This window comes from Stenotrophomonas sp. YJH_SMC_43, from assembly GCF_059372535.1.
The window spans coordinates 451342-678903 of sequence record NZ_JCAFVQ010000002.1 but is presented as its reverse complement, the minus strand read 5'-3'; the positions used below and the strand labels follow the sequence as shown (position 1 = coordinate 678903).

The 227562-nt window shown below is 66.8% G+C and carries 200 protein-coding genes, 3 tRNA genes and 2 pseudogenes (2 of these 205 cut by a window edge); 119 read left to right on the top strand and 86 right to left on the bottom strand.

The features are described 5' to 3' along the window. On the top strand, positions 1 to 453 hold the 3' portion of the coding sequence (locus tag AC5QAH_RS09410; protein WP_043400424.1) for a flavin-containing monooxygenase. Its footprint begins 972 nt before the window's first position; the window shows 453 of its 1425 coding nt (coding positions 973-1425); its start codon lies beyond the left edge, outside the window; it ends in the stop codon at positions 451 to 453. 20 nt (positions 454 to 473) lie between these two features. On the opposite strand, the gene AC5QAH_RS09405 is transcribed toward AC5QAH_RS09410, so the two are convergent. The 3 genes from AC5QAH_RS09405 to AC5QAH_RS09395 form a co-directional block, all read right to left on the bottom strand. After that, entirely contained in the window at positions 474 to 1583 is a 1110-nt protein-coding gene (locus tag AC5QAH_RS09405; protein WP_049455533.1) for a polyamine ABC transporter substrate-binding protein, read from the bottom strand. A 91-nt stretch (positions 1584 to 1674) separates the two neighbouring features. Then, complete coding sequence (locus AC5QAH_RS09400; protein WP_019337139.1) at positions 1675 to 3072, bottom strand: glutamine synthetase family protein; 1398 nt, start codon at positions 3070 to 3072, stop codon at positions 1675 to 1677. Beyond that, entirely contained in the window at positions 3069 to 3830 is a 762-nt protein-coding gene (locus AC5QAH_RS09395; RefSeq protein WP_049455534.1) for a gamma-glutamyl-gamma-aminobutyrate hydrolase family protein, read from the bottom strand. The genes AC5QAH_RS09400 and AC5QAH_RS09395 overlap by 4 nt, the downstream gene beginning before the upstream one ends. Positions 3831 to 3991: 161 nt before the next feature. Between AC5QAH_RS09395 and AC5QAH_RS09390 the strand changes: the two genes are divergently transcribed. After that, entirely contained in the window at positions 3992 to 5269 is a 1278-nt protein-coding gene (locus tag AC5QAH_RS09390) for an NAD(P)/FAD-dependent oxidoreductase (protein ID WP_049455535.1), read from the top strand. A gap of 196 nt (positions 5270 to 5465) precedes the next feature. Continuing rightward, entirely contained in the window at positions 5466 to 7064 is a 1599-nt protein-coding gene (locus tag AC5QAH_RS09385; RefSeq protein ID WP_043400413.1) for an MASE1 domain-containing protein, read from the top strand. A 126-nt stretch (positions 7065 to 7190) separates the two neighbouring features. On the opposite strand, the gene AC5QAH_RS09380 is transcribed toward AC5QAH_RS09385, so the two are convergent. Continuing rightward, on the bottom strand, positions 7191 to 7616 hold the full coding sequence (locus AC5QAH_RS09380; RefSeq protein WP_043400410.1) for a hypothetical protein: 426 nt from the start codon (positions 7614 to 7616) through the stop codon (positions 7191 to 7193). 324 nt (positions 7617 to 7940) lie between these two features. Here AC5QAH_RS09380 and AC5QAH_RS09375 point away from each other — a divergent pair, with 324 nt between their 5' ends. The 3 genes from AC5QAH_RS09375 (at position 7941) to AC5QAH_RS09365 (ending at position 11480) form a co-directional block, all read left to right on the top strand. Next, a complete protein-coding gene (locus tag AC5QAH_RS09375) occupies positions 7941 to 9494 on the top strand; it encodes an MASE1 domain-containing protein (RefSeq protein WP_043400407.1) in 1554 nt (517 codons plus the stop codon). A 95-nt stretch (positions 9495 to 9589) separates the two neighbouring features. Next, positions 9590 to 10933 (top strand): diguanylate cyclase, encoded by a 1344-nt coding sequence (locus AC5QAH_RS09370; RefSeq protein ID WP_049455536.1) that lies wholly within the window; start codon positions 9590 to 9592, stop codon positions 10931 to 10933. Between the two features lie 85 nt (positions 10934 to 11018). Continuing rightward, complete coding sequence (locus tag AC5QAH_RS09365) at positions 11019 to 11480, top strand: bacteriohemerythrin (protein ID WP_495232272.1); 462 nt, start codon at positions 11019 to 11021, stop codon at positions 11478 to 11480. Here the strand turns inward: AC5QAH_RS09365 and AC5QAH_RS09360 are convergent. Beyond that, positions 11461 to 12762 carry an MFS transporter gene (locus tag AC5QAH_RS09360; protein WP_010486179.1) on the bottom strand — a complete coding sequence of 434 codons (1302 nt, stop codon included), beginning with the start codon at positions 12760 to 12762 and terminating at the stop codon, positions 11461 to 11463. The genes AC5QAH_RS09365 and AC5QAH_RS09360 overlap by 20 nt on opposite strands. 147 nt (positions 12763 to 12909) lie before the next feature. Between AC5QAH_RS09360 and AC5QAH_RS09355 the strand changes: the two genes are divergently transcribed. Continuing rightward, a complete protein-coding gene (locus tag AC5QAH_RS09355; RefSeq protein WP_043400395.1) occupies positions 12910 to 13551 on the top strand; it encodes a membrane protein in 642 nt (213 codons plus the stop codon). A 145-nt stretch (positions 13552 to 13696) separates the two neighbouring features. On the opposite strand, the gene AC5QAH_RS09350 is transcribed toward AC5QAH_RS09355, so the two are convergent. Next, on the bottom strand, positions 13697 to 15193 hold the full coding sequence (locus tag AC5QAH_RS09350) for an aldehyde dehydrogenase (protein ID WP_010486181.1): 1497 nt from the start codon (positions 15191 to 15193) through the stop codon (positions 13697 to 13699). A 104-nt stretch (positions 15194 to 15297) separates the two neighbouring features. Between AC5QAH_RS09350 and aptA the strand changes: the two genes are divergently transcribed. From aptA to AC5QAH_RS09320, 6 genes are all read left to right on the top strand, one after another. Further along, the gene (aptA, locus tag AC5QAH_RS09345; RefSeq protein ID WP_019337129.1) at positions 15298 to 16650 is read left to right on the top strand and encodes an omega-aminotransferase AptA; all 1353 of its coding nucleotides are present in this window, start codon (positions 15298 to 15300) and stop codon (positions 16648 to 16650) included. Positions 16651 to 16713: 63 nt separating this feature from the next. Then, positions 16714 to 17592, top strand: a complete 879-nt coding sequence (locus AC5QAH_RS09340; protein WP_010486183.1) for a ParB N-terminal domain-containing protein — start codon at positions 16714 to 16716, stop codon at positions 17590 to 17592. Between the two features lie 124 nt (positions 17593 to 17716). Then, positions 17717 to 19003, top strand: a complete 1287-nt coding sequence (locus tag AC5QAH_RS09335) for a DUF445 domain-containing protein (protein ID WP_043400391.1) — start codon at positions 17717 to 17719, stop codon at positions 19001 to 19003. 244 nt (positions 19004 to 19247) lie between these two features. After that, on the top strand, positions 19248 to 19562 hold the full coding sequence (locus AC5QAH_RS09330) for a DUF3649 domain-containing protein (protein ID WP_010486186.1): 315 nt from the start codon (positions 19248 to 19250) through the stop codon (positions 19560 to 19562). Then, positions 19559 to 21187: a PepSY-associated TM helix domain-containing protein gene (locus AC5QAH_RS09325; protein WP_019659065.1), complete on the top strand. Its 1629-nt coding sequence runs from the start codon at positions 19559 to 19561 to the stop codon at positions 21185 to 21187. The genes AC5QAH_RS09330 and AC5QAH_RS09325 overlap by 4 nt, the downstream gene beginning before the upstream one ends. Next, a complete protein-coding gene (locus AC5QAH_RS09320; RefSeq protein ID WP_019659066.1) occupies positions 21184 to 21513 on the top strand; it encodes a DUF3325 domain-containing protein in 330 nt (109 codons plus the stop codon). The genes AC5QAH_RS09325 and AC5QAH_RS09320 overlap by 4 nt, the downstream gene beginning before the upstream one ends. A 155-nt stretch (positions 21514 to 21668) precedes the next feature. Here AC5QAH_RS09320 and rlmKL read toward each other — a convergent pair whose 3' ends face one another. Continuing rightward, on the bottom strand, positions 21669 to 23807 hold the full coding sequence (rlmKL, locus tag AC5QAH_RS09315) for a bifunctional 23S rRNA (guanine(2069)-N(7))-methyltransferase RlmK/23S rRNA (guanine(2445)-N(2))-methyltransferase RlmL (protein WP_019659067.1): 2139 nt from the start codon (positions 23805 to 23807) through the stop codon (positions 21669 to 21671). A gap of 145 nt (positions 23808 to 23952) precedes the next feature. Next, the gene (locus AC5QAH_RS09310; protein ID WP_019659068.1) at positions 23953 to 24480 is read right to left on the bottom strand and encodes an alpha/beta hydrolase; all 528 of its coding nucleotides are present in this window, start codon (positions 24478 to 24480) and stop codon (positions 23953 to 23955) included. Between the two features lie 72 nt (positions 24481 to 24552). Between AC5QAH_RS09310 and AC5QAH_RS09305 the strand changes: the two genes are divergently transcribed. Next, positions 24553 to 25119, top strand: a complete 567-nt coding sequence (locus AC5QAH_RS09305) for an N-acetylmuramoyl-L-alanine amidase (RefSeq protein ID WP_019659069.1) — start codon at positions 24553 to 24555, stop codon at positions 25117 to 25119. A 445-nt stretch (positions 25120 to 25564) separates the two neighbouring features. Here AC5QAH_RS09305 and AC5QAH_RS09300 read toward each other — a convergent pair whose 3' ends face one another. The 3 genes from AC5QAH_RS09300 to AC5QAH_RS09290 all read right to left on the bottom strand — a co-directional run bounded on the left by AC5QAH_RS09300 (position 25565) and on the right by AC5QAH_RS09290 (position 28146). Beyond that, a complete protein-coding gene (locus tag AC5QAH_RS09300) occupies positions 25565 to 26467 on the bottom strand; it encodes a sulfurtransferase (protein ID WP_019659070.1) in 903 nt (300 codons plus the stop codon). Next, positions 26464 to 27267, bottom strand: coding sequence for a CoA pyrophosphatase (locus AC5QAH_RS09295; protein WP_026346919.1), 804 nt, complete (start codon positions 27265 to 27267; stop codon positions 26464 to 26466). The genes AC5QAH_RS09300 and AC5QAH_RS09295 overlap by 4 nt, the downstream gene beginning before the upstream one ends. Before the next feature lie 177 nt (positions 27268 to 27444). Then, positions 27445 to 28146: an FKBP-type peptidyl-prolyl cis-trans isomerase gene (locus AC5QAH_RS09290; RefSeq protein WP_010486198.1), complete on the bottom strand. Its 702-nt coding sequence runs from the start codon at positions 28144 to 28146 to the stop codon at positions 27445 to 27447. Positions 28147 to 28313: 167 nt separating this feature from the next. Between AC5QAH_RS09290 and AC5QAH_RS09285 the strand changes: the two genes are divergently transcribed. The 15 genes from AC5QAH_RS09285 to rnt all read left to right on the top strand — a co-directional run bounded on the left by AC5QAH_RS09285 (position 28314) and on the right by rnt (position 41374). Further along, on the top strand, positions 28314 to 29096 hold the full coding sequence (locus AC5QAH_RS09285) for an enoyl-CoA hydratase/isomerase family protein (RefSeq protein WP_043402633.1): 783 nt from the start codon (positions 28314 to 28316) through the stop codon (positions 29094 to 29096). 4 nt (positions 29097 to 29100) lie between these two features. Then, positions 29101 to 29454: a hypothetical protein gene (locus AC5QAH_RS09280; RefSeq protein WP_049411489.1), complete on the top strand. Its 354-nt coding sequence runs from the start codon at positions 29101 to 29103 to the stop codon at positions 29452 to 29454. Beyond that, a complete protein-coding gene (gene nth / locus AC5QAH_RS09275; RefSeq protein WP_029380075.1) occupies positions 29454 to 30143 on the top strand; it encodes an endonuclease III in 690 nt (229 codons plus the stop codon). Before AC5QAH_RS09280 ends, nth begins: the two co-directional genes overlap by 1 nt. Positions 30144 to 30339: 196 nt before the next feature. Continuing rightward, on the top strand, positions 30340 to 31551 hold the full coding sequence (locus tag AC5QAH_RS09270; protein WP_010486208.1) for an OprO/OprP family phosphate-selective porin: 1212 nt from the start codon (positions 30340 to 30342) through the stop codon (positions 31549 to 31551). Between the two features lie 222 nt (positions 31552 to 31773). Next, positions 31774 to 32790: a phosphate ABC transporter substrate-binding protein PstS gene (gene pstS, locus AC5QAH_RS09265; RefSeq protein WP_010486211.1), complete on the top strand. Its 1017-nt coding sequence runs from the start codon at positions 31774 to 31776 to the stop codon at positions 32788 to 32790. A gap of 409 nt (positions 32791 to 33199) precedes the next feature. After that, entirely contained in the window at positions 33200 to 34288 is a 1089-nt protein-coding gene (pstS, locus tag AC5QAH_RS09260; RefSeq protein ID WP_049411494.1) for a phosphate ABC transporter substrate-binding protein PstS, read from the top strand. Positions 34289 to 34370: 82 nt separating this feature from the next. Beyond that, positions 34371 to 35339, top strand: coding sequence for a phosphate ABC transporter permease subunit PstC (gene pstC, locus AC5QAH_RS09255; RefSeq protein ID WP_005412771.1), 969 nt, complete (start codon positions 34371 to 34373; stop codon positions 35337 to 35339). Then, a complete protein-coding gene (gene pstA, locus AC5QAH_RS09250) occupies positions 35339 to 36202 on the top strand; it encodes a phosphate ABC transporter permease PstA (RefSeq protein ID WP_010486218.1) in 864 nt (287 codons plus the stop codon). The genes pstC and pstA overlap by 1 nt, the downstream gene beginning before the upstream one ends. A gap of 19 nt (positions 36203 to 36221) precedes the next feature. Then, positions 36222 to 37052 carry a phosphate ABC transporter ATP-binding protein PstB gene (gene pstB, locus AC5QAH_RS09245; protein WP_005408788.1) on the top strand — a complete coding sequence of 277 codons (831 nt, stop codon included), beginning with the start codon at positions 36222 to 36224 and terminating at the stop codon, positions 37050 to 37052. 65 nt (positions 37053 to 37117) lie between these two features. Continuing rightward, positions 37118 to 37825, top strand: a complete 708-nt coding sequence (phoU, locus tag AC5QAH_RS09240; protein WP_014036547.1) for a phosphate signaling complex protein PhoU — start codon at positions 37118 to 37120, stop codon at positions 37823 to 37825. Positions 37826 to 38084: 259 nt separating this feature from the next. Next, the gene (locus AC5QAH_RS09235; RefSeq protein WP_019659080.1) at positions 38085 to 38441 is read left to right on the top strand and encodes an HvfA family oxazolone/thioamide-modified RiPP metallophore; all 357 of its coding nucleotides are present in this window, start codon (positions 38085 to 38087) and stop codon (positions 38439 to 38441) included. Next, the gene (locus AC5QAH_RS09230) at positions 38428 to 39303 is read left to right on the top strand and encodes an HvfB family MNIO-type RiPP peptide maturase (RefSeq protein ID WP_019659081.1); all 876 of its coding nucleotides are present in this window, start codon (positions 38428 to 38430) and stop codon (positions 39301 to 39303) included. Before AC5QAH_RS09235 ends, AC5QAH_RS09230 begins: the two co-directional genes overlap by 14 nt. Further along, positions 39296 to 40051 (top strand): HvfC family RiPP maturation protein, encoded by a 756-nt coding sequence (locus AC5QAH_RS09225; protein WP_495232271.1) that lies wholly within the window; start codon positions 39296 to 39298, stop codon positions 40049 to 40051. Before AC5QAH_RS09230 ends, AC5QAH_RS09225 begins: the two co-directional genes overlap by 8 nt. Before the next feature lie 31 nt (positions 40052 to 40082). After that, entirely contained in the window at positions 40083 to 40604 is a 522-nt protein-coding gene (locus AC5QAH_RS09220) for an HvfX family Cu-binding RiPP maturation protein (RefSeq protein ID WP_019659083.1), read from the top strand. 185 nt (positions 40605 to 40789) lie between these two features. Next, on the top strand, positions 40790 to 41374 hold the full coding sequence (rnt, locus tag AC5QAH_RS09215) for a ribonuclease T (RefSeq protein ID WP_005408782.1): 585 nt from the start codon (positions 40790 to 40792) through the stop codon (positions 41372 to 41374). 125 nt (positions 41375 to 41499) lie between these two features. On the opposite strand, the gene AC5QAH_RS09210 is transcribed toward rnt, so the two are convergent. From AC5QAH_RS09210 to AC5QAH_RS09200, 3 genes are all read right to left on the bottom strand, one after another. Further along, positions 41500 to 44526: a ligand-binding sensor domain-containing diguanylate cyclase gene (locus tag AC5QAH_RS09210; protein WP_049411504.1), complete on the bottom strand. Its 3027-nt coding sequence runs from the start codon at positions 44524 to 44526 to the stop codon at positions 41500 to 41502. Positions 44527 to 44703: 177 nt separating this feature from the next. Continuing rightward, on the bottom strand, positions 44704 to 46113 hold the full coding sequence (locus AC5QAH_RS09205) for an ATP-binding protein (RefSeq protein WP_010486233.1): 1410 nt from the start codon (positions 46111 to 46113) through the stop codon (positions 44704 to 44706). Between the two features lie 6 nt (positions 46114 to 46119). After that, positions 46120 to 46848: a response regulator gene (locus tag AC5QAH_RS09200; protein ID WP_005408779.1), complete on the bottom strand. Its 729-nt coding sequence runs from the start codon at positions 46846 to 46848 to the stop codon at positions 46120 to 46122. A 204-nt stretch (positions 46849 to 47052) separates the two neighbouring features. On the opposite strand from AC5QAH_RS09200, the gene AC5QAH_RS09195 reads away from it, so the two are divergent. From AC5QAH_RS09195 to AC5QAH_RS09185, 3 genes are read left to right on the top strand one after another with little or no spacing between them, the layout of a single operon-like run. Further along, a complete protein-coding gene (locus AC5QAH_RS09195) occupies positions 47053 to 48294 on the top strand; it encodes an efflux RND transporter periplasmic adaptor subunit (protein ID WP_049411507.1) in 1242 nt (413 codons plus the stop codon). After that, positions 48291 to 50249: a MacB family efflux pump subunit gene (locus tag AC5QAH_RS09190; protein WP_010486241.1), complete on the top strand. Its 1959-nt coding sequence runs from the start codon at positions 48291 to 48293 to the stop codon at positions 50247 to 50249. Before AC5QAH_RS09195 ends, AC5QAH_RS09190 begins: the two co-directional genes overlap by 4 nt. Then, the gene (locus AC5QAH_RS09185) at positions 50246 to 51685 is read left to right on the top strand and encodes an efflux transporter outer membrane subunit (protein ID WP_049411511.1); all 1440 of its coding nucleotides are present in this window, start codon (positions 50246 to 50248) and stop codon (positions 51683 to 51685) included. Before AC5QAH_RS09190 ends, AC5QAH_RS09185 begins: the two co-directional genes overlap by 4 nt. A gap of 73 nt (positions 51686 to 51758) precedes the next feature. Here the strand turns inward: AC5QAH_RS09185 and rlmB are convergent, their stop codons facing one another. The 3 genes from rlmB to rnr all read right to left on the bottom strand — a co-directional run bounded on the left by rlmB (position 51759) and on the right by rnr (position 55719). Next, on the bottom strand, positions 51759 to 52502 hold the full coding sequence (gene rlmB, locus AC5QAH_RS09180) for a 23S rRNA (guanosine(2251)-2'-O)-methyltransferase RlmB (protein WP_005408775.1): 744 nt from the start codon (positions 52500 to 52502) through the stop codon (positions 51759 to 51761). Positions 52503 to 52657: 155 nt separating this feature from the next. Continuing rightward, complete coding sequence (locus tag AC5QAH_RS09175) at positions 52658 to 53140, bottom strand: GFA family protein (protein WP_010486247.1); 483 nt, start codon at positions 53138 to 53140, stop codon at positions 52658 to 52660. 119 nt (positions 53141 to 53259) lie between these two features. Beyond that, positions 53260 to 55719 (bottom strand): ribonuclease R, encoded by a 2460-nt coding sequence (gene rnr, locus AC5QAH_RS09170; RefSeq protein ID WP_043402593.1) that lies wholly within the window; start codon positions 55717 to 55719, stop codon positions 53260 to 53262. A gap of 128 nt (positions 55720 to 55847) precedes the next feature. Here rnr and AC5QAH_RS09165 point away from each other — a divergent pair. Together AC5QAH_RS09165 and AC5QAH_RS09160 are read left to right on the top strand one after the other, a co-directional pair. Next, positions 55848 to 55932, top strand: a tRNA-Leu gene (locus AC5QAH_RS09165). 162 nt (positions 55933 to 56094) lie between these two features. Further along, positions 56095 to 56179, top strand: a tRNA-Leu gene (locus AC5QAH_RS09160). Between the two features lie 78 nt (positions 56180 to 56257). Here the strand turns inward: AC5QAH_RS09160 and AC5QAH_RS09155 are convergent. Then, positions 56258 to 57004 carry a sulfite exporter TauE/SafE family protein gene (locus AC5QAH_RS09155; protein WP_010486252.1) on the bottom strand — a complete coding sequence of 249 codons (747 nt, stop codon included), beginning with the start codon at positions 57002 to 57004 and terminating at the stop codon, positions 56258 to 56260. Between the two features lie 99 nt (positions 57005 to 57103). Between AC5QAH_RS09155 and AC5QAH_RS09150 the strand changes: the two genes are divergently transcribed. The 3 genes from AC5QAH_RS09150 (at position 57104) to AC5QAH_RS09140 (ending at position 58742) form a co-directional block, all read left to right on the top strand. Then, positions 57104 to 58003: a LysR family transcriptional regulator gene (locus AC5QAH_RS09150; protein ID WP_329831794.1), complete on the top strand. Its 900-nt coding sequence runs from the start codon at positions 57104 to 57106 to the stop codon at positions 58001 to 58003. Between the two features lie 50 nt (positions 58004 to 58053). Then, positions 58054 to 58138 (top strand) — tRNA-Leu (locus AC5QAH_RS09145). A 325-nt stretch (positions 58139 to 58463) separates the two neighbouring features. Next, on the top strand, positions 58464 to 58742 hold the full coding sequence (locus AC5QAH_RS09140) for a hypothetical protein (RefSeq protein ID WP_029550706.1): 279 nt from the start codon (positions 58464 to 58466) through the stop codon (positions 58740 to 58742). A gap of 111 nt (positions 58743 to 58853) precedes the next feature. Here AC5QAH_RS09140 and emrB read toward each other — a convergent pair whose 3' ends face one another. From emrB to emrR, 4 genes are read right to left on the bottom strand one after another with little or no spacing between them, the layout of a single operon-like run. Further along, positions 58854 to 60440: a multidrug efflux MFS transporter permease subunit EmrB gene (gene emrB / locus AC5QAH_RS09135; RefSeq protein WP_019336959.1), complete on the bottom strand. Its 1587-nt coding sequence runs from the start codon at positions 60438 to 60440 to the stop codon at positions 58854 to 58856. Between the two features lie 7 nt (positions 60441 to 60447). After that, positions 60448 to 61629 (bottom strand): multidrug efflux MFS transporter periplasmic adaptor subunit EmrA, encoded by a 1182-nt coding sequence (gene emrA / locus AC5QAH_RS09130; RefSeq protein ID WP_010486273.1) that lies wholly within the window; start codon positions 61627 to 61629, stop codon positions 60448 to 60450. 11 nt (positions 61630 to 61640) lie between these two features. Continuing rightward, the gene (gene emrC, locus AC5QAH_RS09125; protein ID WP_053442751.1) at positions 61641 to 63134 is read right to left on the bottom strand and encodes a multidrug efflux transporter outer membrane subunit EmrC; all 1494 of its coding nucleotides are present in this window, start codon (positions 63132 to 63134) and stop codon (positions 61641 to 61643) included. Continuing rightward, positions 63131 to 63574, bottom strand: a complete 444-nt coding sequence (emrR, locus tag AC5QAH_RS09120) for a multidrug efflux system transcriptional regulator EmrR (protein ID WP_005415875.1) — start codon at positions 63572 to 63574, stop codon at positions 63131 to 63133. Before emrR ends, emrC begins: the two co-directional genes overlap by 4 nt. Before the next feature lie 172 nt (positions 63575 to 63746). Between emrR and AC5QAH_RS09115 the strand changes: the two genes are divergently transcribed. Further along, a complete protein-coding gene (locus tag AC5QAH_RS09115; protein ID WP_010486276.1) occupies positions 63747 to 64628 on the top strand; it encodes a helix-turn-helix domain-containing protein in 882 nt (293 codons plus the stop codon). 59 nt (positions 64629 to 64687) lie between these two features. Further along, positions 64688 to 66931 carry a DNA topoisomerase IV subunit A gene (gene parC / locus AC5QAH_RS09110; protein WP_010486278.1) on the top strand — a complete coding sequence of 748 codons (2244 nt, stop codon included), beginning with the start codon at positions 64688 to 64690 and terminating at the stop codon, positions 66929 to 66931. A 324-nt stretch (positions 66932 to 67255) separates the two neighbouring features. On the opposite strand, the gene bfr is transcribed toward parC, so the two are convergent. Continuing rightward, positions 67256 to 67744, bottom strand: coding sequence for a bacterioferritin (gene bfr, locus AC5QAH_RS09105; RefSeq protein WP_005408763.1), 489 nt, complete (start codon positions 67742 to 67744; stop codon positions 67256 to 67258). 123 nt (positions 67745 to 67867) lie between these two features. Here bfr and AC5QAH_RS09100 point away from each other — a divergent pair, with 123 nt between their 5' ends. Further along, positions 67868 to 70195 (top strand): penicillin acylase family protein, encoded by a 2328-nt coding sequence (locus tag AC5QAH_RS09100; protein ID WP_100448150.1) that lies wholly within the window; start codon positions 67868 to 67870, stop codon positions 70193 to 70195. A gap of 123 nt (positions 70196 to 70318) precedes the next feature. On the opposite strand, the gene AC5QAH_RS09095 is transcribed toward AC5QAH_RS09100, so the two are convergent. Together AC5QAH_RS09095 and asnB are read right to left on the bottom strand one after the other, a co-directional pair. Beyond that, positions 70319 to 71707, bottom strand: coding sequence for a cation:proton antiporter domain-containing protein (locus AC5QAH_RS09095; protein WP_049482856.1), 1389 nt, complete (start codon positions 71705 to 71707; stop codon positions 70319 to 70321). Positions 71708 to 71806: 99 nt separating this feature from the next. After that, positions 71807 to 73498 carry an asparagine synthase B gene (asnB, locus tag AC5QAH_RS09090; protein ID WP_010486284.1) on the bottom strand — a complete coding sequence of 564 codons (1692 nt, stop codon included), beginning with the start codon at positions 73496 to 73498 and terminating at the stop codon, positions 71807 to 71809. A 338-nt stretch (positions 73499 to 73836) separates the two neighbouring features. Between asnB and AC5QAH_RS09085 the strand changes: the two genes are divergently transcribed. Next, positions 73837 to 74715, top strand: a complete 879-nt coding sequence (locus AC5QAH_RS09085) for a tetratricopeptide repeat protein (RefSeq protein WP_049411535.1) — start codon at positions 73837 to 73839, stop codon at positions 74713 to 74715. Between the two features lie 123 nt (positions 74716 to 74838). Here AC5QAH_RS09085 and dapE read toward each other — a convergent pair whose 3' ends face one another. From dapE to map (AC5QAH_RS09055), 6 genes are read right to left on the bottom strand one after another with little or no spacing between them, the layout of a single operon-like run. Further along, the gene (dapE, locus tag AC5QAH_RS09080) at positions 74839 to 75966 is read right to left on the bottom strand and encodes a succinyl-diaminopimelate desuccinylase (protein ID WP_049411538.1); all 1128 of its coding nucleotides are present in this window, start codon (positions 75964 to 75966) and stop codon (positions 74839 to 74841) included. After that, positions 75963 to 76334, bottom strand: coding sequence for an arsenate reductase (locus AC5QAH_RS09075; protein WP_012510522.1), 372 nt, complete (start codon positions 76332 to 76334; stop codon positions 75963 to 75965). Before AC5QAH_RS09075 ends, dapE begins: the two co-directional genes overlap by 4 nt. 31 nt (positions 76335 to 76365) lie before the next feature. Continuing rightward, a complete protein-coding gene (locus AC5QAH_RS09070) occupies positions 76366 to 77232 on the bottom strand; it encodes a hypothetical protein (RefSeq protein WP_019336949.1) in 867 nt (288 codons plus the stop codon). Positions 77233 to 77234: 2 nt separating this feature from the next. Then, positions 77235 to 78299: a 2,3,4,5-tetrahydropyridine-2,6-dicarboxylate N-succinyltransferase gene (gene dapD, locus AC5QAH_RS09065; RefSeq protein ID WP_495232270.1), complete on the bottom strand. Its 1065-nt coding sequence runs from the start codon at positions 78297 to 78299 to the stop codon at positions 77235 to 77237. Then, a complete protein-coding gene (locus tag AC5QAH_RS09060; protein WP_461288682.1) occupies positions 78299 to 80908 on the bottom strand; it encodes a [protein-PII] uridylyltransferase in 2610 nt (869 codons plus the stop codon). Before AC5QAH_RS09060 ends, dapD begins: the two co-directional genes overlap by 1 nt. Positions 80909 to 80928: 20 nt before the next feature. Further along, complete coding sequence (gene map / locus AC5QAH_RS09055) at positions 80929 to 81771, bottom strand: type I methionyl aminopeptidase (protein ID WP_019336946.1); 843 nt, start codon at positions 81769 to 81771, stop codon at positions 80929 to 80931. A gap of 173 nt (positions 81772 to 81944) precedes the next feature. Here map (AC5QAH_RS09055) and AC5QAH_RS09050 point away from each other — a divergent pair, with 173 nt between their 5' ends. The 24 genes from AC5QAH_RS09050 to AC5QAH_RS08935 all read left to right on the top strand — a co-directional run bounded on the left by AC5QAH_RS09050 (position 81945) and on the right by AC5QAH_RS08935 (position 110135). Beyond that, complete coding sequence (locus tag AC5QAH_RS09050) at positions 81945 to 82475, top strand: Csu type fimbrial protein (RefSeq protein ID WP_010486309.1); 531 nt, start codon at positions 81945 to 81947, stop codon at positions 82473 to 82475. Then, positions 82475 to 83224 (top strand): fimbrial biogenesis chaperone, encoded by a 750-nt coding sequence (locus AC5QAH_RS09045; protein WP_019336945.1) that lies wholly within the window; start codon positions 82475 to 82477, stop codon positions 83222 to 83224. Before AC5QAH_RS09050 ends, AC5QAH_RS09045 begins: the two co-directional genes overlap by 1 nt. 7 nt (positions 83225 to 83231) lie before the next feature. Next, a complete protein-coding gene (locus tag AC5QAH_RS09040; protein WP_049455676.1) occupies positions 83232 to 85610 on the top strand; it encodes a fimbria/pilus outer membrane usher protein in 2379 nt (792 codons plus the stop codon). After that, positions 85607 to 86644, top strand: coding sequence for a Csu type fimbrial protein (locus tag AC5QAH_RS09035; protein WP_049482840.1), 1038 nt, complete (start codon positions 85607 to 85609; stop codon positions 86642 to 86644). Before AC5QAH_RS09040 ends, AC5QAH_RS09035 begins: the two co-directional genes overlap by 4 nt. Before the next feature lie 133 nt (positions 86645 to 86777). Further along, positions 86778 to 87023, top strand: a complete 246-nt coding sequence (locus tag AC5QAH_RS09030; RefSeq protein WP_392421799.1) for a hypothetical protein — start codon at positions 86778 to 86780, stop codon at positions 87021 to 87023. Further along, positions 87023 to 87721: a fimbrial biogenesis chaperone gene (locus tag AC5QAH_RS09025; RefSeq protein ID WP_313311796.1), complete on the top strand. Its 699-nt coding sequence runs from the start codon at positions 87023 to 87025 to the stop codon at positions 87719 to 87721. Before AC5QAH_RS09030 ends, AC5QAH_RS09025 begins: the two co-directional genes overlap by 1 nt. Before the next feature lie 220 nt (positions 87722 to 87941). Continuing rightward, on the top strand, positions 87942 to 88748 hold the full coding sequence (gene rpsB / locus AC5QAH_RS09020) for a 30S ribosomal protein S2 (protein ID WP_005408748.1): 807 nt from the start codon (positions 87942 to 87944) through the stop codon (positions 88746 to 88748). A gap of 126 nt (positions 88749 to 88874) precedes the next feature. Beyond that, entirely contained in the window at positions 88875 to 89750 is an 876-nt protein-coding gene (gene tsf / locus AC5QAH_RS09015; RefSeq protein WP_010486320.1) for a translation elongation factor Ts, read from the top strand. A gap of 258 nt (positions 89751 to 90008) precedes the next feature. Beyond that, positions 90009 to 91547, top strand: coding sequence for a GGDEF domain-containing protein (locus tag AC5QAH_RS09010; protein WP_010486323.1), 1539 nt, complete (start codon positions 90009 to 90011; stop codon positions 91545 to 91547). A 121-nt stretch (positions 91548 to 91668) separates the two neighbouring features. Next, complete coding sequence (gene pyrH, locus AC5QAH_RS09005) at positions 91669 to 92397, top strand: UMP kinase (RefSeq protein ID WP_010486325.1); 729 nt, start codon at positions 91669 to 91671, stop codon at positions 92395 to 92397. A 96-nt stretch (positions 92398 to 92493) separates the two neighbouring features. Then, complete coding sequence (frr, locus tag AC5QAH_RS09000; RefSeq protein WP_010486327.1) at positions 92494 to 93048, top strand: ribosome recycling factor; 555 nt, start codon at positions 92494 to 92496, stop codon at positions 93046 to 93048. Between the two features lie 5 nt (positions 93049 to 93053). Further along, the gene (uppS, locus tag AC5QAH_RS08995; protein ID WP_495232269.1) at positions 93054 to 93821 is read left to right on the top strand and encodes a polyprenyl diphosphate synthase; all 768 of its coding nucleotides are present in this window, start codon (positions 93054 to 93056) and stop codon (positions 93819 to 93821) included. Further along, a complete protein-coding gene (locus AC5QAH_RS08990; protein ID WP_010486331.1) occupies positions 93818 to 94654 on the top strand; it encodes a phosphatidate cytidylyltransferase in 837 nt (278 codons plus the stop codon). The genes uppS and AC5QAH_RS08990 overlap by 4 nt, the downstream gene beginning before the upstream one ends. Before the next feature lie 2 nt (positions 94655 to 94656). Next, positions 94657 to 95847, top strand: a complete 1191-nt coding sequence (locus AC5QAH_RS08985; RefSeq protein ID WP_241874666.1) for a 1-deoxy-D-xylulose-5-phosphate reductoisomerase — start codon at positions 94657 to 94659, stop codon at positions 95845 to 95847. A gap of 56 nt (positions 95848 to 95903) precedes the next feature. Then, positions 95904 to 97262 carry an RIP metalloprotease RseP gene (rseP, locus tag AC5QAH_RS08980; protein ID WP_224329146.1) on the top strand — a complete coding sequence of 453 codons (1359 nt, stop codon included), beginning with the start codon at positions 95904 to 95906 and terminating at the stop codon, positions 97260 to 97262. A gap of 74 nt (positions 97263 to 97336) precedes the next feature. Beyond that, the gene (bamA, locus tag AC5QAH_RS08975; protein WP_010486337.1) at positions 97337 to 99700 is read left to right on the top strand and encodes an outer membrane protein assembly factor BamA; all 2364 of its coding nucleotides are present in this window, start codon (positions 97337 to 97339) and stop codon (positions 99698 to 99700) included. A gap of 434 nt (positions 99701 to 100134) precedes the next feature. After that, positions 100135 to 101157 (top strand): UDP-3-O-(3-hydroxymyristoyl)glucosamine N-acyltransferase, encoded by a 1023-nt coding sequence (gene lpxD / locus AC5QAH_RS08970; RefSeq protein ID WP_049455670.1) that lies wholly within the window; start codon positions 100135 to 100137, stop codon positions 101155 to 101157. Continuing rightward, positions 101154 to 101612 carry a 3-hydroxyacyl-ACP dehydratase FabZ gene (gene fabZ / locus AC5QAH_RS08965; protein WP_008265823.1) on the top strand — a complete coding sequence of 153 codons (459 nt, stop codon included), beginning with the start codon at positions 101154 to 101156 and terminating at the stop codon, positions 101610 to 101612. The genes lpxD and fabZ overlap by 4 nt, the downstream gene beginning before the upstream one ends. Before the next feature lie 16 nt (positions 101613 to 101628). After that, positions 101629 to 102420: an acyl-ACP--UDP-N-acetylglucosamine O-acyltransferase gene (gene lpxA / locus AC5QAH_RS08960; protein ID WP_010486342.1), complete on the top strand. Its 792-nt coding sequence runs from the start codon at positions 101629 to 101631 to the stop codon at positions 102418 to 102420. Continuing rightward, complete coding sequence (gene lpxB / locus AC5QAH_RS08955; protein ID WP_241888501.1) at positions 102417 to 103676, top strand: lipid-A-disaccharide synthase; 1260 nt, start codon at positions 102417 to 102419, stop codon at positions 103674 to 103676. Before lpxA ends, lpxB begins: the two co-directional genes overlap by 4 nt. Then, complete coding sequence (gene rnhB, locus AC5QAH_RS08950) at positions 103673 to 104308, top strand: ribonuclease HII (RefSeq protein WP_043396472.1); 636 nt, start codon at positions 103673 to 103675, stop codon at positions 104306 to 104308. The genes lpxB and rnhB overlap by 4 nt, the downstream gene beginning before the upstream one ends. Before the next feature lie 229 nt (positions 104309 to 104537). After that, positions 104538 to 108128, top strand: coding sequence for a DNA polymerase III subunit alpha (dnaE, locus tag AC5QAH_RS08945; RefSeq protein WP_191850973.1), 3591 nt, complete (start codon positions 104538 to 104540; stop codon positions 108126 to 108128). 64 nt (positions 108129 to 108192) lie between these two features. After that, entirely contained in the window at positions 108193 to 109062 is an 870-nt protein-coding gene (locus AC5QAH_RS08940; RefSeq protein ID WP_049482820.1) for a hypothetical protein, read from the top strand. A 113-nt stretch (positions 109063 to 109175) separates the two neighbouring features. After that, positions 109176 to 110135, top strand: coding sequence for an acetyl-CoA carboxylase carboxyltransferase subunit alpha (locus AC5QAH_RS08935; protein ID WP_257472112.1), 960 nt, complete (start codon positions 109176 to 109178; stop codon positions 110133 to 110135). 313 nt (positions 110136 to 110448) lie between these two features. On the opposite strand, the gene AC5QAH_RS08930 is transcribed toward AC5QAH_RS08935, so the two are convergent. Then, on the bottom strand, positions 110449 to 110904 hold the full coding sequence (locus AC5QAH_RS08930; RefSeq protein ID WP_100448133.1) for a CopD family protein: 456 nt from the start codon (positions 110902 to 110904) through the stop codon (positions 110449 to 110451). 149 nt (positions 110905 to 111053) lie between these two features. Here AC5QAH_RS08930 and AC5QAH_RS08925 point away from each other — a divergent pair, with 149 nt between their 5' ends. Both AC5QAH_RS08925 and AC5QAH_RS08920 read left to right on the top strand, forming a co-directional pair. Continuing rightward, the gene (locus AC5QAH_RS08925; protein ID WP_010486355.1) at positions 111054 to 111644 is read left to right on the top strand and encodes a class I SAM-dependent DNA methyltransferase; all 591 of its coding nucleotides are present in this window, start codon (positions 111054 to 111056) and stop codon (positions 111642 to 111644) included. Between the two features lie 93 nt (positions 111645 to 111737). Beyond that, positions 111738 to 112968 (top strand): annotated as a pseudogene (locus AC5QAH_RS08920) (polyhydroxyalkanoate depolymerase); the annotation flags it as partial. A gap of 206 nt (positions 112969 to 113174) precedes the next feature. Here AC5QAH_RS08920 and AC5QAH_RS08915 read toward each other — a convergent pair. Both AC5QAH_RS08915 and AC5QAH_RS08910 read right to left on the bottom strand, forming a co-directional pair. Then, on the bottom strand, positions 113175 to 114164 hold the full coding sequence (locus AC5QAH_RS08915; protein WP_241874664.1) for a sensor domain-containing protein: 990 nt from the start codon (positions 114162 to 114164) through the stop codon (positions 113175 to 113177). Continuing rightward, complete coding sequence (locus AC5QAH_RS08910; RefSeq protein ID WP_071305498.1) at positions 114161 to 114526, bottom strand: PadR family transcriptional regulator; 366 nt, start codon at positions 114524 to 114526, stop codon at positions 114161 to 114163. Before AC5QAH_RS08910 ends, AC5QAH_RS08915 begins: the two co-directional genes overlap by 4 nt. A 136-nt stretch (positions 114527 to 114662) precedes the next feature. Between AC5QAH_RS08910 and AC5QAH_RS08905 the strand changes: the two genes are divergently transcribed. Continuing rightward, positions 114663 to 115565: a peptidylprolyl isomerase gene (locus tag AC5QAH_RS08905; RefSeq protein WP_125437111.1), complete on the top strand. Its 903-nt coding sequence runs from the start codon at positions 114663 to 114665 to the stop codon at positions 115563 to 115565. A 576-nt stretch (positions 115566 to 116141) separates the two neighbouring features. Here AC5QAH_RS08905 and AC5QAH_RS08900 read toward each other — a convergent pair. Further along, positions 116142 to 117014, bottom strand: a complete 873-nt coding sequence (locus AC5QAH_RS08900) for a DMT family transporter (protein ID WP_043396501.1) — start codon at positions 117012 to 117014, stop codon at positions 116142 to 116144. 115 nt (positions 117015 to 117129) lie between these two features. On the opposite strand from AC5QAH_RS08900, the gene AC5QAH_RS08895 reads away from it, so the two are divergent. Further along, a complete protein-coding gene (locus AC5QAH_RS08895) occupies positions 117130 to 118074 on the top strand; it encodes a LysR substrate-binding domain-containing protein (RefSeq protein ID WP_010486365.1) in 945 nt (314 codons plus the stop codon). A 68-nt stretch (positions 118075 to 118142) separates the two neighbouring features. After that, positions 118143 to 118436, top strand: a complete 294-nt coding sequence (locus tag AC5QAH_RS08890; RefSeq protein ID WP_005415831.1) for a hypothetical protein — start codon at positions 118143 to 118145, stop codon at positions 118434 to 118436. A gap of 31 nt (positions 118437 to 118467) precedes the next feature. On the opposite strand, the gene AC5QAH_RS08885 is transcribed toward AC5QAH_RS08890, so the two are convergent. Together AC5QAH_RS08885 and AC5QAH_RS08880 are read right to left on the bottom strand one after the other, a co-directional pair. Further along, the gene (locus tag AC5QAH_RS08885; RefSeq protein ID WP_248854770.1) at positions 118468 to 119274 is read right to left on the bottom strand and encodes a DUF4349 domain-containing protein; all 807 of its coding nucleotides are present in this window, start codon (positions 119272 to 119274) and stop codon (positions 118468 to 118470) included. Positions 119275 to 119279: 5 nt separating this feature from the next. After that, complete coding sequence (locus AC5QAH_RS08880; protein WP_049455663.1) at positions 119280 to 119636, bottom strand: GFA family protein; 357 nt, start codon at positions 119634 to 119636, stop codon at positions 119280 to 119282. 112 nt (positions 119637 to 119748) lie between these two features. Between AC5QAH_RS08880 and AC5QAH_RS08875 the strand changes: the two genes are divergently transcribed. Continuing rightward, positions 119749 to 121557, top strand: coding sequence for a DUF885 domain-containing protein (locus AC5QAH_RS08875; protein ID WP_495232268.1), 1809 nt, complete (start codon positions 119749 to 119751; stop codon positions 121555 to 121557). 516 nt (positions 121558 to 122073) lie between these two features. Here the strand turns inward: AC5QAH_RS08875 and agp are convergent. Continuing rightward, positions 122074 to 123243, bottom strand: coding sequence for a bifunctional glucose-1-phosphatase/inositol phosphatase (gene agp / locus AC5QAH_RS08870; RefSeq protein ID WP_191851422.1), 1170 nt, complete (start codon positions 123241 to 123243; stop codon positions 122074 to 122076). A gap of 602 nt (positions 123244 to 123845) precedes the next feature. On the opposite strand from agp, the gene AC5QAH_RS08865 reads away from it, so the two are divergent. The 4 genes from AC5QAH_RS08865 (at position 123846) to AC5QAH_RS08850 (ending at position 126841) form a co-directional block, all read left to right on the top strand. Next, positions 123846 to 124016, top strand: coding sequence for a hypothetical protein (locus AC5QAH_RS08865; protein ID WP_160314098.1), 171 nt, complete (start codon positions 123846 to 123848; stop codon positions 124014 to 124016). A 68-nt stretch (positions 124017 to 124084) separates the two neighbouring features. Continuing rightward, positions 124085 to 124807 (top strand): hypothetical protein, encoded by a 723-nt coding sequence (locus AC5QAH_RS08860; protein ID WP_143994084.1) that lies wholly within the window; start codon positions 124085 to 124087, stop codon positions 124805 to 124807. Then, the gene (locus tag AC5QAH_RS08855; RefSeq protein ID WP_197601183.1) at positions 124785 to 125762 is read left to right on the top strand and encodes an LpxL/LpxP family acyltransferase; all 978 of its coding nucleotides are present in this window, start codon (positions 124785 to 124787) and stop codon (positions 125760 to 125762) included. Before AC5QAH_RS08860 ends, AC5QAH_RS08855 begins: the two co-directional genes overlap by 23 nt. A gap of 2 nt (positions 125763 to 125764) precedes the next feature. Further along, the gene (locus AC5QAH_RS08850) at positions 125765 to 126841 is read left to right on the top strand and encodes a TraB/GumN family protein (protein ID WP_495232267.1); all 1077 of its coding nucleotides are present in this window, start codon (positions 125765 to 125767) and stop codon (positions 126839 to 126841) included. A gap of 39 nt (positions 126842 to 126880) precedes the next feature. On the opposite strand, the gene smrA is transcribed toward AC5QAH_RS08850, so the two are convergent. Together smrA and AC5QAH_RS08840 are read right to left on the bottom strand one after the other, a co-directional pair. Next, positions 126881 to 128713, bottom strand: a complete 1833-nt coding sequence (smrA, locus tag AC5QAH_RS08845) for a multidrug efflux ABC transporter SmrA (RefSeq protein ID WP_109814390.1) — start codon at positions 128711 to 128713, stop codon at positions 126881 to 126883. A 172-nt stretch (positions 128714 to 128885) separates the two neighbouring features. Beyond that, complete coding sequence (locus AC5QAH_RS08840; RefSeq protein WP_191863004.1) at positions 128886 to 130445, bottom strand: serine hydrolase; 1560 nt, start codon at positions 130443 to 130445, stop codon at positions 128886 to 128888. Between the two features lie 110 nt (positions 130446 to 130555). On the opposite strand from AC5QAH_RS08840, the gene AC5QAH_RS08835 reads away from it, so the two are divergent. From AC5QAH_RS08835 to AC5QAH_RS08825, 3 genes are read left to right on the top strand one after another with little or no spacing between them, the layout of a single operon-like run. Beyond that, positions 130556 to 130999, top strand: a complete 444-nt coding sequence (locus tag AC5QAH_RS08835; RefSeq protein ID WP_019337612.1) for a VOC family protein — start codon at positions 130556 to 130558, stop codon at positions 130997 to 130999. Continuing rightward, a complete protein-coding gene (locus AC5QAH_RS08830) occupies positions 130996 to 131814 on the top strand; it encodes a DUF72 domain-containing protein (protein WP_010486383.1) in 819 nt (272 codons plus the stop codon). The genes AC5QAH_RS08835 and AC5QAH_RS08830 overlap by 4 nt, the downstream gene beginning before the upstream one ends. 34 nt (positions 131815 to 131848) lie before the next feature. Next, the gene (locus tag AC5QAH_RS08825) at positions 131849 to 132796 is read left to right on the top strand and encodes a DMT family transporter (protein WP_049455659.1); all 948 of its coding nucleotides are present in this window, start codon (positions 131849 to 131851) and stop codon (positions 132794 to 132796) included. A 30-nt stretch (positions 132797 to 132826) separates the two neighbouring features. On the opposite strand, the gene AC5QAH_RS08820 is transcribed toward AC5QAH_RS08825, so the two are convergent. The 6 genes from AC5QAH_RS08820 to AC5QAH_RS08795 form a co-directional block, all read right to left on the bottom strand. Next, positions 132827 to 133987, bottom strand: coding sequence for an AAA family ATPase (locus tag AC5QAH_RS08820; protein ID WP_495232266.1), 1161 nt, complete (start codon positions 133985 to 133987; stop codon positions 132827 to 132829). A gap of 121 nt (positions 133988 to 134108) precedes the next feature. Next, positions 134109 to 135179 (bottom strand): GGDEF domain-containing protein, encoded by a 1071-nt coding sequence (locus tag AC5QAH_RS08815; RefSeq protein WP_010486387.1) that lies wholly within the window; start codon positions 135177 to 135179, stop codon positions 134109 to 134111. Between the two features lie 116 nt (positions 135180 to 135295). Next, positions 135296 to 136018 (bottom strand): pseudouridine synthase, encoded by a 723-nt coding sequence (locus AC5QAH_RS08810; RefSeq protein WP_010486389.1) that lies wholly within the window; start codon positions 136016 to 136018, stop codon positions 135296 to 135298. Between the two features lie 34 nt (positions 136019 to 136052). After that, on the bottom strand, positions 136053 to 137717 hold the full coding sequence (locus AC5QAH_RS08805; RefSeq protein WP_049455658.1) for a sensor domain-containing diguanylate cyclase: 1665 nt from the start codon (positions 137715 to 137717) through the stop codon (positions 136053 to 136055). 110 nt (positions 137718 to 137827) lie between these two features. After that, on the bottom strand, positions 137828 to 140251 hold the full coding sequence (locus tag AC5QAH_RS08800) for a putative bifunctional diguanylate cyclase/phosphodiesterase (protein ID WP_248854480.1): 2424 nt from the start codon (positions 140249 to 140251) through the stop codon (positions 137828 to 137830). Positions 140252 to 140469: 218 nt separating this feature from the next. Further along, positions 140470 to 142416 carry a DEAD/DEAH box helicase gene (locus AC5QAH_RS08795; RefSeq protein WP_279914420.1) on the bottom strand — a complete coding sequence of 649 codons (1947 nt, stop codon included), beginning with the start codon at positions 142414 to 142416 and terminating at the stop codon, positions 140470 to 140472. Between the two features lie 267 nt (positions 142417 to 142683). Here AC5QAH_RS08795 and AC5QAH_RS08790 point away from each other — a divergent pair, with 267 nt between their 5' ends. Then, a complete protein-coding gene (locus AC5QAH_RS08790; protein ID WP_010486399.1) occupies positions 142684 to 142905 on the top strand; it encodes an RNA-binding S4 domain-containing protein in 222 nt (73 codons plus the stop codon). A gap of 11 nt (positions 142906 to 142916) precedes the next feature. Here the strand turns inward: AC5QAH_RS08790 and ubiM are convergent, their stop codons facing one another. From ubiM to AC5QAH_RS08770, 4 genes are all read right to left on the bottom strand, one after another. Continuing rightward, positions 142917 to 144095: a 5-demethoxyubiquinol-8 5-hydroxylase UbiM gene (gene ubiM / locus AC5QAH_RS08785; protein ID WP_043396543.1), complete on the bottom strand. Its 1179-nt coding sequence runs from the start codon at positions 144093 to 144095 to the stop codon at positions 142917 to 142919. 80 nt (positions 144096 to 144175) lie between these two features. Next, entirely contained in the window at positions 144176 to 144565 is a 390-nt protein-coding gene (locus tag AC5QAH_RS08780) for an MAPEG family protein (RefSeq protein ID WP_010486403.1), read from the bottom strand. An 11-nt stretch (positions 144566 to 144576) separates the two neighbouring features. Continuing rightward, a complete protein-coding gene (locus tag AC5QAH_RS08775; protein ID WP_019337602.1) occupies positions 144577 to 145122 on the bottom strand; it encodes a DUF4019 domain-containing protein in 546 nt (181 codons plus the stop codon). A gap of 58 nt (positions 145123 to 145180) precedes the next feature. Further along, on the bottom strand, positions 145181 to 146344 hold the full coding sequence (locus AC5QAH_RS08770; protein WP_010486407.1) for a COG3904 family protein: 1164 nt from the start codon (positions 146342 to 146344) through the stop codon (positions 145181 to 145183). Between the two features lie 421 nt (positions 146345 to 146765). Between AC5QAH_RS08770 and AC5QAH_RS08765 the strand changes: the two genes are divergently transcribed. The 3 genes from AC5QAH_RS08765 (at position 146766) to AC5QAH_RS08755 (ending at position 150490) form a co-directional block, all read left to right on the top strand. Then, entirely contained in the window at positions 146766 to 148244 is a 1479-nt protein-coding gene (locus AC5QAH_RS08765; protein WP_191863959.1) for a DNA-3-methyladenine glycosylase 2 family protein, read from the top strand. Next, positions 148241 to 148732 carry a methylated-DNA--[protein]-cysteine S-methyltransferase gene (locus tag AC5QAH_RS08760; RefSeq protein WP_049455655.1) on the top strand — a complete coding sequence of 164 codons (492 nt, stop codon included), beginning with the start codon at positions 148241 to 148243 and terminating at the stop codon, positions 148730 to 148732. The genes AC5QAH_RS08765 and AC5QAH_RS08760 overlap by 4 nt, the downstream gene beginning before the upstream one ends. A gap of 507 nt (positions 148733 to 149239) precedes the next feature. Further along, on the top strand, positions 149240 to 150490 hold the full coding sequence (locus AC5QAH_RS08755; RefSeq protein ID WP_495232265.1) for an alkaline phosphatase family protein: 1251 nt from the start codon (positions 149240 to 149242) through the stop codon (positions 150488 to 150490). Between the two features lie 129 nt (positions 150491 to 150619). Here the strand turns inward: AC5QAH_RS08755 and AC5QAH_RS08750 are convergent, their stop codons facing one another. Together AC5QAH_RS08750 and AC5QAH_RS08745 are read right to left on the bottom strand one after the other, a co-directional pair. Then, positions 150620 to 150799 carry a 30S ribosomal protein THX gene (locus AC5QAH_RS08750; RefSeq protein WP_004150462.1) on the bottom strand — a complete coding sequence of 60 codons (180 nt, stop codon included), beginning with the start codon at positions 150797 to 150799 and terminating at the stop codon, positions 150620 to 150622. 110 nt (positions 150800 to 150909) lie between these two features. After that, positions 150910 to 151323 carry a MerC domain-containing protein gene (locus AC5QAH_RS08745; RefSeq protein WP_019338435.1) on the bottom strand — a complete coding sequence of 138 codons (414 nt, stop codon included), beginning with the start codon at positions 151321 to 151323 and terminating at the stop codon, positions 150910 to 150912. A gap of 135 nt (positions 151324 to 151458) precedes the next feature. Here AC5QAH_RS08745 and AC5QAH_RS08740 point away from each other — a divergent pair, with 135 nt between their 5' ends. The 4 genes from AC5QAH_RS08740 (at position 151459) to AC5QAH_RS08725 (ending at position 157225) form a co-directional block, all read left to right on the top strand. After that, positions 151459 to 153663 (top strand): TonB-dependent receptor, encoded by a 2205-nt coding sequence (locus tag AC5QAH_RS08740; RefSeq protein WP_054171309.1) that lies wholly within the window; start codon positions 151459 to 151461, stop codon positions 153661 to 153663. Between the two features lie 163 nt (positions 153664 to 153826). Beyond that, the gene (locus tag AC5QAH_RS08735) at positions 153827 to 154393 is read left to right on the top strand and encodes a TetR/AcrR family transcriptional regulator (RefSeq protein ID WP_135272812.1); all 567 of its coding nucleotides are present in this window, start codon (positions 153827 to 153829) and stop codon (positions 154391 to 154393) included. After that, positions 154393 to 156066 carry an MFS transporter gene (locus tag AC5QAH_RS08730; protein WP_495232264.1) on the top strand — a complete coding sequence of 558 codons (1674 nt, stop codon included), beginning with the start codon at positions 154393 to 154395 and terminating at the stop codon, positions 156064 to 156066. Before AC5QAH_RS08735 ends, AC5QAH_RS08730 begins: the two co-directional genes overlap by 1 nt. Positions 156067 to 156076: 10 nt before the next feature. Then, a complete protein-coding gene (locus tag AC5QAH_RS08725; RefSeq protein ID WP_019659169.1) occupies positions 156077 to 157225 on the top strand; it encodes an HlyD family secretion protein in 1149 nt (382 codons plus the stop codon). 70 nt (positions 157226 to 157295) lie between these two features. On the opposite strand, the gene AC5QAH_RS08720 is transcribed toward AC5QAH_RS08725, so the two are convergent. The 7 genes from AC5QAH_RS08720 to creB all read right to left on the bottom strand — a co-directional run bounded on the left by AC5QAH_RS08720 (position 157296) and on the right by creB (position 165119). Further along, positions 157296 to 157787: a Fur family transcriptional regulator gene (locus AC5QAH_RS08720; protein WP_004150412.1), complete on the bottom strand. Its 492-nt coding sequence runs from the start codon at positions 157785 to 157787 to the stop codon at positions 157296 to 157298. 34 nt (positions 157788 to 157821) lie between these two features. Then, positions 157822 to 159225 (bottom strand): glutamate--tRNA ligase, encoded by a 1404-nt coding sequence (gltX, locus tag AC5QAH_RS08715; RefSeq protein WP_010483126.1) that lies wholly within the window; start codon positions 159223 to 159225, stop codon positions 157822 to 157824. 93 nt (positions 159226 to 159318) lie between these two features. Next, positions 159319 to 160911, bottom strand: a complete 1593-nt coding sequence (locus tag AC5QAH_RS08710; RefSeq protein ID WP_111189515.1) for a M28 family metallopeptidase — start codon at positions 160909 to 160911, stop codon at positions 159319 to 159321. Positions 160912 to 161107: 196 nt separating this feature from the next. Continuing rightward, the gene (locus AC5QAH_RS08705) at positions 161108 to 161518 is read right to left on the bottom strand and encodes a hypothetical protein (RefSeq protein ID WP_053442733.1); all 411 of its coding nucleotides are present in this window, start codon (positions 161516 to 161518) and stop codon (positions 161108 to 161110) included. Between the two features lie 10 nt (positions 161519 to 161528). Further along, a complete protein-coding gene (gene creD / locus AC5QAH_RS08700) occupies positions 161529 to 162848 on the bottom strand; it encodes a cell envelope integrity protein CreD (RefSeq protein ID WP_495232263.1) in 1320 nt (439 codons plus the stop codon). An 81-nt stretch (positions 162849 to 162929) separates the two neighbouring features. Continuing rightward, on the bottom strand, positions 162930 to 164390 hold the full coding sequence (gene creC, locus AC5QAH_RS08695) for a two-component system sensor histidine kinase CreC (protein ID WP_019338443.1): 1461 nt from the start codon (positions 164388 to 164390) through the stop codon (positions 162930 to 162932). Between the two features lie 3 nt (positions 164391 to 164393). Continuing rightward, positions 164394 to 165119, bottom strand: coding sequence for a two-component system response regulator CreB (creB, locus tag AC5QAH_RS08690; protein WP_191863873.1), 726 nt, complete (start codon positions 165117 to 165119; stop codon positions 164394 to 164396). A 35-nt stretch (positions 165120 to 165154) separates the two neighbouring features. On the opposite strand from creB, the gene AC5QAH_RS08685 reads away from it, so the two are divergent. The 4 genes from AC5QAH_RS08685 (at position 165155) to AC5QAH_RS08670 (ending at position 170931) form a co-directional block, all read left to right on the top strand. Beyond that, complete coding sequence (locus AC5QAH_RS08685) at positions 165155 to 166012, top strand: 23S rRNA (adenine(2030)-N(6))-methyltransferase RlmJ (RefSeq protein ID WP_019338445.1); 858 nt, start codon at positions 165155 to 165157, stop codon at positions 166010 to 166012. Positions 166013 to 166107: 95 nt separating this feature from the next. Beyond that, positions 166108 to 166653 carry a GNAT family N-acetyltransferase gene (locus AC5QAH_RS08680; RefSeq protein ID WP_004150340.1) on the top strand — a complete coding sequence of 182 codons (546 nt, stop codon included), beginning with the start codon at positions 166108 to 166110 and terminating at the stop codon, positions 166651 to 166653. Positions 166654 to 166802: 149 nt separating this feature from the next. Then, positions 166803 to 170267: a transcription-repair coupling factor gene (gene mfd, locus AC5QAH_RS08675; protein ID WP_313269620.1), complete on the top strand. Its 3465-nt coding sequence runs from the start codon at positions 166803 to 166805 to the stop codon at positions 170265 to 170267. Between the two features lie 46 nt (positions 170268 to 170313). Continuing rightward, complete coding sequence (locus AC5QAH_RS08670) at positions 170314 to 170931, top strand: HD-GYP domain-containing protein (RefSeq protein ID WP_241885533.1); 618 nt, start codon at positions 170314 to 170316, stop codon at positions 170929 to 170931. A 94-nt stretch (positions 170932 to 171025) separates the two neighbouring features. Here AC5QAH_RS08670 and AC5QAH_RS08665 read toward each other — a convergent pair whose 3' ends face one another. Next, positions 171026 to 173125 (bottom strand): M13 family metallopeptidase, encoded by a 2100-nt coding sequence (locus tag AC5QAH_RS08665; RefSeq protein ID WP_495232262.1) that lies wholly within the window; start codon positions 173123 to 173125, stop codon positions 171026 to 171028. Between the two features lie 137 nt (positions 173126 to 173262). Here AC5QAH_RS08665 and AC5QAH_RS08660 point away from each other — a divergent pair, with 137 nt between their 5' ends. Continuing rightward, a complete protein-coding gene (locus AC5QAH_RS08660; protein WP_191863955.1) occupies positions 173263 to 173724 on the top strand; it encodes a hypothetical protein in 462 nt (153 codons plus the stop codon). A gap of 110 nt (positions 173725 to 173834) precedes the next feature. Here AC5QAH_RS08660 and gpmA read toward each other — a convergent pair whose 3' ends face one another. Next, on the bottom strand, positions 173835 to 174584 hold the full coding sequence (gene gpmA / locus AC5QAH_RS08655) for a 2,3-diphosphoglycerate-dependent phosphoglycerate mutase (RefSeq protein WP_004150217.1): 750 nt from the start codon (positions 174582 to 174584) through the stop codon (positions 173835 to 173837). 94 nt (positions 174585 to 174678) lie between these two features. Here gpmA and nfi point away from each other — a divergent pair, with 94 nt between their 5' ends. Further along, a complete protein-coding gene (nfi, locus tag AC5QAH_RS08650; protein WP_109814377.1) occupies positions 174679 to 175353 on the top strand; it encodes a deoxyribonuclease V in 675 nt (224 codons plus the stop codon). Positions 175354 to 175391: 38 nt separating this feature from the next. On the opposite strand, the gene AC5QAH_RS08645 is transcribed toward nfi, so the two are convergent. Together AC5QAH_RS08645 and AC5QAH_RS08640 are read right to left on the bottom strand one after the other, a co-directional pair. After that, the gene (locus AC5QAH_RS08645) at positions 175392 to 176372 is read right to left on the bottom strand and encodes a cation diffusion facilitator family transporter (protein ID WP_010483164.1); all 981 of its coding nucleotides are present in this window, start codon (positions 176370 to 176372) and stop codon (positions 175392 to 175394) included. 141 nt (positions 176373 to 176513) lie between these two features. Continuing rightward, positions 176514 to 178763: a TonB-dependent siderophore receptor gene (locus AC5QAH_RS08640; RefSeq protein ID WP_495232261.1), complete on the bottom strand. Its 2250-nt coding sequence runs from the start codon at positions 178761 to 178763 to the stop codon at positions 176514 to 176516. Positions 178764 to 179049: 286 nt separating this feature from the next. Here AC5QAH_RS08640 and AC5QAH_RS08635 point away from each other — a divergent pair, with 286 nt between their 5' ends. Continuing rightward, positions 179050 to 180465 carry a GGDEF domain-containing protein gene (locus tag AC5QAH_RS08635; RefSeq protein ID WP_010483168.1) on the top strand — a complete coding sequence of 472 codons (1416 nt, stop codon included), beginning with the start codon at positions 179050 to 179052 and terminating at the stop codon, positions 180463 to 180465. 107 nt (positions 180466 to 180572) lie between these two features. On the opposite strand, the gene AC5QAH_RS08630 is transcribed toward AC5QAH_RS08635, so the two are convergent. Beyond that, positions 180573 to 181787 carry an MFS transporter gene (locus AC5QAH_RS08630; RefSeq protein ID WP_049455642.1) on the bottom strand — a complete coding sequence of 405 codons (1215 nt, stop codon included), beginning with the start codon at positions 181785 to 181787 and terminating at the stop codon, positions 180573 to 180575. 78 nt (positions 181788 to 181865) lie between these two features. Here AC5QAH_RS08630 and AC5QAH_RS08625 point away from each other — a divergent pair, with 78 nt between their 5' ends. From AC5QAH_RS08625 to map (AC5QAH_RS08555), 15 genes are all read left to right on the top strand, one after another. Next, entirely contained in the window at positions 181866 to 182315 is a 450-nt protein-coding gene (locus AC5QAH_RS08625; protein ID WP_010483172.1) for a winged helix-turn-helix transcriptional regulator, read from the top strand. 73 nt (positions 182316 to 182388) lie between these two features. Continuing rightward, the gene (locus AC5QAH_RS08620) at positions 182389 to 183516 is read left to right on the top strand and encodes a metallophosphoesterase (protein WP_049455641.1); all 1128 of its coding nucleotides are present in this window, start codon (positions 182389 to 182391) and stop codon (positions 183514 to 183516) included. A gap of 132 nt (positions 183517 to 183648) precedes the next feature. After that, a complete protein-coding gene (locus AC5QAH_RS08615; RefSeq protein ID WP_019337583.1) occupies positions 183649 to 184332 on the top strand; it encodes a response regulator in 684 nt (227 codons plus the stop codon). Continuing rightward, entirely contained in the window at positions 184329 to 185708 is a 1380-nt protein-coding gene (locus AC5QAH_RS08610; RefSeq protein ID WP_010483178.1) for a sensor histidine kinase, read from the top strand. The genes AC5QAH_RS08615 and AC5QAH_RS08610 overlap by 4 nt, the downstream gene beginning before the upstream one ends. 79 nt (positions 185709 to 185787) lie before the next feature. After that, the gene (locus AC5QAH_RS08605; protein WP_049455640.1) at positions 185788 to 186624 is read left to right on the top strand and encodes an alpha/beta hydrolase; all 837 of its coding nucleotides are present in this window, start codon (positions 185788 to 185790) and stop codon (positions 186622 to 186624) included. 1 nt (position 186625) lies between these two features. Then, positions 186626 to 186985 carry an EamA family transporter gene (locus AC5QAH_RS08600; protein ID WP_191850950.1) on the top strand — a complete coding sequence of 120 codons (360 nt, stop codon included), beginning with the start codon at positions 186626 to 186628 and terminating at the stop codon, positions 186983 to 186985. Next, entirely contained in the window at positions 186982 to 187380 is a 399-nt protein-coding gene (locus tag AC5QAH_RS08595; protein ID WP_010483185.1) for a DMT family transporter, read from the top strand. Before AC5QAH_RS08600 ends, AC5QAH_RS08595 begins: the two co-directional genes overlap by 4 nt. Positions 187381 to 187390: 10 nt before the next feature. After that, entirely contained in the window at positions 187391 to 188593 is a 1203-nt protein-coding gene (locus AC5QAH_RS08590; protein ID WP_049482763.1) for a DegT/DnrJ/EryC1/StrS family aminotransferase, read from the top strand. Between the two features lie 174 nt (positions 188594 to 188767). Further along, positions 188768 to 189484: an MtnX-like HAD-IB family phosphatase gene (locus tag AC5QAH_RS08585; RefSeq protein ID WP_049455638.1), complete on the top strand. Its 717-nt coding sequence runs from the start codon at positions 188768 to 188770 to the stop codon at positions 189482 to 189484. Positions 189485 to 189532: 48 nt separating this feature from the next. After that, positions 189533 to 190933 (top strand): aspartate aminotransferase family protein, encoded by a 1401-nt coding sequence (locus tag AC5QAH_RS08580; protein WP_005408663.1) that lies wholly within the window; start codon positions 189533 to 189535, stop codon positions 190931 to 190933. A 28-nt stretch (positions 190934 to 190961) separates the two neighbouring features. Then, positions 190962 to 192026 carry a GNAT family N-acetyltransferase gene (locus AC5QAH_RS08575; RefSeq protein WP_241873791.1) on the top strand — a complete coding sequence of 355 codons (1065 nt, stop codon included), beginning with the start codon at positions 190962 to 190964 and terminating at the stop codon, positions 192024 to 192026. Positions 192027 to 192029: 3 nt separating this feature from the next. Next, positions 192030 to 192914 carry an arginase family protein gene (locus AC5QAH_RS08570; RefSeq protein WP_010483195.1) on the top strand — a complete coding sequence of 295 codons (885 nt, stop codon included), beginning with the start codon at positions 192030 to 192032 and terminating at the stop codon, positions 192912 to 192914. 172 nt (positions 192915 to 193086) lie between these two features. Continuing rightward, positions 193087 to 193446: a bleomycin resistance protein gene (locus AC5QAH_RS08565; RefSeq protein ID WP_010483197.1), complete on the top strand. Its 360-nt coding sequence runs from the start codon at positions 193087 to 193089 to the stop codon at positions 193444 to 193446. 68 nt (positions 193447 to 193514) lie between these two features. Continuing rightward, entirely contained in the window at positions 193515 to 193727 is a 213-nt protein-coding gene (locus AC5QAH_RS08560; RefSeq protein ID WP_005412680.1) for a ParD-like family protein, read from the top strand. Between the two features lie 10 nt (positions 193728 to 193737). Further along, on the top strand, positions 193738 to 194520 hold the full coding sequence (gene map, locus AC5QAH_RS08555; RefSeq protein WP_029550766.1) for a type I methionyl aminopeptidase: 783 nt from the start codon (positions 193738 to 193740) through the stop codon (positions 194518 to 194520). Here map (AC5QAH_RS08555) and AC5QAH_RS08550 read toward each other — a convergent pair. Next, positions 194517 to 195185, bottom strand: a complete 669-nt coding sequence (locus tag AC5QAH_RS08550; protein WP_010483204.1) for a hypothetical protein — start codon at positions 195183 to 195185, stop codon at positions 194517 to 194519. The two genes, map (AC5QAH_RS08555) and AC5QAH_RS08550, sit on opposite strands and share 4 nt — an antisense overlap. 175 nt (positions 195186 to 195360) lie before the next feature. After that, positions 195361 to 195981: a LysE/ArgO family amino acid transporter gene (locus tag AC5QAH_RS08545; RefSeq protein ID WP_019337575.1), complete on the bottom strand. Its 621-nt coding sequence runs from the start codon at positions 195979 to 195981 to the stop codon at positions 195361 to 195363. Positions 195982 to 196085: 104 nt separating this feature from the next. On the opposite strand from AC5QAH_RS08545, the gene AC5QAH_RS08540 reads away from it, so the two are divergent. The 5 genes from AC5QAH_RS08540 to AC5QAH_RS08520 all read left to right on the top strand — a co-directional run bounded on the left by AC5QAH_RS08540 (position 196086) and on the right by AC5QAH_RS08520 (position 201766). Further along, a complete protein-coding gene (locus AC5QAH_RS08540; RefSeq protein ID WP_010483208.1) occupies positions 196086 to 196979 on the top strand; it encodes a LysR family transcriptional regulator ArgP in 894 nt (297 codons plus the stop codon). A gap of 78 nt (positions 196980 to 197057) precedes the next feature. Beyond that, a complete protein-coding gene (locus AC5QAH_RS08535) occupies positions 197058 to 198464 on the top strand; it encodes a TolC family protein (protein WP_191850942.1) in 1407 nt (468 codons plus the stop codon). Beyond that, on the top strand, positions 198457 to 199470 hold the full coding sequence (locus AC5QAH_RS08530) for an HlyD family secretion protein (protein ID WP_224329125.1): 1014 nt from the start codon (positions 198457 to 198459) through the stop codon (positions 199468 to 199470). The genes AC5QAH_RS08535 and AC5QAH_RS08530 overlap by 8 nt, the downstream gene beginning before the upstream one ends. After that, a complete protein-coding gene (locus tag AC5QAH_RS08525; protein ID WP_224329124.1) occupies positions 199455 to 200642 on the top strand; it encodes an ABC transporter permease in 1188 nt (395 codons plus the stop codon). The genes AC5QAH_RS08530 and AC5QAH_RS08525 overlap by 16 nt, the downstream gene beginning before the upstream one ends. Further along, positions 200639 to 201766: an ABC transporter permease gene (locus AC5QAH_RS08520; protein WP_049455632.1), complete on the top strand. Its 1128-nt coding sequence runs from the start codon at positions 200639 to 200641 to the stop codon at positions 201764 to 201766. Before AC5QAH_RS08525 ends, AC5QAH_RS08520 begins: the two co-directional genes overlap by 4 nt. A gap of 44 nt (positions 201767 to 201810) precedes the next feature. Here the strand turns inward: AC5QAH_RS08520 and AC5QAH_RS08515 are convergent, their stop codons facing one another. The 3 genes from AC5QAH_RS08515 to AC5QAH_RS08505 form a co-directional block, all read right to left on the bottom strand. Further along, the gene (locus tag AC5QAH_RS08515; protein ID WP_010483218.1) at positions 201811 to 203187 is read right to left on the bottom strand and encodes a hypothetical protein; all 1377 of its coding nucleotides are present in this window, start codon (positions 203185 to 203187) and stop codon (positions 201811 to 201813) included. A gap of 145 nt (positions 203188 to 203332) precedes the next feature. Next, a complete protein-coding gene (locus AC5QAH_RS08510; protein ID WP_005415760.1) occupies positions 203333 to 203701 on the bottom strand; it encodes a glycine zipper 2TM domain-containing protein in 369 nt (122 codons plus the stop codon). A 166-nt stretch (positions 203702 to 203867) separates the two neighbouring features. Next, positions 203868 to 206090, bottom strand: a complete 2223-nt coding sequence (locus AC5QAH_RS08505) for a methyl-accepting chemotaxis protein (RefSeq protein WP_495232260.1) — start codon at positions 206088 to 206090, stop codon at positions 203868 to 203870. A 282-nt stretch (positions 206091 to 206372) separates the two neighbouring features. Here AC5QAH_RS08505 and AC5QAH_RS08500 point away from each other — a divergent pair, with 282 nt between their 5' ends. After that, positions 206373 to 206765: a barstar family protein gene (locus AC5QAH_RS08500; RefSeq protein WP_241888520.1), complete on the top strand. Its 393-nt coding sequence runs from the start codon at positions 206373 to 206375 to the stop codon at positions 206763 to 206765. A gap of 30 nt (positions 206766 to 206795) precedes the next feature. Here AC5QAH_RS08500 and AC5QAH_RS08495 read toward each other — a convergent pair whose 3' ends face one another. Next, on the bottom strand, positions 206796 to 207788 hold the full coding sequence (locus AC5QAH_RS08495) for a glycosyltransferase (protein ID WP_053442715.1): 993 nt from the start codon (positions 207786 to 207788) through the stop codon (positions 206796 to 206798). Then, positions 207788 to 209065, bottom strand: coding sequence for an O-antigen ligase family protein (locus AC5QAH_RS08490; RefSeq protein ID WP_043396651.1), 1278 nt, complete (start codon positions 209063 to 209065; stop codon positions 207788 to 207790). Before AC5QAH_RS08490 ends, AC5QAH_RS08495 begins: the two co-directional genes overlap by 1 nt. Before the next feature lie 350 nt (positions 209066 to 209415). On the opposite strand from AC5QAH_RS08490, the gene mutS reads away from it, so the two are divergent. From mutS to AC5QAH_RS08475, 3 genes are all read left to right on the top strand, one after another. Further along, positions 209416 to 211971, top strand: coding sequence for a DNA mismatch repair protein MutS (gene mutS, locus AC5QAH_RS08485; protein WP_032952456.1), 2556 nt, complete (start codon positions 209416 to 209418; stop codon positions 211969 to 211971). 186 nt (positions 211972 to 212157) lie between these two features. Beyond that, positions 212158 to 213801, top strand: coding sequence for a catalase (locus tag AC5QAH_RS08480; protein ID WP_019337564.1), 1644 nt, complete (start codon positions 212158 to 212160; stop codon positions 213799 to 213801). Between the two features lie 108 nt (positions 213802 to 213909). After that, on the top strand, positions 213910 to 214512 hold the full coding sequence (locus AC5QAH_RS08475; RefSeq protein WP_010483234.1) for a DUF937 domain-containing protein: 603 nt from the start codon (positions 213910 to 213912) through the stop codon (positions 214510 to 214512). 72 nt (positions 214513 to 214584) lie between these two features. Here the strand turns inward: AC5QAH_RS08475 and AC5QAH_RS08470 are convergent, their stop codons facing one another. The 3 genes from AC5QAH_RS08470 to AC5QAH_RS08460 all read right to left on the bottom strand — a co-directional run bounded on the left by AC5QAH_RS08470 (position 214585) and on the right by AC5QAH_RS08460 (position 216542). Next, positions 214585 to 215772 (bottom strand): cellulase family glycosylhydrolase, encoded by a 1188-nt coding sequence (locus AC5QAH_RS08470; protein WP_197576678.1) that lies wholly within the window; start codon positions 215770 to 215772, stop codon positions 214585 to 214587. A gap of 113 nt (positions 215773 to 215885) precedes the next feature. Further along, positions 215886 to 216293, bottom strand: a complete 408-nt coding sequence (locus AC5QAH_RS08465) for an RNA-binding S4 domain-containing protein (protein WP_241874642.1) — start codon at positions 216291 to 216293, stop codon at positions 215886 to 215888. A gap of 9 nt (positions 216294 to 216302) precedes the next feature. Continuing rightward, positions 216303 to 216542: a hypothetical protein gene (locus tag AC5QAH_RS08460; RefSeq protein WP_019337562.1), complete on the bottom strand. Its 240-nt coding sequence runs from the start codon at positions 216540 to 216542 to the stop codon at positions 216303 to 216305. 62 nt (positions 216543 to 216604) lie between these two features. On the opposite strand from AC5QAH_RS08460, the gene AC5QAH_RS08455 reads away from it, so the two are divergent. Next, entirely contained in the window at positions 216605 to 218077 is a 1473-nt protein-coding gene (locus tag AC5QAH_RS08455; RefSeq protein WP_495232259.1) for an MATE family efflux transporter, read from the top strand. Between the two features lie 74 nt (positions 218078 to 218151). Here AC5QAH_RS08455 and AC5QAH_RS08450 read toward each other — a convergent pair. The 10 genes and pseudogenes from AC5QAH_RS08450 to ffh form a co-directional block, all read right to left on the bottom strand. Further along, positions 218152 to 218555: pseudogene (locus AC5QAH_RS08450) on the bottom strand (DUF1801 domain-containing protein). Between the two features lie 38 nt (positions 218556 to 218593). After that, complete coding sequence (locus AC5QAH_RS08445; protein ID WP_329763038.1) at positions 218594 to 219028, bottom strand: DUF1801 domain-containing protein; 435 nt, start codon at positions 219026 to 219028, stop codon at positions 218594 to 218596. Between the two features lie 79 nt (positions 219029 to 219107). Next, entirely contained in the window at positions 219108 to 219488 is a 381-nt protein-coding gene (locus AC5QAH_RS08440; RefSeq protein WP_010483248.1) for a DUF6404 family protein, read from the bottom strand. Between the two features lie 82 nt (positions 219489 to 219570). Next, the gene (rplS, locus tag AC5QAH_RS08435) at positions 219571 to 219972 is read right to left on the bottom strand and encodes a 50S ribosomal protein L19 (RefSeq protein WP_005415736.1); all 402 of its coding nucleotides are present in this window, start codon (positions 219970 to 219972) and stop codon (positions 219571 to 219573) included. 154 nt (positions 219973 to 220126) lie between these two features. Beyond that, entirely contained in the window at positions 220127 to 220885 is a 759-nt protein-coding gene (gene trmD / locus AC5QAH_RS08430; RefSeq protein ID WP_010483254.1) for a tRNA (guanosine(37)-N1)-methyltransferase TrmD, read from the bottom strand. A gap of 8 nt (positions 220886 to 220893) precedes the next feature. After that, a complete protein-coding gene (gene rimM, locus AC5QAH_RS08425) occupies positions 220894 to 221406 on the bottom strand; it encodes a ribosome maturation factor RimM (protein ID WP_010483256.1) in 513 nt (170 codons plus the stop codon). A 44-nt stretch (positions 221407 to 221450) separates the two neighbouring features. Beyond that, a complete protein-coding gene (rpsP, locus tag AC5QAH_RS08420) occupies positions 221451 to 221711 on the bottom strand; it encodes a 30S ribosomal protein S16 (RefSeq protein WP_005415733.1) in 261 nt (86 codons plus the stop codon). A gap of 130 nt (positions 221712 to 221841) precedes the next feature. Continuing rightward, positions 221842 to 222624 carry an aminotransferase class IV family protein gene (locus AC5QAH_RS08415; protein ID WP_099560450.1) on the bottom strand — a complete coding sequence of 261 codons (783 nt, stop codon included), beginning with the start codon at positions 222622 to 222624 and terminating at the stop codon, positions 221842 to 221844. Continuing rightward, on the bottom strand, positions 222621 to 223697 hold the full coding sequence (locus AC5QAH_RS08410; RefSeq protein WP_313310821.1) for an NAD(P)H-dependent flavin oxidoreductase: 1077 nt from the start codon (positions 223695 to 223697) through the stop codon (positions 222621 to 222623). The genes AC5QAH_RS08415 and AC5QAH_RS08410 overlap by 4 nt, the downstream gene beginning before the upstream one ends. Before the next feature lie 91 nt (positions 223698 to 223788). Next, positions 223789 to 225165, bottom strand: coding sequence for a signal recognition particle protein (gene ffh / locus AC5QAH_RS08405; RefSeq protein WP_010483267.1), 1377 nt, complete (start codon positions 225163 to 225165; stop codon positions 223789 to 223791). Between the two features lie 122 nt (positions 225166 to 225287). Between ffh and AC5QAH_RS08400 the strand changes: the two genes are divergently transcribed. After that, positions 225288 to 226082 (top strand): cytochrome C assembly family protein, encoded by a 795-nt coding sequence (locus AC5QAH_RS08400; protein ID WP_071305681.1) that lies wholly within the window; start codon positions 225288 to 225290, stop codon positions 226080 to 226082. A gap of 41 nt (positions 226083 to 226123) precedes the next feature. On the opposite strand, the gene AC5QAH_RS08395 is transcribed toward AC5QAH_RS08400, so the two are convergent. Continuing rightward, positions 226124 to 226582 (bottom strand): YqhG/Tai3 family protein, encoded by a 459-nt coding sequence (locus AC5QAH_RS08395; protein WP_495232258.1) that lies wholly within the window; start codon positions 226580 to 226582, stop codon positions 226124 to 226126. A gap of 61 nt (positions 226583 to 226643) precedes the next feature. Beyond that, positions 226644 to 227562: the 3' end of a hypothetical protein gene (locus tag AC5QAH_RS08390; RefSeq protein WP_495232257.1), read on the bottom strand. 1388 nt of this gene lie beyond the right edge of the window; only the last 919 of its 2307 coding nucleotides appear in the window; the start codon falls outside the window, past its right edge — the gene reads right to left on this strand; its stop codon occupies positions 226644 to 226646.

Sequence of the window (227562 nt, the reverse complement as noted above, 5' to 3'; positions counted from 1 at the left end):
ACCGCGATCGAGGCCACTCGGGCCGAGTATGCCTATCTCGATTCGCTGGCCAGCGCGTACTACGCCACGCGGCCCGAACCGCGCACCGACGATGCCCGTTACATTCCCGAAGAGGTCTATCTGCACTGGGAGCCGGAACCGTCGCCATGCGCGCTGGATCTGCAGGCCGCAGGCATTCGTTCGGTGGTGCTGGCCACCGGCTTCGTCGCCGAATGGCCCTGGCTCGACGTGCAGGGCGCGCTGGATGCACAGGGCTATCCGCTTGGCGACTTCGGCGTTTCCCCGCAGCCGGGGCTGTTCTTCATCGGCATGCACAACCTGCAGCGGATGAGTTCATCGTTCCTGTGCAACGGCGGCCGTGATGCACGCGACCTGCTGCCGGCCATCCTGCGGCACCTGGGCCGAAGCGGGAGTACCGGTTCCGGCGCAGGGCAAGGGAGCCGCCGGGCATGACCCGGCGGCGCCAGACCGGCTTAACGGCCGGTCTTCACCTCGGTCCACAACCGGGTGTAGAGCTTGTCGGTCTCCGGCGTGTTGATCGAGTACGTGAACATCTTCTCGGCCACATCGGCCGGCGGGTAGATGGTCGGGTCGGTACGGATCGCCTCATCCACCAGCGGGGTCGCAGTCGGCACCGGGTTGGCGTAGTGGATGAAGTTGGTGTTGGCCGCGGCAACCTTCGGCTGCAGCAGATAGTTGATGAACGCGTACGCGGCGTCCGGGTGCTTGGCATCCTTCGGGATCGCCAGCATGTCGAACCACTGCGGGGCGCCTTCCTTCGGGATCGAATAGGCCACGTGCACGCCATTGCTGGCTTCCTCGGCGCGGTCGCGGGCCTGGATGATGTCACCCGACCAGCCGACCACCAGGCAGGTGCCGCCATTGGCCAGCGACCCCACGTACTGCGAGGAGTGGAAGTTCTGCACGTACGGGCGGATCGACTTCAGCAGGTCGGCCGCCTTCTGCAGCTCGGCCGGGTCACCGCTGTGCGGGTCCAGACCCAGGTAATGCAGCGCGATCGGAATCATGTCCGCCGGCGTGTCCAGGATGGTCACGCCGCAGTCCTTCATCTTGCTGATGTTCTCCGGCTTGAACACCAGGTCCCAGCTGTTGGCGATATCGGTGCTGCCGCCAAAGCGCTGCTTCAGCATCTCCACGTTGTAGCCGATGCCGGTGGTACCGATCATGTACGGCACGCCGTACTGGTTGCCCGGGTCCTGGGTGGCGATGCGCTTCATCACCGCCGGGTCGAGGTTGGCCAGGTTCGGGATCTTGCTCTTGTCCAGCGGCAGGAACACGCCGGCCTGGATCTGACGACCGAAGAAGTTCAGGGTCGGCACCACCACGTCGTAGCCGCTGTTGCCGGCCAGCAGCTTGGTCTCGACCATCTCATCACTGTCGAACACATCGTAGGTCACCTTGATGCCGCTCTCCTTCTCGAAGGTCGGGATGGTGTCCTCGGCGATGTAATCGCTGTAGTTGTAGACGTTCAGGACCTGGCTGTCCTGCGCGCCGCCGTTGCCACCGCTGCAGGCGGCGAGCATGGCGGAGGCCAGGCCGAGCGTGAGGATACGCAGCTTCATCGGGTGCTCCAGAATGCGGAAAGGGGGGCCGGCGGGGCCGGCAACGGGTGCCAGCCTACCCCCCGGCGGCGGATTATTCTATTCCAGATGCTCAGACGTTCAGCAGCAGGAACTCGCGCTCCCACGAGCTGATGACGCGGAAGAAGGTCTCGTATTCCTTGCGCTTGACCGAGATGTAGGCGCGGCAGAAGCGCTCGCCCAGCAGCGCCTGCAGCTCGCTGCACTGCTCCAGCCCGTCCAGCGCTTCGCCCAGCGAGCGCGGCAGGTTGTAGCCCAGTTCCTTGGCACTGCCGGTCACCGGTGCATCCGGTGCCAGCCGCTCACGGATGCCCAGCAGGCCGCAGGCCAGGGTCGCGGCCATCGCCAGGTAGGGGTTGGCGTCGGAGCCGGCGAAGCGGCTTTCCACGCGCATGTTCTCAGGCGTGTCCAGCGGCACGCGCAGCCCGCAGGTGCGGTTGTCATAGCCCCAGTGCACGTTGCTCGGCGAGACCTCGCCGAACACCAGTCGCCGATAGGAATTCACATTCGGCGCGAAGAACGCCATTGCCTGCGGCACGTACTTCTGCAGGCCGCCCAGGTAGTGGCCGAACACCGGGCTGAACTCGCCTTCGGCATGGGTCTCGCCGGCGAACACATTGCTGCCATCGCTCACCCGCACCAGGCTCTGGTGGATGTGCATGGCGCTGCCCGGCTCGTTCTCCATCGGCTTGGCCAGGAAGGTGGCATACACCCCGTGGCGCATCGCTGCCTCGCGCATGGTGCGCTTGAACAGGAACACCTGGTCGGCCAGGTCCATCGCATCGGCGTGGGTGAAGTTCACCTCCAGCTGCGCTGCGCCGGATTCGTGGATCAGCGTGTCCACGTCCAGCTTCATCGCGTCGGCGTAGTCGTACATCAGGTCGAGGATCGGGTCGAATTCGTTGACCGCGTCGATCGAGTACGACTGCCGCGCGGTTTCCGGGCGCCCGGAGCGGCCGGCCGGTGGCAGCAGTGGGAAGTCCGGGTCGGTGTTCTTCTGCACCAGGAAGAACTCCAGCTCCGGCGCCACCACCGGGCGCAGGCCCAGCTCGGCGTAGGCTGCCAGCACCCGGCGCAGCACATTGCGCGGTGCCAGTTCGTGGGGCTCACCGTTCTTCGTGTAGCAATCGTGGATGACCTGCGCGGTGGCATCGGCCGCCCACGGCACCATGCGCACCGTGTCCGGATCGGGGCGCAGCATCATGTCCGAGTCCGACGGCGAGGTCAGCTCGTAGTAGTCATCAGGGAACTCGCCGGTGACGGTGGTGGCGAAGATGCCTTCGGGCAGCCGCGTACCGTAGTCGTGCGAGAACTTGTCGGCGGGAATGATCTTGCCGCGCGCGTTGCCGGTGATGTCCGGCACCAGGCATTCGACCTCGGTGATGCGCCGCTCCTTCAGCCAGCGCAGCAGGCTGCTTTCCTGCGGTGCGGGGGGCGTGGCCGTCTTGCGCGGGCGCGTTCGGGAACTCATCGGGAATCCAGTCGGTTCTGTTGGTGCTGCCGGCAAGCTTGGCCGAACGCACGGAAAATAGCGTGATAGAACGGCGCCTGCATGACACGCCACTCCGGGTGCCACTGTACGCCGAGCACGAAACGATGGTGCAGGCTGCGCGCCGCCTCGACCAGTCCATCATCAGCCACGGCCTCGACCTGCAGACCCTGCGCGAGGCGGGCAATGCCCTGCCCGTGCACCGAATTGACCTGCGCCCGGTCACTGCCGTGCCACTGCGCCAACCAGCCATCGGTAGCCAGGGTGATCGCATGGGCCGGCCCATACTGCACCTCCACCGGCGCCTGCGGGTCTTCGCGATGATCGGACAGGCCCGGCACCGCATGCACCTGCGGATGCAGGCTGCCACCCAGCGCGACGTTCAGTTCCTGGAAGCCGCGGCAGATCGCCAGTACCGGAAGATCCTGCGCCAAAGCCTCACGCAGCAACGCGAACGCATTGGCATCACGGGCCGGGTCATGCGGATTGCCCGGCCAGCTGCGACCGCCCTCGTAGTGCTGCGGTTCGATGTTGCTGACCGCGCCGGTCAACAGCAGGCCATCAAGCCCCTGCAGCCAGTCGCCAGCCGGCAAAGGAGGCTGCAGGCTCGGCAGTACCACCGGGGTCACTTCGGCGGACTCGGCCAGCGCGCGCACGTACTTCTCGCCGGCCACCGCGAAGCGGTGATGGCCGAGCACGGTACTGTCGGTGGGCAGGCCCACCCAGGGCAGGCGGCGCATGGAAAAACTCCTTGACGTGCCGACACGTTACCCGTCGCCCGCCGAGGGCGGCAAGTCGTCGCCGTCACACCATGGCTGTCACGCATCGGCGAAACTACGCGGGTGAATGCTGATCGTCCTCTCCCGCTCCCCCCTCCCGCACTGCGCCCGCGAGGCCCGCGGTGAGCGCCGCCTTCCCGCCCAGCTGGTACGCCGCCAGCCTGCCCGAACCGCCCGCACTGCCCTCGTTGCGGGGGGATGTGCAGGCCGATGTCGCAGTGCTCGGCGCGGGTTATACCGGCCTGACCGCCGCACTTGAACTGGCTACGCGCGGCCAGCGCGTGGTGGTGCTGGACGCGCAGCGGATCGGCTGGGGCGCGTCCGGTCGCAACGGTGGCCAGGCGCTGGTCGGCTATGGCTGCGAGGTGGACGAGCTGGAGCGTCAGCTCGGTCGTGATGATGCGCGCCACCTGTTCGACTGGTCACGCGACGCGGTGCAGGCAATGCGCACACGCATCGATCGCCACGGCATCGACTGCCATTGGGTGGAAGGCCACGCCAGCGTCGCGATCCGCGAACGCCATGAGCGCGACCTGCGGGCCAACTGCGAGCATCTGCAACGCCACTACGACTACCCCATGCAGTGGTGGGACCGTGATGCCCTGCGCGCACAGCTGGACAGCCCGCGCTACCGCGCCGCGATGTTCGATCCGCTCAGCGCGCATCTGCAGCCCCTGGCCTATGCCCGCGGACTGGCCGATGCGGCGCGTGCGGCCGGCGCGGTGATCCACGAGAACTCCGCAGTGACCCGCGTGCAGCTCGGACCGCAGCCCACCCTGCATACCGCGCAGGGAAGCGTGCGCGCCGCGCATCTGGTGGTGGCCGGCAACGCCTGGCTGCAGGGCCTGCTGCCCGAGCTGGAACGGCGGATCATGCCGGTCGGCACCTATATCGGCGCCAGCGCGCCGCTGGGTGCCGAGCGCGCCCATGCCCTGATCGGCAACAACATGGCCGTGGCCGACACCGCCTGGGCACTGGACTACTTCCGTCTCAGCCACGACCACCGCCTGCTGTTTGGTGGCCGTGCCAGCTATTCAGCACTGCCCCCGCCCGGCCTGCGCGGGGTGATGCAGCGGCGCATGCACCAGGTGTTCCCGCAGCTGGCCGACGTGGCGCTGGAGCAGGTCTGGGGCGGTTATGTGGACATTACCCGCAACCGCGCCCCGCATTGGGGCCGGCTGGACGGCAACCTGTACTTCGCGCAGGGGTTCTCCGGCCATGGGGTGGCCGCCGCCGGGCTGGCCGGTGAGGTGATCGCCGCTGCCATTGCAGGCCAGAGCGAGCGCCTGGATGTGTTCCAGCGCCTGCGGCATGCCCCCTTCCCTGGCGGCCGGCTGCTGCGCACGCCGCTGCTGGTGGCGGCGATGTCGTGGTACAAGCTGCGGGATGCGTTGTGGTGAGTTGATCAGGGATCACCCTGAATTGGCTCCCTCGGAAACTGTGAAACCCGTCGCCACGGGAATTCATGTGATGATTTTCTCACTTGCCCGGCGCTGCGCTGCGGAGATTGCATAATCGAACGCGTGTCGATACCGTCGGCACGAACCGGGTCCCGCGGCGAATGGATGCTGACAGGGAACGTACTGTGAAGGGGTAGTGCGATTGAATTGGTGGAATGAAGGCCTGCAGCTGAAGTTGCGCATCCATCCGGCAGGACTTGCCTTGGCTGTGCTGTATGCCATTGCCTGTTGGGCCACCCGCCAGTTGTCCCTTGATCAGTTCTACCTACCTGCCGGCGTTCGCGTGGCTGCAGTGCTGCTATGCCCAACGCGGTTCTGGCCTTATCTGCTGCTGGGTGAGTACGCCTACTTTGCGCAGATGCGATTGCCGATGGTTGAAAAGTACGGCGCAGCCTGGGCCATCCTCGCGTCAGGCGTGCTGATGCCTGCAGTAATGCTCATCACCCGCTGGGCCCGCAGCTTTTTTGCGAACTCGGTCACATCCCGTCTTCTGGCCATCGCGTTCCTTTCCTCCGTCGTGGTCACTCTCTTGAATGTGAGCCTTTCCCAACTGCTTTGGCCAACGCCACCCGCAGATTCGGCGCTTGCGTTCCTTTCCCGTGCAGCACGTTTCAGCGTAGGTGATTTCATTGCCATCCTTACGGTGACTCCCCTCGCATTGCTTTGGGCAATGAGAAACACCGAACCACACTGGAAGACCATTTTCACAGGCCCCACCGCCGTGGCCCTGTTGTTGATGACATTGCTCGGCGTTACCGCATCGTTGATTCCCAACGAAGCCAGTACACTCCGGACGTCCCTGCAGTTACTGATGGGGCTGCCCGTGATCGCACTCACGTGCCTGCATGGCTGGCGCGGTGCGGCCGTCGGCGTACCGATGCTGAATCTGATTATTGGCCTGACAACGCCAAAGCCCTATGCAGCAGCCTTTGATGCCGCAACGTTCACCACACAGCAAATCATGGCCATCACGGGAGTAGCACTACTGCTGCTTGGCTCCCGTATAAGCCACTTTCGTCGGCGCTATCAGTTGCGTGAGGTGGGCGAAAAGAACGCCATCAACCTTGCGCGCAGCTCGCACCTGGCGAGCGAGTCAGATCTTCGCGAACGCGCGATTCACCTGCGCAAGCTGGGTGACGGCATCGACCTGTCGCTTTCGGAAGTCATCAACTGGCTCAACAGCCACGGTCATTCCGCAATTGCCAACAGCCTGACTCACACAGCCAATGTGCACTCCCGGCTGTTCCGCGAACAGGCAAGCCTGGTGTATCCCACTGCGCTTGAGCAGTTGGGTCTGTATGTTGCACTGCAGGCCGGAGGCGTGCGCTCGGCGTGGGTCAATACGCACCGCGTAGCCGAACCGCGCCTTGCCGGTGATCCCTGCCGTCTCAGCCTGGACTTGCAGCTGACGGCATACCGGACTCTCATCGATGCTGTTTCTTTGTTGTTGAAGTGCGAATCCGGGCAGGTCATCGTCCGGGCACGCTGCGTCAACGCGGGACAACAGCGAGGAATCGTCATGACAGCCTCGCTGCTGGATCGGCATCGCGCATTGTCCCCAACAACCGTCAGTCTCGTCAGGGAGCGGTTGGCCGGGCGTGCGCTGGCCTTTGGTGGGTCCGTTCACTGTCGCCAAAGCCGCATCGTCATGGTGCTGGTGGAGCCTGGCACCACGACACTGCGTGAGTCGCAAGAAGGGAGTTCATTTGGCGCCCGAGTTGCATCTTCCGCCTAGGCTCAAAATCGGGTGAACGCCTGACCACAGTCGCACCGGCGTGCCGGTGAACGGACACATGGCTGACCGAGATTTGGCTGAGAACGGTTGACCAACAGGTGATGTTTGCCACCTGCTGACCAGTGATTACTGCGTTTCGATGGCCCAGACCGCACTTGTACCGGCGCTGTAGCGCACCAACACGAAACCATTTCCGCGATAGACCAGCGAGCGGATTGCATTGCCTGGTACTGGCAACGGCTGGCCTGGCAACGACACAGGTATCTGCGCCTTGCCGGCCGGGAGCGCCCAGAAAACTCCACCAGCGTTGCCTATGATGACCTGGATGCGACCAGCGAGGTCATTTACCTGGAAATAGGAAATACCATCACGCTGGAAACCGTAGACCTGCCAAGCAGGATCCTGGCTCAGATTGACCGTCGCAGGGAATGCCTCCCCCAGCCCCTGCCGGCTCAAACGGATACCGTGATCGTCAGACTGTGCCCAAACCGCCATCGGCAGCCCAGCGGCGATGATCACTCCCAACACCGCCCCAGCATTAGTTACTCGCATTTTTTTTCCTCGATAAAGAAAACGAAGAGCACGATGAAACTCCCACCCTGTTGAGCCGGGCACCGCCGTCAATGCTCCGCCGCACGGCACCCTCGCCTCACCTGGGCATTCAAGGACCACTATATGTCTATGGGCCCTCTTGATACATAGCAGCGCGCATCTGGATGCAATGTGGAAAACTGCGTCCGCCGCGGAAGATCAGGAACCAACTACCAGCACCCTGTGGGCGCCCTATGCCCCCCGTAGAGATTGCACGTCCTTTCGTCTACAGATAGTGTCCACATCGGGCTTGGCGTGATGCCCCGGAGCATGGGAGGCTCAGGCTTGGACCGATTCAAGAAGGCAATTGAGCTGAGCTTCCGGATCCGTCCGGTCGGTCTTGTGCTGGCCGCCACCTATGCTGCCAGCTGCCTCATATCGCGTCAGTTCTCGCTGGATCAGTTCTTCCTGCCCGCAGGTATCCGGGCAGCGGCGCTGCTGATCGTCCCGACCCGTCTGTGGCCCTACCTGCTGCTGGGCGAGTATGCGTACTTCGCAACGCTGCGCATTCCTATGATCGACTCCTATGGCCTGGATTGGGTCATTCTGGCTTCGACACTGCTGATGCCGATGGCGATGCTGGTGGTCTACCTGCATCGAAGGAGAATGCCGTCCGAGGCAGCCACCGGCCTCTGGCTGCTGTCGTTGTCGATCTGCACGGCACTGTTCGTCCCGGCTCTCAACCTGAGCATTTCATATGTCCTCTGGTCGAATCCTCCGCCGAGCAACCTGCTGGACGCGGTCGACCGAACGATCTTTGGCCACTTCGCGGCCATCATTACCCTGCTCCCACTGGCCTTTCTTTGGGCGCAGCGGCACGTGGATCCCAGTTGGAGCACCCGCTTTGTCGCGCCTACAGCTGCGGCGATCCTGGCGATGCTGATACTGGGGTTGGGCATGCAACTGACAGACAGCAGCGCCCATACCACCCGCACACACCTTGTCCTGCTGGCGGCTCTGCCTGCCATCGCCCTGACCTTCATGCATGGCTGGCGTGGCGCTGCCATCGCGATTCCGCTGTTGAATCTCCCACTTCACGGCGCTACGCCCAGTACCGGCCTGCCCTCCTCTTTCGACCTCGGTACGTTCGCCACCCAACAGAACATGGCTGTGATCAGCGTCGCATTGCTCGCACTCGGATCCAGCATCAGCTATCACCATCAACGCGCACAAGCCCGTTGGCAGGCTGAACGGAACGCCCTGCGTCTGGCACGCAGTTCCCACCAGACCAGCGAGCGTGAGCTGCGTGAACGCGCGGCCCATCTGAAGCATCTGGGCGAGGGCATGGACAGTTCGCTCAGCGAGATGGTCAGCTGGCTGAAGGATCAGGGTCATCATGCCGTGGCGAACAGCCTGCAACACGCGTCATCCGTGCACTCACGTCTGTTCCGCGAGCAGGCCAGCATGGTCTACCCCACCGGGCTGGAGCAGGTCGGGTTGTACATCGCGCTGCAAGCAGGCGGCGCATGCGAGATCTGGAACAACACGCATCGCGTCATTCCGCCCAGGCTGGCGGGTAACCCTTGTCTGCTGACTGTAGATCTGCAACTGGCCATCTATCGCTCCTTGATCGAGGCGGTGTCACTGCTGCTGGAGCTGGAGACCGGGCAGGTCTGCGTGCGTGCCCGAAGTGGCCGGGCGGGCGGACGTCGCGGCATCGTTGCTGTCGTGAGCCTGCTCGACCGTGGTTGCACGCTGTCGGCACGCACCACCGACCAGGCCGTCGAGCGCCTGGCCGGTCGAATGCTTGCTTACGGCGGCAAGGTCAACTGCCGGGGCAATCGGCTGCGACTGGTCCTGCATGAATCGATCAGCCACGCGGCGCCAGCGGCGGCCTGACACGGAATCTGGCCCAGCGCGCAACGTTCGCCGCTAAAGTTACACCCGAAACCGCCGCTATCCGTGCCGAGCCCTCCTTCGTGAGCCACCGAATCATGCCCGTCCTGCCGCAGGCCGCCGTCGATGGCGACCTGGCCGATCCCCTGCCACAGCGGATCCTGCTGGTCGAAAACTCCCGTGCGTTCACCGGCATGCTGCGCGAAGCCATCGAACAGCGCCTGGAACTGCCAGTGGTGATCGCCTCCACTCTGGCCGAGGCCGACCGCCTGCTCAACGAAGGCGGCGGCTGGTTCCTGGTGCTGACCGGGTTGGTGCTGGCCGACGGCGACCGTGATGCGGTGGTCGAGTTCTTCCTCAAGCGCGACCTGCCCACCGTGGTGGTCAGCGGCGTGTACGACGAGGACCTGCGCAAGCGCGTGCTGCAGCAGCAGATCATCGACTACGTGCTGAAGAACACCCCCGGCAGCATCGACTACCTGGTGTGGCTGGTGCAGCGGCTGGAACGCAACCGCCGCATCGCCGCGCTGGTGGTGGACGATTCGCCGTCCGCGCGTGGCTATGCTGCGGCCCTGCTGCGCATGTACGGCCATGAGGTGCATGAAGCCGCCGACGGCAACGAGGGCCTGGCTGCGATCGAGGCGCACCCGGCGATCCGCCTGGCGGTGGTCGACCAGGAAATGCCCGGCATGCAGGGCGTGGAGTTCACCCGTCGCCTGCGCACCCTGCGCTCGCGCGACAAGGTGGCGGTGATTGGCATCTCCGGCAATACCGATGCCTCGCTGATCCCGCGCTTCCTGAAGAACGGCGCCAACGATTTCCTGCGAAAACCCTTTTCGCGCGAGGAATTCTTCTGCCGTGTCTCGCAGAACGTGGACCAGCTGGAACTGATCGGCACCCTGCAGGATCTGGCCACCCGCGACTTCCTGACCGGCCTGCCCAACCGCCGCTGCTTCCTGGAGCAGAGCCAGCGCCAGCTGCCGCAGCTGCAGCTGCATGGCCAGTGCGTGGCGGTGGCGATGATCGACATCGACCACTTCAAGCACATCAATGACACCCACGGCCATGAAGCCGGCGACGATGCACTGCGTGCGGTGGCCGGCGCAGTGGCCGCACATGCGCGCAGCCAGGACCTGATCGCACGTTTCGGTGGTGAGGAGTTCTGCCTGCTGGTGCCGGACATGGAACAGGACGAGGCGCTGCTGTACTTCGAGGAACTGCGCCAGCGCATCGCCGCACTGGAAGTGGACATCGGCACCGCCACCCTGCGCATGACGGTCAGCATCGGCCTGTGCTGCCTGCGCCCGCAGCGTGATGCACTGCACCGGTTGATCTCCGAGGCCGACCGCCAGCTGTACCTGGCCAAGGCCGGTGGCCGCAACCGGGTCAGCTGCACCACGGTGGCCAGCCCGCTGCGCCCGCGCGAGCCTGCCCTGCCCTGACCGGCCCGCTTTGATCCAGATCAACGCCGCACCCGCGCGGCAGTTCTACAGTCGGCCCCGACATACGCATGAAGGGGAGCCGGGGATGGCACTACTGGTCTGGCAGGACGATCTGAACATCGGCATCGATGTGATCGACCAACAACACCGCCGCATCATCGAGATGCTCAACCACCTGCACGTGGCCCAGGCCAGCATGCAGCGTGCGGCGGTGGGTGAAGTGATCGATGAGGTGGTGGACTACACCATGTCGCACTTCGCGTTCGAGGAAGAGCTGATGGAGGAAGCGGGCTATCCGTTCTGTGCCGCGCACAAGCGCGTGCATGAGGTCTTCATCAAGCGGGTATCGGAGTACCGCATGCGCTTCCAGGCCGGTGAGGACATCAGCGATGAACTGCGCACCATGCTCTCGCGCTGGCTGTTCAACCACATCCGCGGTGATGACCAGGCCTATGCCGAACAGGTCAAGGCGCACCTGAACCAGTTCGCCCGCGAACACCAGGGCGGCGGTTGGCTGGGGTGCACGCTCAAGCGCTTCTTTGGTTGAGCCGCAGCGCGCGCCGGTGCAGTGCCACCAGCGCGCACAGGGTCGCCACCGCGGTCAGGCACAGGTAGTAGCCCACCGCGACCAGGCCGAAGCGTTCGGCCAGCCAGGTGGCCAGGTACGGCGCTGGCGCCGCGCCGAGGATGCCGGCCAGGTTGAATGACAGCGACGCGCCGGTATAGCGCACCTCCACCGGGTAGATCTCGGCCAGGAAAGTGCCGCAGGGGCCGTAGGTCAGGCCCATCAGGAACAGGCCCAGGCACAGGAAGCCAGTGACCAGCCACGGGCTGTGCGGCTGGAACAGCGGTGCGAACAGCACACCGAAGCCGACGATCAGTACGCTGGCAACGATCATCGTGCGCCGCGTGCCCCAACGGTCGCCATAGCGCGCCGACAGCGGGATGCCCAGCGCGAAGAACAGCATGCCGGCCATCTGCATCAGCAGGAACTGCTCGCGGCTGTAGCCCAACACTGCAGTGCCATGGCCGAGACTGAACACCGTCATCAGGTAGAACAGCACGAAGGTGGCGAACGCGCCCAGGGTGCCCAGCAGCATCGGCACCGGATGATCACGCAGCACGGTCCACATCGGCAGCCGCACCGGCGCCTTGCGCTCCAGTGCCTTCTTGAAATCGGGTGTCTCGTGGATGTTCAGGCGCACCCACAGGCCGAGGCCGACCAGCAGCGCGCTGGCCACGAACGGAATACGCCAGCCCCATTGCAGGAAGTCGTCCTGGCTCAGGCAGCGGCCAAGCACGAGGAAGATGCCGGCCGACAGCAGAAAGCCGAGCGGTGCGCCCAGCTGCGGGAACATGCCGTACCAGGCGCGCTTGCCCGGCGGTGCGTTCTCGGTGGCCAGCAGCACCGCCCCGCCCCATTCCCCGCCCAGGCCCAGACCCTGGCCGAAGCGGCACAGCGCCAGCAGCGCCGGGGCCCACAGGCCGATCTGGGCATGGGTGGGCAGCAGGCCGATCAGCACCGTGGACAGGCCCATGGTCAGCAGCGCGGCCACCAGTGTGGCCTTGCGGCCGATGCGGTCACCGAAGTGGCCGAACACCGCCGAGCCCACCGGGCGCGCGATGAACGCGACCGCAAACGTTGCCAGTGACTGCAGCAGCGCGGCCTGTTCGCTGCTGTCCGGGAAGAACAGGTGCGGAAACACCAGCACTGCAGCCGTGGCGTAGATGTAGAAATCGAAGAACTCGATGGTGGTGCCGATCAGGCTGGCCAGCAGGACTCGACTGGGGGAATTCACGGGTGGCGCGGCAGCGGTGATCGTCGACATCGGCAACACGGGTAACGGCGGATCGCCCGATTCTGCCACGCGCCGATGGCCACACGGGGCGATGGTTTCAGCCGACACCGATGCCAACGGAATTTTTCGGGCCGCCCGCTAGTCTGCGCCACCGGTCCCTGCATGGATGCTTTGCCGATGACTGCAGTCGCGCTGTCGTGGTCCGATTCGCCGAAGCTGCCGCGCATGGCGGCATGGCTGGCGGTGCTGCTGGTGCATGGGTTGATGGCAGTGTGGCTGCTGGGCAGTGGCAGGATGACGCTGCGCAGCGACGAAGGTGCCAGGATTTCATTGCGCTGGATACCGCCGGAGCACCCCCCGGCGGTTCAACCACATCCGGCGCCCCCCACCACATCGGCGGCGCGTCCGGCCCCCTCGACAGCGCCACGCCCGACCCCGTCGGCACCCACGGATGTCAGCACGCCCGCGTCCGAGGAACCGCCTGCACCGGCGCCACTGATGCTGGACCTGCCTGCGGGCAGCATCGATGGCGGTGACGGTATCAGCGCGGCGGGCGTGGCGCCACGCCTGATCGGTCGGCGCGAGGTCCATCCCGCGTTCGGGCCGCGCCGCAATTACTTCCGGATCCGTCGGCAGATGACCCCCGAGCAGATCGTGCATGGCGTGGCGCAGCTGCTGGGGTTGTGGCCACCGGGGTACATCGTCGACCCGTGCGAGCTGGGCAAGCAGGACATGGACTATTTCCAGAACGCCGTCGAAGAAGCCGACCGCGACATGCTGCGTGCGGCCGTGCTGCAGGTGAGCACCCGCTGCCGGTAGAGGGCACGCCTTTGTAGAGTCGAGCCATGCTCGACTGCTCTTGCCGAGATGCAGCCGAGCATGGCTCGGCGCTACAGAGGGGCGAACGGCAGTCGAGCATGGCTCGACTCTACAAAGAGCGAACAGCCGTCCAGCAATCGCGTCGTTACAACTGGATCCAGGTAGCCTTGATCTCGCTGTACTTGTCGAACGCATGCAGTGACTTGTCCCGCCCATTGCCGGACTGCTTGTAACCACCAAACGGGGCGGTCATGTCGCCACCATCCCAGCCGTTCACCCAGACACTACCCGCGCGCAACTGCCGCGCGACCCGATGGGCGCGGCTGAGATCACGCGTCCACAGGCCCGCGGCCAGGCCGTAGCGACTGTCATTGGCCAGGCGCACCGCTTCGGCCTCGTCGTCGAAGCCGAGTACGGCCAGCACCGGCCCGAATACTTCCTCACGCGCCAAGGCCTGCTCCGGGCGCACCTGGTCGAACACTGTCGGCTGCACATAGCTGCCGCCGGCCTCGACCTCGGCCCGTCGCCCACCCAGCAGCAGCCGCGCGCCCTCGCCTTCTGCGCGTGCAATATCGTCCATCACCTTGTGCAGATGCGCGGCATCCACCAGCGCGCCCATCGGTGCATCGGCCTCCAGCGGATGCTGCGGCTGCATGTGCTGGCCATGGGCGACCACCTGGTGCACGAAATCCTCGCGGATCGAGCGCTGGACCAGCAGCCGGGAGCCGGCAGTACAGACTTCGCCCTGGTTGAAGAAGATGCCCTGTGCCACCGCCTTGGCGGCGACGTCCAGATCGGGGGCGTCGGCAAACACCACATGCGGGCTCTTGCCACCACACTCCAGCCAGACCCGCTTGAGGTTGGATCGCCCTGAATACTGCAGCAGCTTCGCGCCGGTGGCAGTGGAACCGGTGAAGGCCAGCACGTCCACGTCCATGTGCAGGGCCAACGGTTCACCGACGCGCGCACCGTGGCCCGGCAACACGTTCAGTACGCCCTCCGGCAGGCCCGCCTCGGCGGCCAGTGCGGCCAGCCGCAGCGCACTCAGCGGTGACCGCTCGGAAGGCTTGAGCACCACCGAGTTGCCCATGGCCAAGGCCGGTGCGATCTTCCAGCACGCCATCAACAGCGGGAAGTTCCATGGCACGATGGCCGCCACTACGCCAGCGGCCTCACGCGTGACCAGCCCCAGCTCGTGCGGGCCGGTGGGCGCGACCTCGCCGTACAGCTTGTCCACCGCTTCAGCGGTCCAGCGCAGGCAGCGCACCACGCCGGGCAGGTCGATACGGCGCGCGTCACGCACCGGCTTGCCCATGTCCAGGGTTTCCAGCAGGGCCAGTTCATCGGCGTGCGCTTCCACCAATGCCGCCATCGCCAGCAGCACGCGCTTGCGATGGGCCGGAGTGGCCTGCGACCAGTGGCCCGCCTCGAAGCTGCGTCGCGCGGCCAGGACCGCGCGCTCGACATCCTGCGCGTCGCAGTCGGCAACCGCGCCCAGCACGCGACCGTCGATCGGGCTGATGCAGTCGAAGCGGGCGCCACTGGCGGCATCGACATAGCGGCCGTCGATGAAGGCCTGGCCCGGCATCGACAACTGGAGGGCCAGCGCCTGCCAATGGCTACGGTCGGGGAAATCAGCCATGGGAAGCTCCAACATTCAACGAGCCTTCGTTATACCGGGACCGCCGCGACTCCGCCGTGACGCGGCTGCGCTACATTCGTCGCATCGGACCCGACGGAGCTGGCATGAAGCGTCCCGAAAGCGACCTGCACGACCTGGCCACCCAGCGCCCCGAGTCACTGGACGCGTACTGGATGCCGTTCACCGCCAACCGCCAGTACAAGGCGGCACCACGCATGCTGGTGCGCGCCGAAGGCATGCACTATGAGGATGTCGACGGCCGCCAGATCCTCGATGGCACTGCCGGCCTGTGGTGCTGCAACGCCGGCCATGCCCGCCCACGCATTGTCGATGCCATCGCCGAGCAGGCACGCACGCTCGACTACTCGCCGGCCTTCCAGATGGGCTCGCCGCCGGCCTTCGCGCTGGCGCAGCGACTGGCCGCGCTGGCTCCGGGCCCGCTCAACCATGTGTTCTTCACCAGCTCCGGCTCCGAGGCGGTGGATACGGCGATGAAGATCGTGCTGGCCTACCACCGCCAGCGTGGCGAGGGCCAGCGCACCCGCTTCATCAGCCGCGAGAAGGCCTATCACGGCGTCGGTTTCGGCGGCATGGCACTTGGCGGGCTGCCCAACAACCGCAGGGCGTTCGGCCTGCAACTGGGTGGCGTGGACTACCTGCGCCACACCCTGGACCTGCCGCGCAATGCGTTCAGCAAGGGCCTGCCGCGCCAGGGCGCGGAACTGGCCGACGACCTGGAAAGACTGATCACGCTGCACGACGCCTCGACGATTGCCGCCGTCTTCGTCGAGCCCATCGCCGGCTCCGCCGGGGTCATCCTGCCTGCGCCCGGCTACCTGCAGCGCCTGCGCGAGCTGTGCGACCACCACGGCATCCTGCTGGTGTTCGATGAGGTCATCACCGGTTTCGGCCGGGTCGGCATGCCGTTCGCCGCGCAGCGCTTCGGGGTCACCCCGGACCTGCTGACCTTTGCCAAGGCGGTCAGCAACGGCGCGGTGCCACTGGGCGGCGTGCTGGCCAGCGACGCCGTGCATACCACGCTGATGCAGGCCCCGCCGCAGGCCATCGAGCTGTTCCATGGCTATACCCATTCCGGCCACCCGCTGGCCTGCGCCGCAGCGCTGGCGACGCTGGACGTCTATGCCGAGGAGCGCCTGTTCGAGCGTGCCATCGAGCTGGGCGAGTACTGGCAGGAACGGCTGCATGCACTGCAGGGCCTGCCCAACGTGATCGACATCCGCAACTTCGGGCTGGTCGGCGCGGTCGAGCTGGCACCGCGCCGCGATGCTCCCGGCAGCCGTGGCTACGAGGTGTTCCGGCGCTGCTTCCACGACGGCCGGTTGCTGGTGCGCTGCACCGGCGACATCATCGCGCTGTCGCCGCCACTGATCGTGGACAAGGCACAGATCGACCAGATCACCGGCACCCTGGGCGAGATGATCCGGGCCACCGCCTGAGCCCGGGCCAGCGGTGGCGAGCGGGTACAATGGGCGGCTCCGCTCCTGCTCGCTGCCGTGCCCATGGATATCGTCGTCAAAGAAGAACTCAAGGCCTACATCGACCCGCTGACCGCGGACGAACATGACGCGCTGGAGCGCAGCATCCTGGCCGAAGGCTGCCGCGATGCGCTGGTGCTGTGGGGTGATGTGCTGGTCGATGGCCACAACCGTTTCGGCATCTGCCAGAAGCACGGCCTGCCCTTCAACACCGTGCAGAACACCCGTTTCCAGAGCATGGAAGACGTGCACCTGTGGATGATCGAGCAGCACCTGGGCCGCCGCAGCGTGTCCGATTTCCAGCGCGGTGTGCTGGCGCTGCGCAAGCGCGACATCCTGGCCGCCCGCAAGCAGGTCGAGCAGGCCCAGCTGCAGCGCGAGAGCGACGGCACCGCCGACGTCGTCGTAGACGCGGGCGAGGACAGCCCGCCGTGGGAACCGGCGCCGAAGATCAGCCGCGCCGAGCTGGCCCGCGAGGCCAAGCTGAGCACAAGCCAGGTCGGCATGATCGAGCGCATCCACGCCCAGGCCGCGGCCGAGGTGGTGGAAGCGGTGAAGGCCGGCGTGATCTCGATCAGCGCCGCTGCGGCCGTGGCCGACCTGCCGGAAGACGAGCAGCGCGCTGCCGCCGCCGGTGGCAAGGACGAGCTGAAGCAGGCCGCCAAGCGCGTGCGCGAGTCCAAGCGCAAGCCGCGCGCACCGAAGCCTGAACCAGCCGAGATGGATTTCGAAGAACCCAGCGAGGACGAGGTGGCCAGCCGCGATGCCGAAGTTCTGTCGGCACTGGAACAGCTGGGCGAGGATGCACCGGCCCTGCGCCGTCGCGTGGTCGCGCTGACCCGCGAGAACGACACCCTGCGCGCGCAGCTGGCCGCTCTGCGCAAGCAGCTGGAAGCGCTCTAAGCGCTCTCGACGCGCTTCTGTAGAGCCGAGCCCATGCTCGGCTGCTCTTTTCCACGCGCAAGGCAGCCGAGCATGGGCTCGGCTCTACAGACAGGCGTCACCAAGCTACGGTTAGACTTTCCGCATGACGCCTGCCCACGATCCGCGCCGCGCTCAGCTGCGGCGCCTGAAAGCCCTCGCGCTGGGCCTGTTGCTGTTGATGCTGGCCGGTTTCGCAATCAGCCACTGGCAGGGCGAGCGCGGCATCTGGGCCTGGGTCTCGGCCTTCTGCGAAGCAGCGGCCGTGGGCGCGCTGGCCGACTGGTTCGCTGTGGTCGCGCTGTTCCGGCGGCCGATGGGCCTGCCGATCCCGCATACCGCAATCATCCCGCGCAGCAAGGAACGCATCGGCGACAGTCTCGCCCTGTTCGTGCGCGACCAGTTCCTGGAGCCGGGTGTGCTGCTGGCCAAGCTGCAGGTGTTCGATCCAGCCAGCCGCCTCGGCAGCTGGCTGGCCGACCCGGCGCGCTCGCGGATGCTGGCCGACATGGCCCGCGGCTGGGCCCTGCAGGCGCTGGATTTCTTCGACGAAACCGCCGTACGCCGCCAGCTGCACGCCTTTGTGGTGCAGCAGCTGCGGCAGTGGAATGCCGCCGCCACCGCCGGTGAGCTGCTGGCCCTGCTGACCGCCGATGGGCGCCACCAGCGCGTGCTGGACGAGGGCCTGCAGCGCCTGGGGCGCTGGCTGGAGCAACCGGAAGTGAAGGAGCGTGCTTCGCAGCTGATCGTGCGTTACATCCAGCGCGAGTGGCCCACCCTGTCGAGCACGGTGAACTGGGTCAAGCCGATCGACGAGATCGGCGACAGCCTGGCCGAGCGCCTGGCGCGGGCGGTGCTGGAAGAACTGCAGCAGGTGCTGGCCGAGCCGCAGCATCCGCTGCGCCAGGACTACGAGAGCTGGCTGCAGAACTACGTGCAGCGCCTGCGCGAGGACCCGGCCCTGGCCGAGCGCATCGAGCAGCTCAAGCAGGACATGATCGACCACCCCGCCCTGCAGGACTACGTGCAAGGGCTGTGGGCGCGCATCCATGCCAGCCTGCGCGCCGACCTGCAACGCGAGGACTCGGCACTGGTCGGCCACCTGCAGCGCAGCCTGGCGTCGCTGGGCAGCAGCCTGCAGGCCGACCCGGCCCTGCGCGAGGCCCTCAACCAGCACCTGCTGGAAGGTGCGCAGCGCCTGACCGGGCGCCTGCGCGAGGGCGTGACCACGCATATCGCGCAGACCGTGAAGGGCTGGGACGAGCGGCACCTGGTCGAGCAGCTGGAACTGAGTGTGGGCCGCGACCTGCAGTTCATCCGCTTCAACGGCACCCTGGTAGGTGGCCTGATTGGCCTGCTGCTGCATGCGGCCACGGTGGTGTTCAGGTTCTAGCCCCGGCCAACGCCCACGATCAGCACGCTTGATTCATAAAATGCGAATACATATCATTTACTGATCGGTTGTACGCTTAGCCAAACGGGCACGAAGACGTGCCCATCGCCCGTGTACTGCCCCGACTTCTGGGCTGCCCGTCTGCGCGGGCAGTGCTTCGTCGATGGGACACGCTGGGCGACATGCGCAGGGCGCAAGGGGGCCGCGGACGCGTTCCATCCCCTCCCCTACCTGCAGGAACGCCGTGGACCGCTCGCCCGCAACCGCCAGCCCCCGCACCTTCTTCTCCAACCCGCGCTGGGGCGTGCTGTCACGCTCGTTGGCTGCAATCTTCGGCGGCTATGCGCTGGCCTCGGTGACCAGCGTGTTCTGCGCGGTGGCGCTGCCCGGCGCGCGCGGCCAGACCGTGCTGACCGGCATGCTGCTGGCGATCCTGGTCGCCGCCTGCGCGGCGTTGTGGGCGTTCGCCACCCGCAGCGCGCTGCGTGCGTGGGTCGGCATTCTCGCTCCCGCCCTGCTGATGGCTGCCATCGCGCGCATGCTGGGGGCCTGGGCATGAAGAACGGATTCCGCCAGTCGATGGCCTGGCTGCACACCTGGACCGGCCTGCTGGTCGGCTGGTTGCTGCTGCTGATTTTCATGGCCGGCACCGCCAGCTACTACCGTGAAGAAATCAGCCGCTGGATGCGCCCGGAGCTGCCGTCCAGCAACGTCAGCATCGACGTCGCCGCGCAGCGCGCGGTGGACTACCTGCAGGCCAATGCGAGCCACGCCGAGAACTGGTTCGTCACCCTGCCGCAGCCGCGCAACCCGGCCATGCAGATGTTCTGGCGGCTGCCACCGGAACTGGCCGACCCCAGCCGTGGCCGCCGCGGTGGCTTCGGCGACGCCACGCTGGACCCGAACAGCGGCCAGGCACTGAAGGCGCGCGAGACCCGTGGAGGCGACTTCTTCTACCGCCTGCACTTCGACCTGCACTACATCCCGGTGTACTGGGCGCGCTACCTGGTCGGGTTCTGCGCGATGTTCATGCTGGTGGCGATCATCACCGGCGTGATCACCCACAAGAAGATCTTCAAGGACTTCTTCACCTTCCGCAAGGACAAGGGCCTGCGCTCCTGGCTCGACTTCCACAACGTCAGCGCGGTGATGGCGCTGCCGTACCACGCGATGATCACCTACACCGGCATCGTCACCCTGATGATCATGTACCTGCCGTGGGGAGTGAAGGTCGCCTACCCCCAGGACGAGGACAAATTCATCAGCGAGGCTTTCGGCGGCCTTCCGGAAGTGACCTCGCCCGCCGAGGGCCGCGCCACGCCGCTGCCGATCGCACAGTTGCTGGACAGCGCACGCGCGCATTGGCACGGCGTGGAGGTGGCCGGTTTCACCGTGTCCAATCCGGGGGCGGCCAATGCGGTGATCGACATCCGCCAGCGCGATGGCAAGCGCCTGTCCATCGACACCCCGGCCGTGCGTTACGACATGGTCAGCGGTGCTCTGCTTGAGGAAACGCCGCCATCGGGCGGTGCCACCGCCACCCGTGGTGTGCTGTACGGCCTGCACCTGGCGCGTTTTGCGGACTGGGGCCTGCGTGCACTGTTCTTCCTGTCCGGTCTGGTGGGCTGCCTGATGGTCGCCAGCGGCGTGGTGCTGTGGGCGGTGAAGGAACGACCGAAGCATGCCAAGAGTGGACGCACCGGCTTCGGCCTTCGCCTGGTCGATGCGCTCAACATCGGCACCGTGGCTGGCCTGCCGATCGCCTTCGCGGCGTACTTCTGGGGCAACCGCCTGCTGCCGCTGGACATCGCCGAGCGCGCGAGTGCGGAGGCCAACGTATTCTTCTACGCTTGGGCCGGCGCGCTGCTGGCCGCCTTCATCTGGCCGAAGCGAATGATGTGGGCGTGGCAGCTCTACCTGGGCGCGGCCGCGTTCGCACTGGTGCCGGTGGTCAATGCGTTGACCACGCATGCGCACCTGGGCAACACCCTGCGCAACGGCGACTGGGTACTGGCCGGCGTCGATCTTTCGATGATCGTCTTCGGCGCAATGCTGGCGATGTGCGGCTGGCGCATGCAGCGCTGGACGCCACCGCTGAGCGCGGCCGAGAAGAAGAAGCGTGCGGCGGCGGCTGCGGCGCCAGTGGCTGTGGTCGAAACCGCCGAAGCGGAGGCCAGTGCATGATGCTGCTGGCGTTGACCCTGTCGTTTTCCGCGTTCACCGCGCTGTCGCTGGCGATGGAAAGACACCAGTACGACCTGCACGGCAAGGCTGCGGCCAGCCCGGCACGGCGCACGCAGTGGCGGGTGCTGGGCTGGGCCCTGCTGACGGTGGCGTTCGCGTTGTGCGTGGCCGATCACGGCTGGGCGATGGGCCCGGTGCTGTGGCTGGGCGCAATGACCATGTGTGGCGTGGCACTCTCGTTCGGGCTGTATCCGTACCGGCCGAAGTGGATCGCACCGCTGGCGATCACGCTGCCGGCGCTGGGGCTGGTGGTGGCGTTGCTGTAACCGCCATCCACGCATGGCGTGGATCTACTGAACAACCATCCAGGCATGGCGTGGATCCACCGGCCAGACAGGGGTAGTGCCGGCCGCTGGCCGGCACCTCATGAACCCTTTGCGGATCTGACACCGTTGCCGGCCAGCGGCCGGCACTACCGGGCTTACCCCAGCCGCTTCAGTTCCCATGCGCGGTGGATGCGCGCGTTGCGCTCGAAATCCGGACCGATGGTGCGTGCGGTGATCTCGCGGCACTGGGCGAATTCGGCGATGGCGTTCTCTTCCAGCTTGAAGCGGCGGAAGTTGTTGGAGAAGTACAGCACGCCACCCGGTGCCAGCCGGGCCACCGCCGCCCGCAGCAGCTTCACCTGTTCGCGCTGCACGTCGAAATCATCGGCGCGGGCGGAGTTGGAGAAAGTCGGTGGATCACAGAAGATCACGTCGTACTGGCCGCGGTCGCCTTCCAGCCAGGCCATCGCGTCGGCCTGGACCAGCAGGTGCTGGTTGCCCCCCTGCCCGTTCAGCGCAAGGTTGTCGTAGCACCACTGAAGGTAGGTGGCCGACAGGTCGACGCTGGTGGTGCTGGCGGCACCGGCCACGGCGGCCTGCACGCTGGCCACGCCGGTGTAGCAGAACAGGTTGAGGAAACGCTTGCCACGCACCTGCTCGGCCATCATCCGGCGCAGCGGGCGATGGTCGAGGAACAGGCCGGTATCCAGGTAATCGAACAGGTTCACCTGCAGCAGCGCGTTGTTCTCTCGCACCACGATGAACTCGTCGCGCTGCTCGAAGCGGCCGTACTTGCTGCCGCCCTTGCCGCGCTCGCGCGATTTCATCGACACCTGTTCCGGTGGCACGCCGAACACTTCGCGCGCGGCGGCCAGCAGCTCATTGCGGCGGCGGCGCACGTCGTTCTCGGGAATCGCCGCCGGTGCCGCATATTCCTGCACATGCAGGAAGGTACGCCGCCTGCCCCCCTCTTCCTCGTAGACGTCGATGGCCGCCGCGTACTCCGGCAGGTCGGCGTCGTAGGCGCGGAAGCAGGTGATGTCCTCGCGGGCACGCCAGCTCTTGAACTTCTTCAGGTTCTTGCGCAGGCGGTTGGCCACCATCTGCGCGCCTTCGCTCAGCTCGCGGGGCTGTGCCGGATCACGGCCCGGCACAGCGATCGGATCGCAGACGATCAGCGCGCATTCCAGCGCACCGTTGAACATCTGGTACTTCTTGCTGGCGCGCAGGCCAGTGGCGAAGGCCAGCTCGTCATTGCCGCACAGCAGGCTGGCACGCCACTGCGGCACGGCCTTCTGCAGGGCATTGCCCAACGCGCGGTACAGCGCCGGATCGGCAGCCAGGCGTTCGTCGTACGGCGGGTTACAGACCACCGCTCCGATCTCCTGTTCGGGCGCGGCCAGGTCGGCGACATCGGCGCGGGTGAAGCGGATCGCGTGGGCGACGCCGGCAACCTCTGCATTCTCGCGGGCGGCCTGGATCGCGGCCGGGTCGATATCGCTGCCATGGATGACCGGCTTCAGCGCGGCCAGGCCGGCCGCTTCGCGCTCGCGTGCTTCGCTCTGGATGGACTTCCAGGCCGCCTTGTCGAAGCCCAGCCAACGGCTCGGCGGCAGGCTGCCATGCCGCATCAGGCCAGGGGCGACGTCGGCGGCCATCAGTGCACCTTCGATCAGCAGCGTGCCGCTGCCACACATCGGGTCCAGCAGGCCGCCTCCGGCGGTGTGCAGGCGCGGCCACTGCGCGCGCAGCAGCAGCGCGGCGGCCAGGTTTTCCTTCAGCGGCGCCTCGTGGGCGGCACCGCGCCAGCCACGGCGATGCAGCGGGCCACCGCCGAGGTCGATCGACAGCGAAGCACGGCCCTTGCGCAGCGACAGGTTGACGCGCACATCGGGCAGGTCGGTGTTGACCGAGGGGCGCTCCAGGCCTTCATCACGCATCCGGTCGACGATGGCGTCCTTGATCCGCTGCGCGGCAAAGCGCGCATGGGTGATCTTGTCACCGGACACGTGTGCGTCCACCGCCAGGGTCATCTCCGGCGTGATGTGCTCGTGCCACGGCAGCGCACGCACGCCGTCATACAGGGCCTGCTCGTCCGGGCAGTCGAACTCGGCGATCGGCCACAGCACGCGGCTGGCCAAGCGCGACCACATCACGATCCGCAGCGCCTGCGCCAGTTCGCCCTCGGCGTTGACGCCGGCAATGGTGGCGGTGGCCTTGGCAAGGCCCAGGGCCGACAGTTCATCGGCAAGCAGGTATTCCAGGCCCTTGGCGCAGGAGACGAAGAATTTCACGGGGTCGGTTCGCAGGTGGTCGGGCGCGGCACAGGGGCCGGGCCGGTCGGAAAGGAGGGCCGTAGGCACGGCCGGCAGGCCCGCGCCGGGGGCGGCGGGGCTGCCATTGTAGTCAATGCGGGCAGGCGCGCCGTGCGCCCCGGCTTCACAGTTGCCGCAGCAGGCGCTCGAAGGCCTGCGCAGAGGCCTCCACGTGGCGCTCCAGGCGGTGGCCATCGTCAACCAGCAGCAACTGCGCCGAACGCGCCTGCGCCCAGGCAATCACGCCGGCAGCCGGTACCACGTCGTCATGCCAGGCCTGCACCACCGTGGTCGGCACCACAGCGGCGTCCAGCGCCGGCATCGGGCCCATGGTGGTCGGCGGCACCATCAGGAACAGGCCGGCTACCGGCACCTGCAGCGAGGCGATGGCGGAAATGTAGGCGCCCAGGCTGGAGCCGGCCAGTACCACCGGCCCCTGACGGGCAGCGATGGCGGCGCGTTCAACCAGACGGCGCAGGCGGGTCGGCACGTCGCCCACCCGGCTGACCTCGCTCATCGCGTCCAGATCGGTGTAGTCGGGGCGCTCGTGGGTCCAGCCCAGGCGTTGGGCCACCTCGGCCAGCGCGGTGACCTTGGTCGCCTCCGGGCCGCTTTCGAAGCCATGGGAGAGGATGCAGTGGCCGCGACTCATGCGCGTGCTCCGTGGGCGCGGGCCAACCAGGAAAGAGAAGGCAGGTTCATGCCGCAATGCTAGCATCGCCGGATGCCCAACCCGCTCCTGCCCGGCCTGCAGCTGCAGCCCCTGCCCTACCACGACCGACTGCCGCTGCGCGATCCGGCCACGCTGGAGATGGTGGTGATCCACTGCACCGAGCTGCCCGATCTGGCGACGGCCCGCGAGTACGGCGAGCGCGTGCTGTATGACAGCGGTGCCGGCAACAGCGGGCACTTCTACATCGACCGCGATGGCAGCGTGGTGCAGTACGTTGCGCCCGAACGCGTGGCCCACCACGTGCGCGGCATGAACGCGCATACGCTGGGCATCGAGCTGGTCAATACCGGGCGCTACCCGCACTGGTTCGACAGCCGTCACCAGGCGATGGACGAGGCCTACACCGAGGCGCAACTGAAAGCGCTGGAGCGGCTGCTGCAGGTGCTGGTGGTGCGCTATCCGTCGCTGCAGCGGATTGCCGGGCATGACCAGCTGGACCTGGAGCAGGTGCCGGCCAGCGATGATCCGACGCTGAGGGTGGCACGCAAACGCGACCCGGGCCCGTTGTTCCCTTGGGCGCGGGTGCTGGCGAAGGTGCCGCTGCAGCCGGTTGGGTAAGCGGCAGGGCTGCGCCCTGCACCTGCGGTAGTGCCGGCCGCTGGCCGGCAACAGCAGGCTATCCGTGGGATGGCAGGGTGGGCCCGGTTGCGGGGGACGCCGTAAATCCCCAGGCCGGCCCAGCCGCTGGCGGCTGTGCGTTCGGGCGCTCGCGAAGCAGTGCTTCGCAAGCAAAGCGCCCTCACCCCTGGGGGCTTGGCCGCGGCATCCATGCCGCGGACACCCGCAACCGGACCCACCCCGCCTTCGACAGATTTCTGCCGCTGTTGGTGGGTGCCGACCGTTGGTCGGCACGGAGTCGGATCGATCGGAGGGTGCCTTTGTAGAGTCGAGCCGCGCTCCATGACCTGCGGGCGCCGATGATTTGAAGGCATCGCCATGCGCGTGGAGCCGGCCGCTCGGCTCTGGAGAGGCTCCGCGCTCGACTGCTTTCTGCTCGGATCGCTCAGGCGCCGGTCGCCACCGGGCGGCTGCTGTCGCTCACCCAGCCGCTCCAGGAATCGGCATAGATGCGCGCACCGCTCAGTCCTGCGCTTTCCATCGCCAGCAGCAGGTGGCAGGCGGTCACTCCGGAGCCGCACATCAGCACCACCTGCTGCGGATCGCGGTTGCCGATCACGCCCTGCAGTTCGGCGCGCAGTTCCTGTGCATCGCGCAGGCGGCCGTCGAACACGTTCAGGGCGAACGGGCGGTTGACCGCGCCGGGTACGTGGCCAGCGACCGGGTCCAGCGGCTCCACTTCGCCGCGGAAGCGTTCACCTGCGCGTGCGTCGACCAACCAGCCCGGTGCATGTTTCAGGCGCGCGGTGATTTCATCGGCGCTGGCGACCTGGGTGGTGTCGAAGCGGCCCGGGTAGGCAGGCAGCGCTGTCACTTCACCCTGCCCCGTCGCCAAAGGATGCCCTGCGGCCTGCCACGCGGCGATACCACCATCGAGCACAGCTACCTTGGTGTGCCCGATCAGGCGCAGCAGCCACCACAGGCGCGAGGCGGCCATGCTGCCGTCGCTGCCATCGTAGACCACCACCTGGGTGTCGAGGCCGATGCCCCACTGCCCCAGTTTCGCGGCAAAAGCATCGCTGTCGGGCAATGGATGGCGACCATGGCCGACGCGGCTGAGATCGGACAGATCACGGTTGAGATCGGCATGCACCGCAGTCGGTATGTGTCCTGCCAGGTACTGGCCGCCCGCAGCCTGCGGGTCGGCCAGCGAAGCACGCGCATCGACCACGCGCACGGCGGTACTGGCGGTGGCACGCGCGTCGACCACGCGTACGCCTTCGCCCAGTGCAGCGGCCAGGGTGTCGACATCGACCAGGGTGGTCCACGGCTGCTTGATCGGGTTCATTGCACTTGCTCCAGGCGGCGACGCAGGTTGTAGAGGATGGCCGCGGTCGCCCCCCAGATGCGCTGACCGGGCCAGCCATACTCAAGAACGTGGCGGATGCGGCCGCGATGATTGATTTCGACCTGGCGCAGGCTGTCAGGGGCCATCAGGTAGTCCAGCGGCACCTCGAACACTTCGGCCACTTCGCTGGGCTGCGGCACCGGCACGAACTCCGGATCGACCACCGCCACCACCGGCGTGACCCGGTAGCCGGTGATGGTGACGAAGGGATCGAGATACCCCAGCGCCTGCACCTGGCCGGGCGCCAATGCGATTTCTTCCTGGCTCTCGCGCAGCGCGGCCGCCAGCGCGTCGCGGTCATCGGGTTCGGTGCGGCCACCGGGGAATCCGACCTGGCCGCCATGTGTACGCAGGGTTTCGGTGCGACGGGTGAGGATCACCTGTGCGCCATTGGCGCGCGGCACGATGCCGGCCAGCACCGCCGCCTCCACAGGCGGCCCCGGTGGCAGCAGGTCGATCAGCTCGCTGCGGTTCCAGCCGTCGCCGGCCGGCGGTTCGGCCAAAGGATGCAACGCGCGCACCAAGCGCTCGAGGTCGGCCAGCGATCCGCGTAGCGATTGCTGCAATTGTGCACGCAACGGTTGCACGCGGTGCAGGATGCGGCTGCGTTCCTCGTTGTTCATTGACGACCACCGCGCGATTTCTTCGAGATGCCGCGCGCAGCCGGTGCATTGCCGGTGCGGATCCAGCGTGCACACTCCGATGCAGGGACTTGCGACAACACGCGCCGTTTCTTCCATTGTTTGCACCCGGCAACAGTAGCGCGATCGGGCTGAATTTGCGCGGGTGGCCCGGCCCAACGGAAGAGTCGACTGTCAGTCGACGCTCGCGCGCAGCGCAGGCGTTTCACCGCCAGGGGTTGCACAAACAAAAACGCGCCGGTGGAATCACCGGCGCGTTTCGTTTACGGCTTCGATTTACTTGACGCTGACCAGCTTGATCTCGAACTGCACAGCCACGTTCGGCGGGAACGGGGTGCGCGGGTCGGCACCGTAGGCCTGGTCCGGCGGCAGGGTGACTTCCCACTTCGAGCCTGCCGGCATCTGCAGCAGGGTCTCGCGCATGGCCTTCATTTCGACGTCGCTGACCTTGATCGACGGAATCTGCTGGGCCGGACGGGCTTCGGTCGGGCGCTGGCCGTACGGGAACGGACCGGCCACTTCCAGCTGCACGGTGCTGGCCTGGGTCGGCTTGGCGCCCTTGCCGGCTTCGATCACGCGGTACTGGACGCCGCTCGGCAGGGACTGCACGCCGGCCTTGGCCTTGTTCGCCGCGATGAACTGATCGCTCTTGGTCTTGTTTTCGGCAGCAGCCTTTTCGTACTCGGCCTTGGCAGCCTGGGCACGGCCCTGCTCGCGCTTCTGGAACGCTTCAACGGCCGGCTTCAGCTGGTCGGCGGTGATCGCCGGCTGCTTCTTGGCGTAGGCGTCCTGCAGACCCTTCACCACCGAGTTGATGTCCAGCTGCTCACCACGACCGGTCAGCTCCGCCAGGTTGTTGCCGTAGTCGTAACCGAAGTAGTAGCTCAGCTTGCCCTTTTCGGACGAGACGTCCTGGGCGAAGGCATTGCCCGTCAGGGCCAGGGCCGCGACGGCGACCGCGATAGAACGCAACTTCATCAAACAGTTCTCCAGGGGTGGTAACTCAGGGACGTTCTGCGCCGCCCTGAGGCGACGGGTTAGGATAACGGGCACAACGTGTAACCGCTACTCACGATGCAGGCTAAGACCCGTCTGCGTTGGCGGAGTTCAATCTCACTTTTTTTTAACGTTTCAGGAGTTTTCCCGTGGCCGATGCCCTGATCGCTGTCGCCGACGACGGCGCCATCCGCACCGTGACCGTCCAGCGCCCGGACAAGCTCAACGCCTTGAATGCCGCGACCCTGCAGGCGCTGGCCGAAGCGTTCAGCGCCGCCGCTGCCGACCCGGACGTGCGCGTGGTGGTGCTGACCGGTGCCGGTCCGAAGGCGTTCGTGGCCGGGGCCGACATCGCCGAGATGAACACACTCAGTGCGGTTCAGGGACGTGATTTCTCCCTGCTCGGCCAGGCCCTGATGCGCCAGATCGAGCGCATGCCCAAGCCGGTGATCGCGCGCGTGAACGGCTTCGCCCTGGGCGGCGGGCTGGAGCTGGCCATGGCCTGCCACCTGCGCATCGCTGCCGATACGGCCAAGGTCGGGCAGCCGGAGATCAATCTGGGCCTGATTCCCGGCTTCGGCGGCAGCCAGCGCCTGCTGCGCCTGTGCGGCCGCGCCGCCACCCTGGAGCTGTGCCTGCTGGGTGCACCGATCAACGCCGCGCGTGCGCTGGAACTGGGCATCGTCAACGAGGTGGTGCCTGCCGACGCGCTGGACAACCGTGTGCAGGATGTCGCCCGCCAGTTGGCGCGCTCGGCGCCGCTGGCCCTGCGTGGCCTGCTGGATGCCGTGCACGTGGGTGGCGAATGCAGCCTGGAGGCAGGGCTGGAGTACGAAAGCGCGCAGTTCGGCCTGCTGTTCGCCACCGAGGACATGCGCGAAGGCACCAGCGCGTTCCTGCAGCGCCGTCCGCCGGCCTTCCAGAACCGCTGACGCCATGGCATCCCGACCCAACCCCGCGCAGCTGTTCGCCCGGGTCCAGGCAGACGATCTCGATGGCGCCCTGCAGGCGGGCCTGATGGACTACATCGCCCGCGCCGGCGACGCGCAGCTGCTGCCCGGCCACCCGGATCTTCCGCAACGCCTGCACCAGGCCCAGCAGCAGCTGCACGCGGCATGGGCCGCACGCGAACGCTACCGCGCGCGCGCGGTGCGCCTGGCGCGCCGTGAGGCCGAGCGCGATGCACGCCGTACGCCGGCCCCGGCGCCGGACATGAAACCCGCCCTGCCCGCCGCAGCCGCCGCCATCCTCGCCCGGGCCAAGGCCCGCGCCAGCGGCAAGGAGCAGTAATGGCCACCCTGAAGAAGACCGCACGCGCCCCGGCGCGGCGTGGCGGCACGATGCCGCGCGCCGACGTGGTGGAAATGTTCACCCGCCTGCGCGAACTCAATCCACACCCGAAGACCGAACTGGAGTACAGCTCGCCGTTCGAGCTGCTGGTGGCGGTCGCGCTGTCCGCGCAGGCCACCGACGTCGGCGTCAACAAGGCCACGCGCCGTCTGTTCCCGGTCGCCAACACGCCGGCGAAGATCCTCGCACTCGGCGAGGACGGGCTGAAGCAGTACATCGCCACCATCGGCCTGTTCAACGCCAAGGCGAAGAACGTGATCGCCACCTGTGCGATCCTGCTGGAGAAGCACGGCGGTGAAGTGCCGCGCGATCGCGATGAACTGGAAGCGCTGCCAGGCGTTGGACGCAAGACCGCCAACGTCGTGCTCAACACTGCATTCGGCGAGCCGGTGATGGCGGTGGACACGCATATCTTCCGCGTATCCAACCGCACCGGCCTGGCGCCAGGCAGGAACGTGCGTGAAGTGGAAGACAAACTGGTGAAGGTGATTCCGGCCGAGTTCCTGCTCGACGCGCATCACTGGCTGATCCTGCACGGGCGTTATGTGTGCAAGGCGCGCAAGCCGGATTGCCCGGGCTGCGTGATCGCCGACCTCTGCCGGTTCAAGGACAAGACCCTCGCAGAGTGACGACAGCATCCACGCATGGCGTGGATCTACTGCAACCGGGGCGCAATCCGGGCGTCATACGCAAGCGGTTTCAATGGCAGGCCATGCCGTGACGGGGCCTGCGGTGGATGTCTGCCGCGCGCGAACTGTCACATTTACGCAATCTTTACCTTCTAGCCTGCGCGCATCTTCCAACCTGCCTGCAAGGCTCCTCTCCATGAAACTGCATCACCAACTCCTGACGGTGGCCGTGGCTGCTGCGCTGTATGTGCCGGCTGCACACGCCGAAGTCGCCATCGACGTGATCGGCGGTTCGGAAATCACCTTCGAAGGCCTGGTCCAGGCCGACGGCAACTGGTTCGACAACGACCTGACCGACCTCAACGGTGGCGACGCCGGCAACGGCAAGAACAGCGAATTCGAACTGCGTCGCGCCGAGCTGGTGCTGAAGGGCAAGGGCCCGGGCAACGTGGAATGGGTGGTCGGCTATGATGCCAAGGCCGATAAGTTCCTCGACACCAACGTGAAGTACAAGCTGCTGGGCAACGCCAACCACTTCCTGCAGCTGGGCCAGTTCAAGCAGCCCAACAGCCTGGAAGAACTGTCCAGCACCAAGAACAACGATTTCATTTCCAAGGCAGCAGTCACCAATACCTATGCCATCGCCCGCCGCCTGGGTGGCGCGTACAGCTACGGCCAGGACAACTGGTCGGTGACCGCCAGCGCCTTCGGACGCGAGCTGACCCGCAACCTGGCCCACGGCAGCGGCTACGGCGCGCGTGGCACCTGGGCCCCGATCAATGAAAAGGGCCAGGTCCTGCACTTCGGTCTGAGCTACGTCAACTACGACGCCGACGCCGACACCCTGCGCGTGCGTGCGCGTCCGAATGCCGACCTCGCCACTGCCCGCCTGATCGACAGCGGCAACCTGACCGACACCGACCGGGTCAGCACCATCGGTGCCGAAGCGATGTACTTCCAGGGCCCGTTCAAGGCCCAGGCCGAGTACTACACCAGCAAGGCCAAGCGCTACGACCACGACAACTACACCAGCGACGGCTACTACATCAGCGGCGTGTGGAACGTCACCGGCGAGACCTGGAGCTACAAGGGCGGCACTCCGGGCACCGGCCTGCCGAACAACCCGGCCGGCGGCCAGTGGCAGCTGGGCGTGCGCTACGACCACATGGACCTCAATGACGGCAACCTCGCCGCCAACCCGGTCGCTGGTCGCCCGCCGATCGTCGATGGCGTGCTGGGCGGCAAGATGGACATCTGGACCGTGGGCGCCAACTGGTACCTGCGTTCCAACTTCAAGCTGATGCTCAACTACGTGATGGTCGACAGCAAGAAGTACAGCTCCACGGCGCGCGGTTTCGTCAACGACGATCCCAACATCCTGGAAGCCCGCGCGCAGTTCTTCTGGTAAGTCCAGCCGCCTGCGTTGAACCGCGAAGGCACGGCCCCGTCCGTGCCTTCGTCGTTGCAGCGGTGCCCGTGCCGCCCTGCCGGCGCAGCGGACGTGACACCCCTCATGACGCGTGTCACGTCCGCGTCATATGACAGACGCGGACATGTCACGCAACCGTTATGGAATGTGCACCGAAACGTCGGGCAACCGCCCTTCGACCACCACCCCAGGAGTCTCCCCGTGATCCACGCCTTCAAATCGCGCGCCGCTGTCGCCATCCTGGCTGCATCGTCCGTGTTCGCCGCCAACGCCGCCGACATCACCGGCGCGGGCGCATCGTTCATCTACCCGGTCATGTCCAAGTGGTCGGCCGACTACAGCGCTGCGACCCGCAACAAGGTCAACTACCAGTCGATCGGCTCCGGTGGTGGCATCGCCCAGATCAAGGCCAAGACGGTTGATTTCGGCTCCTCCGATGCTCCGCTGAAGCCGGAAGAACTGGCCGCCTCGGGCCTGGCGCAGTTCCCGTCGGTGATCGGTGGCGTGGTGCCGGTGGTGAACGTGGCCGGCATCGCCCCGGGCGCGCTGAAGCTGGACGGCGCCGTGCTGGCCAACATCTTCCTGGGCAAGATCAAGACCTGGAATGACCCGGCCATCGCCGCGCTGAATCCGGGCGTGACCCTGCCGAGCGCCAAGATCACCGTCGTGCATCGTTCGGACGGTTCGGGCACCACCTTCAACTTCGTCAACTACCTGTCCAAGGTCAGCCCGGAGTGGAAGAGCTCGGTCGGTGAAGGCACCTCGGTGCAGTGGCCGGCCGGCATCGGTGGCAAGGGCAACGAAGGCGTTGCAGCGTACGTGAAGCAGATCAAGGGCGGCATCGGCTATGTCGAACTGTCCTACGCGCTACAGAACAAGCTGTCGTACACCGCGATGAAGAATGCCGCCGGCAAGTTCGTGCAGCCGAGCGATGCGTCGTTCGCCGCTGCCGCCGCCAGCGCCGACTGGGCCAACGCCAAGGATTTCTACCTGGTCATGACCAATGCGCCGGGCGCTGAATCCTGGCCGATCACCGCCACCAACTTCATCCTGGTGCAGAAGACGCCGAAGAATGCTGCCAATGGCAAGGCCACCCAGGAGTTCTTCCGCTGGGTCTACAAGAACGGCGATGCCCAGGCCCGCCAACTGGACTACGTGCCGCTGCCGGACAGCCTGGTCCGCCAGATCGAAACCTACTGGACCCAGAACCTGAAGTAAGCGCGTTCCCCCGCAGGAACGGGATCGGCGGGTCCTCTCTCCCCCGCCGATCCCAACCCGGGCGCGAGATCCTCGAGATCTCGCGCTCTTCTTGTTTTTGGGGTGCACCAGGCTCTGTAGCAGAGCCCATGCTCGGTTGGGTGCTGGAGCGTGCAGACCAACGGTCCGCAGCTACCGAGGACAGGGAGCAGTCGAGTATGGCTCGACTCTACCCAGCGCCCAGGCCGTCATATCGATGCGCAGATCCGGGGTCTCAGGGCTCCTGCCAAGGGCCGGCCAACCCCGTGAAACCCTTGTCAGAACGTGATCCAGGACACCTCTGTCATGGTCGTAATACGGCTGTAACAAAAACATCATTTCATAGCCGCATCCGCCGACGTCGTCGGCTCTACCCCGCTATGGAGTGACCATGAAACTGCACTCGGCCGGCCTTGCCGCCCTTTCCCTGGCCATCGCCCTGGGCCTGTCGGCCTGCGGTGGCGACAAGCAGGCCGCGCAGCAGCCGGCTGCCGACGGTGCCGCGGCCCCGGCCGCTGCCGGTGCCAAGGTGACCGCCGAAGTGTCCGGTGCCGGCGCTTCCTTCATCTTCCCGCTGGTCTCCAAGTGGTCGGCTGACTACAACGCCAGCACCGGTGCCAAGATCAACTACCAGTCGATCGGCTCGGGCGGCGGTATCGCCCAGATCAAGGCCGGCACCGTCGACTTCGGTTCCTCCGACAAGCCGCTGAGCAGCGAAGAGCTGGCCCAGGCCGGCCTTGCGCAGTTCCCGTCCGCCATCGGCGGCGTGGTGCCGGTGGTCAACATCGAAGGCCTGGAAGCCGGCAAGCTGCGCCTGAGCGGCGCCCTGCTTGCCGACATCTTCCTGGGCAAGGTCAAGACCTGGAACGACCCGGCCATCGTCGCCGCCAACCCGGGCGTGAAGCTGCCGGACGGCAAGATCACCCTGGTCCATCGTTCGGACGGTTCGGGTACCACCTTCAACTTCTCCAACTACCTGTCCAAGGTCAGCCCGGAGTGGAAGAGCAAGGTTGGCGAGGGCACCTCGGTGCAGTGGCCGGACGGCGTCGGTGGCAAGGGCAACGAAGGCGTTGCTTCCTACGTGAAGCAGATCAAGGGCTCGATCGGCTACGTCGAACTGGCCTACGCGCTGCAGAACGGCATGCCGTACACCGCCATGCAGAACGCGGCCGGAAACTGGGTCGAGCCGAGCGCGGAAACCTTTGCCGCAGCGGCCGCGAGCGCCGACTGGGCCAGCGCCAAGGACTTCAACCTGGTCATCACCAACGCACCGGGCGAGCAGGCGTGGCCGATCACCGCCACCAACTTCATGCTGATGCAGAAGAAGCCGAAGGACGCCAAGCGCAACCAGGACACCCTGGCCTTCTTCAAGTGGGCCTTCGAGAACGGCCAGGCCCAGGCCAACGAGCTGCACTACGTGCCGCTGCCGGCCGAACTGGTCAAGCAGATCGAGGCCTACTGGGCGACCGACCTGAAGTGATGGACCCGACGGTGCCCGCCCCGCGCGGGCACCGCTTCTTCCACGCCATGCCGCCCCGCCCCTTCCTGGCCCTGCCGTCCCCATGAATGCCATCGCCCAGCCTGTAGCCGCCCCGTCCACGCGCGATGCGCGTGATGCCCGCAACGACAAACTGTTCCGATGGGTGCTGGTCGGCACCGTCATCTTCGTCCTGATCGCCCTGGCCTGCGCCGCGCTGTCGATGCTGTGGGGCGGCCGCCATGCCCTGCAAATGCAGGGCCTGAGCTTCTTCTTCTCCGCCGACTGGAATCCGGTCGAAAACAAGTTCGGCGCCCTCGCCCCGATCTACGGCACCCTGGTCACCGCCGTCATCGCGATGGTCATCGCCGTGCCGGTCAGCTTCGGCATCGCCTTCTTCCTCACCGAAGTCGCGCCGCGCTGGCTGCGTGGCCCGGTCGGTACCGCCATCGAACTGCTGGCCGGCATCCCCTCGATCATCTACGGCATGTGGGGCCTGTTCGTGCTGGTGCCAGTGATGACCGAGTACGTCACCCCGTTCCTCAACGAAACCCTGGGCGAATGGCCGATCATCGGCCCGATGTTCCAGGGCCCGCCGCTGGGCATCGGCATGCTTACCGCCGGTTTCGTGCTGGCCATCATGGTCATTCCGTTCATCTCCTCGGTGATGCGCGAAGTGTTCCTGACCGTGCCGACCCGCCTGAAGGAATCGGCCTACGCGCTGGGTTCCACCAAGTGGGAAGTGAGCTGGGACATCGTCCTGCCCTACACCCGCTCGGCGGTGATCGGCGGCATCTTCCTCGGCCTCGGCCGCGCTCTGGGCGAGACGATGGCGGTGGCATTCGTTATCGGCAACAGCGTGCGCCTGTCGCCGTCGCTGCTGGAACCGGGCACCACCATCGCCGCGCTGATCGCCAACGATTTCGGCGAAGCCACTGAAACCTACCGCTCGGCCCTGCTGCTGCTCGGCTTCGTCCTCTTCATCGTCACCTTCGTGGTGCTGGCCATTGCCCGACTGATGCTGATGCGCCTGTCCCGCAAGGAGGGCAACTGATGTCCACCACCGCTGATTCGCTGTACCTGCGCCGTCGCATCGGCAACGTCGTTGCGATCACTGCCTCCTGCGCCACCGCCCTGTTCGGCCTGTTCTTCCTGGGCTGGATCCTGTTCACTCTGGCCTCCAAGGGCATGGCTGGCATCAACTGGGATCTGTTCACCAAGATGACGCCGCCGCCGATGCAGGAAGGCGGCCTCGCCAACGCCTTCTTCGGCAGCGCGGTGATGTGCGCGATGGCGATCGGCATCGGCACCCCGCTGGGCGTGTTGGCCGGCACCTGGCTGGCCGAGTACGGCAACGCCCGCAAAGCCGGCACCGTGGTCCGCTTCGTCAACGACATCCTGCTGTCGGCGCCATCGATCGTGCTCGGCCTGTTCGTCTACACCCTGTACGTGATGCAGACCGGCGGCAACTTCTCGGCGTTCGCCGGTGCCCTGTCACTGGCCTTCATCGTGCTGCCGGTGGTGGTGCGTACCACCGACGAGATGCTGCGCCTGGTGCCCTCGCAGATGCGTGAGGCGGCCCTGTCGCTGGGTATCCCGCAGTGGAAGGTGATCGTGCAGGTGCTGTACCGCAGTGCATCGGCCGGCATCATCACCGGCATCCTGCTGGCGCTGGCCCGCATTTCCGGCGAGACCGCGCCGCTGCTGTTCACTGCCTTCGGCAACCAGTACTGGAACAACAACATCTTCCAGCCGATGGCCTCGGTGCCGGTGGTGATGAACCAGTTCGCCGGCAGCCCGTATGAATCCTGGCAGGTGCTGGCCTGGGCCGGTGCCCTGGTGCTGACTGTCTTCGTGTTGCTGGTCAGCCTTGCCGCCCGCGGCATCCTGCTGCGCAACCGTATCTCCCATGACTGACCTTTCCGTGGATAACGCCATGAACGACCTTTCCAACGCCGTGCCGATGCAGCGCATCGCCGTGCCGTCCTCGCACGAGAGCCTGCACACGCCGTCGCCGGTGAAGCTGGCTGCGCGTGGACTGGACTTCTACTACGACAAGTTCCACGCCCTGAAGGGCATCAACCTGGAGATTCCGGAAAAGCGCGTAACCGCGCTGATCGGTCCCTCCGGTTGCGGCAAGTCGACCCTGCTGCGCATCTTCAACCGCATCTACGCGCTGTACCCGAAGCTGGAAGCGCGCGGTGAAGTGCTGCTGGACGGCGAGAACATCCTGTCGCCGAAGTACCCGATGAACCGCCTGCGCAGCAAGGTCGGCATGGTGTTCCAGAAGCCGGTGCCGTTCCCGATGACCATCTTCGAGAACGTGGCCTACGGCATCCGCCACCACGAGAAGCTGAGCAAGGCCGACATGGCCGACCGTGTCGAGCAGGCGCTGCGCCAGGGCGCGCTGTGGGACGAAGTGAAGGACAAGCTGGGGCAGAGCGCGCTGGGCCTGTCCGGTGGCCAGCAGCAGCGTCTGTGCATCGCCCGTGCCGTGGCCCTGCGCCCGTCGGTGCTGCTGCTGGACGAGCCGACCTCGGCGCTGGATCCGATCTCGACCAGCCGCATCGAGCAGCTGGTGGAAGAGCTCAAGCACGAGTACACGATCGTGATCGTCACCCACAACATGCAGCAGGCCGCGCGCGTATCCGACTACACCGCCTTCATGTACCTGGGCGACCTGATCGAGCACGACCGCACCGAAGTGATCTTCTCGCAGCCGTCGCAGCGGCAGACCGAGGACTACATCACCGGTCGCTTCGGCTGATCGACGCTGTTCCTTCGCCACATGTTCCAGCCAGGCATGGCCTGGCTCTACCCGGATTGCAGACCATGAATCTTCCCAACGACCACATCGTCAAGAGCTACGACGAAGAGCAGCAGCGCCTGGTGGCCGAAATCGTGCGCATGGGCGAGATGGCCGTCGCCCAGCTCGAAGCGGCGATGGACGTGATCGAGAAGCGCGACGAGAACGCCGCCCATCGCATCATCGCCAACGACGAAGCGATCGATGCGCTTGAGCAGCAGATCAGCCACGACGTGATGCGCCTAGCGCTGCGTGGCCCGATGGCGCGCGACCTGCGCGAGATCCTCGCCGGCCTGCGCATTCCGGCCGACATCGAGCGCATTGGCGATTACGCCGCCAACGTCGCAAAGCGTTCCATCGCCCTGGGCAAGGTGCCGCCGCTGCCGCAGATCCAGGGCCTGCGCGCACTGGGCCGCCTGGCCGCGCAGCAGGTGCGCCGCGCCATTGCCGCCTACCGCGACAACGACGCCGACGCCGCACTGGAACTGCGCGAGGACGACGCCCGCCTGGACGCGCAGTACACCGCGCTGTTCCGCGAGCTGCTGACCTACATGATGGAAGACCCGCGCAACATCACCCCGTGCACGCACCTGCTGTTCATGGCCAAGAACCTGGAGCGCGTGGGCGACCACGCCACCAACATCGCCGAGAACGTATGGTTCCTGGTGCACGGGGAGCAGCCGCTGCCGCCGCGCGAGAAGCGCGACGAGACCTCCAGCACCGGCCAGCCCTGACGCTGCACTGCAACACCGGAGTCGACTCCAAGGTGGCCGCTGTCCTGGTGACAGCGGCCTTCTTGTTTCTGGGCGTTCCGGCGATTCATCCACGCATGGCGTGGATCCACCGGGAACCGTGTTCCCCTTCTGTAACAAACCTCACGAAAATTTGAGGTCTTGGCGAGGATTCGTTGAGTAGGATCGCTGCACCATCGTTTCCACCGGCATCCCTGCCGGCCACCCGGGCACCCGCCCACACCACCCAGGAGCACGACCGATGAGCAGTTCCAACAAGACCCTGTCCCTGCTGACTGCTACCGCCCTGGCCGCCGGCCTTGGCATCACCGCCAATGCCTCGGCGCTGAGCATGAGCGACCTGGCCCAGGGCTATCTGGTGGCTGGCCAGGCTGCCAAGGCCAGCACCGATGCCAAGGGCGCCGACGCCAAGACCTCCGCAGAGGCCGCCAAGCATGCCGAAGGCAAGTGTGGCGCAGATGGCAAGTCCGCCGAAGGCAAGTGCGGCGCCGACAAGGGCAAGGCTGCCGGTGCGGCAGCAGGCGCCAAGGCTCAGGCCGGCGACAAGAAGGCCGCCGAAGGCAAGTGTGGCGAAGGCAAGTGCGGTGGCAAGCACTGAGGTCCGCGCCAGCATCGCCAACCTGCGGTCGCCGCTTCGTGCGGCGGCCGTCGGGTTGGGGCTGCGCCGGGCGCTGTTGCAGGAGCTGCGCGATGCACCGGCTGGCGATTTCGATTTCCTCGAATGCGCGCCGGAGAACTGGATCCATGTCGGCGGCCCCGCCGGTGACGCACTGGCCGAGCTGGCACAGCGCCATCCGCTGAGCTGCCACGGCCTGTCCCTGTCGCTGGGCGGCACTGCGCCACTGGATACGCAGCTGTTGGAGCAGGTTGGCCAGTTCCTGGAAAAACACCGCGTGCCGCTGTACAGCGAACACCTGAGCTACTGCAGCGACGACGGCCACCTGTACGACCTGCTGCCGATCCCCTTCACCGATGAAGCGGTGCGCCATACCGCCGCACGCATCGCCCGCGTGCAGAACGTGCTGGGTCGCCGCATCGCGGTGGAAAACGTGTCCTACTACCTGGCACCGGAACCGGCGATGGACGAACTGGCCTTCACCAACGCCGTGCTTGCCGAAGCCGACTGCGACCTGCTGCTGGACGTCAACAACGTCTACGTCAACGCCTGCAACCATGGTTACGACGCCGACGCGTTCATCGCTGGCCTGCCCGCAGACCGCATCGTCTGCCTGCACGTGGCCGGGCATCTGGACGAGGCACCGGACCTGAAGATCGATACCCATGGCAGCGCGGTGATCGACCCGGTCTGGGAGCTGCTGGCACGCACCTATGCGCGCATCGGCGCTCGCCCCACCCTGCTCGAACGCGATTTCAATTTCCCGCCCTATGCCGAACTGCGCGGCGAACTGCAGACCATCCGCCGTCTGCAGGCCGTGCACGCGGAGGCGGCATATGGCTGATACCCCCGCCACGCTGCGTGCGCAGCAGCACGCATTCACCGCCTATCTGCGAGATCCCCAGGGCGTGCCGCCACCGGGCGGGCTGGAGCCACTGCGCGTCGCGGTCTACCAGCGGCTGCTGTTCAACAACCTGCTCGGCCTGTTGAGCAACGGCTTTCCGGTCTGCGTGCGCCTGCTCGGCGTATCAGCCTGGAGCGGACTGGTGCGCCACTACTTCGCAACCCATCGCTGCCAGACGCCGCTGTTCACCGAACTGGCCGCCGAATTCGTGCAGTGGCTGCAGGCACAGCCGCAGCTGCCACACCCTGCGCTGGCCGAACTGGCCCACTACGAGTGGGTGGAAACCGCGCTGTACCAACTGGACGCCGAACCGCTGCCGGTCGTAGCGGACATCGACCCGCTGCGGGTGCCGCTGCAGCGCTCACCGCTGGCGTGGCCGCTGCTGTACCAATGGCCGGTGCACCGCCTCGGCGCCGAGGACGCACCTACCCAGTTGCCGGCCGAGCCGACCGGCCTGCTGGTGCGTCGCGAGGCCGATGGCGAGGTGCGCTTCGCCGTACTCAGCCCGCTGGCGGTGTACCTGCTGTCCAGCATCGGGGAGCAGCCCGGCCTCGATGGACATGCCTATCTGAAGCAACTGGCCGACGCGCATGGCCTGGCCGAACAAGCGCTGGCCGAACCCGGTGCCGCGCTGCTGCAGCAGTTCCTGCGGGCCGGCGTGATCGGCCCTTTGACCGCACCTGCCTGACACCTCCCTTCCCCGACCCGGAGATGCACCGATGAAGCTTCCGCCCCTGGCCACCGCGCGTGGCCAGCTGGACCGTCTCGCCCCCTGGTTGGCCCCGCTCGGCCTGCGGCTGCTGCTGGCCTGGGAATACTTCGAATCCGGCCGCGAGAAACTGCAAGGCCAGAACTGGTTCGCCGATCTGCAGGACGCCTTCCCGTTTCCGTTCAACCAGCTGCCCGCTGCCCTGAACTGGCAACTGGCCACCTGGTTTGAACTGCTCGGCGCAGCCTGCCTGCTGTTCGGTTTTGGTACCCGTTTTGCCGCTGCCAGCCTGCTGGTGCTGACCGTGGTGGCCACCTACGCCGTGCACTGGCCGATGCAATGGAACTCGCTGGGCGACCTCGCGATGGGGTATGCGATCAGCGACCAGGGCTACGGCAACTTCAAGCTGCCGGTGCTGTTCATGGCGATGCTGCTGCCGCTGGTCTTCACCGGCGCAGGCAGGCTGAGCGTGGATGCGTTGCTGTGGCGGTGGCATCCGTCGGGTACGACGGCACGTCCCGCAGTCCGGTAGATCCGACCTTGGTCGGCGCATCGCGTGCCAACCAAGGCTGGCACCTACCGGGTTCTGCCACGGTGGCGGGCATGGGCTGCGTGGCCGGGCGCTCAGGGTCGCTCTGCTAGAATTCACGCATGACCGACCCCATTCCCGCACCTGCCGCCGCTCCCGATTCCGCAGTATCCCAGGCGCAGCGCGCGATGTCACAACGCTTCCGCGGTTTCCTGCCGGTGGTGGTGGATGTGGAAACCGGCGGCTTCGACAGCCAGCGCAACGCGCTGCTGGAAATAGCCGCAGTGCCGATCGAGATGGACGAGAACGGCCTGCTGTACCCGGGCCAGACCGCCAGCGCCCATGTAGTGCCGGCCGAAGGCCTGGAGATCGACCCGAAGTCGCTGGAAGTGACCGGCATCATCCTCGACCATCCGTTCCGGCTGGCCAAGGAAGAAAAGGCCGCACTGGACCACATCTTCACCCCGGTGCGCGCAGCAATGAAGAAATACGGCTGCCAGCGCGCGATCCTGGTCGGCCACAACGCCCATTTCGACCTTGGCTTCGTCAACGCCGCCGTGGCCCGCACCGGTCACAAGCGCAACCCGTTCCATCCGTTCAGCGTGTTCGACACGGTCACCCTGGCCGGCATCGCCTACGGGCAGACCGTGCTGGCGCGCGCCGCCACGGCCGCCGGGCTGGGCTGGGACGCCAACGAGGCGCACAGCGCGGTGTATGACACCGAGCAGACCGCGCGGTTGTTCTGCACCATCGCCAACGCCTGGCCGCGCTAAGGCAGCGCTTTCTGTAGAGCCGAGCCATGCTCGGCTGCGCCTTTTTCCGCGCTGTCGCGCTGTAGTCGAGCATGGCTCGACTCTACCGATCGATAGAGGCATATCCACGCCATGCGTGGATGCGATCAACCAATGCTCGTGCGATCGCGGCCGTCGCTCTTGGCGCGGTACAGCGCGCGGTCTGCGCGCTGGTACAGCAGCGCCGGGGTGCGGTCGTCGGCGTCCAGCTCCACCAGCCCCGCGCTGAAGGTCACGCGCAGGCCGTCCACACCGGCCCAGTCGGGGTGGTCATGGAACAGGCCGCGCAGGCGTGCGCACAGCTGTGCGGCTTCCTCCAGGCGGGTGTCGTTGAGCAGCAGCGCGAACTCTTCGCCACCAGTCCGCGCGGGCAGGTCCGAGTCGCGGCTGGCGGCGGCGATCAGCCGCGCCACCTGCACCAGCACGGCATCGCCGATGCTGTGGCTGTGGCGGTCGTTGACGTCCTTGAAGTGGTCGATATCCAGCACCACCAGGCACAGCGGATGACCACTGCGCTGCGAACGCGCAAAGTCGCGGGCCAGCGTTTCATCGAAGGCACGGCGGTTGGCCAGGCCGGTCAGCGCATCTTCGCGGGCCTGCCGTTCGAAGGCCTCGGCCTGGCGTGCCAGGCGCTCGGCCAGTTCGGTCTTTTCCTGGTTCAGCGCCTGCAGGTGCACGGTCTTCGCCTGCAGGTCGAAGGTGGCCTCGTCCACCCGCCGCGCCAGGCGCAGGTTGCTGGCCTTCAGCTGCTGCAGCAGCAGGCGGTACAGCGCCACCAGCCCGGCCAGCAGCAACAGTCCACCCAACCCCTGCACGCTGCGTCGCTGCCACCAGAACGGCTCCACGGTGAAGCTCCATACCGCTTCCTGCTGGCCCCAGCTGCCACTCGGATGGGCAGCGGCCACGTGCAGGGTGTAATCGCCCGGCGGCAGGCCGACGAACTCCACGCTGCGCTGCGGGCCGCGTTCGACCCACCCCGCATCCAGGCCATCCAGCCGCGTGCGGTAGCGGATCCGGTCAGACATCAGGTAGCTCAGGCCGACATAGCTCACCGTCAAGCGACGGCCGCCGGGAATGTAGTTGCGGTCCGGGCCCTCCCAATGCACCGGTGCGCCATCCACCTGCACGCTTTCAATCGCTGCCGGCGGTGAAAGGCGCTCACGGAAACGCTGCAGGCGCTGCGGGTCGACGGTGCTCAGGCCACCGGCGGTGACCACCCAGAACGTGCCGTCCTGGCGCAGGATCGCCGATGGCCCGGAGCTGCCGTTGGCCTGCGCATTGGCCATGCCGTCGATCTCGTTGTAGCGCTCCACCATCACCCGGGGTGCGCGGCCATCGGCCACGGCGTTGAGGGTGGCCATGTCGGTGCGCAGTACACCGCGGTTGCTGCTGATCCACACATTGCCAAGGCGATCCGGCACCAGCTGGAACACCGCATCCACCGGCATGCCCTGCTCCAGCCCCACCCGCGCCAGCGTGCCGTTCCGCCAGCGGTACAGGCCGCGGTCGCTGCTGATCCACATCGCGTCGCCCAACTGATGGAAGCCGAACACGCTGCGGCCACCGCCCAGCGGCGCCAGGTCGATCGACTGCACGTGGTCGCCGCGCAGCACGCGGATTCCCTCGATGGTGCCGATCCACAGGTTGCCCTGATGATCGTGCTCAAGTGCGGTGATCAGGCCGCCGGGCATGGCCGGGACGTTCGATACCTGCACACGGTCACCGTCGATGCGGACCACGCCCTTCTGCGTGCCGGCCCAGACCACACCCTGCGGGTCCACGCTGATCGCGCGGATGTTGCCACCCGGCATGCCATCGGCGGCGGCATAGTTGTGCCGCAGCCGGCCGTCACGACCAAGACGGTAGACGCCATCGCCGAACGTTCCGACCCACAGGTCACCGTCCGGGCCCTGCGCCAGGCTGAGCACCGAAGGTGCCTTGCCGCCGCGGTTGTGCAGCGGCATCGCACGGAAGCGGCCATCGGCGGTCTGCAGATCGAGGCCGCTGGCACTGCCGACCCACAGCTGGCGGTCGCGGTCCTCGAACACGGTGCGCACATAATCACCACTGAGGCCATCGCGCTCGGTGTAGCTGCTGAACAGCGTTTCGCGCAGGCGGTACAGGCCGCCGTTGGCACCGACCCAGATGCTGCCCTCGGCATCCTCGCGCAGGCTGACCACGCGTCCACCCGGCAGGTTCAGGCCCGCCGGCAGCCGCTCCAGTCCATGCGAGGAGATCCGTAGCAGGCCCTGGTTCTCGGTGCCCAGCCACAGGTCTCCATGGCGGTCCTGCAGCATCGAGGTCAGGTGCAGCTGGCCCGGCAGGCGGTGCATCAGCACCAGCTGATCATCTTCCACGCGGTACAGGCGCTCGCCGGCGACGATCCACAGCGCGCCGTCCGGAGCGCGGTACGGCCACGACAGGCCACTGCCGGCGCCCAGCCCCCACGCCGCGGGCGCCCGCTTGAGCACGCCGTCGTTGTCGCGCAGCACCAGCCCGTCCAACGTACCGGCCCAGACCCGGTCCTGCGCATCGACCACCAGCTTGGTGAAGCTCATCGCCATCGGCAGGTCGGCGGCCGGCGCTTGGTAGACGATGCCGGTGTCCGGCGTCAGATAGCCGATGCCCTTGCCTTCATAGAGCAGCCACAGGCGGCCCTGGCTGTCCATCTGCATGGACTGGATCAGTACCTGCGGGGTATCGGCCTGGTGCTCCCAGACCCGCCACTGGCCATCGTTACCGCGGTGGCTGACGTTGCCGCGCGAATCACTGATCCACAGCCCGCCCTGACGGTCGACGAACAGCGCACCGATGCCGTTGTCGCGCAGGCCCGGGCGGGTGCTGCGGTCGAACACGGTGAAATCGAGGCCGTTGTATCGCACCAGGCCTTCCCAGGTGGCGAACCACAGGTGGCCTTCGGGGGTCTGCGCGATGTCGCGCAGCGAGTTGTGTGGCAGGCCGTTGCGCGACGTCCATACATCGATGGCGTAATCGCGCAGCGGCGGTGCCCCCTCCTGCGCAGCCACCGGCAGTGACAGGGCCAGCAGCAGCCACAGCAGGCCCTGTCGCAGCCATCGACCGATACCTGATCCGCAGCGCTCCGCCCAGCGCCCGATGTCCCCCTGTCCGGCCATCAGTGCAGCGGCGGCGGCCAGGCAGGGCTGCCGGGCCTGGCAGCATGCGGGAGCTGCCAGGCAGCGCTGAACGGCATGCCGGCGGGAACGGGCTGGCTCATCGGGGGGAAACTGGGAAGATGCGCAGATGATAGGCCAAACCCGGCCCACGGCGTCACCATCGCCAGCCGCGAAGACTCAGCCCGCGCGCCCCGGCGGCGTTACCTGTGCACTGGCCGGCCACTGCACTACCGCCTCCAGCCCGCCTTCGGCGCGGTTGCGCAGCCACAGCCTCGCGCCATCCTTCTCGGCCAGAGCGCGGGCGATGGTCAAGCCCAGACCGGCGCCGCCGGTTTCGCGCGAACGCGAGGTCTCCACCCGCACGAACGGGTCGAACACGGCTTCCAGTTGATCTTCGGCCAGGCCGGGGCCGTCGTCGGCCACCACCACGGTGATCGCGCCGCCACTGCGCTCGACCCGTACCCTCACCCGGTAGGCGTACATCACCGCGTTGTCCACCAGGTTGGAAAACAGCCGGTGCATGGCCAGCGGACGCAACATCAACACCGCACCGCTGCCCCCTTCGAAGACGACATCACCGCCACCCTCGGCGGTGTCTTCAACGATGCTCTCCAGCAGCGAATCCAGGTCCAGTGCGGCACGCTGCTCGGCGCTCTCAGCGCTGCGCGCCAGCTCCAGGCCTTCGCGCACCAACGCCTGCATCGCGGCCAGATCGCCGATCAGGCGCTCGCGCAGTACCTCGTCGCTGACGTTCTCCAGGCGCAGGCGCAGGCGGGTCAGCGGGGTCTGCAGGTCATGGGTGATCGCCGCCAGCATCTGCGTGCGCTCAGCCAGGTGCCGCTGCAGGCGATGCTGCATGGCATTGAAGGCTTCGGCAGCACGCTGCACCTCGCGCGGCCCGCGCAGCGGCAGGGGATCGCGCTGCAGGTCGTCGCCCAGGTCTTCGGCGGCGGCCGCCAGCTCCTGCAACGGCGCGCTGGCGATGCGCGCGACGATGTAGGCCAGCACCGCGATCGCCAGCACCAGCAGCGTCAGGAACCACGGATCAACGGCGAGGATGCCGTTGTGCGCCACCGCCGGCGAATCCAGCGCCAGCTTCAGCAACGTGCCGTCGTTGAGGGTCACGTCGACCGCACGGCACTTGGGCGGGATGAATGCCGGATCACGCTCGCGCGGGTGCTTGCGATGCCCGGGCGGCGGCGGCGGCAACAGGTCCTGCAGCTTGGGAATGCAGGAGCGGAACGAAGCGAAGTGCACATGCGCGCGAGCGACCGGCCCCGGCCGGTCATCCAGGACTTCCATCAACGCCGTGTCGGCCCGGCCCAGGCGCGCGCCGGGTTGCAGCGCGCGGACGCTCGGCCCACCGATTTCGAGCAGGCGCTCACGCAGCTCGGGATTGCCGTCGAGCAGGTTGACGTAGCCCTGCAGGCGGTCGGCGATGCGGTTCAGGTTCTGCCGCTCGAACTCCTGCTGGCGCTTGGAGGTGGCCAGCATGGTCGCGCCGATCGCGGCCACGCTCATGCCCAGCAGCAGGATCACGAACAACCGCCCGACCATCGAGGACAGGAAATGGCGCAGGCGCTTCATCGCGGCTTATTCCAGGTTCACCGAGGAGGCCAGTACATAGCCTTCGTTGCGTACGGTCTTGATCAGCCCGTCCGGGCCACCATCGTCGCCCAGCTTGTTGCGCAGGCGGCTGACCTGCAGGTCGATCGCGCGATCCTGTGCCTCGTAGTTGCGGCCACTGCTGAGCGCGACCAGCTGCTCGCGCGACAGCACCTTGTTGGCATGGGCGATGAACACCCGCAGCAGGCGGAACTCGGCGCCGGACAGCACCACCACGCGATCGTCCGGGTCCACCAGGTGGCGATGCTCCAGATCGAACACCCACCGCGAGAAGCGCGCACGGCGCACCGCCAGCGGCTCCAGGTTGGCTGGCAGCGCCTCGGTCCGGCGCAGCACGTTGCGGATGCGCGCCAGCAGCTCGCGCGGTTCGAACGGCTTGGCAAGATAGTCGTCGGCGCCCATTTCCAGGCCCAGCACGCGATCGATCGGCTCGGCGCGTGCGGTCAGCATGATCACCGGCGTGTTCGAGCGTGCGCGCAGGTCGCGGCACAGGGTCAGGCCATCCTCACGCGGCAGGTTGAGGTCGAGCACGATCAGGTCCACGTGCTCGCGGTCCAGCAACTGGCGCATGGCGGTGCCGTCGGCAGCCGTGCTCACCTGGTAGCCGGCACGGCCGAGCTGTTCGGCCAGCAGGGTGCGGATGTCGTTGTCGTCGTCGACGATCAGCAGTCGGTGCATCGTGTTTTCAGTCTCCATGTCGCGATCATCCCGTGTCGGCAGCTGAACCGCATCCGGGGCAATGCGTACCAGTGTATCCACCCGTGGGCGGGATACCTGTGGTTACGCGTATTCACCGACAGTGTTACATAGAGACATACCCCGAGGATTGAGCCGCCCATCGCCCGGTCTTCACAATGCCCACCAACGCCGCCGCCGCGGCCCCGAGAGTGAAGCCACGACGTGACGTTCCGCCTGCTGCCCGCGACCCGCCGGGGTCGCCTGATACTGATCGCCCTGCTTGCCCTTGCCGTCGCCGCAGCCGCCTGGTGGCTGCTGCGCAAGCCCGCCGCCCCGGCGGTGGCGACCACGCCCGTCAGCCGTGGTGACATCGAGCAGACGGTGGAGGCCACCGGTGTGATCGACGCCTACAAGCTGGTCAGCGTGGGTGCCCAGGCCTCGGGCCAGATCAAGTCGCTGAAGGTGCAGCTGGGCGACACCGTGAAGGAAGGCGATCTGATCGCCGAGATCGACGCCACCACCCAGCAGAACCAGGTGCTCAACGCGCAGGCCTCGCTGGACCAGGTCACCGCCCAGCGTGCCGTGCAGCAGGCCACCCTGCGCCAGGCCGAACTGGAGTTCGCGCGCCAGCAGCAGATGCTCGCCGCCGAAGCCACCTCGCGCCAGGAATACGATGCCGCCGAGGCACAGCTGAAGACCGCCCGCGCCCAGCTGCAGTCCTACGAGGCGCAGATCAAGGGCCGCGAAACCGAACTGGGCACCGCCCGTGCCAACCTGGCCTACACCCGCATCACCGCGCCGATGGACGGCACCGTGGTGGCGGTGGTGGCCGAGGAAGGCCGCACCGTGAACGCCAACCAGACCGCGCCGACCATCGTCATGCTGGCGCGGCTGGACGTGGTCACCGTCAACGCCGAGATCTCCGAGGCCGACGTGGTCAAGATCAAGGCCGGCATGCCGGTCTACTTCACCACGCTGGGCGACCCGGACCGCAAGTACCACGCCACCCTGCGCCAGATCAATCCGGCGCCGGCCTCGATCGCCAACGAGAATTCATCCAGCTCCAGCAGTTCGTCCAGCTCCAGTTCCAGCAGCGCGGTCTACTACAACGCGCTGTTCGATGTGGAGAACCCGGACGGCACGCTGCGCATCGACATGACCGCCCAGGTCTCCGTGCTGCTCAAGCAGGCCAAGAATGTGCTGATGGTGCCGGCGGTGGCACTGGGGCCGAAGCGCCGTGGCGACGAGCGCATGGTGCGGGTACTGGACGACAAGGGCCAGCCGCAGCCGCGCAAGGTCAGCGTGGGCATCAACAACGGCGCCTCGGCCGAGATCCTGTCCGGGCTAAAGGAAGGCGAGCGCGTGGTGGTCGGCGAAGCCGGTGCGGCCGGTGCCAGCGCTGGCGGCGGCAACCGCAGCGGCATGCAGATGCGGGTCGGCGGCCCGGGCATGGGGCGCCGATGAGCACGACGGCGCCGCTGCTGCGCCTGCGCGACCTGCGACGCGAATTCCCGGCCGGCGACGATGTGATCGCCGTGCTGCGTGACGTCAACCTGGACATCCACGCCGGTGAGATGGTGGCCATCGTCGGCCAGTCCGGCTCGGGCAAGTCGACGCTGATGAACATCCTCGGCTGCCTCGACCGCCCTACCCGTGGCAGCTACCAGGTGGCCGGCCGCGAAACCGGGAAGATGGAACCGGACGAGCTGGCCGAACTGCGCCGCGAACATTTCGGTTTCATCTTCCAGCGCTATCACCTGCTGGGCGACCTGGACGCGCGCGGCAACGTGGAAGTGCCGGCGGTGTATGCCGGCAGCCCCGGCGCAGTGCGCAACGCACGGGCCGAGCAGCTGCTGCAGCGGCTGGGCCTGAGCGACCGCATGCACCACAAGCCGGGGCAGCTGTCCGGTGGCCAACAGCAGCGCGTGTCGATCGCACGTGCCCTGATGAACGGCGGCGAGGTGATCCTGGCCGACGAACCCACCGGCGCGCTCGACACGAAATCCGGCGAGGAAGTGATGGCGATCCTCGGCGAGCTGCACGCCGAAGGCCACACCATCATCATCGTCACCCACGACATGAGCGTGGCCGAACACGCACAGCGCATCATCGAGATCCGCGACGGCGAGATCATCGCCGACCGCGCCAACCCGAACGCACCGACCTACCGTGCGCAGCGCGAGGCCAGCACCGGCGTCGCCCGCGGCAACAGCTGGCGGGCGGCCCGCGACCGCTTCACCGAAGCGTTCCGCATGGCACTGCTGGCGATGAACGCGCATCGGCTGCGCACCTTCCTGACCATGCTCGGCATCATCATCGGCATCGCCTCGGTGGTCTCGGTGGTGGCGCTGGGCAATGGCTCGCAGCAGCAGATCCTGCAGAACATCAGCGCGCTCGGCACCAACACCATCGACGTCTATCCAGGCCGTGGTTTCGGCGACATGCGCTCGGCGCGGGTACAGACGCTCAAGGCCAGCGATGCCGATGCACTGGCAAAGCAGAGCTACGTGGACAGCGCCACGCCCAGCGTGTCGACCTCGGTCACCGCGCGTTACCGCAACCAGTCGTCCACCGCCCAGGTCAGCGGCGTCGGCGAACAGTTCTTCCGGGTCAAGGGCGTGACCCTGCTCAGTGGCAGCTTCTTCGACAGTGATGCAGTGAAGGGCCTCGGCCAGGTGGCGGTGATCGACGAGAACACCCAGACCCAGTTCTTCCCCGATGTCGACCCGGTCGGCCAGGTGATCCTGCTCGGCAACGTGCCAGCACGCGTGGTCGGCGTGGCCAAGCGCCAGAGTTTCGGTTTCGGCGGCAGCACCAGCCTCAGCGTGTGGGTGCCGTACACCACGGTGATGTCGCGCATGCTCGGCCAGAGCCACGTCTCCAGCATCACCGTGCGCGTGGACGACGACACGCCGATGGATGCGGCGCAGGAAGCGATCACCCGCTTGCTGACGATGCGCCATGGCACCGAGGATTTCTTCCTCAGCAACAGCGCCGAGATCCGCCAGACCATCGAACAGACCACGCGCACGATGACGCTGCTGATCGGCGCGATCGCCGCCATCGCGCTGCTGGTCGGTGGCATCGGCGTGATGAACATCATGCTGGTGTCGGTCACCGAGCGTACGCGTGAGATCGGCGTGCGCATGGCCGTGGGTGCGCGGCAGAGTGATATCCGCCAACAGTTCCTGATCGAAGCGGTGCTGGTGTGCCTGCTCGGCGGCGTGCTCGGCATCGGCCTGGCCCTGCTGCTGGGCTCGATGATCGGCCGCTTCGCCAGCGACTTCCAGGTGCTGTTCTCCACCGCCTCGATTGTCGCCGCCTTCGCCTGTTCGACCCTGATCGGCGTGGCGTTCGGCTTCCTGCCCGCGCGCAATGCCGCGCAGCTCGACCCGGTGGAGGCCCTGGCCCGCGAATGAAGATGATGACCCGACTGCCCTTCCCTGCTCCCTCGCGCCTGCTGCTGGTGGGCGCTGTTCTGCTCGCCCTCTCAGGCTGTGCATCGGTGGGCCGCTACCCGGTGCAGGCCCCCGACGTGGCGGCCAGCTACGGGCGTGGCGATGCCACCCTCAACGCACCGGCCGACGACCCGCGCAGCAGCCTGGATACACCCGGCCGCGACATCCGCCAGGACACCTGGTGGACCGGCTTCGGCGATGAACGACTGGACCGTCTGGTGGCGCAGGCGCTGGCCGCCAACAGCGATCTGGCCGCCGCCGGTCTGGCCGTGCAGCGTTCGCGCCTGCAGGCTGGCCTGGCCAGCAACGCGCTGTGGCCGCAGCCTTCGTCTTCCGGGGTCAGTGGCAGCGCCAGCCGCGCCACCGACCAGGCTGATGACTGGCGTCGCAGCTATTCCACCGGCGTTTCGCTGGGCTGGGAGGTCGATCTGTGGGGCCGCCTGCGCACCCAGCGCGACATCGCCCGCTGGGAAGCCGAGGCCAGCGAGGAAGACCGGCAGAACACCGCGCTGCTGGTGATCGGCGACACCATCACCCAGTACTGGAACCTGGCCTATCTCAACCAGTCGATCGCCACCGGCCAGGCCAACCTGGAGCGGCTGGAACGTACCCGCGAACTGGTCCAGGCCCGCTTCGACGCCGGTGCGGTATCGCGCCTGGAAGTACGCCAGGCACTGCAGAACCTGCAGTCGCAACGTTCCGCACAGAGCGCGCTGGAACAGCAGCGGGTGGAAGTGCGCAATGCGCTGACCGTGCTGCTGGACGGCACGCCGTGGCCACAGCAGGACGAACCGCAGGACCTGCTGGCCGCACGCAGCCCCGGGATCAACGAAGGCCTGCCGACCGACCTGCTCGGCCGCCGTCCCGACCTGCGCGCAGCCGAACTGCGCCTGCGCAACAGCCTGAAGACCATCAAGGTGACCGCCACCCACTACTACCCGGCGCTGAGCCTGACCGGCAGCCTCGGCTCCAGTGCGACCTCGCTGGGTGATGTGCTGCGCAACCCGGTAGCCACCCTGGGTGCGGGCCTGTCATTGCCGTTCCTCAATCTGCAGCGCGCGCAGCTGGATACCGACATCGCCGGCACCGGCTACCAGATCGCCGCGACCAATTTCCGCAAGACGCTGTACACCGCGCTCTCGGAAGTGGACAACGCACTGTCGGCACGCGAGCAGCTGGCGCGCCAGGTGGCGGCCTCGCAGGCTTCGTATGACGAAGCGGTGGAAGTGGAGCGCGCGCAGGAAGTGCGCTACCGCGTGGGTGCCACCGACCTGCGCACCTGGCTGGAAGCGCAGCAGACCCGGCGTGATGCCGAGCTGTCGTTGGCGCGCGTGCGCCAGGGCCAGCTGAACAACGACGTGACCCTGTTCAAGGCGCTGGGCGGCAGCGCGGGCTGAGGCCCGTCCTGTAGAGCCGAGCCCACGCTCGGCTGCAACGAAGAGCAGCCGAGCGTGGGCTCGGCTCTACAGATCAACCGCGCTGGCGCACGGCCTCGAACAGGCTGACGCCGGCGGCGACGGAGACGTTCAGGCTCTCGATCTCGCCCGGCATCGGGATCTTGACCAGGCCATCGCAGTTCTCGCGGGTCAGTCGGCGCAGGCCGTCGGCTTCGCCACCCAGCACCAGGGCGATGTTGCCCTTCAGGTCCAGCTGGTACAGCGAAGCGGTGGCTTCGCCGGCCAGACCATAGATCCACACGCCCTGCTTCTGCAGGTCCTTCAGGCAGCGCGACAGGTTGGTCACCGCCACTACCGGGATCAGATCGGCGGCACCGGCCGAGGTCTTGCGCACGGTCGCGTTCACCGTGGCCGACTTGTCCTTGGGGATGATTACTGCAGTCGCGCCGGCCGCAGCGGCCGAGCGCAGGCAGGCGCCGAGGTTGTGCGGGTCCTGCACCTCGTCCAGCACCAGCAGCAGGGCCTTGCCTTCGGCTGCAGTGACCAGGCCTTCCAGCTCGTTCTCGCTGTAGGTACGAGCGGCGGCATAGCGCGCGGCCACGCCCTGGTGGCGCACCGAACCACCCACGCCATCCAGCGCCTGGCTGTTCACCTTGCGCACGTCGATGCCCTTACGGCGGGCGTTTTCCTCGATCTCGGTCAGGCGCGGGTTCTTCGCACCGGCCTCGACCAGCACTTCGCGGACGTTCTCGGCGTCGTTCTCGATGGAGGAGGCGACGGCGTTGACGCCGACAATCCACTGGCTGTTCTTGCTCATGCGGGCGGGGACCGGAAAGGGGGTGGCTATGGTAGAGCATCGGCGGGCCGGGCGCTGCGGCGGGCCCGCCTGTAGAGCCGAGCCTGCACCCGGCGGCCTTGGGTTCAGGCTGCGGCGACCCGCCAGCCGAGCGTGGGCTCGGCTCTACAGGTGCGTTACCGGCTGCGCGGCGGCCAGTGTGGGGTGTCGTGGTCGGGATGCTGGTGGGACACGATCGTGGCCAGGAAATCCAGCGCGGCGATGTCTTCCTCGGTACGACGGGCCGGCAGGCTGGCCAACGTATCGACGAACGGCAGCTTGCGCTCGACCCCGTACTGGATCGTCGGCGGAAGGCGCTCGGGTTCGTCAAAGGCACCGGCCGCCACCGCCACGCCGTCCGGCGCCTCGTAGGTCAGCGGCGTACCGCAGTCGGCGCAGAAGCCCCGCCGCACCACGTTGGACGACTGGAAATAGCGCGGCTGGCCGCGGGTCCAGCTGAACTGCACGCCGCGCACCGACACCAGCGGCGCGTAGTAGGCACCGAAGGCCTTCTGGCACATCCGGCAATGGCAGATCGAGCTGTCGGTGAGCGCGCCACGCGCCTGGAAGCGGATCGCGCCGCACTGGCAGCCGCCGCTGTACTCGGGTTGGCCCTGCATCTGCGGTCCTCCGTAACGTCGTGCCAACCAAGGTTGGCACCTACCGGGTGAGGGATGTGCCAACCAACGGCTGGCACCTACCGGGTGAGGCAGGTGCCGACCGTTGGCCGGCACACCTTTCAATACTGCTTCTTCGTCCGCTTGGCCGGCTTTCCACGCTCCGGCAGCGGCGGTAGGCCATCGCCTTCGTCCTCGCCCTTGTGTTCGACCAGGCGGAAGTCGATCTTGCGCTCTTCCATGCTGGCCTTCAGCACCAGGATCCGCACGCGGTCACCCAGCCGGTAGCTGGCGCCACGGCGCTCGCCGGTCAGCGTCTTGCGGGTGGCGTCGAACTTGTAATAGTCCTGCGGCAGCTGGGTCACGTGGACCAGGCCCTGCACTTTCGACTCATCCAGCTCGACGAACAGGCCGAAGCTGGTCACGCCGCTGATCACGCCATCGAACTGGCCACCCACGTGCTTTTCCATCCACGCCGCGCGGTAACGCTCGTCGACCTCACGCTCGGCTTCATCGGCACGGCGCTCACGCTCGGAGCACTGCAGCGCCAGCGCAGCCATTTCGCGCGCGTTGTAGGTGAACTTGTCCAACGGCTTGCCGGACAGCGCGTGCTTGATCGCGCGGTGCACCAGCAGGTCGGGATAGCGACGGATCGGCGAGGTGAAGTGCGCGTACGCCTCCAGCGCCAGGCCGAAGTGGCCGTGGTTCTCCGGGCTGTAGATCGCCAGGCTCTGGCTGCGCAGCAGCACCGATTCCAGCAGCGTGGCATCGGGGCGGTCGCGGATCTTCTTCAGCAGCTTGGTGTAGTCACCCGGGCGCACCTTGGACCACGGCGGCAGGCTCAGCTTGAACTCCTTGAGGAATTCCAGCAGGTCGGCGTACTTGGTTTCCGGCGGCTTCTCGTGGATGCGGTACGGGGCCGGCACGTGGCGCGACAGCAGGTACTTCGCTGCCTCGACGTTGGCCGCGATCATGCATTCCTCGATCAGCTTGTGCGCGTCGTTGCGCACCAGCATGCCGGCCTGGGTCACTTCACCGCGGTTGTCCAGCACGAAGCGTACTTCACTGCTTTCGAACTCGATGGCACCGCGCTTGGCGCGCGCCTTGGACAGCACCTTGTACAGCTGGTGCAGGCGCTGCACCTGCGGCAGCAGGTCACCCATCCAGGCCTTGGTATCGGCATCGTCCTCGCCCACCGCCTTCCACACCTGGGTATAGGTCAGGCGCGCGTGCGAGTTCATCACCGCCTCGTAGAAGCGCGAATGCGTCACCAGGCCGTCGCGGTCGATCTGCATGTCGCAGACGAAGCACATGCGGTCGACCTTCGGCATCAACGAACAGATGCCGTTGGAGAGCGTCTCCGGCAGCATCGGCACCACGAAGCCGGGGAAGTAGACCGAAGTCGCACGCTTCTGCGCTTCCTCGTCCAGCGGCGTGCCGGGACGGACGTAGTTCGAAACATCGGCAATCGCCACCACCAGGCGGAAACCGTCGGCATTCGGCTCGCAGTACACCGCGTCGTCGAAGTCCTTGGCATCTTCACCGTCGATGGTGACCAGCGGCGTGCTGCGCAGATCGACACGGTCGCCGATCATCGCCGGTTCAACCACCATCGGCACCGAGGCGGCTTCGTCCAGCACCTCCTGCGGGAACTCGAACGGCAGCTCGTGGCCGTGGATGGCGGTCTCCACCACCAGCGATGCGGTCAGCTTGTCGCCGAGCACGGCGATGATGCGGCCGATCGGCGGACGGCGGCTGTCCGGCGCCTGGGTCAGCTCGCAGACCACCAGCTGGCCGTCGCGCGCGCCACCGGTCTGGTCCGGCGGCACCTGTACGTTGCGCTGCACGCGCTTGTCGTCGGGCACCACGTAGTTGATGCCCATCTCGATGCTGAAGCGACCGATCAGGCGGGTCATGCCGCGCTCAAGCACGCGGGCGATGCTGCCTTCGCGGCGGCCACGATGGTCGATGCCGGTCACACGGGCCAGCACCTTGTCACCGTGCATCACCTTGCGCATTTCATACGGTGGCAGGAACAGGTCGTCGCCACCCTCGACCGGGCGCAGGAAGCCAAATCCTTCCGGGTTGGCGATCACCACGCCGGTGACCAGGTTCAGGGTCTGGATCGGGGCGAAACCACCACGACGGTTCTGCACCAACTGGCCATCACGGACCATGGCACCAAGCCGGCGCGACAGCGCCTCGGCCCGGTCAGGTGCGGTCAGGCCCAGGCGCGCGCCCAGTTCTTCGGCGGTCTGCGGCCCGTCGCAACGCTCCAGCAGGGCCAGGATGGCCTCGCGGCTGGCGATGGGCTGTTCGTATTTCTCCGCTTCACGCGCGGCATAGGGATCGTCGATCACCTTGCCGGTCGGCGGCAGCTTGCGGCCCGGGGCCGGGCCTGGCGCGTCGGTATTGCGGACCTTGCGGCCACGCGGTGGTGCGCCGCCTTCATTCAATTCGGGGAACCAGCCCGGCAACGGCTTGCCCGGCTTGGTGGTGTGGGCCGTGCCCGCCTTGGCGCCCTTCTTCGGGCCCTGGCTGCGGGAGGTGCTCCCGCCCTTGCTTGGTTTTTTGGTAGTCATCGCCCTACATGGTAGCCGTTGACGGCGTGCAGAACGGGTCAGTGGCCGTCTTGAACGCCTTGCGTGAAAAATATTCAGGAAGTCGTTGACAGCCTGCGGATTCATCTTCACAATTGCGCCTCTGGAACGCCCAGGTGGCGGAATTGGTAGACGCACTAGTTTCAGGTACTAGCGGGTAAAACCGTGGAGGTTCGAGTCCTCTCCTGGGCACCAACGAAAAAACTCCTCGCTTCGGCGGGGATTTTTTTTGCCTGTAATCCGGCCCTGAGGCTCGCCCCTGATTCCTCCAGGAAGGAACTCCGACCGGTAATCGCAATGATCTTCACAAGGGTGTTGACACCCCCGTCACAACACCCCATAATTTCGCTCCTCGACGCCCAGGTGGCGGAATTGGTAGACGCACTAGTTTCAGGTACTAGCGGGTAAAACCGTGGAGGTTCGAGTCCTCTCCTGGGCACCACGTCGAGAATGAGAAAAACCCGCGAAAGCGGGTTTTTTCATGCCCGTGATTCGGCATCGCCGCGATCGACGGCCGGCATCACAACAACGGCCGCAGCACCAGCTCCAGCCCGAGCAGCAGCAGGAAACCCAGGAAGCAGGCCCGGAACACCCGTGCACTGATGCGCTGCCGGATCACCTGCCCCAGCCACATGCCCAGCAATGCCGGCAGCACCGCCAACGCACTCAGCCCCAGCTGCTGGATGCCGAATGCGCCATGCAGCACCAGGCCGGTGGTCAGCGAAATCGTCGACACAGTGAAGGCCAGCCCCAACGCCTGCACCAGCTCCTCGCGCTGCAATCCCAGCGACTGCAGATACGGTACCGCCGGCATCACGAACACGCCGGTGGCGCCGGTCACCACGCCCGACAATGCCCCCACCAGCGGCCCCAGCCAACGCTCGCGCCGCTGCGGCACGCGAAACACCGGTGCAAGCAGGGCATAGACGGCATAGACCACCAGCGCCACTCCCAGCGCAACGCGCGACCAGGTGCGATCGACCCGCACCAGCAGCGCCGCCGAACCCAGTGTCACCGCCACCACCGCCAGCATCATCGGCCACAAGCGCCGCACGATGGGGCCCAGCGACGGCCCGGACAACAGCTGCCACGCGTTGGTGACAAAGGTGGGGATGAACAGCATCGATGCCGCCGCCACCGGCGACAACGCGCCACCGAGCAGCCCCATCGCCACCGTCGGCAACCCCATGCCGGTCACGCCCTTGACCACGCCAGCCAGCACGAACACCACCACCAGCAGCGCGTAGAAGTACATCGATTCATTCATGCCTTCATTGGATCGGGCCGTCGCCCGGCGCACAATGCGGTCTTCCCGGCCCACCCTTCGGCTGATCCGAAGGCTCGGGCGTTGCGATGAGGGCATGACATGCGGATGGATATCGCCGACCTGCGCCTGTTCCTGGCGATTGCCGAGGCGGGCAGCATCACGGCCGGCGCGGCGCAGGCGAACCTGGCCCTGGCCTCGGCCAGCGAACGCCTGCGCACGATCGAAGCCGATGCCGGCACCGTGCTGCTGAACCGCCATCCGCGTGGCGTCAGCCTGACTGAAGCCGGCGCCGCCCTCGCCCACCATGCACGCCTGATCCTGCAGCAGCAGGCGCAGCTGCGCGGCGAACTGCAGGCATTCGCGCATGGCGCGCGCGGTACCCTGCATCTGTATGCCAATACCGCTGCGCTGACCAACTACCTGCCCTCGCGGCTGGCACCGTGGCTGGCCGAACGCCCACGCCTGCACGTGGAACTGCTGGAGCGCACCAGCCCCGAAGTCGTGCGTGCGATCAGCGCTGGCCAGGCCGAGGCCGGCATCATCAGTGATGCGGTCGACGCTGCCGGCCTGCAGCAGCATGTGGTGGCCGAAGATCCACTGGTGATGCTGCTGCCTGCCGATCACCGCTTCGCATCGCGGCGCAGCCTGGCCTTCGCCGATGTTGCCGGCGAGACTTTCGTCGCCCTGGCCGATGGCAATGCACTGCAGACCTACATCGAGGACCAGGCACGCGACATCGGGCGGCGCCTGGATGTGCGCATCCGCATGAAGACCTTCGAAGGGGTGTGCATCATGGTCGGCCACGACATTGGTATCGGCATCGTGCCGCGGACCATCGCCCGCCAGCATCGGCGCAGCACGCATACCGTCGCCGTACCGCTCGCCGATGCGTGGGCACAGCGCCGCCTGTGCGCCTGTTTTGCCGAGTGGGCGCAGTTGTCATCGGCAATGCGCAGCCTGCTGCTTCACCTGGGCGTGCAGCCGCAGAAAAAGCTGTGAAATGTTGTTGACACATCCTCTGCCGTACCGCACAATTCGTCTCCTGAGTCGCCCAGGTGGCGGAATTGGTAGACGCACTAGTTTCAGGTACTAGCGGGTAAAACCGTGGAGGTTCGAGTCCTCTCCTGGGCACCACGACTCAAGATGATCAAACCCGCGAAAGCGGGTTTTTTCGTTTCCGGGGTTTGGCGAGCGTGGCATCGCATCTACCGCTCGAACTGTCGTATCTCGCACCACCCAGGCGTCACCCGCTGGTGCATACCTCCTCCCGGCGCGTCGTCACCAAACCCTGAACGGCTTTCTTCTGGGTCGCATTTCACATTGCGCGTTCAATTCGTAATTTTCCTAGTCGGAGATCTACCCGATTCCTTTTCGGTGGAAGGCAGATTTACGGGAGCCGGTTGCAGGTCTATCGCCACGACCTGACCAGCGCCCCCCCCTTTCCCCAAAGGACGCCCCAATGCAGCGCAGCATCATCTGCCCTCACTGCCACACCGGCTCGAACCACGGCGTACGCGTATGCGTGGGATGCCAGGCCGAGGTCCACTACGGCGCATCGAAGGAGGCCGTAATGTTCGTCTTTGTCGCCGCCATCATCTGCGGCGCACTGGTCGGCAGCCAATTGCAGGCCACTGCCGGCTGGATCACGTGCGGCGCCGTACTTGTGGCGGGAATGTGGGCCATTTCCCGATTGTTCCGTGATCGGGTGGTGTTCAAGCGCGTCTATCGCACGCGCTGAACCTGCGCCGCTGCACTCCCCCAACGGCAGGGCCCGTGCGACCCGCGTTGCACAAACAAAAACCCCGCCTTGCGGCGGGGTCAAAATACAGCACGTGTTTCCAGGGAGTTTTCAGTGCCCGCCGCCGGCGGCCGCACCTGCGCCTGCGCCGAACGGCGGTTTGGCCAGCCACAGGAACGCGATGATCGCCAGGAAGATCCAGCCCAGCAGGAAGAAGATGTCGTTGAAGCCCATCTGCGATGCCTGGTGGTTGATCATGTTGTTCAGTACCGCGGCACCATGTTGCAGGTCGCCCTGCCCCATCGCCGTCACCTGGTCCTGCATGCCCGGCTGATAGACCGAGATGTGCTCGGTCAGGTCAGCATGGTGCACCTGGGTGCGCCGCGCCCACAGCCACGTCGTCAGCGACGCCGCGAAACTGCCGCCCAGCGTACGCAGGAAGGTGGCCAGGCCGGAGCCCGCCGCGATCTCGCGCCCATCCAGGTCCGACAGCAGGATCTGCAGCACCGGCATGAAGAACAGCGCGACGCCGATGCCCATGATCAACTGCACGCCGGCCACGTGGGTGTAGTCCACCTGCAGGTTGAAGTTCGAACGCAGGAAACTGGTCATCGACAACACGATGAACGCGACCGTGGCCAGCATGCGCATGTCGAAGCGCGATGCGTACTTGCCCACGAACGGGGTCATGATCACCGGCAGGATGCCGATCGGCGCCGTCGCCAGGCCCGCCCAGATCGCGGTGTAACCCATGTCACGCTGCAGCCACTGCGGAATCAGCAGGGCCACGCTGAAGAACGCCGCGTACGCCACCACCATCGCCAGCGTACCGGCGCGGAAGTTGCGATGCCGGAACAGCTTCAGGTCGACGATCGGATCCTTGTCGGTCAGTTCCCAGATCAGGAACACCGTCAGCGTGACCACAGCCACACACGCCAGCACCACGATCTTCATCGACGAGAACCAGTCCTCGTCATTGCCCAGGTCGAGCACCAGCTGCAGCGCACCGACACCGATCACCAGGGTGACCAGGCCGACATAGTCCATCTTCGGCTTCTCGATGTGCTCCGGGCGCCCCTTCAACTGGTTGCCCACCACCAGCGCGGCAAAGATGCCCAGCGGCACATTGATCAGGAAGATCCATTCCCAGCTGTAGTTGTCGGTGATCCAGCCACCGAGGATGGGGCCGCAGATCGGCGCAACCACCGTGATCATCGCCAGCAGCGCCAATGCCTGCCCACGTTTCTCACGCGGGTAGATCGAGACCAGCAGCGACTGCGTGATCGGGTACATCGGGCCGGCCACGAAGCCCTGCAGCGCACGCGACACCACCAGCATGCCCATGCTCTGCGCCAGGCCGCACAGCAGCGAGGTGATGACAAAGGCCAGCGTGGCCCAGACGAACAGCTTGCGTTCGCCGAAACGGCGGCTGAGCCAGCCGGTCAGCGGCAGCGCGATGGCCGTGCTGACTGCAAACGAGGTGATGACCCAGGTCGCCTGCTGCGAACTGGCACCGAGATTGCCGGCGATGGTCGGCAGCGAGACGTTGGCGATGGTGGTATCGAGCACCTGCATGAACGAGGCCATCGCCAGGCCGACGGTACACAGGGCGACGCTGGGCGGCAGGAACCCGGAGGCCGCACCCGGCGCCGCCGGTGCACCCGGAGCGCCGGGCGCGGCTGGAGCTTGTGCGGACATGGCGACCTCAGCCCACCTTCGCCTGCTGCTGCGGCAGGTTGCCCTGGATGATCGTATGGATCACCTCGTCGGCATCATGCAGCTGCTTCGCATACACGTCGGTGTCGAACACCGTGCCCTTGGCCGCAGTGCTCGGCAGCACTTCACCCTTCTGGTCGCGCAGGCTCACTTCGGCCTTCATCGACAGGCCGATGCGCAGCGGATGTTCGGCCAGCTGCTTGGCGTCGATGGCGATGCGCACCGGCACGCGCTGCACGATCTTGATCCAGTTGCCGCTGGCGTTCTGCGCCGGCAGCAGCGAGAACGCCGAGCCGGTGCCCAGGCCCAGGCTCTGGACGCGACCCTTGTACTTCACGTCACCGGCGTACAGGTCCGACTTCAGCTCCACTTCCTGGCCCAGGCGCATGTGGCGCAGCTGGGTTTCCTTGAAGTTGGCCTCGACCCACATCTGCTCGGTCGGCACTACCGCCATCAGCGCGTTGCCCGGCTGCACGCGCTGGCCGACCTGCACCGAACGACGGGCAACGTAGCCGGTGACCGGCGCGACGATGCCGGCGCGGGCGTTGTTGAGGAAGGCCTGGCGCAGCTGCGCGGCGGCCGCCTGCACGTCTGGCTGGGTGGCGATCACGGTGTCGTCGACCAGCGCGCGGTTGCGCTCGACGGTCTCGCGCGAACCGGCCACGGCGGCTTCGGCAGCGGCCAGCTCGTCACGCGCATGGGCCAGTTCTTCATTGGAAATGGCGCCGGTGGCGGCCAGATCCTTGCGGCGAGCGAAATCTTCGCGCACGCGCTTCAGGGTCACCTGGCGCGCGTTCAGGTCCGCCTGCGCACCTTCCACGCTGCGGTACAGGCCACGGGTCTGGCGCACGGTCTTGGCCAGGTTGGCTTCGGCCTGCTGCAGCGCCACCGACGTGTCGGACGGGTCCAGCTGCACCAGCAGCTGGCCGCGCTCCACGCGCATGCCGTCATCGGCGTTGATGGCGACCACGGTACCGGCCACCAGCGGGGTGATCTGTACCTGGTTGCCCTGCACGTAGGCGTCGTCGGTCTCTTCGAACCAACGGCCGAACATGAAGTACCACAGCGCCAGTGCGGCAAGCAGCAGCACGACGATCACGAACAGGCCGCGCAGCAGGTTGCCGCGGCGGTTGGAGGCGGCCGGGGCCGCGGTGTCTTGGGTCTGGCTCATGGCGGAAGTCTTCAGGAATGCGAGGAATCGGAATGGGAGGCGATCGGTGCGCGGTCGGCGTCAGCGGGCTGGAAACCACCGCCCAACGCCTTGCTCAGGCGCACCGAGGTCTGCACCTGCTGCGACTGCAGGCCGGCCAGCTGCTGCTGCGACTGCAACAGCGTGGACTGCGCGGTCAGCACGTCCAGGTAGCTGCCGATGCCGGCGCGGTAGCGCTGCTGGGCCAGGTCGAAGGCCGAGCGTGCGGTGTCCACGGCCTGCTGCTGCGAATGCGCCTGCTGCGCCAGCGAGCGCACCGCGTTGACCTGGTCGGCCACGTCGCGCAGCGCATCGAGCACGGTCTGGTTGTAGTTGGCCACCGCCAGGTCGTACTGCGCATCGGTGTTGGCCAGGTTGGCGCGCAGCTTGCCGCCTTCGAAGATCGGCAGGCTCAGCGCCGGGCCGATGTAGGCGAAGGTGGAACTGCTCTTCAGCAGATCACCCACGTTCGGGGCGACCACGCCGGCCAGCGCGGTCAGGTTGAAGCTCGGGTAGAACTTGGTCTTTGCCACCTTGATCTGCTTGTCGGCCGCTTCCACGCGCCAGCGCGCGGCGACGATGTCGGGGCGACGGCCGAGCAGTTCGCTGGGCAGCACGCCCGGCAGCTGCAGCGCCACCGGGTTCAGCGGCTGCGGGCGCTGGATCGACAGGCCACGGTCCGGGCCCTTGCCAACCAGCGCGGCCAGTGCGGTGCGGGCCGCGTCGATGCGCTGCTGTGCGGCCTGCACCTGCTGCTGCGCGGCCGGTACCCGGGCCTCGGCCTGGCGCACCTGCAGGTCGCTGTCGATGCCGGCGCTGCGGCGCTGGCGGGTCAGCTCCAGCGATTTCTGCGAGCGGGCCAGTTCTTCTTCGGCCACATCATTGAGCTGCCACGCATAGGCGAGGTCGGCATAAGCCTGGGTGATGCCAGTGGACAGGCTCAGGCGTGCGGCCTGCGCCTCGACGGTGGCGGCATGCGCACCGTCCACGGCGGCTTCCCAGGCAGCGCGCTTGCCGCCCCACAGGTCCACGCCGTAGCTGAAGTCGAAGGCGACCTGGCTGCTGCCGCCGTAGCGACCGCCCATCTCGCTGCCGACCATCGACTCGGGCAGGCGCAGGCCGGTGTAGCCACCGGACACCGACAGGCTGGGCAGTTCATCGGCACGTGCGGTGCCGACCTGGGCCTGGGCCTGGCGCAGACGCGCGTCGGCGGCGTCCAGGCTCGGGTGGCCGGCCAGGCCCTCGGCGACCAGGGCGTCCAGCTGCGCATCGCCCAGCGCCTTCCACCAGTCCTGCGCCGGGAAGCCGGTGGCGCTCAGGTCGGTGTCGGCCAAGGTGCGTTCGCTGTGCAGACTGTCCACGTCAAGCACGTGGCCCTGCGGGTTGAGGCCACGACTGCTGGCGCAGGCGGCCAGGGCCAGGGCCAGCGCTGACACCAGCAGCGCGCGCCCGGACCGGCGGAGAGTGGAATGCGGGATCGGGTTCATGGGGTCGTCAGGGAATCGCGGATTCGGGTAAGGAGGGACAGCAGCAGCGTGCGCTCGTCGGCGGAAAGATCACGCAGGGCGTAATCCATCACCGCGTCGCCACGCAGCTTCAGCCGCGCCCACAGCGCGCGGCCCTCATCGGTCAGTACGATCTGCAGCGCCCGCCGATCCTGCGCATGCGGCTCGCGGCGGACGCAGCCCAGCGCCTCCAGCTTGTCCAACAGGCGGGTCACCGCACTGGGCACCTGGTCGATGGCCTGGGCCAGCTCGTTGGCCGTGCACGGGGCCATGTTGGAAAGCACCTTCAACCCGATGTAGTGGGTGAAACCGATACCCAGGTCTTCTTCAGCCATGGATGCGTCGAGTTGACGGACCAGGCCGTCGCGCACCTGGCGCAGCAGCAGGCCGAAGCTGGGGGGAGTGGTTGCAGGACAGATCATGGGGGAGCATTCTCTTCCAAAAAAAATATTTCTCAATGGAAATATTCGATCTGGCATCGAATGCTGTGTTGCAGCAGTGGGCTGGATCAATGAAGGCGCCTACCTTAATGATCTGGTCAGGTGGCCCGGTAGTACAATTCAGCCAATGGATGACACATTTCAGCCAGCGGATATGATGAACAAGGCAGAAATTCCCCCTTCCAAGCGCCTGCTCAGGGATGACGCACTGGACTGGTTCGAGCGCAATGACGGGCCACCGGCTGTCGCCTTCCGCTTCGACAGCCCGCAGGGATTGGTCCGAGAAGTGGATTGGCATCATCACCAGCGCGCGCAGCTGATCTGCGTGGAGCGCGGCCTGTTGACCACCCGGACCTCGCACGGGACATGGTCACTGGCGCCGGGCTCGGCCGGCTGGATGCCGCCGCTGGAGCCGCATACGGTCACCCTCGACGGCCCGCTGCGCGGCTGGGGCATGGCACTGGCCGCGCCGGCCTGCGCCACCCTGCCTGCCGATCCCTGCGTGCTGGGCCTGTCCAAGCTGGCGCAGGCGCTGGCCGACCGCATCTGCGAATGGCCGCTGGGCTATGACACCACACCCGAGCGCCAGCACATCATCGAGGTACTGCTGGACGAGATCCGCACCGCGCCGCGCCAGCGCATGCATCTACCGATGCCGCACGACCGGCGCCTGCTGAAGATCGCCTCGCAGCTGCTGGCCGACCCCTCCGACGAGCGCAGCCTGGCCGAATGGGCGCATTGGGCCGGCCTGTCGCCGCGCAGCCTGACCCGTCACTTCCGCGACGAGACCACGCTCAGCTTCGCCCAGTGGCGGCAGCAGGCCCGCTTGTCCGAGGCCCTGCGCCAGCTGACCGACGGCCGCAGCGTGGCCGACATCGCCCACGCGCTGGGCTTCAGCAGCGCCAGCGCCTTCGTCACCGTGTTCCGCCGCCACTTCGGGCTGCCGCCGGGGCGCTACCTGGCACGGGCCGGCCACGGCCTGGAAACTGGGCTGGACCCTGCACGCGGCTTGGCATCCCCCGCCGCATCCGGATAATCACAGGATTGCGAGCGGCGACGCCGTCGCCGCCTCCTGACAACAGGTAACAACGCCGCATGACCGAACTTGCCCGCCCCGTGTTCCACGGATTCGAACAACTGCCGCTGCGCGAGTACGCCGAACGCGCCTACCTCGACTACTCGATGTACGTGGTCCTGGACCGCGCCCTCCCGTTCATCGGCGACGGCCTGAAGCCGGTGCAGCGCCGCATCATCTATTCGATGAGCGAGCTGGGCCTGAACGCCGCGTCCAAGCCGAAGAAGTCCGCGCGCACCGTCGGCGACGTCATCGGTAAGTACCACCCGCACGGCGACAGCGCGTGCTACGAAGCGCTGGTGCTGATGGCCCAGCCGTTCTCGTACCGCTACCCGCTGATCGAGGGCCAGGGCAACTTCGGCTCCAGCGACGACCCGAAGTCGTTCGCGGCGATGCGTTACACCGAATCCAAGCTGACCCCGATCGCCGAAGTGCTGCTGGGCGAACTGGGCCAGGGCACCACCGACTGGGCACCGAACTTCGACGGCACCCTGCAGGAACCGACCTGGATGCCGGCGCGGCTGCCGCACCTGCTGCTGAACGGCACCACCGGCATCGCCGTGGGCATGGCCACCGACGTGCCGCCGCACAATCTCAACGAGATCGTCAGCGCGCTGCTGCACCTGCTGGACAACCCCGATGCCAGCGTGCGCGACCTGTGCGAGCACGTGCAGGGCCCGGACTATCCGTCCAGCGCCGAGATCATCACCGCGGCCAATGACCTGCGCAACATCTACGAGACCGGCAACGGCAGCGTGCGCGCACGTGCGACCTTCACCAAGGAAGCGCACAACATCGTGGTCACCGCGCTGCCGTTCCAGGTGTCGCCGTCTAAGGTGATCGAGCAGATCGCCGCACAGATGCGCGCCAAGAAGCTGCCGTGGCTGGAAGACATCCGCGATGAGTCCGACCATGCCAACCCGGTGCGCGTGGTGCTGGTGCCGCGTTCCAACCGCGTCGACGCCGAGCAGCTGATGGGCCACCTGTTCGCCACCACGGACCTGGAGCGCAGCTACCGCGTCAACCTCAATGTGATCGGGCTGGACGGCCGTCCGCAGGTGAAGAACCTGAAGATGCTGCTCAGCGAATGGCTGACCTTCCGCAGCAACACCGTCACCCGCCGCCTGCAGCACCGCCTGCAGAAGGTCGAGCGCCGCCTGCACCTGTTGGAAGGCCTGCTGGTCGCCTTCCTCAACCTGGACGAGGTGATCCACATCATCCGTACCGAAGACGAGCCGAAGGCCGCGCTGATCGCGCGCTTCGGCCTGTCCGAGGAACAGGCCGAGTACATCCTGGAAACCAAGCTGAAGCAGCTGGCCCGCCTGGAGGAAATGAAAATCCGCGGCGAGCAGGATGAACTGGCCAAGGAGCGCGAGAAGATCCTCGGCATCCTCGACAGCAAGGCCAAGCTGAAGAAGCTGATCCGCGATGAACTGACCGCCGACGCCAAGAAGTTCGGCGACGCACGCCGTTCGCCGCTGGTGCAGCGCCAGGCCGCACAGGCCATCGACGAGACCGAGCTGGTGCCGAGCGAGCCGATGACCGTGGTGCTGTCGGAGAAGGGCTGGATCCGTGCCGCCAAGGGCCACGACGTCGATGCGTCCGCCCTCTCCTACCGCGACGGCGACGGGCTGCAGGGCGCGGTGCGTGCGCGCAGCACGCAGCAGGTCGCGTTCCTCGACAGCGAAGGCCGCGCCTACTCGACGCCGGTGCACACCCTGCCCTCCGCACGTGGCAATGGCGAACCGCTGACTGGCCGCTTCTCGCCGGCAGCGGGTACCAGCTTCGTGACCCTGGCCAGTGCCGAGCCGGACACCCGCTTCGTGCTGGCCTCCAGTCATGGCTATGGCTTCGTCACCCGCTTCGAGAACCTGATCGGTCGCAACAAGGCCGGCAAGGCGATGCTGAACCTGTCCGCAGGTTCGTCGGTGCTGACCCCGTCGGCAGTGGCCAACGTCGCCACCGACCGCATCGTGGCAGTGACCAGCTCCGGCAACCTGCTGGCGATCGCCGCCAACGACCTGCCGGAACTGGACAAGGGCAAGGGCAACAAGATCATCGAGATCCCGAAGGCCAAGCTCGCCACCGAACGCGTGGTCGCCATCGTGGCGATCAGCCCGGGGCAGACCCTGCAGGTACGCAGCGGCCAGCGCACCATGGGCCTGAAGTTCAACGAGCTCGACGCCTACCTCGGCGCCCGCGCCACCCGCGGCCACCTGCTGCCGCGCGGCTGGCAGAAGGTGGAAGGGTTGTCGGTGGAGTAAGGGCTGGGGCCCTGCCCCTGGTGGGTGTCAACCTTGGTTGACACGCATTACCCCGGTAGACGCCAACCTCGGTTGGCGTTTTCCATCCCAATGGGGTCAGAGCCGTTTTCGTTGAAAACGGATCCGACCCCGGACACGAAAAAGCCGGGGCAATCCCCGGCTTTTTCGTTGTCGGCTGGCGGGCGATGGAGCAGCTGGCTGGCGAAAGCTGGCTGGCGGTGCTCCGGTGCTGGCGGGCGACAGAACGTTGTAGAGTCGAGCCATGCTCGACTCGGATCCAACAGCAGCCGAGCATGGCTCGGCTCTACAGAGAGCGACGTCGGCTCAGTGCGCCGGGGCGCCGTTGCCGTCGATCTTGCTCAGCTGGTACAGCTCCAGGCCGATGCGCTTGATCAGACCCAGCTGCTGCTCCAGCCACCAGGCGTGGTCTTCCTCGGTGTCCTTCAGCTGCGCCAGCAGGATGTCGCGGCTCACGTAGTCGCCCTTCTCTTCGCACAGCTTCATGCCGGCGGCGAGATTGTTCCGAACCGCGTATTCAGTGTCGAGATCCTTCTGCAGCATCTCTTCCACGGTCTTGCCCGGCTCGGTGGCATGCGGGCGCATGTCCGGGTCGCCGCCGAGGAACAGGATCCGGCGCAGCAGCGCATCGGCGTGCTGGGTTTCCTCTTCCATCTCGTGGTTCAGGCGTTCGTACAGCGCGAACAGGCCCTGGTCCTCGTAGCGGCGGGAATGGATGAAGTACTGGTCGCGGGCTGCAAGCTCGCCGCGCAGCAGTTCCTTCAGGCAGGCGATGACGTCCGGGTTGCCTTTCATGGGGGGCTCCTGTGAATCGATGTGACATAGGGTGCCGCATTTCAAAATACGGTGATCTAATCGGAATCAGTCGCAGTTGCGCCTGCGGCTACAATCGGCCCACGAGTTCGGAAAGGACGTGCAATGCGACGTACATGGCGTTGGGTGCTGGGCGTGTTGATCGCCATCGTGCTGGTCACCGCACTGGTCCTGTGGCTGCTGCTGCGCGGCAGCCTGGCCGATCTGGACGGCGAGCATGCGCTGCCGGGGCTGGCCAAGCCGGTCACCATCGAGCGCGATGCGCTGGGCGTGGTCACCATCACTGCGGGCAGCCAGGCCGACGCGATGCGCGCATTGGGCCGCGTGCATGCGCAGGAACGTTACTTCGAGATGGACCTGATGCGCCGCAGCGCCGCCGGTGAGCTGTCGGCGCTGTTCGGACCGAAGGCCATCGACGCCGACAAACGCATGCGCGTGCATCGGCTGCGCGCGCGCACCGAGGCGAACATGCAGGCAGCGCTGGGCGGCAACATCGAAGCCGTGAGCGCCTATGTCGGTGGGGTCAATGAGGGCCTGGCCGATCTCTCCGTGCGCCCATGGGCCTACCTGCTGCTGCGGCAGTCGCCACAACCCTGGCAGGCCAGCGACAGCGTGCTGACCGGTCTGGCCATGTACGCCGACCTGCAGGATCCGAACAACCAGACCGAGCTTGCGCTCAGCCGCATCCGCGCAGTGGTGCCGCCCGCGCTGTACGCGCTGATCGCCCACGACGGCACCGAATGGGATGCACCGCTGTTCGGCGAACCGACCGGCAACGCCACGCTCCCCGATGCCAGCCAGCTGGATCTGCGCACGTTGAAGGGGACGCCAGGCACCGGGCAGGAAGAGGCCGATGTCATCGGCAGCAACAACTTCGCGGTGGCCGGTGCACTCACCGCCGACGGTCGCGCGATCGTCGCCGACGACATGCACCTGGGCCTGCGCGCGCCCGGCCTGTGGTTCCGTGTGCGCCTGCGCTATCCCGACCCGCAGGCCGCGGGCGGCCAGGTCGACGTCACCGGCTTCTCGCTGCCCGGCCTGCCGGCGGTGATCGTCGGCAGCAACGGGCACGTGGCCTGGGGCTTCACCAACAGTTACATCGATACCGCCGATTACCGCACTGAACCGGCCAACGCCGCCGTGACCGTGCATGAAGAACGCATCGCCGTGGCTGGCCAGGCCGACGTGCTGTTCCCGGTGCGCGAAACCGCCTGGGGCCCGATCCTGCATACCCATGCCGATGGCAGTGGCGATGCGCTGCGCTGGGTCGCCCACCTGCCCGGCGCGGTGCGCCTGGACTTCGGTGACCTGGCCCGTGCCGGTGACCTGGACGGTGCCCTGCAGTTCGCCGACCACGCCGGCATCCCCGCGCAGAACCTGGTGGTCGGCGACCGCAGCGGACGCATCGCCTGGCGGCTGATCGGCGCCCGCCCGGATCGTGGTCCGGGCTGTGCACCGGCCGGCTTCACCGCCGCCAGCAACCAGGACTGCGCGCCATGGCCAATCCGCAGCGATGCCTCACCGGCATTGATCGATCCCCCCAACCATCGCCTGTGGACCGCCAACGGTCGCGTCCTCGACGGCGAGGCGCTGGCTACCGTCGGCAACGCTGGCTATGACCTTGGCGCGCGCGCGCGGCAGATCCGCGACCTGCTGGCGATCCAGGAGCGCTTCGACGAACACGACCTGCTGGCGATCCAGCTCGACGACCGCGCCGTGTTCCTGCAGCGCTGGTGGGCACTGCTGCATGACGTCATCGAAGGCAGTAACGATCCTGCGCTGAAGCGGTTGAAGTCCGTCAGCCACCAGTGGGGCGGCCGGGCCTCGGCCAGCTCGGTCAGCTACCGGGTGGTGCGCGCGTTCCGCACGCAGGTGATGGATACCTTGTCCGATGCACTGCTGGCCCCGGCCAACGCGCAGCTCGGCGATGACTATCTGGATCCGCGCCTGGCGCAGCTGGAAGGTGTGGCCTGGCCGATGCTGCAGCAGCGCCCCGCCAACCTGTTGCCACCGGCCTACGACAGCTGGGACACGCTGCTGCTTGATGCCGCACGCCGCACCGAGAGCGAGCTGGCCAAGCAGGGCCCGCTGGCCAAGCGCACCTGGGGCGAACGCAACACCGCGGCGCTCTGCCACCCGATCGCACGGGCGTTGCCCGAGGTTGCCAAGCGCTGGCTGTGCATGCCCGCCGACCAGCTGCCCGGCGACCGTGATATGCCGCGGGTGCAGACGCCGAACTTCGGCGCCTCCGAGCGCATGGTGGTCTCGCCCGGCCACGAGGCCGACGGCATCGTGCACATGCCCGGCGGCCAGAGCGGGCACCCGCTGTCACCGTACTGGGGCGCCGGCCACGAAGACTGGGTGCATGGGCGGCCGACGCCGTTCCTGCCCGGCAAGGCGCAGCACACGATGACGCTGGTGCCAGCGCGCTGACGGCGGCACCCACATGCCCAAGGGTGCGCTGCACGCTGTAGAGCCGAGCCCATGCTCGGCTGCTTCTGGCGCGGAGCCGAGCACGGGCTCGGCTCTACAGAATGCCCGCGCGGCGCTACCGGGTCAGCCCCTTCGCCGCTCGATCAGGTTCAGCAGCGGCCCGGTCATCGCCGTGGTCACCAGCGCCATGATCACCAGCACTGCAAACAGGCGGTCGCCGAGCAGGCCCAGCTCGTAGCCCAGGTTGAGCACGATCAGCTCCATCAGGCCCCGGGTGTTCATCAGCGCGCCCAACCGCCACGCCTCGCGCGTGGGCATGCCCGCACTGCGTGCGGCACTGAAGGTGCCCAGCAGCTTGCCGGCCGTGGCTACCGCGATCACCACCGCGCACAGCACGATGTCGCTGGCCTGCAGCGCATCGGCGCGCATGCGCAGGCCGGTCATGGCGAAGAACAACGGCAGCAGCAGGGTCACCGCAAACGGCTCGACGCGGGCCATCAACAGGTTGCGCAGCTGCGCGTTGGACGACACCGCCACCCCCGCAGCGAATGCACCGAACAGCGCATGGATGCCGAGCATCTCGGTGATCAGGGCACTGCCCAGCGACAGCAGCAGGATGCCGAGCAGCCAGCGCCCTTCACGCCCCGGCACGATCTGCTGGCGGGCGAACCACGGCTTCACCAACCCCAGCATGAGCGCCACGAAGGCGACCACGCACAGCAGGTTGAGGCTGGCCGGCAGCCATCCGCTGGCCTGTGCAGCCGCCACGATCAGCGCCAGCAGGCACCATGCGGTGGCATCGCCCAATGCCGCGCAGGCGATGGCGGTGTGCCCCAGCGGCGTCTGCGTGATACCGCGGTCGGCAAGGATGCGCAGCAGCACGGGGAAGGCTGTGATGCTCATCGAAATACCAACGAAAAGTGCGAATGCAGTGAAGCCCACGCCCTGCGGGCCGTGCTGCGGATACAGCCAGATTGCGAGGGCGACGCCGAGCACGAACGGCACCGCGATGCCGGCATGACTGACCGTGAAGGCGAAACACCGGCGCCCGCGCAGTGCCGCCAGGTCCAGTTCGGCACCGGCCACCAGCAGGAACATCAGCACGCCCAGCTGGCTGAGCATGCCAAGCGGTCCCAACGAGCTGGCCGGGAACAACGCACCCTGCAACTGCGGCAGCAGGCTGCCGAGCACCAGCGGGCCCATCATCAGGCCGGCCGCCATCTCGCCGATCACCGCCGGCTGGCCCAGCCGCTTCAGCAGCGCACCGGCGCCCTTGGCCACCAGCAGCAGCACCAGCAGCTGCAGCAGGAACAGGCCCAGCGGTGACGCCAGATGCTGCGCCCAGCTGCCTTCGGCAGCAACCGTGGCACGCGCGACCACCTCGGGCGCCGCCGGCCCGGCATAGCGCGCCAGCAGCACGCCGGCCAGCAGCGGGACACCGGCCCAGGCCAGATAACGCCATCCCCATTTCGTGGGCCGCATGCCGCCGCTCGCCTGTACGTCCATGAACATTCCCCAATGCGCAGGGGGCGATCATACAAAAAGGGGACGGAGGGGATTAAGTCGTTTGTGCCACTAACGACTTAATCCCCTCCGTCCCCTTTTTGGGGCTTAGGCCAGCGCCTGCTCGTGCACGCCGGCGATCGCGCGGCCGGAAGGGTCGGCCGCCGCCGCAAAGCTGGCGTCCCAGGCAATGGCCGCCGGCGACGAACAGGCAATCGACTTGCCGCCCGGCACGGTCTCGGCGGCCGCGCGGCTCGGGAAGAACTGCTCGAACAGGTGGCGGTAGTAGTACGCCTCCTTGGTCTGCGGCGGGTTGTGCGGGAAGCGCTTGTCGGCGGCCGCCAGCACACGGTCGCTCACCTGCGCTTCGGCATGCGCCTTCAGCCCGTCGATCCAGCCGTAGCCGACGCCATCGCTGAACTGCTCCTTCTGGCGCCACAGGATGCTGTCCGGCAGGTAGCCATCGAACGCCTCGCGCAGCACCGCCTTCTCGATGCGACGGCCACCGAACCCGGCACCGACCATCTTGTGCGCGGCATCGAAGCGCATCGCCACGTCGAGGAACTCACGATCCAGGAACGGCACGCGCGGCTCCACGCCCCAGGCCATCATCGACTTGTTGGCACGCAGGCAATCGTAGTTGTGCAGGGCATCGAGCTTGCGCACCAGCTCGTCGTGGAATTCGCGCGCATCCGGTGCCTTGTGGAAGTACAGGTAGCCACCGAAGATCTCGTCACTGCCCTCGCCGGACAGCACCATCTTCACCCCCATCGCCTTGATCCGTCGTGCCAGCAGGAACATCGGCGTCGATGCACGGATGGTGGTGACGTCGTAGGTTTCGATGTGGCGGATCACTTCCGGCAGCGCATCGAGGCCTTCCTCGAACGTGTACTCGAAGCCGTGGTGCACGGTGCCGAGTGCCTCGGCGGCGATCGCGGCGGCGGCCAGATCAGGCGAGCCCTTCAAACCGATCGCGAACGAATGCAGCCGCGGCCACCAGGCTTCGGTCTGCCCACCATCCTCGATGCGGCGACGCGCGTAGCGTGCGGCAACTGCCGCCACCAGCGACGAATCCAGGCCACCGGACAGCAACACGCCGTACGGCACATCGCTCATCAGCTGGCGTTCCACCGCATGCTCGAACGCCTGGCGCAGTTCGGCCAGATCGGCCTGGCGGCCCTGCACGTCGGCATAGTCGCGCCACGGCTGCTGGTAGTAGCGCACCAGCTCACCACGGGCACTGTCGAAATAGTGGCCCGGCGGGAACTGCGCGACGTCGGCACAGGTATCGACCAGCGCCTTCATTTCCGAGGCCACGCGCAGGCGCCCCTGGGCATCGTGGCCCCAGTACAACGGCACCACGCCAACCGGATCCCGCGCCACCAGCACGCGTCCGGCAGCACGATCCCACAGGGCGAAGGCGAAGATGCCGTTGAGCTGCTCCAGCCACTGCGCCGGCGATCCGCCCTGGCGGTACAGCGCGTTGATCACTTCACAGTCCGAACCGGTCTGGAAGTCGTAGGCGGTAGTCAGTGCGGCCTTCAGTTGCTGGTGGTTGTAGATTTCGCCGTTGACCGCCAGCGCCAGCTGGCCATCGGCCGACAGCAGCGGCTGCGAACCACCGGCCGGGTCGACGATGGCCAACCGCTCGTGGACCAGCAGCGCGCCTTCGTCGAGGTACACGCCGCTCCAGTCCGGGCCACGGTGGCGCTGGCGCTGCGACAGTTCCAGCGCATGGCGGCGCAGGGCCGGAAGATCGTCACCGGCCTGCAGGCCGAAGATTCCGAAGATCGAACACATGGGGGAGCTCCTGTTGGGGAATTTCACGGGTGGGAAGGTGTTCGACCGGCCATCCAGGCCCGGGTGGGCGGCGCCCGGGCACAAAAAAACCCGCATCGGCTGATGCGGGTTTTCTGGTGTCCGGGCGTGTGTTGCTGTCTATCTACCCAGGGCGCAGTCCCGCATCGGCCGCGCACGATTATTCGCGCGCAGATTATTGCGGTTGTTGTTATTGACGGCGGTGGCCAGGCGGATCGACATGGCATCGACCCTACCCCTGTTTCCGGCGCGGCGCAACAGTTGCGTCGGCAACCACGCCTGAGGCGCATAATGGCGCGCCCTGAACCGGTGTAACAGGAATGCAACACTGCAATGGACGCATCGGGGCACTGGCCGCCCTGCTCTGCCTGGGCCTGGCGGCCTGCCAGACCCTGCCCCCGCCTTCGACGCTGCCGCAATCCCAGCGGCAGGCATTGGAACAACGCGGCACCGACGGCAGCTTCGAGGGTGCCTTCGATACCGCGCAAACCTTCGAGCGCTTCAACGATCCGCGCGCCATCGCCTACTACGAGCGTGCCGCAGCGGTCGCCCCCTGGACCTTCCACAACACCAAGGCGGAAGAAGCACTGGGCCGGATCTGGATCTCCGGCACGCTGCGCCATGCCGACAGCCCCCACATCAACCCGGCACCGGTGCTGCGCGCATCCTGGCGACGTGGCGAACGCGCCTATCTGGCGGCGGCCTACCACGGCAATCCCTATGCGTTCTACGAACTCGCCAAGGCCTATCGTCAGCGTGGCGACGCGCAACAGGCGCTGCGCTGGGACCTGCGCGAAATGATCTACAAGCGATACCCGAGTTCGTCGTCGCGACTGCCGGATGCGGTGGCCGCACAGGATGACACCGTGCATCCGCGGGTTGCGCAGATCCAGCGCCGTGCCGAGCGTGGCGATGCCGAAGCGCAGGTAGACCTGGGCGCGCTGCTGGAGGGGGGCATGGGACTGCCGCGCGATCCGGCGCGTGCGCTGCAGCTGTACCAGCGCGCTGGCGAGAAGGGCAATGTGTTCGGCCAGTACTTCGCCGGGCTGCTGCTGGGCCGCAGCGCGCCGGGGGTGGAGAAGGACACCGAGGCGGCGGCGCGCTGGTTTGCCAAGGCCGAGGCGCAGCGCTTCTACATGGCGGCGCCGAGTTACTGGAAGAAAGCGGTCGAGCCGCCGTTCTTCCTCTTTTCGGAATAGTGGAGCCGAGCCATGCTCGGCTGCTTCTGCCGGTAGACATCAGCCGAGCATGGCTCGGCTCTACAGAGATGTAGCTCCGGCGGGGGGCGTGCCGACCAACGGTCGGCACCCACCGTCGCAGGCTCACACCAGCAGCCGTTCCACCAGCCGCTGGTACAGCCCCGGCAACGCTTCCAGATCGTCCACGCGCACGTTCTCGTCCACCTGATGGATGCTGGCGTTCACCGGCCCCACTTCGATGCACTGCGCACCCAGCGGCGCGATGAAGCGGGCATCGGACGTGCCGCCGCCGGTGCTTTCTTCCGGGGCACGGCTGATGTGCTCGGCCAGCACTGCACGGGCGGTGGCGCGCAGCGTGCCTTCCGGGGTGTAGAACGGCTCACCGCTGCGGTGCCACTTCAGCGTGTACTGCAGGCCATGCCGGTCCAGCAGTGCGGTGATCTCCGCCTCCAGCTTCGGCGCATCCCAGTGCGGGTTGTAGCGGATGTTGAAATCCACTTCGAGCTCGCCGGGAATCACGTTGTTGGCACCGGTGCCGGCGTGGATGTTGGAGATCTGCAGGCTGGTCGGCGGAAAGCTCTCGTAGCCTTCGTCCCAGCGCCGTGCACTCAGTTCGGCCAGGGCCGGAGCCGCCTGGTGAATCGGGTTGCGTGCCTTTTCCGGATACGCCACGTGGCCCTGCACGCCCTGCACGCGCAGCTTGGCCGACAGGCTGCCACGACGCCCCACGCGCAGCAGGTCGCCCAGGATCGCGGTTGATGACGGCTCACCGGTGATGCACCAGTCGATGCGCTGGCCGCGTTCGGCGAACAACCGTGCGACGTGGCGCACGCCATCGATGGCGTCGCCCTCCTCGTCGCTGGTCAGCAGCACCGCCAGCGTACCGGGGTGATCGGGATGCGCGGCGACGAACTGCTCGGCGGCGACCACGAACGCGGCCACGCTGCCCTTCATGTCGGCGGCGCCACGGCCATACAGCACGCCATCGCGGATCTGCGGCGTGAACGGGTCGCTGGTCCAGGCCTCGCGCGGACCCGTCGGCACCACGTCGGTATGGCCCAGCAGTACCAGTACCGGCGCGCCCTGGCCGTGGGTCGCCCACAGGTTGTCGACCTCGCCCAGGCGCAGGTGATCGCACTGGAACCCGGCCTGCTTCAGGCGTGCCGCCAGCAGTGCCTGGCAGCCAGCATCATCCGGCGTCACCGAGGGTCGTGCGATCAGTTCGCAGGTCAGGTCGAGGACCGCGCTCATGCGTCACCCACGCCGAAGCGGGCCTTGAAGCCGTTGTCACTGAAACCCTGGCTGACCGTGCCGTCGGCGGTGACCACCAGCGGGCGCTTGATCAGCTGCGGGTACTCGCGCAGCAGCAGCTTCCATTCGGCCTCGGAATCGGCGGCCTTGCGGTTGTCCGGCAACTGCCGCCAGGTGGTGGACGACTTGTTCACCATCGCCGCCAGGCCACCCAGCTGCGCTGCCCACGCCAGCAGGGTTTCCGGACTGGGTTTGTTGTCGCGGTAGTCGACGAAGGTGTACGGCACGCCGAAGCGGTCCAGCCACTTGGTCGCCTTCTTGCAGGTATCGCAGTTCTTCAAACCGTAGACAGTGGTGCTCATGGCCATCTGTGATGCTGGAAAACAGAGGGCCAGAATCTCACAACAGGCGCTCGGACACGACCCGGAACGGCACCCGTGGCAGCAGGAAGGCCAGCCCCTCGGTCAGGTTCACACCCAGCGCCTGCAGGCGCGGGCACTGCAGCTCGCCTTCAAGCTGCAGCGGCTGCAGGCGGTCGATCTCGACCGGCAGCGCGATACGGGTGCTGGCCCAGCGACAGTCGCAGGTACGGGCGATGGCCTCGTCCTGGCAGGTGAGGAAACGCAGGAGGGCCTGATGGCCACCGAAAGCCGCCGTCCATGCCGCGTCCTCCCAGCCCGCAGCAGCCTGCCACTGCAGGTACAGCTCCGGCGCACTGCCCTGCCCGCCTTCGATCCGGGTATTCCCACGGCCATCAGTGCGCACCGCATGTTCGAAGCGGGTGGAAAGATGCGGCTGCATGGCATCGCTGAAGGCACGCGCGCCGGCGACGAAGGGCAGCTGGTCCATCACGTTGCGGTCGAACAGCACCACCGGTGTCCCGTCCGGAGCGTCGTCACGACGCAGGTACCAGCGCCAGTTGCTCTGCCTTGGAGACGGCATCAGGGAGCGCAGCGGTCCGGCCAACGCCGGCCCGAAGTGGCCGTGACGGTAGCTGAGGATGGTGTAAGGCGTACGTCCGGCATGGACCACGTAATGATGGCCCGGCGGTGGCGATGGTGCGTGGCGCACATCGACCCACCAGCTCACGTAGACCACATCGCGCACATCGCTGACCATCGCCGGCATCGGCCAGCGCCGCGACAGTGCGCGGCGCAGCCGGGTCCAGCGCGGGGCGTGCAGCAGGCGCGGCAGCATCCGCCCGAACAGGGTGTCGGACGGATGCCGGTAGATCGCGGACTGCGCCAGATCCTCCGGCGCAGCCACCTTCAGTCGGCCAGGCCGCGCAGCAGGTCGTTGACGCTCGTCTTGCTGCGGGTCTTGGCATCAACCTGCTTGACGATCACCGCGCAGTACAGCGAATGGGTACCGTCCTTGCTCGGCAGCGAGCCGGACACCACCACGCTGTACGGCGGGATGTAGCCGTAGGTGATTTCGCCGGTGGCACGGTTGTAGATGCGGGTGCTCTGGCTGAGGAACACGCCCATGCCGATCACGCTGTGGTGACCGACCACCACGCCTTCCACCACCTCCGAACGGGCACCGATGAAGCAGTGGTCCTCGATGATGGTCGGGCTGGCCTGCAGCGGCTCCAGCACGCCGCCGATGCCGGCGCCACCGGACAGGTGGCAGTGCTGGCCGATCTGCGCGCACGAACCGACGGTGGCCCAGGTGTCGACCATGGTGCCTTCGCCGACGTAGGCGCCGATGTTGGTGAAGCTCGGCATCAGCACCACGTCCTTGCCGAAGTAGGTACCGCGGCGGGCGATCGCGCCCGGCACCACGCGCACGCCGCCGCGGCGGAACTTCGCTTCGTCATAAGCGGCGAAGCGCGATTCGACCTTGTCCCAGAACGGCGCCGGGCGCGCATCGACCACCGCCATGTCGTTGACGCGGAAATACAGCAGCACGGCCTTCTTCAGCCACTCGTTGACCTTCCAGCCACCCTGGCCATCCGGCTCGGCGACGCGGAACTCACCGCTCTCCAGGCCGTCGATCACGCGGTTGACCAGCGGCTTGGTCGAGCCTTCCAGCTCGTGCAGGGTCAAGGTGGCACGGCGCTCGAAGGCACTCTCGATACCAAACTTCAGCTCTTCCACACCCGGTGCCGACGGCTTGCGCAGCGACTTGCGGGCGATGGTTTCGGCGCGGACGGCTTCGGCGCTCCTGGCCGGTGCCTTCTTCGCTGCAGCCGCTTTCTTCGCCGGGGCCTTCACCGCAGCGGCCTTCTTCGGCGCAGTGGTCTTCTTCGCGGCCGGTGCGGCGGCAGCAGGTTTCCGGGCCGCTGCGCTCTTGGGGGTCGCGGCGGTCTTCTTGGCGGGCTTGGTGGCCATCAGGCGGGGTCTCCGGCGTTTCGATCAGGGTCCAGGCAGGCCAGCATCGCGTCATGCAACTGCTGCCGGGCAGGTTCAGTCAGGGGGAGGTCGTGTTCGTCACTGATCACGAAGGTGTCTTCGGCGCGTTCGCCGAACGTGGCAATGCGCGCATCATGCACGCGCAGGCCCTGGTTGCGCAGCACGAACGCCACATCGGCCAGCAGGCCGGGGCGGTCGGGAGCGACCAGGGCGAAACGGGTTGCACCCGGCTCATCGCGGAATTCGATGCGCGGGGCAAAGCGGAAGTGCCGCAGCTGCCGTGGCACCACCCGGCGTGACGGCCGCAGGCGCGACAGGTCACCACTGAGTGCCTCGCGCAGCGCCGCTTCCAGATTGGCACTGCTGCCATCGGCGAAGGTATCGGCCGGGTTCACTTCGAAGGTATCGAAGATGGTATCGGCCGGGCCGTCCAGCACGCGTGCGCGGTGGATGCCGTAGCCCTTGCGGTCCAGCGTCATCACGATGGCGGCAAACAGGCCGTCGCGGTCCGGCGAATGCACGAATACTTCCAGCGCGGGGTCGTCGACGCTGATCCGGCGTACCTTCACCAGCGCCTGGCCCTGCTTCACCGGCACCAGCGCGGCGGCCTGCCAGGCCAGCTGCTCCGGGCGCAGGCGGATGAAGCCCTCATCCGGCATCACCGCGAACTGGCGGTCGATGGTGGCATCGTCGTAACCCCGCTCGCGCACCAGCGCGCGCACGCTGTCACGCGCCTCGGCCACGCGCTCGGCTGCCGGCACCGGGTGTTCCAGCCCCTCGCGCAGCGCGCGCCGGGTGGCGAAGTACAGGTCGGCCAGCAGGCGGTCCTTCCAGGCATTCCACAGCTTCGGGCTGGTGCCGGCGATGTCGGCGCAGGTCAGCAGGTACAGGTAGTCCAGGCGGTCGCGGCTGCCGACCAGGGTGGCGAAGCGATGGATCACCTCCGGGTCGGCGATGTCCTGCTTCTGCGCGGTCACCGACATGCGCAGGTGCTGTTCGACCAGCCACGCCACCAGTTCGGTGTCGGACGTGCTCAGCGCATGCGCCTGGCAGAACGCGCGCGCATCGACCGCGCCCAGCTCCGAATGGTCGCCGCCACGGCCCTTGGCGATGTCATGGAACAGGCCGGCCAGCAGCAGCAGCTCCGGCTTGCGCAGGCGTGGCCACACTTCATGCGCGATCGAGAAGCGCTCGTCGGCACGGCTGCTGGCGAACAGGCCGATGTTGCGCAGGACCATCAGCGTGTGCTGGTCGACGGTGTAGACATGGAACAGGTCGAACTGCATGCGCCCACTGACCTGGGCGAAGGCGGGAATCCACTGGCCAAGCACGCCCAGCCGTGCCATGCGCGAGAGCGTATCGACCGGGCGCTGGCCGCGCAGCAACGCCAGGAACTGCTCGCGCGCATCGGCGTCGGCCTGGTCGTAGGCCGGCAACAGCGGCAGCGCTTCAGCCAGCGCCCGCGCGGTCAGCGAATGCAGGCCGCGCACCTGCGGATTGTTGGCCCAGCTGGCAAACAGTGCGAACACCTGGCCGATATCGCCGCGCGGCCAGTCGGCTTCGTTGGCCGCCAGGTAGCCACGGCGCAGGGAAAAGCCCACGGTCAACGGCTCCGGCTGCGCCTCGCCGTCGAACTGCTCCTCGAAGCGCTGCAGCAGGCGGTCGCTGATCCGGCGCACCACCAGCGCGGCGCGGTAGAAGCCCTGCATCATCTTCTCGACACCGAGATTCTCGGCATCGTCTTCAAAGCCCAGGCGTGCAGCCAGGGTCTTCTGGTAATCGAAGCGCAACCGCTCTTCGGGGCGTCGCGCCACCAGGTGCAGGCCGAAACGCAGCCGCGCCAGCACCGCACGTTCGCGCTTCAGTGCTGCCGCTTCGTCGGCGCCCAGATGGCCGAGCCCGACCAGCGCCTCCAGGTCACGCACGCCGAAGGCACGCAGTGCCATCCAGCCCAGCGTGTTGAGATCGCGCAGGCCACCGGGGCCATCCTTCAGGTCCGGCTCCAGGTTGTCGGCGGTGTCGCCAAAACGCTGGTGGCGGTTGCGCAGCTCTTCCAGCTTGGCCAGGAAAAACGCGCGTGCCGGCCACAGTTCCCGATCGTCGATGGCCTCGCGCAGCGCGCGGCGTGCCGCATCATCGGCCAGGATCGGGCGCGCCTCGATCAGTGCAGTCAGCACGGTCTGGTCCGCCGCCGCCTCACGGCACTGCGGCGCCGAACGCACCGCATGGCTGACTGCGAGCCCGCAGTCCCACAGCAGTGCGAACAGGCGTGCCAGTGCGGATTCATGCGCCAACTGTGCCGGCGGATCACCGAACACCAGCAGGTCGATGTCCGATCGCGGGAACAGTTCACCGCGGCCATAGCCACCCACCGCGAACAACGACAGCCCGCTATCGGCGGCCAGGCAACGCTGCCACGCCAGGCGGATCAGATGGTCGGCGGCGCGCGCGCGCAGCGCCAGCAGGCGCTCGATGTTGTCGCCCTGGTCGAAGCGGCGGTACAGGCGCGCGTCGGCCTGCTGCAGCGCCTGGCGCGCGGCAGCAGCCCAGTCCGGGTCGTTGAGCGACGCGGCCGGCGTGTCCAGCAGCGAACTCGCCGGCAGCATCCTCAGGAGACCTGCGACTCGCCCGGCGACAGGGTCAGCACGTCCACGCCGGTCTCGGTGACCGCGATCATGTGCTCCCACTGTGCCGACAGCTTGCGGTCCTTGGTCACCACGGTCCAGCCATCCGGCAGCACCTTGTTGTAGCGGGTGCCCTCGTTGATCATCGGCTCGATGGTGAAGGTCATGCCCGGCTGCAGCACCAGGCCCTGGCCCGGGCGGCCGTAATGCACCACCTGCGGCTCATCGTGGTAGACCTTGCCGATGCCGTGGCCGCAGTACTCGCGCACCACGCTGAAACGCTCGCCTTCGGCATAGCTCTGGATGGCATGGCCGATGTCGCCCAGCGTGGCACCCGGGCGTACCGCGCGGATGCCGCGCCACATGGCTTCGTAGGTGGTTTCCACCAGGCGGCGGGCCATCACCGACGGCGTGCCGACGAAGTACATGCGGCTGGTGTCGCCGTGCCAGCCATCCTTGATGACGGTGACGTCGATGTTGATGATGTCGCCATCCTTGAGCACCTTCCCTTCGCTGGGGATGCCATGGCAGATGACGTTGTTGACCGAGGTGCACACGGTCTTCGGGAAGCCGCGGTAGCCGACGTTGGCCGGAATGGCGCCCTGCACGTTCACGATGTGGTCGTGGCAGATGCGGTCCAGTTCCTCGGTGGTGACACCGGGCTTGACGTGGGGGGTGACGATGTCGAGCACTTCGCTGGCCAGGCGGCCAGCGATTCGCATCATCTCGATTTCCTGCGGGGTTTTCAGATTCACGCTCATGGCCGCCATTATCGCCGATCCGGCCACAATCTGAACGAACGCCACCCAACTGGCGATCCGGGCCATGCACGGTTCCGGCAAGGAAAGTGAAAGCGTGACCCCCACCACCCTTTCGCCTCCTCATTTATCACGGAATACAGACACTTACGCCACCTAAGCTGGGGTCACCGTCGCCGAAGCGGTGCCGAACGTGCCGCCTTCGCCTTGTTCAACGGACCTTCGGGTCAGGGAGGTTGTCCATGCGATCCGCGCTTCGTTCCCCGCTTGCCTGGGCTTTGACCGGGGTTCTGCTGTCCAGCCCGGCCCTGGCCGCAGACACCACCACCTTCAATGTCACCCTGGTGGTCACCAAGGCCTGCACCATCACCGCCGCGGCGGCCACCAACGTCGACTTCGGCACCGCCGCCTCGACCACGGCGACCCCCACCCTGGGCCAGGGCACGGTCACCGCCCAGTGCTCGGCACTGACCCCGTACACGATTTCACTGAATGCAGGTGCCAACGCCAGCACCGCCAATGACGTCACCACCCGCCGGATGAAGAACACCAACGCCGCGGTGACCGCCAACAACTACGTCGGCTACCAGCTCTACCAGGACGCCGCACACACCCTGGTCTGGGGTGCCACCTCCGGCACCAACACCCAGGCTGGCATCGGCACCGGGCTGGCCGTGCCCTACATCGTCTACGGCCAGATCCTGAACCTCAGTACGAACAACCCGGCGACCGGCAACTACCTGGATACGGTTACCGCCACGATCACCTATTGATGGAGCACGCCCGCATGGCCCGACCCCGCCCGTGGCGCGCCACCGGCGTGGCGCTGCTCGTCCTGAGCCTGGTACTCGCCGCCCCGGTCGAAGCCACCAGCCTGCAGGTCGCCCCGACCAGCCTGCAGCTGGAAGCGCGCCAGCGCGCCGGCGAGCTTTGGCTGACCAACAGCGGCACCTCGCCGGTGAAGCTGCAGGTGCGGGTGTTCCGCTGGGTGCAGCAGGACGGGCAGGAACAACTGTTGCCCACCGATGGGCTGGTGGTCACCCCGCCGATGCAGGAACTGGCTGCCGGACAGCAGCAGCTGGTCCGGGTGATGCGTCCGGACAGGACGCCACCGCCTGCACAGCAGCATTACCGATTGATCGTCGACGAGGTGCCCGATCTGGCCACCCGTGCCGAAGGGATGCAGTTCGTGCTGCGCTATTCGATACCGGTGTTCGTGCAGCCCGCCGCCGGCAAGCTCGCGCCGCAGCTGCAGGCCCGCCTGGTGCAGTTGCCCGATGGCCGCAACGGCGTCGAGGTGGCCAACGCGGGCAACAGCTATGCGCAGATCGCCGATCTCGCGCTGGGTAGTGCCACGCGCCCGCGCATCGTGCATCCCGGACTGCTGGGATACGTGCTGCCCGGGCAGGTGATGCGCTGGCCGATCGAGCGCACGGCGATCGACCGCGACAACGACCAGATCACGGCCAAGCTCAATGGCGAGTCGGAACAGACGCCGCTGTCGCCTCCATCGGCTCGCTGAGGCGTTGATGGGTGCGCTGCTTGCTGCCTTGGCTCCTGCGGCGATCCAAGCCGCCGATGTGTCCGGTGCAGCGGCCACCACCGCCGCCGATGTATCAGGCATCTCCGCCGATGCGATCCTGCCACCGCCCACACCATTGACCGCCAACCAGACGCTGTACCTGGACGTGGCGCTCAACAGCACCCCACGCGGCCTGATGCCTTTCATCGAGAACCGTGGCCGCCTGCAGGCCAGCCCCGACGTGCTGCGCCAGCTCGGCTTCAACGCCAACGGCGATGCACCGGTGTACCTGGACCAGATCAGCGGCGCGGTGGTGCGCTATGACGCACGCCTGCAGACCCTGGCGCTGGACGTGCCGCTGGACCAGCTGACCCTGCCGACTACCGTGCTCAGCCGCCCGCAGACGCGCGCCCCTGCAGGCAGTGCCTCACCCGGACTGCTGCTCAACTATGACGTGTATGGCAGCCGGGTGGATACGCTCGGCAACCTCAGCCTGAGCTCGGAACTGCGCCTGTTCGGCGTCGGCAACGGCACCTTCGAAAACACCGCGGTCAGCCGACGCTACCAGCAGCCCGGCGATCGTCGCTGGCGCGGTGAGAGCGTGCGCCTGGATACGCGCTGGAGCCTGGATTTCCCCGACAAGGCGATGACGCTGGAGGTCGGCGATTTCTACAGCGGCTTCGTCGACTGGACCCGCCCGGTGCGCCTGGGCGGCCTGCAGATCGGCCGCAACTACGGCCTGCAGCCGTATCGCGTGCTCACTCCCACGCCCAGCTTCCTCGGCCAGGCCGTGGTGCCCTCCACCGTCGAGCTGTATGTCGACGGCCTGCGCCAGTACAGCGGCCAGGTCCCGGTCGGCCCGTTCCAGCTGGCCGCGCAGCCAGGCATCAGCGGCACCGGCAACGCACAGGTCGTGGTCACCGACGCATTCGGCCGCATGCAGACACTGGATTTCAGTTTCTATGGCACCCAGCAACTGCTGGCCAAGGGACTGTCCGACTGGTCGGTCGGCGTCGGCCACCTGCGCCAGGACTTCGGCCAGCGCTCCTTCGCCTACGACGATCGCACCGTGGCCAGTGCCAGCTGGCGCGGCGGCATCAGCGATACCTTCACCGGTGAAGCGCATGCCGAGGGCGGAGGTGGCCTGGCCCAGGCCGGCATCGGCGGCTGGTGGCTGCTGGGCGGCGCCGGCGTGTTCAATGCGGCCTACGCGCACAGCAACCATCACGGCCTGCAGGGCGGGCAGTGGGCACTGGGTTACAGCTGGAACAACCGCCGTCTCAACGTCAACCTGCGCAGCGTGCGCAGCCACGGCGACTACCGTGACCTCGGCGCGCTGCAGGGCAACCTGCCGCCGAGCATCAGCGAACAGGCCACGGTCGGGCTGGATCTGCTGCGGCTGGGCACGCTCAGCGCCAGCTACCTGCGCCTGCGCTACCCCGATGGCGAAGACAACCGCTATGCCAGCCTGTTCTGGTCGCGCACCTGGAGCCAGCGCTGGTCGGCCTACCTGTCGGTGAACCAGAACCTGGACCAGAGTGATGACCGCAGCATCTATCTGTCGGTGACCGCCAGCCTGGGCAACAACCGCCAGGCCAGCCTGTCCAGCCAGCGCAACGGCGACAGCCAGACCTGGGTGGCCGACGTCACCCAGCCGGTGCCCGGTGATGGGAGTGCAGGCGGCATCGGCTGGCGCGCGCAGGTGCGCCACGGCGAGGACGGCAACGGCGGCCTGGCCGAAGTCGGCATCCTCAATGACATCGGCCGCTACTCGTTCGGCGCCTCGCGCCAGGGCGGGCTCAACTATGCCTACGGCAGCGCCAGTGGCAGCCTGGTCTGGATGAGCGGGCACGCGTTCGCCACCCGCGAGGTCTCGGACGCGTTCGCGGTGATCAGCACCAACGGCGTCGGCGGCGTGCCGGTGCGTCTGGAGAACCGCCTGATCGGCGTCACCGATGATCGTGGCCTGTTGCTGGTCAGCCCGCTGCTTTCCTGGCAGCGCAACCGGGTCTCGATCGACACCCTGGACCTGCCCGAGGAGATGCGTGCCGACCGCATCGAGGACTGGGTGACGCCGCGCCAGCGCGCCGGTACCCACGTGACATTCCAGTTGCGCTCACGTCCCTCTCTGAGCCTGACGCTTCAGAGCATGGACGGGCAGCCACTGGAAGTGGGCAGCGAAGTGCAGCTGCCCGATGGACGCCAGGCCACGGTGGGCTATGACGGCCTGCTGTACCTGGAAGACATCGCTGCCGGCAGCGTGCTGTACATCACCACCAGCCGCGGCCAGTGCCGGGTGAAGGTACCCGACCAGCCCAAGGTGGTGGCGTCTGGCGCCCGGCCGAAGCCGGCACCGCTGCAGTGCATTCCGGAGGTCGCGCCGTGAGAGTGCTGCTGCTCGGCGTGCTGCTGGTCGCCGGCCTGCTCGCGGCACTGCCGGCCCGGGCGACAGCGGTCTGCACGGCAATCGCGAACCCGACCCTGCCATTCGGCAACATCAACAGCAACGCTCCCGGCCCTGCGGCGGCAACGCTGAACATCACGGTGACCTGCACCACCGCCGCACTGAGCCTGCTGGCCACCACCGGCGTCCGCGTCTGCGTGGGTATCGGCGCCGGCAGTGGCGGCGGCAGCAGCTCCACCTTCCGTACGATGTCCACCTCCACCAGCGACACCATGAACTTCCAGTTGTACAACACCGCCAGCTACAGCCAGGCCACGGGCCTGGTGCCGCGCGGCACGCCACCCGCGCAGGAGCTGACCATGAGCTACAGCGTGCCGCTGCTGACCGGCGGCAGCGGTGCGCAGTCCGTGCAGCTGTTCGCGCAGATCCCTGCCAACCAGATCCTCGCTTCGGGTGCCTACAGCAGCACCTTCAGCGGCGCCAACGTGGTGCTTACCTGGGCCTGGAACGAAGTCCTGCTCGGCACCGCCACCGTGCCGGCCACCTGCAACGGCGGCGCGACCGGCACCAACAGCGCCAGTGGGGCATTCAGCTTCACCGCCACTGCCAACGTGCTGCCGCAATGCGGCAGCTACGTCACCACCAGCATGGACTTCGGCAACGTCACCGGCAGCATTCCCGCCAACATCGACCGGACCGCCACGCTCACGCTGACCTGCCTGAAGAACACTGCCTACCAGATCAGCCTCAACAATGGCCAGAACAACCCCGGCGCCTCCACCACCCGGCGCATGGCCACCACCATTGGCAGCGGCACCTACTACCTCCCCTATGAGCTGTACCGCGATGCCGCGCGCAGCCTGCGCTGGGGTAGTACCCTCAACGTCGATACCGTTGGTGGCACCGGAAGTGGCAGCGCGCAGCAGCTGACCATCTATGGCCGGGTGCCGCCGGTCACCGGCCAGCCCGCGGCCGGTACCTACAACGATCTGGTGCAGGTGACGATCACCTATTGAGTCCCCTGTGGAGCCGAGCCCATGCTCGGCTTCATTTTCTGACATCCGGCAAGCCGAGCATGGGCTAGGCTCTACAGTTCCGGCGCATCCTGCCGATACCGCGCAACGGGTCCTACAGCACGGTGGATGGCAGGTGGTTCGCGCACTTCTGATCGGGGCGATGCTGGTCGCCAGTACGCCCGCGTGGGCCGATCCCGGCAGCACACCCCTGCAGATCCGGCTGACCGTGGTCGAGGGCTGCAGCGGTGATGCCGGCAACACCCGATGCGCGGCACCGCACAAGCGCAGCGACGCGCCCGAGCTTCCGCAACAGATCCGCGATCTCGCGCCGCCGGCCGACAGCGACGACGCGGCGCCCGCCGTGACCGTCATCTACTGATGCGTACCCTGCTGAGCCTGCCGGTACTGCTGCTGGCGCTGCCCGCGTCGGCGCTGGACCTGGTGCCGACCACCCTGCAGCTGCCAGCCGAAGGGGGACACAGCGAGCTGTGGCTGTACAACCCCGGTCCCGGCCGCTGGCAGGGCGAGGTTCGGATCCTGGCCTGGGAACAGCAGGCCGACGCGGAAAAGCTGCGGCCCAGCGACCAGATCCTGGCCAGCCCTGCCCGGCTCGACCTCCCGCCCGGCACCCGCCAACGCATCTGGCTGCTGCCCCGGGACAGGTCGCCCATTGCCGTCGAGCAGGCCTACCGGGTGCTTCTGGCTCCCACTGAACCGGACCTGCCACGGTACTCACTGCCCTTGTTCAGGGGACACGCCGTGCCCCTGGCGTGGCCGGAGCTGCATGCCGGGATCGAACCCGGTACGTCACATCCCTTTCTGCGATTGAGCAACGCAGGTACCGTACACGCCCGCCTGCACGATCTTGCGTTCGTCGCCGACGATGGCCGCCGCACCCTGCTGCTGCCGGGACTGGCCGGCTACCTGCTGGCGGGCCGGGAGCGTCGCTGGGCCCTCCCCGCCCATGCCAACGGCTATGCCCGTGGCCATTTCCAGGCCCGGCTGCAGGACGGCCACGTGGTCGATCTGACCGTGCCGGACCCGGCAATTGCAGCGAGCGCACCGAGCGGGCTATAATCGACCGGATTCCTGCCGCCTGCGTGCGCGGGAGACCGTCCACACCGGACGTCACCGGTGAATCCACACCTGCTGCCCCCATCCGTGCCGGGGTGCTCCGCAAGGAGTTCGGCCACGGAGGCAACAGGGAAGCCCAACCCCGGAACCGATCGCGCTTCCACGCGTCCCGCATACCTATCCCCGCGGGCGGAATCGCTGGTTCCATATCAGGAGTATTGCAATGCCCCAGGTCACCATGCGTCAGATGCTGGAAGCCGGCGTCCACTTCGGCCACCAGACCCGCTACTGGAACCCGAAGATGGCTCCGTACATCTTCGGCGCCCGCGGCAAGATCCACATCATCAACCTGGAAAAGACCGTCCCGCTGTTCAACGACGCGATGAACTTCATCTCGTCGGTTGCCCAGAAGCGCGGCACCGTCCTGTTCCTGGGCACCAAGCGCAGCGCCCGCGAAACCATCAAGGAAGAAGCCGAGCGTTGCGGCATGCCGTTCATGAACCAGCGTTGGCTGGGCGGCACCCTGACCAACTTCCGTACCGTCAAGCAGTCGGTTGCCCGCCTGAAGGAACTGGAAGCCGGCGAAACCGACGGCACCTTCGAGAAGCTGGTCAAGCACGAAGTGCTGGGCCTGCGTCGCGAGCGCGACAAGCTGGAAGCCTCGCTGGGCGGCATCAAGGACATGAACCGTCTGCCGGACGCCATCTTCGTGATCGACATCGGCCACGAAGACATCGCGATCAAGGAAGCCAAGAAGCTGGGCATCCCGGTCATCGCCGTGGTCGACACCAACTACAACCCGGAACTGGTGGACTACGCCATCCCGGGCAACGACGACGCCATCCGCGCTGTGCAGCTGTACGCCCGCGCCGCTGCCGACGCCGTGCTGGAAGGCAAGGCTGCTGCTCCGCACGCTGCTTCGGTGCGTGAGGAAGAGTTCGCTGAAGCCGCTGCTGAAGGCGAAGAGAAGCCGGCCCGCCGCGCTCCGGCCAAGAAGGCTGCCAAGAAGGGCGACGACGCCCAGGCCTGATCCAGGCCCCGGGGTGGACGCCCGGCATCCACCCTCCCTGCACGCAGCCTTTGGCGCGTGACAGGACCGTGTCACACGGGCCGGCCACCATGCCGGCCCAACCCCTTTCTTTCGTGAGGTAATCCCGTGGAAATCACTGCTTCCCTGGTCAAGGAACTGCGCGAGCGCACCGGCGCCGGCATGATGGAATGCAAGAAGGCTCTCACCGAAGCCAACGGCGACATCGACGCTGCTGCTGAAGCCATGCGCAAGTCCGGCGCCGCCAAGGCCGACAAGAAGGCTGACCGCGTGGCCGCCGAAGGCCGCCTGGGCCTGGCCCAGGATGGCGGCAAGGCCGTGCTGGTCGAAGTCAACTCGGAAACCGACTTCGTCGCCAACGATGACAACTTCAAGTCCTTCGTCAATGCCGTCGCCGCTGCCGCCCTGGCATCGGGCGCCACCGACGTCGAAGCCGTGAAGGCTGCCAAGCTGGCCGATGGCCGCACCGTTGAAGAAGCCCGCGCCACCGCCGTGCAGACCCTGGGTGAGAACATCCAGATCCGCCGCATGGTCAAGGTCGACACCACCGGCAACATCGGTGCCTACGTCCACACCAACGGCAAGGTTGGCGTACTGGTCGACCTGATCGGCGGCGACGTCGAGCTGGCCCGTGGTCTGGCGATGCACGTGGCTGCCCTGAAGCCGCCGCACAACAAGGCTTCGGACGTTCCGGCCGACTTCGTCGAAAAGGAAAAGGAAATCGAGCTGGCCAAGATGTCCGAAAAGGACAAGGCCAAGCCGGCCGAGATCCTGGAAAAGATCATCAGCGGCAAGATCAACAAGATCGTCAGCGACGTGACCCTGTACGGCCAGACCTACGTGCTGGGCGACACCACCGTCGAGCAGGTGGTCAAGGCCGCTGGCGCCGACGTGGCTGGCTTCAAGCTGCTGATCGTCGGCGAAGGCATCGAGAAGGTCGTGGAAGACTACGCCGCTGAAGTTGCCAAGGCGATGCAGGTCTGATTCCAGCCTTCCGGCTGCGAAGCGACCAGAAGGAGCCGCGGGAATCCGCGGCTCTTTTTTTATGCCCGGGACAATGGGAGGCTCATGCTCCAACTGTTGTTGCGCACACCGACGCCGCGCACACCGGCACCTTTGCGTTGCGCGCGAATCAAGCCGATACTCGGCGCAGGGAATCCACAGTCACATAGCAGGAACGAAAATCGCGGACTGTGATGCATTCCTAGGTATTCTTGTCCCAATGGAATTGAACGACCCGACATGCCTCCCGAGCTGACAGCTGCCCTGGCGCTCTGCCGCAACCTGCCTTCGCCACCCGGTATTGCCCTGCGCATCATCGAACTGGCACAGGACCCGGAAGCGGACATCGCCACCGCCGCCGACATCATCGCCATCGACATGGCGCTGAGCGCTCGCATGCTGCGCATCGCCAATTCGCCGCTGTACGCCAGTCGTCGCCGCATCGAGAACCTCGGCCAGGCACTGACCATGCTGGGCCTGAATGCCACGATCAGCCTTGCCCTGGGCTTCACCGTCACCCAGGGCCTGACCGGCGGCGCCGGTGCCGACCACGACCTGCGCCAGCGCGCGTGGAAGCGCAGCATTCTCAGCGCACTGGCCGCCAGCCAGCTGGGCCAGGCCCGCGGCCTGCGCCGCCTGGAGGAACTGATGCTGGCCGGGCTGCTGCAGGACCTGGGCGTGCTGTGCCTGGCCCAGGCCGAATCAGAGCGCTACCTGCCGCTGCTGCGCGAAGCCCGTGACAACACGGACCTGGTTGCCCGCGAGCGCGACGCGCTCGGCTGCAGCCACGCCGATGTCGGCGCCTGGGTGGCCGAGCAATGGGGCCTGCCGCGCTATCTGGTGGAGAGCATCAGCCACAGCGAGGACGACGACGCTGCCGATTCGCCGTTCCAGGCCTGCGTGCAGCTGTCCGGCGCGGTCGCCGACATCTGGCTGGACGAAGATGCCGATGCCGCCCGCGAGCGCGCCCTGCACCAGGTGCATGACCGGCTGGAACTCGACAGCGCCCGTTTCGACCAGGTGCTGACCCGCATCAGCGAGGCCCTGCCGGACATCGCCAGCCTGTTCGAGGCCGGGCTGAATTCGCCCTCGCGGGTCCGTGAGCTGATCGACCACGCGCAGGAGCTGGCCACCCTGCGCAACCTGCGCGAGCTGCAGGATGCCGACCAGGCGCGCCGCCGCGCCGACGAATTCGAGGCGCGGGCCAAGCGCCTGGCCGACCAGGCCCACCGCGACGCCCTGACCGGCGTGCTCAACCGCCGCCAGCTGGAGGCGGTGCTGGAGCAGGAGTTCCTGCGCGCCGGGCGCCAGGGCTGGCCGCTGTCGGTGGCCTTCATCGACCTGGACGACTTCAAGAAGATCAACGATGCCCACGGCCACCTGACCGGCGACGAGGTGCTGCGCGCCTTTGCCGGCAAGCTGCAGGGCCAGCTGCGCAACAGCGACACCGTGGCCCGCTTCGGCGGCGAGGAATTCGTCGCGCTGCTGCCCAATACCAGCGAAAGCGTGGCCCTGGACGTGATCCGCCGGGTACTGGCCAACATCGTCGCCACGCCGATGGCCGAGCTGGAGGGAGGTCCGTTGTTCGTCACCTTCTCCGCCGGCGTGGCCACCCAGGGCGGCTACGAGCGCTTTGCCGACGTGCAGGACCTGCTGCGTGCCGCCGACGATGTGCTGTACCGATCGAAGAACCTGGGCCGCAACCGGGTGATCGCCCGCTCCCCAGGCGCCCTCGGCCACGACAAGCTTTCAGCCACCGCCGGCGCCGAGCTGGGCTGAACGGGACGCCCCGCGTGACCGGGGCGGATGGCAGGATTTTGCGCCGCAGTGCACAAAACACTTTGGCCCGACGCCGCATGCGCGTAGAATCGCCCGCGATTTCCACGCACCCGAGGTCCCTATGTCCAAGCTCGCCTATCGCCGCATCCTTCTGAAACTATCCGGGGAGGCGCTGATGGGAGATGAGGACTACGGCATCGACCCGAAGATCATCAACCGCCTGGCCCGTGAGGTCATCGAAGCCCAGCAGGCAGGCGCCGAAGTTGCACTGGTGATCGGCGGCGGCAACATCTTCCGCGGCGCCGGCCTGGCCGCTGGCGGCATGGACCGGGTCACCGGCGACCAGATGGGCATGCTGGCCACGGTCATCAACGCTCTGGCCATGCAGGACGCCTTGGAAAAGCTGGGCGCCAAGGCCCGGGTGATGAGCGCGATCAAGATCAACGACGTGTGCGAGGACTACATCCGGCGCCGCGCCATCCGCCATCTGGAAAAGGGCCGCCTGGTGATCTTCGCCGCCGGCGTCGGCAGCCCGTTCTTCACCACCGACTCCGGTGCCGCCCTGCGCGCGATCGAGATCGGCGCCGACCTGCTGCTGAAGGCGACCAAGGTTGACGGCGTGTACGACAAGGACCCGAACAAGCACAGCGACGCGGTCCGCTTCGACAGCCTGAGCTACGACGAAGTGATCCGCCGTGGCCTGGAAGTGATGGATACCGCCGCCTTCGCACTGGCCCGCGACAGCGACCTGCCGATGCGCGTGTTCGACATGGGACAGCCGGGCGAGCTGCTGAAGATCCTCAGCGGCGAGAACATCGGCACCCTGGTCCAGGGCCGCGACCCGGCCTGAGCCTGAGTGCCAGGCGAGCTCCGGGCCGATTCAGGCCCGGCAGCGTCCCGTATTCGCCTATAATCGCCCGATTCCAGTTACACCCAGGACCGGGCGATGCTCAACGACATCAAGAACAACGCGCAGACGCGCATGGCCAAGAGCATCGACGCTCTGAAGCACACCCTCACCTCGATCCGCACCGGCCGCGCCACCCCGGCCCTGCTGGACCGCGTCACGGTCAGCGCCTATGGCAACGCCAGCACCCCGCTGAACCAGGTCGCATCGATCTCCAACGCCGACGCCCACTCGCTGCTCGTCACGCCGTTCGACAAGAGCATGATCAAGGAGATCGAAAAGGGTCTCTACAACGCCGAGTTCACCCCGAACACGCTGGGCACCGCGATCCGCATCAACATGCCGCCGCCGACCGAAGAGCGCCGCAAGGAGCTGGTCAAGCAGGTGCAGAAGGAAGGGGAAGGCGCCAAGATCGCGATCCGCAACATCCGTCAGGACGCGAACAAGGAAATCGCCAAGCTGGTCAAGGACAAGGCGATCAGCGAAGACGAGAAGAAGCGCGGTGAAGACGACATCCAGAAGTTGACCGACACCCACATCAAGGACGTCGACAAGGTCGTTGCCGACAAGGAAAAAGAACTGCTGTCGGTCTGAAGTCGATGCCTTCAGTCCCACCTCCATTGCCGGCCGCCCTGCCCCGCCACATTGCCATCATCATGGATGGCAATGGGCGCTGGGCACAGCAGCGCCGTCGTCCGCGCGTGATCGGCCACCGGGCCGGCGCGCGTGCGGTCAACCGCACCATCGAGCGCTGCCTTGAGCTGGGTATTCCGGCGCTGACCCTGTTCGCGTTCTCCAGCGAAAACTGGGGCCGGCCGCAGGAAGAAGTCGATGCGTTGATGAAGCTGTTCCTCGGCGCGCTCGACCGCGAAGTGGACGAGTTGCATCGGCGTGGCGTGCGCGTGCGCTTCATCGGCGAGCGCGAACGCTTCGGCGCCGGGCTGGTCAGCCGCATGCAGCTGGCCGAGCAGCGCACCGCGGACAACACCACCCTGACCCTGTCGATCGCCGCCAGCTACGGTGGCCGCCAGGACATCACCCGCGCCGCGCGCGCACTGGCCGCCGAGGTCGCCGTCGGCCGCCTGCTGCCCGAACAGATCGACGAATCGCTGCTGGGCAGCCAGGTCGCCCTGGCCGACCTGCCGCCACCGGACCTGTTCATCCGCACCGGTGGCGACACCCGCATCAGCAACTTCCTGCTGTGGCAGCTGGCGTACACCGAGCTGTGGTTCACCGAGGCGCTGTGGCCGGACTTCGATCCCGCTCTGCTGCAGCAGGCGCTGGACGCCTATGGCAGCCGTGAGCGTCGTTTCGGCCTGACCAGCGCCCAGATCGCCGCACTGGCCACCGAGACTTCCAGCCCATGACCAAGACCCGAGTCCTTGCCGCGCTGATCATGGCGCCGGTCGCCATTGCCGCGATCCTGCTGCTGCCGACCCAATGGTTGGCAGCGGCGGCGGCTGCGGTGCTGCTGATCGGCCTGTGGGAGTGGCTGAAGCTGGCCGGCATCGAAGACACCCTCGCGCGCACCGTGCTGCTGGTGCTGAACCTGCTGCTGATGGTGCTGCTGGTCTGGGCCGATGGCAGCACGCTGGTGCTGTTCCAGATAACCACCCTGGCCGGCGTCGCCTGGTGGTTGGCGGCGCTGGTCTGGCTTCGCTTCTTCAATTTCGGCGCGCAACCGTCGGCACCCTCGCGCATCGTGAAGATGCTGGCCGGAACGCTGGCCATCGTTCCGGCCTGGGCCGCGCTGGTGCTGATCCATGCTGGCGGCGATCCGCCGGGCAAGCAGGGCCACCTGTGGCTGCTGGCTGCCCTGGCACTGGTCTGGGCGGCCGATTCGGGCGCCTATTTCGCCGGCCGTCACTTCGGCAAGCACAAGCTGGCCCCGCGCATCAGCCCCAACAAGACATGGGAAGGCCTGTTCGGCGGCCTGCTGGCCGGTGTCGCCGTGGCCGTCGGCCTGGGCTGGCTGGCCGGCATCGATACCGCACATCTGCCGGGCCTGCTGATCACCTCGGTGGTGGCCGTGTTCGCCTCGGTACTGGGTGATCTGTTTGAAAGCCTGATCAAGCGTCACGCCGGCGCCAAGGACTCGGGCCACCTGATTCCGGGCCATGGCGGCGTGCTCGACCGTGTCGACGGCGTCTTGGCTGCAGTGCCGGTGTTCGCACTCGGCAAGGAAATCTTCGGGTTCTGACCATGAATGCTGTCGCAGACCTGCGCCGGGTCGCCGTGTTCGGCGCCACCGGCTCGATCGGTGCCTCCACGCTGGACGTGATCGCCCGCCACCCGCAGCGCTATCAGGCCACCGTGCTGGCCGCCGGCCGCCAGGTGCAGGCGCTGCTGGCGCTGTGCCGCCAGCACAAGCCCGCGCACGCGGTGATCGCCGACGCATCACTGTTCGCCGAGCTGCGCGACGGCCTGCGCGATGCCGGACTCGCCACCGAGGCGCATGCCGGCCATGCCGCGCTGGACCAGCTGGCCGCCAGCGATGCCTGCGACACCTTGGTCGCCGCCATCGTCGGTGCGGCCGGGCTGTCTTCCACCCTGGCCGCGGCCGCCGCGGGCAAGCGCATCCTGCTGGCCAACAAGGAATCGCTGGTGCTGGCCGGTGAGCTGCTGACCCGCACTGCCGAACGTGCCGGCGCCGAAATCATCCCGATCGACAGCGAACACAGCGCGATCTTCCAGTGCCTGCGCTCGCGCGACGCCAGCATTGACGGTGCCGGTGTGCGCCGCATCCTGCTGACCGCCTCCGGTGGCCCGTTCCGCGGCCGCAGCCGGGCCGCGCTGGCCCAGGTCACCCCGGCCCAGGCCGTGGCCCACCCGAAATGGTCGATGGGCCCGAAGATCTCGGTCGATTCGGCGACGTTGATGAACAAGGGCCTGGAAGTGATCGAGGCCCACCACCTGTTCGGCATCCCCGGTGAGCGCATCGACGTGCTGGTGCATCCGCAGAGCCTGGTCCACTCGCTGGTCGAGTTCGTGGACGGTTCGACCCTGGCGCAGATGGGCCTGCCGGACATGCGCACCACCCTGGCCGTTGGCCTGGGCTGGCCACAACGCATCGAATCGGGCGTGGCGGGGCTGGACCTGCTGGCCCAGGGCCGGCTGGATTTCGAGGCCCCCGACACCGACGCCTTCCCCTGCCTGGCCCTCGCCTGGCAGGCGATGCAGGCCGGTGGCACCGCGCCGGCGGTGCTGAACGCTGCCAATGAAGAGGCCGTTTCAGCGTTTCTTCAGGGCCGAATCGGTTTCCTGACCATCCCGGAACTGGTTGCTAACGCTCTTTCAACACTGCCGACCCAGCCAGCCGATACACTGGAGGTCCTGTTGTCCGCCGACCAGCGGGCACGCCAGCTCACCCTGAACGCCATCGACGCCGCCTGAACGACCGCCTCGCACACGCATGACGACGCCGCCCCTGCCCGCCACTGTGAGCCTGCATGACTGACTTCATCGGATCGGTCTGGTGGATGATCGTCAGCCTCGGGCTGCTGGTCACGTTCCACGAGTTCGGGCATTACTGGGTCGGGCGCCTGTGCGGGGTCAAGATCCTGCGCTTCTCGGTCGGCTTCGGCCGGCCGCTGTGGTCGCGCCGGGACAAGCACGGTACCGAGTTCGCCATCGCCGCCATCCCGCTGGGCGGTTATGTGAAATTCCTCGACGAACGCGAAGTCGAAGTCCACCCGCACGAGCGCGGCCAGGCCTTCAACCACAAGACCGTCTGGCAGCGCATCGCCATCGTCGCCGCCGGACCGATCGCCAACCTGCTGCTGTGCATCCTGCTGCTGTGGGCGATGTTCGTGATCGGCAAGCAGGATTATTCGCCGACCATCGGCCGTGTCAGCGGCATCGCCGCCAGCGCCGGCCTGACCAGCGGCGACCGCGTGCTGCGCGTGGACGAGCGCCCGGTGATCACCCTCGGCGAGGCCAGCATGGCGCTGACCGCCGCAGCGATGGACCGCCGCGACGTGACGCTGGAAGTGCTGGACCCGGCCGATCAGGTGCGCGTGCGCACCCTGCCGCTGTCGCAGCTGCCCCCCGGTTTCGATGAACGACGCGTGCCGATCCTGGCTGGCCTTTACTGGCAGTCGTGGCTGCAACCGGCACGGGTCGATTCGCTCACCGCGGACTCCGTGGTGGCCGGGCAGCTGCAGCCGGGCGATCTGATCGTGGCGATCGACGGCCAGCGCATCGACGGTGCCGACCAGGTCATCGGCGAGATCCAGACGCTGGGCCGCGCTGGCGGCCCGGGCATGATCGAGGTCCTGCGGGGCGGCGAACGCCTGGCGCTGGAAGTCACCCCGCGCCAGGGCAAGGATTCCAAGGGCGAGCCGATCTGGCAGATCGGCGTGCAGTTCCCGACCTCGTTCAGCCCGCCCTATGACACCCTGCTGCGCTATGGCCCGCTCGACGCGGTCACCGTGGCCGTGCGCGAAACAGGCCGCCTGGCGGCCGATTCGCTGGGCATGATGGGCCGCATCGTCACCGGCAAAGCCTCGCTGCAGAACGTTTCCGGGCCAGTGACCATCGCCCGCGTGGCCAATGTTTCAGCCAAACGCGGCCTGGACTGGTTCCTGCAGTTCCTTGCCCTGCTGTCACTCAGCCTGTGCATCATCAACCTGTTGCCGATCCCGATCTTGGACGGCGGCCACCTGCTGTATTACCTTATCGAGTTGGTCAAGGGCAGCCCGCTGAGCGAGCGTGCCATCGCCGCCGGCCAGTACATCGGCCTGGCGTTGCTGGCCGGGTTGATGGGGTTGGCGTTCTACAACGACATCCTCGGCCTGGTCCCGCGATGAACTTTTCCATGTTGTTGCCGTCTACAGCGTCGGCATCCCGCACCAACGAAATCGACCTTCCTACCGGACGTGACATGACGCGACTCCCCAATCGCCGCCTGCTGGCCCTCGCCCTCGCCGCCGTCACCGGCGCTCCCGCCCTGGCCCAGGCAGCCGAGCCCTTCACTGTCAGCGACATCCGCGTGGATGGCCTGCAGCGCATCAGCTCGGGCACGGTATTCACCTACCTGCCGGTGGAGCGTGGCGAGACGGTCACCGACAACAAGGTCGGCGAGACCATCCGCGCCCTGTACAAGACCGGCTTCTTCGAAGACGTGCAGCTGGACCGCCAGGGCAGCATCCTGGTGGTGACCGTCAAGGAACGCCCGGCGATCAACAAGCTGACCGTGACCGGCAACAAGGACATCAAGTCCGAGCAGCTGCTCAAGGGCCTGTCCGACATCGGCCTGACCGAGGGCGGCACCTTCGATCGCCTGAGCCTGGACCGCGTGACCCAGGAACTGCGCCGCCAGTACAACGACCGCGGCAAGTACAACGTCGAGATCACCCCGACGGTGAGCCCGCTGGACCGCAACCGCGTGGACATCGCGATCGCGATCAAGGAAGGCAAGGCGGCCAAGATCCGTCACGTCAACCTGGTCGGCACCGAGAAGTTCGAGAGCAAGGACATCCTGGAGACCTGGGAGTCCAAGGAGCACAATTGGGCGTCGTGGTACCGCCGTGACGACCAGTACTCCAAGGAAAAGCTGTCCGGCGACCTGGAAAAGCTCAATTCCTGGTACCTCGACCGCGGCTATGTCGACTTCAGCATTGATTCGACCCAGGTGTCGATCAGCCCCGACAAGCGCGACATGTTCCTCACCGCCGGCGTGACCGAAGGTGCGCAGTACAAGATCTCCGAGATCAAGGTCAGCGGCGACACGATCCTCCCGCAGGAGGACGTCGAGCGCATGGTGATCCAGAAGTCCGGCGACACGTTCTCGCGTGCGCTGCTGGAATTCAGCTCGGACACCATCACCAACTCGCTGTCCAACATCGGCTATGCGTTCGCCAAGGTGAACCCGATCCCGACCACCAACCGCCCCGAGCAGACCGTGGCGATCAACATGCAGGTCGTGCCCGGCCCTCGCGTGTCGGTGCGTCGCATCCTGTTCCGTGGCAACACACGTACGTCCGACGAAGTGATGCGTCGCGAAATGCGCCAGTTCGAGAACAGCTGGTACTCGCAGGCCGCGATCGACCGCTCCAAGATCCGCCTGCAGCGCCTGGGCTACTTCGAGTCGGTGGACGTGGAAACCCCGGCCGTCAGCGGCAGCAACGACCAGGTTGACGTCGTCTACAACGTCAAGGAAACCACGTCCGGCAGCTTCGTGTTCGGCCTGGGCTACTCGCAGTCCTACGGCATGACCACGTCGGTGCAGCTGTCGCAGAACAACTTCCTCGGCGGCGGCAACCGCGTGTCGGTCGAAGCCTCGCGCAGCAGCTACCTGCAGCGCTACGGCTTCAGCTACACCAACCCGTACTTCACCGATGACGGCGTGTCGCTGGGCTACAACCTGTCCTGGCGCGAGCTGGACTACTCCGACTTCAACACCGCGCAGTACAACAGCACCAATGGTTCGGCGCAGGTGGTGTTCGGCGTGCCGATCACCGAGACCGATACCGTCTCGCTGATGTTCGGCATCGACAGCAACCAGATCACCACCTACCAGGGCTCGACCCCGCAGTCGATCATCGACTACATCAACGCCGTCGGTAAGCGCACGTTCCATGCCTGGCGCACCGAGCTGGGCTGGGCGCGTGACTCGCGCAACGACTACTTCATGCCGACCCGCGGTACCTACCAGCGCATCGGCCTGGAAACCACGCTGCCGGGTTCGACCATCGAGTACTACAAGCTGAACTACCAGATCAGCAAGTACTGGCCGATCATGCCGTCGCTGGTGATCAACACCCGTGCCGAAGTGGGCTACGGCGATGCCTATGGCAACGACTACACCCGCACGCTGACCAACCCGGACGGCACCACCCGTACGGTGACCGCCAGCGGCCTGCCGTTCTTCGAGAACTTCTACGCCGGCGGTACCAACTCGGTGCGTGGCTTCGAAGACAACACCCTCGGCCCGCGCGAAGTCACCAATGGCTATCCGGAAGGCCAGCCGCTGGGTGGTTCGCTGAAGACCGTTGGTTCGGTCGAAGCCTACTTCCCGCGCCTGTTCGACAGCCCGTCGGCACGTGTGTCAGCCTTCGTCGACTTCGGCAACGTTTACAACGGCGTGGACAACTTCAAGGCCAACGAACTGCGCGTGTCCACCGGTGTGGCCCTGCTGTGGCGCGCCCCGGTCGGCCCGATCTCGATCAGCTACGCCTTCCCGCTGAAGAAGAAAGACGATGACAAGATCGAACGGCTGCAATTCACGTTTGGTGGCCAGTTCTGAGGAACGTTGTTCCCCAGAACTGATCCACCTCCGGTGAATTGCCCGCGCATTTCACCTATCCCCCGCGCCGCTGGCGCGCCCCCCTTAACAGAAGGGGGGCTCTCCACCAGACGGGTCTCGAATCGCCGGGCATTGCCCGGCGTTTTCGTTTAGAAGGGCTGGCGGAAGCGAGCGCTCCGCTTTTGATCTTTCCTGTTTTTCCGTGGCTGGCACTCGCGCCACGCCGTCGGAGGACGGATGGGTGGGGCCTGCGAGGGTGTGAGCCGCATGGATGCGGCGACCAAGGCTACAGGGACGTACTTGCGCCGTCCCTCGCGGGCCCCACCCGTCCGACCCAGCCCACGGGCCTGACTCTGCCAGCCACGAGGGGCCCCGCCGTTGGCCGCAGAACCGCCCCGCATGACCGCAATGGCGTCACACGTTAAACTCCCGCCGTGAATACTCCCACCTACACCGCCCAGCAACTCGCCGAGCAGTTCGGCCTGCAGGTCCATGGCGACCCCGCCACCGCCATCCATGGCGTGGCTACCCTCGCCCATGCCGGTCCTGGCCAGCTGACCTTCCTCGCCAATCCACGCTACCGCGCCCAGCTGGCCGACAGCCAGGCCTCGCTGGTGGTCCTGCGTGCCGACGACGCCGAGGCCGCCCCCGGCGCCGCGCTCGTGGCCAAGGACCCGTACACCACCTTCGCCAAGATCGCCGCGCTGTTCGATATCGCGCCAACGCGCCCGCCGGGCATCCACCCCAGCGCCGTCATCGATCCCAGCGCCCAGGTCGCCGCCAGCGCCCATATCGGTCCCTTCGTCTCCGTCGGCGCGCGCAGCGTGGTCGGTGAGAACTGCATCATCGGCACTGGCAGCGTGATCGGCGAAGACTGCAGCCTGGACAACGGCTGCGAGCTGATCGCGCGGGTCACCCTGGTCACCCGGGTCAAGCTCGGCAAGCGCGTTCGCGTGCATCCCGGCGCCGTACTCGGCGCCGATGGCTTCGGCCTGGCCATGGACGCCGGCAAGTGGATCAAGGTGCCGCAGCTCGGCGGCGTGCGCATCGGCGACGATTGCGAAATCGGCGCCAACACCTGCGTCGACCGTGGCGCGCTGGAAGACACCGTGCTGGACGAAGACGTGCGCCTGGACAACCTGGTGCAGATCGCGCACAACGTGCAGATCGGCGCGCACTCGGCCATCGCCGGCTGCACCGGCATCGCCGGCAGTGCCAGGATCGGCCGCTACTGCCTGCTCGGCGGCCACGTCGGCGTGGTCGGCCACCTCGAGATCTGCGACAAAGTCGTGATCACCGGCAAGTCGGTGGTCCGCAATTCCATCCATGAGCCGGGCGAGTACTCGTCCGGCACCCCGTTGACCGACAACCGCACGTGGCGCAAGAACGCCGCGCGCTTCAAGCAGCTGGACGCATTGGCTCGCCGCGTCCTGGCTGCTGGCAAGGAGAAAGAATGAACGACACGCTGCAGCTTCCGATCGACGTCTGCCAGATCCAGGAACTGCTCCCGCACCGCTATCCGTTCCTGCTGGTGGACCGGGTGCTTGAGCTCGACATCGAGGCCAAGCGCATCCTTGCGCAGAAGAACGTCAGCATCAACGAGCCGTTCTTCCAGGGTCACTTCCCGGGCCGCCCGATCATGCCTGGCGTGCTGATCATCGAAGCGCTGGCGCAGGCCGGTGGCGTGATGACCCAGCTCACGCTCGGCCGTGACTCGCAGTCCAAGCTGTTCTACATGGTCAAGGTGGAAAACGCCCGCTTCAACAAGCAGGTCGTGCCCGGCGACGTGCTGATGCTGGATGTGCAGATGAAGCGCCTGATCCGCAACATGGGCTGGTACTACGGCGAAGCCAAGGTCAACGGTGAAGTCGTTGCCTCGGCCGAAGTCATGTGTGCCGGCGCCAAGGGCTGATCCACTGGAGGCAGGAATGACTGACAACGCACCGCGGATCCACCCGACCGCCGTCATCGACCCGGCCGCGCGCCTGGCCGATGACGTCCAGGTGGGCGCGTTCACCCTGATCGGTGCCGATGTGGAAATCGGTGCCGGCACGGTGATCGGCCCCCATTGCAGCATCCACGGCCCGACGAAGATCGGCCGCGACAACCGCTTCATCGGCCACGCAGCGGTCGGTGGCGAACCGCAGGACAAGAAGTATGCAGGGGAGCGCACCGAGCTGGTGATCGGCGACCGCAACGTGTTCCGCGAGTTCGTCACGCTGAACCGTGGCACCGGCGGCGGCGGCGGCATCACCAGCATCGGCGACGACAACTGGATGCTGGCCTACACGCACGTGGCGCATGACTGCCATGTCGGCAACTTCTGCGTGTTCTCCAACAACACCACCCTGGCCGGCCATGTGACCGTGGGCGACTACGTGATCATCAGCGGCTTCGCCGGTGCCCACCAGTTCTGCCGGATCGGCGCGCATGCCTTCCTCGGCATGGGGGCGCTGACCAATGGCGACGTTCCGCCGTTCACCATGGTCGGCACCGATTCGCTGGGCCGCCCGCGCGGCATCAACAGCGAAGGCCTGAAGCGCCGCGGTTTCGATGCCGAGCGCATTTCCGCCATCAAGCGTGCCTACCGCACCCTGTACGTGGCGGGCCTGCCGCTGGCCGAAGCCAAGGTGCAGCTGACCGAACAGGCGCGTGACAGCGATGACGTGAAGGCCATGCTGGACTTCATCGAGCACGCCGAGAGGCCCTTGCTGCGATGAGCAGCACGACCGGCCAGGCGCCGGCCGGCGCCGCTGTGATTCCGCTGGCCTCGATGACCGGCAGCGTCCCCGCGCAACGGGTGCTCAGCGAGCGCCCGTTGCGGATCGCCCTGGTCGCCGGTGAGGCCTCCGGCGATCTGCTCGGTGCGGGCCTGGTTCGCGAACTGAAAGCGCGCTTCCCGCATGCCGAATTCGCCGGCATCGGTGGCGACGCCATGCGCAGCGCCGGCTGCCAGACCTGGCACGATGCCAGCGAACTGGCGGTGATGGGCCTGACCGAAGTACTGCGCCATCTGCCGCGCCTGCTGAAGCTGCGCTCGACGTTCCGCCAGCGTGCGCTGGACTGGCAGCCGGACGTGTTCATCGGCATCGACGCCCCCGACTTCAACCTGGGCATCGAGCGCTGGCTGAAGCAGCGTGGCGTGCGCACCGTGCATTACGTCAGCCCCTCGGTCTGGGCCTGGCGTGAGAAGCGTGCCGAGAAGATCGGCAGCAGCGCCGACCTGGTGCTGTGCCTGTTCCCGATGGAGCCGCCCATCTATGCCAAGCACGGCATCGACGCGCGCTTCGTCGGCCATCCGATGGCCGACGACATTCCGCTGCAGGGCAACCGCGAGGAAGCGCGCGCCGCGCTTGGCCTGCCGACTTCGGCCAAGGTGCTGGCGGTGCTGCCGGGCAGCCGCCTGGGCGAAATCTCGCGCCTCGGCGAACCCTTCTTCGAGGCTGCCTGGCAGGTCTCCGAACGCATCCCGGGCCTGCACGTGGTGGTGCCTGCCGCCAACCCCGCCTGCAAGCGCCTGATCGAAGAGCAGCTGTCACGCTCGGCGCTGCCGGTCGCGTACTCGCATGTGCTCGACGGCCAGGCCCGCAACGCCATGATCGCCGCCGACGTGGTGGTGCTGGCGTCCGGTACCGCGACCCTGGAGGCGATGCTGGTGAAGCGGCCGATGGTGGTCGGCTACCGTGTCAACGAACTGACCTACCGTCTGGTCAAGGCATTCGGCCTGATCAAGGTCGACCGCTTCGCCCTGCCCAACATCCTGGCCGGGCAGGACCTGGCACCGGAACTGATGCAGCACGACTGCACGCCGGACAAGCTGGCCGCGGCCATCCAGCAGTGGTTCGACCACCCACAACGGGTAACCGACCTGCAGGACACCTATGCACGCCTGCATGAGCGCCTGCGCCGCAATGCTTCGGCACGTGCCGCCGACGCCGTCGGCGAGCTGCTGATGCGCGACCAGGCCCAGGCATGAGCCGCCGCCACGCCGCAGCGGCCAGCCTGGCCCTGTTCGATGGCAGCGCGGTAATCGAGCCGGAACGCCTGGTTGCCGGCGTCGATGAGGCCGGCCGTGGTCCGCTCGCCGGGCCGGTGGCGGTGGCGGCGGTGGTGTTCGACCCGGCACGGCCACGCATCAACGGCCTGGACGATTCCAAGCAGCTCACCGCGGCGCGCCGCGAGCAGCTGCATGACCGCATCATCGAGCGCGCCCTTGCCTGGCACGTGGTGCTGGTGGACGTGGACACCATCGACCGCCTGAACATCTACCAGGCCACCCTGCAGGGCATGCGCGATGTCGTCGCCGCAGTCGCCCACGTGGCCGGCTTCGCGCGCATCGACGGCAACGTGGTGCCCAAGGGCCTGGTACTGCCGGCGCAGGCGCTGATCGGCGGCGATGGCATCGACCGCGCGATCATGGCCGCATCGATCCTGGCCAAGGTCTCGCGCGATCGCTACATGCAGGACGTGCACGCCCGCCACCCGCAGTACGGCTTCGAGCAACACAAGGGCTATGGCACCCCGGCCCACCTGGCCGCCCTGCGCGAGCACGGCCCCTGCATGGAGCACCGGCGCAGCTTCGCCCCGGTTCGTGAGTGCCTCGGTTGACCTTGTAGAGCCGAGCCCATGCTCGGCTTTCCGCAGCAGCCGAGCGTGGGCTCGGCTCTACAGGAAACGGGCTCCCGCACGCCTGAACCCGGTCGTCCTCCGGGGCCTGTCAAGAGCTTGTCGCGCCTCTCCGCCCTCGTTACCCTGACCGGGCACTCCAGCGCTTCCCGACCCCGGCGACGATTCCCCCGTCAGCACCCGGGGCCCGCGCGCTCCAACCTGGTCCGGCATGTCCAACTCCCGCTTCGTACATCTCCACGTCCACACCGAGTTCTCGCTGGCGGACTCCACCATCCGTGTGCCGGCCAAACCGGACCAGGCGGACCCGAAGAAGGCCAAGCAGGCCAACCTGCTGTCGCGCTCGGTCGAGCTCGGCCTGCCCGCGCTGGCAGTGACCGACCTCAACAACCTGTTCGCGCTGGTCAAGTTCTACAAGGCCGCCGAAGGCGTGGGCATCAAGCCGATCGCCGGTGCCGACGTGCTGATCGCCGAGGAAGGCCAGGACCCGTGGCGGATGACCCTGCTGTGCCGCGATCGCGAGGGCTACCTGAGCCTGTCGCGGCTGCTGACCCGCGCCTGGATGGAAGGCCATCGCCCGGAAGGCGGTGTGGCCATCCATCCGGACTGGCTGAAGGCCGGCAACGCCAACCTGTTCGCGCTGGCCGGCCGGCAGAGCCTGGCCGGGCGCCTGGCGCTGGACGGCAAGCATGAGCTGGCCGAGCAGCAGCTGGCCGACTGGCAGCGCGTGTTCGGCGACGGCCTGCACCTGGAACTTACCCGTACCGGCCGCGAGGGCGAGGAAACCTTCAACCAGTTCGCGCTGATGGCGGCCGGCCAGCGTGGCCTGCCGGTGGTGGCCAGCAATGATGTGCGCTTCCTGTCGCCCACCGATTTCAGCGCGCACGAAGCGCGCGTGTGCATTTCCACCGGCCGCGTGCTGGACGATCCCAAGCGCCCGCGCGAGTACAGCGACCAGCAGTACCTGAAGTCGGCCGAGGAGATGTGCGCGCTGTTCGCCGACATCCCCGATGCGATCGACAACACGCTGGCGCTGGCCGAGCGCTGCAACATCGAGATGCGGCTGGGCACCTACTTCCTGCCCAACTACCCGGTGCCCGACGACGAGACCCTGGACACCTGGATCCAGAAGATGTCGCGCAACGGCCTGGAAGAGCGCCTGGAGAAGAATCCGCTGGCGCCGGGCAAGACCCGCGAAGAGTATTTCGAGCGCCTGGAGTTCGAGCTCAACACCATCATCAAGATGGGCTTCCCGGGCTACTTCCTGATCGTGGCCGACTTCATCCAGTGGGGCAAGAACCAGGGCATCCCGATCGGCCCGGGCCGTGGTTCCGGTGCCGGTTCGCTGGTGGCGTGGGCGCTGAAGATCACCGATCTGGACCCGTTGCCGTACAACCTGCTGTTCGAGCGCTTCCTGAACCCGGAACGCGTGTCGATGCCCGACTTCGACATCGACTTCTGCATGGACCGCCGCGACGAGGTGATCGACTACGTCGCACGCAAGTACGGGCGCGAGCGCGTCAGCCAGATCATCACCTACGGCACCATGGCCGCCAAGGCGGTGGTGCGCGACTCCGGTCGCGTGCTCGGCTTCCCGTACGGCCTGGTCGACGGCGTTTCCAAGCTGATCCCGAACATCCTGGGCATCCACCTGAAGGATGCACTGGGCAAGGGCAAGGAAGGCCCCAGCTCGGAAATGGCCTCGCCGGAACTGATCCAGCGCTACGAGACCGAGGACGATGTCCGCGACCTGATCGACCTGGCGCTGCAGCTGGAAGACCTGACCCGCAACGCCGGCAAGCATGCCGGTGGCGTGGTGATCGGGCCCGAGCCGCTGAGCGAGTTCTGCCCGCTGTATGCCGAACACGACGAGAACGGGCTGGGCAAGAACCCGGTCACCCAGTTCGACAAGAACGACGTGGAAGAAGTGGGCCTGGTGAAGTTCGACTTCCTCGGCCTGCGCACGCTGACCATCATCGACTGGGCGGTGAAGGCGATCAACAAGCGCCACGAGCGCGCCGGCATTCCGCCGGTGGACATCGCCGCGATCCCGCTGGACGACACGCCCACCTACAAGGACATCTTCGCCAACGGCAACACCGGCGCGGTGTTCCAGTTCGAATCCTCGGGCATGCGCCGCCTGCTGAAGGACGCGCGCCCCGACCGTTTCGAAGACCTGATCGCGCTGGTGTCGCTGTATCGCCCTGGCCCGATGGACCTGATTCCTTCGTTCAACGCGCGCAAGCACGGCCAGGAAGAAATCATCTATCCCGATCCGCGCACCGAAGCGATCCTGAAGGACACCTACGGCATCATGGTGTACCAGGAGCAGGTGATGCAGATGGCGCAGATCGTCGGCGGCTACTCGCTGGGCGGCGCCGACCTGCTGCGCCGTGCGATGGGCAAGAAGGTGCCGGCCGAAATGGCCAAGCACCGCGAGATCTTCCGCGAAGGTGCGGCCAAGGACGGCGTGGACGAAGCCAAGGCCGATGCGATCTTCGACCTGATGGAGAAGTTCGCCGGCTACGGCTTCAACAAGTCGCACGCCGCCGCCTATGCGCTGGTCAGCTACCAGACCGCGTGGCTGAAGCGCCACTACCCGGCCGAGTTCATGGCGGCCACGCTGTCGTCCGACCTGGACAACACTGACAAAGTGGTCGGCTTCCTCGACGAGGTGCGCAACCTTGGCCTGACCGTGCTGCCGCCCAAGGTGAACCAATCGGCCTTCATGTTCGAAGCGGTCACCCCGGACACCATCCAGTACGGCCTCGGTGCGATCAAGGGCGTCGGCCAGGGTGCCTGCGAGGCGGTGGTCGAGGAGCGGCTGAAGGGCGGCCCGTTCAAGGACCTGCTCGACTTCTGCACCCGCGTCGGCTCGGCCAAGCTCAACCGGCGCACGCTGGAAGCGATGATCAACTGTGGTGCGCTGGACGAGCTCGGCCGCAACCGCGCCTCGCTGATGCTGCAGCTGCCGGAAGTGATCAAGGCCACTGATCAGATGGCGCGCGAGCGTGCGTCCGGGCAGAACTCGCTGTTTGGCGGGCCCGACCCGAGCACCGTGTCGATCCAGCTGGACCTGCCCGAAGCCGAAGAATGGCCGCTGCTTCAGCGCCTCAACGGCGAGCGCGACACGCTCGGTTTCTACCTCAGCGGCCACCCGTTCGATCCTTGGCGCGACGATGTGCGCGATCTGGTAGGCAACGACCTGGGTTCGGTGGAGAAGATCTGGAGCGCCAACAGCGGTGGCGGTGGTGGCGGCGAGAAGCGCTGGCGCCCGGAAGTACAGACCGTGCTGGCCGGCCAGGTGGTCGGTGTGCGTCGCAAGGGCGAGAGCCAGATCTTCATCCAGCTGGAAGATGGGCGCGGGCGCGTCGAGTGCAGCGCGTTCTCCGACGCGATGGCCGAGTTCGGGCACCTGATGACCAAGGACCGCATCCTGGTGGTCAAGGGCGGCCTGCGCGAGGACGAGTTCAACGGCGGCTACGCGCTGCGCATCCGCCAGTGCTGGGACTTCGACGAGGTCTGCGCCAACTACGCCACGCGGTTGTCGCTGCGCCTGGACCTGCGCCAGCAGCGCCCGGTCTGGGAGCGCATCGATGCCCTGCTCGACCGCCATCGCCCGGGGCGCACGCCACTGCGCCTGGACCTGCTGCTGAAGGGTCCGCAGGGTGGCATCGCCGGCATGCTTGATGTGTCCGGGCAAAGCGCGGTACGCATTGATTCCAAGCTGATGGAGGCGCTGCGCGCCGACCCGGCCGTGCGCACGCTGAAAGTGCGCTACAGCCCACCGTGGGCCAGCTGAGGCTGGCTCCCTGGTTTTCCTGCCCCCCCTGTTTCCCCGTTCCAAGTATCAAGGACGATTGCCGATGAAGACCCTGCTGTTCCCGTTTGCCGCCGCTCTGGCCCTGGCCGCCTGCTCGCCGTCGAAGATCGAGTTCCAGATCGACAACCCGACCGACACGCCGCTGGCGCTGAGCATCGATGGCAAGGACCTGCCGGTGGCCGCACAGGGTTCGCGCCCGATCTCGCTCGCCGTCGGTGAGCACCGCCTGCACACCGACAAACTGGGCGACGTGCGCTTCATCGTCTACGTCGATGGCCGCGGCGGACTGATCAACCCGACCCTGAGCGAGTACGTGGTCGCCCGCGAGATCTACGTCACCGACGAGAGCAAGCTGAAGAACTTCGGCACCGGCAAGGCCGGCATCGAGCTGGGCGGCGTCGACTTCGAAGGTCCGTTCGAGAAGCACCACGAACTGTTCATCGACAAGACCTGGACCTACGGCGTGCGCGAGCCCTTCCCGAAGGAAAAGGTGGTGGCCCACGTCGATTCCAGCGGCGGCCAGATCGTGGCCAAGGTATTCACGGCCCCGGATTTCATCGCCTACGTCGAGGAAGGCATGGGCGAACCCGGTGCATTCAAGCGCGAACAGCCGGCCGGCTACGTGGCCCCGGCATTCAGCCTGGAACCGGCCCCGGCCAGCCTGCCGGCACTGGACCCCGCCTTCGAGGCGCACGCCGCGCCGCTGCGCGAGGTCTATGCGCGCTGGCTGAAGGCCACCACCGCCGATGAACAGAAGGCCCTGCGCAAGCAGGACTTCGACGCGCAGATGGCCTTCACCTCGGCCACCGCCACCCTGGGCAGCGGCCTGGGCCGGGAAGCCAACGAGGCCTACAACGACTTCGTTTCCCAGCGCAGCCAGCTGATGGGCCGCAGCGCGCTGGTGGTGCCCTGAGCTGACTGGCGCGCCCTGCCCGGCTGCGCTACCGTCGCCTTCCAGACGAAGGCGTACGGGTGGTTTGCACGCATTCGGCTAGAATTCCCCTCTTCTTTACACGACGGCTTCCGATGAATCCGAACTACCTCGACTTCGAGCAACCCATCGCCGACCTGGAAGCCAAGATCCAGGAACTGCGCAACGCCAGTGCCGGGCCGGCGGTCAATGTCGAGGCGGAAGTGCACGCGCTGCAGGACAAGCTGCGCATGCGCACCGCGCAGATCTTCCGCAACCTGACCTCGTGGCAGGTGCTGCAGCTGGCCCGCCACCCGTCGCGCCCGTATACCGCCGACTACATCCGCGTCATGTTCGATGAGTTCCAGGAGCTGGCCGGTGACCGCGCCTTCGCCGACGACAAGGCCATCATGGGCGGCCTGGCCCGCATCAATGGCCGTTCCGTGATGGTGATCGGCCACCAGAAGGGCCGCGACACCAAGGAAAAGATCAAGCGCAACTTCGGCATGCCCAAGCCGGAGGGCTACCGCAAGGCCCTGCGCCTGATGAAGATGGCCGAGCGCTTCGGCCTGCCGGTGCTGACCCTGATCGACACCGCCGGCGCCTGGCCGGGCATCGACGCCGAATCGCGCGGCCAGTCCGAAGCGATCGCACGCAACCTGATCGAGATGGCCGAACTGAAGGTGCCGATCATCTGCACCGTGATCGGTGAAGGCGGCTCCGGCGGCGCACTGGCGCTGGGCGTGGGCGACCGCACCGTGATGCTGGAATACGCGGTGTACTCGACCATCACGCCGGAAGGCTGCGCCTCGATCCTGTGGAAGGATGCCGGCAAGGCCAAGGAAGCCGCCGAACAGCTGGGCCTGACCGCGCCGCGCCTGAAGAGCCTGGGCCTGGTCGACAAGGTCGTGCGTGAGCCCACCGGCGGCGCCCACCGCAATCCGACGCAGATGGCCAAGCGCCTGAAGGCCGTGCTGCTGAACGAACTGGACGCGCTGGACAAGCTGTCCACCGAACAGCTGCTGGAACAGCGCTACAAGCGCCTGCGCAGCTACGGCACGTACGAAGCGGCCTGATTCATCGGCTTGTTACTTTCTTGCTCGTGCAAGAAAGTAACCAAAGAACACGCCGCCGAACGCGAGCCGGTGCTATGCACCGGTTCCCTGCGCTTCTCGGTGAATCAGGGGGCGGCGCCGAACTCGCTGCGCTCAGACATCGGCGCCTCTTCGCCCCTGTTTCACCTGCGATGCTCGGCTCGCTCACGGCGGACCTGAACATCAAAAGCCACAGCTGCACCCAGTAGATCCAGGCCATGCGTGGATGCCTCTGCTTTGGCGAAGAATCACGCGAACCCGTAGAGCCAAGCATGGCTCTACGGATAACAGACTGTCAGAACGGCTTGGCCAGCACCAGCCACACGATCGGAATGAAGGCCAGCAACGGGATCTCGTTGATCCAGCGCAGCGCGCGCGACGACGGCAGCGCCCTGCCCTTGGCCGCGCCCTTGAGCAGGCGACCGGTCCAGCCGAAATAGACCAGCAGCAGCACCACCAGCCCCAGCTTGGCATGCAGCCAACCGGCACCACCGGGCGCGACCATGGTCGGGAAATCCGGGATGACCTTGTAACCCAGCCACAGCACCAGGCCGAGCAGGAATGCCAGGCCGAACATCGAGTGGCCGAAGCGGTACAGGCGCAGGCCCATCAGCTGCAGGCGCTCGGTCACGGCCTGCTGGCCTGCGGTCTCGGCCAGGTTCACCAGGATGCGCGGCAGGTAGAACACCGTGGCCATCCACGCCACCACGAACACGATGTGGAAGGTCTTGACCCAGTAGTAGCTCTGCATGCGCTCGCTCCGGCGGCTGGCGTAGATTGGCGGCCATTCTCGCATGCCGTGGCGAAGCCGCCGCAGGCACGTACGCCGCGACACATCGACGCATGGCGCGCCGCAACACCGTACGATAGGCGCCGTTTCCCCCGACCGCGCACCGCCCGATGGACAAGACCTACGACGCCGCCTATTTCCAACGCTGGTACCGCCGTGCCGACATCGGCGGCAGCGCCCGCCTGGCGCGCAAGGTCGCGTTGGCCGTGGCCAGCGCCGAGTACTACCTGGAGCGGCCGATCCGCAGCGTGCTGGATATCGGCTGCGGTGAAGGCGCCTGGCGCGCGCCGCTGCTGAAGCTGCGTCCGAAGGTCGAATACCTCGGCTTCGACAGCAGCGAGTACGCTGTGCGCCGCTACGGCCGCACCCGCAACCTGCACCTGGCCCGCTTCGGCGATTTCGCCTGGCTGCGGCCCTGTGCCCCGGTCGACCTGCTGATCTGCTCGGACGTGATGCACTACGTGCCCGACCGCGAGCTGCGCGCCGGCCTGGCCGGCGTGGCCGAGCTGACCGGCGGCGTAGCCTTCCTGGAGACCTTCGCCGCCGAGGACGCGTTCGAAGGCGACCACGAGGGCTTCCAGGCCCGCCCGGCGCGCTGGTACCGCCGCACGCTGGCCCGGCACGGCCTGCTGCCGGTTGGGTCGCACTGCTGGCTCGGCCCCGCTCTGGCAGGCGATGCGGCCGCGCTGGAACGGATGTGAATCCGGATTCATTATTTTCAGTCAACTTAACCTGCGGGACACCGGGATGGGATATGCTGCGCGGCAACATATGACCATACATATTCGGTCGTCATGCTCTATCAACTGCACGAACTGACCCGCAACCTGCTCGCCCCCTGGGTGCATCAGGCCCAGGCCAACGCCAGATTCTTCGCCAACCAGGGTCACTGGTGGTCGCAGATGCCGGGCGCTGATCGCCTGGCGGCGGTCAATGAACTCTTCCATCGCATCGGCAAGGATTACGAGAAGCCCGAATGGGGCATCAACGAAATCGACGTCGATGGCGAACGCGTGCCGATCGTGGTGCACGAGGAAGTGAGCAAGCCGTTCTGCAAACTGCTGCGCTTCAAGCGCCACAGCAATGAAGCCGACCAGCTGCATACCATGCTCAACCAACCGTTCGTGCTGGTGGTCGCGCCGTTGTCCGGCCACCACGCCACGCTGCTGCGCGATACCGTGCGCACGCTGCTGCGCGACCACCGCGTGTACGTGACCGACTGGGTCGACGCGCGCATGGTGCCGGCCAGCGAGGGCGAATTCGGCCTGGACGACTACATTGCGTACATCCAGGAATTCATCCGCCACCTCGGTGTCGAGCGCCTGCACGTGGTCAGCGTGTGCCAGCCCACAGTGCCGGTGCTGGCCGCGGTTTCGCTGATGGCCAGCCGTGGCGAACCGACGCCGCGCACGCTGGTGATGATGGGTGGCCCGATCGATGCGCGCTGCAGCCCGACCGCAGTGAACAACTTGGCCACGCAGAACCCGCTGTCGTGGTTCGAGAACAACGTCATCCACACGGTGCCGGCCAGTTACCCCGGCGCCGGTCGCCGCGTGTACCCGGGCTTCCTGCAGCACGCCGGCTTCCTGTCGATGAACCCCAGCCGCCATTTCAGCTCGCACTGGGATTTCTACACCGACCTGGTCAAGGGCGACCTGGAAGACGCCGATGCGCACCGTCGTTTCTACGACGAGTACAACGCAGTGCTGGACATGCCGGCCAAGTACTACCTGGATACGATTTCCGTGGTGTTCCAGGACTTCCTGCTGCCGCGTGGCGAGTGGGTGGTCAACGGCGAAAAGGTCGATCCGTCGGCGATCCGCGATACCGCGCTGCTGAGCATCGAGGGCGAGCTGGACGATATCGCCGGCCTCGGCCAGACCGAAGCCGCGCAGGCACTGTGCACCGGCATCAGCGCTGACCGTCGCGAGCATTTCATCGTGGAAGGCGCCGGCCATTACGGCATTTTCAGCGGCCGCCGCTGGCGCGAAGTGGTGTACCCGAAGGTGCGCGACTTCTTCGCCGCCCATGCCGAAACACCGGCGGCGAAGGCCGCGAAGAAGAAGAGCAACGTCACCCCGCTGCAGCGAAAGGCGGGGTAACTCGCCCTGGTAGATGCCCACCTTGGTTGGCGCCCTGCCATGAATCCCGATCTCTGATGGATCGTGCCAACCAAGGTTGGCACCTACCAAAGCGAAGCCCGCCAAACGTCCCCAAGCGTGGATTCCGGCTTACAACCGCACCAGCAGGTTCTTGGCAATCAGCCCGTGCAGCTTGCCGATGCCCCGTGCCAGGTGCATCGTCAACAGCAGCAGCAGCACGCCCACGGCGGCGATCACGATGCCCACCAGCGGCGAGGCGGCCATCGGCAACACGTTCACGCCATCGATGTAGACACCCGGAATGTCACCGCTGAACAGCGCGGCCACCGGCGCCCAGATGAACCCCAGTGACAGCGACAGCAGCGTCACCGCGATGGTGAAGTAGACCACGCCCAACGGCAGCATCAGCACGAAGTACAGCAGGGTCAGCCAGGTACGGCCATCGGTGAACATGTCGCCGATGCGCTGCAGCCACGTGCGGCTGCGGTCGGTGTAGCGCGGACGGCGCGGCATGCGTTCTCCCAGCAGCGCTTCCACCAGCCGTCCTTCCAGCAGCGCCAGCCCGCGCACCGAGCCGAAGAACAGCACGGTCAGCGGAATGCCCACGATCAGGATCAGCAGGCCCAGCGACAGCGACAGGCCAGTCACCACCCAGGTGAAGAAGAAGATGCCGGTGGCCAGCGACAGCAGCATGTAGAACAGCGCACCGTAGGTGTGCGGATCGGTCACCACGCCGAAGACACGCGCCAGCAGCGAACGCTGCACCGGCGCCGGCAGCGGCGCGGCGGGCTCGACGCCGCTGGCTTCCGCCGCCGCACGCAGCACCGGCCCGGTATCCGCACGCGGCGTGCGCAGCGCGCGGTTCACCGTCACTTCGGTCTCGCGGTAGATCTCGGCCACTTCGTCCGGCGCACCGTAGCTGCCGGCCACGTCGGCGATGACCTCGGCTTCGCTGCGGCCGGGCTGCGCCGCCAGCTCCGAGCGCAGGTATTCCTCGGCGTCGTACAACGCGTCCTGCACCATCGCCGGATCGGCACCTTCCAGCGCCGCGCGCAGCTGCGCCAGATACTGCGGGATGGTGGTCGGCAGGGCGCGGCCTGCCAGGCTCGGGTCGTTCATTGCGGTACCCCCTCCAACACGGAATCGACGGAATCACGGGTGGCCTGCCAGGCCTGGCGCCACTGCGCCAGCACGCCGCGGCCACGTTCATTGATGCGGTAGTAGCGCCGGGGCGGACCACTGCTGGATGGCTCCACATGGCTTTCCAGCAGCCCGGCGCCCTCCAGGTTGCGCAGCACCGGGTACAGCGCGCTCTGCTTGCCGCTCAGCACGCCCTCGCCCACCCGCTCCAGCTCCTTGGCGATCAGGTAGCCGTACAGCGGCTCCCCGGCCCGGGCCAGCACCGCCAGCAGGGCCAGCGACACGGTTCCGGCGCTGAGCTCCTTCTGGAACTTCTTCAGGTGGACATCGTCCTCGGACATGGCCGGCCCTCCACTACGTTGAAGTCCACAGTAGTGCGAAGTTCGGTATAGCGAATGTGTCGTTAGTCATCGTGCCGGTTGGCGCGGCTGCGCGGCTCACGCAGAATCGAAGCCTCGTTCATGTTCCGGGGTTCCCATGCCGCACCGCCGTCGCCTTGCCCTGACCGCCCTCGCCCTGGCCTGCCTGCTGCCCTCGCTGGCCAGCGCTGCCGCCCCGTACCGCAGCCCGCAGCAGATCCTCGATGCCTCGGCGGCCAGCGACTGGCGCACGCCGGACCCGGCCAACCTGCTGTACATGGACCTGCCCGCCGGGCGCGTGATCATCGAGCTGGCGCCGCAGTTCGCCCCGCGCCATGTCGCCAACATCCAGACCTTCGCCCACGAGCACTTCTGGGACAGCACCAGCATCTACCGTTCGCAGGACAACTTCGTGGTGCAGTTCGGCGATGCCGACGCCGATGACGCAGCCAAGGCCAAGCCGTTCGGCAGTGCCGCGCGCAAGCTGCCGGCCGAGTTCGAGCGCGCCAGCGCCGGCCTGAAGGTCAGCGTGCTGCCGGACCGCGATGGCTGGGCCGCGCAGACCGGTTTCGTCGACGGCTTCCCGGTCGGCCAGGACCCGCAGGCCGGCAAGGCCTGGCTGGCGCACTGCTACGGGATGCTCGGTGCCGGCCGCAGCAACGAGGAAGACAGCAGCATCGGCGCCGAACTCTATGTGGTGACCGGCCAGTCACCGCGTCAGCTGGACCGCAACATCACCCTGGTCGGCCGCGTGCTGAAGGGCATGGAACTGCTCAGCGCGACGCCGCGCGGACCGGCGCCGATGGGCTTCTACACCGACCCGAAACTGCGCACGCCGATCATGTCGATCCGCCGTGCCAGCGACGTGCCGGTGGCCGAGCGCACGCCGATCCAGGTGCTGCGCACCGATTCGAAGACCTTCGCCGATACGGTAGAGGCACGCCGCAATCGCGTGGATGATTTCTACAAGCGCCCGGCGGGGCATATCGATCTCTGCAATATTCCGGTGCCGGTGCGGTAGGAGCCTGGCTTCCTGCACGTGGCGCGTGCTGAAGGTGCTTCACTGTTCATGGGCGTTACTTTTCTTTGTACGCAAAGAAAAGTAACCAAAAGAAACGTTCCGCCGGCCGCGAGCCGGTGCTGCGCACCGGTGCCCTGCGCTCCTCGGCCCGTCGAGGGACGGCGCGGGAACTCGCTGCGCTCAGACACCCGCGCCTCTTCGCCCTCGCCGGACCTGCGGTGCTCGGCTCGCTCAAGGCGGATCCAAGATCAAAGGCAGAAGCGCTCGCTTCGCTCGCCGGGCCCGGCCCGGCACTACCAAGCATCGTCGTGCAGCTGTGGCTCTTGACCTTGGGTCCGCCTTGAGCGAGCCGAGCATCGCAGGGGAATCAGGGGCGAAGAGGTGCCGATGTCTGAGCGCAGCGAGTTCGGCACCGTCCCCTGATTCACCGAGAAGCGCAGGGGACCGACGTGCGAAGCACGGCGGCTCGCGACCTGGCGGCGCGTTTCTTTTGGTTACTTTTCTTTTCGCGCGAAAAGAAAAGTGACGCCCATGAAACAGTGAAGCACCTTCAGCAAGCGTCACGCTCGAAACCGCTCAGCCCTTCTGACTCACCGCCACACTACCCAGAATCAACGCACCGGCAATCAGCATCTGCACCGTCACCGCCTCGCCCAGGAACAACCACGCAAACGCCGCGCCGAACAGCGGAATCAGGTACGTCACCGTCGACGCGCGTGACGGGCCGATGCGGCCAATCAGGCGATAGAACATCAGGAATGCCAGGCCGGTGCAGGCCACGCCCAAGGCGATCGCTGCACCCCAGGCCTTCAGCGGAATGGCGGCCTGTGGCCAGTGCGTCACCGCCATCGGCAGCATCCACAGCGAGGCACACGACAGCGTGGCTGCCGCCGCCGCGGCCGATGGCAGGCCGGTCATGTGCCGCTTCACCAGGTTCACGCCCAGCCCGTACAGCAACGACGCCGCAGCGCCGGCGATCACTGCGGTACCAATACTCAGGCCGGATACCTTGGCGGTGGCCAGCACCACCACGCCGGCGAAACCAACCAGCAAGGCGCCGGCGCGGCGCATGCCAATCTTCTCGCCGAAGAACAGGAAGGCGATCAGCGCGGCGAACAGCACGGTCATCGCATTGCAGATCGCGCCGATCGCCGCCGGCGCCTGCTCGGCAGCATAGGCGAACAGCACGAACGGCAGCGCCGAATTGATCAGGCCGATCGGTGCCAGCCACAGCCAACGACGCGGCGGGAACTGCGCGCGGGCGCGCCACAGGAACGGCAGCAGCACCAGCGCGCCCAGCACCAGCCGCACCTCGACCAGCGCGAACGGGCCGAACGACGGAACCGCCACCCGCATGAACAGGAACGAGCAGCCCCAGATGGCGCCCAGCAGGGTCAATTCGAGCGGCGTGCGCCAGTCGCGCTCGACCGCCTGTGGGACCGCATTCATACCCTGCCTCCGTCCATCGTCTGTTTCTCGCCAAGGCAGACAGGATCGGGTGCAGACGCCCGCCGCACAAGCGCGTAGTATCGCTGCCAGCCACAAATATGGCTTGAGGCTCGCCGTGCAGCTACGCCCTTCCCTGCTCCCCGCACTGGCCGTCTTCGCGGTCGCGGCGCGCCATCAGAACTTCGCCCAGGCCGCGCAGGAACTGCACCTGACGGCCAGCGCGGTCAGCCACCATGTGCGGCGCCTGGAAGAGGTACTGGAGACCCGGCTGTTCCTGCGCCATGCCCGCGGCGTGCGCCTGACCGCGGAGGGCCGGCAGTTGGCCGACGCCGCCAGCGCCGCCTTCACGGATGTCGCGGCGGTCGCCCATCATCTGCAGCCGGATGCCGACAGCGTGCCGCTGCGGATCACCACGCTGCGCTCGCTGTCCTACTGCTGGCTGCTGCCTCGACTGCCACGCTTCACCCAGGCCTATCCGCACATCCGCATCGAGCTGCACACCGGCAGCGGCCTGGATCGCTACGACGACAATGGGCCCGAGGTCGGCATCCGCTACGGCCTGGGCCAATGGCCGGGCCTGCGTGCGCAGCATCTGATGGACGACTACCTGTTCCCGGTGGCCTCACCCGCGCTGGCCGGGGTCGAAACGCTGGACGATCCGGCCCGCATCGCCGAGCTGCCACTGCTGACCGACCTGTCACCGCAGGGTTGGCGCGACTGGTTCCGTCACGCCGGCGTGCGCCCACCGTCGCCGCTGCCGCCGATGCACACCTTCGCCGACAGCACCGATGCGATGCGTGCAGCGGTATACGGCATGGGTGCGGTGCTGGCGCGCACCCACATCGCTCAACCCTACCTGCAGCGCTACGAGGTGGTGCGCCTGCCCGGCCCGGCGCTCAAGGCGCGCTATGCGTATCACGTGGTGCATGCCGAAGGACAACCACCCAGCCCCACCGCGCGCCTGTTCATCGACTGGTTGCTGGAGCAGGCGCAGGACGAACGCACGCCGATTCCGGCATTGCCGGACAGCCTGCTCGGGCGCCCGGCCACACGCGCCTGACTGCGCCCTCACCCGCTCTTTGCTTCACGCTGGCTAGGCTGCTGGCGAACCCACAACGTACCTATGCCATGGCCATGCTGCGACTGCGCATCACCGGAACCGAAGACGACGCCCGCGCCATTAGCGACCTGCTGCTCGGCCTGGACGGCATCGAACATGTCGAGGAAACCGACGACCTGATGCCGCACATGGACGACGACGATTCCAGTTCGGCCGGGCTGTCCGATGACATCGGCCCGGGCATCCACGAGCTGGAAGTGGAAGTCGGCAATGAAAGCACCGCGCAGAAGGTGCGCGATGCGGTGCAGGAGCTGGCCCTGGAACTGGATGTGTTCGTCGAGTACGAGACCGACGAGGGCTGATGCCGGCAGGCTACCGGCATCAGCCTTCACCTCAGAGGTTGGGGGGTAGCTTGCGACGACGGCGACGCCACCACGCCCGCACACCCCAGGCCGCGATCAAGGCCAGCACCGCCACCGGCAGCAGCGCGGCAACCGCGCGGATCAGGAACGCCACGCTGGTGCTGAGGATGCTGCCCGACTCGCTCAGCGCCTCACCGATTTCGCTGCGGCTGCGTTGGCCCGAGGTGGTGTCGAAATGGATCGTCACCAGCTGGGTATCGATGCGCCGGCGTTGCTGCGCTGAATCCTTGTTGGCCTGTTCGACGCCGGCTTCGATCTCGGACAGGCGCGTGGTGATCGCCATCAGGTCCTCGATCTTCAGGTCCTTGCGGTCCTGGTAGGACAGCAGCCGCGCGTGCTCCTTCTCCAGCCGTGCCTTGGTCAGTGCCGTATCGGCCACCGCCTGAGCGAGGTCCTCGGCGCGCGTCTTGCGCGACTGCAGCGTGCCCCCCTCACCGGCCAACGCGATCAAGGGCTCAGTGCCCTTCGGCGCGATACGTACCTTGACCTCGCCGCTGGGCTGCTCGCCACTGCGCTGGTCGACCTGCAGCACCGCACAATCGCCGAACTTCGCGCTCTGGCAGGCCTGCGCCACCTGCTGGATGCGGGGTGCGATCTGCGCCGCTTCCAGCTGCACCTGCACGTCGTGTTCGTAGGCGAGGAATGCGCCTTCCGGTGAAGCGACGGCAGCTTCGGCGGCACTGGCGCCCGCATCGGCCGCTGCATCGCCGTGTTTGGCGCAGGCTGCCAATGCAAGCAGCAGCACCGGCATCGCCGCCACGCGCGTCCACGCGCGCATCGGCCTCACAGTGCAGCTCCGTCATAGGAAGTCACCGCCAGCGTGCCCAGATCCACCTGCGGCACGCAGCGCACGTTCACCGCCACCATCGGCGTGCCGGTGCGCGGGTCGACCGCTTCGCTGTAGGGCGCGACACCGCACTCACGGCAATGGTGATGGTCGATGTGGGCCTTGTTGAAATGATAGGTGGCCACGTCCGCCGGATCGGTGGTCAGCTGGAACGCCTCGCGCGGGGCAAACCACAGCAGGCTGCCGCGGCGGCGGCACATCGAGCAGTTGCAGTCGATGACGTCGCTGATCGGCGCCTCGGCCTGTACGGTGAATGCGATCCTGCCGCAATGGCAGCTTCCCTGGTATTCCATGTCCTGCGCTCCGCTGGAGGGTCCGTGTCTGCGCCCATGGTAATCCTATGGCACGGGGACAAAGCAGCCCCGGGGCCCTATGCTCGGGGTTTGACCCTGTACAGGAACGCCGATGCGCCCGCATCTTCTTGCCCTCGCCCTGGTCGCCGCCCTCGCCGGTTGCCAACCGGCCGACGCCCCGACCAACGCTTCCACCCCGTCCACCAGCCAGCAGGCCGGTGACGCGGCGGTCGATGCCGCCTTCGCCGATCTGTCCAAGCGCGCCCTTGACACCTGGATGCAGCTGTCGCCGGTCAGCGCCACCCAGATCGGCGACCACCGCTACGACAGCGAACTGGACGACCTGAGCGCCGCCGGCCAGCAGAAGACCGTGGCGGCATACAGGGCGCTGCTGGGCGAACTGGACAAGATCGAGGTAGCCAAGCTGGGCCGCGAGAACCAGGTGGACGCGGCGATCCTGCGCAACCAGCTGCAATCGGAAATCTGGAACGCCGAAGTGCTGCAGTCCGGCAAGTGGGACCCGCAGCTGTACAACGGCATCGCCGGCAGCGCGATCTACGGCCTGATGGCCCGCGAGTTCGCGCCGCTGCCGGAGCGCCTGAAGTCGGCCACCGCGCGCATGGAAAAGCTGCCGGCGATCTTCGCCCAGGCCCGCGAGAACCTGGATCCGGCCCGCGTGCCGAAGATCCATGCCGAGACCGTGGCCAAGCAGAACAAGGGCATCCTCAGCATCGTCGATACCTTCATCACGCCGCACATCGGTGAACTGCCGCAGGCCGACCAGCAGCGCCTGCAGGCGGCCATCGACGGCCTGAAGAAGGCGGTGGACGAGCAGCAGACCTGGCTGGACAAGACCCTGGTGCCGAACGCAAAGGGCGATTTCCGCATCGGTGCGGAAAAGTACGACCAGAAGCTGAAGTTCGCGCTGAGCTCGTCGCTGTCGCGCCAGGAGATCGGTGAGCGTGCACGTGCCGAACTCAAGCGCGTGCGCGAAGATATGTACGGCATCGCGCAGACCGTGCTGAAGGACAAGCCGGGTGCGCCGGAAATGCCGGCGCAGCCGACCGACGAGCAGCAGCAGAAGGCGATCGAGGCCGCGCTGGAACTGGCCTACGCCGACAAGCCGGCACGCGACAAGGTGGTCGACGATGCCAAGGCCGCACTGGAGCAGTCCACCGCGTTCGTGCGCGAGCACGACCTGATGACGCTGCCCGATGCGCCGGTGGACATCATCCTGATGCCGGAATTCCAGCGCGGCGTGGCCGTGGCCTACTGCGATTCACCGGGCCCGCTGGACAAGAACCTGAAGACCTTCTACGCCGTGTCGCCGATTCCGGACGACTGGAACGACAAGCAGGTCGACTCGTTCCTGCGTGAGTACAACTCGCGCATGATCCACCTGCTGAGCATCCACGAAGGCACCCCGGGCCATTACCTGGAAGGCTGGCATTCGGCCAAGTTCCCCTCCACCCTGCGTGCGGTACTGCGTTCAGGCCTGTTCGCCGAGGGCTGGGCGGTCTACACCGAGCGCATGATGCAGGAGCAGGGCTACCTCAACAACGACCCGCTGTTCCACCTGGTGCAGCTGAAGTTCTACCTGCGCACGATCTCCAACGCGATCCTCGACCAGGGCGTGCACGTGGACAACTGGGATCGCGAGAAGGCGATGCACCTGATGACCCACGATGCGTTCCAGCAGGAGAGCGAGGCAGCGGGCAAGTGGGTGCGTGCACAGCTGACCTCGGCGCAGCTACCGACCTACTTTGTCGGTGCGCAGGAACACTTCGACACCCGCAAGGCGATGCAGGACAAGCTGGGCGACAAGTTCAACCTCAAGGCCTACCACGACCAGATGCTGTCCTACGGCGCACCGCCGGTGCGTTTCGCCCGCCAGCTGATGCTGGACCAGCCGATCGAGTGATCGCGCCGGTGTGAGCTGAATGATAACGGCCCGGGGAAAAACCCGGGCCGTTTTCTGTTCTGGCGGTTGCAAACTGCCATCCTGGCGGTGCGAACTGCCATCCTGGCGGTGCGAACTGCCATCCTGGTGGGTGCGAACCTTGGTTCGCACCGCTTCTACCGCCACTCAATCAGACGATGTGGATATACAGCTTCCTCGAGTCCAGTCTCAAATCGAGGAAGTACTCCACACCACACCCGCGGCAGGCAGCGGGACAATCCTCATCGCTCCCACGTTGGTTCTCCGAGGCATCAGCCACCACCGGATATCCACAATCAAAACACGTAAAGGCAATGTTGCTGCCATGGGGGTCGGCCCATATTTCATCTCCATCGCCGTCCATTACAAGAAAGTCCGTGATGTTCATGATTCACCGGGATCGCTTGGTTGATTGCTGGAGACTACTCGAATCCGAGCATAAGGGGCGCGAAGCTGCTTCCGTCTCATCACACTGCGACGCCACCATCCATCCCGGATTCAAGGTGAATGCAACAGGTTGTTGAACTGCGCTTCACTGCAACCCGACTGCGCGCAGCCCGGCAGCATCAGCTCCGCCCGGCCCGGCGGCTGTGCGTCGGTCAACGGGATCGCACCACGTAGCTGCTCGCGCGTGGGATAGACATACACCAACCGGTAACGCACTTCACCGGCCCCACGATCACGCCAGCGCTCGAACTGCAGCAGGCCGCCGATCGGCGTCTTCTCGTACTGCCCCGGCAGGCTGTAGTCCGTGATTCCCAACGCCACCAGCACCGAACCGATGTTGGAATCGTGGCCGACCAGCAGGCTCACCTTTGGCGATGCCGGGTCCTCGAACAACGCATTCACTCTTGCCAGCAGCGGAGCGGCCACATCGCGCGCCACTTCGGGCGTTCCGAACAGGATGTCCTGGTAGCGATTGCGGATCTGCGCCAGCGCCTGCCATTGCGCCTCGGTGGTCAACCGGCCCCAGCCTTCGCGGGGGACGCCACTGCCCTGGTAGTGCTCCATCAACAAGGCATCGACCAACCCGCTGGCCAGGGCCAGCGAACCGGACGCGCGTGGTTCCTTGCCCGGTTCCGCATTGAAGATCGTGTCGGCCAGCATCAGATGGCACTCGCTGTGCCCCGCACAGGCCGCCGACTGCGGGTAGCGGGTGATCTGCTCCACCACGGACAGTGCCGGTGCCAGTCCCGATGCGGCCAGCGCTCGCTGCATTGCCGACAGTGCGCGCTCGCGGAAGACCGTGTCTCTGTTGTGGATCACCGGATTGAACAACGGATCCATCGTGCCCAGCGCCATGCGCTGCTCGACTGCGACATGACAGCCCGGGAAGGCACCGGCAACGAAGAACTGCGCGGTGGCCTGGGTGCGCTGAAGGCTGTTGGCATGGGCGTGGAAGTCAGCCAGCTGCGGGCAACCCGAAGCCGGCAACAGCTGCGCCTGACGCAGCCACTGGCCCATGTAACGGCCCATGTAGACCTCCAGCACGCCGCCTTTGGTGGTGAGCTCGCCTGCGCCCACGTCCCAGCCTGGCCAGCGCTCCGGAGTGGCATTGGCCAGCGCGCCCGACGCCACCACCGGCGCGCGCAGGTTGTGGCGGCTGAGCAGGATGACCTGCTCAAGTGAGCCCTCACGTGTTCTGCTCACCTCGCCATTGTCCGCCATGGCTGGAACAGCGGTCACAAGGCTCGTCACCAGCGATAGGCAACGAAAGATACGGAAGTGCATCCGAGTCTTTGAGCACGATTGAACCTGCATCACTGCTCCTATAGTGCAGATAGAGTCTCGAGCCCATGTCTGCTGATCAACGGTCGGCACGGCAATGTCAAAACGGTAAACAGACCGTTCTCCGAGCTACCGAATGGGGATGGTAGCACCGTCAACCCATGACCTCCCCGACACGCGATGCAAACGCATCCAGTCGTGAAATATCCAGTGATCGCCTCCCACTCGAGGATGCTCCCTGAGTCACGTCCTCGTCTGATTGATACACGCGAGCGCCGAACCGATCCAGGATCTCGACGCCGCCCTGCGCTACATCCCCGGCCCCGACATTCAAGAGAAGCTCCACGCATCAGAACAAGCCACGGACACAACGCGCAGAGCAGCTTGCTCGACTACGAGACTGATGCAGAAATTAGAAGAGAAGTCCTACGCAACGAACCCGCTACCACTGACAGCAAGTAGCCATACGGACGGCGCATTCTTGATGCCGACCAAGGGATGTGCCCTGGTCATCAACACACACCTATAAAAGGAAATACGTCATGCACGCATCCGCAACCATTTCAGATCCAAGCGCCGTCGCCGCATGGATGAAATCATCCAGCGCAAATGCAAGATCCCTCGACGCAGTGTTTGAAACCGAGGCGGACGAAATCAAAGTAGCCGCATTCAGCAGTGACTGCTGCGGATCGAACAATTACGAAGAGCGCTGACATACTCCGTTGATGGCACGCGGCGTGGATGCGTGTCATCAACACTATCAAACAGGATCAGAATCACGATGACTCGCAGTCATGACGGCATGAGCCGAATAGCACAAAGCCCAGAACAAAGCCGCATGCGATGCGATGGAACATTCCCCTTGCCAAACGACACATCATCATCGACCGCAATCATTGCCGCGACGACTCGATCCAATATTAATCGCGCTATCGAACTCCGCAGAAGGGGATTGATCACCGAGATAATTGGCACAGATCCCGCTTACTCGACAACGCCATCCGACGCGCTTCGCAAACTGGAGGGTGATGCGGGAATTCACACCATTATCGTGTTCAGTGACCAGCTTACATCCAGCCTTGACGCTCCTGTCTTGACATCCCACCACGGGCAGCAGCGCTACCTGCCTCTGGTGGAAGGAGTCCTCAACAGCATCCACGAATTTCAAATCATGACAGGCACATGCGATGACACGATCACATTGCCACCCTGCTCACCCATCACTTCCGTTCTGCGCACTATTTCGAACCATCTGGATTCCAACCAGAAGCTTGGAGGAGACTGGCTCGCGCAACCAGTTCAGACAAAGCGATGGCCTGCTACACGGCTAGCCGAGAGCAGATTCCGTCAGCGTGTCTTTCACTCAGCTCTGATGCACATGTACTGGAAGCATCCTGACTTCAATCCCAAGCATTTCGATTGGCTCCATGGACAACTCAAGAACCTCTACCGCGCATCGCAGCGAGCAAAGGAGGTCCAGGATGCACGAAAGTCAAGCACATGAGAGTCGTCAGCCTGCCCCGGAGGCCACCTTTCGGCACAGCGTCCAGACAGAGCAACAGCTTGGATTGACCCTTTCCGATAGGGAAAGGAAAGCCATCCTCTCCGCATGCGAAGTCAGCGGACTCGATATGGATTCCTACTACAGCTGGTATCAATCGAAAGCCTCCATCAGCTCCCAGTTGGCTGACCTTTGCCGCCCGTCACTGTTGGAGGCGGTCCACAGCATCGACCGTTCCGACTACTCCTCAATCGATGGAAAGCTCCCTGCCGACAGGGGAGTTGTGATCGCACTGCCGCATCACGGCCACTATATCCTGTCTGCGGTCCGTCTGATGGAGCACATTCGCCATCTGCGTGACATCTACATCTTCTATGGCGACCCAAAGAACCATGCAGGCAACGAATTGTTCGACGACCTGTACCACCGGCTCTTCAATCACGCCGGATGCCGCGCGAGCATCATCCACTCGAATGCCAGAGGGATAGGCATAGCGCTTCGCGCACTGAAAAATAGAGCTGCAGTCATCATGATGCCCGATGTCCACCGCTTTCGCGAAGAAACCTATTGCATTCCATTTTTGGGGCGCCCCTTGGACATCATGCTGGGAACCGCCGCAATGGCGCGCAAAACCGGAAGTTGCATATTGCCAGCCATCTCCGTCGTTGACCGGGATCTTCGAGCAACTATTACTTTCGGAGATGCCATCGAGCCTATACAGACGCGAGCATCGCTTCCATCTGAAGTAGCTGACTACTGGACGATGGCTGAAGTCTATCGTTTCCTTGAGCGTGCAATGGGACCTCAGGCCATCTATTGGCAGTACATCAGGCAACACTTCATGAAATCCTCCAAGTTCCCGATGTTCCACCCCGAAACAATCGATGAAGCTTGGCACATGTTCTCCAATGACCCGCGAACCAAGCCACACACGCGTTATACGGCATGCCTGGATTGAACATGGATAGATTTCATTCTCCTTCCATTACCTTGGCGGCCATCGCCCTGATGGCGATGGCGCCCATCAATGGATACGCAACGGATCAAGAGAATGCCGATGCAACTCATCTTCCTGCGATCCACGCGGTCCACTCAGCCCCCGGCCCGCGCATCTGGCAGTTCAGAAAAGGCTCTTCAACGCTGCTTGTACTGGGCACGATTCAACCCCTAAGAAAGAGCCTATCCATCGATACTCGCAGCGTTGAAGCAGCAATCTCGACGTCTGATGCAATTCTGAGCCCTCCGGGCGTGACCGTGGAGCACGATGGCGGGGTATTTCGCAGCCTCATTCTGTGGCCCGCCATCCGCAAGCTCAAGTTCCTTTCAGGTAGAAGAACGCTTCGTGACGAGCTCACCGAAGAAGAGTACAGGCGATTGAGCGATCTCAAGATTCTCTATGGCCTGCAAGACGCGAGCATTGAGAGGATGCGCCCAATGTACGCGGCTTGGAAAATTCATGATGCTGCACTGCAATTCAGTGGAGCCCGAGCCGGTGAGCCACTTTCTCGAGCCATTGACCGCATGGCCCGCGATCATGGGATCCCGATGATCAACGCCCGCTTCCCGATGCGGGTAAGAGGGGGCAGGGAAACTATCCAGAATTTTCACATTAACTCCGTGAAAGACCGCAAATGCTTCTCGGATGCCACATCAAGCCTGCGGCCCTGGCTCGATAACCTAGATGAGCTAGGTCATGCGTGGGCAGAGGGAGATATTGAATCGGGCGCGCTCCTGCATGCCCCTCCATCGCCCTCCCGGTGCTGGGCTCGTCTGACCAACGACGCGATCGCCACTACGATGAATATTGACCTTGATATCCAGAGACGAACTCACTGGGTTGCAGTGCTCCGCTCAACTACTTCGCGGCACAGTACGGTTTTCACCACTCTGCCCTTGGATGATCTTCTGCATTCAAGAGGCATGGCCGCGGTACTCGTGGACGAGGGATACATCCCCGATGCCAGGGTGTTCTTTGGCGATCAGCCGCGACCTCCAAACATCGGAGCAAGTGAAACCTCAAATCATCCGGACGGGTGACGATGTAACTTGGCACCTTGCAACGCGGTCACATCGAAGTCACTGATCGGCAGCCACAAAGCCACCGGTCTGCCGCGCCCACAAGCGCGCATACAGGCCACCGGCAGCAATCAGCTCGGCATGGGTGCCGGTCTCGACGATGCGGCCCTGGTCCATCACCACCAGCCGGTCCATGCGCGCGATGGTCGACAGCCGGTGCGCGATGGCGATCACCGTCTTGCCTCCCATCAACTGGTCCAGGCTGTCCTGGATCGCTGCTTCCACTTCCGAATCCAGCGCCGAAGTCGCTTCGTCCAGCACCAGGATCGGTGCATCCTTCAGCAGCACGCGGGCAATGGCGATGCGCTGGCGCTGGCCACCGGACAACTTCACGCCACGCTCGCCCACATGCGCGTCGTAGCCACGACGCCCCTGCCCGTCCACCAGCGTATCGATGAAGGCTTCGGCACGTGCCTTGGCTACGGCTGCACGCAGCTGCTCATCAGTCGCATCCGGGCGGCCGTACAGCAGGTTGTCGCGGATCGAGCGATGCAGCAGCGAGGTGTCCTGGGTAACCACGCCGATCTGCTGGCGCAGGCTTTCCTGCGTAACGTAGGCAATGTCCTGATCGTCGATCAGGATGCGGCCGCTTTCCAGGTCGTACAGGCGCAGCAGTACGTTGACCAGGGTCGACTTGCCGGCGCCGGACGGACCGACCAGGCCGATCTTCTCGCCCGGCTTCACCACCAGGTCCAGGCCGGCAATCACACCGCCCTTTTTACCGTAATGGAAATGGATGTCCTGGAAATGCACGCCGCCTCGGGTCACCTGCAGCGGCACCGCATCCTCGCGGTCCTGCACGGTCAGCGGCTGGGCAATGGTGGTGATGCCATCCTGCACCGTACCGATGTCCTCGAAGATGCCGTTGATGGTCCACATGATCCAGCCGGACATGTTGTGAATGCGGATCACCAGGCCGGTCGCGAGCGTGATCGCGCCGACAGTGATGTGGCCGCCATTCCACAGCCACAGGGCCAGGCCACAGGTACCGGCAATCAGGAAACCATTGACGATGGCGATGGTCAGGTCCATGCCGGTGGTCACCCGGGTCTGCGCGCGGTGCTTGACTGCCAGCTCCTGGATCGACTCGGCCACGTAGGCCTGCTCGCGCCCGCCATGGGCGAACAGTTTCAGCGTGGGAATGTTGGTGTAGCCATCGACGATGCGGCCCATTGCCTTCGAACGTGCTTCCGAGGCGATCCAGGCCCGCTCCTTCGCGCGCGGCACGAAGTAGACCATGATCACCACGTAGGCCAGCAGCCACAGGATCAGCGGCACCATCAGCCGCCAGTCGGCCTGCGCGAACAGGTACAGCGCGGTGCCGGTGTAGACCACGATGTACCAGAGCGAATCGACCATCTGCACCGCCGACTCGCGCAACGAGGTACCGGTCTGCATCACCCGGTTGGCCACGCTGCCAGCAAAGTCGTTCTGGAAGAAGCTCAGGCTCTGCCGCACCACGTAGTTGTGCATCAGCCAGCGCGAGCGGTTGCTCAGGCCGGGCACGATCGCCTGGTTCACCAGCAGGTTGTGCAGGCCGACCAGGATCGGCCGCGCGATAACCGTGATGAACAGCATCCAGCCCAGTTCATTGGCGTGGCGCTTGAAGAAGCCGGCACCCGGCTGCTCGGCGACCATGTCGACGATGCGGCCCAGGTAATCGAACATCGCCACTTCCACCAGCGCCAGCAGCAGGCCGGCGATCAGGGTCGCCAGCAGCACTGGCCACACCGGGCGCAGGTAGTGCAGGTAGAACGGCAGCACCTTGCGCGGCGGCATGCGCCCGTCCACGGGCGGGAACACCGGAATCAGGGATTCAAACCAACGGAACATTGCATTCCCTCGCCTCTTGCAAGCGGCGAAGTATCCCACGCCGGATGTGTACGCCAGCCGATGATGCCCCGGTTCTGGTAGCGCCGGGCCATGCCCGGCGATTCCCCTTGCAACCGCGCTGCGCGCTCGCCGGGCATGGCCCGGCGCTACCGATCATGTGGGCCGCATCGGGTTACGTTGCCGGGGTGAACAGCAGGTCCTGGAAATCGAAGCTGAAATCGGTCAGGTCGGAGATCGACTGCATGCGCACCTCGCGTGCCTTGCCGTCCGGGTCCAGGCTGAAGTTCACGAACGCGTCGGCGTTGAGCGAACGGTCGTCCCAGCGCACGATGAAGGTGTCGTGCTGCCAGTGCTCCAGGCGCCCGCTCAGCTGCGCGGTCTTCATGAAACGCAGGCGCAGGCCCTTGCCCTCGGCACTGATCTGCATGTCGCCATACCAGCGGTCACGGAAGGTGCCGGTGTAGCCGGCCAGTGCCAGCGACGGCTTGCTGCCCTTGTCGCGCGCGCTCTGGTGCTTGGCCCAGGCTTCGTCGGCCTTGTCCTGGCCCTTGGCCACGGCCTTGGCATAGGCGTCCACCCAGTCGTGCTTCCCGCCGCCCAGATAGGCATCGAGCACGCTCAGGGTGATCGCATTGAACGCCGCGCCCACTTCCTGGTTGGTCAGCACCACCACGCCCAGCTTCTCGCCCGGCACCAGGGTCAGCCGCGAGACCATGCCCGGCCAGCCACCGGTGTGCCAGACCAGCTTCTGCCCACGGTAATCGCTCAGGCTCCAGCCTTCGCCATAGCCGGCGAAATTGGCTCGCGCCGGTGCCAGCTCCGGCACGCTCGGCGCCGGGATCGACTGCGGGGTGATCATCCGCCACATCTGCTGCTGGCTCTTTTCACTGAACAGCGGCGTGCCATCGGCCAGTTTGCCTTCGGCCAGCTGCACCTTCATCCAGCGCGCCATGTCATGCGCGCTGGAATAGATGCCACCGGCGCCGGCGTTGTTCGACCAGGTCAGCGGCGCAACGGTGCGCAGGTCCTTGAAATCGTACTTAGCGTGGCCGACCGCGGCCTTGTCGCCGGGCTTCAGGTGATCGGCGTTGTAGCGCGTGCCGGCCATGCCCACCTTGTCGAAGATGCGGGTCTGCAGGAACTGCTGGTAACTCATGCCAGAGACATGCTCGATCACCTGCTGGGCGACCGCGTACAGGATGTTGTCGTAGGCATAGCTTTCGCGGAAACCGCCCTTCAGCGGCACTCTGCCCAACCGCTCCACCACTTCGGCATTGCTGTAGGACGTGGTCGGCCAGAACAGCAGGTCACCAGCGCCCAGGCTCAGGCCACTGCGGTGGGACAGCAGGTCACGGATCGTCATCTGCCCGGTCACGAACGGGTCGGACATGCGGAACGACGGCAGGTGGTCGATCACCTTGTCGTCCATCTTCAGCTTGCCGTCCTCGGCCAACAGGTTCAGCGAGGTGGCGGTGAACGCCTTGGTGTTGGAAGCAATGGCGAACAGCGTATCGGCCTGCACCGGTTCCGGCTTGCCCTGCTCGCGCACGCCCCAGCCGCGCTCCAGCACCACCTCGCCATCCTTGACCACCGCCACGGCAATGCCGGGCACGTCGAACTGCGCGCGCACGCGCTCGACGGTCGCATCCAGGTCCTGCAGCTGCGCCGGGGTGGCAGCACTCGCCATGGTCGTGCACGCCAGCAGCACGGCTCCTCCAATCCAGGGTTTCATCCAGCACGATCTCCGAACAGGGGTGGCGGCCATGTGCAGGCCGTCACCGGGGTTTCGCGGGATGGTAACGTTCTGCGGCGCACCCTGCCCTGTGCCATAGGAGGGGTGTCATGGGCGGGAACGGCCAACCGAGCAACGGCTCCACCATCATTCCGTGCCTGCGCTATCGCGACGCGCAGGCCGCCATCGACTGGCTGCAGCGCGCCTTCGGCTTCCATGCCCAGGCTGTCTACGCCGATGGTGATACGGTGTTCCATGCGCAGCTGACCTTCGGCAGCGGCATGATCATGCTCGGCTCGGCCGACAGGGAAAGCGCCTGGAGCCAGCATGCCGCGATGCCGGACGAGGTGGGCGGCCGCCAGACCCAGAGTGCCTGCGTGATCGTCACCGATGCCGACGCCCATTACGCCCGGGCCAAGGCCGCAGGCGCCCGCATCGTCATCGACATCGCCGACCAGGACTACGGCGGCCGTGGCTATGCCTGCGCCGATCCGGAAGGCTACCTGTGGTGGTTCGGCAGCTACGATCCGTGGCGCGCGGACCACGACCAGTGACCGCCGCAGCGATCCGCTGCGGCATCGGCGGCTGGGTGTTTCCCGAATGGCGCGGCGGCGTTTTCTACCCCGTGGGCCTGCCGCAGCGTGAAGAACTGGCCCATGCCAGCCGGGCCCTGCGCTGCATCGAAATCAACGGCACCTTCTACCGCACGCCCACCGCAGCACAGTGCGCGCAGTGGGCCGCGCAGACGCCGGAAGGCTTCCGGTTTTCGATGAAGGCACCACGCTACCTGGTGCAGCGCCGCGACCTGTCCAGCACGGTGGAGGCAGCCGCGCCCTTCCTGCAGGCCGCACTCGCACTCGGCGACCGGCTGGGCCCCCTGCTGTGGCAGTTCGATCCGCGGCATCCGGCCGACGCCGAAGCGCTGGAACGGCTGATGGCGCAGCTGCCCAAGCAGCTGGGCGGCGTGCCGCTGCAGCACGCCCTGGAAGTCCGCAATGCCGAGGCGCATGGCCCGGCACTGGTTACCGCCGCACGCGCGCATGGCGTGGCCGTGGTGATCGAGGACAGCGACGAGGCGCCCCTGCACGGCGATGTCAGCGCCGGCTTCGTCTACGCACGGATCAAGCGCAGCCAGGCCCGCTTGAAGGAGGGCCTGCTGGCGCCCGTGCAGCAGCGCTGGGCCGAACGGGCCAGGCGCTGGTCGCGTGGAGAGCCGGTGGACGACCTGCCCTGCCTCGCAGGGCCCGCCCCTGAAAGCCCGCGCGAGGTCTACCTCCTGTGCATCGGCGCAGGCAAGGCGCGCAACCCGGCGGCAGCGATGGCGCTGCAGCGGCAGGTTGACCAGAGCAGTCATTCCACACGCGGGTAGCGCTGCGACGTTCGCCTTGCCTCACAATAGGCAGATGAGCACACCCGACACCCGCAAAGCGCTGTGGCAGATCCATTTCTGTGTCCTGCTGTGGGGCGTCACCGCCATCCTCGGCAAGCTGATCACCCTGCCCGCATTGCCGCTGGTATGGTGGCGCATGCTGCTGGTGACGGCGATGCTGGCCCTGCTGCCACGGGTGTGGCGCGGGCTGCGTACCTTGCCCCTGCGGCTGGTGGCCGGCTACGCCGGCATCGGCGCGCTGGTCGCCCTGCACTGGCTGACGTTCTACGGTGCGGTGAAGCTGGCCAATGCCTCGGTGGCCGCCACCTGCATCGCGCTGGCGCCGGTGTTCACCTCGATCATCGAGCCATGGGTGGCCAAGCGGCCGTTCCAGCTGCGTGAACTGGCGTTCGGCCTGGCGGTGCTGCCGGGTGTTGCGCTGGTGGTCGGCGGCGTGCCCGATGGCATGCGCCTCGGGGTGTTGATCGGCGCGATCTCGGCGCTGCTGGTGGCAGTGTTCGGCTCGCTCAACAAGCGCATGGTCAGCCACGCGGATCCGCTCACGGTCACCGCACTGGAGCTGGGTGCGGGCACCCTCACCCTGACCCTGCTGGCACCGCTGATGCCCTACCTGCTGCCGGCGCTGGCCAGCCCGCTGTGGGTGGTTCCGGGCCTGCACGACGGCATCCTGCTGCTGGTCCTGGCTGGGTTCTGCACGCTGCTGCCGTTCGCCCTGGCCCTGGTCGCGCTGCGCCACCTGAGCGCCTACACGGTGCAGCTGGTGACCAACCTGGAACCGGTCTATGCGGTGGTGCTGGCGGTGGTGCTGCTGCGCGAGCAGCACGAGGTCACCCCGTGGTTCTACCTGGGCGTGGCGATCATCGTCGGCGCGGTGTTCCTGCATCCGCTGCTGAACCGCCGCAAGCCGGTGCAGCATCCGGAAATCCTTGGCACGGCCGAGGCACGCAACATCGCCGATTGAGCGCGTCCACGCAGGGCGTGGATGGCCGTATCAACGCTGCGGCCAGTGCCATGCCGGCGCATCCAGCAGGCCCTGCCCGCTCAGCAGCGTGCGGCCCTGTTCCTTGTGCAGGTGCAGCGAATGACAGCCGGGCGCTTGCTCCAGTGCTGCGATCAACCGGCTGGCGTGTGACACCCCCCACACCTGGCTGCGCGCACTGGCCGCGATGATCAGCCGCGCCAGCGCCGGCAGCAGGTCCGGATGCAGGCTGGTCTCCGGCTCGTTGAGCACCAGCAGCGGCGGCGGGCGTGGCGTGTGTAGCGCAGCAGCCAGCAGCAGGAAGCGCAGCGTACCGTCGGACAGTTCGGCCATCGACAACGGCCGCAGCAACCCCGGCTGGTGGAAGCGCAGGGCCAGTCGACCGTCCAGCTCTTCGAAGCCGACCGTGGCGCCGGGGAACGCATCGTCGACGCTGCGTGCCAACGCGACCGGATCTCCGATCTCCAGAATGGTCACCCAGGCTGCCGCCAGATCCCGGCCGTCGTGATGCAGCACCGGCGTGCGCGTGGCCATCGCCGGTTGTCGCGCCGGGGCATCGGCATCGCTGCGGAAATGGTCGTAGAAGCGCCAGCGACGGATGTACTCACGCAAGGCGATGGTTTCCGGCATGCGCTGCGGATCGCCGACCTGGGTGAACAGGCTGTCGAACAGCGACAACCGGTCATCCACGAGATCCCAGCCGCGCGCATGACGTTGCCGCACCATTGCCCCACGGCGATCAACCAGCAGGTTGGCGCTGCGCAGGAACGGCCCGGCCCAGATCGCCTCCACCTTGATCTGCGGATCCAGCGCAAACGCCGAATGGCTGGGCGGCGGGTAGCCCAGGTCGATGGCATAGCCGAATTCGTCGGTGGTGAAGCCGAGCTTCAATCCCACCGATGCCTGCCGAGGGCCACCCTGCAGCGGGATCTCGCCGGCCGCGACCCGGCGATCGATGGATTCGGGGCCGGCCCACAGCGCCGAACCCAGCCCCCCTTCGCGGGCCAGCACCGCTGCAACGCCGCCCTGTGCGGTCTCCGCCAGCAGGCGCAGCGCGCGGTACAGGCTGGACTTGCCACTGCCGTTGTCACCGGTCACCACGTTCAACTGCTGCAGCGGCAGGACCAGCCCGTGCAGCGAACGATAGTGGGCGATGGCCAGGGTCTGCAGCATGGTCGGCGTCCGTGGGAACAGGAACGGCATATTCGCCGGGCACAATCGCACAGGCCGCGACACGGCGTTATCCCATCGGCAAAATCATCCACGCATGGCGTGGACCTACTGCATGCAGGGCTCAGCCCGCCCGTTCCACCCGGTTGCGACCGTTGCCCTTGGCCCGGTACAGCGCCTTGTCGGCGCGCGCCAGCATGTCATCCACGCTTTCACCTGCCTGGTGCTGGGCAACGCCGATGCTGATCGTGACCGGGAAACCCAGCGGAAGGTCTGCCACGGCCAGGCGCAGGAACTCGCATTGCAGTTCGGCCGTGTGCAGATCGGTGCCCGGCATCACCGCCACGAACTCCTCGCCGCCATAGCGCGCGGCCATGCCACGGCCGGCAAAGTGCGAGCGCAGCAGCACGCCCAGCTCGGCCAGCACCCGGTCGCCGGTGGCGTGGCCCTGGAAATCGTTGATGTGCTTGAAGTGATCGATGTCCAGCAAGGCCACGCAGGCCAGTCCCGGCTGCCCATCGATCTCCGCCACCGCCTCTTCCAGTGCCGCCGCCATCGCGCGGCGGTTGGGCAGTCCGGTCAACGCATCGGTGCGGCTCTGCTCGGCCAGGTCGGCATTCTGCGCCAGCAGTACGTCCTGGTACTCCGACAGCAGGCGCTCGTAGTCATCGCGTTCCAGCATGTGCTTCTGGATGTCGAGCGCGAAACGGCGCAGCTCCATCACCAGCATCACCTGCCGTGACAGAGCGGCCAGTGCCTCGGCCTTGTCGCTGGGCAGGTGCTGCGGATGTGCATCGAACACGCACAACGTACCCAGTGGCAGGCCATCGGAACTGATCAGTGGCGCACCGGCGTAGAAGCGGATGTGCGGGTCACCGGTCACCACCGGGTTGTCGTGGAAGCGGATGTCCTGCAACGCGTCCTCGACCACCATGATTTCCTGCGGCTGCAGGATGGCATGGCCACACATCGATTCGCTGCGCAGGTTCTCCGCCGCGTCGATGCCCTGGATCGACTTGAACCACTGCCGCTCGACATCGATCAGGGTCACCGCCGCCATCGAGGTACCGCAGACCGCCTTGGCGATCGCCACCAGGTCGTCGAATGATTTTTCGCGTTGCGAATCAAGGATGCGGTAGCGGTACAGCGCCTCGAGCCGAAGGGCTTCATTGGCAGGCTTGTCGGGCTTGATCATGCAGCGTCACATTCCGGCAGGTCACTGCGGAGTCTAGCCGATGTAGAGCCGAGCCCATGCTCGGCTGCACCCGGACAAAAGGGCAGCCGAGCAAGGCTCGGCTCTACAGAGGCCGTTTACCAGTCCAGCTGCTTCGGCAACAGGCCCTGCAGCTCCTGCTCGGTCAGGTTGCGCCACTGGCCCGGCTTCAACGCGCCGATCTTGATGTTGTCGATGCGCACGCGGCGCAGCTGGGTCACGCGATAGCCGAATTCGGCGGCCATCAGGCGGATCTGCCGGTTCAGGCCCTGCTGCAGGGTGATGCGGAAACCGAACTTGGCGATGCGCGAGGTCTTGCACGGCAACGTCATCTGGTCGTGGATGCGCACACCGCGCGCCATGCCGCGCAGGAACTCATCGGTAACCGGCTTGTTGACCGCCACCAGGTACTCCTTCTGGTGGCCGTTCTCGGCACGCAGGATCTGGTTGACGATGTCGCCGTTGCTGGTCATCAGGATCAGGCCTTCGGATTCCTTGTCCAGGCGCCCGATCGGGAAGATGCGCTGCTCGTGGCCGACGAAATCGACGATGTTGCCCTTGACCGAGGTTTCGGTCGTGCAGGTGACACCCACCGGCTTGTTCAGCGCAATGTAGACATGGCGGCGGGCGCCGGGCTTGCGGGCCACGCGCGCGCGCAGTGGCTGGCCGTCGACCAGCACCTGATCTTCGTCGCCCACCACCGCGCCAGTGCCGGCCGGATGGCCGTTGACGGTGACCCGGCGGGCGGCGATCAGGCGATCGGCCTCGCGGCGGGAGCAGAAGCCGGTGTCGGCGATATGTTTGTTGAGTCGGGTGGTCATCGGCCTATTATCCGGCATCGCCGCCCGCAGCGCTTCATGCCAGGCCGGGCGGATCGAGCTCTTCACCGTCGAACACCCGGTTGCGGCCGGCGCGCTTGGCCACGTACATGGCATGGTCGGCCCGCCGCAACAGCCCGGCCAGATCGTCCTCGCCAGGCCGCCACTGCGCCAGGCCGATGCTGGCGGTCACTTCCAGCCCCGGCACCTGCAGGGCCTGCCCGGCCTCGGTGATGCGCTGGCGCAGGCGGTCCAGCCGCGCCGATGCCGCCTCGCGCGGCATGCCGGGCATCAGCAGCAGGAACTCCTCGCCGCCCATCCGCACCACTTCGTCCTGGCTGCGCACCGCAGCGCGCAGCGCGCGTGCCACCGCCACCAGTACCTGGTCGCCCACGGCATGGCCGTGGCGGTCGTTGATGTCCTTGAACAGGTCGATGTCGAGGAAGCCGATCACCAGCGGGCCACGCTCACGGTCGACCTGTGCCAGGTGACGGGCCAGCTGCTGCAGGCCGGCGCGGCGATTCGGCAGTCCGGTCAGGCCGTCGGTTTCGGCCAGCTGACGCAGTTCATCGCGCTGCTGGCGCAGTCGGCCCAGCCGCTGGTTCATGGCATAGGCGGCCATCATCAGCAGCCAGGTCACCGCCAGCTGCAGTGCTTCGACCCGGTACTCCAACAACCATTCCGCACGGCAGGCATCGGCGATGATCAGGACCAGCATGGGTGCCAATGCGGCCAGTCCTGCCTGCGACCAACGGTTGCCACGCCAACGTGCCCATACGCCCATCAGCAACGCCAGGCCACACCCCAGCAGATAGGACACCTGCAGGCCCTGCGCGACCCAGGTCAGCTGTTCCCAGCGCAGCCACGGCACCAGGACGGCCAGCGCCACCAGGCCCCACAGCACGGTCGCCTGCAGCGGCCGCGACCGTGGCCATACGCGGTCACCGCCGTTCAGCCGCCACAGTGCCGGCAGTACCAGCGCCTGCGTGGCGGCGGTCAGCGAGAGCAGCCACCAGGCCCCACGCTCCCCCACCGGCAGCCACGGTTCCGGGTAGCCGCTGAGGCCACCGAGGATCGCCTGCCACAGCACCAGTACCGTGGTGCCGGCGACGTAAACCAGGAAGCTGCGATCGCGCGTGGTCAGGAAGGCCATCAACGCCGACAGCGCCAGTGCGATCGCCACGGCGATGCAGGCAGCACGCATCAGCAGGCGGGCGGTGTCGTTCTGCTGCACCGGGCTGGGCGCGCCCAGCCGCAGGGTCGGTACCCAACGTGTCTTCAGCGGTGTCTGCCAGGAAACCAGGAACGGCTCATGGCTGCCGGCCGGCGGTACGGCCACCAGGCCGATGCCTGCACGGAAGCGCGAATCACGGGTGCGGGCGTCGTGCATGTTGCCGCAGATTTCGCGGTCACCGTGCTGTACCCGCACTTCGCCGGCAAAGACATTGAACACGTCCAGCGCCTGTGGCTGGCCCGACCAGCCTTCCTGCGGAGCCGTCACCAGCACCTGCTGGCGCGGGCCCGACAGCATGTGCGGCGTGCACGCACGATGCGGGGTGGGCTCATCGGTGGCGCCACCGACCAGCAGGTAATCGCGCCCCGATTCCACCGCTGCGGCCTGCAGCGGCCACGGCGTCGCCAACCACGCCAGCAGTACGACCAGCACCGCTCCCGTTCCGTACTGCCACTGCCTGCCGCCCACGCCACATCCTGTTGTTGCTTACGCCCGCGCCCACTGCGCGTCGCCCCTGGCCGGCATTATCGCAGCCGGACGTACGCCGCACGTGTAGACCAAAGTCGCCGCCACGCCGTTCAGCCAGCCCCCGGCGGCCCCTTCACCGCGACCAGCCGCACCGGGCGCAGATCGGCCAGGGTCAGCCGCTCCAGCGGCTGCGGGCGTTCGATGGCATAGCCCTGCAGGCCCTGCACGCCAAGCCGGGTCAGCGCACCGGCAACCTCGGCGGTCTCCACCCACTCGGCCACCACTTCCATCTGCAGCTCGCGCCCGAGCTCGCTGATCGCGCGAACTGTGGCGTGGCTGACTGGATCAGTATCCATGTCCCGCACGAAGGCGCCGTCGATCTTCAGGATGTCCGCAGGCAACTGGCGCAGATAGCCGAAAGAAGACAGGCCGGAGCCGAAGTCATCCAGTGCCATCCGGCAGCCCCGCGCCTTGACCGCATCGATGAAAGCACGGGCCTGGGTGAGGTTGCTGATCGCCGCAGTCTCGGTGATCTCGAAGCACAGCTTGGAGGCCAGCGCGCGGTTGCGCTCGAGCAGGTCGCAGACGAAGGCGAGGAAGCCGGGCTCGGCGATCGACTGCGCCGAGACGTTGACGTTGCACAGGCCCAGCTGGCGCACGTGTGCCGGGCACACCTGCAGGTGGCGGAACAGCAGCCCGAGCACGTGACGATCCAGCGCCACCGCCATGCCATAGCGCTCCACTGCCGGCATGAACTGTCCGGGCAGGTGCAGGCTGCCGTCGGTACCGCGCATGCGCACCAGCACTTCGTAGTGCAGGTAGGTCGGATCGCCCACGCGGGCGATGCGTTGCGCATACAGCAGCATGCGGTTCTCGGCCATCGCCAGGCTGACGCCCTGCAACCGCTCGGCTTCCCGGCGGCGCTCCTCCAGCGCCATGCGGTTCTCATTGAAACAGTGCACCCGGTTGCGACCGGCCTGCTTGGCGGCATAGCAGGCGCTGTCGGCAGCACTCATGAGCCAGTTCGCATCGGGGGCGTCGGCGCTGACTTCAACCACACCGATGCTGCAGCTCAGCTGCGGGCTGCCCTCGCTGATCGGGAACGTGGCCTGGCCCAGGTTGCGGATCACCCGCTGCAGCACCCGCTTGGCCTCGTCCTGCCCGGCATGGGCGAGGAACACGGCGAACTCATCGGCGCCCAGGCGGCCGACCCAGTCACCGTCACGCACTGCAGCCACCAGATAGTCGGCGAAACTGCGCAGCATCTGGTCACCGGCGGCGTGGCCGAAGCTGTCGTTGACCAGCTTGAAGTGGTCCAGGTTGATGTAGCACAGCGCATGCGTGCCGCCGTCGCTGCGCACCTGCAGCAGCGAACGTTCCAGCAGCCGCTCGATCTCGCGCCGGTTGATCAGGCCGGTCAGCGGATCGTGGCTGGCGTGGTGTTCGATCTCGCGCGCCAGGGCATGGTTCTGGCTGACATCCTCGATGATCGCAAACACCGACAGGCCACCTCCCGCGCTGCGCACGCCGGTGCCACTCCAGCGCCCCCACACCAGGCTGCCATCGCGGCGGCAGAAGCGCAGCTCACTCGGCCGCAGCTGCCGGTCCCAGTCAATGCGGCCGACGCCATCGATGACCAGTTCGCCTTCCATCAGCAGATCACCGAGCGACATCTGCAGCAGCACGTCGCGTCGGTAGTCGAGGATATCGGCCATCGCCTGGTTGGCTTCGATCACCTTGCCGTCGGTGTCGAGCTTGAGCATGCCGACATTGGCCTGGTAGAAGGCCGCACGGAAGCGGCTTTCGTGCTCGGTCAGGTCCTTGCCGACGCGGCGCGCCAGCGCGACGGCCATCAGGCTGATCGCCAGCACCGACAGCCCACCGACCACAAGCGTGGCGATCCGCACCATCGTGGCCATGCGCAGCAACGCCTGGGAAAATGCCTGTGCCTGCACCTGCAACCGCCGGTCCAGATCACGCAGCTGCTGCAGGTACCGGTCGCGGTCCGCCACTGGCAGCGCCCCGTGGGCATGCCCCGACTGCAGCTCGGCGACCAGCCGCTGCACGGCCAACAGGTCATCATCGGTCTGTCGCCACAGCGTGCTTGCTTCCCGGAATGCACCGATGTCGCGTGCATAGCGGAACGAGAACACCAGGCGCGGAATATCGGCGCGCGCGTTGCCGCCCTGCAGGAAGCCCTGCCTGGCCTTCTCCTCGTCCGGTACCGCCTGTTCCAGCGCCAGCCGGGCCTGCAGATCCCCCAACGGAATCCGCAGCGCCTGGCGCGCGTCGTCCAGGTCCTGGGCATCACCGCGCGCCAGATAGCGGCTGAGTGCGGCGGTCGCATCCTGCTGACCACGCGACCAGTAGCCCTGGCCGGCGATCCATGCGGTGGAGGCCGCCTGCAGCTCCTGGATCAAGGCGGACAGCGCGACCAACCCGATCGCCATGCCCGTCAACAACGCAAAGCGCAATCCCAGGCCACGGGTCATCGGCACCCGCCGGCTCTGCTGGTCCGTGCCACTTCTACCCATCCCGGATCCCCCCGAATGTGCTGCGGTGACAACCTCCCTTGGAACCGGCCCAGCCTATGACCGGCAATGTGTGGGCCATGCGAAAAAGGGGACGGAGGGGATTAAGTCGTTTTCGGCATAAGCGCGCGGCCTGCCATTTACGACTTAATCCCCTCCGTCCCCTTTTCCTGTACGCCAGCCCGGAGGCTGGCGTTGATCAGGACGGCTGCGGGTGCGGCTTAGAAGCTGCGCGGGCCGCGCGGCTTGAAGCCGTCACGACGCGGTGGGCGGCTGTCGCGGTCACCGCCGCGGTCGCCGCCGTGGCCACCCGGACCACCCGGACCGCCACGACGCGGGCCACCCGGGCCGCCCGGACCACGCTTGTCGAAGCGCGGCTTGAACGGACGCGGGGCCGGGTTGGTATCTTCACCCGGGGCCAGCGCACGCATCTGCAGCTGCTGGCCGGACACCCACACTTTCTGCAGGTGCGACAGCACGTCCGGCGGCATCTGCGCCGGCAGGTCCAGCAGCGAGAAGTCGTCGTGGATGTCGATGCGGCCGATGAAGCGGCTTTCCAGTCCGGCTTCGTTGGCAATGGCGCCGACGATGTTGGCCGGCTTCACGCCATGCTGATGGCCCACCGAAATGCGGTAGGTCTCCATGCCCTGCTCCGGTGCACCACGCGGCGGAACCTCGCGGCGCGGACGCTGCTCGAAACCACCTTCGGCGTCGTCACGACGCGGGCCACGCTCGAAGCGCGGACCACGCTCGTTGCGGTCGAATCGATCGCCACGCTCCGGACGGTCGCCACGGTCGAAGCGCTCGCGCGGCGCGCGCTCTTCACGCGGGGCGCGCACCGGCGGCTGCAGCAGGAACGGGGTGTCACCCTGCAGCAGCTTTGCCAGCGCGGCGGCGATCTCGATGGCGGGCACGTTCTGCTCGTTCTCGAAGCGCTCCAGCAGCTGGCGGTAGAAGTCCAGGCCACCGGCGCCGAGGGTTTCGCTGATGCGCGAGGTGAACTTGTTGATGCGGGTGTCGTTGACCGCCTCCACGCTCGGCAGCTGCATCTCTTCGATCGGCTGGCGGGTAGCGCGCTCGATCTGGCGCAGCATGCCCTTCTCGCGCGGGGTGGCGAACAGGATCGCCTCACCGCTGCGGCCGGCACGGCCGGTACGGCCGATGCGGTGCACGTAGCTTTCGGTGTCGTACGGGATGTCGTAGTTCAGCACGTGGCTGATGCGCTCCACGTCCAGGCCGCGCGCGGCCACGTCGGTGGCGACCAGGATGTCCAGCTTGCCTTCCTTCAGCATGGCGATGGTGCGCTCACGCTGGGCCTGTTGCATGTCACCGTTGATGGCGGCAGCGGCCAGGCCACGGGCCTGCAGCTTGCCGGCCAGTTCTTCGGTGCCGGCCTTGGTACGCGCGAAGATGATCATCGCGTCGAACGGCTCGACTTCCAGGATGCGGGTCAGCGCGTCCAGCTTGTGCATGCCGCTCACCCACCAGTAACGCTGGCGGATGTTGGCCGAGGTGGTGGTCTTGGCCGCGATGGTCACTTCCACCGGGTCCTGCAGGTAGGTCTGCGCGATGCGGCGGATCTGCGGCGGCATGGTGGCCGAGAACAGGGCCACCTGGCGCTGCTCCGGCAGCTTCTTCAGCACGGCTTCGACGTCGTCGATGAAGCCCATGCGCAGCATTTCATCAGCTTCGTCCAGCACCAGGGTCTTCAGCTCGGACAGGTCCAGGGTGCTGCGGTCCAGGTGGTCGATCACGCGGCCGGGGGTACCGACCACGATGTGCACGCCACGGCGCAGGGCCGACAGCTGCTGGCCGTACGGCTGGCCGCCGTACACCGGCAGCACGCGGAAGCCCGGGATCTTCGACGAATAGGACTGGAACGCCTCGGCAACCTGGATGGCCAGCTCGCGGGTCGGTGCCAGGATCAGGGCCTGCGGCTTGATCTGCTGCAGGTCGATGTTGGACAGTACCGGCAGCGCGAACGCGGCGGTCTTGCCGGTGCCGGTCTGGGCCTGGCCCAGCACGTCACGGCCTTCCAGCATCGCCGGGATGGTGGCGGCCTGGATCGGCGACGGGGTTTCGTAGCCGATGGCGGTGACCGCCTGCATCACGGGCTCGGACAGGCCGAGCTGCGCAAACTGCAGCGGCGCTTGGGAATCTTGGGACATGGGGAACTCCGAAGACACTGCCGTCTTCCTGGCAGTGCGATAAAAAAGGTGATGGTCCGCGCTTTGGGCGCCCTTCTTATCGCGTGCCCTGGCGCTGCTCGGTTGGAGGAGATTTCACTCGCTCAGAGCGGAATCATACCGCATTGATCCTGAACAAGGTGTACAGCTTGCCATGCGCGTGTCGTCATGCCCCGTGCTGGCGCACAATACGCGCCCTCTTCCCCGGCCCGGCCGCTGGCCCGCGCCCCTTCCCAGGAAACCCGCTCCATGCAGATTCTCGAATTCGACCTCGACGGTGACTACGTCGAACTCAAGCAGTTGCTGAAGCTGGCCGACCTGGTCACCAGCGGCGGCGAAGCCAAGATGGTCATCGGTGACGGCCAGGTGCGGGTCGATGGCGAAGTCGAACTGCGCAAGGCCTGCAAGATCCGCGCAGGCCAGGTGGTCGAATTCGCCGACAGCCAGATCCGGGTGCTGGCTGCCGGCTGATCTGAAGCTGTTCAGGCCACGCGCTGGGTCAGGTGCGAGGCAATCAGCTGCCTGAACGGTGCTACGCCCTGCGCCAGGCGCAGGCCGGCCGCCCGCAGCAGGCGCGCCGGACGGCGATCGTCGGTGTACAGGCTGGCGATCGCATTGGTGGCCTCGTACAGCGGCCGCGACGCCAGCCGGTGACCGCGCTGGTAGCTGGCCAGCATGCCGGCCGCGGCAATGTCGGCACCGCGACGCTGCTGGTTGACGATGCCCTGCGCCAGCCGCTGTGCGCTGGCCAGTCCCAGGTTGAAGCCATGCGCGGTGACCGGGTGCATGCCGACTGCGGCATCGCCGATCAGTGCCGAACGCCCGCCGACAAAGCGGTGCGCGTACACACCTACCAGCGGATACGCCTGCGGCGTGGCCACCGGCTGCATGCGGCCCAGGCGATGTTCGAAGCAACCGCTGATGGCCTCACCGAAGGCCACCTCATCCATTGCCAGCAGTTCTTCAATCTGCCGCGGCGGCAGCGTGATCACCGCCGACGCCTGGCCCTCGTTGAGCGGCAGCAGCGCCATCGTGCGGCCGTAGCCGAACCATTCCCAGGCAGTGTGGTGATGGTCGCGCTCGACCTGCATGCGGCACACCAGCATCGACTTGCCGAAGTCGCGCATCTGCGCACCGATGCCGAGCATGCGGCGGGTGGCGGAGAAGCGGCTGTCAGCGGCCACCAGCAGCCGCGCATGCAATTGGCTGCCGTCATCGAGTTTGACCACATGGCCCTGTGCATCGGCCTGCACGCCCTGCACCTTGCGCCCGTCGAACAGCTCCAGGCCGTCCTGGCCCTGCACGGCATCCCATGCAGCACGGCGGATCAGATGATTGGGCACCAGCCAGCCCAGCGGCTGGCCGTCGACCTGGCTGCTGGCGAAGGTCAGCGCGAACGGCGAGCCACCATTCATCACCTTGGCATCGCGCAGTTCAGCGACTTCGGCGTGCGGCAGGCGCTGCCATAACCCCAGCTGCTCCATGCTCTGCCGCGAGGCATGGGTCAGCGCGATCTCGCGGCCATCGAAGGCGGCTTCGGCCAAGGCTTGGCGCGGCTGCACTTCGACCAGCCCGACCTGCAGCCCGCTGCCGGCCAGCGCGCGCGCGAAGCACAGGCCTGCCGGTCCGGCGCCGACCACCACCACGTCCATCCTGCGCATGCGCGCCTCCTGCCGTTGATTCAGTCCGGGCCAGCATAGCGCCACACACCTGACCGGCCTTGATCTGGATCAGGCCCGGGTCACAACAACGCGAACACCAGCGCCAGGATCGACAGCAGCGACACCAGCCACACCAGGCTGCGCACGTAGGGCACGCCTGCGGCATACAGCGGCAAGTAGGCCACGCGCGCCCAGAAGTAGGCCTGCGCGGCCAGCGCGGTGGTGTCGTTGCCGCGCCCAGCCACGACCACTGCGATCGCGGCGGCGGCGAAGAACGGGAAGGTTTCCAGGAAGTTGGCCTGGGCCCGCTGCAGGCGACCGGCCAGCGGGCTGACCGGCTTCGCTTCGCCATCTCGCGCCGAAGCATTCCACTTCATCCCGCGCTCGCGGGTGACCACGGTGGAGGTGGCGAAAATGTAGACAAAGCCCAGCAGCACCGACCAGGCCAGCATCGTCAGTTCAGTTGCCATCATGCATCTCCTCAGGGTGCCGACGCACGCAGGCTGTAACCGGCCAGGCGCCACACCTGGTCCTCGTCGAAACGGAACGAGACCAGCTCGCGCACCGGCTGCGCGCTGTTGGCGAAACGGGTCGGGAAGCTGACGTTGATGTACAACCCTTCCGGCACCGCAGCGCCGGCGCTGTACTTGACCCGGGTAATGGTCGGCTGGCCGCGGCCGGCCAACGCACCCAGGCGCGAGCGCTCGCTGGTCAACTGGCTGACGAAGGCGGCCTTCGGTACCGCACGTCGCGCGACGGCCGAAGCGCCGTCCCACAATTCGCCTGCGCGGTTGGCATCCACCAGCTGCGCCGCCTTCACTGCGGCCGCACCCATTTCCGCGTCCTGTTTCTGCACCTGCGCCTGCTGCGCGGCGGTCAACACCGGAGCGTCGGCGGTAGCCGGTTTTGCAGCCGCTGGCGAGGCCGGTGCCGGGCGCGCGGGTGCCGGGGCGGGCGTGGCCGGCGCAGGTGCCTGCGCCAATGCGGTCAGGGGCAGCAGGGACAGCAGCAGGAGCACGCGCTTCATGGACACCGCCGGTTCTCGGGAAAGAACCGCAGTCTACGCCAGCGCGGTGAGCTGTTCGTCAGCGCGCGTTGGCGCTGCCTTCCACCGTGGCGGCATCGGCCTGCGCGGCAGGCGTGCCGGAATCTGCCGGCGCCTGTTCGGCCACCGGCGGCGGCTCCGACGGTGCCGGCGGCAGCGTTGCCACGTCGATCTCCGACAGCGGGCTTTCTTCCGGGCACACTGCATCCGGGAAACCGAAGCGCTGCTTCAGTGCCTGGCCGCAGCTGTTGATCGATTCCATGTCGGCGCCTTCGCGCTTGCACTGCTGGTCGAAGGCGATCAGGAACGCGTCCTTGCGCTGCACGAAATCATCGCCGCAGGCCCGCATCTGCTTGATCCGTTCCAGATCATCCTGCACCGCGTTGGTGCCATCCAGGCCGTACTGGCGCAGCTCGTCCGCGGTCAGCAGGCGCAGGCTGCGGTTGGGCACGGTCATCATCAGATCAGCCACGCCCACCGCCACGCCGTTGCGCTGCAGGTAGTCCTTTACGTTGTCGTAGACCTCGTGCAGCTCGCGGTTGAGTTCTGCGCGCGAGGTGGCCTTGGAGCTGATGCGCATCATGCGGTGGATGCCAACCTTGCCTGACAGCAGGCGGTTGTCACCGGCGGCCAGCACGAACACGCAGGCACTGTGGCAGATCGAGCCTTCGCGCACCCAGATGGTCCAGCCGGATTCACCGATACTGTCACCGGCGACAATCGCCGATTCCACCTGGCCCCCGCTGGAATCCAGGTCGAGGATGCGCTTGTGGATCTTCTGCTGGTCGGCAACCACGGCCAACCGCCACATCATCTCGGCGAAGCCCGGGTTGATCTTGCCGGCGTAGCGCACGCGCATCAGGCCACGTTCGGCGCAGGGCGCCAGCGCCTGGCTGATCTGCTCGCGCTGCAGGCCTTCCAGCTCGACACCGTCGCCCGCGTCACCGGCATATTCGGTGCTGCAGCTGACCCACGCACGCCCGTTCTCCAGCTGCGCCTGCGGCCACGGCCGATCCGCCCGGCTGCGCGGCGGCGCCGGCGGCGGTGGCGCATCGGCGGCGTTGATCGACACCATGTTCTCGCCATCACTGGCCGGTGCCCGCGCCGCCTTGTCGGCAGCGGTCACATTGCCCGGATTCTCCAGCTGACTGCAGCCCGCCAGGGCCAGGCACAACAGGGGCAACCAGCGGAGTTTGGCGGACATCGGGCAACCGGATTTCAAGGGAGCAAGGGCCACAGTCTACCCGTCCGGGGCGCGCATTCAGCGCGTGGTACTGAACCCCTTCTGACCCTTGGGAAAGCGTGTCGACCAAGGTCGACACCTACCAGAGCGGGATGCCCTTCCGACAGATCGCAGGAACCTGTCGAAGGCGGGGTGGGTCCGGTTGCGGGAGTGTCCGCGGCATGGATGCCGCGGCCAAGCCCCAAGGACGGGTTTACGGCGTCTCCCGCAACCCGGCCCACCCCGCCTCCCCACAGGAAACCAGCTTCTGCCGTTGCCGTTGCCGTTGCCGGCCAGCGGCCGGCACTACCGCGGGTGCCGGGCACAGCCCGACCTGACGCCCTTCAGCATCCATGTCCGAATGTGGCGAGTATCTCCACCCGTACGCGCCTAGACTGGCGCCATGGAGACCGCCCTCGCCCTCGACACCGCCGCCTGCGACCGCGCCCGCCTGGCCCGCGACGCACGCTTCGACGGCGTGTTCTTCACCGCCGTGCGCAGCACCGGCATCTACTGCCGCCCGGTGTGCCCGGCACCGCCACCGAAGCCGCGCAACATCACCTACTACCCGACCGCCGCTGCGGCCGCCGCCGCCGGCTACCGCCCGTGCCTGCGCTGTCGTCCCGAACTGGCGCCGCAGGCACAGCAGGCATTGGCCGGGCAGACCGTGCAGCGCGCCCTCGCCCTGATCCATAGCGGCTTCCTGCAGGAGCAGCCCGTTGCCGACCTCGCGCAGAAGATCGGCCTCAGCGCGCGCCAGCTGCAGCGCCTGTTCGTTGAACACCTGGGCGCGACGCCGGGGCAGATCCACGCCACCCATCGCCTGCTGCTGGCCAAGCAGCTGCTGACCGAGACCACGCTGCCGGTGACCGATGTTGCGCTGGCCGCCGGCTACAACAGCCTGCGCCGCTTCAATACCGCCTTCCTGCAGGGCTGCGGCATGGCACCGACGGCACTGCGTCGCCAGCATCAGCCGCCGGCCGCCGATGACGGCTGCCTGGTACTGCGCCTGGTGTACCGTCCACCGCTGGATTTCCCGCGCATGCTGGCCTTCCTGCGCAAGCGCAGCCTGCCCGGCATCGAACTGATCGGCGAAGACAGCTACCAGCGCGTGCTCGGCACACCCGAGCGCCCCACCCTGCTGCGCGTCACCGCCGACCCGAAACGCCCGGAACTGCGCCTGCAGCTGGGCGCGGTCGATCCGCGCCTGATCCCCGACATCGTGCGCCGCGTGCGTCGCGTGTTCGATCTGGATGCCGACCTGCAGCAGGTGCATGCCGCGCTGGGCGAGGAACCGCTGCTGGCGCGAGGCATCGCCGAACGTCCCGGTCTGCGCGTGCCCGGTGGCTGGGATGGCTTCGAGGTGGGCGTACGCGCCGTGCTCGGACAGCAGGTCAGCGTGGCCGCGGCCACCACCTTCGCGCGGCGCCTGGTCGATGCCTATGGCGCACACCTGCCGGGCATGCCATCGGAATTCGATCGCCAGTTCCCCGCGCCCGAGGTACTGGCTGAGGCGCCGCTGGAATCGATCGGCCTGCCGCGCACCCGCGCCGCCACCGTGCGTGCGCTGGCCGCTGCCTGCGCCAGCGGCCAGCTCGACTTCGGGCCCGGTCAGGCATTGGAGGAATTCGTTGCGCGCTGCGTGGCACTGCCCGGCATCGGCCCGTGGACCGCGCAGTACATCGCGCTGCGCGGACTTGGCCAGCCCGATGCCTTCCCCGCCGGTGACCTGGTGCTGCAGCAGGTCCTCGGCTACGCCCAAGGCCAGCGCCTGAGCGAGCGTGCGACCGAAGCCCGCTCGCAACCGTGGCGCCCGTGGCGCGCCTATGCCGTGCTGCATCTGTGGCACCTGTCCGGCACCTTCGTTGGAGAACCGACATGACCCTGTTGTTCGATCGTTTCGACAGCCCGATCGGCGTGTTGACCATCGCCGGTGACGAGCGTGGCCTGTCGCATGTGCTGTTCCCGGAAAACCGCCATCCGGCACGCGGCCGCGAAGACTGGCACTACGCCCCGGATGCACTGCCGGAAGCACGCGATCAGCTGCTGCAGTTCCTTCACGGCGAGCGCAACCAGTTCGACCTGCAGCTTGCGCCACGTGGCACCCCGTTCCAGCTGCGCGTGTGGCAGGCGCTGGCGCTGATCCCGTTCGGCCAGACCTGGAGCTACCTGCAGCTGGCGCAGCACCTGGGCCAACCCAGCGCGACCCGCGCGGTGGGTGCGGCCAACGGCCGCAATCCGCTCCCGATCATCCTGCCCTGCCATCGTGTGATCGGCAGCAACGGCGCGCTGACCGGTTTCGGCGGCGGACTGCAAACCAAGGCCGCGCTGTTGCGGCTGGAACAACGCCAGGCACCGCTGTTCGCCTGAGAGTTGCTGGCCGGGCTGCGCCCGGCACCCGCAGAGGCTGGAGCAACTGCAACTGCAACAGCGTGCTACTTGTGGGGAAGCGGGGGTGGGTCCGGTTGCAGGGGACGCTGCAAGTACATCCCTGTAAGCTCGGTCGCCGCTTGCTCGTGTGCGCTGTCCTGCGCACACGGCAAGACCGGGGTTGGGCGTCCTGCCCAACCCGCCCGAGGCATGCCTCGGGCCCATGGCGCTCACGCCCCTGCAACCGGACCCACCCCGCCTTCGACAGGTTCCGGCGATCTGTCCGAACGTCATTCTGCGCAACTGCTGGTAGGTGTCGACCTTGGTCGACACGGTAGATCCACGCCAAGCGTGGATGGAAGCGTCTGTGATCTGTCTGGAGAAGAGCCCCCTTGTTGTTGAAGGGGGCGCGCCGACAGGCGCGGGGATAAGGAAAAATACGTGGACAGGGCACGCGATAGCGCGCCCTGTCTTGGGCCGGTCATTGCACCGGCTTATCATGCGCGGATGACTTCCGTACGCCTGACCTGCGCGCTGGCGCTGCTGCTGCCATTGGCCGCCTGCACCACCGCGCCCGCCCCTTCCGCCTCTGTTCCCACCACTGTTGCAACGGCTGCACCGCCGAAGCTGCTGCTGATCTCGATCGACGGCCTGCGCGCCGATGCGCTGGATCGCGGCCTGACACCGAATCTGCAGCGACTGATCGACGGCGGGGTACGCGCGCGCTGGATGACGCCTTCGTACCCGTCGCTGACCTTCCCCAACCACTACACCATCGTCACCGGCCTGCGCCCGGACCACCACGGCGTCGTCAACAACAGCATGGACGATGCAACCCTGGGCCGTTTCGAACTGAGCAACCGCGACGCGGTCACTACCAGCGGCTGGTGGGGTGGCGAACCGATCTGGGTCGGCGCCGAGAACGTCGGCGTGCGCACCGCCACCACCTCGTGGCCGGGCAGCGAGTCGGAAATCCGTGGCGTGCGCCCCAGCCAGTGGCGCGTCTACGATGGCAAGGAACCACTGGAGCAGCGCGCCGGCATCGTGCTCGACTGGCTGGCGCAGACCGATGCCGATGCACCGCGCCTGACCACGCTTTACATGGAACACGTGGACAAGGCAGGCCACAACTACGGCCCCGAGTCGAAACAGTACGCCGACGCCATCGTGCGCGCCGACCAGATCGTCGGCCAGGTGCTCGATGGACTGCAACAGCGCGGCCTGGTCGCGACCACCAACATCATCGTGGTCTCTGACCACGGCATGGCCAGTGTCGCCGACGGCCACGTGATCGCCACCGAGTCGATGGCCGATCCGGCCATCGCGCGCAATGTCAGCCAGGGCCAGTCGGTGGGCTTCGCGCCGGTCGCCGGCCGCGAAGCCGAGGCCGAACGTGCGCTGCTCGGCCGCCATACGCACTACGAGTGCTGGAAGAAGGAGAACCTGCCGGCGCGCTGGCACTACGGCACCCATCCGCGGGTTCCGGCCATCGTCTGTGCGATGGATGAAGGCTGGGATGCACTGCACCGCGAGAAGATCGCCAAGCGCGCGAAGCAGGACCGCGGCTCGCACGGCTATGACAACGCCCTGCCCTCGATGCGCGCCGTGTTCGTGGCCAGCGGCCCGTCGTTCCGCCAGGGCCTGGTGATCGATGGCTTCGACAACGTCGACGTCTACCCGCTGCTGGCGCACCTGCTGCAGGTGCCGGCCGCGCCGAACGACGGCAATCCGGAAACGCTGAAGAAGACCCTGCGCTGATCCGGTTGTGGAGCCGAGCCCACGCTCGGCTGCATTGCGCCAGCCGAGCATGGGCTCGGCTCTACAAAAACGTGCATAAAAAACGCGGCGCCAGGCGCCGCGTTTTTCGTTGAACCGGTCTGGGCCGGATCAGGCCTTGGCGACGGCCTTCTTCGCCACAGCCTTCTTCGCCGGAGCCTTGGCCACGGTCTTCTTGGCAACCGGAGCGGCGGCGCCTACGGCGACCTTGCTCGCGGTGTGCGAACGGGCGTTGCCGTAGCTGGCGTTATAGCGCTTGCCCTTGGCGGTCTTGCGGTCACCCTTACCCATGTCTTCAACTCCTCAAATGTGAAATCTGGTTACCCCGTACTGACACGGGTTCGGCGGGGCCGCCTTGCTGGGCGCCCCCGCGCACGATCGAAAATCCTATCACGGAGCGCCTAGTGCGCGCAGCTGGCGTCGTGCACGTGACCGTGGTTGAGGCGCAGGTTGACCAGATGGGCCACACCCACCAGCAGGCCGCCGACGGTCATCACCACCGCGTGCGGCACCGCATTGTGGTGCAACGGGTCGTACAGCACGCCGGCCCACAACGCCACCAGGCCGGGAATCAGGAAGCCCAGCGCACGCAGCGCACCGTGGCGACGGTAGCCCCAGACCAGGCTGAACAGCCCCAGCAGGGTCACGAACACCACCAGCGCCTGTTCCACGCCGTCGCTCAGCCAGAACGACAGGCCCAACGACGGCGCTGCGGCCAGCAGCACCGGAATCACCGCGCAATGCACCGCGCACAGCATCGAACCAGTGGCGCCGAAACGGTCGAGCAGGTGGCGCAGGCGTGAGGACAGGGACATGACTTCCAGCAGGGTCGGCGAATCGTTATGGAATAATATAACATCCCTTCCCGACCCGCACGGTTTCCCTCCCCCTGTCCCGCTGACGGGATGCGTGCGCCCAGCGATTGATACAGTGTAACAAAGGACCCACCGATGCCCGCCCGTACCCCGCGGTTGAAGCCGCATTCCCTCGCCCTGGCCCTGACCGCCCTGCTTCCGACCGTTGCCTTCGCCGCCAGCGAAGACGATTCCCATCGTGACCGCCACCTGACTGAACTGTCGTCGGTGCAGGTCACCGCGTCGCCGCTGCAGGGCGACGCAGAATCGCTGGCACGCCCGGTGGAGGTTCTGGCCGGCGAACGCCTGGACGAGCAGAAGGCCGGCACCCTCGGCGATACCGTGGCCAAGCTGCCAGGCGTACAGAGCACCTTCTTCGGGCCCGGCGTCGGCCGCCCGATCATCCGCGGCCAGGAAGGCCCGCGCGTGGCCGTGCTGTCCAACGGCATGGGCAACATGGATGCCTCCACCGTCAGCGCCGACCATGCCACCAGCATCGAGCCGTTCCTGGCCGACCAGATCGAAGTGCTGAAGGGGCCGGCTACGCTGCTGTTCGGCAGCGGCGCCATCGGTGGTGCGGTCAATGTGGTCGATGGCCGCATCGCGCGCGAACTGCCGGAGCGCCCGCTGAGCGGCCGCGCAGAACTGCGCGGCAATTCGGTGAACAACGAACGCAGCGGCATGTTCCGCCTCGATGGCGTCAGCGGCAATGTCGTGCTGCACGTGGATGGCCTGGTCCGCAATGGCGATGACTACCGCATCCCCGGTTATGCAGTGATCGACAGCCTTGAAGATCATCATGACCACGATCACGACCATGACGCGGCCGAGGGTGAAGAGCCGCGTCGCGGCCGCCTGGACAACAGCTCGATCCGCACCCGCGCCGGTGGCGTCGGCGCAACGTGGCTGGGCGACGGCGGCTACTTCGGCGTATCGGCCAGCACCTACCGCACCAACTACGGCATTCCCAATGGCGCGCACGTGCACGCCGATGGCGACGATCACGGCCATGACCACGGTCACGACCATGGCGATGAAGAAGAAGGCGGCGACGAGCACGACGTGCGCATCGACATGGTGCAGAACCGCTTCGAGACCAAGGCCGGCATCTACGACCCGGTCTCGTTCCTGAAGAACATCAACGCACGCGTGGCCTACACCGACTACGAACACGTGGAGCTGGAAGCCGGCACGCCGTCCACCCGCTTCACCAACCGCGGCATCGAAGCGCGCCTGGAAGCCGTACAGCAGCAGATCGGCGGATGGGACGGTGCCTTCGGCCTGCAGTTCGGCAACAGTGATTTCGGCGCCAAGGGCGAAGAGGCGTTCGTGCCGGATACCGGCACGAAGAACATCGGCCTGTTCGTGCTGCAGGAAAAGCAGTTCGGCCCGTTCAAGCTGGAACTGGGCGGCCGCCACGACCAGGTCAAGCTGGACCCGACTGGCGACTACCGCCGCCGCACGTTCGGTGCCACCAACCTGTCTGCCGCTGGCATCTGGAAGCTCAACGACGCCGTTGATCTGCGCATCGGCGTGGACAGCTCCGAGCGTGCACCGACCAACGAAGAGCTGTACGCCGCCGGCGCACACATCGCCACCCGCTCGCTGGAAATCGGCGACGCCAACCTGAAGACCGAACGCGGCCAGCGCGTGGAACTGGGTATCCACACCCACAGCGAGCGCCTGGACTTCTCCGCGTCGGTCTACCAGACCAAGTTCAAGGACTTCATCTACCTGGCCGAAACCGGCATCACCGAGGGCCTGCCGGTGCGCACCTGGACCCAGCAGGACGCGGTGTTCCGCGGTGCCGAAGCCGAAGCGCTGGTACACCTGTTCGAGGGCGGCGCCGGTGACTGGGATCTGCGCCTGTTCGGCGACTACGTGAAGGCCAAGCTGGATGGCAGCGGCAGCCGCAACCTCGACATCGCCGTGCCGCATGGCGACCACAACCACAACTACAGCGTGGAACTGGCAAACACCGGCTACCTGCCGCGCATTGCTCCGGCCCGCGTCGGCGCCGACCTGCGCTGGTCGAAGGACGGCTGGCGCGCCTCGGTCGGTGCGGTGCGTTACAGCCGCCAGAAGGACGTCGCGCAGAACGAGGAGCCGAGCAACGGCTACACCCTGGTCGATGCGCACCTGGCCTACCGTTGGGATCGCAACGCCAGCAACAGCTACGAAGTCTTCCTGGATGGCAGCAACCTGACCAACCGCGAAGTGCGGCCGCATACCTCGCTGCTGCGCGACTACTCGCCGCTGCCAGGCCGTGGTGTCGCATTCGGCATCCGCGCGTTCTTCTGATCGCGTAAGGCGGGGTCGGATCCCACGGGGGCCTTCGGGCCCCCGTTTTCATTTCGATCCGCACCATCACGCACTCGTCACAAAGATGTGCGTACCACAACAAGCGGACAATCCCGTCACTCAAAGTCTCGCCAATCGGACATTTTTGTCCGAAAATAATTCCATGACTGCCCAACGTGCCGATGCTGCTGCCCGCCGTGCCCTCATCCTCGACGCCGCCGATCATGTGTTCGGCCAACACGGTGTCACCGCCCCGCTGGACCTGGTGGTCGAACGCGCCCAGGTGGGCCGCGCCACCCTGTACCGCAACTTTCCCGACCGCACCGCGCTGATCCAGGCGCTGCTGCAGCGCACGGTTGATCGCATCCGGCGCCAGGTCGAACAGCTCGGCGACCGCGACGACGCCCTGTTCGAGGTGTTCGAGGGCATGGCCCAGCGCATCATCGATTCGCCGGCACTGGCCGATTACTGGCGTGCGGTCGATTCGGACGTGCCGGCCATGCGCACCGCGCGCGAGACCGTGCGCGACCTGCTGGAAGCACCGATTGAGCGTGCCAAGGCGGCCGGCCTGTGCCGGGCCGACCTGGAAAAGACGGACATTTCACTGATCTCGGGCATGCTGGGCGCGGCCCTGCGCGGCAAGACCCGCGACGAGCGCGCCCACCTGGCCGGGCGCGCCCTGCAGCTGCTGCGCGGGGGTCTCCAGGGAGCAACCAGCGAGGCCCGCTGATGGTCCAGCCGTATCTGAAGCCGGTTCCGGATTGGGAGGAGCACGAGAAGCCGACCATGCCCGGTTCGGCTTCGATGCCCTGGCACCCACCGTACCGTCGGTTGGCCTATGCCCTGGTATCGCTGCTGGTGGCGATCACCGGCGGCCTCGGCAATGCGCTGGTCACCGCCAACCTGCCGTTCCTGCAGGGCCAACTGGCACTGACCCCGACCCAGGGCAGCTGGCTGGTGGCCGCCTATGCCATGGTGAATGTCACCGCCAACCTGCTGGCCTTCAAGTTCCGCCAGCAGTACGGCATCCGCCTGTTCGCCGAGATCGGGCTGGGCCTGTATGCGGCGCTGGCGGTACTGCACCTGTTCGTCGGCAGCTTCGAGACCACGATGCTGACCCGCGCCGCCAGCGGCTTCGCGGGTGCGGCCTGTTCGACACTGGGCACGCTGTACATGCTGCAGGCGCTGCCGCGTCGCTTCACCGGCAATCTGCTGGTGGTCGGTGTCGGCCTCTCGCAGCTGGCGGTGCCGATCGCCTGGATCGTGTCGCCTGGCCTGGTCGATACCGGCCAGTGGCACCAGCTCTACTCGTTTGAGGCCGGGCTGGCACTGTGCGCGTTCGCGGCAGTGGTAGTGTTGAAGCTGCCGCCCGGCATCCAGGTGAAGGCGTTCGAGCCGCTGGACTTCCTCACGTTCGCCCTGCTCGCACCGGCCGTCGCCCTGCTGGTGATCGTGCTGGCGCAGGGCTACACCCGCTGGTGGCTCAACACACCATGGCTGGGCTGGGCACTGGTCGCCTCGATCGTGCTGTCCACCACCGCCTTCATCATCGAGCACTACCGGCGCAATCCGCTGCTGCAGATCCGCTGGCTGTCGAAGCTGCCGGTACTGCACTTCATCGTCGGTGCGTTCCTGATCCGCTTCCTCACCACCGAGCAGTCCTACGGCGTGGTCAACCTGATGCGCACGCTGGGCATGGGGCCTGACCAGATGCGCCCGCTGTTCGTAGTGATCCTCGCCGGGGTGATCGTCGGCATCGCTGGCGCCTCGCTCACCTTCGGCCCCAAGCGGCTGATCGCCCAGCTGCTGATGGCGATCCTGCTGCTGGGCGCCGCCGCGTTCTTCGACCAGCACCGCACCAGCCTGGACCGGCCACACGATTTCTACGCCAGCCAGTTCCTGGCCTCGGTCGGTGCCGGTATGTTCATGGGCCCGCTGATCATGCTCGGCATCTCTGCCGCGTTGAAACAGGGCGTGGATCACATGATCACCTTCCTGGTGACGCTGTCGATCACCCAGACGCTGGGTGGCCTGGCCGGCTCGGCGGTGCTGGGCACCTTCCAGCTGCATCGCGAGCAGTTGTACTCCAGCGCATTGACCAGCCAGCTCGACCCGGCCGACCCGGTGGTGGCACAACGCCTGCGCATCCAGCAGCAGCTGTACAGCGCACAGATCACCGACCCGGTGCTGCGCAGTGCGCAGGGCAGCGCGCAGCTGGCGCAGACCACTCGCCGCGAAGCCAACGTGCGTGGATTCAATGATGTGTTCACATTGAGCGGTTGGCTGGCCATCGGCTTCCTGTGCTGGTTGCTGCTGCTGTCGCTGCGCACCGCGGTGCTCAAGCAATGGCGCAAGCGCCACACCACTTCCCCCGCTGCGGCCACGCCGGCCGCGCCCCGCTGAGTCCTCCGCCATGCCTCCCGTCCCGCCCCGACCCGACGACAACGTGACCCCTCCGCCGCCGACCGACGCGGCACCTGCGCCCACCCCCGTTGAGCCGGCGGTCGCGCCGAAGTACCTCAAGCCCAGCGCGCGCAGTGTAGTGGTGATGGTGGTGGTCGCCCTGCTGGGCATTGCGCTGATCCTGCGCGCCTGGCACCTGTGGCCATTCACCAGCAGCGTGATGGTGACCGACAACGCCTATGTACGCGGGCAGATCACGGTGATGGCGCCGCAGGTGAACGGCTACGTGACCGAAGTGCTGGTGAAGGACTTCCAGCACGTGAAGCAGGGCGAGCCGCTGCTGCGCATCGATGACCGCATCTACGCGCAGCGCGTCGCCCAGGCGCAGGCGACGCTGGACAGCGCACGCGCGGCGTTGGCCAACTCGGACCAGTCGCAGGCGCAGAACCGTGCGCAGATCGCCTCCGCACACGCCACGTTGTCGGCCGGCCAGGCGGAGCTGCAACGCTCACGCAACGAGCTGAAGCGCTACGAGGAGCTGGCCGCGCAGCAACTGGTGTCAGTCAACGACCGCGACAAGTTCCGCACCACCCAGGCGTCGGCACAGGCCAGCGTCCAGCAGTCACAGGCGCAGATCCGCATTGCCGAGGAAACCCTGGTATCGACCCAGGTGGCGCGCAAGAGCCTGGAGGCGCAGGTGGAGAGCGCGCAGGCGCAACTGGAACTGGCCCGCATCGATCTGGCCAACACGGTGATCCACGCACCGCGCGACGGCCAGATCAGCGAGGCCAGCGTGCGCGTGGGCCAGTACGTCGCTGCCGGTTCGCAGCTGCTGTTCCTGGTACCTGACACGTTGTGGGTGGTGGCCAACTACAAGGAAGGCCAGACCTGGGGCATGGCGATCGGCCAGCCGGCCACGTTCTCGGTGGACGCGTTCCAGGGGCAGGTGCTGCGGGGCCGCGTGCAGGAGATCGCGCCGGCTACCGGCTCGGAATTCAGCGTGCTGCGCCCGGACAATGCCAGCGGCAACTTCACCAAGGTGGTGCAGCGGCTGCCGGTACGGATTTCGATCAACGAGGGCCAGAAGCTGGCGGCACAACTGCGGCCCGGCATGTCGGTGATCGTGCGGGTGGATACCGCAAGCAAGCCGATGGACTAGCGTTTGTCATGAAACGGGGGTCAGATCCCTTTTGCCAAGGCAAAAGGGATCTGACCCCAGGACCCATTGCTCAGCCCGCGCAGCGCGCGCAGAGGCCGTGCACTTCCAGAGTCTGCGCCTGCGGCTGGAAACCCAGCTCCTTGGCGCGCTTCTCCAGCTGGGTGACGATTTCGCGGTCTTCCAGCTCCACCGCGCTGTGGCAGCTGTTGCAGATCAGGAACGGCACCGAATGCGCGGCGCTGCTGGGATGGTGGCAGGCCACGAAGGCATTGACCGACTCCAGCTTGTGCACGAAGCCATTGGCCATCAGGAAATCCAGCGCGCGGTACACGGTGGGCGGGGCATCAGCGCCCACGCCCTTGCCGTTGCGCACCCATTCCAGCAGCTCGTAGGCCTTGACGGGCTTGCCGGCCTCGGCGATCAGCTTCAGCACATTGGCGCGGATCGGGGTCAGGCGCAGCCCGCGTTCGCGCGAGACGCGCTCGACCACCGCCACAAAATCCGATGCATCGTGGACGTGGTGGTGCGGGGCCGTACAGGCAGTGGCGGTCTTGGCGGGCATGCGTGTTCTCCGGTTCGGGCCTGGCAAGGATGCCTCAGGCCGTTGCTACCTTGGTGATGGCCACATCAATGCGTTTCAAGGCCTGCTCGCGGCCGGCCAGGTACACGGTATGGGAAATGTCAGGGCTGACCTGGGTGCCGGTGATGGCCACGCGCAGCGGCTGGGCGACCTTGCCCATGCCGATCTCCAGCGCGGCGGCGACGTCGTGCAGGGCCACGCCCACCGACTCGGCGGTCCATTCCGGCAGGGCTGCCAGCAGCTCGCGGGCCTTGCCCAGCGCCACCTCGGCACCGGCCTTGAAGTGCTTGGCCACCGCCGCTTCGTCGTACTCGGTCAGCGGCTGGTACCAGATCACGGCCTTTTCGGCCATTTCCTTCAGGGTCTGCACGCGCTCACGCAGGGCGATCACCACGTCCTCCGGGGCCGGGCCGGCGGCCACGTCCAGGCCCAGCTTCTGCAGCTGGTAGACCAGGTGCGGCACGATGGCGGCCACGTCCTCGGTCTTCAGGAAGTGCTGGTTGACCCAGCCCAGCTTGGCCATGTCCAGGCGCGAGGCCTTGGAATTGCAGTCCTTCACGTCGAACAGGTCGATCAGTTCCTGGCGGCTGAACAGCTCCTGGTCACCGTGCGACCAGCCCAGCCGGGCCAGGTAGCTCAGCAGCGCATCGGGCAGGTAGCCGGCGTCCTTGTACTGCATCACGTCGGCCGCGCCGGTGCGCTTGGACAGCTTGGCCCCCTGCTCGTCCAGGATCATCGGCATGTGGCCGAACTTCGGCACCGGCGCACCGATGCCTTCGTACAGGTTGATCTGGCGCGGGGTGTTGTTGATGTGGTCGTCACCGCGGATGACCTCGGTGATGCCCATGTCCCAGTCGTCCACCACCACCGCGAAGTTGTAGGTGGGGTAGCCGTCCGGACGGAAGATGACCATGTCATCCAGCTCGCTGTTGGCGATCTCGATGCGGCCCTTGATCAGGTCGTCGAACACCACCGTACCTTCCAGCGGGTTCTTGAAGCGGATGACGCGGTTCGGGTCGTCCCTGTACGGCAGGCCCAGTTCGCGTGCAGCGCCGTTGTAACGCGGCTTTTCCTGCCTGGCCATGGCGGCCTCGCGCATCGCATCCAGCTCTTCGCGGGTTTCGTAGGCGTAGTACGCCTTGCCGTCGGCGATCAGCTGCTCGGCCACTTCCTGGTAACGGGCGACGCGGTCGGTCTGGTAGATCGGGCCCTCGTCGTAGTCCAGGCCCAGCCACTCCATCGCCTCCAGGATGGCGTCGATCGCGCCCTGGGTGCTGCGTTCACGATCGGTGTCCTCGATGCGCAGCACGAACTCGCCGCCACGGTGGCGGGCCTCCAGCCAGCAGTACAGCGCAGTGCGGGCACCACCGATGTGCAGGTAGCCGGTGGGACTGGGGGCGAAGCGGGTGCGGCAGGTCATGGACGGCTCGAGGAACGGGAATCTCCCGATTTTACCACCAGCCCCGGAAAGGCAAGGAGGGGCGGACGCATCCCGCCCCTCCCGCCAGGTTTTTCAGGGCTGCGGTTCAGCCTTGCGCGGGAACGACTGCTCGCGCATCGCCGCGTTGTAGGCGAACGAAGCGACGATGGCGGCGGCCTGTTTCAGGTCTTCCGGCTCGGCGTGGTCCCAGGTATCCAGGTGGCTGTGGTGGACGTTGGTGAAGTAGTCCAGCCGGTCCTGGATGAACTGGAAGCCCGGAAGGCCGATGCGGTCGAAGCTGATGTGGTCGGTACTGCCGGTGTTGCGGGTGGCCACGGTGGTGGCGCCCACGTCATGGAACGGCGCCAGCCAGGCTTCGAAGATCGGCATCGCCGCCAGGTTTTCCTGCGCGTAGATGCCCCGGAAGCGGCCCGAGCCGTTGTCCATGTTGAAGTAGACCTGGAACTTGCTGTAGTCGCGGGTCTTCTGCAATGCACCGGTCGGCTCGCGCAGCGAGGCCGGCAACGCCTTCTGGGCCGGGTCGGTGGGTTCCGGGAAACGACCGAAGTGCTTGGCCACATAGGCCTGCGAGCCGATCAGGCCCTGCTCCTCACCGCTCCACAACGCCACGCGGATGGTGCGCTTCGGCTTGGCGCCGGTGGCCTTGAGGATGCGCATCGCCTCCATCATCACCGCCACGCCGGCCGCGTTGTCAGCCGCGCCGGTGCCGCTGTGCCAGGAATCCAGGTGAGCGCCGATCATCACCACTTCGTCGGGCCTGCTGCTGCCGCGGATCTCGGCCAGCGTGTTGTAGCCGGGCTGGTCAGCCTCGTCGGTGAAGCGCGCGGCTACATCCACGCGCAGGCGTACCGGCTGCTTGGCATCCAGCGCGCGCACCAGCGGATTGAAGTGCTCGGCGATCATCGCCAGTTCCGGGATGCCCACCGATTCGCCGGCCTTGCGCGAACCGCCGCCGGCGACGCGGATGATACCGTTGTCCCAGCTGCTGATGCTGATCGCGGCCAGCGCGCCCTCTTCGACGAAGAAGGCGTTGACCTTGGCGGCCAGCTCCTGGCGTTCCTTGTATTCCTTCACCCGCTTGGCCCGCTCGGCGGCGACGTCCTTGGGCAGGGTGAATTCCTGCAGGCCCTCCAGCGAGGTGGCGTCATGCCGGTGCGAGTCCGGCTCGGTGCCGCGCTTGTACTCGCGCGCCTCGCCCAGCAGCAGGATCTTGCCGCGCAGCTTGCCGCGATACTTTTCGATGTCCTCGGGCTTCTTGATCTCCACGTGCACCAGCTCGCCCTCAACCGGTCCCTTGGTGCCTGGCGTCCAGGCCTTGGGCAGCGCATGCAGCGGCTGCACGCGGTCACCCAGCATTTCCACGCTGGCCGAGGTGAACTCCCAGCCACGGCCGAAGTCATCGAAGGCTTCGTCGTGCACGTTGTCCAGCTTCCATTCGCTGAACTTGCCGCGGGTCCACGCGTTGGCGCGGCCCATCGCCGGCGAATTGGTCAGGCGCGGGCCGATGCGTTCGGTGAGGTAGCTGAAGGTATCCATCACCTGCGAACGGTGGAAGGCCTCCTGGCGGATGCGGCTGACCATGTCCAGGTCCACCGACTCGCGCTGCTGCGCCATTGCATTGCCCCCCATCGCCAGCGCTACGGCCAGCACGCCCCACTTCAACACATCGCACCCCTGCCCTTCGGCTCGATCATCAACCCATCGAGTCTAGCCAGCAGGGGCGCGCCGATACCGTCCCATCGGTCATGGGCAGGAGCATGCGAACCAAGGTTCGCACCCACAGGTGACCGGTCAGCTCGCACCCACCAAAGGGCGGGGTTCCCGCCAGTAGATCCACGCCATGCGTGGATGAACAACCCGATCACCCACTCCACCCCAACCACAACTGCGCCCGCTCCGGCAGCAACAACAACCAATGCCGCCGATCGATGCTGCTGCAGCCATACACCGACGCGTGTGCCGGCCAGTCATCCGGCAGGCCGCCGATGCCGATCTCGGCCAGCGCCTCCGCCCCGGCCTTCCATGGCCGGTAGCGCGGCACCCAGCCGGCCACCGCGCCGCGTCCCTGGCGCGCGTCCTGCAGCCAGCGCAGTCCCTGCCCCTGCAATCCCTCGCAGGTCACCGCAGCCAGCTGGAAGCGGACCAGGCCGGGGGCGATCCGTGCCCCCGGCAGGGCCGCCAGCACGCCATGTGCCTGCAGCAGTGCATTCACTTCCAGCAGGGCCGGAATGCCCTGCCGTGCCCGTTGCCGCAATCCCTGGCGCCAGCCCATGACGTACTCCTTACTTCAGTTCCGCGCCAAGCGCGTACCAGTCGACCCGGCGCGTCACCCACATCGCCAGCGCCAGGATCACGAACAGCAGCAGCGAACCCATCAGCAGCGCGTTGTTCTCCGACACCAGCAGGCCATACAGCGCGCCGTACAGCACGGTCAGCAGCGCAGCGAAGCCGAGACCGCGCTTCCAGTGGCCCAGCACGTTGGCCAGGTACACCGCCTGCAGGCCGATGCAGGCCACGGCCGAAACCAGGTAGGCCTTCCAGAACGCGATGTGCTCGGACAGGCTGATCAGCAGCAAGAAGAAGATCGCCAGCGCCAGGCCCACCATCAGGTACTGCAGCGGGTGGATGCGCAGCGACTTGATCAGCTCGAACAGGATGAAGCCGACGAAGGTGAGCAGCACGAACAGCACGCCGTACTTCGAGGCACGGTCGGCCTGGGTGTAGGTATCGACCGGATCGACCAGCGACACCGTCACCGCCTGCGAGTCGACCGAACCGTCATTGCGCAGCTGCCGCTGTGCGTCGGAGGCCAGCGAGGACACCGCCCAGCGCGCATCGAAGCCCTGCGCATCGACGCGGCGCTCGTTGGGCAGGAACGCACCGCTGAACGACGGATGCGGCCAGCTCGAACGCAGCGCGATGTGGGTGTCATCGCCCACCGGCACCACCGACAGCATGCGGCTGCCATCCAGGCGCAGCTCCAGTTCAACGGCGCTGGCAGCCAGCGTGCCGCCCTGATCCGCAGCGAAACCGGCCACCGGTGCATGCAGGCCTCGCCCCACTTCGCTGGCCGCGCCAACGCCCGGCAGCAACCTCAGCTGCTTGCCATCCACGCGCAGGTTCGGCGTACCGACCAGGCCGCGCACATCGGAAATGCCCACGGCTACATACGGCTGGCCGTAACTGCGGCCGGCCTTCACCGGATAGTCGTCTTCGGCGAACGTCGCCTTCATCTGGCCGTTCCAGCTGTACACCGGCACCTTGAACAGCCCGACCTCACGCTGGCTCGGCAGCATCTCACCGCCCACCTCCAGCGACGCAGGCATCTGCAACCAGTGCCCCTCGGTGACCTGCACCTCGGTCTTCTTGACGCCCAGCGGATCGACCAGTTCAACCTGCTTGCGCTCCACCCACGGCACCACCCGCACCGGCCCGACCAGCTGCTGCGCACCGGCGCGGCTGTCGGCCACCCGCGAGAAGGCCTCATCGCGGTACGCACTGCGTTCGTTGATGACCCCGCGGATCATCGTCAGCGGGATCAGCAGCAGCAGGATCAGCCCGCCGACAATGGCGAACCGCAGCAGCATCTTCAGGGATTTCATGGTCCATCCTCGTTGGAGAGGACTGCAGGATGGACCGCTGCAGTGAGCAGGGTTTGTGGCGAATTTGAAGCGAATGTGAAGTCAGCGGCGCGGGCGCTGGCCCGGTGTACCCAGCGGCAACCACAGGCTGGCTACGGTACCGCCGCCGTCGCGTGCATCGACACTGGCGCGCCCATCGTGCAGGCGCGCGACTTCCCGCACGAACGGCAGGCCCAGGCCGGAACTGCGCCGCCCGCTGCCGGGGCGCGCCAGCGAATAGAAGCGTTCGAACACCCGCTCACGCGCGTAGTCGGGAATGCCGGCGCCACGGTCGGCCACCTGCAGGCGCACGCCCTGCCCGTCCACCTCGGCCTGCAGCGCGATCTCCGCGCCAGCCGGCGAGAAGGCAATCGCGTTGTCGATCAGGTTGTGCAGTGCCTGTCGCAGCAGGTAGCCGTCGCCCTGCACCTGCAGGTCGGGCACGCTGCCGATGCGGACCTGCACGCCTGCCGCTTGTGCGCGCACCTGCGCGGCAGCGGCCGCATCGGCCAGCAATGCCGGCAGCGCGATCCGGTCGCGGGTCTGCAGCCAGCCGTGCTGTTCCACTTCAGCCAGTGCCAGCAGCTTGTCGATGGTCTCGGTCAGCCGCTCCTGCTGGTCGACAATGCTGCGCGCGAAATGCACGCGATCGGCTTCGGGCAGCGGCTCCTGCAGCAGCTCGGCGGCACCGCGGATGGCCGCCAGCGGGCTCTTCATCTCATGCGTCAGCGACTGCACGTACTGCTCGACGTAGGCCTTGCCTTCCAGCTTGCGGCGCATGGTTTCCAGCGCCTGGCCCAGATCGCCGATCTCGTCGCGGCGGCGGCGCGGCGGCGGCACCGGTTCGCCGGCGCTGACCGCACGCGCATAGCGGCTGAGCTGGCCCAGGCCGGTGGTCAGCCACATCGTCACCAGCACACCGACCAGCGCCGACAAGCCGATCAGCCAGGCCCCGCGCTCGATGATAGCGCGCTGGCTGGCGGCGATGAACGGATCGATGCTGCGGTTGGGCTGCGCCAGGCTGAGCACGCCGATGAGGGTGCGCCCATCGGCCGGGTCATATACGGGCGCCGCCACATGCATCACCGTGTCGCCCTCTTCGCCGGCAATCTCGGGACTGGAACGCGCGCCGTACTCACCTCGCAGGGTGCGATAGACATCATTCCAGCGCGAGTTGTCGCGCCCCAGGTCGCGGCCCAGCGAGTCGTAGATGACGATGCCCTTGGCATCGGTGATGGTCACCCGGTAATCCAGCGAGCGCTTCGGGAAGCGCCAGACCATCGCCTTCAGGTCGCGCTGGCGTGCCTTGGCGAGGTTGCGGGTGAAGCTGCCGCTGCGGATGGTGCCGGCCTTGACGTCGGCGGCGGCCATTTCGGCCAGCACGTTGGCCGCATCGACCAGGGTCGATTCCATCGCCTGGCGCACACCGGGCTTCACTTCGTTGACGAACACGCGCATCACGAAGAACGCCGCGATGCCGGTGATCAGGAAGAAGCCCAGGAACAGCTTCAGTACCAGGCGCATCGGCTAGACCTCCAGCGCGTAGCCAAGGCCACGGTGGGTACGGATCGGGTCGTCGCTGGCACCGGCCGCGCGCAGCTTGGCGCGCAGCGTCTTTACATGCGTATCAACGGTGCGGTCGGCGCTGTCGGCGCTGCTGTCCCAGCCACGGTCCATCAGCTGGGCACGGCTGAGGATGGCGCCCGGGCGCAGCAGCAGCGCTTCCAGCAGCGCGTACTCGTAGCGGGTCAGGTCCAGTGCCTGGCCACGGAAGCGGATGCGCCGGCCTTCGCGGTCGATGGCAAAGGCGCCATGTTCCTGCCAGCCCGCATCGGCGCCGGGTGCTGCCACGACCGGTGCCGAGCGGCGCAGGCGCGCACGCACCCGTGCCACCAGCTCGCGCGGCGAGAACGGCTTGGTCATGTAGTCGTCGGCGCCCAGCTCCAGGCCGAGCACCCGGTCCACTTCGTCGTTGCGGGCGGTCAGGAAGATCACCGGCAGCTGCGCCGACGGCCCGGGCTGCGCGCGCAGTCGCCTGCAGACCTCGAAGCCGCCCAGGTCGGGCAGGCCCACGTCCAGCACCACCACGTCGATATCCCCGGCCTGCAGCCGTTGCAGGGCCTCGCCGCCCAGCAGGCAGTGGCTGGCGGCATAGCCCTCGCTGCGCAGCGCATAGAGCACGGTTTCGGCGATGGCGGCTTCGTCCTCGACCACCAGGACATGGGCAACAGGAGCTGTCATGGCGCGCAGCATAGCCGCTGCGGCCGCCGCCCCGTACACTGCCGCCCATGAACTATCGCCACGCCTTCCATGCCGGCAACCATGCCGACGTGCTCAAACACATCGTGCAGCTGGCCCTGATCGACAGCTTCAAGCGCAAGGACAGCCCGTTCTTCGTGCTCGACACCCACGGCGGTGCCGGCCGCTACCTGCTGGCCAGCGAAGAGAGCCGCAAGACCCTGGAGGCCGAATCCGGAATCATGCGGCTGATGGCCCAGCCCAAGCTGCCGGAGGTGGTCGAGCGCTACCTGAAGGCGGTACAGGCCGACAACCCGGTCGGCGCGCTGACCAATTATCCGGGTTCGCCGCTGCTGAGCGCACAGGCGATGCGTGCGCAGGACCGCATGGCGGTCTGTGAGCTGCAGGAAGCCGAAACGGCCACGTTGAAGGCCCTGTTCGCCCATGACAGCCGCGTCGATGTGCGCTCTGGCGATGGCTATGCACTGCTGCGCTCGCTGCTGCCGCCGAAGTTCAACGGCAGCAAGATCGGCCGTGGCCTGGTCCTGATCGACCCGCCCTACGAAGCCCAGGATGCCGAGTACCAGGCGGTGCTGGCCGCCCTGGCCGAAACCCTGGCGCGCTGGCCGCAGGCCACGTGTGCCGTCTGGTTCCCGATCAAGCAGCGCCGCACCATCCTGCATTTCCTGCGCAAGGCCACCGCCCTGCCGGTGAAATCGGCGATGACGATCGAGTTCCTGGTGCGCCCGGACGACTCGCCGCTGCGCCTCAACGGCAGTGGCATGCTGCTGCTCAACCCGCCCTGGCAGTTCGACCGTGTGGTCGGCCCAGCCCTGCCGGCGCTGCGCCAGCACCTGGGCGAACCGGGGGCCAGCACCCGCCTGGATTGGCTCAAAGCACCCGAATAACGGCCTTCACGAGGCTGTACCGCCGTGAGCCTTCCGTTCACGGAATGCAGCCCCGGTGATGCCACAATCGATGGACCACCAAGGAATCACCCGGTATGGCCACTCGCAACCGCATGCCGCCCTGGCATGAGATCTTCAAGGCTCCCAGCGGCCACGAGCTGCTGATCCGCCCCATCCGCCCGGAAGATGGCGCACCGCTGCAAGCGGCGTTCAGCCTGTTCGGACCGGAAGAAATCCGTGATCGTTTCCTGCAGGCGGTGACTGAGCTGTCGCCGGAAACCACCCAGCGCCTGACCCACCCGAATCCCAAGACCGAGATCACCCTGGTCGCTGCCGAATCCCTGCCTGCTGGCGAAGCAGTGGTCGGTGCGGTCGCCCGGGCCTCGATCATCCCCGGTACCCGTGAAGCCGAGTACGCGATCCTGATCAGCCGCTTCCTGATCGGCCAGGGCCTGGGCCGGCAGCTGATGCGCAAGCTGGTGAAGTGGGGCCGCGGCAAGTACCTGGACCGCCTGTACGGCGACGTTGCCGCCGAGAACGAGCCGATGAAGCAGCTGGCCGCCTCGCTGGGCTTCAAGCCGGTGCCGCACCCGACCGGTGCCGAAGGCCTGGTGCGGATGGTGCTGGAGCTGGACAACTGACGGATACGCCGGGCCCTGCCCGGCCACGTCTCCCGGTAGTGCCGGCCGCTGGCCGGCATTGTGTTCCCCCAACGGCACATGAGGCTGTCGGCAACCGGCGAGCCCGACCCACCGGGCCTGGATCAGGCTTCTGCTAAAATCCGGGGTCCATGTCGCGTACCTCATACTCCGCCCCGCCGCTGCCGCGTGCCGGCCAGCTCCGCGCCTGGTGGCGCGCCCCCGCCTCGCCGACCGCCCTGGCCTGGTACCTGGCCCAGGCCGCGCGCGCGCACGACGCGCCGCTGCTGGTGATCGCCCGTGACAACCACGGTGCCAACCAGCTCGAAGCCGACCTGCAGACCCTGCTCGGCGGCGACCCGGCCCTGCCGGTGGTCGCCTTCCCGGACTGGGAAACCCTGCCCTACGACCGCTTCAGCCCGCATCCGGACATCATCTCGCAGCGTTTGTCCGCCCTGCACCGCCTGCCCACGCTGAAGCGCGGCCTGGTGATCGTGCCGGTGCAGACCCTGCTGCAGCAGTTGGCCCCGCGCAGCTATGTGATCGGTGGCAGCTTCGACCTGAAGGTCGGCCAGCGCCTGGATCTGGAGGCCGAGAAGCGCCGCCTGGAAAGTGCCGGCTATCGCAACGTGCCGCAGGTGATGGACCCCGGCGACTTCGCCGTGCGCGGCGGCCTGCTCGACGTGTTCCCGATGGGTTCCGACGAGCCACTGCGGGTGGAACTGCTGGACGAGGACATCGATTCGATCCGTGCGTTCGATCCGGAAAGCCAGCGTTCGCTGGACAAGGTCGAGTCCGTGCACATGCTGCCCGGCCGCGAAGTGCCGATGGACGAGGCCAGCATCGCCCGCGTGCTGGCCGCGCTGCGCGAGCGTTTCGATGTGGATACCCGGCGCAGTTCGCTGTACCAGGATCTGAAGTCCGGGCTGGCCCCGGCCGGCGTCGAGTACTACCTGCCGCTGTTCTTCGAACGCACCGCCACCCTGTTCGACTACCTGCCCGACGGCAGCCTGCCGGTGGTCTGCGCCGGTGCGTATGAAGCGTCCGTCGCGTTCTGGGCGCAGACCGGTGAGCGCTACGAACAACGCCGCCACGACGTCGAACGGCCGCTGCTGCCGCCGTCGGCGCTGTACCTGTCGCCAGAGCTGCTGCGCGAGCGCCTGAACGATGCCCCGCGCATCGAGGTGTGGTCGGCTGACCACGCGCGCATCGCCGATGCCCATGCGCTGGGTGACCAGCCGCTGCCGCCGCTGCCGGTGGCCGCACGCGAGGCCCCCGCCGGCGATGCACTGAAATCTTTCCTCGGCCACTACCCGGGCCGGGTGCTGATCGCCGCCGATTCGCCAGGCCGTCGTGAAGCCCTGCTGGAAGTGCTGCAGGCCGCCGAGCTGAAGCCGCCGGTGGTGGCCGACCTGCCCGCGTTCCTCGCCGACGATGCGCGCTTCGCGATCGCCGTGGCGCCGCTGGAGGATGGCTTCGCGCTGGACGATCCGCGCATCGCGGTGCTGACCGAGCGCCAGCTGTTCCCCGAGCGCGCCGGCAGCACCCGCCGCACGCGCCGTGCCGGCCGCGAGCCGGAAGCGATCATCCGCGACCTCGGCGAACTGACCGAGGGCGCACCGATCGTGCATGAGGACCATGGCGTCGGCCGCTACCGGGGCCTGATCGCGATGGACGTCGGCGGCATGCCCGGCGAATTCCTCGAAATCGAATATGCCAAGGGCGACCGCCTGTACGTGCCGGTCGCCCAGCTGCACCTGATCAGCCGCTACTCGGGCGCCTCGGCGGAAACCGCGCCGCTGCATTCGCTGGGTGGCGAGCAGTGGAGCAAGGCCAAGCGCAAGGCCGCTGAGAAGGTGCGCGACGTCGCTGCCGAGCTGCTGGAGATCCAGGCCCGCCGCCAGGCGCGTGCGGGTTTGGCACTGCAGGTGGACCGCGCGATGTACGAACCGTTCGCGGCCGGCTTCCCGTTCGAGGAAACCCCGGACCAGTTGGCCGCGATCGATGCCACCCTGCGCGACCTGGCCAGCAGCCAGCCGATGGACCGCGTGGTCTGCGGCGACGTCGGCTTCGGCAAGACCGAGGTCGCCGTGCGCGCGGCGTTCGCCGCCGCCAGTGCCGGCAAGCAGGTGGCCGTACTGGTGCCGACCACGCTGCTGGCCGAGCAGCACTACCGCAACTTCCGCGACCGTTTCGCCGATTACCCGCTGAAGGTCGAAGTGCTGTCGCGCTTCAAGAGCACCAAGGAGATCAAGGCCGAGCTGGAAAAGGTCGCCGCCGGCACCATCGACGTGATCGTCGGTACCCATCGCCTGCTGCAGCCGGACGTGAAGTTCAAGGACCTGGGCATGGTCATCGTCGACGAGGAACAGCGTTTTGGCGTACGCCAGAAGGAAGCCCTGAAGGCGCTGCGCGCCAACGTGCACCTGCTGACCCTGACCGCCACCCCGATTCCGCGCACGCTCAACATGGCCATGGCCGGCCTGCGCGACCTGTCGATCATCGCCACGCCGCCGCCGAACCGGCTGGCGGTGCAGACCTTCATCACCCAGTGGGACAACGCGCTGCTGCGTGAGGCCTTCCAGCGCGAGCTCGCGCGCGGTGGCCAGCTGTACTTCCTGCACAACGACGTGGAAAGCATCGGCCGCATGCAGCGCGAGCTGTCCGAGCTGGTGCCGGAGGCGCGCATCGGCATCGCCCATGGGCAGATGCCGGAGCGCGAGCTGGAAAAGGTGATGCTGGATTTCCAGAAGCAGCGCTTCAACGTGCTGCTGTCGACCACGATCATCGAATCGGGCATCGACATTCCCAACGCCAACACCATCATCATCAACCGTGCCGACCGCTTCGGCCTGGCCCAGCTGCACCAGCTGCGCGGCCGCGTCGGTCGTTCGCACCATCGCGCCTACGCGTACCTGGTGGCGCCGGACCGCCGATCGATCACCCCGGATGCGGAGAAGCGCCTGGAAGCGATCGCGTCGATGGACGAACTGGGCGCCGGCTTCACCCTGGCCACGCACGATCTGGAGATCCGCGGTGCCGGTGAACTGCTCGGCGAGGACCAGAGCGGACAGATGGCCGAGGTCGGCTTCAGCCTGTACACCGAACTGCTGGAGCGCGCGGTGCGCAGCATCAAGCAGGGCAAGCTGCCCGACCTGGATGCCGGCGAGGAAGTGCGCGGCGCCGAAGTCGAGCTGCATGTGCCGGCGCTGATTCCGGAAGATTACCTGCCGGACGTGCACACCCGCCTGACCCTGTACAAGCGCATTTCCAGCGCGCGCGAAAGTGATGCGCTGCGCGAACTGCAGGTGGAGATGATCGACCGCTTCGGCCTGCTGCCGGATGCGGCCAAGCACCTGTTCGCCATCGCCGAGCTGAAGCTGAAAGCCAACACGCTGGGCATCCGCAAGCTGGACCTGGGCGAGAACGGTGGCCGCATCGTGTTCGAGTCCAAGCCGAACATCGATCCAATGGCGGTGATCCAGCTGATCCAGAAACAACCGAACCTCTACGCCATGGAAGGGCCCGACAAGCTGCGCATCAAGCACCCGCTGCCGTTGCCGGAAGACCGCTTCAATGCGGCCCGCGCCCTTCTGACCACCCTCGCCCCGGGTTGATCGCCCCCCCGAACACCCCGCACCGGTCCCCACCCGGTGCGGGCGGATGACCATGTTCCCTGACGCCGTACCCGCCCCCGACCTGCTGCACGCGCAGGCCTGCCTGATCGATGCCCTCTCGATGTCGTTGCAGATGCGCGACGCCTACACCCGCCACCACTGCGACCGCGTTGGCCTGCTCGCGCAGCGCCTGGCCACGCACTGCGACCTGGACGACGATGCCTGTTCGCAGATCGGCCTGGCCGCGCGCTTCCATGACATCGGCAAGATCGGCATTCCCGACGATGTGCTCCTGGCACCGCGCCGGCATACCGATGAGGAGCGCGCGATCATGCGCGAGCATCCGGTACGCGGCGAACACATCTTCCTGGCCACCGGCCGCAGCGACGCCGCACCGGTCGCACGACTGATCCGCGCCCATCACGAGGCGTTTGATGGCAGCGGCTACCCCGACGGCCTGCGTGGCGAGAGCATTCCGCTGGGCTCACGTATCGTCACCGTTGTCGATGCCTACGATGCAATGACCAGCGTGCGCCCCTATCGCGATGCGATGGAGCATGAAACCGCATTGCGGATCATCGAAGCGCAGTCCGGCGGGCTGGTGGATCCCTACGTGCTGCAGCGCTTCCATCGCATGCTGGCGCGGGAGCCCGAGCTGGCCTGAGATGCCCACCAGGCATGACCCGGCACTACGGCCGCGCAAAACAAAAGGCCCGGCGTTCGCCGGGCCTTTCGCATCACGCATCACGTGCGATCGATCACCAGATCACCACGCGCTTGTCGTCGGCACGCACCATCGCGTCGCCGGCCTTGCACTGGAATGCAGCGGCATAGGACGGCATGTTCGACGGCGCGCCGTTGGCACGGAAGTTGGCCGGAGCGTGCGGGTCGGTGTTCAGGCGCACGCGCAGTTCACCATCGGTGAAGTTGCGGCGCCACACGGTGGCCCAGTTCATGAAGAAACGCTGGTCCTGGCTGTGGCCATCAACCTCGACATTGGCCTTCGGGTCTTCCTTCAGCGCCATCTGCAGCGCGTCGTAGGCCACGGTCAGGCCGCCCAGGTCGCCGATGTTCTCGCCCAGGGTCAGCTTGCCCTTCACGAACACGCCCGGCACCGACTCATAGCCGTCGAACTGCGCGACCAGCTGGTCGGTACGCTCGGTAAAGGCCTTGCGGTCGGCGTCGGTCCACCAGTTGTCGAAGTTGCCGTTGGCGGCGAACTGGCTGCCCGAGTCGTCGTAGCCGTGCATCATCTCGTGGCCGATGACCGCACCGATGCCGCCGTAGTTCAGCGCCGGATCCGCCTTGGCGTCGAAGAACGGCGCCTGCAGGATCGCCGCCGGGAACACGATCTCGTTCTTGGTGGCGTTGTAGTACGCGTTGACGGTCTGCGGGGTCATGCCCCACTCGGTCTTGTCCACCGGCTTGCCGATCTTGTCCAGCATGTAGCGGTAGTTGAACGCACGCGCCGCCTGCATGTTGCCCAGGTAGCTGTCACCGTTGGTCTGCAGGCCGGTCCACTCACGCCACTTGTCCGGGTAGCCGATCTTCGGGGTGAAGCTGGCCCACTTCTCCAGTGCCTTCTTCTTGGTTTCTTCGCCCATCCACGGCAGCTGCTCCAGGCGCGCCTTCAGCGCCTGCGACAGGTTTTCCACCAGGTGCTGCATGGCCACCTTCGACTCGGCCGGGAACACGGCGTCGACGTACAGCTGGCCCAGCGCTTCACCCATGCCGCCGTTGACCGACTCCAGCACGCGCTTCCAGCGCGGCTGCATTTCCTTCTGGCCACGCAGGGTGGTGCCATAGAAATCGAAGTTGGCCTTCTCGAACTGGCTGCTCAGGTACGGCGAGGCGTCATCGATGGTGTGGAAGCGCAGGTAGGCCTGCCAGGTGCTGGCCGGCACGTCGGCCAGCATCTTGTCCATTTCACCGAAGAAGCCCGGCTGCGCCAGCGAGAACTTCTGCGCGGCCGGCACCTTCAGGGTATCGAACAGCGCGGTCCAGCTGAAGTTCGGGGTCAGCTTGTCGGCGTCGGCGGCGCTGAGCGGGTTGTAGCGCTTGGCCGGGTCACGCATTTCGATGCGCGACATCGAGGCCTTGGCCAGGCGGGTTTCGAAGGCCATCACGGCCTTGGCCTGCTCGGCGGCCTGCGCCGCGTCCACACCGGACAGGGTCAGCACCTGTGCGATGTAGGCCACGTAGGCGTCGCGGATCTTGGCCTGCGCGTCGTCGAAGTAGTAGCCCTTCTCCGGCAGGCCCAGGCCGCCCTGGCCGACGTAGGCGATGACGTTGGCCGAATCCTTGTAGTCGGCATTGGCGAACAGCGAGAACAGCACGCCCTTGCCCTCGGCCTGGCTGTCGCGCAGGTACTGGGTGATGGCAGCGGTGTCGTTCAGTGCAGTGATCTTGTCCAGCTGCGGCTGCAGCGGCGCCAGGCCGGCGGCTTCGATCTTGGCTTCGTCGTTGCCGGTCTTCCAGATATCACCGATCTTGGCTTCCACCGAACCGGCCTTGGCCTGGCTGGCGGCGGCCTGCTGGACCAGCGCGTGCTGCACTTCCAGCGAGCGCTCGCGCAGGATCTCGAAGCTGCCCCAGGTGGTCTGGTCACCCGGCACCGGGTTGGCCTTCAGCCACTTGCTGTTGACGAAGCCATTGAGGTCGGTACAGGCCGAGATGGCCGGATCCAGGTCGGCGCTGTTGAGCGAGATCAGCGGCGTCTTGATCTGCGACAGGTCGAAGGCCGGCTTGGCGTCGGCACTGGCCGCCGGAGCGGTTTCGTTCTTGCCACAGGCGGCCAGCGAGGCAGCGATGGCGATGGCGATGGTCAGGCCCAGCGGGACCAGGTTGCGGACGTTCATGTGGCTCTCCTGCGGGTAATTTCACAGGGTAGCCGGGGGAGCGGGGTTGGGGACCGGCCAAAGGTCACGAGCCCACGGCGCAGCTCCCGGCGCGCGCCGGTATGCTCTGGCCTCTGCGATCACTGGACCTCAAGACCATGGACGAACCCGCGCTGCTGCTGGCCCTCGACACCTGTGAGTTTCTGTTCCTGACTGAGATTGGCGAGCCGGAAGCGAATCGTCTGCGTCTGGTCGTCGAGGAAGGCCAGGTGGTCGGAAAGCCCTCCCGCGTGGAGCTCGGTCATGGACGTTCAATCGATGGTGTGCGTGCAATAGAGGTGGTGCCCCACTCGCAGCGGTTTGAACTGATCTGGGACCACTACATCAGCTACGCCGTGCACAACGAGTCCTACCAGAGCTGGGACGACTCCGAAGCCTGGAGCGGCAACCTGTTCCGCCGCTACAGCCGTTCGAAGTTCCTCGATTATCTGGACCGTGCCACCTTTGCCGATGTCAGTTACCCGGGCCCATTCACGCACTTTCAGGTGATATGCCAGGACCACGTCATCGACATTGCTGCATTGCAGCCGCCGAAGGTGCGCCTGCTGAGTCATTCATAGCGGACAGATGCAGCCACCCATGGGGTGGCTCTACCGGGTGTGCGGCAACAGCAGTCGAGCATAGCTCGACTCTACAAAAAGCGAAGGCCGGCTTGCGCCGGCCTTCTGCCTTACTTCGCCTTGCCCTGGTTGGCCACGGCTTCGGCGGCCTTGCGCGCCGCTTCCGGGTCGCCCAGGTAGCGGAACGACTTCACCGTCAGATCGTCGTTCAGTTCGAACAGCAGCGGAATGCCGGTCGGGATGTTCAGCTCGAGGATTTCCTCGCGCGAGACATTGTTGAGGTACTTGTACAGCGCGCGCAGCGAGTTGCCGTGGGCGGTGACCAGCACGGTCTTGCCGTCCTTCAGCTGCGGCGCGATGGCGTCATGCCAGTACGGCAGCACGCGGTCCAGGGTCGTGGCCAGCGATTCGGTGCCCGGCAGCGCGTTGCGGTCCAGGCCGGCGTAGCGGCGGTCGTGGATCGGGTGGCCCGGATCTTCCAGGTCCATGGCCGGCGGCGGGATGTCGTACGAACGACGCCACACCTTGACCTGGTCTTCGCCGTGCTTGGCAGCGGTCTCTGCCTTGTCCAGGCCCTGCAGGCCGCCGTAGTGGCGCTCGTTGAGCCGCCAGGACTTGTTCACCGGCAGCCAGTCCTGCTCCAGCTCGGCCAGCGCACCCTGCAGGGTGTGGATGGCGCGCTTGAGCACGGAAGTGTGGGCGACGTCGAACTGCAGGCCTTCCTCGCGCATCAGGCGACCGGCGGCAGCCGCTTCCCGGCGCCCCTGCTCGGTCAGGTCGACATCGACCCAGCCGGTGAAGCGGTTGTCCAGGTTCCACTGGCTCTGGCCATGGCGCAACAGTACGAGTTTACGGGTCACTGCAGGGTCTCCAACGCGAGGAAAGGCAGGCCGCCATTGTAGCCCCGGGCGCCACTCACCGGGCCGTGGCGCCGCGCATGCGATGCTGCGGTCAATGAATACGGTGATCGACCCCGGACGCTGGGAAGGCAGCGTCGCCACTGCCCGCGCGCAGCAGATCCAGCTTGCCGGCCGCGTGGAGCGCCAGGACCGCTTGCCCCGCGACATGCGCTGGCTGGCCGGGCTGGATGTCGGCTTTGAAGGCAACGGCGCCATCACCCGCGCCGCGGCGGTGCTGCTGGATGCGAAGACGCTGCAGCCCGTGGCGCAGGAGATCGCGCGGATTCCTACGGTAATGCCCTACATCCCCGGCCTGCTCAGTTTCCGCGAGCTGCCGGCGCTGCTGGCGGCACTGGCGCTGCTGCCGCAGGCGCCGGATCTGGTGTTCGTCGATGGCCACGGCATCAGCCATCCGCGCCGGCTGGGCGTGGCCGCGCATCTGGGCGTGGTCACCGACCTGCCGAGCATCGGCGTGGCCAAGTCGAAGCTGGTGGGCCGGTTCGTCGAGCCGGGCGCCGAGGCCGGTGCACATACGCCGCTGCTGGAGGGCGATGAACAACTGGGCTGGGTGCTGCGCAGCAAGGTGCGCTGCAAGCCGCTGTTCGTGGCCGGCGGCCATCGGGTCAGTGCCGATACCGCGCTGGCCTGGGTGCAGCGCACCCTGCGCGGTTACCGGCTGCCGGAGCCGACCCGGCTGGCGGATCGGCTGGCCTCGCGACGGGACGAATAGCTGCGGCGGGCATCGCCCGGCACGCGCGTCACCTTCGATCAGCGATGCACGTGACCGCGATGGCCCTGCGCGTCCTCGCCGTGGTCATGGCCCTCATGGCCCTCGTGCTCGCCGCCCTTGGCCGGCACCGGCTCACCACAGGCTTCGCCGCAGTGGTCCGCTTCGATCTGCAGTGTCACGTGCTCGATGCCGAAGTCATCGTGCAGGCGCCCGCCCAGTTCACGGCGCAGCGCATCGGCATCGGTGCCGTCGCGCATCACGATGTGCGCGGTGAGCGCTGGGGTGCTGGAAGCAAGCGCCCACACGTGCAGGTCATGCACATCCAGTACCGCAGCGTGGCCGGACAGGCTGTCACGTACCCTGGCCACGTCCATGCCCTTGGGCACGCCTTCCAGCAGCACGTTGATCGCCTCACGCATCAACACATAGGTGCGCGGCAGCACCCACAGGCCGATCAGCACCGCCAGGATGGGATCGATCGGCTTCCAGCCGGTCCACTTGATCAACAGCGCACCAGCAATCACCGCCACCGAGCCAAGCATGTCCGCCCACACTTCCAGGTAGGCGCCCTTCACGTTGAGGCTCTCGCCGCTGCCGGCCTGCAGCAGGCGCATCGAGATCAGGTTGATGACCAGGCCCGCCGCGGCGATCACCAGCATGCCCGACGAGGCAATCTCCTGCGGCTCGCGGAAACGCCCAATGGCCTCCCACAGGATGTACCCGGCGACCACGAACAGCATCGCACCGTTGATCATCGCGCCCAGCGCTTCCAGGCGCGCATAGCCGTAGGTGCGGCGCGCGTCGGGCGGGCGACGGCTCAGCCGTACCGCGACCAGCGCGATCATCAGCGCCAGCGCATCGGTGGCCATGTGCGCCGCGTCGGACAGCAGCGCCAGGCTGTTGGTCCAGAACGCGCCCACCACCTCGACGACGAGGAAGGTGGAGGTCAGGCCGAGCGCCCACCACAAGGGTTTCTCGTGGCGGATCTCGGATGGCAGGTGATCGTGGTCGTGGCCCATGGCAACAGCTCCTTTGCGATGCGGTGCAGGCTACGCCGTGCTGGCGGGGGAGACTATTACGGTGTTTATAACATTGCAGGCGTACCGGTCCGGAGCCGCCAGGCATGCCTGGCGAGCCCCGTGGAACGACGCTGGCCTGGGTCAGAACCCGAAGCGCAGGCTGGCCCAGTACGCGCGGCCCGGCTCGTTATAGGTCGCCGCACCAGCATCACTGCTGTTGGCCTCCCGGAACAGGCGCTTGTCGGCCAGGTTGTTCACGCCGAAACCGAAGCTGACCGTGTCGGTCACCTTGTAGCGCGCGCTCACGCCCCAGATGTTGTAGGCGCCGCGATCCTGCAGCGCCACCGACGGATCGCACGTGCCGGTGCAGCGCGGGTCGTTGTTGATGTTGGTGGTGGCCGGCTTCTGCTTGCCGTAGAACGTGCCGGTCAGCAGCAGAGACAGCTTGTCGGTGGCCTGCCAGTCCAGCATCGTGTTGACGGTGTACTTCGGAATCACCGACAGCGGCTGGCCGGTGCTCTTGTTCTCGTTCTCCACCATGTAGGTGAAGTTGTTGCTCCACTTCAGGCGGTTGCCCTGCTCGCCCAGCAGCGGGATCACCAGGTTGCCTTCAAGCCCCTGCACGATCGCCTTGGGCGCGTTCTCCCAGCGGAAGATGCGGCCCCTGGTGTCGGCAGTCAGGCCGATCTGGGTGTAGCCGGCCTGGATCTTGTCCTTGTAGTCGTTGTGGAAGTAGGTCAACGACGCCTGCCAGCCGCTCTGCGGTGCCCACTCGATGCCCAGTTCCTTGTTCAGGCTGGTTTCCGCCTTCAGGTCCGCGTTGCCGCGCATGTAGCAGCCGGCGCCCAGGCTCGGCAGTGCATTCGGGCAGCCATTGCCACGGGTGTAATACAGATAGTCCGGATTCGACTGGTACAGGTTCGGTGCCTTGAATGCACGGGCGATACCCCCCTTCACCACCCAGTCGCTGCTGATGCGGAACTGCGCATTGAGGCTGGGGCTGGTGTTGTTGCCGAACTGGCTGTGATGATCGAAGCGCAGGCCCGGGGTGACGATCCAGCGCTCACCCAGGTAGATATTGTCTTCCACGAACACGGCGGTGGTCTGCGCGTCGGACTTGCCGCGCGCGCGATCGGCCGACAATCCCGGGAGTCCGCCGCCACTGCTGCTGGACTGGCTCATCGAATACGGGTCGGTCAGGCGGCTGTCCAGGTACTCGAAGCCCAGCGTCCAGATGTTCTCGGCACCGCCCAGCGTGGTCGGGAAACTCACTTCGCCATCCAGCTGGTAGTTGCGCAGGCGCGAGGTCGACCAGTCGGTGCCGTTGAAGCTGCCCTCCGGGCCACCGGCCAGGCCTTCGTTGATGCGCGAGTTGTTCACCGCTTCCACCGCGGCCGTCACCCGCGAGGTGACATCGCCCCAGCGGCCACGATGGGTGATCGCGCCGGTGTTGCGGTACATGCGGTTGGTTTCCGCCTTGTCCTCGGCCAGGGCGGCCAGATCGATGCCGGTCGAAGTGCCGGTGGTGCTGACCGCGCGGTCACCCGCATAGATGTTGCCTTGGCGGCTGGTGCCGGCCTCGAACTCGACCACCTGGTTGGCGGTCACGTCCCAGCGCAGCAGCGCGTTGACATCGCGGTTCTTGACGCCCTCGCGGCCAGCCGGCGGCACTGCGTTCGGGTTGGTGGCGTACTGGCGGTTGAGGTCCAGCGAGTCGGCGTCGGTCTTGTTGAGATTGCCGTACAGGCGGAACGACAGGGTGTCGGTCATCGGCCCACTCAGCTGCAGGCCGACACGCTCGCTGCCACCTTCGGCGCTGTGCTCGGGCACCAGCCCGTACAGGTCGACCGCACCGGTCAGGTCGCCGGTCGGGCGCTTGGTGATGATGTTGACCACGCCGCCGGACGCACCGGAGCCATAGCGTGCCGCCGCCGGGCCGCGCAGCACTTCGATGCGCTCGATCATTTCCGCTGGCACCCAGTTGGTGTCACCGCGGGTATTGCGCTCGCCGCTGCGGCCCATACGCACGGCATCACGCGCACCGATGCGCTTGCCGTCGACCAGGATCAGGGTGTTTTCCGGGCCCATGCCACGCAGGTCGATCTGGCGGTTGTTGCCGTACTGGCCCGAGGCGCTGTTGCCGGTGAGGTTGACGCCCGGCATGGTGCGCAGCAGTTCGGCGATGTCGTTGGCCGGCGGGCGCCTGGCGATGTCCTCAGCGGTGATGGTCGAAGTGCCCAACGCCTGGCGGGCAATCTGCGAGGCGGTGACATGCACCGTGTCGATATCGGTGGCGTCGGTTTCAGCCTTGGCGGTCAGGGCGCTGCCCGCCAGCAGGGCGGCAACGGCAAGCGCCAGCGGGCGCGGCGAAAGGACAACGGCAGGAGACATGATCTGGACCTTCTGGCAGGGCAACGGGGCCTCTGGCAAAGGGCTTGAGGCAACGACGAGGGGGAGGCGGAGCGTCGCTGCAGTCGCCTGCGGCCCGATCCGTGCGCGTATTCTCCCATCAATGCGAGTGATTCTCAAATGCGTTCACTCATTGCCGCAGCGGCACCGTTGTGCTTTGCGCACCGTGCAACCCTGCATCGCGCGTAAACTGGCCGGCCAACCTGCCATCAACCGTACGCCACCGCGGCCGATACCCGTGGTTTGCCGTACGCAGTCAGAGATCGACGTGGAACCACCCCAACTGGACGATGCCAGCCAGCCGCTGGCCGAGGCCTGGCAGCACTGCCTGCAACAGGCCGGCCCTGCCGCCACCGCGCTGCTGCACGCCGCCGCCGCCGATGCCCCGCCGGCGCTGGCCCAACGCTTCTACGAAGTACTGTTGCAGGACGGGCGTGCACGCCGCTTCCTGTCCCATGACCAGGTCAAGCAGCGCCTGCAGCCAGCCATGCAACGCTGGCTGGTGCAGCTGCTGACCACCGATGCCGACGGTATTGCCAGCACCGTTGCCTCACAGCGCGTGATCGGCGATGTGCATGCCCGGGTCGGCATTCCGGTCGATCTGGTCACCCGCGGCGCGCGCGTGCTCAAGCACGAACTGTTCGTGCGCCTGCGCGACGACGCGCCCGACAGCGCCACCGCGTTCGCCGCCATCGACTGCCTCAGCGCGATCATGGATATCGCCATGGAAGGCATGACCCTGGCCTACACCCATGCACGCGAGCGCTCCACCCGTGCCGATGCTGCGTACCGGCTGTTCTCGCTGGTGCAGAACGTCGGCACCGAACGCGAGCGTCAACGCGCACTGCTGCTGGACTGGGAGAACGCCCTGCTCTACGCACTCGCCGGTCATGTGCAGGCCAGCGACAACGCCAGCCTGGCCACCTCGGAGTTCGGCCTGTGGTTCACCCACAAGGGCATCCCCAGCTTCGGCGAAAGCAGCGAAACGCAGCAGGTGGGCCAGTTGATGGCCCGCATTGACGGCCACCTGCAGCGGGCCAGCGGCGATGCCCCGGCACAGCGACTGGCGGTGCTGCCGGCCATACGCGAGGACCTGGCCGCCATCCGCACCCTGATGACACTGCTGTTCGAGCGCATCGGCGAACTGGATGCCGGCAGCGATGCCCTGACCAATCTGCTCAACCGCCGCTTCCTGCCCACCGTGCTGCGCCGGGAAATCGAGCTGGCCACGCGCAACCGCACACCGTTCTCGCTGCTGCTGCTCGACCTGGATCATTTCAAGGCAATCAACGACGGCCATGGCCACGATGCCGGCGACCGCGCGTTGCAGCATGTGGCCGGCCTGCTCGGCCAGCTCACGCGTGGCAGCGACTACCTGTTCCGCTATGGCGGCGAAGAATTCGTGGTGGTGCTGGTGGCCGCCAGCGAATCGCAGGCGACCGTGATCGCCGAGAGCCTGCGCCGGCAGATCGCACAGTCGCCGGTAGCGCTGGCCAATGGCCAGGTGCTGGAACTGAGCGCCAGCATCGGCGTGGCCGGTCACGATGGTCATCCGGATTACGAGCGGCTGATGGCACGTGCCGACGCCGCGATGTACGAGGCCAAGCGCAGCGGCCGCAACCGCGTGGTGGTGGCCAGCGAGGCATTGCAGGAGGCCCCCGGGCGGCGCGCGCTGCAGCGGTAACGCTGCGCGGCAGGCAACCCATGTGTAGAGTCGACTGCCAGTCGACTATCACGCGCAGCGCGGGCTTTTCGCGCTCCGCGGCAAGAGCAGTTGACCAACGGTCGACGCTACCGACAGCCGACGCCACCGACACCAGCGCCAGCCGCTGCTTTCACCGCCACCACCCGCCATGCTGCCCACCACAGCAGCGCCAGCAACGCGATGCCTGCCCCCAGCAGGCACACGGCAGGCCAGCCATGCCGCACCTGCATCCAGGGCCCCGCCGCCGCTCCTGCACCACTGCCCACCGCATAGAACAGCATGTACAAAGCCACCAGGCGCCCATGCTGTTCTGCCGGTGCACGCAGCAGCAATGCCTGGTTCGAAACATGTAGTGCCTGGCCGCCCAGGTCGAGCACGACCACACCCAGCAGCAAGGACAGCGATTGCGGCAGGCCCAGCAGCGGCCACCACGCGACCAGCATCAACAGCAGCGCGCCGAGGCTGACCCGATGTGCGAAACCGCAGTCCATCCAGTGCCCGACCCGCGCCGCCATCAACGCACCGACCACGCCGGCCAGGCCGAGCGCGCCGATGGCTGCGGTCGACCAGTGCAGCGGCGCTGCCGACAGCGGCAAGGGTGCCGCCGCCCAGAATACGTTGAGGCCGGCAAACAACAGCAACGCCAGCGGGCCACGCTCGCGCAGCATTCGATTCCGGCGCAGCATGCCCAGCATCGAGCCCAGCAGCTCATGCCAGCGTGGAGGGACCGACGGCACCGGTACTGCGGGCAAGCGCTGCCACAGCAGCGCCGCCAATGCCGCCATCACCACCGCGGACAGCAGGTAGACCCTCTGCCAGCCAAAGGCCGCCGCCACCGTACCCGACACCACGCGCGCCAGCAGCAGGCCGATGAACACTCCGCCCTGCACCACGCCAACCATGCGACCGCGCTGCTCGGGCGGTGCCAGCGTGGCGGTGTAGGCGATCAGGCCCTGGGTCAGCGCCGTGCCCAGCAATCCGGCCAGCAGCATGCCAGACAACAGCCAGCTCGCCGTGCGCGACGCCGCCAGCCACAACAGGGTCAGCACCAGTGCGATCAGCTGCAGCCGCAGCAGGCGTCGCCGGTCACCGCGGTCCGCCAGCGGCAGCAGGCCAAGCAACGCCAGCACGCTGCCGGCCTGGGTGGCAGCCAGCACCGCGCCGGCCACGGCCCGGTCCAGTGCAAAGGCGCGTGCAAGCTGATCCAGCAGCGGTTGCGCGTAGTAGACATTGGCAACGCTGGCGCCGGCGGCAACCGCAAGCAGGACCAGCAGCGGGCGGGGAAGAGATGCGGCACTCATCTTGTAGTTGCAATTTGAAACCAGATGCAGGCTATCGCCATTGGTTTTAAACTGCAACCACATTCGGAGATACCCAGCATGCACGCCGACAGTCCCTGTCCTGTAGCCCGCAGTGCCGACCTGCTCGGTGACCGCTGGGCATTGCTGGTGATCCGCGACGCGTTCGACGGCATCACCCGCTTCGGTGATTTCCAGCGCAGCCTCGGCGCGGCGCGCAACATCCTCAGCGACCGCCTGCGCCGGCTGGTCGAGGCCGGCATCCTGCAGCTGCGGCCGGCCTCCGATGGATCGGTCTACCAGGAGTACGTGCTCACCGCCGCCGGCCAGGAACTGTTCCCGCTGCTGGTCGCGCTGCGCCAGTGGGGAGAGCGCCATCGCTTCGGTATGGGGGAAGCCCATTCACAGCTGATCGAATTGGCGACGCGGCGGCCGCTGCCCTACATGCAGCCGCGCGGGCGCGACGGCCAGCCGCTTCAGCCCGCCGCCACCCGCGTACGCAAACTCAAGGACGACGGGCGCGACACCTGACCCGCCCATTCGCGCACACCGACGAACGCCCGCGCCGGTTAGCATCGGTTTTTTCCGCCGCTGGATGCCGCCGATGTCGCGCGATCGCCCTTCCCTGCTGACCGCCCTGCTGTTACCCCTGCTGGCCTGCGCCACAGCAACCACGCAGGCCCGCGAGGTTGCCGCGCCCGCCGACCACGTGCAGGCCGATGGCCCCTATGTGTTCCGCCAGGGCAACCAGCTGCAGGCCAGATGGATCTGCGACGACAAGGTCGAGTCGCACACGCTTGCCACGCAGGCCTCAGGCACCGACATCGCCCCGCGTTGCGGCTACGAACACAGCGTGCACGTGGCTGCACCCAATGCACCTTCGATCTCCGTGTTGCCGGCCGTGCCGCGCATCGTTGCGCTGTCCGACATCCACGGCCAGTACGGGTTGCTGGTGCGCCTGCTGCGCGCCAATAAGGTGATCGACGCACAGGACAGCTGGGCGCTGGGCAAGGACACCCTGGTCATCGCCGGCGATGTGTTCGACCGTGGCCCACAGGTGACCGAAGCGTTCTGGCTGCTGTATGGCCTGCAGCAACAGGCGGCTGCCGCCGGTGGCGCGGTGCACTTCGTGCTTGGCAACCACGAGACCATGGTGCTGTACGACGACCTGCGCTACGTCAACCCGAAGTACCTGCGCAGTGCCCAGCTGCTGGGGCGCAGCTACCCGCAGCTGTATGGCGCCGACTCGGTGATCGGCCAGTGGCTGCGCACCCGCCCGGTGCTGCTGAAGATCGGCGACACCCTGTTCCTGCACGGCGGAATTTCGCCCGAAGCAGTACAGCTGGCGCTGGACCCGGCGCGCACCAATGCGGCCTACCAGGCCTCGCTCGGCCTGCCCAAGGCCGAAGTGAAGGCCGACCCGGCCACCGCACCGCTGTATGACGGCAAGGCCAGCCCGATCTGGTACCGCGGCTACTTCGATGGCCGCCTCGACACCGCAGGAGTGCAGAAGGTGCTCGACCGCCTGCAGCTCGCGCGCATCGTGGTCGGCCACACTTCGATGCCGCACGTCAGCAGCTTCCATGGCGACCGCGTGATCGCCATCGACAGCAGCATCAAGAACGGCGAGAACGGCGAACTGCTGTTCATCGAAGATGGCAAACTCAGCCGTGGCCTGCTGGACGGTTCGCGGGTGCCGCTGGCGCAGGGCGAGCCGGGCGTGCAGGACTGAATGGACGGAAAGCGCGACCGTGACCGACGGCGCCGGCGCGCTCCACCTTCACCCGGTTTGCGGCTACCCTCGGCAGCCGAGAGAGGCCCCCCGTCCATCCGGCGGGCCAGACCGTTACAGGAGCCCCCGCGCATGCGCGTTCTGATTGCTGAAGACGACCCGGATATCGCCTCCGGCCTGTGCGCCTCGCTGCGCCGGCAGGGCCATGTGGTCGACCACGTCGACAACGGCGCGCACGCCGACGCCGCGCTGGGCTCGACCCAGTACGCGCTGCTGGTGCTGGACCTGGGCCTGCCGCAGCTGGATGGCCGCGACGTTCTGCAACGCCTGCGCCAGCGCGGCGATGGCCTGGCGGTGCTGGTGGTGACCGCCCGCGATGGCCTGGCCGAGCGCGTGCGCGTGCTCGACCTTGGCGCCGATGACTACCTGGTCAAGCCGTTCGCACTGGACGAATTCGAAGCGCGCGTGCGTGCGCAGCTGCGCCGGGTCACCAGCAATGGCAATCCGGACCTGCGCATCGGCCGCCTGCGCATCGACCTGGCCGGGCATCGGGTGTGGATCGACGACCAGTCGCTGGAACTGACCGCGCGCGAGTTCGGCCTGCTGTCGGCACTGGCGGTACGCGCCGAGCGCATCGTGTCGCGCGCGCAACTGGTGGAAGCGCTGTGCGACTGGGGGCAGGACCTCACCGACAACGGCCTGGACATCGCCCTGCACCGCCTGCGCCGGAAGTTGCAGCCCGGCGGCATGGGCATCCGCACCGTGCGCGGGCTGGGCTACATGCTGGAAGACGCGCAGGACGACGGCACCCCGTGATCAGTGGACCGCCCAGCCTGCGCCGGCGCCTGCTCGCCTTCCTGGCGTTGCCGATGCTGGGCCTGCTCACCTTCAACACGATCCTGGCCTATTACGTTGCGCTGGACTATTCCAACCGCATCCACGACCGCAACCTGATCGACGACACGCATTCGTTCGCGCAGATGCTGAGCACCATGCCGGTGACCAGCGACCTGTCTCCGCAGGCGCGCTTCCTGATCGAGTACGACCCCGACGGCCATCGCTATTTCAACGTCGACAGCAGCCGCATGGGTACGCTCAGCGGCAATGCAGACTTCAGCCCGTATGCCCCTTCGCAGGACTGCACCGGCGTGCATCCGGCGCTGTACGACGGCAACCTCAATGGCCAGCAGGTGCGCATGGCCACCGTCTGCACGCAGGCGATGAACGATCCGCAGGACCAGCTGGCGGTGACCGTGGCCGAGAGCATGGCCGACCGCCGGCAGCGTGCGCGCGAGATCCTGATGATCATCATCCCGCTGATGACCATGCTGGCGCTGGGTACCGCGGCGCTGGTCTGGTTCGGCGTGACGTACGGCCTGCGCATCCTGACCCCGCTGAGGACCCGCCTGGCGCAGCGCCGCGGCGAACTGGCGCCGATCTCCGATGCCGACGTACCGGAAGAGATCCAGCCGCTGATCAGCACCATCGACGATCTGTTCGCGCGCCAGGCGGAAATGATCACCCTGCAGAACCGCTTCATCGCTGATGCCGCGCACCAGCTGCGCTCCCCATTGGCGGGCATGGCACTGCACGTGGACCAGGCGCTGGCGCACGGCGACCCGGACACGGTGCGCGAGGCACTGCAGCACATCCGCCGGCTCAACCAGCGCACGGCACGGGTCAGCACCCAGCTGCTGGCGCTGAGCCGGGCACAGACCGTGCCGGAAACGGTCGAGGCATTGGATCTGGGCGTTCTGGTACCGCAGTGGGTCGGCATGCGGGTACCGGAAGCGATCCGTGATGGCATCGATCTGGGCTACCGCGGCAGCCCCCATCCGCTGCGTGTACTCGGCAACGGCGCCATGCTGCAGGAGGCGCTGGACAACCTGATCGACAACGCCCTTCGTTATGCCGGCCGCAATGCGACGGTCACGGTGGGCGTGCATGCGCTGGACGACAATGATGTCGAACTGTATGTGGAAGACAACGGTCCCGGCGTGCCCGACGACGTGATGCCACGGCTGGGCGAGCGCTTCTTCCGGGCGCCGGGCACCGCTGCCAGCGGCACCGGCCTCGGCCTGGCCATCGCGCATGAGGCGGTGGAGCACTTCGGCGGCCGCCTGAGCTTCCTGAACCGCCCCGGTGGCGGATTGAAGGTCGCCATCACGCTGCCGCTGCTGAAGGCGCCCTGACCCGGCCCGGGGCGCTGAAAGGCTGGCGAAAATCGCGCTTGCGATCCTGCCATCCCCACTGCCGTCCCGGAGCCGCCAGGTGACCGAATCGCACGACTTCTTCCTCCCCGGTGGCCCACAGGGCGTGCTGCTGGTCCATGGCCTGACCGGCACCCCGGCGGAAATGCGCATGCTGGGCAAAGGGCTGAACAACGCCGGTTTCACCGTGCACGGCGTGCAGCTGCCCGGCCACTGCGGCACCGTGGATGACCTGCTGGCGACCACCTGGGAACAGTGGTACCAGGGCGTGGAAGATGCGGCGGCAACCCTGCGCGGCAAGGTCGACCAGCTGTACGTCGGTGGCCTGTCGATGGGCGCGGTGCTGTCGCTGGCCCTGGCTGCCCGGCGCCCGGAATGGGTGTCCGGGGTCGGCGTGTACGGCGCCACGTTCCGTTACGACGGCTGGAACATTCCCGCCGTAGCCCGCTTCTCGTTCCTGCTGCCGTGGTTCAAGCGCTTCAACATCGGCCGCGACCGCATGTTCATGGAAGAACCGCCGTACGGCCTGCGTGACGAGCGCCTGCGTGCGCAGGTGAGCGCCGCCATGCTGTCCGGCGACAGCGCCGCCGCCGGCCTACCGGGCAACCCCTGGCATGCGCTGGCCGAGATGCGTGCGTTGAGCAACTGGACTCGACGCCATCTGCACCAGGTCACCGCACCGTGCCTGGTGATGCACGCCCGCGAAGACGACGTGGCCAGCATGGGCAACGCCGAACTGGTGATGTCGCGGGTCAGCGGTCCGAAGGAACTGGTGGTGCTGGAAGACAGCTACCACATGATCACCATCGACCGCGAACGCCGCGACGTGATCCGCCGCAGCGCGCGCTTTTTCACCGAGATCGGTGAACGTACGGGCGTGCTCAAGGCGGTGGCCTGAAATGGGGGCACTTGCCACGCTGCTGTGGCTGGCCAATGTGGTACTCGATACCGGTGGCCAGCTCGCCTTCAAGGCCGCCGCCAGCGATCCGCAGGAAGGCGAAGGACTGAAACGCTGGAAACACATGCTCAGCCGCCCCTGGCTGTGGATCGGCATCGCCTGCTACGTGCTTGAGTTTGTCGCCTGGATCGCGTTCCTATCGCTGGTGCCGTTGTCCAAGGGCGTGCTGCTCGGCTCGATCAACATCGTCGCGCTGATGATCGCCGGCCGTTTCCTGTTCCGCGAGAAACTCACGCCGCTGCGGGTGACCGGCATGTTGCTGGTCACGGCGGGCGTGGCGGTGGTGGGGGCCGGCTCATGAGGCGCCTGTATGTCATCGGCTTCCCGCTGCTGATGTCCTTCGACACGCTGGCCCAGCTGTGCTTCAAGTACGCCGGCGATGCCGCGCTGCCGGTCGAGGCCAACACTGCGTGGCTGCTGCGCGTGCTGTCGCAGCCGTGGGTGTACGGCGCCATCCTCGGCTACGTGGGTGCGTTCTTCACCTGGATGAGCCTGCTGCGGCATGCGCCGATCGGCCCCGCATTCGCCGCCTCGCACCTGGAAGTGATCAGCGTGCTGCTGCTGTCGGCGTGGTTGTTGAACGAGCCGCTGACGCTGCACCATCTGCTCGGTGCGGTGTTGATCGTGGCCGGCATCGTCTGCCTCGGCCGCGCGGAAGCCGACGACCCGCACAGCCCCGCCGAAAGCGCCGCGTGAGCACCCTGCGATGAGCCTGTTCGCGCGCGAACTGCCACCGACGGCTGGCCTGCCGATGCAGGCCAGCGATTTCCTGCCCGGTGGTGGCGACCTGCGCGCGATCCTGGCCAGTCAGCTCGGCACACCGCCGCTGCAGTTGACCTGTTCCGGCACACACGCGCTGCTGATCGCGCTGCGTACGCTGCGCAAGCGTGCGCCCAAGCGCGACACCGTGATCCTGCCGGCCTATACCTGCCCGCTGGTGCCGATCGCGGTGCACAGCCTGGGCCTGCGCGTGCAGCTGTGCGATACCCGCCACGGCCATTTCGACTTCGACCCCGGCCAGCTCAAGCGCCTGGCCGACGCACGCACGCTGGCGATCCTGCCCACCCACCTGGGCGGGCGCATCGCCGATGTCGAGCTGGCCTGCGAGGTTGCGCGCGGCGCTGGCGCCTGGGTGATCGAGGATGCCGCGCAGGCGCTCGGTGCACGGGTCGGCAGCAGCAGTGTCGGCCTGCGTGGCGATATCGGATTCTTCAGCCTGGCCGCCGGCAAGGGCCTGAGCCTGCACGAAGGCGGCCTGCTGGTCAGCCGCGATGACGAGCTGCGTGCCGCGCTGGCCGGACATGCCGCCGAACAGGTGCGTTCCAGCCTGCGCTGGGAACTGCTGCGCAGTCTGCAGCTGCTTGGCCTGGCCGCCTGCTATCGGCCATCGCTGTTGTCGTTGGTGTACGGCAATCCGCTGCGCAGTGCGTTGCAGCGTGGCGACCTGGAAGAAGCGGTCGGTGACATTTTCCCGCTGCAGATTCCGCAGCACCGGGTCAGCCAGTGGCGGCAGAACATCGGTGCCCGTGCCGCGCGGCGCCTGCCGGCCTTCCTGCAGGCAGGGCGCCTGCGTGCATTGCAGCTGCGCGTGCAGCTGGCACAGCTGCCAGCCGTTGAGGTGGTCGACGGCCTTGCCGGTAGCGGTGGCACCTGGCCGATGCTGATGCTGCTGCTGCCCAGCCAGCGCGCCCGCGATGCCGTATTGAAAGACCTGTGGCCACGCGGGCTCGGCGCCAGCCGCATGTTCATCCATGCCCTGCCCGACTACGCGTACCTGCGCGGCATCGTGCCGCAGGACGACATGCCCAACGCACGCGACTTCGCCGCACGCATGCTTACCCTTGGCAACAGTGCCTGGCAGACCCGTGAAGAGACGGCCGAAATACTGCAGGTGCTGGCCCGCGCGTGACTTCAAGGCGCACGGATGGACTGCACCTCACGCATTCATCCATGCACCTTCCTGAACGCTTTCCCAGCCCGTCAATGAAGCCTTTCAACAGGAAAGGAACGAGAAAGGCGGCCTGCCTACATTGAGTCTGCCCCGGCATCGGGCCGGGCGTTTCTTTCATCGACGGACCTGCCCATGCACTGGAGCATCCTGTGTGACTTCGATGGCACCATCAGCCTCGAAGATGTCATCGACTCGCTGCTGGAAAAGTACGGCCAGCCGGGCTGGCAGGAACTGGAAGACCAATGGAAGGCTGGAAAGATCGGCTCGCGTGAATGCATGCAGGGCCAGGTGCGGCTGCTGAAGCTGGACCCGGCCACGCTCGATGCGCACCTGGACCAGGTGCAGATCGATCCGGGCTTCGTCGCCTTCGTCGCCCGCGCCGAGCAGCTGGGCGTGCCGCTGCGCATCGTCAGCGACGGCCTGGATTATGCGATCCACCGCATCCTCGCCAACCATGGCCTGTCGCGACTGCCGGTGGTGGCCAACCACCTGCGCTGGTGCGGGGACCACTGGGAACTGGAATCGCCCTACCAGGCCGAAGGCTGCCGCAGTGGCACCTGCAAATGCACCTGCGCCGCGCAGGCGCGCGCCAACGAAGCACCGCGCGTGCTGATGATCGGTGACGGCAGCTCGGATTTCTGCGTATCCGAAGATGCCGACTTCGTGTTCGCCAAGCGCCGCCTGATCACCCATTGCGCCAATGCCGGCATCGGGCATGCCGCCATCGCTACCTTCCACGATGCAATCGCGCTGTTGCCGCGCCTGCTCGATGGCAGCCTGCTGCAGCCACGCCGCATCGACGCAAGCCCGCAGCCCACCGCACTGCCCCTGCTGCTGGCCACCGCCTGAGCACGCCCCCGCCACCTCTTTCGAACGTCCTTCACGGAACCGAACTGCATGAACATTTTTGACAAGAACGCCGACGCCGCTGCCTCCGACGCGCAGCTGCTGGCCGACGAAGCCCGCTACAGCTCCTTCGGCGACACCGTCCACTACGTCGACCCGCCGAAGATCTTCCAGCGCGGCGAAGGCAGCTACATGTTCGACGGTGCGGGCGTGCCCTACCTCGACCTGCAGATGTGGTACTCGGCCTGCAACTTCGGCTACAGCAACAAGCGCCTGAACGACGCGCTGAAGGACCAGATCGACACCCTGCCGCAGGTCGCCAGCCAGTACCTGCACCCGACCCGCGTGCAGCTGGCCAAGACCATTGCCGTGGACATGCACGAGAAGTTCGGCCTCGACGGCCGCGTGCACTTCAACGTCGGCGGCGCGCAGGCCATTGAAGACTCGCTGAAGATCGTGCGCAACGCGCGCGGCGGCAAGAGCCTGATGTTCGCCTTCGAAGGCGGCTACCACGGCCGCACCCTGGGTGCGTCTTCGATCACCTCCAGCTACCGCTACCGCCGCCGCTACGGCCACTTCGGCGAGCGTGCGATGTTCATCCCGTTCCCGTACCCCTTCCGTCGCCCGAAGGGCATGACCCCGGACGAGTATTCCGACCACTGCGTGTGGCAGTTCGAGCGCCTGTTCGAAAGCGAGTACAACGGCGTGTGGGATCCCAAGGTCGGCCAGGCCGAGTACGCCGCGTTCTACGTTGAGCCGATCCAGGGCACCGGCGGCTACGTCATTCCGCCGCGCAACTTCTTCACCGGCCTCAAGCGCGTGCTGGACAAGTACGGCATCCTGATGGTCGTCGATGAAATCCAGATGGGCTTCTGGCGCACCGGCAAGCTGTGGTCGATCGAGCACTTCGGTGTCACCCCGGACGTGCTGGTGTTCGGCAAGGCGCTGACCAACGGCCTGAACCCGCTGTCGGGCCTGTGGGCTCGCGAAGAGCTGATCAACCCGACCGTGTTCCCGCCGGGCTCCACCCATTCCACCTTCAACTCCAACCCGCTGGGCACCCGCCTGGGCCTGGAAGTGCTGAAGCTGGGCAAGGAAATGGACTACGAGCGCACCGTGCCGGAGAAGGGCGCGTACTTCCTCGACGGCCTGCGTGGCCTGCAGAAGCGCCACCCGGAAATCGGCGACGTCGACGGCCTGGGCCTGGCCCTGCGCGCGGAAATCTGCCAGGCCGACGGCTACACCCCGAACAAGGAACTGCTGGACCGCATGGTCGACATCGGCCTGGCCGGTGACCTGCTGCACGACGGCAAGCGCATGGGCCTCGTGCTCGACGTGGGTGGCTGGTACAAGAACGTGATCACCTTTGCGCCGTCTCTGGACATCAGCTACGAAGAAATCGACCTGGCGATCACCCTGCTCGACCAGGCGCTGACCAAGGCCAAGGGCTGAGGTCGATGCGCTGCCGGTTCCCGTGCCGATGGAGATGACGTCACGCGCATCCAGCACCGCGCTGGAACCGGCCGCGCTGCTGGAGGGCTTCCTGGCCCACCCGCCGCTCGGATTCGAGGCAGGCCGCCTTCCCAGCGGCCTGCCGTCCTTCCGTGCACCGCTGGACCTGACCACGACGATGGACGACGAACTGCGCGGCAGGCTGCTCGGCCTCCCGCTGTCGCGCCTGTGGCGGCCGTGGATCACCTGGAAGACCCGCTTCGTCGGTGCCACCAGCACCGAGTACACCCCGCTGCCGGCACACGTCGCGCCGGAGGCGCTGGCCGAGGACGTGACGCGTCACGCGATCGGCGATACCCGGCTGCTGGTGGTCAAGGACCTGGCGATCGATTCACCACTGCTGGACGACGCGGCCAACGCGCACAGCGCTGCCTTCCTGCAGGCATTGCTGGCGCGCGGCTTCGTTGAACTGGAAGGCATGCCGCTGGCCTGGGTGGCGATCGATTTCGATTCGATCGACGGCTATCTCGGCCGCCTGTCGTCCTCGCGCCGCAAGAACATCCGGCGCAAGCTGCGCTCGCGCGACGACCTGCAGATCGACTGCATCGCCACCGGTGATCCGGCCCTGGCCGACCCACGGCTGCAGGCCGAACTGCATGCGCTGTACCTGGGTGTGTATGCGCAGAGCGCGGTGCACTTCGACCAGCTCGGCCTGCCCTACTTCCAGCATCTGCTGGCCGACAGCCAGAGCCAGGGACGGATGTTCCTGTACCGCCACCAGGGCCAGCTGATCGGCTGGAACCTGTGCTACGTGCATGCCGGCAAGCTGGTGGACAAGTACATCGGCCTGGCTTACCCGCAGTCGCGCGAGCACAACCTGTACGCGGTCAGCTGGATGCACAACCTCGAGTACGCCCTGCAGCACGGCCTGAGCCACTACGTGGCTGGCTGGACCGACTCGCGGATCAAGGCCGAGCTGGGGGCCCGCTTCACCTCCACCCGGCACGCGATCCATGCCCGTTCCCCGCTGCTGCGTGCCGCCCTGCGCCGGCTGGCCCCGTACCTGCAGGGCGAACCTGATGGAGGCGGCTGAGCGATGCTGGTGCGTTCCCCGCTGATCCTGGACCTGGACGGTGGCGTGCTGCCACTGCCCCAAGCGCAGACCCTGTCCCTGCCGCAGTGGCACGACACGCTGCGATTCGCCTGCAGCAACGGCACCCTGGATCGCTTCAGCACCGAGGTGCTTGCGCCGCTGCCGGCCCTGCTCGGCACAGTGATGCTCGGCAGTGGTGACTTCCATCACCTCAGCCTGCCGCTGCTGCGCCGCATGCGCGCGCAGGCGCCGTTCCAGCTGGTGGTGCTGGACAACCATCCGGACAACATGCGATTCCCGTTCGGCATGCATTGCGGGTCGTGGGTCAACGCCGCCAGCAAGCTGCCGCAGATCTCGCACATCCACGTGCTCGGCATCACCTCCAGCGACATCGGCCTCGGCCATGCCTGGGAGAACCACTGGCGTCCGCTGATGGGCGGTCGCCTGACCTACTGGTGCATGGACGTGGATGTCGGCTGGGGCCATCGCCTCGGCATGGGCCATGCCTTCCGCCGTTTCGAGCATCCCGAGGCCCTGGTCGCCACGTTCGCCGCCGAGCAGGCCAAGTCGCCGCAGCCGACCTATCTGTCGATCGACAAGGACGTGTTCGCCGGAGACGTGGCCCGCAGCAACTGGGACCAGGGCCGCTTCCAGCTGGAACACGCGCTGGTGGTGATCGAAGCACTGCGCGCCGGCGGCCTGGTCGGCAGTGACATCACCGGCGAAGTGTCGTTGGCCAACTACCAGAGCCGCTTCAAGCGCTGGCTGTCGTCGCTGGATGGCCAGCCGGACGTCAGCGCCGATGATCTTCCTGCCTGGCAGGCCCGGCACCAGCAGGTGAACCGCGAACTGCTGGCGGCAATGGCCGCCGTGCCGACGGCCTGCTGACCACTGTCCGGCAATGCCAACCAAGGTTGGCAACTACCAGAGCCGGGTAGAGCCGAGCCCACGCTCGGCTGGCGCCTTCTGTAGAGTCAAGCCATGCTCGACTGCGGGCACCGCGAACAGCAGCCGAGCATGGCTCGGCTCTACACTGGGTTCCCACCTCGGAGCCCTCGCCATGCCCCAGACCGTCATCCCGCAACTGCGCATGCGCCATGCCGACACCACCCTGCCGTTCTACGTGCAGGGGCTGGGTTTCGTGGTCGACTGGGAACATCGCTTCGAACCCGGCTTCCCGCTGTTCGCCCAGCTCACCCGCGACGGCCAGACGATCTTCCTCACCGAACACAGCGGCGACTGCGAGGTCGGCGGCGCGGTGTACTTCATCGTCGACGATGTTGACAGCCTGCACCGCGCCTTCAGCGCGGCCAACGTGCCGATCGAGCAGCCCCCGCATGACACCGAATGGGGCAGCCGCGAAATGCTGCTGCGCGACCCGGACGACAACCGGTTGCGCTTCGCCACACGCGTGGACTGAACGACGCCGGGTTGAGATGAATATACGAAACATATGCGCTTCGTATATTGAACCCTCCAGGACCGCCCATGGGCATCGTCAACATCGATGACACCCTGCACGACCAGCTGCGCCGTGCCTGCACCGTTTCCAGCCGTTCGATCAACGCCCAGGCCAACTTCTGGATCCGGGTCGGCATGCTGTGCGAGCTGAACCCTACGCTGAGTTTCCAGGACATCGTCGCCAGCGAGCTGCGCGCGGCCGGCGTGCAGCCACCGTTGCTGCCCCCGGGCCAGGTCTGAGCCGATGGGCATCATCAAGCGCCCCGACGAGATCGCGCTGATGGCCGAATCGGGTCGCCTGCTGGCGCAGGTGTTCGCCGCACTCGACCAGCTGCCGCTGCAGGGCCGCAGCACGATGGAGATCAACGATTTCGTCGAACGCATGATCGTCGATGAGCTGCAGGCGCGGCCGGCCAGCAAGGGCCAGTACGGCTTCCCGTACGTGCTCAATACCTCGATCGACAACGTCATCTGCCACGGCGTGCCCAGCACCACCGACGTGCTGCACAACGGTCAGATCGTCAACCTCGACATCACCCTGGAGAAGAACGGCTACATCGCCGACTCCAGCACCACCTACCTGGTCGGTGAGGTCGACTACGCCGCGCGCCGGCTGGTGCAGACCACCTACCAGGCGATGTGGAAAGGCATCGCCGCGGTGCGCCCCGGCGCACGCCTGGGCGACATCGGCCACGCCATCGCCCGCCACGCGCGCAGCCACGGCTACAGCGTAGTGAAGGAATACTGCGGCCATGGCATCGGCCAGGAAATGCACGAGGAACCGCAGATCCTGCACTACGGCCATCCCCACACCGGCATGGTGCTGGAAGAAGGCATGGTGTTCACCATCGAGCCGATGCTCAACCAGGGCAAGCCGGCCATCCGCCAGCAGCCGGACGCATGGCCGGTCTACACGCGCGACGGCAAGCTGTCGGCGCAGTTCGAACACACCGTGGCAGTCACCCGCAGCGGCGTGCGCGTACTGACCCTGCGCCCCGGCGAGACGCCGTTATGCGCGGTGGATGGCGCCTAGAGTGGCCGTTGCTGCATCCCGGCGTCCTCGTGCACGGTGCGCTTGCGCGCCGTCAGCGGCTCGCGCACCCGATGTGCCACATAGCCGACGCTGGCTGCGAGAATGAAGGTGTAACCAAGGAGCTCGGTGGTCTCCTCGATGGTGTTCTTGAACACACGGATGTACTGATCACCCAACAGTCCGGTCCACAACGACGTCATGCCGATCAGGCGCGAATAGAACAGCAGCAGGACCAGACCAATCGTCATCACGGTACCCGGCCGGGATACGAGAAAACGCACCAGCGCCTGCATGGCCCGGCGCCAGTCGCGGCTGGCCCAGGCCAGTGAGCCGATGATCAGCACACCCACCGGATACTTCCAGAAACCGTGTGCGATCAGGTCCAGCGCCTCATCCATCTCACGCAGGAGCATGCAGGCGAACAGCGCTGCCGCCAGCACGGCAAAGGCCCGATCATCGGCACGCCGCAACGCAAGCCGGACGAAGGCAGCCACGCTGGCGACCAGGAAGCCTTCCTGGGTCAGTTCGACCAGCGACCACTCGCCGACGGCATTGCCCAGCCAATGGATGTCGAGCCAGGCCAACGCAGGCGGAAGCGCCATCATCAGGCCGAACAGGGAGGTGCGCCCCAGGTGGGACAGGAGCAGCTGTAGATTGTCTTTCATGCAACACCGATGCCGCACCGTGGCGGTCGTACAACGAGAACACAGGCGACCGGGGGGCTGCCGAACAACGGCATGCGCGGCGGGGTCGCGACCAGGCGCGCATTATCCGCGCTGTATCCGGCCACGTGAACCGTATCGGTGGAACACATACGCAACACCGGCGTGCGTCACGCACTCATGGCGATAAAGGACGCAACAGCAGCAGCGTGGCCAGGCAGAACATGAAAACCGCCACGCCGGCGTCCAGCATCCGCCAGGCGCCCGGTCTGCGGAACACCGGCTGCAACAGGCGCGCGCCATAACCAAGAGAACAGAACCAGGCCACGCTGGCGACGCACGCACCGGCGGCAAAGGCCCAGCGCAGATCGCCCGGGTAGCGCGTGGACAGACTGCCCAGCAGTACCACCGTATCCAGATAGACGTGCGGGTTGAGCAGGGTGAAGGCCAGGCAGGTCAGCAGCACCTGGCGCCCACTGCCGCCCTGCGCCTCGGCGGCGGCCAGCGCACTGCCACCGCGCCACGCGCGCAATCCCGCCTGCAGGCCATACCAGAGCAGGAAGGCCGCACCACCGAAACGCAGCACCTGCAGCAGCAGCGGCCACTGCAGCACCAGCGCCCCCATGCCGCCGACACCGGCCAGTATCAGCGCGATGTCCGCACCGGCGCAGGCCAGCACCACCCTCCCCACATGACGCTGCTGCAGACCCTGGCGCAGCACGAAGGCGTTCTGCGCGCCGATGGCGATGATCAGGCCGGCACCTGCGAACAGGCCGGCGGCGGTAGCGGCGATCCACATCAGGACAGGCCAGGCAGCGGGGGGACGCGCAGGGTGCGGCCAACGGACACGTTAAGACAAACTGATTATTCTTTATCCTGTGCAGAAATACTGAAGAGGTGCTGGTGGACCTGGTACATCCGCAACTGTCCGCATTTGCCGCAGTGCTGGAAGAAGGCAGCTTCGAGGCTGCGGCGCGCCGGCTGTCGATCAGTCCGTCGGCACTGTCGCAGCGGATCAAGGCCCTGGAGGACCGGCTTGGCCAGGTGCTGGTGGTGCGCCAGGCACCGTGCCGGCCCACCGCCGCCGGTGAGGCACTGCTGCGCCGCGTCCGGCCGATGCAGGCACTGGAGGCCGAGGCAGTGGCCGAACTGCTGCCCGAACGCGGCAGCGACGCCGCACGTACGCCGATCCCCTTGGCGGTCAACGACGACTCGCTCGATACCTGGTTCGTGCCGGCCATCGCCGACCTGCACCAGCGCCATGGCTACCTGTTCGACCTGCGCATGGACGACCAGGACCACACCCTGCAGCTGCTGCGCGACGGCAGTGTGCTGGGTGCAGTGACCGCCGAAGGACAGCCGGTGAAGGGCTGCAACGTACACCCGCTCGGCGCGATGCGCTACCACGCCATCGCCTCGCCCGGCTTCGCCCGCCAGTACTTCAGTGACGGCATGCAGGCCGCGGCCCTGGCGCACGCCCCCATGTTGGTGTTCAACCGCAAGGATGAACTGCAATGGCGCTTCGTGCGACGCCTGACCCGCGCGCGGCTGCAGCCACCGCTACACTACCTGCCTTCCTCCACCGGTTTCGTCGAAGCCGCCGCGTGCGGACTCGGCTGGGGCATGGCCCCGGAAACGCTGGTCGCACCCGCCGTGCGCGCCGGCCGCGTGGTGGTACTGGAACCCCGCCGCTGGCTCGATGTGCCGCTGTACTGGCAGCATGCCGCCGTGCGTTCAAGCACGCTGCAGCACATCACCCAGGCGCTGCGCACTGCGGCCAGCGGCACCCTTCGTTGAGGACAATCCGATGACCGCAGACCCGGGCTTCACGCCGCGCGCACTACCGTTTGCGCACTTCTTTACCACTGGGACGGCATGGGCGTGATCGGCCGACGTACAAGGATGCACCGCGCGAAGGCCGCGCTGGCGCTGGCGCTGGCGACCTGCCTGCCATTCGCTGCGTCCGCGCAGAACAACACCGACGCACCTGCCTTGGACTGGGAACAGGCGCGGCAACGCCTGGAGCAGGTCTCCGATGCACTGGCGGCCGCTGATGCAGCGGTACGCAACAAGCAGGACCTGCAGGACGCCACCCGCCTGCTGCGCCTGCCGGAGATCACTGGCGAAGTGCGCCGCCTGCAGTTCCAGAAGACCCTCACCCTGCCGCTGGGCTCGCTGGCCCCCGTGGCTGAAGCCTTCGGCATCGATTCGCCGCTGTCGTTCACCGAGCGCGACTGGCGTACCCGGCCCGTGGTCACTGCGGTGCTGCCGTTGTACACCGGCGGCGTGATTCCGGCCGCGCAACGTGCCGCCAGCGCCGCCCACGAACAGGCCAGCGCCGAGCGCGAAGCACAGCGCCAGTCGCTGACCGTGCAGCTGGCCCAGGCCTATTTCGGCCAGCGTCTGGCCGAGCAGGCGGTGGACGTGCGCCGCGATGTGCGTGATGGCCTCAACCGCCACCTGTCGGATGCGGAAAAGCTGGAACGCGAGGGCTTCGCCACCCGCGCGCAGCGCCTGCAGGCCACCGTGGCCCGCGACAAGGCCGAACGCGAGTACCAGAAGACGGTGAACGATCTGGCCACGCTGAAGGCCGCGCTGTCCACGCTCCTGCGCAGTGGCGGCGAGGTACAGCCGGTGTCGCCGCTGTTCGTGCAGCGCGTGCCGCTGGAACCGGTCGCCAGCTTCGAGCGCACTGCGCAGGCGCGCCAGCCGCAGATCGCACGCCTGCGGGCGATGGTGGCGCAGGCCGAACAGGGCGTGCGCGTGCAGCAGGCCAAGCTGAAGCCGCAGATCTTCGCCTTCGGCCAGTACGACTTCCGCCGCCGCGACGAGATGCTGACCGATCCGGACTGGGCGTTTGGCATCGGCCTGAAGTACACCTTCCTGTCGCCGAACTCGCGGCCGGCGCAGATCAGCGCCGCACGTGCGCAGCAGGAGCAGGCCGAAGCCGGCCTGCGCGAGGCCGAAAACCAGGTCGCACTGGGCGTGCGCAAGGCCTGGAACGAACTGGAAACCGCGCGGCAGCAGTTCGTACTGCTCGACAGCAGCATCGCCCAGGCACAGGAAAACCTGCGCCTGCAGGAGCTGGCGTTCCGCGAAGGCCAGGCGACTTCGCTTGATGTAATCGACGCGCGGCTCGGCCTGGGCGGTGCCCGTGTCGAGCGTGCGCAGGCCGCCTACCAATACGATATTGCGCTGGCACAGTTGCTGGAGGTCAGTGGACAGATGGACCGTTTCGAAGAGTTCCGGCGGCGTGCGGACGAGGTGATCGACCATGAGTGATGTGCTGCACGACGAAGCGAAAACGCCCCCCGGCAAGCGCCGCTTGGGCCCGATCCTGATAGTGGTGCTGCTGATCGTGGTGGTGCTCGGCCTGTGGCTGGCCTGGCGCAGCCCGGCCGACCAGATCCAGGGCATGGCCGATGCGGACACCATCAACGTGGCCGCCAAGATCACCGCGCGCGTGGCCGAACTGAAGGTGCGCGAGGGCGACCGCGTACAGCCCGGCCAGGTGCTGTTCCTGCTCAACAGCCCCGAAGTGGCCGCCAAGGAACAGCAGGCGCACGGCGCATTGGCCGCCGCGCAGGCGGTGGCCGACAAGGCCGACGAAGGCGCGCGCAGCGAGGACATCCGCGCCGCCGAAGCGAACTGGAAGCGCGCCGAAGCCGGTGCGACGCTGGCCGAGGCCACCTACCAGCGCGTGCAGAACCTGTTCAACGAAGGGGTGATGACCCGGCAGAAGCGCGATGAAGCGCATGCCCAGGCCACCAGTTCGCGCGAACTGGCCCGTGCTGCCCGCGCGCAGTACGACATGGCGTTGGCCGGCGCGCGCGAGCAGGACAAGCGCGCCGCGCAGGGCCAGGTGCAGCAGGCACAGGGCGCGGTGGCCGAAGTCAACGCCGCGCGTGTCGAAGTCGAAGGGCGCGCGCCGGTGGCCGGCGAGATCAACAAGCGCATGGCCGACCCCGGCGAACTGGTGCCGGCCGGCTACCCGGTGTTCACCCTGGTCGACATCGACCGCATGTGGGTGGCGATGAACCTGCGCGAATCGCAGATGCAGGGTCTGAAGGTCGGCAGCAAGCTGAAGGGCAACGTGCCGGCACTCGGCCAGGACGGTGAGTTCGAGGTCTACTTCATCAACCCGGCCGGCGACTATGCAACCTGGCGCACCACCCGTCAGTCGTCCGGCTACGACGTCCGCAGCTTCGAGGTGCGGGTGCGCCCGGTACGCCGCATCGAGGGCTTCCGCCCCGGCATGAGCGTGCTGTTCGCATGGCCCCAGCACTGAGCCCCGACCGCAACGGCTTCGCCGCTTCGTGGCGGCGCGAGCTGCAGTCGCTGCGCGGCAACCGTGCCGACCTGCTGCTGGTGACCCTGCTGCCCCTGCTGATGCTGGCGGTGATGGCGTGGATGTTCACGCCGTCGGTGATGCGCGATATCCCCATTGCTGTGGTCGACCTCGACCACAGCAGTGACAGCCGCCTGCTGCTGCGCATGCTCGATGCCAGCCCCGGCGTGCGCATCGCCAGCCAGCCCGTGGACATGGAAGACGCCCGTTCGCAGCTGCGCCGCCTGGATGTGTTCGCCATCGTACTGGTGCCGCGTGATGTCACCCGACAGGCGTTGCGTGGACGGCAGGGCACGGTGTTCGCCTATTACAACGCCACCTACATGACCACTGGCCAGTCGGCGGCGCGCGATATCGGCGACGCCGTCTCGGCCTGGAACGCGCGCCTGCTGCGCGAGCACATCGGCCTGCAGGTCGGCCCGGGCAAGCTGCGTGCGGCGCCGATCGCGGTGCAGTCGGACATCCTGTACAACCCGGCACGCAGCTACGAACTGTTCCTGCTGCCACTGATCTTCCCGGCGGTGCTGTCGCTGGTACTGGCGCTGGCCGTAGCCGGCAGCCTTGGCCGCGAGATCCGCGACGGCACCCTGCCCGCCTGGCTGGGTCGCATGCCGTGGTCGGCGATTGCCGGCAAGGTCGCGCCGTACATCCTGCTGTTCTCGTTGTATGGCGCGCTCGGCATTGGGTACCTGGCCTGGATGCGCGGCGATGGCGTGGCCGGCAGCGTGCTCGTGCTGCTGCTCGCACAGCCACTGTTCTGCTTGGCCACGGCCGCCTACGCGTTGTTCTTCGTCGGCGTCACCCGCGACATGGGTACCGCGCTGTCCGCGGTCGGCCTCAGCATCGGCACCGCACTGGCGTTCTCCAGCGCCACCTTCCCGGTGCTGGATGGCCCCCTGTTCACCCGTATCTGGCATCAGTTGCTGCCACTCAGCGCCTACATCAAGCTGCAGACCCAGCAGCAGTTCATCGGTTCGCCGCTGCAGGTTTCGATATGGCCGCTGACCACGCTGTTGTTGATGACGATGGTGGCCGGTGGCATCGGCGGCCTGCGCCTGATCGCCTTTGCGCGTACGCCTGAAGCCGCGCAGCCTGCGGGAGCCGACGCATGAGCGCACTCTGGCGCAGCCTCCGGCAGACGCTGATGGCAGTGCTGTGCGACCGCTACGCGATCGTGGTGATGGTCGGCGCGGTGATCCTGTACTCGTTCTTCTACCCGGCCGCGTACCGCCACCAGGTGGCCGGCAACCTGCCGGTGCTGGTGGTGGACGAAGACCACAGCGCGACCAGCCGCGCGCTGCTGCGAAAGCTCGATGCACTCCGCGTTGCACGCGTGGTCGGGCAACCGGCAGACATCGACAGTGCACGCCAGCAGCTGGAAGCCGGCCACGCCGAGGGCATCGTACTGATCCCGGCCAACCTGGAACGCGACATCCTGCGCGGCCATCCGGCCAAGCTGGTGTTGCTCGGCAACGGCGCCTACCTGGGCCGTGCCAGCTGGGTGCTGGGCAGCGTGGCCGATGCACTGGGCGCGTTCGGGCGTGAGGCGGTAGTCGGCCAGGCGGCCTTCATGGGCGCACCGCAGGCACCGCCGGTCACCCTGGTGCAGCGCCCGCTGTACAACACGCAGGAAGGCTATGGCAGCGCCATCGTGCCCGGCGTGGCCGAGCTGATCGTTCACCAGACCCTGTTGATGGGCATCGGCGTGCTGCTCGGTGGCCGCCGACTCGCGCTGGGCCGGCGCCTGCGCTTCGACCTGCCAACGCTGGCGGGCATGGCATTGGGCTTCAGCCTGATCGGCCTGTTCGGTCTGTTCTGGTACGCCGGCTTCACCGCGTGGGTGCAGGACTATCCGCGCGGTGGCAATCCACTGGGCCAGTTATTGGGCGGCACGCTGTTCATCGCCGCCACGGTGGCGTTCGGCCTGTTCGTCGGCAGCTTCTTCCGCACCCGCGAACGCGCCTTCCAGTACATCATCGCCACCTCGATCCCACTGTTCTTCCTGGCCAACCTGTCGTGGCCGGCGGTGATGACGCCGCAACCGCTGGTCTGGCTGGCGCAGCTGCTGCCGACCACCTCGGGCATCAACCTGATGGTGCGCCTGAACCAGATGGACGCCCGCCTGGCTGAAGTCGGCCACGAACTGATCACTCTCACCGTCCTGCTGCTGCTCTACGGCAGCCTCGCCGCCTGGCGCCTCCTCGAAAAAAAGGGGACGAAGGGGATTGAGTCGTAAACGGCAAGGTCGGGGGATGCGGCTCAATCCCCTCCGCCCCCTTTTCAGGGGTCGGGCGCGTACCAGAACGGGATGCGGTACTCGCGGCGTCGCTCCGGGCCGCGCTCGCCCCCTTCGGCATTCCAGACCAGGCTCAGGTCATGGCGACCCGGTGCCAGCGTCGCCATGGGCAGATAGCCCACCAGGCCACGCATGTCGAGATCGCGGCGCTCCATCGGCATGAAGTCGTGCAGGTCAACCGGCGTGCCATCCAGCTGCACCCGCCACAACCGGGACAGGCACTCCACCGCTGCGCTGGCAGCCTTTGCGCCAGTCGCTTCATTGCGTGCGGCGGGCAAGGCGGTGCAGTGCTGGCGCGCCAGCGGGTTGTCGCGCTGGGGGCGGTGTGGAATGAACACACGCAGGCGTGAACCACTGATAGTGTCCGACGGGATCATCGGGTACGGCAGCAGCTGATCGTGCGCCGAACGCATCGATTCGTAATGCGCGCTCAACATGCCGTGTTCGACGGCCTCGTCGGTCATCACCTGGTAGCGGTTGAACAGCGAGAACTTCACCGAACCCAGCACCTGCACCCCGCCCAGCACCATGGCCACCATCACCGCCAGCAGATAGACCGCCATGAACGAACGCGAGCGCAGGTTGCTCTGCAGGGTCAACTGCATGGTCTGCATCAGGCGCAGCAGGGGAATCCGTTGCAGGCCCGCCAGGAAGCGCTGCAGCCACCGCTGCAGGCCGTCATAGGGCTGGTCGCGCCGCTGCCGGCGCGCAATGACACGCTCCAGCAGTGCAGGAACCAGTGCGAGTACAAGCAGGCTGGCCAGCACGGTACCGACCACGATCATGGCCACACGATCGGAACCGCCGGCAAGCGCACTGATCGCCATCGCCACGCACAACGTCAGCACGGCCATCACCAGGGTGCCGGCCAGCGTTTGTACTGCCAGCAGCGTGGTGGAGAAGAGCATGGTGGCCAAACGATCAGCGCGTTCGATGCTGCCGTCCAGGCCACCGTCGCGCGCCTTGAGGAAAGCGCGCGATACCGGGCCCATCTGCGGCAGCCGTTCCCAGTCGATGCCCTTGGGAAAGTGCGATTTCAGCCCGATCAGGCCTATCCAGTACCCGCGCACGGTCAGGTGCGCGATCAGCGCTACCGCCAGCACGTAACACATGCCCACGCTGATGCTGAAACCAAACCACAGCACCTGGAAGTACATGCCTTCCGTGTGCAGGCTGCTGCGCGCCCACGCATCGAACAGGTACCCAGGCACCGCCAACAGTGCGAACGCCAGCAGGCCGGAAATGAACAGTTCCAACTCATCGGTACGCTCGCGCAGCCGACCGAAGCGGGTGCTCGCCTCGGGTCCGGGCTCGCGGTCGGCAACCGGCACGTGCGACTCTGCGACGGGCAATTCGTTCACAGGGCATTCATCCTTGGAGGTCGGCGCAGTATAGGCGCGACACAGCGGCCGGCGATACGGGGCCCCACAACGAGGAACGCCGGCACGGGGCCGGCGTTCGAGGAACTGCGTTGCGGAAGGGGGATTACGCTGTTGGCATCATCGGTCAGCGGTAAACGCGCTCGCAGCGGCGTTCGACCACGCGGTCGCCGTTCTTCTGCTGGCTGTTGCCCTGGATCTGGCGGCCGGCCGCACCACCGGCCACGGCACCGGCCACGGTGGCCAGCTTCTTGCCGTTGCCACCGCCCACCTGGTTGCCCAGCAGGCCACCAATCACGGCGCCAGTGGCGGTACCGGCGATGCGGTTGGGATCGCGCGAATTACGCTGCACTTCCACGTTCTTGCAGACCACGCGGCTGCCGTCATTGAACTTGCGTCCCTCATCGCGCGGCCCATAGGTCTGCGCGCCGGCCACCGACGAAGCCGCCAGCAGGGTGCCCAGCACAAGCAATCGGGTCGAGGTCTTCATGGCCATCTCCTGAGTTCCGGTATGGCACCAGTGTCCTCCCGCGGTTGGCAACCGGAAGTGAAATGCGCGTGTCCGCCACTTCATCGGCCATCGCACGTTCAGGAAGAAAATCCGCGCCCATCGCGACCAGCCGTCGCGATGGGCGCCGTCTCCCTGCCGGCATTGCCCTCTGCTAGAACTCTTCCCAACCACCCGCATTGGCGGCCAGCGTCGGCTCAAGCCGCGGCGACAGCACCGCAGGCCGGCGTACCGGCGCAACCGATGCCGCCACGGCTGCCAGCGCCGGGCGTACTGCGGCGGCGGCGGTCACCGCCCCCGTGCGGAAAACCGACACGGCTTCGGCCAGCAGGTTCGCCTGCTCCTCCATCGAGCGCGCTGCGGCACTGGCTTCTTCGACCAGCGCGGCATTCTGCTGGGTGGTCTCATCCATCTGCACCACCGCCTGGTTGACCTGTTCGATGCCCGAGCTCTGCTCCTGGGAGGCAGCAGAGATATCGGCCATGATGTCGGTCACGCGCTGCACCGAGGCCACGATCTCGCCCATCGTGGTGCCGGCCTGGCGGACCAGCGCCGAGCCATCGGCGACCTTGCCGACCGAATCCTCGATCAGGCCCTTGATCTCCTTGGCCGCGCCCGCCGAGCGCTGCGCCAGCGTACGCACTTCGCTGGCCACCACGGCAAAGCCCCTGCCCTGTTCCCCGGCACGCGCAGCTTCGACCGCCGCGTTCAGCGCGAGGATATTGGTCTGGAAGGCGATGCCATCGATGACCGAGATGATCTCGGCGATCTTCTTCGACGCGGCTTCGATGGCCGACATCGTGGTGACCACCTGCCCGACCACTTCACCGCCCTGCGAGGCAACACCATGCGCGCCGATGGCCAGCTGGTTGGCCTGGCGTGCGTGCTCGGCGTTCTGCTTCACGGTAGAGGTCAGTTCCTCCATCGACGCTGCCGTTTCTTCCAGGTTCGCCGCCTGCTGTTCGGTACGCCGCGACAGGTCGGTGTTGCCCGAGGCGATCTCGCCCGCTGCCAGGTTGATGCTGGAAGCACTGGCCTGGATACGGCCCACGATCTGCTTGAGCTGATCGACGGTGGCGTTGCAGTCATCACGCATGCGCGCGAACACGCCGTGGAAATCCCCCTGCATGCGCACGGTCAGGTCGCCGCGCGAGATGGCCTGCAGCAGGGTCGAGACCTGCACCAAGTTCTCGTCGGTGGTCTGCATCAGGCGATTGAGCCCTGCCACCATGTCGCGGAAATCGTAGGCGAAGCGATCTTCATCACCGCGCAGGCTGAAGTCGCCTGCCGCGGCCGCCGTCGCCAGCCGGCGGATCTCGCTGTTGATCGCCGACAGGCTGGACTTGGTTTCGTCCATCGCCTGGGTGATCGCCGCCTTCTCGCCGGGCAGCGGGTCCATGTCCACCGACAGATCGCCGTGTGCGTAGTGCTTCATCACCTCGATCAGCCGGTTCTGTACCTGCACGTGCGATCCAACCAGCGCATTGGTCTCATGCACCATGCGCCCGTAGTCGCCGGGGAATGCGCTCTCGTCCATGCGGTAGCTGAGACTGCCGGCATCGTGCTGGCGTGCCAGCTCGCCCTGCGCCGCCATCACCGACTGCAGCTGTGCCTGCATGCGCTGCATCGACTTCAGCAGCTGGGTCACCTCGTCGTTGCCGGTGGCGTCGATGCTGCTGTCCAGGCGGCCACTGGCGATGCCGTCGGCCAGCTTCACCGCGCCTTCCAGCGGACGGGTCAGGCTGCGGGTGATCGCCCAGGCCGCCAACGTACCCAGCAGCAGGCTCAGTGCCCCGAACGCGATCGACAGCGTGCCGGTCCACGATTCGGTTGCGCGGTACTCTTCGCGGCTGCGTTCGGTCAGTGTTTCCTGGTGGCGCAGCAGGGCCGAGATGGATTCATTCCAGGCCGTTGCCAGACCGTGCTCGGCCAGCAGCTCCTTCGCTGCCCCATCAAAATCCCCCACCTTCATGCGCTCATGCAGTTGCTGGGTTGATGCATCGGTGGCCTTTCGTGCCGCCTCGATGCGCGCGACCAGGGTATCGCCGGTGGCGTCACGCGGAATCTTGATGTACTTGGCCCAGATACCGTCATAGGTCCGCGACAACTCCTGGGCACGCTGGTAATCCCTGTCGAACTCATCACCCCGCTTGATCACCATCAGGCGGCGATGCATCAGCACCGCGTTGTTGGTATCAAGCATGTCATTCAACAAACGCATCTTGACCATGTTGACGTCCACCACTTTCTCGAACTGGGCGGATTTCAGCTGATTCCCATACAGCACCAGGCCAACGATGGCCATGATGAACAGCAGCAGCAGACCGAAGCCGGCGCCAAGCCGGGATCCCACACGGAGATTACGTAAGGCAAGCATCTCAATTCCCTTGATCGTGGCCGTACGTTCGATGGCGGCGCAGCGAAGGGAAACTTTACGGGACTTTATATATGGACCGATCCAAATATATGGAACTGTGCAGGCAGTCAGAAAACAAGGCGGCAGATAATGGCGCCATATCATTATTGAATACCGCTGACACGCCAGCGCCCGATGAAAATCACGCAGGTTTAACACCATAATCATGCCAGCTCCATCCGAAGCGGCCCTGGATTATCTGCGCCGGACACAACCGCCGCCCGGGAGGGCTACAGTCTGCAGATGACACGGATCCTGCACATCGAAGGCGCGTCCATCAACGACATCGCCAGCCTCTACGTGGAAATCAATCGCGTGTTCATGGCCGACGAAGACTGGCAACTGGGCGCAAGCCTGGATGCGCTTGATGACCTGCTTCACGGCGGCTACGGCGCTCTCGCAGGCCATGCCATCGCCACGGTGGTGTGGCGTGACTTCGCCCACAGCCGCGATGCACTGGGCCGCGAGACCACGCGCGCCTGGCTGCAATCGAAACTCGCTCAGGGCGGCAGGTTCAACGGTGCGGCCATCCACGCTCAGTTGACGGCACTGGCGCTTGGCCAGGGACAGACCTACTTCGAGATCGTCATGGAGATCTTCGGCAGCCATCCGCAGATCACCCTGGTGCCTGGCTGAGCGGGCTGCAGCGACCAGCCCCACATCAGCTCAGAGCTTGGCCAGGGCCTCGCCCAGACGGCGCGGGAACGCCACCTCGCTGGCCAGGTGCCATGCGCGTGCATTGGCGCCCAGCCGGGTCCACTCGGCCTCATCCATCGCCAGCGCGCGCTCGACGGCCTGTTCCAGCGCCTTCTCATCCACATGCCAGGTCCTGGACAGATGGCAGGGCTCGCCCTCGTGCGCGGCAACCAGGATGCCGCGGCTGTCGTCGATCATCTGATTCATCGGCGCGCCGTCACAGGTGATCACCACCGCCCCGCAGCTCATCGCTTCCACCAGATAGTGGCCCCAGCCTTCGGTCTGCGACAGGCACAGGTGGAACGCATGTTCGTTCTGCAGGCGCTGCACCTCCTGGTCGGGCAGCCGCTCGCGGACGATTCTCAGGTTCGCGGCACCGCCCTCATCTTCGTCCGAAGGGCCGCCGCGCAGGATGGTCAGCAAGGGCCATTCGGGATGCCGTTTCCAGACATTGACGAGTGCAGCCGTTCCCTTCATACGGCTGGTACCGGCCGCATGCAGGAAGCTGCGCGGCCTGCGCGGCACTGCCGGGTCGTAGCGGTCACGGCTGCAGAAACCGACTTCCAGCGCGCGCATGCCCAGCGCGTTGAAGATGCGCGTGGCTTCTTCGGTCTTGGTCAGCAACGCATCGAACCGCGGCAGGATCCGCAGGCTGCGTGCGGACACCCATTCCGGATTCGGGATCAACAGATTGACGTTGGCCAGTCCGAAGCTCGCCGGCCGGACATGTTCCAGCGAGATGTTGACGTCGAACCGGGCCGGCGTGCGCCCCAGGCTCAGCCACGAGGCCAGCAGCCTGCGCAGGCGCATTCCGCGGAGTTTCCAGGCGCCACCATTGCGCACCGCGTCCAGGCGGCTGACCGTCACCGTGTGCCCGAGCTGCTGCAACGAGCGCTCGATCACCTGGATGTCATGGGACAGGCCACGCTGGTTGTCGGCGGCCAGCAGATGGATATGCGCCATCAGGAAGGACTCCCTGGCCGGAGCAGGTCACGCGCCGGCAAGGCGGTCGCCAGCATGAAACCCAGGACCAGGTAGAAATAGAACGAATGCGGCATCGCCCGGTAGAACACGTTGTCCGTGAACGCCGAAAGCGCATAGACGATGACCACGGCAAGTCCGGCGGTGGCGATCATCGCGGTGATGTCGTCGGCGTGGCCGAGACGTCGCACGAAATGGATGCCGGGCAGGATGAAGACCAGCAGCATGATCAGCAGCAACGGCACGCCACCGGTCACCGCCGCTTCCAGGTACTCGTTGTGTGGATGGTTGTAGCGGAAGATCGACTCGGACACCTCGCCGCGGGCGATGCCCTCACGTGCATAGGTACCGAACTGGTTCAGGCCCACCCCCGCCACGGGATGCTCGGCGAAGGCATCGACGGCCACGCCCCACATGGCGATGCGCTCGCGGACCGAGCCGACCTCGTTTTCCTGGTTGAAACCGGAGATCTCGCCACTGACCTCACCGAAGCGCTGGATCACCTCATGGTTCAGCACCGAGGTGGCGCCGACCACGCCAATGACCAGGGCACCGACGAAGGCCAGTGCCCCCCGCCAGCGCCGGGTGCGCCGGACGTGCACCGCAATCACCATCAGCATGGCGGGAATGAACGCCAGGATCGGCCCGCGGCTCTGCGCCAGGATCGAACCATAGACGCCGACGGCGATGGCCACGCCGTGCAGCCAGCGTTCGGCCGGATGGACATTGGGCTGGATCAACCGGATGACCGAGAACAGCGCCATGCACAGCGTCACCATGGTGAACTCGATGGCGGTCCATTCGCCGCCACTGAAACCGTGCGCGCGTTCAAGGCCCATCACGTGGTGCTGCACGATGCACGACCCGCCGAAGACCAGGGTGGACAGGGCGAAGATCTTCCAGATCAGGCGCCAGTCCAGCGCAGTGGCGAACACCGCAGCGGTGCCCAGGTAGAGCAGTGTCTGTGCCGGCAGGTCCAGTTCGTTCCAGCGCAGCCCGTGCCAGAGGATGCTGTAGAAGGCATAGGCCAGGCGCAGGAAGCAGACGATCACGATGAACCGGGCAATGCGGTAGCGCAGGCGGACATCGGGCTGGCGGCGGATCAGAACCACGCCGGTGACCAGCAGGGCCAGCAGCAGCACCGCCTTCAGCAAGGTGTAGGGTGCGGAGCCGGCAAGCGGAACGATGGCGACCAGGATGCTCAGCAGGACGGTACGCCAGGTGTAACGAGGTTCGGCGGCCATGCAGGCTGCAGTCATGCTTGTTCTTTCCATCAACGCCCGCCCGGGGTGAGTCGCCCCGGTTTCCATGGAGGCCGCTTGGCGGAAATCGCCGGGGCTGACACTACCGTGGGGCCCCGTGGAAATCAACCAAACCGCAGGTGTACGGGGGCCTGCGTTGGCGTACGGACAGTCGCGGGCAACCGCCCTTGTCTCTGAGCTTCCGGTCGGGATCATCGACCGCCCCAGGTCGCTACACTAACGATCTCTCCGGCCATGCCTGCGCGTGGCCACGCCCCGACGCCCTGCCAAGACGCGAAACGCCCCAAGTGACTGATACAAAAGACAACACCAGCAACGCCAAGGCGTCCAAGGACCACACCCCGCTGATGAAGCAGTTCTTCGCGGCCAAGTCCGATTACCCGGACCTGCTGCTGTTCTTCCGCATGGGTGACTTCTACGAACTGTTCTATGACGACGCCCGCAAGGCGGCGCGCCTGCTCGACATCACCCTGACCCAGCGCGGCAGCTCCGGGGGCGCACCGATCCCGATGGCCGGCGTGCCGGTACATGCCTATGAAGGCTACCTGGCGCGGTTGGTGGCACTGGGCGAGTCGGTGGCGATCTGCGAACAGATCGGCGACCCGGCGCTGGCCAAGGGCCTGGTCGAGCGCAAGGTAGTGCGCATCGTCACCCCCGGCACGGTCACCGACGAGGCGCTGCTGGATGAACGCCGCGACACCCTGCTGATGGCCCTGTCGCGCAGCAAGCAGGGCTACGGCCTGGCGTGGGCCGACCTGGCTGGCGGCCGCTTCCTGGTCAACGAAGTGGAAACCGACGACGCCCTGGAAGCCGAGCTGGCACGGCTGGAGCCGGCCGAGCTGCTGGTGCCCGACGAAGAAAACTGGCCGGAGTTCCTGCGCCAGCGCACCGGCGTGCGTCGCCGCGCGCCGTGGCTGTTCGATGCCGACAGTGGCCGCCGCCAGCTGCTGAACTTCTTCAAACTGCATGACCTGAGCGGCTTCGGCATCGATGACAAGCCGCGCGCGACCGCTGCCGCCGGCGCCCTGCTCGGCTATGTCGAGGAAACCCAGAAGCAGCGCCTGCCGCACCTGACCTCCATCGCGATGGAGACTGCCGGCGAGGCGATCGCGATGAACGCCGCCACCCGCCGCCATCTGGAACTGGATACGCGTGTTGATGGCGACACCCGCAATACGCTGCTGGGCGTGCTCGACAGCACGGTGACGCCGATGGGCGGCCGCCTGCTGCGGCGCTGGCTGCATCGTCCGCTGCGCCTGCGCGAGGTGCTGGTACAGCGCCACCATGCGGTGGAAACCCTGATCGATCGCGGCAGCGACGCTGACATCCGCGAGCAGTTCCGCCGCCTTGGCGACCTGGAACGCATCCTCACCCGCGTGGCGCTGCGCTCGGCGCGCCCGCGCGATTTCTCCACCCTGCGCGACGGCCTGGGCCTGCTGCCGGCGGTGCGCGACGTGCTGGCCCCGCTGGACTCACCACGCCTGCAGGCCCTGCATGCGGCGCTGGGCGAGCACGACGAGTGCGCGCAGCTGCTGGCCAGCGCCATCGCCGAGATGCCGCCGCTGAAGTTGAGCGACGGCGGCGTGCTGGCCGATGGCTTCGATGAAGAGCTGGACGAACTGCGCCGCCTGTCCACCCACGCCGACCAGTTCCTGGTCGACCTGGAACAGCGCGAGCGCGAAAGCAGCGGCATTGCCACCCTGAAGGTGGGCTACAACCGTGTGCATGGCTACTACATCGAAATCAGCAAGGGCCAGTCCGACCGCGCGCCGGTGCACTACACCCGCCGCCAGACGCTGACCAATGCCGAGCGCTACATCACCGAAGAACTGAAGGCGTTCGAGGACAAGGTGCTGTCCGCGCGCGACCGTTCGCTGTCGCGCGAGAAGTACCTGTACGAGCAGCTGCTGGATACCCTCGGGGGGCAGCTGGAGCCGCTGAAGCAGTGCGCCGCCGCACTCAGCGAACTGGACGTGCTGGCCGCCTTCGCCGAACGCGCGCAGGCGCTGGACTGGGCCCGGCCGGAACTGCAGGCCGAGCCGTGCCTGAAGATCGAACGCGGCCGCCACCCGGTGGTCGAGGCGGTACGCGAGCAGCCGTTCGAACCCAATGATCTGGACCTGCATCCGGACCGCCGGATGCTGGTCATCACCGGCCCGAACATGGGCGGTAAATCGACCTACATGCGGCAGAACGCGCTGATCGTGCTGCTGGCCCACATCGGCAGCTTCGTGCCGGCCAGCCGCGCATTGATCGGCCCGATCGACCGCATCCTGACCCGCATCGGCGCCGGCGATGACCTGGCCCGCGGGCAGTCCACCTTCATGGTCGAAATGGCCGAGACCAGCTACATCCTGCACCACGCCACCGCGCATTCGCTGGTGCTGATGGATGAGATCGGCCGCGGCACGTCCACCTACGATGGCCTGGCGCTGGCCGACGCGGTGGCCCGCCACCTGGCCTACCAGAACCGCTGCTACACGCTGTTCGCCACCCACTACTTCGAGCTGACCGCGCTGGCCGATGAGCAGCACGAAGGCGGCCGCAGCGGTATTGCCAATGTGCACCTGGACGCGGTCGAGCATGGTGAGGCGCTGGTGTTCATGCACGCGGTGAAGGACGGCCCGGCCAACCGCAGCTTCGGCCTGCAGGTGGCGGCCCTGGCCGGCCTGCCGCGCGCCACCGTAGCGCAGGCGCGCCGTCGCCTGGCCGAGCTGGAACAGCGCGGTGGTGAAAGCCATGCCGCCGAGCTGGCACCACAGGCATTGGATGCACCGCAGCAGTTCGGCCTGTTCGCGGCGCCATCGAACAAGGCACAGGAAGCACTGGCCGCCATCGATCCGGACGAACTGACGCCGAAGCAGGCGCTGGAAGCGTTGTATCGCTTGAAAGCGCTGCTGTAGCCGCAGCGCAAGCGCTTGGCCTCCTGCCTCGCAGGAGGCCCATCGAAAGATTTCGCAAATCTGATTCTGAGTTTCAATTGACAGAATCTATCAACCTGAACGAATCATTCGATTATTCATTTCATCTGGCGCTAGCTAAAGTCGAGTGAAGATGTTCCACCCCGTCTTCACCCGCAGGAGCCAGCCATGAGCCAGTCCGATAACAACAGCCCCAAATGCCCGTATCACACCGCGCCGTCGCCTGCGGAAGGCGCCCAGCAGCAGCGCGAGCTGAGCACCACGCCGAAACAGAAGCAGGGCGATGATCCGGTGACCCCGATGACCACGGCCTTCGGCGCGCCGGTGGTGGACAACCAGAACAGCAAGACCGCCGGCCCGCGTGGCCCGCTGCTGATGGAAGACGTCTGGCTGCTGGAAAAGCTGGCCAACCTCAACCGCGAGATCATTCCCGAGCGCCGCATGCACGCCAAGGGCTCGGGCGCGTTCGGTACCTTCACCGTCACCCACGACATCAGCAAGTACACCCGCGCCAAGCTGTTCGAGAAGGTCGGCAAGCAGACCGAGATGTTCGCCCGCTTCACCACGGTGGCCGGCGAACGTGGCGCCGCCGACGCCGAGCGTGACATCCGCGGCTTCGCGCTGAAGTTCTACACCGAAGAAGGCAACTGGGACCTGGTCGGCAACAACACGCCGGTGTTCTTCCTGCGCGACCCGCGCAAGTTCGCCGACCTCAACAAGGCGGTCAAGCGCGACCCGCACACCAACCTGCGCAGCGCGCGCAACAACTGGGATTTCTGGACGCTGCTGCCCGAAGCCCTGCTGCAGGTGACCGTGGTGATGAGCGACCGCGGCATCCCGCGCAGCTTCCGCCACATGCACGGCTTCGGCTCGCACACCTACAGCTTCACCAACGCCGACAGCGAGCGCTTCTGGGTCAAGTTCCACTTCGTCAGCCAGCAGGGCATCGAATCGCTGACCGATGCGCAGGCACAGATCCTGGTCGGCCATGACCGCGAAAGCCACGGCCGCGACCTGTTCGCCGCGATCGAGAAGGGTGACTTCCCGAAGTGGAAGCTGTTCATCCAGGTCATGCCGGAGCTGGAGGCGGAAACCTATCGCGTGCATCCGTTCGACCTGACCAAGGTATGGCCGAAGAGCGACTACCCGCTGATCGAAGTGGGCCAGTTCGAACTGAACCGCAACCCGGTCAACTGGTACCAGGACGTGGAGCAGTCCGCGTTCGCACCGAGCAACCTGGTGCCGGGCATCGGCCCCTCGCCGGACAAGATGCTGCAGGCGCGCCTGTTCGCCTACTCCGATGCGCAGCGCTACCGCCTGGGCGTGAACCACCACCAGATTCCGGTGAACGCAGCGCGCTGCCCGGTGCACAGCAACCACCGCGACGGTGCGATGCGCGTGGACGGCAACTACGGCGGCCTGCCGCACTACGAGCCGAACAGCTACGGCCAGTGGCAGGAGCAGCCGGAGTACCGCGAGCCGCCGATGAAGATCCGCGGCGACGCCGACTTCTGGAACTTCCGTGAGGACGACGCCGACTACTTCAGCCAGCCCGGTGCGCTGTTCCGTAGCTACAACCAGGCACAGAAGGACCGCCTGTTCGCCAACACCGCCCGTGCCCTGGGCGATGCGCCGGACTTCATCAAGCAGCGCCACATCGACAACTGCAGCAAGGCCGACCCGGCCTACGGTGCTGGTGTGGCCGCGGCGCTGAAGGCGCTGGCCAGCCAGCCGTCGGATCCGTTCAAGCCGGCCCAGCCGGAAGCGGACTTCCCCACCGCCACCCCGGGCGCCGAAGACATCGAGCTCTGATCGCCCTCCCCCGTGAACGGCACGCCGCCTCCCTGCGAGGCGGCGTCGCCGTTTTAACGGTCCGCGTCGTACCTTCTGCACGCCCAACCCCAATCAAGGATCCCGCAGATGAGCCTGACCGATGAACTTCTCGCCAAGTTGCAGGGCGCCCCGCTGCAGCAGGTGTCGCAGCAGCTCGGCATCAGCGATACCCAGGCTTCCGGCGCGATCAGTGCCGCGCTGCCGGTGCTGATGGGCGCGCTGGGCAACAACGCCTCGCAGCCGCAGGGCGCGCAGGCACTGCTCGGCGCCTTGCAGAACAACCACAGTGGCCTGGACCTGGGCAGCGTGCTCGGCTCGGTGCTGGGTGGCGGCGGCGGCGGTGCCGCCAGCGATGGCGCCGGCATCCTCGGCCACATCTTCGGCGGCAGCCAGCAGAAGGTGGAAACCGGCCTGGCCCAGGCCACCCAGCTCGACAGCGGCCGCACCAGCCAGCTGCTGCAGATCCTCGCGCCGATCGTGATGGCCTTCCTTGCCCAGCGCCTCGGTGGCGGCCAGGCCGATGCCGGCTCGCTCAGCCAGGCCCTGGGCCAAGAAAAGCAGCAGGTGCAGCAACAGGGCGGTCTTGCCGGTGGCCTGCTCGGCAGCCTGCTGGACCAGGACGGTGACGGCCAGCTCGGCGTGGGCGATCTGCTCAAGATCGGCGGCAGCCTGCTGGGTGGCAAGCGCTGAACGATGCCGCCGCCGGGCGTGGCCCGGCGTGATCGGCATCTCCATGGGACGCGCCGGGCAATGCCCGGCGTCTTACCGGTTGCCCGCCTTCAACCGCTCCAGGATCGGCGCAAACAGCGGTGCCTTCATCGAACGCGGCGGCGCCACGGTCTTCCCCTTCTCCTGCGCCTGCCAGTACGACCACGGCAGCGGACTGTCGCCCAGCTCGTAGTCCATGCCATCCCAGCCATCCTCGCGGAACGCGTAGAAGGCCCAGTGCACCTTGTCCTGCTCCAGCACCTGCAGCACGTCCTGCAGGTAGCGGCCGCAGTCGGGCCAGCGCCGCATGCAGCCGAACTCGCCGACCACCATGCGGTTGGCCCTCACGCCGTGCGTCTTCGCCCAGTCCATCGGCTGCTGCAGGTAACTGCGGACCCGCGCGGCATCCCAGCGTTCGCTGTGTTCGCCAAACGGCACCACGCCTGGGTAGCGATACGGCGTGGTGCGCTTCTGGTTAGGCGCGCTGGTTGCGGCATACGGCTCATACATGTGCACGCTGTACAGCAGTTTCGAATCTGCCAGCGGCGCCGGCCAGTAGTTGAAACCGTCGGCAGCGGCGTACCAGCCGGCATCCAGCATCAACGGCATGTCCGCATCGACCGCACGGATGCTGGCGATCAGGTCCGAATAGAAGCGGCGCAGATCGCGTGGACCGTCTTCCACACCGGCGTACCACTGCTGCATGGCCGCGGCCGAGGCATGCTCGGCCAGGCCAGCACCATACTCGGGAACCGGCTCGTTGATCAGGTTGTAGGCGGCCAGTGCGGGATGGCCCTTCAATGCCGTGGCGAGGTCGCTCCAGAAGCGCCGGGCCGGCGCGTGATTGTCGAAGGACTGCCACAGGCGCGGATCGACCTTGTCGCCGTTGTGCTGCTTCCAGCGCAGCAACGGCAACGACAAAGGAGTCAGCACCACTTTCAGCCCAGCCGCGTCGGCATCATCCAGCACCCGCCGCAGCGTGGCCAGGTCGGCCGGAACCAGGCTACGGTAGTCGTCGGCGTTGCCAATCAGGAAGTCACGCCCGCCCTGCCCCTTCCACTTGTCCGGTACCAGCCGTACCCAGGTCGCACCGGTCGCGCGCAGGGCCTCGAAGTAGCTCCGGTCCGGAGGCGACATGTTCATGCTGTTGCCCCCGCGCTGCGGAGTGTCCCAGAACGTGATGTCGGCCGCGTGCAATGGCGCGGCGGCAAGCAGGGACAGGCACAACAGCATGCGATGCATGGGCAGGCTTCCAGAAGGTGGACTTCCAGCCTGCCCCGCCCTTTCCGAATGCACCGTGACTCACGCCTCCTTTCGCGCCGCGATAGGAACCATGCACCGGAATCGCCGTTCGGTCAGAGCGCGTCGATATCGCCCAACGCGCGGATCAACCGCCGCGCGCGCTTGTCCGGTTTGTGCTCTGGCGGTTGGAACCCATCGCGTGCGGCGATGCGCAGCGCACGCTGTTCGGCACGACGGGCCTTGGAGGCCTCGCTCTCGGCATACAGCTGCTGCGCCGCCGGTGCGGGCCCGCGCTGGTCGCTCAGGCCGAGCACCCGGATCTCGAAATGCTCCTCGCCGCGATCCACCTGCAGCTGCTCACCCACACGCACCGCGCGCGAGGATTTCGGACGCTGGCCCGCGACGCTGACCTTGCCGGTTTCGATGGCCTGCTTGGCCAGGTTGCGGGTCTTGAAGAAGCGGGCCGCCCACAACCAGATGTCCAGGCGGACACTGGGCGACAGCGGGGAAAGCTCGGTCATCGGCAGGGACTACTCCGTTCGCTTGTTCAGGGGACGCGGGTTGTCGGGATCGGTGCGGCAGCCGCTGCCCCCGATCAGGGTAGGTACGCCGGCGGAAAGATCCTGGCGCTGGCTGCCGACCAGGCACTCGGGGCGGTCGGTTGGCCGCACCTGGGTATCGCCCAGCCGGTCACCTGTCGAACATGCGGCCAGTGCGGCGCCGATCAAGGCCAGCGCCGCGCTCCGCTTCATCTGCAGTCGTTGATGCATTGCCACATCCTGCAAACCGGCTTGGTGCTAGTGTGCGCCTCCCGGGATTTGATCACCACTCCATGGCCAAAGCGCCGCTTGACCTGACCTCCGGCCCGATCGGCCGCAATCTCCTGCTGTTTTCCCTGCCGATCCTGGCAGGCAACATCGCGCAGTCGCTGAACGGTTCGGTGAATGCGGTCTGGGTCGGGCGCTTCCTCGGCGAGGCGGCACTGACCGCCACCGCGAACGCCAACAACATCATGTTCTTCCTGATCGGCTCGGTGTTCGGCTTCGGCATGGCCTCGACCATCCTGATCGGCCAGGCGATCGGCGCGCGCGACATCGCGCAGGCGCGGCGCGTGGTCGGCACCAGCGCCACCTTCTTCATCGGCCTGTCGGTAATCATCGCCATCGCCGGCTGGTTCATGGCCCATCCGCTGCTGGCGGCGATGGGCACGCCGGCCGCCTCGCTGCCGCTGGCCGAGGCCTACCTGCAGATCATCTTCCTGGCGATGCCGACGCTGTATGCGTTCGCCTTCCTCACCGCCGCGCTGCGCGGTGCCGGTGACTCGCGCACGCCGTTCCGCTTCCTGATGGTCTCGGTGGCGCTGGACATCGTGCTGAACCCGGTACTGATCTTCGGCATGGGCCCGTTCCCGGCGCTGGGCATTGCCGGCTCGGCCTGGGCCACGCTGGTCGCGCAGACGCTGTCGCTGGCCGGCCTGCTGCTGTACATGCGGCACAAGCGCCACACGCTGTGGCTGGGCCGTGCCGACATGCGCCTGTTCAAGCTCGACCTGGCCATCCTCAAGGCGCTGGTGGTCAAGGGCGTACCGATGGGCCTGCAGATGGTGCTGATCTCGCTGTCGGTGATCCTGCTGATGACCATGGTCAACAAGTACGGTACCGACACCGGCGCGGGCTACGGCACCGCGCTGCAGCTATGGAACTACCTGCAGATGCCGGCGATGGCGATCGGCGCCGCGTGCTCGTCGATGGCCGCGCAGAACGTCGGTGCACAGCGCTGGGACCGCGTACGCGGCACCGCGCGCCAGGGCGTGCTGTTCAATTTCCTGCTGACCGGCGCGCTGATCCTGCCGCTGGTGGTGTTCGATCGCCAGCTGCTGGCCCTGTTCCTGCCGCCGGCCAGCCAGGCGCTGGACATCGCCCGCCACCTCAACCACGTGGTGATCGGCTCGTTCCTGTTCTTCGGTGTCAGCTTCGTGATCTCCGGCGTGGTGCGCTCCACCGGCGCGGTGATTCCGCCGCTGCTGATCCTGGCCGGTTCGCTGTGGGGCGTGCGCGTGCCGTTCGCCGAGCTGCTGCAGCCGTACTGGGGCGCCGATGCGATCTGGTGGAGCTTCCCGGTCAGTTCGCTGGTGTCGATGCTGCTGTCGCTGGCGTATTACCGCTGGGGTGGCTGGCGCAAGGCGAAGATGATGGGCAAGCCTTCGCACGCCGAAGAACTGGCCACGCCGTCGGAAATTCCGGCCTGCCCACCGTCACCGGTGGCCGACCCGGATGCCGCGCTGGATGCCACTCCGCCGCGCTGAGGTGGGTGCGGACCGTTGGTCCGCACAGGCGCGGCCCTCCAAGCCGGGCATGGGCTCGGCGCTACAGGAGGCGGTCAGCGTTTCTTCTTCGCCGCGTTGAACGCCGCCGCCGCGCGCAGCAACGCCTTCAACGCGGCGGCATTCGGCATCGCACCTTCATGGATGTCGATCGCGCGCCGCGTGTTGCCCTCCAGGCTGGCGTTGAACAGGCCTTTCGGATCGGCCAGCGCCGCCCCGTTGGCGAAGGTCAGCTTCACCGCCTGCTTGTAGGTCTCGCCGGTGCACAGGATGCCGTTGTGCTCCCCGGTGTACCGCGCCACTTCCAGGTTTCCTGCACGTCCGGCAGCGCTTCATGGATCAACGCACGCACGCGTGCCAGCACTTCGCCACGCCAGTCGCCCAGCTCGGCGATGCGCGCATCGATCAGTTCAGTTGCCGGGGTTCCGGCATCGGCAGGGTTCGGTGCATGCGTGGCCATCAGCAGCTCTCGTCGGGGAGGAAACCAGAACGTCGGGGTTACATGCGCTCACCGGGCAGCGCGGCGGCCTGGCGCACCCAGTCGAGGAACTGCGCTTCATCCAGCGCGCCATCCTGCGGGATGTGCAGGTACCGCGTATCGGCACTCTTGGACGGCTCCGGCGGCACGGGCGTCAGTGCAGCGCCGCGGAAGAACGCCACCTTGATGTAGCGGGTGAAGCAATGGAAGCTGAGAAACCAGCCTTCGCCCGCGGCCACCGCATACATCGGCGAGTTCCACTTCACCGCCTTGCGCACGCCGGGTACAGCCTGCTCGATCAGCGCATCCAGCTGTGCGCCGATCGGCCGCTTCCAGTCCGGCATGGCGGCGATGTACGCCTGCACCGGGGCATCGCCCTCGCCCTTGGCGATCTGCGGGTTGCCGCCGGACAGCAGCGTGGGCGCGGCGAAAGGTGCGGTTCGCTTGGCAGGCATCGCACGGTACGGCCATCGGGATGAAGCCGCAGCCTAGCGCGGCCCTTACCTGGCGGTCACGGCGCAGTGCGCCATCGGCTCAGTCCGCCTGCCGCGCGCGGAACTGCCGCCAGTCCGGCAGCTTGCGGTGGCGGCGCAGCGAGCGCATCAGGGCCGCCATCACAACGCCGAACAGCGCACCGGCCAACAGCCCGGCCACCAGCAACAGCGCCAGCGGGCGCTCGCTGCCCTGCCACAGCATCAGCCACATCAGCGCGGTCCAGAACAGCCCGAACAACAGGCCCTGCACCAGCGCGTTGGTGCCGAAGCCGGCCAGGATCGGCGGTGGCAGTGCGATGCCCACGCGCCACAGCAGGCGATGCAGCAACGGCGCCGATTGCACGCGTGCCAGCCCCTTGCCGTCGAGGAAGCGCAACGCCGACTGGATCACGGGCGGATAGTGCCGGTTGATGTCATTCATCACCCGATCGTGGCCGATGCGATGCCGGAAACGCAAACGGCCACCCGAAGGTGGCCGTCGCGGCAACAACCGAAGTTGTTTATCAGGCCTTGTCGGCCAGACGGGCAGCCTTGGCGGCAGCAGCGGCAGCCAGGTCTTCCTTGATGCGGGCAGCCTTGCCTTCCAGGCCACGCAGGTAGTACAGCTTGCCGGCGCGGACCTTACCACGACGCTTCACTTCGACCGAGTCGATGATGGCGCTGTGGGTCTGGAACACGCGCTCGACGCCGTAGCCGTGCGAGATCTTGCGGACGGTGAACGAGGAGTTCAGGCCGGCGTTCTTGGTGGCGATGACGACGCCTTCGTAGGCCTGCACGCGCTCGCGGCTGCCTTCCTTCACCTTCACGTTGACGACAACGGTGTCGCCCTGGCTGAACTTCGGCAGTTCACGGGTGATCTGGGCGGATTCGAATTCCGCGACGATGGACTTGTTCAGCTTGCTCATGGGTTACACCGATTCTTGTTCGGGTGGGCGTGTCGTATCGACAACGTAGGCTCATGCAGTCACCGGACTGTGCTGCACGTTTGTTTTGGGTACTGCGCGCGCCGACCGGGGTCGACGGGAATTGGCCATGATAGCCGATAAAGCCAGCCCTGCGCTAGGGGCTGGCCTTGTGTTTCGGGGCTTGGCGGGCCTGGTCCAGCAGTTTGCGGTCGGCCTTGCCCAGCGCCTGTTCATCCAGCAGGTCCGGGCGTCGCTGGGCGGTACGGACCAGCGACTGCTGGCGGCGCCAGGCCGCGATGGCCGCGTGGTTGCCCGAGCGCAGCACCTCCGGCACGTCACCCAGCGGGTGCTGGGCCGGCTGGCTGTAATGCGGGCAGTCGAGCAGGCCCAGGTCACCTTCGAAGCTGTCCTGGGCCGCCGATTCAGCGTCGTTCAGGGCCCCGTCCTGCAGCCGGGCCACGGCGTCGATGATCACCGCCGCGCCCAGCTCGCCACCGGACAGCACGTAGTCGCCGAGGGAAATCTCCTCGTCGACATTGGCTTCCAGGAAACGCTCGTCGATGCCCTCGTAGCGGCCGCAGAGCAGGACCATGCGCGGCAGGGCCGCTAGTTCCCGCACCTTGGCCTGGGTCAACGGCGCGCCCTGCGGGCTGAGGTAGATCACCCGTGCCGGCGTCGTATCAGCATCGCGGATCGCCTGCAGGCAGGCCTGCAGCGGCTCGATCAGCATCACCATGCCCGGGCCACCACCGAACGGACGATCGTCCACCCGGCGGTAGTTGCCTTCGGCGTAATCACGGGGGTTCCAGCCATGCAGGCTGAACAACCCCTTCTCCTGCGCGCGCCCGACCACGCCCAATCCGGCGGACTGGGCGAGGAACTCGGGAAACAGGGTGATGACGTCGAAACGCATGCTCACACTCAGAACTCGGGATCCCAGTCGACCACGACCAGGTTGGCCTCGAAGTCGACCGATTTGACGAAGTCCGGCTGCACGAACGGAATCATCCGCTCGCGGTCACCCCGGACCACCACCACGTCGTTGGCGCCGGTGCTGAACAGATGCGAGACCTGGCCCAGGGCAACGCCCTCGGTGGTCTTCACATCCAGGCCTTCCAGGTCCACCCAGTAGTACTCGTCCGGCTTCGGCGGCGGCAATGCACTGCGGGCCACGTAGATCTCGGTGCCGTGCATCGCTTCGACGGTATCGCGGTCCTCGACGCCGGGGAAACGGGCGACCAGGTGCTTGCCGCTGTCGCGGCCGCGTACACCTTCAATCGTGGTTTCCACGCCGGACGGGCTGCGCACGATCCACGGCTGGTAACGGAAAATGGCGGAACGTGGCTCGGTCCAGGACTCGAGCTTGATCTCGCCGCGCACACCAAAAGCGCCGACAACCCTGCCCAGCAGGATGCGGCGCTCGATATCTTTCATCTGCTTCAACCAAGAGGGCCACGCCGAAGCGTGGCCCGTCAGGATCAGGCCGCAGCGGCCTGGGACTTGGTCGCTTCCTTGATCAGGTTGCGGACCTTGTCGGTCGGCTGGGCGCCGTTCTTGACCCAATGGTCAACGCGGGCCAGGTCCAGCTCGATGCGCTTCTCGGCGCCCTGGGCGACCGGGTTGTAGAAGCCAACGCGCTCGATGTTGCGGCCGTCGCGCGCGCTGCGCACGTCGGTGACGATGATGTGGTAGAACGGACGCTTCTTGGCGCCGCCGCGGGTCAGTCGAATCTTGACCATGGTGTTTTTCCTATTGCCCAGTCGCCAGGATGGCGAGGTAAGCGGGCGATTATAGCGGCAGAGCCCGGCCGAGCCAACCCCATGGGTGACCAGCCTTCACGGTAGTGCTGGGCCATGCCCGGCGGGCTTTTCACCCCAAACCGTCCCAAGCCACCGCCGCAAGCACCGCTCTGCCCTGTTCAGCCAGTGCCTGCGAGCCGGGCAGGACATGCCCGTCGATGGCCTCCAGCGCCCACAGACCGCTGGCGTTGCAGGCAAAAGCGGCTTTCACGCCGGCCATATCCGCCAGCCGCAATGGCTGCGTGGCCTGCGCCCCCGGCCAATGCTGCTTCAGCAGCGCCTCGGCGGTCCCGCACAGGGCCGGCGCCTGCGGCCAGAGCAGCCGTTCACCATCGTGCACGGCCAGGTTCCAGGTGCTGCCTTCACTCACGTGGCCATCGGCGGTCACGAACAGCACATCGTCGAATCCTTCCGCCATCGCCGCGCGGCGCTCGGCGAACAGGCCGAAGGTGCCCACATGTTTGATCTGCGGCAGTTCACGCTGCCAGGCCACGCTGCGCACACGCTTGGAGGCGGTCAGCGTCACCGGCGCGGACGCCGCCACCAGCACGTCCACGGGCACCGCCGCCAGCGGATTGCGGAAATCGAAGTGGCGCGAATACACCGTCACCCGCAACGAGGCATCGCCCTGCCCCGCTTGCCGCAGTGCCTGCACCATCCAAGCCCGCACCTGCGCCATATCCAGCTCGCTACCGAACAGCTCGCGCGTGGCATGCGACAGCCGCGCCAGATGCAGGTCCAGTCCCTGCACCGCGTGGTCGCGCACCTGCAGCGAGGTGAAGTGGCCGTAGTTGACGAGCGCCGGCAGCAGATCCTCCACCTGCGCCGGCTGGCCGTTGCAGGTCAGCGTCATCGCAGCAGTGCCTGCGCCTGGCTCCACATGCCGCGCAGCACGTCTGCGGCCGGCTGTGCCGGCGCCATCCACGCGGACTGCCCGGCCCAGGCCTGCATCGCGGCCAGGCGGTTTTCCTGCACGGCCTGCTTGCGCATCGGCGCGGTCAGGCCGCGCTGCACCGGGTACGGACGCGGCGCCGGGGCGCCTTCTGCGGCGGCGGCGCGCACGTAGGGTGTCGCCAGACCACGGCCCAGACGACCGCTGAAGGCACGGGTCGGCCAGGTGTCTTCCGGTTCGCTGGCGGCCAGCCCATCGGCCCACGCCGAGGCGATCGCCGCTTCCGGCGTGCGCAGGAACGCGGTGCCGATCTGCACGGCGCTGGCGCCCAAGGTGAGTGCGGCGGCGATACCACGGCCATCGGCGATGCCGCCGGCGGCAATCACCGGAATGTGCAGGTGATCGGCCAGCCGCGGCAGCAGCGCGAACAGGCCGACCAGCTGGCGCTCGGCCATCGCCGGATCGAATGAACCACGATGCCCACCCGCTTCCACGCCCTGCGCCACCACGGCATCGGCGCCGGCATCCTGGGCAGCGCGTGCTTCAGACAACGTGGTCGCGCAGGCGATCCAGGCAATGCCGGCATCCTTCAACTGCTGCACGTGGCGCGGCAGCAACACACCCATGATGGTCGAGGCCACCGCCGGGCGTGCGGCCAGCAGTGCGGCGAACTGTTCTTCGAAGTCGGCGGGCGTGGCATCGGCGGCGCTGGCCGGCACGTCCGGGCCCCACTGCGCCAGGAAGGCGCGGCTGGCAGCCTCGGCGGCAACGTCACGGGTCGGCACCGGATCCGGCACCCACAGGTTCACCTGCGCCGGGCCGATCGAAGCGGCGCGGAAATCGTCCATCCAGCGACCGATATCGGCCGAAGAGGACAACACCGCGCCCATCGCGCCCATGCTGCCGGCATTGGCCAGCGCAGCCGACAGCGGCACCGGGCAGGCACCGGCCATCGGTGCCAGCAGGATCGGAAGCTGCAATGAAAAACGCCGACAGAAGGTGTCGGCGCGTTCAAGAATCGGCGATGCATTCACGCGACATACCTGTTGGAGAAGTCGCCATCCAGCATACGCCAGTCATTGTGACCGGGGCCGCGTCGCAATGCGCGCCGGCCCCGTCGCTGCATCAACGGAACGGCATGCCGCGGCCGCCCATGGCGCCCATCATGCCCTTCATGCTGCGCAGCATGCCCTTCATGCCGCCGCCAGCCATCTTGCTCATCATCTTTTCCATCTGCATGTACTGCTTCATCAGCTTGTTGACGTCGGCCGGAGTCACGCCCGAGCCCTTGGCGATGCGCGCGCGGCGCGAGCCGTTCAGCAGGTTCGGATTGCGCCGTTCCTTCTTGGTCATCGAGTTGATGATGGCGATCATGCGCGGCACTTCCTTGCCCTGGCTGACCTGCTGCTTCAGATGGTCGGGGATGTTGCCCAGGCCCGGCAGCTTGTCCATCAGGCCGCCGATGCCGCCCATGTTCTGCATCTGCTCGAGCTGGTCACGCATGTCGTTCAGGTCGAACTTCTTGCCCTTGGCGACCTTCTCGGCCAGCTTGGCGGCCTTGTCCTTGTCGACCTGCTGTTCGACCTGCTCGACCAGCGACAGCACATCGCCCATGTCGAGGATGCGGCTGGCGATACGGTCCGGGTGGAACACGTCCAGGCCTTCCGGCTTTTCGCTGACACCGACGAACTTGATCGGCTTGCCGGTGATGTAGCGCACGCTCAGTGCGGCACCGCCACGGGCGTCACCGTCGGTCTTGGTCAGCACCACGCCGGTCAGCGGCAGGGCGTCGCCGAAGGCCTTGGCGGTGTTGGCCGCGTCCTGGCCGGTCATGGCGTCGACCACGAACAGGGTTTCGGCCGGGTTCACCGCCGCGTGCAGGGCCTTGATCTCGGCCATCATCGCTTCGTCGATGGCCAGGCGGCCGGCGGTATCGACCAGCAGCACGTCGACGAACGACTTGCGCGCGTCGTCGATGGCGGCACGGACGATGGCTTCCGGCTTCTGGTCGGCACTGGACGGGAAGAACAGCACGCCGACCTGCTCGGCCAGGGTCTTCAGCTGTTCGATCGCGGCCGGACGGTAGACGTCGGCCGAGACCACCATCACCTTCTTCTTGCGCTTTTCCTTCAGGTGCTTGGCCAGCTTGCCCACCGTGGTGGTCTTGCCGGCGCCCTGCAGGCCCGCCATCAGGATGATGGCCGGCGCGGGCACATTGAGGTTCAGGTCGCTGGCTTCGGCGCCCATCACCGCGGTCAGCTCGTCGCGCACGACCTTGATCAGCGCCTGGCCCGGGGTCAGCGACTTCAGCACTTCCTGGCCGACCGCACGCACCTTGATGCGCTCGATCAGGGCCTGCACCACCGGCAACGCAACGTCGGCCTCGAGCAGCGCGATGCGCACTTCGCGGGTCGCCTCGCGGATGTTCTCCTCGGTCAGGCGGCCACGGCCACGCAGGCGCTCGATGGTGCCGGAAAGGCGCTGGGTCAGGGACTCGAACATGCGGCGCAACCTGTCTGAAAGCGGGGGACAATAAGGCAGACAGTATAACGGGTCCGACTGTCTCCCCGGACTGCGGCCACGGGGCCGTCGCCACCACCGCAGGGGTATGCGAAACTGCAACGATGACAATCGTTCTCATCGCCGTCCTGCTCTACCTGGCTGCCAGTGCCCTGCTGGTGCGCGCGCTCGGCCGCGATGAAACCTCCGGCTCCCCCACCTGGCTGTGGCCGGCCCTGCCGGCGATGCTGCTGCATGGCGGCTACCACGTGATGGTGGCGATGCGTACCAACGGTGGGCCGGACATGCACTTCTTCGCCGCGCTGTCGCTGGTCGGCCTGGGCATGGCCTGGCTGACCTCGCTGGTGGGCGCGCGCGGGCGGATGTCGGCACTGGGCGTGGTGGTGTTCCCGCTGGCCGCAGTACTGCTGCTGGCCTACCACGGCTACGGCCACGAACCGAGCAAGGTGCTGGGCTGGCGCCTGGCCAGCCACGCCTGGCTGGCGCTGCTGGCCTACGCCACGCTGAGCATCGCCGCGCTGCTGGCGATCATGCTGTGGCTGCAGGAGCGCGCACTGCGCCGCCGCGAGTTCCGCCCGTGGCTGCGGGCGCTGCCGCCGCTGGCCGACCTGGAATCGCTGCTGTTCCGGGTGATCACCGTCGGCTTCGCGCTGCTGACCCTGACCCTGGTCACCGGCGTGCTGTTCGTCGACGACCTGCTGGCACAGAAGCTGGTACACAAGACCGTGCTGAGCGTGCTGTCGTGGATCGTGTTCGGCGTGCTGCTGATCGGCCGCCGCCGCTACGGCTGGCGCGGCATGAAGGCGGTGCACTGGACGCTGGCGGCGATGCTGTTGCTGCTGCTGGCGTTCTTCGGCAGCCAGTTCGTGATCGAGCTGGTGTTCGGGCATTCGCGATAGGCGGTGTGCCGACCAACGGTCGGCAGCCACCGGCGCTAACGTCAAGGCTGGGCCAGGATCTTCCGCACCGAACGGCCGCTGTTGGTGAGGATGTCATCGACCTGCCAGCAGCCCTGCCCCTGGCGCACCATCGATAGACGGGTCACGTAGGCCTTCTTCCAAACCGAATAGCGCATCTCAACCTCGCCGGCGGTGGCCGACGCCTCTTTCCAGCTGTAACGCACAGGGGTTTCGATGTCGCCGTCCTGCGCATCCAGCCACGGATCGGAATCGATCGTGCAGATGCCCTCTTCGCGCTGCTGGCAGGCGCGCTCGCCGCGCAGGGCCTTGCCGAAGCCGGGGCTGACCAGCGCGGGCGGCGGTTCCAGCAGGTCGCCATCGCCCGTCGTCGCCTCGTAGAACGCGCGGGCCACAGCGGCAGGCTCCGGGCAGGTGGGCGCGGCCTGTGCGGCGGGCGCCAGCAGCAGGCCGGCAATCATCAACATCCCTGTCTTTCGCATGTCCAATCCCTTTGGTCGTGATGGCGATCTGTTGTAGAGCCGAGCCCATGCTCGGCTCTACTTACAACCCGTAACGCTCGATCACATCCAGATGCGGCTGGCGATCCTGGTCGCAGGCCTCGGCCAGGCGCAGCCAGCAATGCGGGTGCGGCCACGTTGCGGTCTGCTGCTGCAGGAAACGGTGCAGCGTCAACGGCGCATGATCCTGCGGCTGGGCGACCGTGAACAGCAGGCCCGGCAGCGTGCCCTCCTCCATATCCGGATCGGTCACGGTGTAGTCCGCACGGCTGTGCGACCACACCTGCCAGCCCTGCGCCTCGGCAGCTTCAACAAAGGCATTCCACGCCTCCTCGCCGGGGTGAGCGCCGTCGATCAGCCAGCTGCGGGCGAAACCACCGCGTTCCAGCACGTGCACCTGCGCATAGGTCGGGATGAAATGCTCGCGCGCTTCCTCCTCCTCCGGTGCCGGATGTACCAGCGCGGCATCAAACACCACCCAGTCGCCGACCTGCTGGGCACGGTTGGCCGGTGCGTTCTCGACGATGCGTGCGGTCACCGGGCCACTGCGACGGGCGTAGTACTCCATCGGCTCGCCATTCTCTTCACTGCGGATGATCACCCAGCCCCACGGCTCCTCGACCACGCCATCCTGGCTGGACAACTCCATGCCGATCGCCGCCGCCGAGCGGCGCACCGCATCCCAGTCGCGTGCCGCGCTGGCCGCACTCATGTGGTCCCAGTGCGCGGCGTTGGGTTCCTCCAGCAGCTCCACCAGCTGCGCATAGCAGGCCTGTGCTTCACGGAAACGGCCGGTTTCCATGTACATGCGCGCCAGCATGCCCCGCGCGCCGTGCGAACCCGGCGAGGCGGCCAGCAGCGCCTGCGCGGCCTGCTCCAGCGCCGGCCAATCGGACACGCGACGTGCACGCTGCACCTCGCACCAGTGCGCGAACACCGGCACGCTGCCACGGTAGATCCCG

What these genes read in the sequence shown, in the direction of transcription:
- AC5QAH_RS09405 (WP_049455533.1), bottom strand. Translation starts at nt 1,583, where the DNA reads ATGAAGCTGCGTATCCTCACGCTCGGCCTGGCCTCCGCCATGCTCGCC.
- AC5QAH_RS09400 (WP_019337139.1), bottom strand. Translation starts at nt 3,072, where the DNA reads ATGAGTTCCCGAACGCGCCCGCGCAAGACGGCCACGCCCCCCGCACCG.
- AC5QAH_RS09395 (WP_049455534.1), bottom strand. Translation starts at nt 3,830, where the DNA reads ATGCGCCGCCTGCCCTGGGTGGGCCTGCCCACCGACAGTACCGTGCTC.
- AC5QAH_RS09380 (WP_043400410.1), bottom strand. Translation starts at nt 7,616, where the DNA reads ATGCGAGTAACTAATGCTGGGGCGGTGTTGGGAGTGATCATCGCCGCT.
- AC5QAH_RS09370 (WP_049455536.1), top strand. Translation starts at nt 9,590, where the DNA reads ATGCCCGTCCTGCCGCAGGCCGCCGTCGATGGCGACCTGGCCGATCCC.
- AC5QAH_RS09365 (WP_495232272.1), top strand. Translation starts at nt 11,019, where the DNA reads ATGGCACTACTGGTCTGGCAGGACGATCTGAACATCGGCATCGATGTG.
- AC5QAH_RS09360 (WP_010486179.1), bottom strand. Translation starts at nt 12,762, where the DNA reads ATGTCGACGATCACCGCTGCCGCGCCACCCGTGAATTCCCCCAGTCGA.
- AC5QAH_RS09355 (WP_043400395.1), top strand. Translation starts at nt 12,910, where the DNA reads ATGACTGCAGTCGCGCTGTCGTGGTCCGATTCGCCGAAGCTGCCGCGC.
- AC5QAH_RS09350 (WP_010486181.1), bottom strand. Translation starts at nt 15,193, where the DNA reads ATGGCTGATTTCCCCGACCGTAGCCATTGGCAGGCGCTGGCCCTCCAG.
- aptA (WP_019337129.1), top strand. Translation starts at nt 15,298, where the DNA reads ATGAAGCGTCCCGAAAGCGACCTGCACGACCTGGCCACCCAGCGCCCC.
- AC5QAH_RS09340 (WP_010486183.1), top strand. Translation starts at nt 16,714, where the DNA reads ATGGATATCGTCGTCAAAGAAGAACTCAAGGCCTACATCGACCCGCTG.
- AC5QAH_RS09335 (WP_043400391.1), top strand. Translation starts at nt 17,717, where the DNA reads ATGACGCCTGCCCACGATCCGCGCCGCGCTCAGCTGCGGCGCCTGAAA.
- AC5QAH_RS09325 (WP_019659065.1), top strand. Translation starts at nt 19,559, where the DNA reads ATGAAGAACGGATTCCGCCAGTCGATGGCCTGGCTGCACACCTGGACC.
- AC5QAH_RS09320 (WP_019659066.1), top strand. Translation starts at nt 21,184, where the DNA reads ATGATGCTGCTGGCGTTGACCCTGTCGTTTTCCGCGTTCACCGCGCTG.
- AC5QAH_RS09310 (WP_019659068.1), bottom strand. Translation starts at nt 24,480, where the DNA reads ATGAGTCGCGGCCACTGCATCCTCTCCCATGGCTTCGAAAGCGGCCCG.
- AC5QAH_RS09305 (WP_019659069.1), top strand. Translation starts at nt 24,553, where the DNA reads ATGCCCAACCCGCTCCTGCCCGGCCTGCAGCTGCAGCCCCTGCCCTAC.
- AC5QAH_RS09300 (WP_019659070.1), bottom strand. Translation starts at nt 26,467, where the DNA reads ATGAACCCGATCAAGCAGCCGTGGACCACCCTGGTCGATGTCGACACC.
- AC5QAH_RS09295 (WP_026346919.1), bottom strand. Translation starts at nt 27,267, where the DNA reads ATGGAAGAAACGGCGCGTGTTGTCGCAAGTCCCTGCATCGGAGTGTGC.
- AC5QAH_RS09290 (WP_010486198.1), bottom strand. Translation starts at nt 28,146, where the DNA reads ATGAAGTTGCGTTCTATCGCGGTCGCCGTCGCGGCCCTGGCCCTGACG.
- AC5QAH_RS09280 (WP_049411489.1), top strand. Translation starts at nt 29,101, where the DNA reads ATGGCATCCCGACCCAACCCCGCGCAGCTGTTCGCCCGGGTCCAGGCA.
- nth (WP_029380075.1), top strand. Translation starts at nt 29,454, where the DNA reads ATGGCCACCCTGAAGAAGACCGCACGCGCCCCGGCGCGGCGTGGCGGC.
- AC5QAH_RS09270 (WP_010486208.1), top strand. Translation starts at nt 30,340, where the DNA reads ATGAAACTGCATCACCAACTCCTGACGGTGGCCGTGGCTGCTGCGCTG.
- pstS (WP_049411494.1), top strand. Translation starts at nt 33,200, where the DNA reads ATGAAACTGCACTCGGCCGGCCTTGCCGCCCTTTCCCTGGCCATCGCC.
- pstC (WP_005412771.1), top strand. Translation starts at nt 34,371, where the DNA reads ATGAATGCCATCGCCCAGCCTGTAGCCGCCCCGTCCACGCGCGATGCG.
- pstA (WP_010486218.1), top strand. Translation starts at nt 35,339, where the DNA reads ATGTCCACCACCGCTGATTCGCTGTACCTGCGCCGTCGCATCGGCAAC.
- pstB (WP_005408788.1), top strand. Translation starts at nt 36,222, where the DNA reads ATGAACGACCTTTCCAACGCCGTGCCGATGCAGCGCATCGCCGTGCCG.
- phoU (WP_014036547.1), top strand. Translation starts at nt 37,118, where the DNA reads ATGAATCTTCCCAACGACCACATCGTCAAGAGCTACGACGAAGAGCAG.
- AC5QAH_RS09235 (WP_019659080.1), top strand. Translation starts at nt 38,085, where the DNA reads ATGAGCAGTTCCAACAAGACCCTGTCCCTGCTGACTGCTACCGCCCTG.
- AC5QAH_RS09225 (WP_495232271.1), top strand. Translation starts at nt 39,296, where the DNA reads ATGGCTGATACCCCCGCCACGCTGCGTGCGCAGCAGCACGCATTCACC.
- AC5QAH_RS09220 (WP_019659083.1), top strand. Translation starts at nt 40,083, where the DNA reads ATGAAGCTTCCGCCCCTGGCCACCGCGCGTGGCCAGCTGGACCGTCTC.
- rnt (WP_005408782.1), top strand. Translation starts at nt 40,790, where the DNA reads ATGTCACAACGCTTCCGCGGTTTCCTGCCGGTGGTGGTGGATGTGGAA.
- AC5QAH_RS09210 (WP_049411504.1), bottom strand. Translation starts at nt 44,526, where the DNA reads ATGGCCGGACAGGGGGACATCGGGCGCTGGGCGGAGCGCTGCGGATCA.
- AC5QAH_RS09205 (WP_010486233.1), bottom strand. Translation starts at nt 46,113, where the DNA reads ATGAAGCGCCTGCGCCATTTCCTGTCCTCGATGGTCGGGCGGTTGTTC.
- AC5QAH_RS09200 (WP_005408779.1), bottom strand. Translation starts at nt 46,848, where the DNA reads ATGGAGACTGAAAACACGATGCACCGACTGCTGATCGTCGACGACGAC.
- AC5QAH_RS09190 (WP_010486241.1), top strand. Translation starts at nt 48,291, where the DNA reads ATGAGCACGACGGCGCCGCTGCTGCGCCTGCGCGACCTGCGACGCGAA.
- AC5QAH_RS09185 (WP_049411511.1), top strand. Translation starts at nt 50,246, where the DNA reads ATGAAGATGATGACCCGACTGCCCTTCCCTGCTCCCTCGCGCCTGCTG.
- rlmB (WP_005408775.1), bottom strand. Translation starts at nt 52,502, where the DNA reads ATGAGCAAGAACAGCCAGTGGATTGTCGGCGTCAACGCCGTCGCCTCC.
- AC5QAH_RS09175 (WP_010486247.1), bottom strand. Translation starts at nt 53,140, where the DNA reads ATGCAGGGCCAACCCGAGTACAGCGGCGGCTGCCAGTGCGGCGCGATC.
- rnr (WP_043402593.1), bottom strand. Translation starts at nt 55,719, where the DNA reads ATGACTACCAAAAAACCAAGCAAGGGCGGGAGCACCTCCCGCAGCCAG.
- AC5QAH_RS09155 (WP_010486252.1), bottom strand. Translation starts at nt 57,004, where the DNA reads ATGAATGAATCGATGTACTTCTACGCGCTGCTGGTGGTGGTGTTCGTG.
- AC5QAH_RS09150 (WP_329831794.1), top strand. Translation starts at nt 57,104, where the DNA reads ATGCGGATGGATATCGCCGACCTGCGCCTGTTCCTGGCGATTGCCGAG.
- AC5QAH_RS09140 (WP_029550706.1), top strand. Translation starts at nt 58,464, where the DNA reads ATGCAGCGCAGCATCATCTGCCCTCACTGCCACACCGGCTCGAACCAC.
- emrB (WP_019336959.1), bottom strand. Translation starts at nt 60,440, where the DNA reads ATGTCCGCACAAGCTCCAGCCGCGCCCGGCGCTCCGGGTGCACCGGCG.
- emrA (WP_010486273.1), bottom strand. Translation starts at nt 61,629, where the DNA reads ATGAGCCAGACCCAAGACACCGCGGCCCCGGCCGCCTCCAACCGCCGC.
- emrC (WP_053442751.1), bottom strand. Translation starts at nt 63,134, where the DNA reads ATGAACCCGATCCCGCATTCCACTCTCCGCCGGTCCGGGCGCGCGCTG.
- emrR (WP_005415875.1), bottom strand. Translation starts at nt 63,574, where the DNA reads ATGATCTGTCCTGCAACCACTCCCCCCAGCTTCGGCCTGCTGCTGCGC.
- AC5QAH_RS09115 (WP_010486276.1), top strand. Translation starts at nt 63,747, where the DNA reads ATGATGAACAAGGCAGAAATTCCCCCTTCCAAGCGCCTGCTCAGGGAT.
- parC (WP_010486278.1), top strand. Translation starts at nt 64,688, where the DNA reads ATGACCGAACTTGCCCGCCCCGTGTTCCACGGATTCGAACAACTGCCG.
- bfr (WP_005408763.1), bottom strand. Translation starts at nt 67,744, where the DNA reads ATGAAAGGCAACCCGGACGTCATCGCCTGCCTGAAGGAACTGCTGCGC.
- AC5QAH_RS09100 (WP_100448150.1), top strand. Translation starts at nt 67,868, where the DNA reads ATGCGACGTACATGGCGTTGGGTGCTGGGCGTGTTGATCGCCATCGTG.
- AC5QAH_RS09095 (WP_049482856.1), bottom strand. Translation starts at nt 71,707, where the DNA reads ATGTTCATGGACGTACAGGCGAGCGGCGGCATGCGGCCCACGAAATGG.
- asnB (WP_010486284.1), bottom strand. Translation starts at nt 73,498, where the DNA reads ATGTGTTCGATCTTCGGAATCTTCGGCCTGCAGGCCGGTGACGATCTT.
- AC5QAH_RS09085 (WP_049411535.1), top strand. Translation starts at nt 73,837, where the DNA reads ATGCAACACTGCAATGGACGCATCGGGGCACTGGCCGCCCTGCTCTGC.
- dapE (WP_049411538.1), bottom strand. Translation starts at nt 75,966, where the DNA reads ATGAGCGCGGTCCTCGACCTGACCTGCGAACTGATCGCACGACCCTCG.
- AC5QAH_RS09075 (WP_012510522.1), bottom strand. Translation starts at nt 76,334, where the DNA reads ATGGCCATGAGCACCACTGTCTACGGTTTGAAGAACTGCGATACCTGC.
- dapD (WP_495232270.1), bottom strand. Translation starts at nt 78,299, where the DNA reads ATGGCCACCAAGCCCGCCAAGAAGACCGCCGCGACCCCCAAGAGCGCA.
- map (WP_019336946.1), bottom strand. Translation starts at nt 81,771, where the DNA reads ATGGCCCGGATCGCCAGTTGGGTGGCGTTCGTTCAGATTGTGGCCGGA.
- AC5QAH_RS09050 (WP_010486309.1), top strand. Translation starts at nt 81,945, where the DNA reads ATGCGATCCGCGCTTCGTTCCCCGCTTGCCTGGGCTTTGACCGGGGTT.
- AC5QAH_RS09045 (WP_019336945.1), top strand. Translation starts at nt 82,475, where the DNA reads ATGGAGCACGCCCGCATGGCCCGACCCCGCCCGTGGCGCGCCACCGGC.
- AC5QAH_RS09040 (WP_049455676.1), top strand. Translation starts at nt 83,232, where the DNA reads ATGGGTGCGCTGCTTGCTGCCTTGGCTCCTGCGGCGATCCAAGCCGCC.
- AC5QAH_RS09025 (WP_313311796.1), top strand. Translation starts at nt 87,023, where the DNA reads ATGCGTACCCTGCTGAGCCTGCCGGTACTGCTGCTGGCGCTGCCCGCG.
- rpsB (WP_005408748.1), top strand. Translation starts at nt 87,942, where the DNA reads ATGCCCCAGGTCACCATGCGTCAGATGCTGGAAGCCGGCGTCCACTTC.
- AC5QAH_RS09010 (WP_010486323.1), top strand. Translation starts at nt 90,009, where the DNA reads ATGCCTCCCGAGCTGACAGCTGCCCTGGCGCTCTGCCGCAACCTGCCT.
- pyrH (WP_010486325.1), top strand. Translation starts at nt 91,669, where the DNA reads ATGTCCAAGCTCGCCTATCGCCGCATCCTTCTGAAACTATCCGGGGAG.
- frr (WP_010486327.1), top strand. Translation starts at nt 92,494, where the DNA reads ATGCTCAACGACATCAAGAACAACGCGCAGACGCGCATGGCCAAGAGC.
- uppS (WP_495232269.1), top strand. Translation starts at nt 93,054, where the DNA reads ATGCCTTCAGTCCCACCTCCATTGCCGGCCGCCCTGCCCCGCCACATT.
- AC5QAH_RS08990 (WP_010486331.1), top strand. Translation starts at nt 93,818, where the DNA reads ATGACCAAGACCCGAGTCCTTGCCGCGCTGATCATGGCGCCGGTCGCC.
- AC5QAH_RS08985 (WP_241874666.1), top strand. Translation starts at nt 94,657, where the DNA reads ATGAATGCTGTCGCAGACCTGCGCCGGGTCGCCGTGTTCGGCGCCACC.
- rseP (WP_224329146.1), top strand. Translation starts at nt 95,904, where the DNA reads ATGACTGACTTCATCGGATCGGTCTGGTGGATGATCGTCAGCCTCGGG.
- bamA (WP_010486337.1), top strand. Translation starts at nt 97,337, where the DNA reads ATGACGCGACTCCCCAATCGCCGCCTGCTGGCCCTCGCCCTCGCCGCC.
- fabZ (WP_008265823.1), top strand. Translation starts at nt 101,154, where the DNA reads ATGAACGACACGCTGCAGCTTCCGATCGACGTCTGCCAGATCCAGGAA.
- lpxA (WP_010486342.1), top strand. Translation starts at nt 101,629, where the DNA reads ATGACTGACAACGCACCGCGGATCCACCCGACCGCCGTCATCGACCCG.
- lpxB (WP_241888501.1), top strand. Translation starts at nt 102,417, where the DNA reads ATGAGCAGCACGACCGGCCAGGCGCCGGCCGGCGCCGCTGTGATTCCG.
- rnhB (WP_043396472.1), top strand. Translation starts at nt 103,673, where the DNA reads ATGAGCCGCCGCCACGCCGCAGCGGCCAGCCTGGCCCTGTTCGATGGC.
- dnaE (WP_191850973.1), top strand. Translation starts at nt 104,538, where the DNA reads ATGTCCAACTCCCGCTTCGTACATCTCCACGTCCACACCGAGTTCTCG.
- AC5QAH_RS08940 (WP_049482820.1), top strand. Translation starts at nt 108,193, where the DNA reads ATGAAGACCCTGCTGTTCCCGTTTGCCGCCGCTCTGGCCCTGGCCGCC.
- AC5QAH_RS08935 (WP_257472112.1), top strand. Translation starts at nt 109,176, where the DNA reads ATGAATCCGAACTACCTCGACTTCGAGCAACCCATCGCCGACCTGGAA.
- AC5QAH_RS08930 (WP_100448133.1), bottom strand. Translation starts at nt 110,904, where the DNA reads ATGCAGAGCTACTACTGGGTCAAGACCTTCCACATCGTGTTCGTGGTG.
- AC5QAH_RS08925 (WP_010486355.1), top strand. Translation starts at nt 111,054, where the DNA reads ATGGACAAGACCTACGACGCCGCCTATTTCCAACGCTGGTACCGCCGT.
- AC5QAH_RS08915 (WP_241874664.1), bottom strand. Translation starts at nt 114,164, where the DNA reads ATGAACGACCCGAGCCTGGCAGGCCGCGCCCTGCCGACCACCATCCCG.
- AC5QAH_RS08910 (WP_071305498.1), bottom strand. Translation starts at nt 114,526, where the DNA reads ATGTCCGAGGACGATGTCCACCTGAAGAAGTTCCAGAAGGAGCTCAGC.
- AC5QAH_RS08905 (WP_125437111.1), top strand. Translation starts at nt 114,663, where the DNA reads ATGCCGCACCGCCGTCGCCTTGCCCTGACCGCCCTCGCCCTGGCCTGC.
- AC5QAH_RS08900 (WP_043396501.1), bottom strand. Translation starts at nt 117,014, where the DNA reads ATGAATGCGGTCCCACAGGCGGTCGAGCGCGACTGGCGCACGCCGCTC.
- AC5QAH_RS08890 (WP_005415831.1), top strand. Translation starts at nt 118,143, where the DNA reads ATGGCCATGCTGCGACTGCGCATCACCGGAACCGAAGACGACGCCCGC.
- AC5QAH_RS08885 (WP_248854770.1), bottom strand. Translation starts at nt 119,274, where the DNA reads ATGCGCGCGTGGACGCGCGTGGCGGCGATGCCGGTGCTGCTGCTTGCA.
- AC5QAH_RS08880 (WP_049455663.1), bottom strand. Translation starts at nt 119,636, where the DNA reads ATGGAATACCAGGGAAGCTGCCATTGCGGCAGGATCGCATTCACCGTA.
- AC5QAH_RS08875 (WP_495232268.1), top strand. Translation starts at nt 119,749, where the DNA reads ATGCGCCCGCATCTTCTTGCCCTCGCCCTGGTCGCCGCCCTCGCCGGT.
- agp (WP_191851422.1), bottom strand. Translation starts at nt 123,243, where the DNA reads ATGGCGGACAATGGCGAGGTGAGCAGAACACGTGAGGGCTCACTTGAG.
- AC5QAH_RS08865 (WP_160314098.1), top strand. Translation starts at nt 123,846, where the DNA reads ATGCACGCATCCGCAACCATTTCAGATCCAAGCGCCGTCGCCGCATGG.
- AC5QAH_RS08860 (WP_143994084.1), top strand. Translation starts at nt 124,085, where the DNA reads ATGACTCGCAGTCATGACGGCATGAGCCGAATAGCACAAAGCCCAGAA.
- AC5QAH_RS08855 (WP_197601183.1), top strand. Translation starts at nt 124,785, where the DNA reads ATGCACGAAAGTCAAGCACATGAGAGTCGTCAGCCTGCCCCGGAGGCC.
- AC5QAH_RS08850 (WP_495232267.1), top strand. Translation starts at nt 125,765, where the DNA reads ATGGATAGATTTCATTCTCCTTCCATTACCTTGGCGGCCATCGCCCTG.
- smrA (WP_109814390.1), bottom strand. Translation starts at nt 128,713, where the DNA reads ATGTTCCGTTGGTTTGAATCCCTGATTCCGGTGTTCCCGCCCGTGGAC.
- AC5QAH_RS08840 (WP_191863004.1), bottom strand. Translation starts at nt 130,445, where the DNA reads ATGAAACCCTGGATTGGAGGAGCCGTGCTGCTGGCGTGCACGACCATG.
- AC5QAH_RS08835 (WP_019337612.1), top strand. Translation starts at nt 130,556, where the DNA reads ATGGGCGGGAACGGCCAACCGAGCAACGGCTCCACCATCATTCCGTGC.
- AC5QAH_RS08825 (WP_049455659.1), top strand. Translation starts at nt 131,849, where the DNA reads ATGAGCACACCCGACACCCGCAAAGCGCTGTGGCAGATCCATTTCTGT.
- AC5QAH_RS08820 (WP_495232266.1), bottom strand. Translation starts at nt 133,987, where the DNA reads ATGCTGCAGACCCTGGCCATCGCCCACTATCGTTCGCTGCACGGGCTG.
- AC5QAH_RS08815 (WP_010486387.1), bottom strand. Translation starts at nt 135,179, where the DNA reads ATGATCAAGCCCGACAAGCCTGCCAATGAAGCCCTTCGGCTCGAGGCG.
- AC5QAH_RS08810 (WP_010486389.1), bottom strand. Translation starts at nt 136,018, where the DNA reads ATGACCACCCGACTCAACAAACATATCGCCGACACCGGCTTCTGCTCC.
- AC5QAH_RS08800 (WP_248854480.1), bottom strand. Translation starts at nt 140,251, where the DNA reads ATGGGTAGAAGTGGCACGGACCAGCAGAGCCGGCGGGTGCCGATGACC.
- AC5QAH_RS08795 (WP_279914420.1), bottom strand. Translation starts at nt 142,416, where the DNA reads ATGTCCCAAGATTCCCAAGCGCCGCTGCAGTTTGCGCAGCTCGGCCTG.
- AC5QAH_RS08790 (WP_010486399.1), top strand. Translation starts at nt 142,684, where the DNA reads ATGCAGATTCTCGAATTCGACCTCGACGGTGACTACGTCGAACTCAAG.
- ubiM (WP_043396543.1), bottom strand. Translation starts at nt 144,095, where the DNA reads ATGCGCAGGATGGACGTGGTGGTGGTCGGCGCCGGACCGGCAGGCCTG.
- AC5QAH_RS08780 (WP_010486403.1), bottom strand. Translation starts at nt 144,565, where the DNA reads ATGGCAACTGAACTGACGATGCTGGCCTGGTCGGTGCTGCTGGGCTTT.
- AC5QAH_RS08775 (WP_019337602.1), bottom strand. Translation starts at nt 145,122, where the DNA reads ATGAAGCGCGTGCTCCTGCTGCTGTCCCTGCTGCCCCTGACCGCATTG.
- AC5QAH_RS08770 (WP_010486407.1), bottom strand. Translation starts at nt 146,344, where the DNA reads ATGTCCGCCAAACTCCGCTGGTTGCCCCTGTTGTGCCTGGCCCTGGCG.
- AC5QAH_RS08765 (WP_191863959.1), top strand. Translation starts at nt 146,766, where the DNA reads ATGGAGACCGCCCTCGCCCTCGACACCGCCGCCTGCGACCGCGCCCGC.
- AC5QAH_RS08760 (WP_049455655.1), top strand. Translation starts at nt 148,241, where the DNA reads ATGACCCTGTTGTTCGATCGTTTCGACAGCCCGATCGGCGTGTTGACC.
- AC5QAH_RS08755 (WP_495232265.1), top strand. Translation starts at nt 149,240, where the DNA reads ATGACTTCCGTACGCCTGACCTGCGCGCTGGCGCTGCTGCTGCCATTG.
- AC5QAH_RS08750 (WP_004150462.1), bottom strand. Translation starts at nt 150,799, where the DNA reads ATGGGTAAGGGTGACCGCAAGACCGCCAAGGGCAAGCGCTATAACGCC.
- AC5QAH_RS08745 (WP_019338435.1), bottom strand. Translation starts at nt 151,323, where the DNA reads ATGTCCCTGTCCTCACGCCTGCGCCACCTGCTCGACCGTTTCGGCGCC.
- AC5QAH_RS08740 (WP_054171309.1), top strand. Translation starts at nt 151,459, where the DNA reads ATGCCCGCCCGTACCCCGCGGTTGAAGCCGCATTCCCTCGCCCTGGCC.
- AC5QAH_RS08735 (WP_135272812.1), top strand. Translation starts at nt 153,827, where the DNA reads ATGACTGCCCAACGTGCCGATGCTGCTGCCCGCCGTGCCCTCATCCTC.
- AC5QAH_RS08730 (WP_495232264.1), top strand. Translation starts at nt 154,393, where the DNA reads ATGGTCCAGCCGTATCTGAAGCCGGTTCCGGATTGGGAGGAGCACGAG.
- AC5QAH_RS08725 (WP_019659169.1), top strand. Translation starts at nt 156,077, where the DNA reads ATGCCTCCCGTCCCGCCCCGACCCGACGACAACGTGACCCCTCCGCCG.
- AC5QAH_RS08720 (WP_004150412.1), bottom strand. Translation starts at nt 157,787, where the DNA reads ATGCCCGCCAAGACCGCCACTGCCTGTACGGCCCCGCACCACCACGTC.
- gltX (WP_010483126.1), bottom strand. Translation starts at nt 159,225, where the DNA reads ATGACCTGCCGCACCCGCTTCGCCCCCAGTCCCACCGGCTACCTGCAC.
- AC5QAH_RS08705 (WP_053442733.1), bottom strand. Translation starts at nt 161,518, where the DNA reads ATGGGCTGGCGCCAGGGATTGCGGCAACGGGCACGGCAGGGCATTCCG.
- creD (WP_495232263.1), bottom strand. Translation starts at nt 162,848, where the DNA reads ATGAAATCCCTGAAGATGCTGCTGCGGTTCGCCATTGTCGGCGGGCTG.
- creC (WP_019338443.1), bottom strand. Translation starts at nt 164,390, where the DNA reads ATGCGCCTGGTACTGAAGCTGTTCCTGGGCTTCTTCCTGATCACCGGC.
- creB (WP_191863873.1), bottom strand. Translation starts at nt 165,119, where the DNA reads ATGCTGCGCGCCATGACAGCTCCTGTTGCCCATGTCCTGGTGGTCGAG.
- AC5QAH_RS08685 (WP_019338445.1), top strand. Translation starts at nt 165,155, where the DNA reads ATGAACTATCGCCACGCCTTCCATGCCGGCAACCATGCCGACGTGCTC.
- AC5QAH_RS08680 (WP_004150340.1), top strand. Translation starts at nt 166,108, where the DNA reads ATGGCCACTCGCAACCGCATGCCGCCCTGGCATGAGATCTTCAAGGCT.
- mfd (WP_313269620.1), top strand. Translation starts at nt 166,803, where the DNA reads ATGTCGCGTACCTCATACTCCGCCCCGCCGCTGCCGCGTGCCGGCCAG.
- AC5QAH_RS08670 (WP_241885533.1), top strand. Translation starts at nt 170,314, where the DNA reads ATGACCATGTTCCCTGACGCCGTACCCGCCCCCGACCTGCTGCACGCG.
- AC5QAH_RS08665 (WP_495232262.1), bottom strand. Translation starts at nt 173,125, where the DNA reads ATGAACGTCCGCAACCTGGTCCCGCTGGGCCTGACCATCGCCATCGCC.
- AC5QAH_RS08660 (WP_191863955.1), top strand. Translation starts at nt 173,263, where the DNA reads ATGGACGAACCCGCGCTGCTGCTGGCCCTCGACACCTGTGAGTTTCTG.
- nfi (WP_109814377.1), top strand. Translation starts at nt 174,679, where the DNA reads ATGAATACGGTGATCGACCCCGGACGCTGGGAAGGCAGCGTCGCCACT.
- AC5QAH_RS08645 (WP_010483164.1), bottom strand. Translation starts at nt 176,372, where the DNA reads ATGGGCCACGACCACGATCACCTGCCATCCGAGATCCGCCACGAGAAA.
- AC5QAH_RS08640 (WP_495232261.1), bottom strand. Translation starts at nt 178,763, where the DNA reads ATGTCTCCTGCCGTTGTCCTTTCGCCGCGCCCGCTGGCGCTTGCCGTT.
- AC5QAH_RS08630 (WP_049455642.1), bottom strand. Translation starts at nt 181,787, where the DNA reads ATGAGTGCCGCATCTCTTCCCCGCCCGCTGCTGGTCCTGCTTGCGGTT.
- AC5QAH_RS08625 (WP_010483172.1), top strand. Translation starts at nt 181,866, where the DNA reads ATGCACGCCGACAGTCCCTGTCCTGTAGCCCGCAGTGCCGACCTGCTC.
- AC5QAH_RS08620 (WP_049455641.1), top strand. Translation starts at nt 182,389, where the DNA reads ATGTCGCGCGATCGCCCTTCCCTGCTGACCGCCCTGCTGTTACCCCTG.
- AC5QAH_RS08615 (WP_019337583.1), top strand. Translation starts at nt 183,649, where the DNA reads ATGCGCGTTCTGATTGCTGAAGACGACCCGGATATCGCCTCCGGCCTG.
- AC5QAH_RS08600 (WP_191850950.1), top strand. Translation starts at nt 186,626, where the DNA reads ATGGGGGCACTTGCCACGCTGCTGTGGCTGGCCAATGTGGTACTCGAT.
- AC5QAH_RS08595 (WP_010483185.1), top strand. Translation starts at nt 186,982, where the DNA reads ATGAGGCGCCTGTATGTCATCGGCTTCCCGCTGCTGATGTCCTTCGAC.
- AC5QAH_RS08590 (WP_049482763.1), top strand. Translation starts at nt 187,391, where the DNA reads ATGAGCCTGTTCGCGCGCGAACTGCCACCGACGGCTGGCCTGCCGATG.
- AC5QAH_RS08585 (WP_049455638.1), top strand. Translation starts at nt 188,768, where the DNA reads ATGCACTGGAGCATCCTGTGTGACTTCGATGGCACCATCAGCCTCGAA.
- AC5QAH_RS08580 (WP_005408663.1), top strand. Translation starts at nt 189,533, where the DNA reads ATGAACATTTTTGACAAGAACGCCGACGCCGCTGCCTCCGACGCGCAG.
- AC5QAH_RS08575 (WP_241873791.1), top strand. Translation starts at nt 190,962, where the DNA reads ATGGAGATGACGTCACGCGCATCCAGCACCGCGCTGGAACCGGCCGCG.
- AC5QAH_RS08570 (WP_010483195.1), top strand. Translation starts at nt 192,030, where the DNA reads ATGCTGGTGCGTTCCCCGCTGATCCTGGACCTGGACGGTGGCGTGCTG.
- AC5QAH_RS08565 (WP_010483197.1), top strand. Translation starts at nt 193,087, where the DNA reads ATGCCCCAGACCGTCATCCCGCAACTGCGCATGCGCCATGCCGACACC.
- AC5QAH_RS08560 (WP_005412680.1), top strand. Translation starts at nt 193,515, where the DNA reads ATGGGCATCGTCAACATCGATGACACCCTGCACGACCAGCTGCGCCGT.
- AC5QAH_RS08550 (WP_010483204.1), bottom strand. Translation starts at nt 195,185, where the DNA reads ATGAAAGACAATCTACAGCTGCTCCTGTCCCACCTGGGGCGCACCTCC.
- AC5QAH_RS08545 (WP_019337575.1), bottom strand. Translation starts at nt 195,981, where the DNA reads ATGTGGATCGCCGCTACCGCCGCCGGCCTGTTCGCAGGTGCCGGCCTG.
- AC5QAH_RS08535 (WP_191850942.1), top strand. Translation starts at nt 197,058, where the DNA reads ATGGGCGTGATCGGCCGACGTACAAGGATGCACCGCGCGAAGGCCGCG.
- AC5QAH_RS08530 (WP_224329125.1), top strand. Translation starts at nt 198,457, where the DNA reads ATGAGTGATGTGCTGCACGACGAAGCGAAAACGCCCCCCGGCAAGCGC.
- AC5QAH_RS08525 (WP_224329124.1), top strand. Translation starts at nt 199,455, where the DNA reads ATGGCCCCAGCACTGAGCCCCGACCGCAACGGCTTCGCCGCTTCGTGG.
- AC5QAH_RS08520 (WP_049455632.1), top strand. Translation starts at nt 200,639, where the DNA reads ATGAGCGCACTCTGGCGCAGCCTCCGGCAGACGCTGATGGCAGTGCTG.
- AC5QAH_RS08510 (WP_005415760.1), bottom strand. Translation starts at nt 203,701, where the DNA reads ATGGCCATGAAGACCTCGACCCGATTGCTTGTGCTGGGCACCCTGCTG.
- AC5QAH_RS08505 (WP_495232260.1), bottom strand. Translation starts at nt 206,090, where the DNA reads ATGCTTGCCTTACGTAATCTCCGTGTGGGATCCCGGCTTGGCGCCGGC.
- AC5QAH_RS08500 (WP_241888520.1), top strand. Translation starts at nt 206,373, where the DNA reads ATGACACGGATCCTGCACATCGAAGGCGCGTCCATCAACGACATCGCC.
- AC5QAH_RS08495 (WP_053442715.1), bottom strand. Translation starts at nt 207,788, where the DNA reads ATGGCGCATATCCATCTGCTGGCCGCCGACAACCAGCGTGGCCTGTCC.
- AC5QAH_RS08490 (WP_043396651.1), bottom strand. Translation starts at nt 209,065, where the DNA reads ATGACTGCAGCCTGCATGGCCGCCGAACCTCGTTACACCTGGCGTACC.
- mutS (WP_032952456.1), top strand. Translation starts at nt 209,416, where the DNA reads ATGAAGCAGTTCTTCGCGGCCAAGTCCGATTACCCGGACCTGCTGCTG.
- AC5QAH_RS08480 (WP_019337564.1), top strand. Translation starts at nt 212,158, where the DNA reads ATGAGCCAGTCCGATAACAACAGCCCCAAATGCCCGTATCACACCGCG.
- AC5QAH_RS08475 (WP_010483234.1), top strand. Translation starts at nt 213,910, where the DNA reads ATGAGCCTGACCGATGAACTTCTCGCCAAGTTGCAGGGCGCCCCGCTG.
- AC5QAH_RS08470 (WP_197576678.1), bottom strand. Translation starts at nt 215,772, where the DNA reads ATGCATCGCATGCTGTTGTGCCTGTCCCTGCTTGCCGCCGCGCCATTG.
- AC5QAH_RS08465 (WP_241874642.1), bottom strand. Translation starts at nt 216,293, where the DNA reads ATGACCGAGCTTTCCCCGCTGTCGCCCAGTGTCCGCCTGGACATCTGG.
- AC5QAH_RS08460 (WP_019337562.1), bottom strand. Translation starts at nt 216,542, where the DNA reads ATGCATCAACGACTGCAGATGAAGCGGAGCGCGGCGCTGGCCTTGATC.
- AC5QAH_RS08455 (WP_495232259.1), top strand. Translation starts at nt 216,605, where the DNA reads ATGGCCAAAGCGCCGCTTGACCTGACCTCCGGCCCGATCGGCCGCAAT.
- AC5QAH_RS08445 (WP_329763038.1), bottom strand. Translation starts at nt 219,028, where the DNA reads ATGCCTGCCAAGCGAACCGCACCTTTCGCCGCGCCCACGCTGCTGTCC.
- AC5QAH_RS08440 (WP_010483248.1), bottom strand. Translation starts at nt 219,488, where the DNA reads ATGAATGACATCAACCGGCACTATCCGCCCGTGATCCAGTCGGCGTTG.
- rplS (WP_005415736.1), bottom strand. Translation starts at nt 219,972, where the DNA reads ATGAGCAAGCTGAACAAGTCCATCGTCGCGGAATTCGAATCCGCCCAG.
- trmD (WP_010483254.1), bottom strand. Translation starts at nt 220,885, where the DNA reads ATGCGTTTCGACGTCATCACCCTGTTTCCCGAGTTCCTCGCCCAGTCC.
- rimM (WP_010483256.1), bottom strand. Translation starts at nt 221,406, where the DNA reads ATGAAAGATATCGAGCGCCGCATCCTGCTGGGCAGGGTTGTCGGCGCT.
- rpsP (WP_005415733.1), bottom strand. Translation starts at nt 221,711, where the DNA reads ATGGTCAAGATTCGACTGACCCGCGGCGGCGCCAAGAAGCGTCCGTTC.
- AC5QAH_RS08415 (WP_099560450.1), bottom strand. Translation starts at nt 222,624, where the DNA reads ATGACGCTGACCTGCAACGGCCAGCCGGCGCAGGTGGAGGATCTGCTG.
- ffh (WP_010483267.1), bottom strand. Translation starts at nt 225,165, where the DNA reads ATGTTCGAGTCCCTGACCCAGCGCCTTTCCGGCACCATCGAGCGCCTG.
- AC5QAH_RS08400 (WP_071305681.1), top strand. Translation starts at nt 225,288, where the DNA reads ATGACAATCGTTCTCATCGCCGTCCTGCTCTACCTGGCTGCCAGTGCC.
- AC5QAH_RS08395 (WP_495232258.1), bottom strand. Translation starts at nt 226,582, where the DNA reads ATGCGAAAGACAGGGATGTTGATGATTGCCGGCCTGCTGCTGGCGCCC.